Below are 224,448 nucleotides of genomic sequence, written 5' to 3'. Positions count from 1 at the left end.
AACAGGCTTCCAGTTGCCTATTGCAGCAGCACTTCAGCTGGGGACAAAGGGCTTGCGGTCCGGGCTCCCAACACGCAACTTTATCTGCCTAAGACTGGTCGGGCGACCCCCTACGGGCCGCCATGACAGGCTGATACCCCGCGCCCAGGATTGGCGCAACTGATCACAATGACATTTGAAGAACTGAATCTGGCTCCCGCCATCCTCAAGGCCGTGCAAGAGCAGGGTTACGAGAACCCCACGCCCATCCAGGCCCAGGCCATTCCTCTGGTACTTGCAGGCCACGACCTGCTGGCCGGCGCCCAGACCGGCACCGGCAAGACTGCAGCCTTCACGCTGCCCATGCTGCAGCGCCTGTCCAACGGCACTGCACCTCGCAACAAATTCGGCGGCAAGGGCATTCGCGCTCTGGTGCTGACCCCAACCCGCGAACTGGCTGCGCAGGTTGAAGAAAACGTGCGCAACTACGCCAAGCATCTGGACATCAACTCCACCGTCATCTTTGGCGGCGTAGGCATGAAGCCGCAGATTTCCCGCATCGAAAAAGGTGTGGACGTACTGGTGGCAACACCGGGCCGCCTGCTGGATCTGGCGCAGCAAGGCTTCATGGACTTGTCCACCGTCGAAATGCTGATTCTGGACGAAGCCGACCGCATGCTGGACATGGGCTTTATCCATGACGTGAAGAAGGTTTTGGCCCTGGTGCCCAAGAACAAGCAAAGCCTGCTGTTCTCCGCCACCTTCAGCGATGAAATTCGCGAACTGGCCAACGGCCTGCTCAAGAACCCGCAATCCATCCAGGTCACGCCCCGCAACACCACGGTGCAGCGCATCAAGCAGATCATCCACCCCGTGGGTCGCGGTAAGAAAAAGCAGGTTCTGCTGCACATCATCCAGGAAAACAACTGGAGCCAGGTGCTGGTGTTCACGCGCACCAAGTTCGGCGCCAACAATGTGGCCGACTACCTCACCAAGAATGGCGTCTCGGCCATGGCCTTGCACGGCAACAAGAGCCAAAGCGCCCGTACCCAGGCACTTGAAGGCTTCAAGACCGGCGAGCTGCGTGCCCTGGTTGCTACAGATATCGCTGCACGCGGCATCGACATCGACGAATTGCCGAACGTAGTGAACTACGAAATCCCCAACGTCTCCGAGGACTACGTGCACCGCATCGGCCGCACGGGCCGCGCCGGACGTGAAGGCAATGCCGTGAGCCTGGTGTGCATGGATGAAGAAGGCTTCATGATGGACATCGAGCGCTTTACCAAGCAGGAAATCCCTGTGCAGGTGCTCGAAGGTTTTGGCCCTGAAGATGGCGAGAAGGCAGAACCCATCGCCATGGGCCGCCAGACCATCTGGGGCGGTGCAGGCAAGCCACCTAGCCGCGATGTGATGCAAGCCGCTGCCAAGGCTGCGCGCCAGGAAATGATGGAACGTATCCGCACCACCAAGACCACCCAAGGTGATCGCGGTGGTCGTGGTGGCCGCTCCAATGGCCGCTCCGCCGATGCCAAGCAAGCCGGTGAAGGCTTTGGCGAACAAGCCCATGACGCGGCGCCCCGTCCAGCACGCAACCACAAGCCCCGCGGACGCGTCAGCAGCGCCGGCGGCCAGCAAGGCGGCCGCGAGCACCGTGAACCCGGTCAAGGACAGGCCCAGGGCCATCGCGAGCATGGTGATCGCGGTGGAGACCGCAACTTTGGCCAGGGCGATCGCGCCCCTCGCCCTCAAGGCGATCAGCGCGCAGCACCCAAGCGCGGTGGTGCCCGCCAATTTGGTGATCGCGAACGCAGTGGCGGCCGCTATGACGAGCAACCACCACGTCCAGATGCTCACCTGGGCACCCAACAAGGCCATGCACGCAGCAATGCTTCGCGTGGCAATGCTGGCAGCCAGCCAGACCCCATGCGCACCAGCGTAGACAGCATGGCTGATCGCGGCCGCCGTGGCGGTTTTGGCGGCAATCGCAGCGGTGGCGGTGGTGGCGGCTTCGGCGGCAACCGCGGAGGCAACCGAGGTGGCTCTGGCGGCGGTTACAACCGCTGATAGCTGACACAAAGCCAAGCGCTTAACCTCTCAGAAAAAGGGCTGCAATCATCCCATTGCAGCCCTTTTGCTTTTTCCACCCTCTTCATGGCAGCGCGCTGACAGCGACCCGCAAGCCTGCAGGAATAACATGCAGCCAGAGTATGAGAAGCTCGGGCCATGCCCTCTCTGGCCAGCTCTTTAGATTCATCCAATTTTTGACTTATGACTTTTTTGCCCACACACATGTCACCCCGTGCTTTGCGTTCTGCCAGCAATTGGCCGTCTGGCATGTTGCGGCTGACCGCTGTGGGTGCCGTCGTCATGCTTACCGCCTGCGCCAACGTCACGCTTTCATCCTGGCCTGACCCAGGCGCCAAGCCTGCCACGGCAAGCGTCCCGGCATCCACCAGCGCGGCCCAGCCGACAGCCGGCGCGGCCACCGCCCAAGCAGTACCTTCCAGCCCCGCGTTGAGATCTCTCCCCTATAACCCGGCCATTGAAGAGCGATTCCCCGACCCGGCGGTGCGCTATGAGACTCCCGGACTGAGCAGCCAACGCCAAAGCTTCACGACTCAAGCGGAGGTCTCCGACTGGCTGCAGGCACTGGCCAGCAAGTCACAGGGGTCGGGCAATCTACTGGCCGTCATCACCATCGGCACAACGCAGCGCGGCACACCCATCCAGGCACTGGTCGCCACACACGCAGCCAGCACGCAGGCCACGGCACTCAACAACAGCGATCGCCCCACAGTGCTCCTGGTGGGCCAACAGCACGGAGATGAGCCGGCCAGCGCAGAAGCACTGCTGATCATTGCCCGCGAACTGGCCCCTCGCGGCCTGCTGGAGCCTTTGCTGCAGAAGATCAATGTGGTGATCGTGCCGCGCGCCAACCCCGATGGCGCGGAAGCCGCCAGCCGCCTCACGGCCGATGGCACTGACCTTGTCAACGACCACTTGCTGCTGAGCACTCCCGAAGCCCGCGCCCTGGCCACCTTGATGCGTGACTACCGCCCTGCGGCCGTGGTCGACCTGCGCGAGTACCAGGCTGGCGGCATTTTCTTGCAGAAATACCAAGCCGTTCAGCGTTACGACGCACTGCTGCAATACGCCAACACCGCCAACACGCACGAGTTTGTGACCAAGGCTTCGCGCGAATGGTTTACCCAGGCTCTGCGCAGCGCTCTGACCCAGGCAGGCCTGAGCAACGAGTGGTATTACCAAACCAGCGAGCAAATGAGCGATAAATCGCTGTCCATGGACAGCGTGACCCCGGACACCCTGATCAATTCCAGCAGCCTGAAAAACGCGGCGGCTCTGATGGTCGCCAGCCGCGGTGCAGATCTGGGCTCTCTGCATATCCAGCGCCGTGTCCACACCCTGGTCACCGCAGCCACCAGCGCGCTTCGCACTACGGCGGAAAAGGCCAAGAACCTCCATCAAGTAGAAGATTTTGTAGCCCGTGACATCGCTTCACAGGCCTGCCGCAAACAACTGGTTGTGGAAGCCCAGCCCATGCAGGAGCAACGCACTATCAACATGCTGCAGGCTCAATCCGGCGCCGAACAGCAGGTGCGCGTGAACTGGACTTCGGCTTTGCAGCTGAACAACAGCAAAACCCGCGCCCGGCCATGCGGCTACTGGTTGTCGGCAAGCTCCAGCCAGGCCGCTGAGCGCCTGCGCCTGCTGGGCGTGCAAGTGATGCAAGTGGCTGAAGCGGGTCAGGTACTGGCCGACTCCTACCAGCCAGTCACCAGCACCGGCGGCAGCCCCGTGTTGACCCGCGGTGCGATTGAAGCCCCCGTGGACAGCTTCTATATCTCACTCAATCAGGCCAAGGCCCATCTGGCCAGCGCAGCGCTGGAACCCGACACGCCCTATAGCTACCTGAGCAAGGGGGCCATTCTCACCTCCTCGGATATTGCACGCGTGGTCGCGACGCCCTCGGTGGTGTTCGAGGAAGATGCAGACTAGGTTTAGGACGTCATCAGCGACGACATCTCAAGCGACCCATTTCTGGAGCACGCCTTCAGAAATGGACCCTGACACCGTCACCATGGCCCAGCACGCCGACGGCACCGACTCCTACAAGCAAAACTGGCCCCCGATAAACACGGCACGTAACATTCTGTAGTCGGAAAGCGAGCCCACACTCTGCCTCTGGGCATGGAGCACTGAAAGCCAGCAACCACGGGGGCATGGCACCCAAGCTCACAACCGGGCTCCACTCAGCCTATCCCCACACGATTCAGACTCCTACATCTATTACAACAAGCACTTGATACAACTAGGTTGCGAATGCAAAACATTGTGAACCAATGATTTTGAAGTCCATCGTTGCAAACATTTGGGAGTCTGCACATGAACAAACCCAACCTCACAACCAATAACGCCAACCGCGCCTACGTGCGCCTGCACACCTACGTCACCAAGCTGCAGGCGTGGGAAGATTTCGCCAAGGCCTACTGCGTGGTGCTGGACTCCAACGACAGCGAGGACGCCAGCCAGTGCGTGGTACAGGTGCTGGACAAGGTAGGTCAACCGGCTGCCCTGGGGCCCAAAATTCCCAACCAGATCACCTTCTCGTCGCGCAAGGCGCCCGCCATGGCCATCTGGACGGAATGCTTTAACGACGGCAAGTTCAGTTGGCGCAATGTGTCATGCCGCTAAGGACCAACTCGGCATGGAGACCTGTCAGTCCAATCCAGCCTGAAGCCCGCCCCAAAATAAAAAGGCAACGCATACAAGCGCGCTGCCTTTTTGCTTACTCCCAGCCATCCGCCTCACATCGCGTCGGCTAGCGCTAATTACTACCGGCAATTCAATTTTCCAGCAATGCCTCACATGCATTTTCAGCCGGTTTCGCTTCAGCCACTAGGCAAGCTGTATATGGGATTTAGTTCATTGATTTTGATAGCTATCAACGCTTGATATGTAAGTGTGAGCGGCACTTTCCATTCAAATAAAAACTTAAATATTGTCAACCATATAGCCGGATCTATCAAACAGGGTATTGGCCCCAGCGGCCAGCCATGGAAACATCCGCTCACACCCGCTATGAAGGGAGCGTTTATGTGCGCATCTAGCAAATTCCTGGGGCACATCTACGCACGAGACGGCCACGGCGCACCGCGCCTGATCCTGGCCCACCAGAGCTTCGATGAGATCACCACACCCTACGGCATGGCCATCAAGCCAGGGGATCTATTCTTCTTGACACCAGATCACCTCAAGGTCAACTGGCTCAATGAGCGGCAGTTCGAAATCGAGGATACCGGCGAAATCCTGACCCGAATTCCCTTCGAGATCACGGAGTAACGCCAGGCAGCAACGCGGATGACTTTCGTTCTGTGTATTGCGAGGGTACAAAGACTGGAATAGATTGACAGCAACGCACTCTCCGTATTGCGTGAGGAGATTGAACATGTTCAAACATCTGCTGATCCCCACAGATGGCTCCAAACTATCGGAGGCAGCCGTGCGCTCCGGCATCTGCTTTGCCCGTGAGCAAAATGCCAGGGTGACGGGCCTGTATGTGATGCCGGACTACCGCACCGTCATCTATGGCGCAGATGCTTTGCTGTCGGCCAACCACACCGACTTTACAGATAGCGTGAACACCGACGCCGACAATGCGTTGCAGTACATGGAGCGGATCGCCAGGCAGGAAGGTGTGGGCAGCAAATTCGTTCGCGTAACCAGCGTGTCCATCTACCAGGCAATCATCGACCAGGCAGAAGAAAGCGCGTGCGATCTGATTTACATGGCATCCCACGGCCGCAGAGGCATAGCCGCCATCTTGCTGGGAAGCGAAACCCAACGGGTGTTGACCCACACCCACATTCCTGTGCTGGTGCACCGGTCGGCCTCGGTGAGTTCATAGACACCCGCGAGTTGCTCATGCGCTGACTACCGAGCAAGCGTGTTCCACCATCACCCACTGTCGCCAAACCCTCAGAAATCTCTGATGCGCAACAGGCACTTGATCGGGCGTACTCCACTCAGCCCAAGCAAGGGTTGGCACTTAGCGAGCTGCCATCTCTCAGTCAGACGATGCCTCTTTTTGCAAAAAAACCAGAATCAAAAAATATAAAGCACTGACAATTGCATCCAGTTGTTATCTCATAGGGAAAAGAGACAGAACCCGCAACTTCTGCGGACCTGATTAGAGCCAAGCACCCTTTCTTGAAGCCGTGGCATCTAGCGCCGCTTCAGCTGCATCAATAACGACATGCCCATAGAAAACGACCATGTCTTTGTACTAGCCCCGTCCATCGCCATTCTTTTTTTGGCTGCTCTCCTGGGCACTTGCTGGCTGGTCCAACGCCAACAGCGCTTCCTTCTCTGGCAGTGCTCGGCATACTCATTGACTGCCGTTCCCTTGGGATTTCAAAGCTTCGCTTCCGCCGATGTGCTCCAGCGCTACGCGGTACTGGTAGGAGCGCTGTACTTACTGGGCTCGTGGTGCCTGACCAGGAGCTGGGCAGAGCGCTGGAATGTATCGATACACCCTCGGGTCGCACTGATGGTGAGCATTGCGACGTTGTCGGCACTGTTTTATTTCAGCCGGGTTGAGCAAAACATGTGGGCGCGAGTGAATTCATTCAGCATAGGCACAGGCCTGGTGCTGCTGCTGCCCATTTGGGAAGCCCTTCAAAAGCAGCGTTCCAAAGAGCGACTAGACCAGGCATTCTTCTGGCTGTGCGTGATTTTCACGGCCTACACCTTCACACGGCCGCTGCTCATCTCGCTCCTGGGTTTTTCCGATCCCAAGGGTTTTGTGCACTCCACTTATTGGCTGATCACATTGATGAGCATCCTGCTTTTCGCGCTGCTCTTCACGGTGTTGATGTGCGCCATCACCCTCAGAGAAACCATCAATCAGCTACGCAGAGAGCGTGATCATGACGCGCTGACGAAGATCCTCAATCGCCGGGCATTTCATGAAGCGGCCCAGCAACGCATGGCCGACAAGCGCCTGTATCCCATGGTCGTTTTGGCCGGTGACATTGATCATTTCAAACGCATCAACGACGCCTGGGGCCACCATCGTGGCGACCAGGTTTTGCAGCTGGTCTCCTCCACACTGCAACACTGCCTTCGCACCCATGATCTGGTTGCACGCTTTGGAGGAGAGGAATTTGTTCTTCTGCTGACGCGCATCGATCTGCAAAATGCAGAAAGCGTGGCTCAACGCATCCGCAGCGAACTCAGCGCCGACAGAACTGTGCTGCCCCAAGGCCCCGACTTGAGCATGAGCTTTGGCATCGCCCCCATCACAGATTCAGATCAGCTGGAGAAGGTGTTGAAAGAGGCCGACGAGCTTCTCTACAGCGCAAAAAATGCCGGCCGCGACCGGGTGCATGTCGCTGGGACCCACTATCCGGACATCTCCTTTGAGTCCACCGCTCCCATGGGATTGCACATGGCCTCACTCAACGAGTGAGTTCCGCGCTTTTCACAGAGCTGCCGCCAAACCCATGCCTGCTGAAAACACGCGGCTCTGCGCCAACTGGTTTACCATCTTTTCAGCCTGACGTTGTTTGCCATGCCGCTCCATCCAGGCGGCAGGTGCTGAAAAGGATTTCACCATGTATGAGCCAGATCACTTCCAACTCGACAAGCAGGTCGCCGTCATCACCGGCGCAGGCGCCGGCATAGGCCGAGCCATCGCTGAAACCTTTGCCACCGCCGGTGCTGCCGTGATGGTCAGCGATTTGAACCTCGCGGCAGCCACTGCAGTCGCACAAGGCATCGAAGCCCGGGGCGGACATGCAGCAGCCATGGCCTGCGATGTAACGCGAGAAGAAGAGCTGGAGCAGCTGATTGCACAGACAACAAAGCGCTTTGGCAAGCTGACCCTCTTGGTCAGCAATGCTGGCGGCGGTGGTCCCAAACCATTTGACATGTCTATGCTGGAGTTTCGGCGAGCCTTCGATCTGAACGTGTTCTCCATGTTCCGGCTGGCCCAATTGGCAGCCCCTGAGATGGAAAAGGCCGGCGGCGGAGCCATGCTGGCCATTACCTCCATGGCAGGCGAGAACAAAAACCGGCGCATGGCGGCCTATGGTGCATCGAAAGCCGCGGCCAACCACCTGATCCGCAATATCGCGTTTGATCTGGGCCCCATGGGCATCCGCGTCAACGGCATCGCCCCCGGCGCCACACGCACCGATGCATTGGAATCCGTGCTCAACAATGACATCCTGAAAGCCATGCTGCTGCACACCCCCATCCAGCGTCTGGGCGAACCGCAAGACATTGCCAATGCAGCACTGTTCTTGTGCTCACCCGCTGCGAGTTGGGTCAGCGGGCAAATCCTCACCGTCTCGGGCGGCGGAGTGCAGGAACTGGACTGAACCAAAAATTTCAGCTGTCCGCCTTTGAGCATCGTACACAAGCCTGTCGTTCTAAAACGAGCCACAAAATTGGCATCTCAGCCTGGGCAAAGCCGAACGAACCGATCCAGCACGCATGCCAATTAGCTGCACCAGATGAGGCTCTTCCTTCCTAATCATGTCGCCAGCCAAGACCTGCAGAAGTGTCGTCCCCGCCAGCCCAGGACTGCGTACCACCTTTACCTTCATACGCCCCACGTCCCCATTCACGGCTCATATCATTGTTTCCCATAGTCTGGCTGACACTTCGATCTGTATTGCGCCCGAGATCATGCGATGACATCGCACACCCCGACAGTGCACCAGCAACCGCAGCAATTAAAAGTAGCGCTTTCATGGCAACTCCTTCAATGAGTGGAGTCAAGCACGCTAGCCCTACCGAGGAAGGAGTGTGTAAATCGATGTTCTATTCCGCCACCGACGCACCAATTCGCCTATCCGCCCGCTTTAAAGCAGGCTTGGTTTTTTCGAAGACCCGATAGTTAATAACCTGATCCTTTAACTCGTCGTCGAGAGCAGACAGCGCCATCCGCAGTTGTAGAAAAATTCGCTACAAAAGACGGTTTTTACAGAATGCGACGCCACTCCGGAGCGCTCTGTAGGCTGGGCTTTGCCTCGTGGCGAAGAGCATGGGCCACAGGCTGAATTGACGGCCAGCCAATGAAGACGCGCGTCATGTTTTGAATCGACCAACTTTTTGTAGATAGTTCACAGCCTCCTATTTCCGTTCAAATAGGAGTCCATATGAACGCACAACGCTACCCAGAAGAATTCAGGATTGAGGCCGTCAAGCAAATCTTGGAACACGGCCACAGCGCAGCCGACGTCTCACGCCGTTTAGGCGTGAGCACGCATAGTCTGTATAAGTGGATTCGACTGCAGCAAATCCCCGCAGCTCAGCGGCAGGAGCAAGTCAGTCAAAGCGAAGAATTACGCCGTATCAAAGCAGAACTCAAAAGGGTCACCGAGGAGCGTGACATCCTAAAAAAAGCGGCGGCGTACTTCGCTCGCCAGTGCGACTGAAGTACGCCTTCATTGCCAAGCACCAGTTGATTTACAGCGTTGTGCGCATGTGCCGGGTGCTGCAATTGCACCCCAGTGGTTACTACGCTTGGAGGGTTCGGCCGCTCAGTCAACGTGCGGCCGATGACCAGCGTCTATTGGGCCTTCTAAAGCAGGCATGGCTAGAAAGCGGTGGCGTATATGGCTACCGCAAGTTGACATTGGACATGCGTGACTTAGGCGAGACCTGCAGCAGGCACCGGGTAGCAAGACTGCTGCGCTGTGAGGGATTAAAGGCTCAGCGAGGCTACGGACGACGCCCTCGTGTGCGAGGAGGTGCTCCAGCAGTCGTGGCTCCCAACTTACTATCGCAGCAGTTCACCGTGCATGCTCCGAACAAAGTCTGGGTGACTGATATCACCTATATCAGCACTCATGAGGGGTGGCTGTACCTGGCAACGGTAATTGACCTGTTCTCACGCCAAGTTGTTGGCTGGGCAACAGGTAGCCGCATTGATACCCAGCTGCCCTTGGATGCATTGCATATGGCGCTCTGGCGTAGAAGACCATGCAATACCGTGACCGTGCACTCTGACCAAGGCTGCCAATTTACAAGCCATGAATGGCAGCGCTTCCTTGCTAGCCACAACCTGCAATCGAGTATGAGCAGGCGAGGAAACTGTCACGACAACGCAGTTGCTGAAAGTTTTTTTCAGTTGCTTAAGCGGGAGCGCATCCGCAGAAAAACCTATCCTACGAGGCAAGAGGCGCACAGCGATGTCTTCAGCTACATCGAAATGTTCTACAACCCCATTCGCAGACATTCGTCTGCTGATGGTCTGTCTCCAATAGAGTTTGAGAGACGTAATTCCGTGAGGCTGGCAGCTATCTAAAAAAATCTGGTCGATTCATTTACCAATTTCACGAAGTGCCCCCACGAGGCTCATTTTGAAAGATCGGTGGCAATCAATCGCCACCTTATCGCTGCTGTTGCTCTGGCTCAGTACACCTAGACCCACGAGCCTTAGACCCGATTCCCGCACGCACCACTCTACGTGATGCCTTTGCTTGTCCCGGCATGCACGCAGAATGGCTGGATGAAAGACTGTTCAATGCCTCAAGGCAAAGCCTTGATGGTCCGTAGTATGTAGCAGCAGTATGCCGCTCGATTGCGCAGATGTGCGCCTACCTGTTGCGGGCACCGAAGAAGGGGGCATCCCCGCCAGCCCAAGAGCGCATACCGCCCTGACCGTCATACATCCAGCGATCGCCATCCCTATCCATTGCGCCCATAGTCTGACTTGCACCTTGATCTGGCGCGCGCCCTGAATCACGCGCAGGCATCGCACATCCAGCCAGAGCACCAGCAACTACAGCAATTAAAAGTAGCACTTTCATAGCAACTCCTTCAATGAGTGGAGCCTCGCACGCTAGTCCTATCAGCACAAGAACATGTAAGTCGATGTTCCATTTCTCCACCGACAAACCAATTCACATACCCTCCCGCTTTGAAACAGGCGCCACGTTTTCGTGCACCCGATGTTTAAAAACATGATCATTCACCACGCCAGCGAGAGCTGACGAAGAGATCTTCAAATGTTGGAAGACTCGTGTCAAAAGACGGTTTTTACAGAATGCGACGCCACTCCGAAGCACTCTGCGAGCTGGATGCTCCGCTTGGTAAACGCACGACCCGCCGCGTTGAGTCCCTGGCTGAGGCGATCAGGACAGAGGTGGGCAAGCAGCCCTCGCGTCTCCCGCGCCGCTTTGGCAGCGTGACAAGCCCTGCAGATTGCTTGAAGGTTTTCTCTTGCATCCATTTGCTCGCCGGTCCAGCCCGGTCGCTTGACTTGGGCCTTTGGGTCAATGTAATTGACCTCTTGGCCCGCTGACACAGCGCCTGACTTAGCGCATGGTTGGCACAAGCCGGAATCTCGCTGCATGACCCAGTCTCGAATTTTTTGCCCAGTCATAGCCCCGCGCTTTGGCAGTGCCTCGACCCCATCGATTCCACCCACTGACTTCGGATTGGTGCTCATCGCAAAACCCCGACGGCGAACGCGATAGCGTGTTGCAGCAGCGATAACGACAAGGCTTGCTGGGCACAGAAGCATTGCCCGCCTCGCCCGGACGCTGCATCACCTCGATCTTGAGCAAATGGGTCTTTCAATGAGGTGCCGTCCCGAGTCATCCGCCCCAATGGCAATGTGCGTGATCGTCGGGCGTGCACGGTCGCGGCAGAAACAAAAAAGCCACCAAGACGGACCAGGACGGCAGTGGTCAGCTTGCGGCTAACAGGAGACAAACGAAAAAGCCCCGGCAGTTTAGGCCAGGGCTTCGGAATTCGCGCCAGGGGTTAAGCCATCTTTCAGTGCTACAACCAGACCCAGCGCTTTGCATCTTGCCTGCGAAATATGACAGCCAGATGGCAAAAATCCTCGACTGCGTGAGCGATCGAGGCTTTGAAATGTGGTGTTGGCAGGGGAAGAAGGATTCGAACCTTCGCATGCCGGAATCAAAATCCGGTGCCTTAACCAGCTTGGCGACTCCCCTAGAGAATTGAGATTTTAGTGCAAATTTCCCGCACCCAAAGCGATTTAGGCACTCAGCACAATGAAAAAGCCCTGGTCGTTTCCGACCAAGGCTTTCCTTTTGGTTGCGAGGGCTGGATTTGAACCAACGACCTTCGGGTTATGAGCCCGACGAGCTACCAGACTGCTCCACCTCGCGATATTTCGCGTCGGGGGGCTGGCCACCATTCCTAGGCGCCTGCCGCTATCCCCGACAAGGGCATTCTACCACATCTGAATAAATTCACAGTATGTTCACGCATCCAGTACACAACCAACTCGCTCATAGCAAAATCAACAATGCCCGCAGGCGAACCTAGCGGGCTTTTGTTTTCTCAGCCACCCAACTGCTTGACTACGTTGCTGAACCCGGGTCGATTCAGAGCTTTTCCAGCTTGCGTGCCGCTGCCATCTGCACGCTGAAGCTTGGCGACATCACGCGCTTTGCGGGCCACCGTCAGCCCCACGGCAGGGTAACGGCCCAAAGCAAGCTGCTTTTCTTTTCCATCGGTACGGTACTTGTTGAACCAGCGCTTGGAGCCGCTGGGGCTCACATGCAGGTATAGCCCGCCAGCATCGGAAGCGCGCCTGCTTGCGATCAGGTGGGCATATCGCATGCGGCAGTGGGCATCGGTCATGCATAGGGTAAGCCTTCAAGGATGGGGGAAATATCCCCTCTCTCAGCCCCTGGGCGGGGGTACAACGCATGGGTTGCTGGGTTTTGGCTGAATGTGGGGGTACAACTCAGCCAAAGTATAGGATTTTGGCGAGTTGCACCCCCACTTCACCTCGGATGCCCATGAACCTTGACGGACGATTACGGAAGGCAAGTCATTGATTTACCAAAGAAAAAGGGCGTTCACTGGACTTCAGTGAACGCCCTTGGACGTCATAGTGGTGCTGGCGGGAATTGAACCCGCGTCCGCGCCTTATTCCATGCGGTTACTGGAGCATCGGTGCGAAATCGGTGCGATTTTGCACCCCACACACCACACGACAGGACACCGCTAGTACTTCCGTTAGCATCGCGTCCGTGGTTTTATTGCTGAAATACGAGCGTCAAATGCATGCGACCGAGTGATATATGTATCTAATTGAAACCATTTGAACCACTCAGCAAACAACCTGATTACCGCTCGAATTCCATCCATTTACGCATGCTCGCTGCCACCCTCCTCTGCCTCGTAGTCGGCATCTTAGATAGCGACACTCTGACCGCTCGGTGCGGCGCACCTTGGCAATATGAACAGATCAAGATGTGAGTTTGCGCATCACAGGCTCAACGAAAGCTCCCTCGCCGTCCCCCAAGGAATTAGTTGGCCGGAAGGAGTCGCCGTCCACGCCAGCTCCTTGTGTGAGAGCTCGGATACATCCGCAGCTGAAAGCTTGCCCAAGTCAGCCTGAACCTTGGCAACAACCTGCCACTCAGTATCAGAAAGGTCAGCAACGTCGACGCTTTTAGTTGCCCTGTGCCAGTAAGCAACGTACTCACCGTTGAGTTCTGTTTGAATGTCAATTAAACCTTGCTCACGCATCGTCGCGAATAGGAGTTCATAGCGCTCAGGAACTGGACCATACTGCAGGCGATAGTAGTTAACTCCGGTAACCGACACACTATGCATCTTGAAATGCAGAAAGTCCGTGTAGAAAAGCAGCTTGTTCAACTTAGTTCGGCTAACTGACGACTCTCTAGTGAAGAACAACACAGCAGCGCAGAGTTTCTTCCATCTCGTGCCCGCAAAAGAGTCATGCAATACACGATGGCTCACGACTTCGACAAGCTTCTCCACACCGCCGGCCAGAACGTCCTCTTCTTTGAGAATCGCCTCGCGCAGGTCCGGCCGCAACCCTGCAGCGTTTTCCACAAGCGCCTTCAAGCCACTTGGTTGCATAGCCATACGAAGCGCCTTGTCGTGGGCAGGGTCTTGGAGCGCGCCGTTCTCGTAACGACTCACGGTCGCAGGACTCCAGCCCAATAAGCAGGCCACGTCTGCCTGGCGCATCCCCTTACTTTCCCGCCACTGAAGAATCGCCTCAGGGAAAAGCAAATTGAACTTTTGACGGTACATACGGTATGCCTCGTCTAAATGATCAGGCAAGTCCGGGGTCGAAAATATCTCTTCGCAGTTGTGGCAAATAAAACGCTTGCGAGTGACATTAAATGTCTCACCTTTGACCTTCAGTGTCTCAGGCGAGCTCGCGAACTCTAACTGACCCCGCTCCCCGCACATTGGGCAAGGGGCCTCGAGTGTTTGCTCAATTTTTTGGTTCATTTTCAGTCTCCTGCTGCGGGTGCTTCCCGATGAGGGAAGTCCAGTTCCCAAGTAGCTTGATGGAACGAGAGAATTTTGAGGCGCGGGGCCCAATGCGGTTGAGCTTCATGAATTAGCTTCACGTAGCACATCACACCCTCAACCATCTGACCAAACACCCAACAACTCTGTCCGGGCTTGTCCCTGTCTGGCACCGGCCCCTCACAGAAGTCTGTGGCGCACAAGAACTTCAACCCTTGAACAGCGGCACTCTTTGTAAGACCGAACTGTTCTAGAGCTTTCAGATTCGCATCACGTTCTACGAACACCCAATCTCGGGCATCAATTCTGCGATTGGTCTCTGCCAAAAACGCATCAACTTCTTCAACACTACTCACACTCCCCTCCTATTATAGCGAACGATATAATTTTCATCAGCGGCATATCAATTGATATATTTTCGATGTTTTTCCGGGTTCAATTTGGAAGCCAATGTACCCGCTAGCGGAGTGCCAAAATCGCGGAAAGAGGCGGCATTTTGAGCAACTGCTGCGCCTGATTGACAGTCCCTGTAAGCCACAGATCAACTTCATGCCTCTCTATAGAAATTACGCTGCGCTTGTCCTGCTGGTCCGGCGGCAGCTTGGGATCAGGCTTGTGCATGCGACTCATCAGGGGATGTGAGTCGGCATTGATGGTCAGCATGGTGTAGCTCTCCACGAGCTCACCCATCCCGGGCTCCTTCCAGCGATTCCAGAGCCCGGCCAGCGCCCACGGCGCGCCATCGGCCCGGCGAAATTTCCACCACACGTTTTTACCCGTCTCCCAATTGGGCTCATCAAAGGTCCAGGCCGGGATGATGCAGCGCTGTCCCCTCTTCCACGGATCCTTGAAGCTCGCCTTGCTGGTCAGCTCTTCAGAACGCGCATTGTTGGTGCTGTACTTCAGCGCGCGCTCTTTCGCAAACCAGGGGATCAATCCCCACTGCCCCGCCACGCCCTCAATGCTATATCCGGGGTCATCGACCGCACGCCGCAGAAATGGACCGGGTGCGCGTGGAAAGACTTCCGTTCGCTCATCCCTCCACCAACCAGGAGACTCCCGGCCAATGCGAAAGTGGCGCTCTATCTCAATCTCGGTGGGTGTTTTGTAGCGGTTGCACATGAGCACATGCTAACAAGTCAGGATTTTTTGACACTGTATAAATATACAGATATGAGAGTAAAAATCTTGATCCTACGTGAGCTCGGCCGCCTCAAGGTGCCAATAGGAATCGCCAACAAAGTATCGGGCGAGATTTGGCTGAACCATGAGCGCCCCAATTCGTCCGATGAACGCACAGTGCCCGTGCTGCACATCCTCGACGGGAACTACTCACCCCAAGCTAAGCGACGAAAGCTCTATGAGCCCAAGCTGACCGATGCGGGGGCCGCGTCGCTGAAGTTTTCCGGCCTGGAAAATGTCGATGGTGCTTGGTACGCGCAAGAGTGGCGCTGTGACTTCGACTACTGACAACCACCCCACCTTGTTGCGCACACCTGGGCGATATGGCTTTCCCAATGAGCGAATCCTGCCAGGCAGCGCCAGCGACTACACCATAAAAGAAGCCCACCTGGGCTGGCTGCTGGTTACAGCCGCCCAAGGTGGGCTTGTGTATTTTGGTCCTGGGCCTGTGAGCGTGGCCCGCTCTCCAGCTCATTTTTAGGCCAAGCTGGAGTCACCGCGTTGAGCGCGCGACCCTTGAGTGACTCTCAGGTTTTCTTCCCAGACTCTTGCCACACGAGCGGCACACTCCTGAGCTCCATCCATTGCAGCCTGGATACGCTTATCGCCACGGGATGGGCAATTGGAGCAGCCCTCGTTAGGGCGGCAGGTGCATAGCGCCTTTGTAACAGCTGGGCAATCACTCAGGATGGCGTCAGCCGTCGCCCGGATGAATTCACCAACGCCCTTGCCATCCATGCGGTTTAGCAAGCCAGGGGCCAGCGCATGCACAAGCGACTGCTCCAGATCTTCGCGCTGGCTTCGCTGGCGGTACGGCTCAACGGCATTGACTGAGCCTGACGAGGTGCCCGTCCTGGGCTCAAGCTCATCGCGCAGCGTCTGAAACACCACGTCGATTTTGGTATTTAAGGCGATCACGACAAGGGCCGTGCAAGCAAAAATGAAGCCGGTCAGCGCGCTGCCGCTGGGGTTAGTGTTCACCTTGTAGGCGCAGAACAGTAGGACGGCCAGCACCACGGCGAAGATGGCCGCACTCACCTTGGGGGGGTGGTAAAGGATAGGTTCACGGGATTCTCCAAAATCCGGCAGCCGGCCGGGGCGGGCCGGAAGGCTTAGAAATTGACGATGCGCTCGCTCAGGATGATGGACAGCTCGCGCTGCACGTCCAGTTGACGCTTCATACGGGCGCGCTCGGCATCGGGCAGCTTGCCGAACATCGGATTGAGCTGAATGAACTCGTCCAGCTTGGTGATACGAATGTCCAGCTCTTGCTTTTCATCCAGCACCCGCTGCTGGTGGGGAGGCAGAGTGGAAACGGGCAGCGCCTTGTAGCTGCGCTCGAAAACGTCTTTCGGGCTCCAGCTGATGTAGCCCACATGGCGGGGGCAGTTGGGTTTGCCGCCGTCCTGATACTCGACAAAGTACCCCTCGTCCTTGGGGTTCTCGTCTTCGGGCGTTTCCCAGCCTCTGTACTGGTTGTAAGCGCCGCGAGTCATTGGCATGGCAAGCAAGCGCTTGGTGCCTTCATACAAACGGGGTGTCATTGGCTTTCCTTGGTTTGGGGAATCACTGGCCACGCGGCGCGGCAGGTTGCTGCATCAACTGCGTGGCCATCAGCTCGGATTGCCAGCTCTGCATATCGCTGGCTGCACTGTCCGAATACGCGATTGAGGGTTGAGGCGTACTCGATGAGGGCGGCGGGGGAAGCGTCAGCAAATCGCTGCTCGGCTTCGGACAGTTGCTTGCGCAGGCCGTCACGCTCACGGCGAGCGCGATCAGCAGCAGCCTGCAAAGTGGCTTGCTTGGAAATGGCATCGTTCAGGGCTCCTTGGTACTTGTCGTTGACCGTGCGTTCCACAGCCAGCAGACGGCGGCCGGCGGCGGTGCGCTCATCTGCGATCTGCTCGCGGTACTGGCTGGCCTGCAGTCGCTCGTCGGCCAGGTCGGCGCCCAGGCGAGCTGCCTGGAAGTACCAGGCCAGGGCCGCGCCCATGGCGGCAGCCAGCAGGCCGCTGTAAGCAGTCAGTCGCCCCATGTGAGCGTCCACCAAAACCACGGGTCGTAGAGCATATAAAAGGCAAGCGGATTCATAGGGCTCCCATGCGCCATTCGCGGCAAATCTCGTCGTTGGAATCGCCGCGCAGCTGCAGGCCCGGCAGCACGGTCGATACGCCCTTGACCGTTCCTTTGTTCCAGCGCGGGTTCTCGCGGCAAGCGCCCTGCAGATCCCCGGCATTGGCCTTGCGGCGCATCGTGCTGGTCGAAAAGTTGGCTGCGCCCTTGTTGTGCAGGAAGTCGATGAACGTGCCCTGGGCAAATGCGTCGTAGCTGGCCCAGTACGCAAGCAGGCGCTGGGCTTCGCGCTCTGATTGCAGATACCGTCCCTTTTCCAGCTGATAGCACTCGCCCGGGCTGTACCACTTGCCAGCGATCACGCCGGTGCCAGTAATGCCGTTGCACACCGTCAGGGGCGCGCCCTTGCCCAGCTTGTCGATGTAGGGTGTGCCAATGTGCTTGCCGCTGGATTCATAGAAGTGGCCCAGCACCATGGCCACTTTCACGCCCTGGCTGGTGCCGGGGTCGGCGGCCACGGCCTGCACGTACCGGTCGGCCAGACCTTGCTCGATGGCGGCCTGGTCAGCAGCCAGGTAGGCACCACCGCCGGCGCCAAGCGTCAAGACCAGCGCGGCTAGGCGGCCGGCGAGGAAACGGGGGACTTTGCCACTCATGGACGCCCCCTTTGCTGGGCGCGTTCACGCAGTTGCTGGCGGTTCTGAGCGCGCAAGTAGTCGCGGCGCCACTTCCAGATCAGGTAAGAAGCTTGCAATGCCACAAAAGCGATGGAGGCCAGCACCAGCCAGTCACTGAGCGGCAGACCCGCGAGCCGGAATCCGCCGGCGGTAACCGCCCCAGGCGTGGCGTGATATGCCGCGCTGGCAATGTCCTGTTTTTGCTCGGCACTCAGATGCTGGTGGATGCCCAGCAGCGCCAGCATTGATGCGAGAGCTTTTTTCATACCCCGAAGTTTTCCGGGGTCGGGCTCTTTGGTCGAACCCTAGAGGGGTGTCACATCGGCCAGCCAGCGGTCACGTCATAGGCTTGCACGGCCGCCAGATCCAGCAACGCATCAACTGCCTCGTGGTGGGCACGCTCTACGGTGAACGACGCCTGCACATGCAATGCGATGGCGCAAGCGATGGCCTCCACCTTAACCACTGAAATCGTCACCCAGGCGCCGGCCGCTTTGAAATCCACCATCTCCAACCCTGAGCGCCGCGCATTGGCCACCACCGTGGTGATGCGATTCTGGTCCTCAATGCCTGTGAGCACTCGCATGCCGTTGAGCATGATGCCGCCGGTTTCACACTCCCAGCGCCGCGCCGTGGCCTGGGCCTTCATCGCATCCTTGGCGGCCTGCAGCTGCTCGGCTGCCGTGGGCGCGGCCTTGCGCTGCGTCCAATCAATATTGCTCATGGGGTTCCTCTACGGGCAGTTGCGGCAGCGATGGGAGAGCAGGCACGACATGCCCGCTCGGTGGCAGATCCACCGGCCCGTCTTGCGTGACGGTTATGGGAACGGGAAAACGCGCGGCTTCGTCGGCCTCTGGACCATGGGGAAGCACCAAAGTCACATGCAGCACGCCGCCCTCGCGCTTCACATCACCGGAAAACCAGGGGGAATCAATGGCAGCACGCGGCAGGGTTTCACCATCCTGCAGCTGTGAAAAATCAAACAACTCTTCATTAATCAAAAGAGCATTTCCATTTACTGCGACAGCCAGGTGGTTATCGCTGCGCACAGGGCTTAAATTGATAATCATCACTTCCACCTTCCGATTGCCGTAATACAAACGGTAGCGACGCCCTGACTAAAGGAATACAAAGAAATTGAAGTAGCAGTTTTGGTGATTCCTACGGACCCCAAGGCGGTCCATGCCAATCCAATGCCCGTTGACTCGCTGTGGCTGACTGAAGGTATCGCCGCAAATGCAGCCGGGAATGTCCAATTTTGCGAGTTTGAACGAAAGAGACTTGCTACAGGAGTAGCGTTAGCTGCGGCAATCCCTGAGAGGGTATGTGTACAGATCATTGTTCCATCAGGAAGCTTCACATACTCACCATTAGCATTGCTTCCACGCTCCGATTTACCAATAACATTTACTCTCCAAGTACCGGAGGCAATGTCATTCAGCGTTCCTGAAATAACGGTCAAATCGGCAGTGCTATAACTTGAAATCAATAACGAGAAGGTATCACCAGTTACAGAAAGGAATCCAGCGCTTTCTGGCGGGATATTTGGAAGCTCTACTATCGAAACGTAGTGGCGATAATATCCGGGACCAAGGGCAACAATCTTTTGCAAGTAATCCTTGGTTGAGGTCGCATCAGTGATGATCTTGACCCGCAAAGCAGCGTCTAGTCGGCCCTCCAGCCCCTCCACAGTTGCAATGGCTTGCGCTCCTGTGTGCTTACTTCTGTCGTTGCTTGCTCCGTCCGCGATGTTGGCCAGCTTCACGCGCTCTGAGTTTGTGAAGTTGTTATCACTCAGCACCTTGGGGCCATCTTTGTCCACCTTTGCGTTGGCCTGAGCTTGCAACTTTCCAAGCGCCTGCAGCACCGTATCGGCTGGCGTAATGCCGGCGTTATTGCTGGTGACCAACCCTTGCAGCAGCACCTGCAGTGCATTGCCCAACGTGTCCGCTGGCAAGGTATCGCCGGCGGGCATCTCTTGCAGCCTCGGAGTGGCGGTATCTGCGCGAAGAACGAGTGGGCGGCGGACTGTCATTACAAAGGAACCTCAACAATTTCACCTGAAGACTGGTACACGGGAAGCGCGCTCCCGCTCGCTTTGGCACTCAGGTCAATCAATACAGCTGCCACATCCGTCTGAAACACCGGCAGTCGCTGCATCACACCTGCCAGCACGTCCCCAGCAGGTAGCTGCTGATTTCTGCCATTGACTCGGACGATGGGCTTTCGCGTCGCCATCAGAGAACCACAAACCCGATATCGTCTGTCACCAGCTCGGTCGCGCTCTTGGCCACGCCCAGCTCTTGGCAAATCTTGCCTACATTGGCGGTATCTGTCGGGTCCAGCGCAGCGGAAATCACCCCGCCTGCCGTACCCAGCCAATAGCGCGCGCCCGGTGTCAGCCCGGTCATCGCTGTATTGGTTGTATCCAGAGGGTAAACCGTAGCTTGCGCAGCATTCGCCACAGCATCCTTGACATAGCCATCCGCCTGACGGGCGTTGCTGTTGTCAGCAAGGCGCACGTTCATCGCGCCCGCATTGCTGTAGAAATTGACAAACTTGCCCGCGCCAATGGCCTCGCTAGCGGGAACGATGATCGTGTTGGCACCAATGCCCACAGGCATCAGGCTCGCATCCAGCCTGCCATCCGAGCCGGTCGCAACCAGCTTGCCTGCATCCGCCGCGCCGGCTGATGCCGCCAAACCAAAAATCTGTCTGGTCTTGCCCGACACGCGGGCCAAAAATCCTTGGGTAGCCTGAGTTGCCATGACTCACTCCAGTTCTATAGGGTCTTGAAAATTGAGAAGAAGGCGGCTCGCAGTGAGCGCCATGCCGATCAGAACGTCATAGCCGGCTTTCGGCGGCTCCTGCGTCAGGCGGCCCTGCCTGCCCAGGAAAACGCGCTTGCCGGGCTGCAGCTGCCAAGCCGCGTCATCGATGTGGCCCAAGCGCTGAACATTGATGGGCTGGCCGCCGGCGGCCGCGCTCACCGTCACGCCCAGCAGCGCCAGCACATCGCGCTCCACATCGGGGTCAGCCGGCCAGACAGCGCCGTTCAAGTCTTCATAGACCACCAGCAGCGCGCTGGTGTCCATGCCTGCCGTGCGCTGCAGCACCTGCCCGCCGGCTGGGCCCGGGATGCCAGGTGGGCCTTGGATGCCTTCAGTCACCACAACGAATTCCTGCTGAATTTCCGTCACAGCTTCCACGGTTCGGACTTCAACCACTTCTGGGTTCTTGGCTGTTTCAACTACTTCGTGGCTACTCTTTGTCTCCAGCACCACCAAGACTTCCACCTGCTCCTGAAGCAAGTTCGTGGATTCAATTACCAAAATATCAGTTGTCACGCGTCACCCCCTTGGAGACCGTCACTCCACCTTCCAAGAAGCGCGTAACCTGACCATTAGGAAAAATGATTTCCAAGTCATAAACACCAGACTCCCATTGAAAGGCTGCTGTCGTCGCGGCATCAATGGTGATATGAATTTCCCCTGATGGACCGCCCAGCACAATGCGGCCGTTCTCGGTCGTCATTTCCAACAGGACATCAGGGCTATCAATATCAGAGCGCACCTGCGCACGCGCCCTGCAACCCGTTAGATCAACGGGCGCCAGGGTCGCTTTGGTCGCGCCAGTACGCCAAATAACGCGGTCAACGAACGTGGCGCCCTGATTGATTTGAAGTTTGACTTTGTGGGCAGGCATGAGCGGCAGTGTCTAGTCCTGCCGCCCAACTGTCGAACCCTAGCGGGGGCACTACTGCGAGTCTTTGCGCTCGCTCACATTCCAGCTGGCCTGGTAAGTGCTGTTGAGCTGCATATTGTTCAGCGCGGCACTGGCCTGCTGGGCATAGGTCTTGAGCAGTTCCATCGCCTGATCCACCTTGAGCTTGGCTACTGTCAGCGCGCGATTGACTTCCACCTCATCAATTTTGATAGCTGTATCCGCAGTCTTTCCAAGCACTTCAGCCTTGAGGCCGGATGCTCGAATGGCAGACTCGTAATAGCGCATGAGCGAGTCAGAGGTGGTCTTGTACACGTCCAGCTCAGTGCCAGTGCGCGCCCGGAAGGACTCGATGGCCGTGGTGAAGCGGTTGCGATCTTGCTCCAGTGCCGCACGCAGCACTTCGATCTGGGTGCTGTTGGAGGTCTTCACATCCTCCAGATTGGCATCGGTGGCGGCCTTGAAAAGATCCAGATTGAAACCGTTTTCTGTACGGAACACATCGGTGGCCACGCCGGCCTGGGCCCGGTACAGGTCGGCTTTGATGCCGGCCACCTTGCCCCGGTTGTCCAACATGGAAGTGATCCAGGTGCCCGCGTACTGGGGGCTGAGCATCATGGCCTTCATATAGTCGGTCGCCTGGCTCAACGCCTGATTGCGCAGGCTCAGCATCTGCTCCACCGCAAAACGAGCATTCTCCACATGGATCTCGGTGACCTTGATGGCAATCTCGCGGCTGCTGGTGCTGAGCTGGTCGTGGGCATCGCGTCGGATCGCGGCCACCTGGCCCACCATGGCGCCGGGCGGGATGCTGTAGCCTTTGGCGGCCCAGCTGTTGATGGCTGTGGCCACCTGGCGGCCCGTCTCCTTGCCCACCCGCGCGCGGTCGCGCTCCCAGATTTGGGCCTCGATGTGAATGGGGAGGCCCGTGCCATTGGCGCGGATGGCATCCACCAGCCACTGCATGGCGGCCTCCACCTCGCCGCTTTCGGGCAAAAACCGGGTAGTGAAGTCGTCAAACGCATTGCCTACCAGCGCCAGCAGCTGATCGCGCTCGCTCACAAACAGGTTGCGAAACTCGTTGAGCGACAAGTCCATGCCCTCGTCCACCACCGGCGCAGCGCCAATCTCCATCAGCGCGCGCAGTGCCGGCAAGTCGGGCAGATCGGTGAAGCGCGCATTCACCGCGGGCAGCGCGGCCGGCGTGTAATCCAGCGGCTGCAGCGATGGCGCCACCGGCAAGGTGGGAGCCTCTGGCGTGGTCAGGTTGTCCATGCGCGCCAGGATGCTGTCCAGCCGCGAGCGATTGAGCGGTGCGGCGTCAACCTCATCGAGCTGCTTGAGCAGGCCGCCGAGCAGCGCCCGGCTCTGCTCGTCCTTGTTGTTGATCAGGCCGACCAGCAACTGCCAGATGGCCACCATCACGCCTTCCGTGAAATAGCCCTGGCCGCTGTTGTCGTTCTCGCGGATCGACGGCACGCTGATGGGGCGGTCAATGAGGGTGTCTGAAAGGTTGCTCATTAGATTCTCCGTTTGCTCTCGGTCAGATTGAAGTCCAGGCCGCCCAGCTCAAACGCCGCGCCCTCATCGTTGCGAATTTCCAGCCCGAAGAAGTGCGCCCGCAGGCCGCGCCCCAGGTCAAAGCGCTGGGTCCGTTTGACTGGATCGGCGCCGCGTGACGGGTAGGTGTAGGTCTTGCCATCATGCATGGTCACCAGCAGCTGCAGCGGCTGGGCCGCATTGGTTTGCGCATAGGCATTGGCCAGCGCCTTGAGGTGATCGCTGTCAAAGTTGCGCTGGCCCAGGTCGATATGCACCTCGATGGGCTGGCCGGCATCGTCCTCGCCCTCCAGCGCAAACAAGCCTTGCTCGCCGGCGCCGAAGTAATTGCCGCCGATATTGGCGAAACTGTTGAAGTTATAGCTATCATAAGTAGAGCTACCTTCGCTTGCTGCGCCTGTGTCTCGCACAGAAAACACTCCGATTGGGGCATTGAACGGTGCAGAGGGCGCCGCCACCCCGATCACCTCCCGCAGCCAGGCCGTCAGCAGTTGCTCCGCACTCAGCCCAGCATGGGCAGCGATACGCTCAATCAGTCGCCCGTCCTTGAGCACGCCCCCGTCCAGCACGGCATGGCCGGTCAGCACCTCGCGCAGATCCACATCCACCAGCATCAGCGCAGTCAGACGGGAGCCGCCCACCAGCGCCTCCACCAGGGCCGCATCCACCAACACCCCGCCTGCGGCAGGAGCCTTGACGCGCAAGCGCTCCTTGATGGTGATGGATTGCAGCCGAGAACCTGCATGGCGGGAATTCATGGTCAGGCGTTGACGCTGCGTGACCGGCCGGCGCAAGCTGGCCTGCATCGAGGCCCGCACGCCCTGGGGCACATGCAGAATCCGGCCTGGCAGCGAATCCACGTCGATGCGCGCCCACATCAGCAGAGCCTCATCGATCCCGGGCGGGCGGCTGATGTTGTCGCTGTAGCCGTAAGCGTGCAGCGACAGCGAAGCCTGGCCAAAGCCGCTGCCTTCGGGGTAGCCCACGCCCTGGGCCACCAGGCGCAGAGCCGTGCCACCGCCGCCGGTGCTGCCCTGCATGCCGTAGCCGTAACTCACCAAGGACAGCTTCAGCGCGGCCGCACCGCTCGAGCTGCGATCCGTGCCACTGGCGCGCAGCGCACCCAGCACCGTGCGGGAGCCGTGATTCCAAGAACTTACGGCCAAATGAAGCCGCGCCGTGCCCCTGGCCTGCACCTCAACATCGCCGCCACGCTGACCCAGATGCAGCGTCATCGCACCGCTGCCATCGTTCAGGGCTGACTGCAGGGCCGGGGCATCCACCTCATCGCGTGCGTTGAGCATGGCGGCGGCCAGCATCACCGTCTCGCCGCCGAGAGCGCTCACACCGCGCGCCACCGGCACATCGTTCACGTAATAAGTGACCGAGCCGCCGGTGGCGTCCACGCGCAATACAGCCTCCGGGGTCCATGCGGGCATGGGTGACAGCTCTTGCATATCCCCGCTGCGGCCGTCCCCGGCCTCGGGCCGGTTCCAGATGGCCAAGGTATCGCCGGACACCCAAAAACCATGCGCGATGCGCAGGCGGCCGTCTTCTTGCTCCACCCGATTGAAGGCCTTGGTCAGGCCGCACACCACCCCCACGGCTCGCACCGGTACCGAAAATTTCCCGGTCACCGCCCCCCGCAGTGTTTTGATCGAGTGCGCACCGGCATCCCAGCTATCGCTGGCCGCCACGGCCTGCCAATATCCGGGCGTCACCAGCACCTTGACCTCGCTGTAGTGCACGGAGCTGGTACCCGATGGCACCAGAACCTCCACCTTCACCCAGAAACCGCGCAGCCCTGCGGGCGAGCTGTCCGTATAGGCCGCCGACCAAGTCTCACGGGTCGAGCCCACCACGCGGATATGGTTGAAAACGATGTGCCGGCCGTCCATCCAGGCGTAGCTCATGCCGGACGGCAGCGCGGAGCGAAACTCCCTGCGCACCGAGCCCACCACCAAGGGCGCCAGCACTTCCACCGCCTGCAACTGAGTGCGGTAGACCGGCGCCACAAATACCGACTCGCTGTAGTCGAGCTTGCTTAAAAGGTTTGTCATTGGTTTTTCTCCAGCGCTCCAGGCAAGGCAGGCCAGATCCAGGCGCGGTAATCCTCACTCTGGGCATCCCCCAGGTAAATCAAGGCGGGGGCTGGCCTGAAGCCGCCAAACTCCCATGCATACGGGTCAAACACCACCGGCATGAAAGCCTCGGCAGGCAGGCTGCTGTGGCGCTTGAGCGTCCAGGCCGTGGACCACTGACCATTGCTCTGCAGCTGGGACTTGATCGTCTTCGTGACCTGCAGCGTCACCCCATCCAGCTGAGGCACCACCATGGCCAGCTGCGCCAACCTCCCACCAAGCTCCTTGCCGCGCGCCTGGGTCAGGCACCAGCCCAGGTAGGCGCGCCCCGGCAAGACAGGCGCCCAATTGCGGTAATGCAACCGCATGGCTTGCGGGTCACCGGCCGTCGATGCACAGCGCTCGGCATAGGCCATGGCATCGGCAAACGGCAGAGCCTGCGCAGGCAGCACATACTTGGCCCAGGTGGCTCCGCCATCGTCGGACTGCAGCGCGAACGTCTCCAGTTCCTTGAACACCAAAAGCTCGGGCGGATAGTCGCCTCCCAGGCTCCACTCGGGGAATGTCACCTCAATGGTGCGGGCCAGTAACGCCAGGCTGCCCTCTCCCATGCAGGCCAGCCGCGCCGTATGCGCCCCCACGTCCGCATTGAGCAGCACGTTGTAGCGGTAGGTCCCGGGCGGGCAATTGCTGGTGTCCGACCCGGCGAAGGTCGCGGGCCAGTCGCCAAAGCGCAGCTGATATGCGTCCAGCGTCGTGAGCCGCGTCAGCCCACCGGTGGCATCGCCCTTGAACAGCGTCATAAAGCTCATGCGCTGCGCGTGGCCGGCCGAGATCCAGCGGCTGTTGAGCCCAGTGCCGTTGTTCATGGATGTCAGCTGATCCAGGGCAAAGCCCGCCGTCTCGTCAAAGGCAGCAGAGGGAACATCCCCCGACAGGCGCTGGTTCATCGCCGCCACGCTCAGCACAAAGCCGCCTCGGTCGTCCAGAGCCAGCAGCTGCACGCGCAGCGGTGGATAGGTGCAAGAGCCATCGGCGCGGGCATGGGCCAGCTCACGCAGCAAGGGCTGGGGCGTGATCTGCCACGTTGCACCAAAGTCGCGGCTGATCAGCATGCAGGGGTCGAAGCCCGCCGCCACGCAGTGTGCCCCGATAGTCGCGCCCCCGGCCGTCAGTGCATGCTCGGTGTGAGGGATCAGCAGCGCAGCCAGCATGCCGCGCCCCAGGCTGAACATGCCGGGGGCAGATACATCGCACTCGGCCAGGCCTACCCAGGGGCGGTTGTCGCTGCCCGGGTGGCGCGGCAAGTCCGGCCAGGCATGCACCGCGGCGCGCGTGCCCGTGCAGTACACATAGCAAGACAGGCTGCTATTGCCCATGTGGCGCAGGCTCAGACCGAACACCGCGAAGGCATAGCGGTGTGCCGAATCCATCCAGCCCAGCGGCACCACGCTGACCTTGGCGCCCACATAGGCGAAGTCTCCGGCCGCATTGGCCGTGCACTGCCACAGATCCTCGCACTCCTGCAGGTAATAGTTCGCCCCGAAAGCATCGCTGAGCCGATCACCGGGCGCGTCCGGCAGGCCCCGATCCCCATCGTTGGCCTTGTGAAACCGCAGCGAGCCGCCGCGAATATGCTTTTGCCGGGTGATCGTGTTCAGGTAAGGGCCGCTGAAATTGCTCTTGTGCATCAGCGCCACGCGCGGGCGGTTGAGGTTGGGGGCCTGGTCGTCATAGTCAGGCAGCACATTGCCCAGCCCGGCCGCATGACCCACCGACACAAAATAGCCATCACCCACCGACACCAAGCGGCCCATCTGCTGCGTGCCCTGCGGGTACTGCCACAGCTGGGACTGGGGACCCGTCCCGGGCAATTCATCGCCGGTTTCTCCCCGGCTGAGCGTCATGCCGTACAAGCGGCGCAGGTGATAGGCCATGCCCGCAGGCTCTGGATTGATGTTGGCCGCGCAGTTGGCCACCTGCTCGGGCGTGAACCGCACTGCCGTCAGCAGCTCGATGGGCAAATCATCGGTCTGGCTTGGCGGCGCACGCTTGGCCGTGATGCCATATGGGGTCACCGTGATGGTGTCGTCACCGCGCTTGGTGGTGCTGTACGGCGTTGGGCGATCCTTGAAGAACTCATTGCCGCGAACAAAGCTGCCCGCAGCGCCGCCCTGGGTGCTGGGCAGCTTGTTCATCAGGTGGCCGATTCCACAATATTGATCACATAGTCCTTGAGATCCTGTGGGGCCGAAGTCACCAGATTGATGCTGGCCAGATTCACATCGGCGCCCACCTGGGCCACCGAGCCCTGGATACGCACGGCCGTGGTGTTGGTGTCGTCAAGATCGCCGCCTTTGACCAGGCGGTAAAACGTCGCCTGCCCTGTGGCTGCCACCGTCCCCTGCCAGGTATCCATGGCGGGCTTGCTCAGCACCGCGCCGACCATTTCCAGATTCAGACCCGTGGTGCCGCCGGTCTTGAGAGCCACCAGCAGCGTGGCCGAACCCACACCGGCATCCGCGCTGGCCGGTACCGCGCCCGAGTAAATGCGCAGCTCACAGTCGCCGCTACCCGTCAGGGCTGACGCAAGGCCCGGGCTGGACAGCATGGCAATGGCCGCAGCCGTAGAAATCTTGTTCATCGCTCTCTCCTTATTCCGAAGCAGAAACCAGCTCAAAGGCCGCAGTCACCCGCAGCGTGTCGCCGGCGGTCACATCCTTGGCCGCCGCAAAGCGCGCCGCAGAAATCAGCACACCGGTACCACTGCCGCGCGTGGGGCTGGATGCCATAAAGGCGCCATAGATGCGCTTGGCCTCGGTAAAGGTGAACTCGGCGCGGGCGGCCATGTTGTCCACGGCACCGGCCGCAATCGCGCCGGGCGTGAAGGCCGGGCGCGTGGTCGGGATGTAGGCCACCGATTCGCCCAGCGTGGCCACCACGGTCGAGGCCTTGAGGTCGTCGCCCGGGTAGCTGTTGTTCTCAAATACACCCAAGAACCAGCTGGCCACCGGCGCCACGCTCTTGAAGGTCACGCCCAGCATGTGGTTGCGGCCCTCGGCGGGCATCAGGTTTTCAACCTCTTCGCAGCTCAAGACCTGGCCGCCGCGCAGGTGCTCAATGCGGTAGGTCACGCCGGTATGGGTGCGCGAGCCCAGGGAGAGCGGCGCGATGGTTTGGAGTTGGGACATATCAGTACCTCACGATTTCTGCATCCATGGATGCGTGGACAGCCCCACGGGCCAGGCCCGGGGACTGGGTTGCCGCGATCACATGGCGCTGCCCGCCGCGCTCACGCAAATAAGTGGCGGCACGGGTGCCACCCTCGATTACTAGGTTGTCTTCCTGCACATTCACCACCTGGCCGGCGCTGTTGGCGCGCACCAGGCCGCAGTCGCTCATCCAGAACACGGTTTCCGGGCTCTTGGGGTGCTGGCTGTCGGAAGCTGGCAAGGCGCCATAGGGCAGCACCTCCTGCATGTCGGCCAGGGACAGGTCGCCGGCAAACCAATAGGTCCGCCCGGCCGCCACATACACGCCTTGGCCGCAGGGGCGCACCATGGTGATGGGTGCATCAAAGGCCACGTAGCCGGACACCGGGTCGGCCAGCAGCGGGGCAAAAGCAGGGCTGTAGAACAGCAAGTTGTCGCGGGCGCACAGCATGCGGCTCTTGTGGGCGCGCAGGATCTGGCCGGCGGGCAAAGGCATCAGGCCCATGGTCTCCGCCAGAGCGCCGGTATCGGCCTGGATGGTGATCAACGCCGCGCCGCCAAACTCGGCCATTTCTGCGCGGTGAAACATCGAGCCATTGGGGCCGGTCATATAGCAACGCAGCTCCATGCCCGGCGGCACCAGCGGCAAGCCGCTCATATAGATAGAGCCCTGCCCCTGCTGGGACTCGGCCACCTCCACCAGCACCGGCTCGGTCGCGGCCGACTCCCCCATGGGGCCGAACACCGTGAACACCAGCAGGTAGCGGCCTGCATCCAGACTGCCCTCGCCGCGCGCCTGCACCTCGGGCTCCTGGCTGGGGGTCGGGGTCAACTCCAGCGCCTGCGCATCGCGCAGAGCACCTAGGCGCAGGCCGTCGCTGAAATACACCACGCCATTGAGCCGGGTGAAAGACACCGGCCGATGGGGCACCATGCCGCCCTGCACCACGCGCACCCCGCCCCGGGCATCCAGCGCCAGCAGCTCGGTACCGCGCACGGCATAGCCCGTGGGGCCGCCATCGCCCCAAAGGGAATGCACGGGATCGGGCGCCAGCAGCGTTGTGCCCGCACGGCGGCGCAAAATGCCGCCGTCCACGATGTCCACATTCACCGCGCCTTTGAGCAGATCGATCGTGCTGCGCTCGATACGCACGGACAGATCGGTTTCATCGCGGCGGTTGTTGATCCCCAGAGGGAAGGGGCCGAGCTTGGTACGCATCACGGCACCTCCTTGGTCTTGAGAAATGCCGTCCAGAACTGAGCTTGCACTGGCTCCAATTCCTCCTGATACCAGGCCAAGCCCCCGTACATTCCCCCGCCAACCTTTGGAGAAACGGAAATCACAAGGCGGTTGGGCAGCGGCTCGTCATCCGCAGTGGTCGCGGTGACTTCGTGGAGGCCGGGGTTGTCCACACTCAGGTCGATGTAGCCGACACCGTTGTCCACGTAGGGGTAGTCCACGAATGGACCGCCGCCGCCCAACGGGTAGAACAGGTGTGTTACCCGCAGACTGAGGCTGGCGCTCGGGGCTGTACTGAAGGCAGCAGAACCACCGATGAAACCAGAGAGCGAATCCCCGTTTTCGTCGATGTAGGGGACGATAGCCCCAGCGTTTTGCTGGAGGTACGGCTCCATCGATGGGGGGGTGCCGGGGTAGCTTGAGCCCCAGGCCAGCGCCAGCTCACCAGGCTCGGTGGGTTGCTCCGGCTTTTCTCCGATCACCACGGTGACGGTGGCCGGTTCGGAAAATGCACCTGCAGCGTTGGCGACTTGGTAGGTAAAGTAGTCCGTACCTGACTCACCGGGGAGCGGCGCGTAAACGATGTCACCCTCGACTACGGCGGTTGCCGTGCCCTTGACCCCCTGCATGGCGATGGTCACCGAAGAGCGGTCCATCGTGCCGTCCGAATCCACGTCATTGTCCAGCACGGGGATGAGGACGTTGGTTTCGTAGGGCGTACTCGCGCTATCGGGGTTAGCGACTGGAGCGACACTGGCCCCCGCCTCAATGGTGACGGTGACCGCAGCCGGCGCCGAGAGTGCATCCGAGTTGTCGTAGCACTGGTAGTAAAACGTATCCACACCGGTGGCGCCGGTGTACGGGGCATAGGTGACCGTCCCGTCAACGTTCACAGAGGCGAGGCCCTTGCTTCCCTGGCTGGAGATTACGACTCCATACATGCCACCAGGGATCGTGCCGTCCGAGTCCGTGTCGTTGGCCAGTACATCGATAACCACCGGCGTATCGGCAGCGGTGGTGGCCGAATCAGGGTTGGCGGTTGGAGGCTCATTCGGCGGGGTGGTTTCGGGCAACGTGTCGGGCACCGCTTCCCACTGAAACAGCGACAGCGCCGGCCCACCTTCTGCACCGACTGCATTTTTCTCCATGACCAGAATCAAGCGGGTCAGGACAGTCTCGCCAGGAAAATAAGACTCGTCGTAGTTGAACGTGACCTCAAAACGGCCCGGCTGGTTCCAAACCACATTCAGATAGCCGCTGTAATAAGAGGAGCCAGGCTGTTTGCGCGGCTCCAGCAACTCCACGTCCTGCCCTTCACCCAGGCCATCCGGGAAGAACTTGCACAGAACATAAAACGGCTGATCTGGAATCGTCAGCCCAAAATAGACTTTTCCGGTGAAAAACTCTTTACCGCTCTCGGCGCCGAAGGAGCCAGCATTACCCTCTTGGTAAGGCTCCTGCTGCGGGCCAGTGAATGCGACGTTCTGGGTACCCCAGGCAAGAGTAAACGTCATGCCGCGCCCCCATGGCACCAGCGTTGGGCGCGTACCTGGGCAGCGATCATCTGGGGCCAATGGCTGATGCCCGTCAATGTCCGATTCCAGACATAGCCAACACGCGGCACATAGGCCGCGCCCCCTTTGGCAATTTCCATGTACAGGGGTTGCTCCACCGAGAAATCCATTGCGCGCGGCAGGCGCTGGGCGGCAGAGACGGCATCGGCCGTGCGCATCAGCGCCAGGTGATGTACCAGCATGGGTGCCTGCTTGTGGCGCTCCAAACTGTAGGGCTCGGACTGGCGAACGGCAGAGCAGCCGCGATAGTTCACCAGCTCATCGGTATAGGCCAACGGCAGATGGTGGTCGGCGCACTCCTGCAGCACCTCCATGTAATCCGCTGGCAGCGCATCGTCATCATCAAGGTAGAAGCAAAACGGCGTGGTGACGCGACTTAGCACCTGCAGGCGCAAGTCATAGAGTTGCTTTACCGATCCAATTTGCTGCACGCTCGGCAGCACCACCACCCCAGGAAAATGCAGGGTGACAGGCTTGGCAGACAGAACAATGGCCGTAAAAAGAGACATGGCCAGGAGTTTTGCCCGGCCATGAATTGGAGTCGAACCCTAGAGGGGTGCCGTCAGCTCAGTGAACGAGCCTGCTCACGCATTTGCTCGCGCAACGCCTTGGGCGCCATGTCCGCAATACGCTGGGCGCGGTCCTTGCCCATCTCGCGCACCTTCTCCCACACATCCGGCTGGCGTACCACCATGGGTTGATCCGGGTTGTCGCGGTTCCATTTGGCCAGGCGCTCGCGCACCCGCTGCAGCGCCGCCTCATCCTTGCGAAATAGCGCATCTGCCCACTGCGCTTTAATCTCCGCGCTATTGAGTTTGTAAAAACTCTCGCTGCGCTTCCTGTAGCCGGTCGCCTCGCTGTCTTCAGCCACAGACTTTGGCTGAAAGCCAATGAACTTGGCCGCCGCCTCCGCCAGCGTGGCATCGATTACCTTGTAGCCCTTGGAATCCTTGTACATGCCGCTGGCTGCCATATCTCCGCCCTTGAAGGCATTGCGCACTGCCGTGGGCGTCCACTCCAGCACTCCTTTGCCGGCGGTTGCCACATCGCCGTTCAGCATCCCCTTGATCACATCGCGCGCACCGCCAAAGCCGCGCGAGACCAGGTCACCTGCCGGACCCACAATCTCCGTCAGATCGCGCTCGCGGTTGGGCTTTTCCAGGAACAGGCCGGTACCGGGAATCAGGTTGCCCATGCCCAGGCGCCCGGACACATCGACTGGCGCGCCCGGCAGGCCCGAGATACCTTGCTCCATGAAATCGGCCAGCTCCTTGCCAACGGCACCGGCCAGAAACTCTTTGCGCCACTGCTTGGAACTGATGTTGTAGCCGGCCAGCTGGCCCATGCCATCAATCAAATCCTCTGCATCCTCCATGAATGGCACGCCGCCGGCACCGCTCATCAGAACCAGCATGGCCAACGCCCAACCCACGGCGCGGCGGCCAGCTGCTCGCTCTGGGCTTCCTGCTGGCCCTTGGTTCCACATGCGCTGCATCAGCTCCAGATAGGACACGCTATACGTCTTAAACGTAAAAAGTGTGCCGCCCACGGCACCGCGCGCCCACTTGGGTTTGTTGGCCTTGCTATAGACAAACTGCGTTTCCAACACCGCCTTGCGTGCAAAGCCTGCCGGATCGGCCATGCCCTGCTCCTTGGCAATGCGGTAAGACGCAATGAACGTGCTGCGGCGGTTGAACTGCTCGGCCAGCGCGAAGGGTTGGCCCCACAGCACCTTACCCTGCTCCCACTTGTTGGCTGCATTGGCGCGCAGGTTGCCGGCCTTGGTGCCGTCACCCGAGCGCAGCATGCCGTTGCCACGCGCCTGGGCCATCAGCGCATGGATTTCCTGCGGTGACACCGTGCCATCATCCTCGGCAGCCTTGAGCGCCTTGGCAAGGTCAGGTTCGTACTGGAAGCTCTTGTCAGCGACAGACCTGCCCATATCCTTGAGCGCACGCGCCATCTGGCCAGCGGCCTTGCGCATACCGCCATACTGGCTCAGCCAGGGCATGGTGATCTGGAATGGCTGGGTCATGTTGACGAATGCCGAAGCCAGTGAGCCGCCCAGGTACTGAGCAAACAGCATGCCGCGCACGGCCTGGCCTTCCTCCTGCGGGTCGCGGATGTAATCGCGCAGGCCCATGGCCAGATCCTTGAGCTCGCCCTGATCCTTGGGGATCGCGCCAATGGCCGTTTCCATCTTGCCCGCATTCAGGCCCATGGCACCGGCCCGCGCATTGGAGTACACAAAGTTGGCCACCACGCGGCCCACGTCCTGGCTGAAGCCGGCCACGCCCTTGCGATGAATCAGCCGCTTCATGGCGCTGTGATTGTTCTTGGTCAGCTTCAAGAACTCTTGGAATGCCTTGTCCTGGGCTTCGTTGCCCTCGGACTTCAGGCCCAGCATCTCGCCAAACTGCTCCAGAGTTTCAGGCGTCACGCCAGCAAACAGCTTGTAGGCCTCGGCACTCATGGTGCCGGTGGTGATGGTCGCGCCCTTGAATTCCTGGGCCAGCTGCATCTTGGCCAGGTTGGACTCGCGCGCGGTTTCGTACATGCCGAAGTATTGGCGCTCGCCGGCGGCATCCACCACGTCCACGGTGTAGCGGCCAAAGCGCGACAGGGGAGCGTAGCCGCCCTTTTGCAGATCCACAGCCGTCTCCAGGCGGCGGTTGATCAGCTGCATATAGCCGGCCAGGCGGTCGCGCGCGTCCGGGTCGGCCTTGGCGTCCTGCTCCAGGGTATCCAGCAGCAGCTGGGCGGCAGCCTCCACGGAAGGCTGGGCCAGCACCGCCTCGCGCATGGGCTCGTACTTCTCGCCCACCACGCGCAGCATGTCGGTGCGGGCTGTCATGTCGATGGAGCGATCAATGGCCGCGCGGGCCTCGCGGTACAGGCTGATCTGGTTGGCATTGGCGCCAAACATGGATTGCAGCTCGGCATCGCTCCAGACAATGCCAGCCTTGAGAAATTTGCTCTCAAAACGAGAGTCAATCAGCTTTTCAAACTGCGCCATCGGCAGCCCCTGCCACATGGCCAGCAGCCCAGCATCAATCTTGCCGTGCTTGAGCAGCATGGCCGCCTTGTTGTGCACCGACAGATTGGCGTGGCGCTTTTGCAGATCGTCCACCAGCGTGGGCTTGCCGTTCTCGTCGCGCGCCCAGATCAGCGTGCCCTCAAACAGCGGCTTGGCCACGGCCTTGTTGTCCTCGGCGGAAACCGGCTTTTTCTTGAGGTCGCCCAGAGACTCCACCCGGGGCAGGATGCGCGGCGCCATGTCGGCCGCGTCATTGGCCAGCATGCTCACATCATCGATGTTCTGCTGGGCCGACTCGTACACCGGCTTGAAGGCTGGAGCGCGCTCACCCAGGTGGCGCATGGTGCCCACAGACTTGTCCCAGAGCGAAACCTTGCCCTCATGGGCAAAGGTCTGGCTCAACTGGTCCAGGGCGCTGGTCTTGAGGTCGGCCAGGCGTGTCCGGCTGAAGACCGGGCCGTCTTCTAGTGAGCCTGAGCCAGCATTTCCCGTATTTTCGCCAGCGCGGCTTCGGTGTCCTTCTGCAGAGATTCGATCTCGGAGTCGGTCAGCCGGTTCGTAGCGCGCGAGATAACGGGCTTCCGACTCGGTGAGGGCGTCGAAGCCGTAGCCTGTGGCGGCGCGGAATTCGTTTTCGAGGTCACCATGTTTTTGTCGAAGAGAAGCCAGAGTTGCAGCAGAGGGCTGAATTTTTGCACTGTACTGCTTGCCGGTCAATGCAATGACCCCCGCCACGGTACCGCCCCCTTCCCGAATGTGGCTGGCCAGCGCCGTGAACGTGCCGCCCTGGGTCAGGGTATCGTCCACCAGCAAGTACGGTTTGGCTTCCACCGCGCCAGCAAAGTCCACGGGCGCAAAGATCCGGTCCAGCCCATCCATGCCAGTGCGATGAGCCCGATTTGCCTGCACGATGGCGCCAGTCGTGGATAGCCCAAGTCGCTGTGCCAGCACGCCAGCTGCGGCCACCGGGATTCTGTTGCGTCCTGTCGCTTCCTCAGCCGCCACCGGCACCACCAGCGGCTTGGAATCCCCAATCACAGCCCGCACCTTGGCCACAAGATCAGGCGTCACGATGTCTTGGGCCAGGCGAAAGGCTGCCTCGATGTCGCCGCTCTTGGCTGCTGCATAGTCAGGGTGCGATGAGGCCGCGCCCAGGACGCTGCCGATGATGGCATCAGGCATGCTGGTCGCGCCGGAGCGGCTGAATGCAATATCCTGGTCCGAACCAGCGCCAGCGCCGCGCTCCACCCAGGCCCGTGCCGGCAGGATGTAATTGCGGATCAGCTCGGCGTCGGTCAGGGCCAGCGACTTGAAGCCCGGCACATGGGTGCGCAGCCAGGTGCGAACAGCGGCCACAGCACGACGCACAAAGCCAATCTGGGGCGTGCTCTGCGCCATTTCGGCCAAAACCTCTTCGGCGGCCGTGCGGCGGTCCAGCCTGTTGACTCGACGCAGGCCATACTCTTCGATCTTGGCATCCACTTCTGCCTTACGCATGGCGGCCACCTGATTCAGGATCAGGCCCAGATCCTTGCCGAACAGGCCGCGCAGGCCATGGTGGCCCAAGGCCTCGTGAAACAGCACTCGAGCAGCATCGTTTGGCTTCTTCAACTTGGACGCCATCAGATACACCTTGCCCTGGTAATAGAAGCCTTCCGGGGTGCCCTGGGCACCACCGCTGCGCTGCTTCAAATCGGCGCGGCGCGCGCTCTCTGGCACCACGGTGTCCTGCATGTCAAAGGCCACGATGACTTCGGGACCGTTGGCCCAGGCCTTGCGAACCGCATCAGCCGTACCTTGCACGGCGCGCACAGCCTGTGCGCGGGCAGCTGGTGAGTATCCGGCTGGCTTCACCCTCGCACCAGCCTCGCCACGGGCCTGCAGCGCAGGCTGGCCCTCGTTCATGGTCTTGAGGAAGCTGTCCACGTCAAAGTCCGCGCCCGCCAGCTGCTCAGATTCCTGACGGCGGAAACTCGGTGCCTCTTCCCCGCCCGCAACCCGCTCGGTTGCCCGCGCCGCCATGGCTTCGCGCATCTTCGCCGGCACGCTCTTGGGCTTTTCCGCACGCTTGGATGCCGCGGCTTCATCCTTGGCGGCTTTGGCCTCCTTCATGCGCTGCGGTACCGACTTCGGCGCGGGCGTGGGCTCGTTTGCTGGTGCCACATTCGCGCTGGGCGAGGCCTTCACCGCTGCCAGCGCTTGCTCCACCGGTGCATCCAGCACGATGGCCTTGACCTGCTTGCCTTCCTCGGCTGCCGCGACTGCCTGGTGGTGGCCGTCGATGATGTGGCCATCGCTGGACACAATCACCGAGCGGTCGCCAGCCGCGCTCTTGGCCGCCTCCACCTTGGACGGCGAATACTCGGCCTGGGTGGGCTTGAGCGCTGCCGCGTCCACGGTCTTGGTTTCGTGGGCAATGCCCTGGGCATTCAGGTGCTTGACCATGCCGCCATGGTTGGCTGCGGGCACCTGGGGCATGTCAGCGCGAGGAATGCCCAGCGTGCCGGACTCGGCCGCGAAGAGCTTTTCATCGCCCACCGGCTGCGCGCCCTGTTTGACGGGTGTTTGAGCGGCTGGCGAATTCGCTACAGTTTCAATAGCTTGCGGCGCGCTGTTTACAAGCGGTGCCAACTGATTTCCCGCACCTTTACCGGCCACCGCTGTTTGATTGCCCATGGCATCGGCCAGCTTACCGCGCACCTTCTCCGACAGATCACCCCATGCCCGGCCATGCACATTGGCTTTGGCGATGGCATTCAGGCCTGGTGCCACCTTGGCCAGCGCCTGGCGCTCCACCGTGGTCATCCGCGTCCAGCGTTCGCTGGCATCCAGCTGGCGCTGACGCTCCTGCTCGCGCTCTGCATTCCCATCCCGCGCGATCTGGGCCGCTTTGGCTACGGCCGCGCCTGCAGCTTCAGAGACTTGCGCTTGAGCTTTCGCATCGCGCGTGCCCTGGCTTTGCGCTCCAGGGTTGACAGTCGTGGCGCCACCATCGGCTACACCCTGGGCAGCAGCTTGGCCAGCTTGCGCTGCTCCTGCTTGCGCAGGTTGCGGGCTACCTTGCTGGGCTTGATCGGCTTGAGAGACATTGCTGATTGCTCCTGTTTCAATAGCTGTTAACGTTTTCTGCGCAAGCGCCTGGAGTGCTTTTTCTAGTTTCTTGGTGCGCTTGTGATTGGGGCCGTAGTAGGCAATGGCCTGCTGCAACTCGTCCTCGCTCATGGCGGGAACCTGCTTGGCCAGAATCTGGGTAATGCCGCTCAGCTGGGCAGGGGCTGGCGCGCCAGTGGTCGATGCACCTTGCGCCTGCCCGGCGGCCGACTGCACCTCCATCCTGGTCAGCTGGCTTTGCAGCGCATTGCGCTGAGCCACCATGTCCTTGCTCCAACCCTGGGCCGCGCCCTGCTGCTGCATAAAGGCAATGCGGTCCTTGAGCTCGTCCATCTGGGTCTGCAGGGATACCTCGCCGGTTTCCGGGTCCACGCCGGCGGGCACCTGTGCCGCGGCTTGCTCTAGCACGGGCGCTGGCTCCACAGCAACAGTCGGTGTCTGCAGCACTTGCGATGCACCCGAATCCACCGCCATGGCTGCCGCCTTGGACAGCGCGCCGACATTGGGGTCCAGGCCCATGGCCTGAGAGGGAGTCAGCTCTGGCACGGGAACCTCTGGCGTGACCGAGCCCAGGTCTGCCGTGCCTGGCGCTGCATCGGGGTTGGTAGTGGAATCGCCCACTGGTGCTGGGGTCGCAACTGGCTCCGTCGCCTGCGTCACATCCTCCGGCGTTGCGCCGACATTGCCCTTGCCATCTGCATACAGCGTGGCTTCCTGGCCCATGTCATTGGTTGCGCCCGGCTGTTCGGCAGAAACACCGGATGGCTCGGCCATTGGGTTCGATCCAGCTGCGGCCTCTTGAGCTTGGGCCTGGGCCACATTCCAGCCGCGCACCCACTGTGCCTTGGCCACCACGCTCTTGATCGACTCCGGCGGCGTGCGCGGTTCTCCAGAAGCAAAAGCAGCGGCCCCTTCGCTCTGACGCTGGGCCGCGCCCTTGTGAGCCATGCCCTCCATCGCGCCAAAGCCTCCACCCATGGGGGCAGAGGCCAATCCTTCCAGCGCAGCCTGCCCGGCCACGCCCTGCCAGGTCGGCACATCAAAGCCTTCGCCCTGCAGCGCGGTATTGGAGGCATGCCGTTCCTGCCCGCCCTGCAGCATTTCCATCGGAGCTTCTTTGGCCGCGCCCATTGCAGTGGAGCGCAGCACACCGGGAGCTGCTTTTGCTGCAGCCTCGGCCGCCACGCGCTGGCCAGCTAGGCGCCGCACCGCACTTTCTGCGCCGGTACCGCCAGCTGCCGCGCCCAGCACCCCACCCAGGGCAATACTCCCCGCATTGGGGCCTGTATAGGCTTGGGCTGCATCGGCGCGCTGGCTGGCATCCGCCTCGCTCGCGCCCGCTTCCAGGTGCTTTTGCTTCACGCTTTCGTGGATCTGCCCCTTGATGCCACCCAAGCCTTGCGCCGCGCCCAGCCCCACCTGGGCTGCACGCACGGCTATTGCAGGAACAGCTGCGCCACCAGAAAGGAGGCCGGCGGCTAGAGCAGGCGCAGAAGTTCCTAATGCATTCAGCGTAGTATCGAGTGGGGCATCGGCAAAGCTGCCCGCATAGGCCTTCACCTCCTCCCAGGTGCTGCCCGAATCCTCGGCCGCCTTGATCTTCGCGGCGCGCTCCTGCTTCTTGGCCTTGGTGTAGGGAGAAGCTAGGTCTGTCAGCGCATCCGTGGCCTTGCCCAGCACGCGCGAGGCGGAATTGTCTGCGCCCGCCACATCCGTGAGCATCTTGACGCCCTGGGTGATCCCCGAGCCCAGGGCAATGGCAGAGTCACCAGCACTGCGCAGCAAGCCGGGCGATGGCGCCTCCTTGCCGAACTCCGGGTCGTCAAACGGGTTGGCTGGCGTTTTAGCCGCCGCCTTGGCGCCGGAAGTAGCGGAGGCAAGGGCAGTGGGCGCGCCGAAGTTGGGATCATCAAAGGGGTTCTTGCTCATCCCCCAATGACACCTCACCCCACCTTGCTGGTCGAACCCTAGCCGGTGTACCCTCTGCTTCCAGGCCTCTGCCTAGAGGCTTGTCGCTCATAACAGGCTGATTTTTAAGTGTTTTTATAGGCCACTACTTTACGGCCATATATTAGCGGTGCTATTATTGTGACCGTCACATCTCATTGGCCAGCCAACCATTTCTTGCCATGTCCAAAATCCATGTTGCCAAGTCGGTTCGTGCACGCGCGCTAAAGCACGCACCAGGCCACTACTCCTTGGGTGCCGCAAAAAATGCAGCGCGTAAGATCTCGGCATCTGCAAAACACCTCCATCCTGATGAGGACGTTCGTAGCTTTGCCAGCTTCATGCCTGTAGGAATTTCTGCGCGTGTTATCTCCTGGCCCAAGCTCTAAGTTTTTCACAACATGATCCTTCGCGAACTGCTGAAAAAGCAGGGCCTTGACAGTTTCACTGTAGAAGACTTCAAGTTTGTAACCTCTAAAATTGCAGAAGATCCTGATCGCCTCATTCTTGTAGGCGGTCAGGCTATTGCTGTCTGGGGAATTATTTTTGACGTGCCATCCCCTCTTGGTGCGCACCAAACACTCACCGAAGACGCGGACTGGCTTGGTGGAAAATTAGATGCCAAGTGGCTTTCCGAGCGCCTGGGCGCGCCCTCAGACGTAGACCTCCACTTTGCCGGCGACTTTGATGCGACGCCCAGCGCAGCGATCGTGTATTTGCTTCGCGATGGAAAACGAGTCCTTTTGATGGACTTTCTGAGAGCCATCGCAGGTCTGGCGGTTGATGACATTGTCAAATTCGCGGTGTCTGTGGAGCTGGAGGGTGGTCGCCTGCAAGTCATGCATCCACTGCTTTGCCTGGAGAGCCGCTTCGCGAACCTCGAGCTCATCGCGTCCAAGCGCTTGGGCAATGGACCTCTGCAAGCGCAATGGATGATTGCCATCGCCAAGAAATTCCTTTTGACTCTGGTCGAATCTGGCGACGAACCTGCGCAAGTAGCTAAAGCGATACGTCAAATCGCCGAGTTAGCGGAGTACAGGGCCGGGCGCTATTGCTTCATGAACTTCCAGCTTGATGCACTTGATGCGATACCCGACGACGCGATTACCTATGCCGGACAAGGGTTCGCTGAGCAGGAGTGGCCTCGCATCGTGCGCAGAATTACAGCCAAGCGTCAAAGCTGGCTTGATTTCCGGCAACGTCAATTGCAAGCGACACAAGCTGCCCACTGAGTCCGTACTACCTAGCCCAGTACGCGACTCGATCAACTTCGCAGTTGAGTGATTCAAATACTCAATGAAATCAATCTGCTCTGCTACATTTCCTCGCAGGAGGGAACATGCAAAAGAAGATATGGGGATTGCTGGGCGGGTCGCTGCTGGCGCTGGCAGCCGCGCAGGCCCACGCCGCCAACTACGCCACATGCCTACTGGACAAGCTGCCCAACACGCAGAACGATGTCGCAGCCCAAGCCAGTATGCAGGTGTGCTTGGACAAGCATCCAGGCGGGATTGAGGTCATTCCACAGGGAAAGGGCCGCGGCCTCTTTGGCTTTAACAGCGGCGCGGAGTGCACGGCCAAGAATGCAGGCGAAACGCGAAGCAACAGAGCAGCAGTCCTGATTGGGGTGGCCTGCAGGCGACTTTACGACAAGCCAAATCCTTTCGATGATCCCAACTTCGGGAAAGAACTTTCAAAGTAGGCTTCCAGTCTTAGCCAAGATAGCGCGCTGCCGCGCCTGCCCCAAATTTGAGATCGAATTCAGCTTTCAGTCCTGGGTTCGCACGCAAAGCACTGATGTTGTTCTCTGATGGGGCTGATGCGGGCATCTGCCCGCCGCGATCTACGAACTGGCCCGTTTGATTATTCAAAACACTGGCCGGCACATTACGCATTACGTTGGCTTTTGTATCCCACTCCTGACCGCCAGGAACCACCGTAAACCTGTTTGGCTGATCCTCCTTGCCGGAGTAAGCGCGAATCTGGGCGGCAATTGCGGCTTGCTCCTCGGGGGTCTTCGCATTTAGCAGCGTCTCCTGCATGTGGCCCATGCGTTCAGCCGCACGAATTTGCGGCTCTCGCAGGCGTTCATCGCTGCTCGCGCGCTGGGCGTCGATGCTGTTGCGCTGTGCACCCAAGGCCAATTGCCCCTTGCCCAGTTCGATCTGCCCTTTTGCACGGCGGTCTGCACCGGCTTCGGCCATGGCCGTGCGCTTCAAGCCGGCATTGATTTCATTGGTTTTGAGCTGCATCTCGGGCACCTTGCCCTGGGCGGCCAGGTCGGCTCGGCTGGCGTCCACAAAGTTCTGCACGGCAGGATTGTGTGACGCACCCCTACCGCCCCAGCGCTCGGTATTCATGATCGAGCTGGCCGAAGTTTCCAGATTCTTGAGCCGCTGGCGCGCGGCCCAGTCGTTGCCGCTGTGAGCCACGCCGGGAACATTGAGGCCAAAGCCTCCAGCTTCTGGCTGACTGGTTTCAGGCTGGCTGGGGCGACGCAGGCCAAAACCACCCGCCCCTGTCTGAGCCAAAGCGCCTGCTGCTGCATCATTCTGAGCATTGGGCCGGCCAGTGAATCCGGCAGGCAAACCCATCCCGCCGGCCTGGTCGCTGTACTGGCCGCGCCCGTGGTTGTAAACACCAGGCTGCACCTCAGTGGCAACAGGCTTCACCGTGGGAGGCGGAGCATTTGGGTTGGCAGGAGTTGGATTGATCAGCCCTCGCCCAGATCCAACCGTACTCTGGGCTTGCGAAGAGGTGCCCGCCGTCGTTGGCGTCGGAGTTGCTGAAGCAGGTGCCGCTGGAGCTGCATTCGCTTGCTTGTCTGCGTAGAGGTACTTTCCAGCCATCCCCAGAGTCAGCGCATCGCCCAGGTCGGAAGCCGCGCCCAGTGCACGCACACCCACATCACGCGCCAAGCCGCCCACGCCCTCTATCGAATTCGGCTCGAATCCAAAGCGCTTCTCATAGTCAGAGGTGGGCGTCTCGGCCGCCGCGCTCGCGGTACCCGCCAATGTGGCAGGCAGCGCCACAGCACCAGCAGCTTTCATGACTGGGGCGATACCACGCCCTACAGCCGCGCCCGCGCGATACCCAGCACTCTGTGGCGAAGCCGATGCAGAGGCTGCCGGTGCAGGTGCTGGAGAGGTCGGAGTAGCTGCGGCACGCTGCGCCTGCCATGCCTTGGCCTCGGGCGATCCATTGGCCGGGTTGTATTTTGGCCGTGCGTCCGTTACGCCGTTGGGATTTGGCACGACACGGCTTTGTGCATTGAGCGGATCGCTCCCACCCATCGTGAAATTGGGCTTGTAGCCCGTGGTCTGGAGACCTGTTTGCGGGGGCACACTATTGCCCAACTGGGGTTGCGCCGGCATGGCGGCGGGCCCATTGGGTGCGCGATGGTTCACATAGGGCGCAACCGTTCGCGCACCAACTCGAAGCAGGTCCTCTGGCGCGCCGCCATTGTTGAAGAACACCTCGGGCTTCAAGCCCAAGCGCGGCGCATCCTCCGGACCAGGATCCGGCAAGCTCTTTCGCTTCAAGCCTAGACCCGGCGCTTCCTTGGTGCTGGGCACGCTTGCGCGCGCAGCATTCAGGCCGAACGAGGGTTGCACAGGCGTATGCGTAGCATCCACCACGCCCTGCAGCGCCTGTTTGCCACCCATGGCATGCACGGTATCAGGAGGCAGGACAAACTCGCCGGGCTTGAACATGCCCGGGATGCTGTCCGGCGCCTGGTTCAGCTGTTGCGCCAGCTTCGCGCCGGCCTGGGCCTTGGGTTGGGGTTTGGACAGTCCGAACATGCGGCACCTTAAAAAATGTAGGCCACGTTCACCTGGGGCTCATCGTGGCGGGTAGATCGGCGCAGGTCTGCATCCGGCCGCTTGCCGAAGTAGCCCGTAAAAGCAGCCTCGGCCGTGGCCGCGCGCTGCGGGTCAAAGCCATCGGCATCGGGCTGGCTGAATGCCCGGTGCAGTGCCCAATAGACCAGATAGGCATGGCTGGCTGCGTGGATCTCTGGCTTGTCGGCATCGCTGACCATGGGCTTGAGCGGCAGACGGTAAGCCTCCAAAGCCAGCACACCGGCCTCGCTCGGCGTTGGCACCAGGCGCAGCGCGCCCTCGGTCTGGATCGCATACATCGAATCGCAGTCAAGGCGCACACGCCAGTTCGGATGCTTGCGGTCCAGCCACTCGCGGGTCACCAAGTTCACCTGCTTGCCGCGCTGGGCGGCCGCGCTCGGCTTCCAATGCAGATGCGCGATTTCATAAACCTTGGGATGGAGCTGATAAGAGGCCTTGCCCTCCTGCACCGCAATCGTGGTGATGGCTGGAGTGCTGTCATCGAGCAGCAGTCGGCCGCGCACGGCGGCCTCGTCCTGGGCTTCGTTGAGCCAGCGCGTCACAGCCTCGTTCTCCCACAGGTAGGCTGCCACCTTGTCGGTCGCATCCTCGCGGAAAGAGGCAATCAGTTCCTCCAGATTCATCAGCGCACCCCGAATTGGTGAATCAGGCCATTGACGGTGATACGCATGTCGTCCACTTTGGCCTTGGTATCAAAGGTGTGGTCGTACTTTTGGGCGTATTCGGCCAGAGCGGTCTTGTTCATGCCCAGCACAGTGATCAGCATGGCCTCGCGCTGGTCGTCCACTTCCTTGGCCTTGTCGTCCAGGGCCTGCTGCTCCAGAGCGGCAATCTCCTGCTCGCTCAGCTCGCTGGTCTGCTGGATGGCCTGAGCCGCGCCCTGCTCCTGGCCTGGCTCCTGGGCTTCAGCAGGCTTGAGGTCGGCTGTGCGCTTGAATTCGACAAACTTCAGCAGCGGCTTGGCGATGACCTCGCTCACCAGGCGCTCTTCCTGGGGCTGCCAAACGTGGCCGGTGGCACGGTCGCGGTACAGCTTGCGGCCGGTATAGGTGATGCGTACAAAGTTCATGATGCTGGGGAGTGTTCAGATGGACGAATGCGGGCCATACCCGAAGGCAGGCCCGCATCCTGGGAGCGCTCTTTACAGGGCGCCGGTGGAAATGGCCTGCAGCACCACGTCGATGCGGCCCGCCTTGGCATTAGCCGCGCCCGAAGTGGTCAGCACCAGATAGGCGTCCTTGGGCAGCGTCACCGGTGCCTTGGTCGTCGCATTGCGCAGGCGCGCCGCGGCGGCCAGATCCAGCGCCGCGCCGAAGTAAGCCGCGTCTTGGGGCACCTTGACGCTGTCCACGCCATCCACATATTCAAAGCCCAGGTCACCCTTGACGGTGGCGGTCAGGCCTGTGGAAACGATGGCCGTGGATTCCACCAGGGTGGAGCCCGCAGGAATGACGCCCAGACGCACCTTGTCGCCGGCGGCGATGGGCGCATTGGTATCGGCTTCCAGGGCGCCACCATTGGCACCGGCCTTCAAAATGAAATGCAGGGCGTTGAGATTGCCCCAGGGAGTAGAGCCCAGCTGATTGCCGCGCTTTTGGTTGGTGGTCACGATTGCCATGGTTGGCTCCTTGATCGAAACAAAATGGAAGAACACATCCACACGCATCAGGCGCAGCCCTGTCGCCGCGCCCGATGCCTATGGATTACTGACGCTCATCAATGATGGGCACAGCCGTGTCGATGGCCATCGCGCCATGGTCGGTGTAGTACTTGGTGCCACCGCCCTGATCCACGGCCCAGCGCACCTTGGAGGTACCCTGAATCGCGCCAATCAGCAGTTCCATCTTGTCGCCGTGGTCAAACTCCTTCTCCTTCCAGAAGAAGGGCATGCCGCCATGCTTAGAAGCCGCGAAGGCCTGGGCCAGTGCCTGACCGCCCAGCAGCAGCGCACGGTCCACGGCATGGGTCTTGCCAAAGCTGGCGGGCACCACACAGGTGCTCTCCGCATCGCTGGTGTACTGAGCGCAGTAGCGCACCGTGTCACCCGCGTAGAAGCGAATGGGTCGCGGCTGCTTGCAGATCAGAATGCCGTTCCACAAACCCACATCGCCCATGAACAAGGGATGACGCTCAGCCTGGCTGGCGCGGGTCAGCGCGTTGGCCTGGAACTGGCGGAAATCCTTGTCCTGGGAGAACTGGTGGTACTGAGCGGGGCTGACCAGCAGCATGCGCAGCGGGGAATCATCGGCCGCCTGGTCGCCTGGCAGACGGATTGCGGGAGGCGGCAGCGCAATCGACTCCACCAGCGTGCGAACGGCGTCCACGATGGTCATGCTCAGGGCATCCGTGGAAGCAATGTCCATTTCGCCGGCGTTGACAGCAAAGCCCTTGAGCGAGTCACCATCGGCCACGTAGTGGCGGTTCTTGGTGGGCGCGAGCACGGGATTGACGGCAATCGCGGCAAAGTCCTCATGGCCTTCGGTGGGGATGGCCCACTCGATGTTGTCATGGAAGCCGCGCGCCCCGGCCAAGTGCATCAGGATGCTCTGATCCTGGTAACGATCCATCAGGCCCTGCGCAATGGGACGGCCCACCTTGCGGAACTCCACCGGCGAGCGAATGTCGGTCATGGCATCGCCCACATCCACGGGGAAACGCGCCTGATTGACACGCACACGGGCCTTGTCCAGAGAAATGCCCGTGCCCTTGCCCTCAGCCATGCGGCTACCCATGATGGGATAAGCGCCCACAGGTTGAATGAAGTGAAATTCCACCTCGTCACCCTTGCCGCGCCCCAGATCCGTGGCACGCACGATAGGCATGTCCGTGGTGGTCTGGTTGCGCAGCGTGGCTGCAGCTTCACCCTCGCCCTTGGGCATGGTGCCCACCATTTTGTTGAGCTTGGAATTGCGCTGCATGGACTGCGCAAACAGTCCTGCCGCTTGTACGAACTGCGCATTGGACGAACCTGCGCCTACACTGGTCTTGGACATATCAAGTCCTCCTGCTATGGGACAAGGGCGCTCTCATCACGAGATAGCCCAGTAAAAGGGTTGCGGCGTGCCAATCGGCTACACCACGCTATTCATCAATCGCATCTGACGCTCAGGCGGCAGGCTTTGCATGTACGCCATCAGGGCAGCTGGGTCGCCAGCTAGTTCCATCGCGCGATCAGCCTCTGTGCCTGCGGGTGCCGCTCCGGGCAGACTCGACAGACTCACAGGGGGCGCGCTCTTGGCGTCGGCCAACGCTTTGGCCACCGCAGCTGCAGTGGGATCAGCCGAAGCCGCGCCCGCTGCACCTGCATGGACTTGCTTGAACTGGCCCAGCAAATCAATCACGTCCTGGGCGGTGCCTGCAGTCAGCGTGCGATCAATCGCAGCCTGCATGTATCCGGGCTGACCAGCCTTCCAGCTGGCGAACTCCTTGGATTCAGCGACTTCGAAGGCATCTTTGTGCGCATCCAGAATCTTCTGAGCGTGTGCTTGCTCTGCTGTCAGCTCCTGTGCTGCCTGCTCACGGGCCTGAGCCTCGCGCTGGGCCTCGCGCTGAGGCGCCAAGGCAGCATCGACTCGTGCGGCCACCAGCTTGTCAATGCCTGCTGCCATCCCCTCTTCGGAAAAATCACCGAATAAGGAAACGTCTGCACCACCATCCACCAGGGTTTTGACTGCTGCCAGGTTCTGGTCGGCCTGGGTTGGCGCATGCCCCGCATCCGCGCGGGCTTGTGCATCCACCTGGGCTTGTTGCAGATTGCTGGCCTGGGAGGCCGTCAACTGCTCCAGTTGTGCGCGCAGCTGGTCGCGCTCGGCAATGGCCGAATCGCGCGCGGTGCGTGCTTCTGTCAGCTTTTCATAGGGGATGGTGTAACCACCGGACTTGCTGGCAATGGGCGCGCCTTCGGGCTCTTCCTGAGCGTTCGGGGTTGCATCTGCAGCGGGGGGTGGGGTTGCGGCAGTGGCCTGCGTGGAGGTTTCAGCGGCGGTGCCGGCTTCGGGCTTGGACGTATCCGCGTCCAGATCCAATGTGCCAGCAAAGGCTGCTGCCAAGAGTTGTTGAGCTTCGTTCACTCTGTTGTGCTCCGTTCCCAGCTATCCGGCCGGGGCTGTTGTGGGGCACACCGATTCGAGGATCAGGCCAGGGCCGAAGCCCTGACCATCACACTCTCCAGCGGTGGGAATGGGCCGACTCTCACGAGTGGGCTGTTTCGCTTTGATTTCTCGCTGCGATGGATGAAGTGTCACCGGCTTGCGCGCGGCGGTCTAACTCTAGTGGGGTTTAGGCTGCAGCTTGGGATGGAGCCAGAGCCGCATGCTCATAGCGCTTGGCCATTTCAATGATTTCTTCCAAGTACTGCAGATAGCGCTCTGCGTAAGCGCGACTACTCCAAGGAGTCGTACCGTCGTTGTACAGAAAGCCAGAGCTTCCACCGAAACGGCTACGTATTGCTTGCCACTCGGCTTGTGGAAGTTTGATTTTTAAATTTTCATGTTCGCCATAGTCAACCCACTTGTGGCGATCGGTCTGGCCCACGGGTTTGTAGTTGCGACCTACTGGAACATACTCCGTACCACTCGTACCGGCAGATTCCAAACCGTATGGCAGATAAATGCGCATCTCGTGATAAACAATGGAGCGAGCGTAAATCTTGAAACGCGGCACGGACAATACCGCCTTCACAAAATCTCTTGCATATTCCAGCGCACTGATGCCATTGAGATACTCGTGCGTTAGCACAGGTAGTGTTAACCGCACCGCTGCCTCAAAATCCTGCGCACCGTCAAACTGCGATGCCTTGCGGAACGCTTCACGCATGTCTTCAGCGCTACGCTGAAATACAGGGCCGCGACGCACTACTTGACGTGAAGTTCTTTCAAACACCGCCCAATTGGGGAAGCCCATTTTCTGAGCTTCTTGATCAAGGGTAACCAGATGGGGGATACCCATCTCTTTCTCACGCTTCTTTGCCAAGCGCTTAAGGCGACCAATATGGTTCTTGGAGAAAATTTGCATTTGCATTCCTTTGTTAATGCACCGCAAATCGAGCGCGTCCACACACAAGATCAATGCAGTGCATTCAGGTAATGCAAACATGTGTTCCACAGCATCGCGCTGTGGACATGGTGCCTGGCAAGGCTTTCTATCGAGGTGGACGAGTACGGCGCCATGACTGCCGTTGCGCGAATCCTAACATGGCCCTCACACGACCTGTCAAGCAGCTCGCAGGTTGTCACCGGTGCTTGGCGTCTCAATCCCATGCATTCCGGTACCGGCCTCCTGCGGTACGGGTGGAAATTCCGGGCTGGTGTTCTCGCGCACCTCAGGGGATGCCCCCTGCTCCGGCGCCGCGCCGCCCTGGCCAGGAATCGGCATTGGCCCAGGACCGGATGCGACAGCCTCGGCAGTAGGGAAATCTGGATCATCGCCGCCAGGATTGGGCTTCTGGTAGCCCGCGCTCTGCATGATGGCGTCGGCAATCGGCGCGATCATCGGCATCTGGGCCACCTGGGCACCGCCTTGCATGGCGCTGTAGGCCGCCTGCACACCGGTCTGCACCTGCTGGGCACCCATCAGCTTCTCGCGCGCCGCCACTTCGCGCTCGCGCAGGTCCAGCTCTCGCTCCTTGAGGTCGCGCTGAAGCTCCTGCTCGATCTGCTTACGCAGCTGCTCGGGGTCGGTCTGCTGGGTGGCTTCCTTGATCACCTTGATGATTTCCTCCTTGCGGGGCAAGTCCATCAAATCCAGCATGAAGGGCATCACCACCTGTTGCATCTGCGGCGGCAAGGCCTTGACCGCTTCGGAAAGCGCAGACAGCTGCTGGGCGCGAAAGCTCGAGGAGGACGGCACATCCGACAAGGCCACCTTCAGGCGCGTGCGCTGCACGTCATTGGACAGATAGCGCAACCCACCCTCTTCCACGGGCTCGTTGAGCACCACGGTGCGCGGTGGGTTGATGGTGTCACCCTCGATCACGATCACCTCGCGCTCCTGGCCCAAGTCCTCGATTTCCAGCGCCAGGATGAGCTCGCCCACCATGGCACGCCCTTCCTTGAAGTTGCCCATCAGATCGGCAATGCTGATCTGCGACTGCTCCACCTGGGTCTGCTCCTGCACGCCGCTGGTCGCGCTCCCCTGCTGCCCCTGGAAAGCCGCGGTGATGGAGCCCACCCGCTGCAAGGCCGCGCGGCTGTCGGCCATCATCTGCAGTTGCTGGTTGTTGAGTTGAAAGTCGCGCTTGACCTCAAAACGCGCGCCTGTCCGGGACATTTCATCGGGATTCAGGATGATGTCGGCATCGGGGCGGCTGATCTGCCGCCGGAATTGCTCGTCCGTCATTGCCACCGCGCCCTTGGTGCGCTCGGTACGGGTGCTGGCCATGCCCCAGCGCAGCTTGGCGATGGAGCTGTTGAGGTTGTCCTGTGGAAAGATCATGTCGCGCGCCAGGCCGAAAGGTACACGGGTCATGTCCTCACGGTAGCCCCAGAACGGCACATACGGGAAATGCGGGTGCGGGTACGGGCTGGCGCTGTCATGCAGCAGATGCGGCCCCATCCAGTAGGAGCGGCGCACCCGGGCCACGGTAGAGCGCTCTAGCTTGCCCTGGCCACCCACAACAGCAGCCTGGTGCGTTGAGTTGGCGCTATCAAACTCGACAACCCTGCCGCCGCGCATCTTGAGCAGCACCACATTCACCCAACGCCGGTACCAGAGCTCGCCCAGGCACACCTCATCCGACTCGTGCCGGTACCAGGCCTGCTCGCGCGTGGTCCAGGCCCGGTTGCCATCGGCACCCGACTGCAGGCCCGTCGAAACGCCGCCCTCTGTCACATAGCCACCATAGCCGCCCAGGCCGCTGACAGATTGCGCCTGCAGGATCAGCTTGGCCTGGTCTTCAAAGGCCCGTGCCGCGCGGTCCTTGCTGATGAAGCGCTCGCGCAGCAGCCAGCGTGCATCAGACAGGTCCTTTTCAGACGCGCGCATGTCCCAAAAGACTTCATTGCGATGGATGTAGCGACAGCGGGTCTTGTATTCCAGCGGGTTGCTATTGCGCGCCACCTCCACCCAGCCCAGGCCCACGGCCGCCTGGGGCCTGAAAGCCTCGCCCATGGCCGCGTCTGCCTTTGAAAAGCGCTCCGCTTGGTTAAGCCGGTAGTTCAGCGCGTCGGCCACATCCTGGCCCGTGGGGTCGCCATCGGGAGTCACACGCCAGTCGGTGCGGGTCTTTTCCTCAAACCCGCAGATCGCCGCGATGGCCGGGCCAATCACGTTCTCTTTGGCAGGCGGCACGCCGGTAGCCTGCAGGCGCTTGAGCAAATCCGTGCTCAGCTGGTTGCCGTCCACATAGTCGGCCTCCTTATCCGCTGCCGCGCGCCAAGGTGGTTGATCAATGCATTCCTGCACGATCTTGGCGTATTCCAGCACGGTCATGGCTTCGCCCAGATCCGCGTTTTGAGGGGGTTTGGTGTATTGCATGGTTGCTCTCACTAGCGCCAGTCGGGCGCATCGGCTTCTTGGTAGTCATCGTTGGCACTGGGAATGCCTGCCATCTGCGGCACCCACAGCGCCACATAGCGCATGCAGTCCGCGCCATGGCTGAATTCGTCGTGCAGCGGCTCCATGGGCTCGTTCGTGACCGCGTGAATGCGCCGCTGGTAGCGCTTCAGGCACTCCAGCAGGCGAGCGGTCTTGGTGGCATCAAAGTAGCAACGCGGCATGAGCATGCGTAGCTGCTTGATGCCCTCCTCCACATCCGTTGCCCGGTCCTGTGACCTGACTGAGCGGCGGCCCAGCTCGCGCAGAATCTGCTCAGAGCTTTTGCCGGTCTGGATATTTTTGGTCTTGCCGTCGTGGGGCAGGTAGTCCGTGCCCCAGCGGTAGGGCAGCTTCTCCAGCTTGGCCACATACCACTCCAGCGTGTGGTGGCTGTCCTCGATGTAGCCAATGATTCGCACATCCTGGGGGCCGCGCTGCACCAGGGCAATGCTCATGGCATCGTTCCAGCCCAGATCCCAGACCGTGTGCACCGGCAAAGTCGGGTCATAGGGCACGTCGCGCGCCCGGCTATCCAGGTACAGCGACTCCATTTCGTGGCGGTAGATCGCGCCGGCGGCCACGCGCCGCGCCTTGCCTTCCCAAATATGGGCGTAGTCGTCGGCCAGCATGGTGCGCTTGGCCTTGCGCCGCTCCTCATCCAGCACGCGCGGAAACCAAGGGTTGTCGCGCCAGTTGATCTCCACCACCCAGGTGTCGGGGCTGGGCGTGGCGATGAAGCGCTGGTAGGTTTCATCCGTCTCCATGTCCGGGTTGAGAGTCAGCCATATCTCGCTGCCCTCCTTGCGGATCGTGGGGATCAGCGTGTCCCAGCTCTTCTTGCTCACCCCGTGGGCTTCTTCCACCCACACAATGTCGCAGCCCTCAAACGACTTGATGGAGTCCACGGTGTGGCTCTGCAGACCAGAAAACAGGAACAGCGAGCCATTGATGCCGCGCACCTCGGTTTCCAGCACCTCAAAGAAGGCATGCAGGTTCAGCCGCGCGATCACATCCTTGAGCAGCTGGTGCACCGACTGCTTGATGGACTTTTGAATCTCACGGGTGCAGAGCACGCGCAGTGGACGGCTGGCCGCCATCACCAGCAGCACGGCCGCCACGGTCCAAGACTTTCCGCCGCCGCGCCCGCCATGCATCACCTTGTAGCGCTTGGGCTCCCAGATTCCGGCCAGTATTTCGGGTATGGCCAGCACGGGCACCTCGGGCATGCCTTGAGCTGTAGAGGGGACAGCAGCCAGCTTCATTCCTGCTCGTCCTCATCTGGCGCATGCACCGGCGCCTTGACGTGCACGATCTGGATGGCCGGTGGCACGTAGCCGGCCGTACCTGGTGCTGGCTCGTCCTTTTCCTTGTCGTCCATGCCAAAGGCGGTGCGCTCCATATCGACCAGCATGCGCAGGCTCTCCGAAAGCGTCTTCATGGTCTTGGAGCGCTCAGGCAGGCTGATGACCTTGTGGTACAGGTCGTTGAGGCGGTCGATCCCGTTCTCGTCGGGGTTGCGCATGTTCTCGCCCAGCTGCTCCAGCAGGGCTACGGTGTCGGCATCGGCCTGCTGCTCCAGCTCGTCCAACAGCGCATTGGTGATCTTGCGCGCCCGGTGAATGTCACGGCGGTGGGCCAGGCGCACATCGGCAATGGCCTGCGCATTGGCATCGACTACGGCACGCTCTGCAGCTCTGGATTCCTTGGATACCTCGCTGGATACTGCCGCTTTGGATACCAGAGCATCGGCCTTGCGCTGGATTTTTTCGGAAAGGTCGCGCTCCCATCCATCGCGCTTCGCTCTCTTATTAATAGCGCCGTGCGTAATGCCGTTCTCATCTGCGATCTGGCGCAGTGTCTTTACGCCGGCTCTGTAGTCAAGCTCGATGCGCTCCCAATCCGTAGGCGCGGCTTTGCTACCGGCCTTGGACATGGCCGCTGCGTGGGTACTGTCTGGGGGTTTGGATACTGCCTCTTTGGATGCCATACCACGTATGCTGCGTGGCAGGGTCCGAGGTGTCGAACCCTAGCGGGGCAAATAACTTAGCTGACTACCAATTTTGGTAAAAATAGGCGTTATTGCCTCAAAAATCTCCTCTGGTGAGCGGGGCATATCCAGAGTGTTTGAGCGTCAAGTCAATACGCTGCACAGCTGTGCAGCGCTTCGCAGCCGCTCGTTGTTTTGCGCGGGACGATCACATCCCAGAACTGGGATTACCTGCTCAAATGGGACCAACAGGGATGTTTTGTGGCCTGCTGGTAGCAGTAGACGCTGCGGCTATTTACTGCGCGGGTGGCAAGTCGGCGATGCCGTAGCCCGCGCGATTATTGTCAGCCCAGTAAATCAGTCGGTTAGCTTCGTAACCGGCGTCGCGCCGGCAATGGGCAGGCAACTCCCCATACACTCCTTCAAAACGGCAGATACTTCGCAGCGCGCGGCCCAGGCCAATCAATCTCAAGAAGGCCTCCTGATCAGGTTTCGCTTCCGTCCATCCCTGAACCTGCTGAACATATGGCCGAAGGGTTAGCATTTTGGTTTTGTAGTCAGGTTCATTCAAGCAGGCAGTGACTAATTGGCTCAGCATGCCGCCGGGCAACCCACCTACTTTGTAGAGGTAATGGTCGCGCAAGCCGGGCAAGTCGTCGATATGCTTGTAATGGTCAGAACGGCCGACGCATCTCCCAAAATCTTGAGTCTGCGGCTTGACCAAATTCAAGGGAAAAAATGGCGTCCAGAGTTGCACGTGTCTGTAGCCCCTGTAGCCAAACTGGATCGCCGAGCGCATTTCCGGCTTGCTTGCCGCGAACTGCTTACGGAACGTGTTCTCGGCGGCTTTTATCGCTGTCACGGTCTCGTCAATCATGGAATTGATTTCAGCAGAAATGGTTCTATCGTTTTTCAGCGGCGTTCTTAAAACCGTATCAAATGCCTTAAAGTCTCCTCGCGTGAAAACTAGGTACATCGCTAATTGGCGTGGCCAGTCGTAACTGGTCGACTCGTTCAACTGCAGGTTGGAGACGGCGTAGACGAGCGGGGTGCGGGCTTTCCGATCAGCCGCGCAAGGCCTCAGGATTGCTTTCTCAATCGGCACGCCATACGCTTCTACCGCTGCAAATACGGAGAACAGGTTGTAGGAACTTTTTTCCACGGGCTGCGTGCATAGCAGTGCGTCAATAGCCTGATCTGCCGACATGCTCTCATTGACCTTCGCATGCAGCTTGGCCCGGTTCGGGTCCGTCTTCAGATTCACCTGCTTGCGCGTGATTATTCGCACGGTATCGATCTGGCGCGGGTCGGTACCGCTGTAGCTTAGAGCCAGATCCCAGTTGCGAGCGACGCCGTCACCAGCCATCAGCAACTCCACTACGCGTGACCTGGGCGTTCCTTGCTGGAATTCAGCGCGCAGCCTGACCTCAGAAACATCCATGCCTTGCTGATACAGCTCAAATGGCGACTGGTAGCTCCCGCGCGCTACCTGCTGGTAATAGATCAGCTGGGCCAGTTCGAATGCTGCATTTTCATTGCCTTGTCGCGCTGCCTTGTCAAACCAAGCTGCGGCTGTGCTGGTGGATAATTTTTCGCCTACTCCCAATACATGGGCTCGCCCTAGCCAGAGCTGGCTGAGTGGATTACCAGAAGTTGCGTTTTCCTTGTGGCAGGCGTATGCCGCCGCCCATTGATCTGGTTCTAGTTCGCCGGGCGGCTCGCGGAACGCCTCGCAATCAGCTGCAGCGGACAAACTACTCCATAGGAGGAATGAAGCAGCAAGAAGCAGTTTTTTCATGACTGGCGACTCCTCGGCGGAGGTCGGGAGTAAAAAGATGTTTTATTCAAACATAAATTAAGTGCGAGGCATATGCCAGCTGATTCATTACCCAGGGAAACTGCATGCAGCATCTTTTCGAAAAGCCCAGCCACGCGCTACTGGGCCAACTCAAGACTTTGCTGTGCAGCATTCCCCCCTTGGGATGCCTTGAGCGCTTTGTAGCGTCGGTCAACCTCTCTGAGCTGTTGCGCCATCTCAACCATTCGCGCCTCCATCTCTTGCACCCGCTCCAGCGCTGATGCTTCCAGTGCTTTACCCGCCAGCATAGGAGCAAGCTGACGGGCTTCGGCAGGCACCAGCGTCATTACCTCGTCGCCCTTTTCGATCTTGTAAACGCCATTGGGCATCACCGTGCAGGAGACCGCCTGCGCAGCCACATGCTGGTGCAGCGGCCGGTAGCACTGCTTGTGCGGGCTGATCATGCCCTCGCCTCGCAGCACCTTGATGCGGTCGTCCACCGTGGTGGGCTTCAAACCAGTCAAGGCCACGATACGTTCGCGCGTTGGCTCCCCGCCTGCGTCGCTTATCTGCCTGATTGCCTCAAACACCAGCATGAGCGTCGGAGTTTCCTCCGTGGCACCCAGATCCACGCCACCATCACGGGCGCGGAATGTAGAGGTTCCAGAGGTTTGCTGTGCTTGTGTGGAATTCATTGATGCTCCGGGGTTCTCGGTTCTTTATGCTTCTTGCGCCCACAGGGGCAGGTTCTTCGGCCACTGGCCATTCGTCAAAATCGTGTCGCGGGTGATCTGCCCCCAGGCCAGGCCGTATTCGCGGTGCGCCTCGCGGCCGCCCACCTCCAACAGCCGGTATTGGTCATAGGCCACATGGCAGCCCTCAATGCCTGGGCGCGAACAGCAGAGCGGAAAGCCTGTGCGGTCGTCTGTCTTGAGGTTCAGTCCCTTGCCCAGGTTCAGGTGGGCATGCTGGCTGTAGCCGCTGATGCCACACCAGATGCAAGGCAGCTGGGCCACCAGGCGGCGGTAAGGCTCGCAATCCACCGCGTTGTCCTTCTCGATGGGCTTGCCTGAAGTGGCGGGGCCCATCACCACGGTGGCGCGCACCGTGCACAGGCCGGCAGTTGCCCGGGCACTCTCCAGCTGGCGCGCTGCACGTTCGGCAAGTCGCTCTTCGCGGCTATCTGCCTGGCCAGGAACGTAGTGGTGGCCCTCGTCCTGCTCGTCCAGGCGCTCAGCGCCAGCCCAGTTGCCGCGCGAATTGAAGCCGGTACGCTTCATAGGCTTGCGAGTGGTCAGCATTGCCGGACCCTTAGTGCCCTGTCATACGCTGCAGCCTTTGCAGCATAGATAGTGCTTTCCGACTGCGCCATCAACCATACGCTGTAGGCAGTCTGCGGAGAAAGGCCCGTCGCCGTAGTGCCTCGGCCAGTGCAGACCCAGGTACCGGCCTGCCTCTTAATCAGAGGTTTGAGCCACAAGCGCAGCAATGTTCGGTGGTCAGTGCGTTGGCGCTCCTGCTCTATCCGCAAAATCAGATCGCAGTGCATCACCGTGCCCCCCATCCGTGCTTGAGAAACGTGCGCAGGCGCTGCAGGCCCTGGTGCGCGGCAGGCAAAACGGGAGCGCGCATGGGTTTGCATGCCAGAGGTTCTTGGGCTATGGACTTCACCTCAATGAAGCGCACTGACTCCACAACGCCCAGCACTTCGCGGGATTCCCAGGTCAGTGGCTCTTCATGGATAGCGGATACCTCGTAAACCTTCGCGCCTTCGGCATCTACCACTAGCTTGAAGCTGCAGAACCGCCCCAGCTCCAGCTCTATCTGCTTCATCGTGTTCGGGTGGATGATCATGGTGTAGCGGTTTATCGCCATGCTGCCCCCCAGTTCTCCACCTCCACGTACTCGCCCCAGTTGTCCACCACGCAAACGCTGTTGGTGCCCACCTGCATCGGGTTGTGGCAGCTGTTGCGCATCCACTCTGTTATCAGCCAGCGGCCGTTGTTCAGACGCTCGGCTTTGTACCAGCTGAGCGTGGCGCCTGGGTTGATCATCACGCGAGGCAGCATCGGCTTGCGTTGCCCGGCCAGGGGAACGGCCTTGCCAAAGAATTCCAGGTTCATTTGACGAGCCTCACTTCCAGACCCAGCAAGGCCTTCATCAGGTGACGCTTGAGCTTGAATTCAGGCGTCAGCACCCCTTTGGCGTCTTCAATCACCTCAACGCCCTTCTCCACATACACAAAGTCTGCGATGTAGCGAATAGCTGGGCGGGCGCGGTTAGCATCCACAAACTTCACTGACGGCACCAGCTCATAGACCACCTGACGGCGCAGGTCGGTGATGCCGCCGGCGCGCAACTGCAGGCACAGCTGGTTCCAGCGGCGCAGCTCGGCACGGCTATCAAACTTCAGGCCTTCGGCCGTGGTGGCTTTCTTGTTGCCGTACTTGGCTCCACTTCCACCAGCTCGCTTGGATGCGGCTTGAACCCCAAGCGCTGCAGCTCGGCTTTGACCGCTGCCCGAATTCCCAGGTACAGCCCGTGACCATGTGTCACGGATTCCTCTTCCAGTTCCGAAGCCCTTAGCCGCGAGTGCTGCCACCACCCCGGCGTCATTGCCAGCTTGACGAGGTGCGCTGTTTCCACGGCTTTGGCGTTGATTCGTTGTTCCCATTGCCGCCTCTCAGTTGACGATGAATTCATGGTCGCCCTCTCCTGTGCCGTTCAGCAGCAGCTCGCGTAAGCGGCGCTCCGTGGCACGGTGGGCATGGATGTAGTTGCGCTCGGATGCCAGCGCCAGCAGCTGCTCGTAGGCTTCTGCAAACTCGGTCAGGTGCATCAGCTGCGCGGCATTCAGGCGCATGGGTTCGCCCTGGCCGTGGGCGCGCCCCAGGACCACCACGGCAGCCACGGCATCGCTGAAAAGCGCGTCCGGGTCATCGAACAGGCCCAGGGTCAGCATCGTTTCAGCGATGTTTGCGGCGTCTGCGAGGGTGCGCCACTGCTCCACCACAGGGGTGCCATAGCCCACGGCCTGCACCGCGTCATTCACGGCTTGGACCAGAGGATTGCGCTTGCGTTGGTGCAAAGGCTTGCTGGCGCTGGCTGTCAGCTCCTGGGCCAGGCTGTAGTGGTACGGCAGATTCAGATAGCTCCTGTCCACCACCTTGTTGATGAATCCGGTTACGCCGTTCATCGCATGTCCTCCTGCTGCTTGTTCAGGCCCAGGGTTTCCATCGCGGCCATGCGGGTGTGGCGCGTCACCGTTTGGTCGCCGTGGTTGATACGGGCAACGATCTTTCTTGCCCAGTCCTTGCCATCGCCCATGAACTCGACCGGAACGTCCAGAAGGCGCTCCACCACGGGCGCTGGCAGCGCCAGCAAGCCGTTCTCTTCAAAGTAGGTCTTGCGAGGCGTCAAGGCTTCACAGACCTTCAGAAACTGCGGCAGACTGGGTGGAAACTCCGGGCACTCCCGCTGAATGCTCTTGGAACCCGCTTCGATCACGTCATCCGCGAATTCGGCCAAAGCCGCATCCCAGACCAGCTGCGCCGCGCGCATGCCTTTGTCCTCACGGCGGTCGTTCAGCTCACCGGTGCTGAATTTGGACAGGAATGCAGTGCCATAGGCGCTCTGCAGCACCACGAACAGCTTGCGGGTGCGCTGGGAGGCCTCGGGGCGCTTGGCCAACTGGCCCGCCTGATGTCCGGCGCCGTGCAGGGCATGCGAAGCCAGGTCCGCAATTTCGTAACTGCGGCTCATAGCTCGATCCCGTCAAAAATGGCTTTGCCAGCGCCGGCAAACTTGTGGCTTGCTGCAGGAGCCTGGGATGGCGGTGGCGTGCTCGCACCTGTCTGCTGCTGGGTCGCCCACTTCTGCGCATCCCGTAGCAGCAGGCCCACAGGGTGCAGCTGGTCGCTGATGAACTTCTCTTCGACGCGACGCACGTAATGCACGGCGATCCGGGGAGCCCGCTCCGCCCCCACCTTGTCAATGAACTGGGAGATTTGCCCAGCGACAGACGCATTCCACAGCGGCCAGTCCTTGTAGCGGCCTTGGTAGGCAATAGCGTAGGCAACCCAGGTCTTGTGGCTCTTCGTGCTCTCACCGGGGTAATGCAGTTCTCCAGGGATGACGTGGGTCACGCCATTGGGGGCCGTCACCACCATGGGCTCGACCTCCTTGGGCTCCTTGGGAGGCTTTGGGGGCTTGGGGTCTTTTGGTGTGGTGGGCTGCTCCGGCTCTTTCGGATTCTTAGGCTCCCCGTCCTCCGCAGCCTTGGCGGCAGCCTGGGCTGCAAGAGAAGGAGTCTCTGCTGTAGTCTCTGTAGGAGTCTCTGTATTAATAACGGGTTGCGCTTGACGCACGCCGCCAACTGCGTTTGCAGCATCCCCCGAACTGCGTTTGGCGCTATCCCCGGATTGCGTTTTGCGCATTTCCCGAAATGCGTTTTCGTCGTTCGGGGATTGCGCTTTCGTTTGTGCCTCGGTCCAGGCATCAAATGCAGCGTCAACAGCCTCCAGATTCAGGCGGTAATAGACACGGTGCTCCAGACGGCGGGGTGTTTCAATCAGAAAGCCAGACTCGCGCAGTTGCTTGCGTGCTGTCGCCTGCTCACGGTAGGACAGTCCAGTCTCCTCGGTGAACTCCTCGGATGTCTTGTAAGTACCCAGATCGCTCTCGCCGCGCTGGCCCCAGTAGTGCAGCTGCGCAAACAGAATGGCCACATTCACGGAGCCAAAGAAACGCGCCAGGCGGGGGTAATAGGCCACTGGATGGCCAACATTGGTAAGGGATGCGGAAAGGCTCATGTGCTGGCGCTGCCTTCCTGCGCAAGCCGCGCCTTATCTGTGTAGAGGTTGGTGTGGCGCTTCGCCATTACGCAACTCCTTCGCTTGTCAGGCGCTCGACAATCCATGCCTCGCCGGCAGTGGTAAACAGCGGCTGGGAATAGCCAAGCTCGGTTTGCTTCAACTCTCCGTAGCCCTTGTCGATCACCCACTGCTTGAAAACGCGAGCGCGCTTTACACCCATGGCATAGATGCCCAGCTCGTCCAGATACTTGTTCAGCTTGATGGCGGACATACCCAGCTTCTGGGCTATCTGCGTGGCAGTCATTAGCGTGGTTCGCTCAACCACCTTGTCAAAGAAGTTCACCTTGGGGGCGGCCAGCGCCAGCTCGGCAACAGCCTTCTGCTCACCTTCTTTGGCATCAGCCCAAGCGCGCGCAGCAGCAACAGGATCGGCAAAGTTAGGCAGTGTGGGCGCGCGGCGCTGCCCAGCTTGGTTCTCCAACTGCGCCTGAACCTGCCGACGCACGCCCTTGGATTCGCGCATGGCCACATACATGCACTGTTTGAGCGTCAAGCCATAAGCCTCGGACTCCGTGCCATTGTTATTGGTTACTACGAAAATTTCGTAGTGCTCCCCCTCTAGCTCATCACGTACCCGGGCGTGGAAATCGTTACGCCGCACTTCGCTTTCGCCAAACGCTATGCGACTTCGGTTGATGACGTCCACCAGCTCCAGGCTGGTCATCATGATGGAAAGCACCCCATGCGAAGATTGATTCGCCAAAACTTCACTTCGCATAGGAGCCTCCATGAGTTTTCAACCAGTCGATACACGCCTGATCGAATTCACCTGCCCTCACTGCGGCCACCAATGCAGCTGCCTCCTTGGAGAGCTTCGGGCGAAGAAAGAGACTTTTTGTTCCGGGTGCTTGCGGGTCTTCGAGATAGACACCACATACCTGGATCGAGACATCGAGACGGCCATAACCAAGTTCATCCGCCAACTGCAACGCCTTTGACAGAATTTCCATGTCTTCGTCGCGGTAAGCAATTTCGGGAGGCAGGTTCAGCCAAACCTCTGCCCTGAGGTTCAGTAGGCGATGGCGAGGCATTTCTGCCAGCTCTGAAATGTCGCGGCTGCTCATCGGCCACCTCCGGGGAATTCGGGGGCCCCAAACGGGCCTATGAGCTGAGCCATCGCGTCGATACGCTTCGCTTCATGGTTCATCTTCTCCAACACCATTTGCCGATACGTCTTGCCATGCACCAGGGCGTAGATGCAGTCGCGCAGCACGCACGCGGTATCCAGGCCTCGCGCGGCACAGTACTGCAGCCACAGGCCATAGGTGACGTCATCAATCTTGGTTTTGACGGCGCAGATCAGTTTTCCCAAAGGCCCAGCGATGCCGCGAGCAAACATGGGGGTTTGATCCTCAACGGCCACTTGACCAATGGCGTGATCCAAGACCTCCTGGGCGTCCTCCGGGGAAAGCCCCTTGAGGGCATTCATCACAGCGACAAGGGCCGCGTTCTGAGCCTTGGACAGGTGCGAGAGCTGTTTGATGCGTATATTGGAGTCAGCCATGTGTGACCTCCTCGTGCAGGTTCTCCGCGCATTCCGTTTTATGAACGGTGTGGCGATAGAAGTTGTTGAACAGGTGCCACAGCGGAGAACCCACTGGGTAGCGATTGGCCAAAGCCAAGGAGATTTGGTTTTGCGCGGCGTGCTGCGCCTGGGTGCCCACCGCCTCCCGGGGCAGAATGGAAGTTCCTACACAACCATCCCCAGGAGGGGCAGACATGACTTTTTTGGACGCTTTGGGTGCTGCCAAAGGCGCATTCGACTTAGTTGCCGTTGCCATCAAGGCTCGCGACGACACAAAGGTGCAAGCGGCAATGGCTGACCTGAGGGAAAAACTGTGGGAGATGTCAACCAATGGGTTCTCCCAAATGCAGGAGCTCCATCGCCTTGAGCTTGAGGTTCAAAAGTCGCGAATGGAGTTGGTAGAGGCGCGCCGAGAAAAAGCAGACCTTGAAGCCAAAGTCAAAGAGAAGACGCAGTACGAGTTCTTTGAAATAGTTCCCGGGGGATGGGCCTATACGACGAAAGCAGATATCGACAAGCCTGTACACAAACGCGCAAACTTCTGCGCTGCCTGCAACAGCGATAGCAAGGTAGTTCCACTTCAACACCTCAGTCCGCCGACACATGAAACGGAGTCTTGGTACTGTCCAGTCGATAAGTCCCACACCCTTGTTCATGAAGAACCGGGCGTAACGCATGACCGCGAAACGGGGGTAACCACTATTCACGGTTTTTAGACGGTTATCCATGCGCCGCCTCCGTGGTCGAAGTGGATGGCTGTTTCAGATCGGCTGGTGGGCGGAGCCAGTCGTAGTGCAACTGCACGGCCGGGGGAATTCCTCGGCGCTTCCAGTTGTTGACGCGGCGAGATCCATTGAGTGAGCGCCAGCCGAGTCGATTGGCAACAGCGGTGCTTCCACCAAGACGATTGATCAGTTCAGTAGCTGGTGCATTCATACCAGCAATTAAACACCATGTTCACCTTAACCGCAACAGCATGTTTAAACAATAAGTTTAAAAATCACTGTTATGCATCCAGTAACCGAACGCATTTACCAGGCCGTGGCCCATATCACAGGTAAGTCCGACATCGGGCCTACGGACGTCTCCCAATTTCTGGGGCTAGCCAACTCCCAGACTGCAAAAAACTGGGAGTCTCGAGGCCCCTCCAGCGACGGCCTTGTGGCCGCTGCAGAGCGGGGAATCAGCGTGAAGTGGTTACGACAAGGCACCGGACCAATGACAACAGACTCAATAACAACCGAGCCCTCTAACGTTGAGCCAGCGCTTGAACTGAAAAAATCTCGGCGCGTCCCAGTTACAGGAAGTGTCCGCGGCGGACCTGATGGCTATCTAGTTCAAGACAACGGCACTGAGGGCTGGGTGGAGTACTGGACTGGCGACCCTCGGGCATACGCTTTGCGTATCAAAGGGGACTCCATGCATCCTCGCTACCGCGCTGGAGAGTATGTAGTTGTGACTCCCAGCATTGAGGCGCAATCAGGTCGTGACGTAGTCGTCAAGCTGATTGACGGAAAGTGCTTGCTCAAGCAGTTCAACTGGACTCGAGGCGATGAAATGCAGTTCGTGAGCATCAACAACGGCTACGAGCCAATGACGATCAGCAAAGAGGACATCGAGTGCGTTGACCGGGTAGCTGGCTGTGTTGGCCCTGACGCCATGGTCTTCTAAGCCTTACCGCCATGACATCAGCCCGCTTAGGCGGGCTTTTTCACGCCCAAAATAAAACACCATGTTAAAACACTATGTTGACATGCGTAGAACACCATGTTTAAATCCATCCGTCGCCGCAATCACCGTGTTGCTGGCGCTGGGTGCCGAGTGATCGAGCTAGCTCCCAGGTTCATGCTCATGCAGCAGCACGGCTGGATAAACACAGGGCACCGCGGGCGGCAGCGGGATACAAAAGGTCGTCGTGCGCTGTAGTCAGTACTGCTCTGCCCCCGGATGGGATCGGCAACAGGAACATCAAAGGTCACGCGAAGTCCAGACCCTGGGGCTAAGTACGGGGGTGAGGCGCAGGCGCGCCAAGAAAAGAAACGTGCCATGCCGGTTGGAATCCCGGCACAAACCAGAGCGTCTTAATTTAGGGCGCTGCGGTTTGACCACCACCAAAGGAAAACACCGTGAAACAAGCGCTGTATGAAAACCAAGCTCAGCATGACCCGGCTCCAGTCCCTAAAGCCACCCAAGTTGAGGAAGCCCTGAGCCGCTTGGAATCGCAGACATGTCAGCTGCGCGATATCGTGAGCCGAATGTGCACCCGTCTTGATCCCATCCTGATCCCGACTGGCGTAGGCGCTGTTAGTCCTCAAGGCAAGGAATCCCAAGCGCAGCCTGCTCCGCTGGTGCTAAAGATCGACGGCCTTACCGAATTTCTGCGCGCCTCCTACTCAGACCTACAGGATCTGGACCGCCGCCTGGCACTCTGACCCCAGGTGATCACTCACATCTGCGCAAGTAGCGCCAGCCCCTGAACGACATCAGGGGCGCAAACCAGAGCCTTGCGTGCAGGGCTGCGGTTTGAGTAAAGTGACTCCATGACACGCATCAACACTACCGAAATATGGGAGCGGCACGGCTACAAAGTCGAGCGCATTGAGCAACCCATGGGCGCGCCCCAGCGTAATGTGTATGCGCCAGACGGCACGCTGCTGATTGAGGACGCTGAGTACACCCAAGAAACGGAAGCTCTGCGCGAACTCGGCTTCATCGACTGATCCATGCCCGCCTTGAGCGGGTTTTCTTTTACCGGCCACCCTTGAGGTGGCTTTTTTGCGCCCGGAGATTCTGAAATGTGAGCGAGTAGCCAGCATGCGGCATGCATGTGCCTTCCCCCGCAGGGCTAAGCGGGGCCAAAACAAAAGCGTCTTCACCCGAGGGCGCTTTTGTTTTTTCAAGGAGTGCCAGATGACACCAGTACAGAAGTTGAAGTGGGCGATTCTGCTGAAGGCAGTTGCATTCGAGAACATCGCCGACCCCGGCGCGATCACCGCCGAGAACGTTGATCGACTCTACGACGACAACAACCAAAACTGGGAACTGCAGGACGCCCGCAACGAAATACGCTGCACCTGCCAAGAAACAGACTTCCCAACTCCCCACTCGCGCCATTACGAATGCAACTCCGTCGCTGCTCGGATGCCCGATGGATCGTGGGTTGGCTGGAACTACTGGTATGGAGGCGGTAAGCACGGCGAGCCAGAAGCCCTCGACTGGATGAGTGACGCCTACGACCTCACTTGCACAGAGGAGCAAGTTATGACTACGAAGCGAACTTTCACCAAGGTCGTTGCTGACTCAGCTGCCTGACCCACTCGACTTGCCGGCGTAAGCGGCAGCCATCCGGCGTGACCACTCTAGCGGGTACGTCTGCACAGGAATAAGCCTGAGCATGCGGCAATTGAGGACTTCGGCGCGGCTTCCGCGTCGTTGGCGAAAGTGGTCACACCAGATGGAAAGTCAGATTTATTTCTTTCCACCACCGACAAGGTAAACGTTGCCCTCAGACACGTTCTTGAGAAGCTCGCGATACGCATTCACCAAGTGATCGCGGCCAAGCCTGAATTCCGGCTCTGTTCTATCAGGTCCGTCCTGATGCTTGGCATCCAGTTGTGCCGCACGCAGTTCTCTCGCCACCTGATGCGCAGTCTCGGGTGGCAGTGCCTTGACAACTGCCGTCAAGATCATCGACAGCGCAGTGAATGCGCCTGTTTCCTCCTGGGTCATGAAGCACCTCCAGTGTGTTGACCCATTCTAGTTTCCAGCCGGGCCTGGGGTGGCTTCTCTGTCTCCTCCCTCCAACCCTTCTTCCCCAGGCATGCCCCGAAAGGGCACCGGCTCTTTATTCAAGCCCGCAGCAACCGCTCGCGGGCTTTTTTCATTGGAGTTTCCTTTGAGCACCAAAGCACCTTACATCGTCCTCGACCTCGAATCCCGCAGCACCAAGCCCAATGCCATCGTGGCCTCCATTGGTGCAGTGGCACTTGACGCCGACCTGCAGCTGCTGCCCGGCGAATTCCATATCCCGATGGCACAGCACCTGCAGTTCCCGCGACATGAAGATCCCGAAACAATGCGCTGGTGGGCCGAACAATGCCCAGAGGCCCGCTATGCATCCGTGATGGCCGCCCAGACGGAACTACCGGCCCAGGCATTGCGCGACTTCACGGCCTGGGTCAAAGGCGTCGCAGACATTGAAACGGTGCGCGTGTGGGGCAATGGATCGGTCTTCGACAACGTGATTCTGCGCAGCCTCTACGATTTCGTTGACCAGATCCCGCCCTGGCACTGGCGCAACGACCGCGACATGCGAACCATCCTTGAACTGCACTCCGCGGCAAAGGACGTAGGGGCGTTTGTGGGCGTGAAGCACATCGCCGTCGATGACGCGCGCCACGAAGCCAAGCAGTTGGCCAAAGCACTCACGCTGCACCAAAACCTGCTTGCTGCGGGGGGCCTGTGAAATGGCCGCACATCCCCGCCCTGCTCCTGGCCGCAGTTCTGGCAGCCCTGCTGCTGCTCGCCCCAACCCTGGGACAAAACTTCTGATGGCTGTGCAGTGGGCGCTGACAGGCTTCGGCCTCTTCTGCCTGGTGGGCGCGGCCGTGGTGCTCATGATCAGCACCCCCAGCGCCTGGCCGTTCTGACACCCGAAAATCGCATCAATTTTGATAGCTGCTTGCGCTTTATTTGCAAGCGCAACAGGTCAATTTCATGCAATTTTCTGATCCATTTGAATTTTTGAAGGTGTTCGGCTCTGGCACCACCGCATCCCGCTTGGGGCAAGCCATTGGCGTAGCCCCAAAGATCGCTGCACGCATGGCAAAGCAGAGCGGCAAGACGCCTTTGCGCTCCGAAAAGCCTATCCCTGGCCTGGAGCACCTGCCCGGGCTTCCTGACTTTGCCATCACGCGGCGCACCAAAGCCGGCGGCACGGTGCACCAGATTGACTGCAATGAAGCTGGCGACAGCCCCGGCTATCGCTCCCTGTTGATTCACCGCTGCGCCATGCATTGCGAGGACGAACCTGAAGAGGACGAAACACCATGATCAAGCTCCTTGGCGTCATCACGCTTGCCTTCTGCTCAGTGCTCCTGCTGATGCTTTGGGCCACCGGCCCGGCACAGGCGAACGCTGAAACCAGTGAGCCCCCTTCCCCTCCTGGCGCGATTCGCATGGCTGCCCGTGATGCGTTTGCCTGCCCAGGTATGCACGCGGAATGGATCGATGAGAAGACAGTGCACTGCCTCAAAGAGAAACCATGACCACGCCAACGCGCTCAGCTATGGCATTCCCCGGTCAAGTCGATGTGACTGTAGTCAATGCTCGGCAACACCCCATCATCGATGGTTAAAAAGAACACGCTGAACCTGTAACAGGTATCTCATGACAAATGCACTAACAACGGCGCCAAACACTAAGAAAAGAGCTGCAATTAGCGTGCTGAATGATGCAAGCAGACAGCAAACGGCAGTGAACAGCATTAAAGCGGCGACGACAAAAAATCCAGAAGTGCTCACTACATTTTTACTCAATGCCGGATGCTCTTTGTGATTTACGTTCCACATTTCTCGCAATGAGCTGATCTGCGCTATTCCTATCCAAATTGGAATAGACAGTGCCGAAAATGCCAGCGAGGCGGTTCGCCAACCGTCGTCCAATTTGATTTGCATAACCACAAGAGCAATGGCGAGCGCCGCGCCCGCGCCGCCATAACCCTCAGGTTTTCCAGCTGCCCAATGGCGCTCTTCCATCCTATTCATGACGGGTTCGATAGCCCTGAGGACGTCTTCAGAATGATTTTTATTCATTCGTCAATCGTAGCTTGGGTTCGCCTTCTTGCTGCGGTTTGTATCCAGCCACAGTACTGGTTTTTCAATTTTGGAGCTCCAATGTTCAAGAGCATGATCATTTACCGCATTGCCGAGAGCTGGCAAGGCGTTCTGCAAGCGTTGGAAGATGCCCTGCCAAAGACAGTCTTTGCCGAATGCGGCGCCCCCAAGAGCGCTCCGTGGGAATGGTGTCACCACGCGCCCCGCAGCGCGGCGCTTGCAGTACTATTGCGCTCAAGTTAGCTTAAGTTGGCGAAACACCCCACTTAGTTGGCGAGCACGTCATAGAATCACTCACACCTAAGTTATGGAGAACGTATGCCGGACATGCATCGCCTTGATCTTCTTGCCTCAGCGTTCAGCCCTAGCGCTCCCATCGACAACCAATCGCTGTTTTCTGGCCGAATCTCTCAGCTTACTGATGTACTAAACGCTGTGAACCAAAAGGGTCAACATGCCATCCTTTTTGGAGAGCGTGGCGTAGGTAAAACATCTCTCGCACGCGTGATATCAAGTGGCATAAGCATTCGCGGCAAGCGTACCATTGTGGGCGCCATAAACTGCGATCAAACGATGACATTTGACTCTCTTTGGAGAAAAATATTTAGAGAAATTGTTCTATCAATCAATCAAAAGAACCCAGATGGAACAACCGACAATATTGACGTTAGTTTTCTAGGCAAGCTCCCAACAACTCAATTAACGCCAGACGACATACGGCATATTCTTAGTCGTCTTCCAAAGACTATTGTTGTGATTGATGAGCTCGATAGAATAACCTCACAAGGTGTAACCACTGCGCTAGCAGACACAATCAAAACCCTTTCAGATCATGCCATCGACTCGACGGTTCTTCTCGTTGGGGTTGCTGATTCAGTCGATAGTTTGATCAAAGAGCACGAGAGCATAGAGAGGGCCTTGGTACAAATTCGCATGCCGAGAATGTCGAAAGACGAACTGACAGAGATTATTAAAAAAGGATTGAATGGTGCACAAATGACAATTACAGATGATGCCTGCAATGGCATTACTGCATTGTCTCAAGGACTTCCACACTACACGCACCTACTAACCCAAAGCGCGGGTCAAAATTCTGCGACAAATGATAGAACAGAAGTTACGGAAAAAGACGTCCGCGCGGCTATAGACAAAGCTCTCTCAAAGGCACAACAGAGCATTATTAGCGCACACCATAAAGCCACCAATAGTCCGCGCGAGAACCTGTACCCACAGGTGCTTTTGGCCTGCAGTCTTGCTGAGCAAGATGGACTTGGATATTTTGCTGCTGTGGATGTACGAGCTCCGCTTTCTAAGATAATGCACAAAGCATATGAAATCCCTGCATTCTCTCAACATTTGAATGCATTCTGTGAGCCAGGTAGAGGTCCAGTGCTTCAGCGAACTGGAACCACTAGAAGATATCGCTTTCGCTTTATCAACCCGCTATTGCAGCCATTTGTTTTAATGGATGGCATCAAGAAAGAACTTATTTCTCCCGACGAGTTAAAGAATATAGCCCAACAGAAGAATTAGTGGGCTATCAGCAAATACATCCTTAAATTCTAAATATCGAGATAATCAAGTATTTTTGCAAAACAATTTTTGCGACTTCTGATTATCTCATCTTTTTCCTGATTTAGATTATTTATCGCATTGACATTCATACCGGGAATACCCAAGCTTATTTCCATTTGCTCAAGATCGCGTATTTTCTTATCAATAGTCGCTTCATCATTATTAAGAGATGATAGCAGTGCAGCCAGCGCATTAAGTTGTACCAGCGCATGAGAAGCATTTGCTTGCTTGTTTTGAGCCTTAGCACTCTCTTCCAATGCTTTCTTTGTCTCTGCTAATTCTTGCTTCTGCATTTTCACGCCCTTCGCTATCCATATTAGCGCCAAAAATGCAATGAGAGGATTTAAAATTCCTCCAAAAAAATCACCTACTTGCCCATTATTCTCATAGCTAACACTCCAAAATCCTTCTTGAAAGAACAACCATATTGGCACTAATATTGTGCAAATAAGAACGATGGCCATAACCATCATTACAATATGTCCGGTTCTTTCCTCTATAAAATTAAATATTTTATCCATAAAATTCTTTAGATTAGCATGCTAAGTTAAGGCTGCAGCGTCATCAGTCCCCGCGTAACCCCATCCAGCCAGTCATCATATTCACCTCAATGGGACTAATGGACATCAAACAAAAAAAATGTGACCAAGAACCCTTGCGCATCGATTTTTAACAGCCCTCGAAGAGCAGCAATCTTAGCCTCAGGATTCTGCATATTTGAGCCCAATGAACTGTCCTATGTTCTGTAAATCACTGGCAGACGGGGTTGCAGCCATTCGGACATAGGCGAGCCCAACTCAAAAGGGTCGTCTAACCACCAACAAACCGGCCCGCCACTGAGCGGGCTTTTTGCTTTCTGGAGCCCTATGCTTACCTGGGAAGAACTTAAAAAGCTACGCGAGGACTTTGAAACCGCATATGCGCGCCACGCAAAGCGCTATGTGGGCCTAGAAGGCACCGCCGAGGAAATCGCGGAGCTGGTGAAGAAAGACCGCAACGGCCCCCACTATCGCAATGAGAAGTGCGACTACGCCTGGATCGGCTATCAGCTAGCCCCTGCCCTCAAAAAGCCATCCACCCCGGATTTCTTGGCTGACATGGACCGGGGTCAGTTGCGCTGCTGCGTGGAGCTGGCAAACGAGCGCCTGTACAAGATGGCGCAGGTTGAAAAGGTGCCCGTGTGGCTACTGATCGTTGACGGCGTTCGCCGCTACACGGCCACCAGCTCAGCCGATGCCATGGACTGGATGGGCCGCTTTGTGGCTGCGTATCAGGCCGCGCCCGACCCCGATCTACTGGACTCCGAAGACTATCCCATCGCCATCGAGACAAAAAGCGTGCATGCCGACGAGCTGCCGGGGATGCTGTCGGTCAACGACAAGCCCGAAGACTTCGGCAAGTGGTAGCCGAACCCAAATTCAAGTAATCACCCCAGCCCGCCGCCGCGGGCTTTCTCATTCTGGGAGCCACCTTTATGGGCACACCTAAGCCATTCGCAAAGCTGTTCGAGAACCCCACTTTGGGCCAGCTGCTGGTTCAACGCAGTACCAACGATGACGACAGGCCGGGCCTGCGCATCACCTTCGACCCGGGAATTGACGAGCTGCAGCCCTGCGACATCTTTCTGTCAGTTGGCGGGGTGGATGACGAAACCGCAGAGCGCGCCGCCGATGAGCTATTCACTCGCTTTGACGAAGACATGGCCATCGCATCCGTCCAAAAGCAGGTTGATCAGATCAAGCAGATGTACAGCAACCGTCATTGAGGGAGCCACCTATATGCAAGATAAGACCCAAGAGAAGAGCTCAATTTGCACCGCAACCGTGTCACAAGAAGGGCCGGCCAAATGGAACGTAGCCTTTGAATGGAAGGACGGCGCGTTTTGCGTTCCTGGCGAATACAAGCTCTATGCACATCCTCAGCAGGCAGCGCCAGCAGCCGTGGCAGTGCCTGATGAGCGCGCCGAGTTTGAAGACTTTTTCCGCAAGCGCAACGGGCTTCACCCAGACACAGACACGACTTTCCGCAGCGATGCGGCTGAGCCCTGGAGGTACTGGCAGGCCCGCGCCGCGCTTGCCGCCACTACGGCAACAGAGCTTGCAACCTTGCCAGCAGCCGCGCCAGTGCTGCCTGAGCCTGATGCCATGGAGTTTCAAGGCAATGACGGCGAATGGCATGGCTTTGTTGATGCTCGGCACAAGCAAGCAACCGTCGAATCTGGCAAGTGGCCTATTCGCAATCTCTACTCAGAAGGCTCAGTGCGCGCCCTGCTGGCTACTGCTACCGGACTTCCCGCGCAGTCAGTGCCCGCCAGGCTGATCACGGCAATCAACACCGCATGCGGTGGTAACGAGTGGCAAGGCGATGCGCTGGTTACAGACTTGCTGGAGCCAGCATGCCGAGCCATCGCCAGTTTTGCACCCCAGGCGCAGGCAGACGCGCGGGATGCGGACGACGCGGCACTCATCGAATGGCTGTCTGGCCAGTATCTCGCCGCCGACTTCCATTGGGGCGATCCGAAAACATCGGTACTCGTTATCGAGATTCCGCCAACCGCATCCGTTTGCGGCGACTTCCGCACGGACGTTCGCGCAGCAATCGCTATCGCGGCAGCAAAGGGGGAGTGATGAACAAGACGCACACACCCAAGGTCAACGACATACTGCACCGCGTAGAAGGTCAATACATCGATGACGGCTCGGAAACCTATCAGGGTATGGAGTTGGAGTGGCAGCAATGGAAAGTCGTGAAGGCAACACCACGCGGCGCATGGCTGCAGTCCGTCGAACGGCCTTACCAGAAGCTGCGGTTCGCATTGATCCCCGGTGCGCGTTGGGTAAGCAGCACCAAGGCCGAGGCTCTTGCAGGGCTGATTGCGCGCAAACGCAGGCAGCTTGAAATCATCAGGCAACAAAACATCACCGCTACCGAAACTCTCGGCCTTGCCCAGTCTGCGTTGGCTGAAATTGCACAGCGCGCCGCCCAGGCAGCGCAGACGGACACTGCAATGCAGGATGAACGCGAAAGGCACGCGGATTGGGTAGATGACACCCACGCTGCACTTGAAGCGCGGGACGCCAAGATCGCCGCCCAGGCAGCGCAAGGGGGTGAGTGATGGAGCTTGAACACTGGATAGTCGGAATCTTGGGCTTTCTCTTCGGCGGCTTATCCGTCGCATTCCTGTGGATGCGCTCACCAGACTTTGCCGATGCCGAGCGTTATCGATGGCTAAAGGCAACCACCAAGACCTGCACCAACGATGCTGGCGAACGCATCGATGTGCGGAATATGCCCGAAGCATGGGATGCCGCAATCGACAAGCAGCGCGCCCAGGCGCAGGAAGTCGAAGCATGAGCACCGAAGCCGCAAAGGAAATTGGCGAGGGCATCGCATGGCTGGGCTTTTGGCTCGCCGGTGGCGCTGTCCTTGTCGCCGCAATCATGAATGGATGGAAACCATGGGAGTGACACAAAACACACCAGAGCAGCTTCGCGCCCTGGCTGCCGCCGCCGACAAGCACGGCCAGCATACCTACACCCACTGGCGCGACAGCAATGCAGCCAAGGCCAATGAGCTGTGGTGCCAAGCGGCCAGCCCCGAGCTGGTCACCGGCCTGCTGGATCGCATCAAGGAGCTGGAAGCATGGCAAGACGATGTACGCAGCAATTCGCCACTTCTGGCGCGCCTGGATCGCGCCGAAAAGCGGGTGAAGGAGCTGGAAGCCACCCACCTGACAGACGGCGAAATCTTCGCAGCACAAGAACGCCTCATCGCGGCCAAAGATGAGCTGTACCGCTCCCGCATTGGCCAGGGGTGTTATCGCTGCAAAAAGGGCACGTACCGCGCGGACGGCAACGGGTACCACGACTTCCACCGTTGCGACAGCTGCCGGCATGTGCCCATGTGGGGAGCAGACGGCAACGAGTTCGGCGTCAAAACTGAGCAGCACAAGGAGCCATGGCTCTGCCTACTTTGTAAAAGCAGCCGACCGGGTAACCACGGCTTCCTTGATGACCGAACCACCCCATGCCCGAACAAAGGGAAAACATGAGCCGCCGAGCCCGCGAACGCCGCGACAAGCGAGCGCCTACCTGCTGCGCTGCCGGCCGATCCGGCGGCAAGCAAGCGCGCTGTGCCGATGGCCTTCGCCTTTGGAACCTCTATCAACGCGCCTACCAGGCGCAACTACGCAAGGGATAAGCATGAAGCCACCCAAGCTATCCCGTGCCATGCGCACCATGCTGCACAACGCAATCCATGGCCGCCCGCTGGAAACAAGCCTCACCCGAAACAGCACATCCCACAAAACCCACAGCACCGTCCAGGCGCTACACCGCGCCGGAATGCTGGCCGGCATTGACCACAAGCCCACGGCCGCCGGGCGGGCCTACTTTGAGACGCCCAAACCTCTGGCCCCAACCACTATTTCAGTCAATTTCCATGAAACATCAAGTTACATCCATTCCCCGGGCTGCGACCAATGATGAGCCCGCCGTCACCCCCGAGTGGGTGCTGGCATCAAAGTACGAAGAACTCACGGGCGTAACGCGGGAGACGGTCAAACAGCGCAAAAAGGCCGGTGTCTGGCGCGAAGGCGCACAGGTAGCTGTTGTGCACCGCCGCATTTACGTCAACATCAAAGCAGCCGATCAATGGATAAAAGACCACCTAACCAAGCAACACCGCCCGGCGTAAAGATTCGCCCTCTTGTCTCTGGTGACAGGCTTCAGATTGCCTTTACCTGGGAAGGCCAGGAGTGCCGCGAACTGCTTCCAGTCTGCTCAATCAACAAAAGCAGCATTCAGCGAGCGGCCTCCTTGCGCGATGAAATACGCCGCAAGATTGCCGAAGGCAACTTCTCCTATGCCGAGTACTTCCCAGACAGCCCCAAGGCTGCGGCCCCCTCCAAGAGCAACCCGCTCATGGAAACACTGCTACAAAAGCAGTTGGACATTTACGCCCGCCAGGTGAAGAACGGGCAAATGTCCCCGTCCACATACAACGGCTACGCCAAGGCCATCACCGGTGCGCGCATGTGCCGCTGGCACGGGCTGCAGGTTGGCGAAGTGCTGCCAAGCCTGCTGCGTGACTGGGTTTCAGAAATGGACTGCACCAGCAAAGCCATACGCAACATGCTGACCCCCCTGCGCAGCTTGTTTGAAGATGCCCTGAATGATGAGCTGATCGACTTCAACCCCTTTGAGCGCATCGCCCTATCCAAGCTGATCAGGCAAACAGCCAAGGCGAGCGACTACGTGGTGACCCCATTTAGCGCCGCTGAGAGGGAGTCCATCCTCAAAGCCTGCCGGCCGGACGAACGACCCATGCTCCAGTTCTGGTTTGAGACAGGCCTGCGTCCAGGCGAGCTGCAAGCCCTGCTGTGGACGCACATCGATTGGGACCGATCTGTTGCCCGCATTGAGCTCAACCAAGTTGCGGGGGTGATCAAGGGGCCTAAAACCGCTGCTGGTATCCGGGATGTAGAGCTGTCTACCGAGGCATTGGCCGCACTGCGCGCCCAGCGCCCTATTTCTGAGCTCAAGGGCGAGCGCATCTGGCTCAATCCGCGCACCGGGGAGCCATGGAACACAGATGCCCAGATCCGCAAGACACTCTGGCAGCCGGTCTGCAAGCGCGCGGGGGTGGAATATCGAAACCCCTATCAGGTACGGCACACCTATGCATCGGCCCTACTGACCGGTGGCGCCAACCCATGGTACGTGGCCAGCCAGATGGGGCACGAGGATGTGGAAATGGTTTTTCGCACCTACGGCAAATTCATCAAGGACGACTATCAGAAGCCGAAACCACAGCTAACATTTGTGGCAGGAGGCCAATAGTGAGTGAACTTAAAGCACAGCTTCAGGTAGTTGCTACGCTTATTGACGAAGAAGACCACATTAATGCCGCAAATGCCGCGCGAGAGTTGGTCACCTTGCTTGAAGCAAAGCAGCTCAAGGTAGCGCATCCACTAACAAAAGCGGATCGCGCCACTGGCACAGCCCCATCCGCAGACGAGGTTCGCAGCCTTCTGGACTATGACCCAGAAACTGGAAAATTTCATTGGAAAAAGAAAACGACCCGGCGAAGGATCGAAGGAGCAACGGCAGGCACGACAGCCAAAGAGGGCTACGTGTCCATTTCATTGGGCTACAAAGCCTACAAGGCTCACCGGCTCGCCTGGCTGTATGTCTACGGCAGCTGGCCCCGTGGCGTCATTGATCACATCAATGGATGCAAAGGCGACAACCGAATTGCAAACCTGCGTGAAACCACCCAGCGAAGCAACTCACACAACCGTCAGGGAGCCAACAAAAATAGCTCGACCCAGATTCTTGGCGTAAGCCGGACTGATGATGGCTGGAGGGCTCAAATTACCTCGGCCGGGCGAACAATCTCGCTCGGCACCTTCTCAACCGAGCGTGAGGCACAGCTCGCCTATGAGCGGGCAAAGGGTCGAATCCATGACAAGGCCTCTCCCTCCTTCCCATGACTCATGACTGATCGGTGCGAATCGGTGCGATTTCGGTGCGATTCGATGGACACCACAGGACACTAAAAGGCAAAGAAAAACCGCCACACACTAGGCTTTCCAGTGTGTGGCGGTGTTTTGAGTGGTGGTGGAACACGGAACTGAACCCGCGTCCGCTTTCAGAACCAGATAGTAACGCATGGCTCCTGAGTCCTTCGATTCGACGACTTGGCCAAATGCGCGTGGGCATAGAGCAAACCCATGACAACCGGAACTTCAAGCTCGTTCTACCCAAGGGGTAGGCGTGGCGACATGGGCGACTAAGGAGCGCAACTTGGCCACTGCATCGACGGGATCATGGGGCAGCGTGGCGAAGCTGATTTTTTTTACGCCATCAAGGTGCCATGGGCTGTTCTGCTCGGCATGGGGGGTGTCAGGTTTGGATGGGTCGAAGGGATATGCCAAGAGTCCCCAGGTCAACAGTCCTTCAGGAGCTTGAAAGCGTCCCAGATAGGCGGCCATCTGGTACAGGTCGTCGCGCTGCGGCCCATTTGGTGAGCTGGCAGACGGATGAAGGGACTTGTATTTGGCGTCAACAACGCCCCTGATGGTGGAGCCTGAAAGCAGGATGGCGTCGGGTATCAATGTGCCCAAACCTCGGCCCGAGACTTCGCTGTGGAGCAGCTTCTTGGTGGCAGACTTATCTCGGGTGCCGTGAGTCACGGTCAACGGTGCAGCAGCTTTCCGCAAAATACTGAGCACATACATTTCCCACAGCTCGGCAACGTCGAGCAGCACACCTTTCGTTTCGCCACTGGCATCAATATCAGCAGCAAGCCCCCTTCGGTTTGCAATCTGCCGCGACAACTCAGCGATAGGCGCAAAGCCTGCGGTCATCGGCGTATATCGAATCCGATCCAGTTCAGCCTTCGTCGGTACGCGTGGTCGCGCCCCGGTGACAGCCATCAGATGGGGCAGGAGTTCCTTGGCACGCTTCGGAAGCCATTTTTCGTCCGGCACCCCAAGCCACCGCCGCAGCACTTCGTAGGCAGCGACGATGGCGTCAGATGCAGCGTGATCTAGCGTTCGCTCTGAACGGATGGAAACAACCTGCCCACCACCAGCGGCGATCAAGCGCAGAGATGCAGGGACATCAAGCCGTCCCCTGACAGTCGCGCCTTTCGTAGCCACTTCACGGCGAAGCGCAGGCAGCCCATGCCGTGCCGCCTCGATGAAACCATGGGCCCAAACGGACGCGAGGAGTTGGGCAATAAACGATTCGTCCTCCCTGAGCTTCCCGGGCGCGTCGGTCAGCACGACCGACGTTGCTTCAAAAAGCCAATTCCGAAGCGTGGCCAGGCCAAAACGTGGCTCGATGGTCAGGCTGTGCCCCTCGAAGGAAATTGAGCCAACGTACCGGCCAGCCCACCAAGTGCCGTCCCATGCGCAGTAGACGATTGGTTCGTCCTCGTCCCTTTCGCCGGAAATGGGCACGACAAGGCTCGAGGCTTGGACTTTGGTTGCAAGCTTACGGAGCCAGTTCGCCTCCGCCGCTGTCGGTGGCGGGACAAGCGGCGAGCAGTCACGCGCAACTAGTTTCACTCTGCCACCGACGGCTTGAGCAAGACCTTGGATAGCCGGTCGAGCTCGGTATTGCGTGCGTTAGCGTCCAGCCCAGCGAGGTACTGCTCCAATAGTGGGCGAAGAGATAGGTTCCACACCTGCACAACGGGCTCCAGCGCTTCACCCTTCTTGTTCCAAAGGTAGTTCTGTTTACGCGAAGGTCGAGCACCGAGGAAATTGCGCAGGAACACGACCACGTCAAGCAGATAGGTGTGCCCGATCTCGTACTGCGAGCCAAGCAGCGGGCTGTCGTGGATCTGCTTGTTCAACGCCGCTGCAGCTGCCGCCAATTTGCGGAAGTCCGGTTCGATACGATCCCACTCCAAGCCCGATTCCAGATCCTTCCACTTCGATTCGGCGGCACCCACCAGAGCCTCGGCGTCAAACGGGCAAAGTAGCCACAGGAAACGGCGGCGCAGCGCGAAGTCGATCTGCTCGATGGACTGGTCAATCAGGTTCATGGTGCCGATCACGTACAGATCGTCGGGGATGCGCAGCTTCATTGCTGCCCCGTCGCCATTGCGTGCCGGAAGCTCAATCGTCTGATTGCGATCCTCAAGCAAGGAGAAGCATTCGCCGAGCATCCGACTCAGATCCGTCCGGTTCATTTCATCCAGTATCATGATGTGCGGCAGACGTTCCGCGCGTGGCTGTCGCTCGATGTCCTCAATCAGTTTCGGAAGGTAGCCAGCTCGATATTCCGTGCCACCGCCATTCGAAATGTGGAGTGCGCGAATGAAGTCCTCGTAGCTGTAGGCCGGGTGCAGCTGCAGTCGATGCACGTTGTCGCGGATCGCGGATTCGATAGCAGATTGCGACTGGAAGTAGCGAGCCGGGCCCATTTGGCTCAGTGCCGCAGATCGGATGACACGCTCAGCCAGCTTCTTGGCGCGAAAAGTCTTGCCAGTACCCGGCGGTCCGTAGAGGACGATCTGCTTCTTGTGCTGGATGATCTCCAGCGGCGCACCTTCAGATGCGCCCTCGCTGTCGTCGTACCAAGCCTCGACAAGCGGCGACCAGTAAAAGTCCAGCTCCTGGTTGGGAAGCAGCTTTTCGAGCTCCTGGCGAATGGCCAAGATCGCCCGGTCATCATCCTCTGCTTCGGCAGTGACCAGTCCCGAGAAAGCCTTGATGACTCTGCGCTTGTGATTGCCACTTGCTATGCGCTCGAAGTGCTCGGGAAACAGGAGGTGGAGGAGCATGTGCCGAAGCTGCTTCGACTCGGCATCTTCTATGCTGTCAACGATCTCTTGAAAGAGCCACGGATCGGCAGCCACCTGTGCCTGCCGGTCCTGCGGTAACTTTTTCCATGCGATGGCGAGCTCGATCAGAAAGGCGATTTCGAAGGGACGACGGGTGTTGTAGCCCTGGCCGCCACTGCCGATCCCGTTGGCGAAGGCTGCTGACACAGGGTGTGACTCCGGCAGGCTGTCACCGCCCCACCCGAGCACCTCGCTCACGACCTGTCGCTTGCGTACGCCTCCGACACTGGAGGGGAACAGGAAGTACACGCTCAAGATCTCTGCTGCAAGGCGTGACACATCCTGCCCGGCCTTGCCAACCTGATCTCTGAACTTGTCGATAAACGTGCGATCGCCTTCGTCAGGAGTTGCAACGAAGGCCTTGTGGATGCGATCCAGAACGTCAGGCCGCCAAACGGAAGCGTCGGCGAACAGCAGTGAGCCGTCGTTCAGGAGGCAGTTGGTCCGGAATGCATCAGCCGCTTGGTAGATTTTGGTTGTGTCGTGTTCTGAATAGCGGGCCATAGCATCCTCAATTGACGTTCGTAGGCAGAAAGCGCTGACCGATGCACTTCCCAAGCGTAGGTTGCCAAGCTCCATCGCCAGCAACAGCCAAGATTGGCCTTGGCTTTCGCCTCTCCCTGATGTAATGTACCATCCATCACATTACATTGTCACGAGTTCCCTATGAGCATCGGCAGCAGCGGCAGGATAGTCATCGAGGTTGAGCCCGAGGTCAAAAGACAGCTCTACTCAACCCTCGCACGGGAAGGTATGACCCTGAAGGATTGGTTCTTGCGTGAAGCGCAAAACTACATGAAAACCACGGCACAAATGCCTCTAGATTTGACTTCCGACGTCAAGTCGGCTGATCAGACGAAGAACACACTTTAGGCATGAATATGTTTGCTTCGAATTTAAATCAGCTCCTTGAAGCCACCTCAGGAGTGGAAACTACATACAAAGTTGGAAAAAGCTTGGAGCAGCGATTAACCGGCAGGTTCTATACGCATGCCAGAATTGGAAAGGCAATGGCGATTGATGTCGCCAAGCGCCTTGAGGCTTCTGAAAGCCTAAAGATTATTGACCCGTTTTGTGGTGATGGAAGACTGCTGTGCTGGCTCATTGACGCCCTGTACGAACAAGGAAAAATTCCGTCGAAATCTCTTGAAATCGCTGCCTGGGATTGCGACCAATCGGCGATCAAAACCGCCCAAAAGGCAATCTCACAGAGAATTGAAACCCTTGATATCTCTGTCGCACGCGTAGACGCACAAACAATTGATTCATTCGAGTATGCGTTAAAAAATCAGCAGTCCTTTGATATCTGTGTAACAAACCCACCCTGGGAAACGATTAAGCCCGATAGCAGAGAGCTAGCCGAGCTTGAGCAAGAAGACAAAGAAGCATACGTTTCACTCTTAAAAGAGAAAGTATTTCGACTCGAAAAGGCTTATCCATACTCCAAGCCAACTAGGAAGTTTTCTGGTTGGGGCGCCAACTTGGCTCGTTGCGGAATCGAAGCTTCTGTGCGATTGATCGCGCCGGGAGGATACTTTGCCATTGTTGCGCCCGCCACTATTCTCGGTGATCAAATTTCTGCGCCTTTGCGTTCTTGGTTATTTTCACAAAATACCGTAGATACAGTTCATCACTATCCTGCAGAAGCAAGGCTTTTTGAAGGCGTTGACCAGTCAGCAGTATATTTTGTTGGCCACAGGGGCATAGGTCAAAAAAATAAAAGGCCACTCGAGGTGATACAGCACTTTGAGAAAGAGCAGGAGGCGCAGCCACCCGTCTTGGAAATATCGATTTCTTCTCTAGAAGAAAATCACTATGCGATTGGGTTTAGTAGCTCGCCAGAAATCGCAAAAGCGATGCCTTTTCTCGCTGATCTGCCAAAGCTAGGTGACTACGAAACCGGAGCGGATATCCTTTTCAAATTGGGGCGAGAGCTAGACGAAACAGGGATTGCGAGCAAGCTATCGGACACAGGTAGTTATCGATTTGCCAAAGGTAGGCAGATCACTCGCTACTCTGCGGTCGGTGGCGAAGCGGCATTTTTGAAAGGGACGATCACACCTCCATCATCTTCAGATTTGCATCGCCTAGTTTGGAGAGACGTTGCAAGACAAAGCTCAGCTCGTCGAGTAATAGCGACAATCATTCCTCCTGGTGTAGTGACAGGGAACTCACTCAATGTCCTTATACCAAAGAGAATGCCCTATGAAGCGTTGCTTGCTGTCCTTGGCGTATTTAACTCAGTCATATTTGAAGCGCAAGTGCGGGCATCAATCAGCACAAATCACTTATCAGTAGGTGCGATCCGACGGATAAGGGTGCCAGATCTATCATCCAGAACGCATGTAGAACGAGTATCAAAACTGGTTGAGAAACAGCTACGAGAACCCTCCGAGTCGTACTCCGCCCAGATAGATGTTGAGGTGGCGAGCTGGTATGGGTTGCCCGATGACGTCTACTTGGACTTATTGACAATGCTCGAACGGCACTCCCCCAATGACGTTTCGGAGATTAAAAGAACAATGGCAGTTCGCCAGCAGAAATCAAAAAATGAAACGATACGCATTGAAAATCATTACGCCGCGACACTTAGTGAGCTTGATTTGCGCATCTGTCGTTCCGTTCCACCCGGAGGGAACTGGAAAGATATCCCTGAGGACATTCCTTCCGAGCGAATAAAGAACATCAGAATCAGTTTCGCCAAAGGAGAAGGAAGCCGATCAACATACTATGGACGATTGCACCCGGACAGGCCTTCGTACACGATCAACACCTACTTCACCAGGCCAGGAAATGGGTGCCATATCCACTACGATTACAGCAACGAGCAGCATAGAACCCTTTCTCATCGAGAGGCCGCTCGACTGCAATCCTTTCCTGACAACTTTATATTCAAAGGCAACAAAGGTTCGGTCGCTACGCAAATTGGAAATGCCGTCCCTCCCTTGCTGGCATTTCAGGTCGCTCGGCATTTGAACATCGTCGGACAAGCCGTAGACCTTTTTGCCGGTGCTGGCGGACTTGGCTTAGGATTTGGATGGGCAGGATGGGAAACGCTTGTCGGAAATGAATTAGAGGCGAGTTTCGCCGAGACTTATCGAACGAATGTTCACTCGAACATCGTAGTGGGGGACGTCACAGATGACAGCATTAAAAAGCAGATTCTGACGGAGGCGAAGGGGGCCAGAAATAAAGATTTGCCTCTTTGTGTTCTTGGAGGTCCGCCATGTCAAGGATTTTCGACCGCAGGTAACAAACGCTCTATGGAGGACGAGAGAAACTGGCTCTTTAGAGATTACTGCGGGCTGCTTGCAGCACTTAAGCCCGATGTCTTTGTATTTGAAAACGTCACAGGCCTACTCAATATGGAGGGCGGGCGCGTTTTCGAAATGGTTAAAGACGAATTATCAAAGCACGCGAAGAGACTTATCGTGTGGAAGCTGCACTCCGAAAACTATGCAATTCCACAGCGGCGCAGCAGAGTGATCATCGTTGGCGATAACACTGGAAAAGTTCCTGAGTCTCCCCCGCCAATGATTTCGACTCTGTCTGCAAGAGACTTGATTTGCGATTTGCCGCAACCGCCGTCGGTAAAGGAAGCGCTAGACGACCTGCCCGCCCTAAAACCCGGACAGGATGGCGGTGACCTTGGTTATCGCCACGAGCCCACCACGCCATATCAGGCACTAATGCGCGGCGAAATTTCAGCCGCGCAATATTTGGAGAAGGTCACTCGATAACTTCGCCAGGAGCCGACCGCACATAACGGTCGGCACCCCACATGCTGTCTAGTTCCTTGCCAACCTCATACATGCCTCGTGCGAAGTGTTCTCGAACCGCTGCAAATGCGGCATTGTTATCTGAAAGAATATCGGGAAGTGAGTTTGCCAACGCCCGAAGATCCGCCTCGGACACCTTGGATTCACCCACGATTTCGGCAATTTTTTTATCGAGATCGTTTGTTAGGGATTTCAGTCTCTCTAAATCCGTAAACCCTGCCGAGAACTCCGCTTCGGAGCGATCGTTTGATATAACAAATGCGCTTCGATTCTCCTTTCTGTGGTAGTCGATCAGAGATGTGAATGCGATTCGAATCCGCCTAGCTTTCTGTTCTGTCGCGTACTTTGTGGTTCGTGGATTTCTTGTTATGGAATTGAAATGCGTAAGGTGATTGATAGCACTTAATCCAACGAATTCAGGGTCGAAATCCGCTGCTTCCAGATGCAAAAGGCTAGCGAGGAATGTGTAATAGCCACGATCCAAGAGTGCTTTCAGGAGGGACATATATGTATGGCGGTTGTCCCGAAGCAGTTTGCTGAGGCGCAGCGCCGTTTCAGCATCGCCAACAGAATTCTTTCGGCGATCCCAGATCTCTTTGGCAAACCACGAGATGACACTCTCTCCAGCCGCCTCGACGCCAATCAGCAATCTCACATCACTGGCGTACATGCGATTGTTTTTTCCGCTGTTGCAGGTTTTGCACAGAAGTTGAAATTGTGGGCGATGCGTGAATCCGAGTGATATCGGACCGATGTGGTCAGCTTGGCATGGCTTGGGATGAACGCCGCCTTGCACCGCATTAAAGCAATTTTCTTGCTCGAAAATTGGGTTGGATCTCACTTGGCCCATCAGGCGATCTGCGGCAACCCAATCCCCATCTACCCAATATTCAAAAACCCGCCGATCAGTTACATACGACTTTAAATTTTCCTTGGACCGGCCTGTATCAGCTGTAGAACGACAGCAGCGGTTAAATGAGTGAAATCCGTCGAGCCGGTCAGGAGGGTTTGACATCGCACCAGGGCTGAGCATTCGTGGTTCTTGTGGGATGTACGTTTCCCGTAAGAATTGCTCCCAAGCATCAAACGTCTTTGCCAGGGGTGGGATGTTAATAGATGTTGTTGCGAAGAGCTTTGGAAGATCATCGTACAATTTCGACCCAAAGCGCTCATCTAGACGCGCTAAAAGATCGCAGACGTGCTCCACTTCAGATAGCTCAAACGTATCGTCTATGTAGGGCAGCTTGCGAATCCTGGCAAATAGGTGCTCATTCGGATATGCGTACGCGATCTGAAGCTCTTTTCCGCAAGTCTTACAGGGCTTTACCCCGAAAGGGTGAATTGCTTTTGCTGTTTTGCTAATCCACGTGCTATCGGTATTCGGATCAATTCCGATGGAAAGTGCTTTTAGCCTCCACCACTCGCGCCGTTTGTGATGGGTGTCTTTGAATTTTCCGGATTTTCGATTTGATGGAGCTTCCCACTGAATTTCGCCGCGCTCGCCAATCGTGTCAGGCATGCCGGCATAATTTGGGTGGTTGACTATTTTTTGCGCATATTCCAAAAATGTTGCGTCGCCATATTTTGGTTTTTTCTTGGCCATAGGATCCCGAGCTTGAACAGAAAAAGCCCAGATGGGCTTGACAATCACTCTTTATACAAGCAGCGTGTCAGATGGTCAATCAAGCTGGCCTGCCCGACTAGCATGAAAGCATTAGTGTGATCTCAGCTTTCCTACGCGTGACTAGACCAGGCTGCACTCTTCCGCCGCCATAGACCCATCGGCGTAGCTCTGACGCGGCTGCGACCCAGTCCCGCTGATTAATCCGCCGTCGCAGCGTCGACGTCTGCAGCCGCCCGGCCCCGAGGTTGGACGTGCAGTCCACGGTAGCTGCGATCCACCACCGGGCTGGTAGCTGGCACTCGATCCTTACCTGACGTTCGGTGTCATTTCAACGATCCACGTCTGCAACGCCCTCAGTTGCTCGGCGTTTTCGTGGCAGGTCTGGTAGTTGGCGGCAAGGGTTCCGGCGATGGCAGAGAGCGCAATGCCTGCGGCCGCCGCATCAGCATCTCGGGCGGGCTCGGGCAGTTCACCGGCGGCGGCAGCGTCGTGCAGGCGCACAAAGCCACGGTTGATAGTGCAAGCAGCATCGGCTTGAACGGGCACATAGACGGGAACCTCCTTGATGATGGTGTCGCCCTTCTCGCGGACGACGCGGACGCGGTCGACGTACTCGGTGACGACCTTGACGGTGGTTTGCGCCTGCCGCTCGCGGGCGACTGCGGCCTGCAGGGTTTGTTGCTGGACGGCGGCATCCCACTGCGCTTGAACTTGACTCGCGCCCTTGATCCAGCCAGATCCGATCAGGGCTGCGCCGAGCGCCGCGAGGGCCAGCAGCCGGTACGGCCAGGGAATCACGCTCACGACGCCTCCCCGATGCACTGCTGGTATTCGGATTCACGCCGTGTAGCCAGCCCGCCGCACAGCCGTGCGTTGGCAGGCAGCGCGCAGTCCTTGCCCTGGAAGAAGCGCCAGCGCCGCAGTTCGGAGCACGCCCCGGCGTAGTCACCGGCATTGAGTTTCCTGACCAGCGTGGACTGGCAGAACGCCCGGCTGCCGACGTTGTAGGAGAAGCTCACCAGCGCGTCATACTCGTGCTGCGCCAGGGGCACGGTCACGCATTGCTTGAGCGCCCCCTCGAACTGCTGCACATCGGTGAGCGCGCGGGCCAGCGCCTTCGGCGGCGTGGTGGTGTCGCCCAGCTTCACCCCGGTGGTGGTGCCGAAGCCGATGGTTGGCACATCGCCCTTGACGGGGATCACTGCGCGGTCGGTGTAGCCCTCGTGCAGCACGATACCGACCAGGGCGGCGGCGGACAGCGTCAGTCCGGCCACCGTCCTGCGCATCGCTGGTGATGGTGGCCGGGTCATCGGTGCATCTCCGGCTGCGCCACGATGCGCGCGACGGTCGCGCCGATGCTGGCGGCAAAGGCCAGCAGCATAAACGCGCCGCGCGGCAGTACGTCCCCGAACAGCGGCACCACCACTTCCGCTGCCGTGAAGGCAGCGGCCAGCAGCGAGAAGCGAATGCTCCAGGCCCGTCGCAGCACGCGCCGCCAGTCGTCCAGAAGGCAGATCTTCGGCTTGGCGGTCATTGCACGCCTCCCATCAGCTTCAACTTGATGGCGGCCCCCACCAGCAGCGCGGCCAGGATGCCGGTGGTCACGACCTTGATGGTGGTCTGCCACGCCGTGCGGCGGGCATCGCGCCACGCTTCCAGCAGGTCGCGCAGTTCACGGATGTCGCGGGCTGCGTGGCCGTTTTCGAGGCCAAGGTGCGCCAGCACACGCTCGGCTCCGCGTTCTGCGGCGCGGTCGAGTAGTTCGTCGAAGTCCTCGCGTCGCAGCAGGAGCATGTTCTCGACGAGCGCAGGCTGTTGTTCGGGTTCGGTCATAGCAGTCTCCAGAAATGCGAAACCCGCCTCGTGGGCGGGTTTCTGGTGGGTACGAAGATGGGAAATCAGATGGCGATGCCTGCGCTCCAGCCGGTGGACTTGTAGGCTGAGAGCTTGGCCTCGTCTTCGATGTAGCAAAGCCAGCCCACCTTGGGCGGATGGAACTCCCACGTGCCATCGATGCGCACGACGATCTGGTTGGTCTTGCCTGCCCACACGCCGGTGGCAGCGGTGGGGACGATGTAGCGGTCGCCATTGGCGGGGCTGGTCGGTGGCGTGGTCAGGTCGCGGTCTTTCACGGACAGGCCGACCACTACGCCGAGGCGTTTGAGGTTGGCGTCCATGCCGGTGTCCCAGCCGCTCTCGCCGAGCGTCCAGCCGTAGTTGAGTCCAAGGTTCGGATCGGTTGATGACATGGTTTATCTCCAAGGATTCGATGCTTGGCCGATGGTCTGACGTATGCGTCGGACAGCGCCGGGGTCGCCGATGCGATGGCTTTGCTGCGGGTGCTGTCGCCAATGACGCCCAACGATGGGCAGGTACAGCACGCCGCCACGCTTGGCCACGAGCAGGGTCAGCAGCCAGTCGGCGAAGTTGTTGAGGTCGGTGGTTTCCGCAAGCGCGACTTCCACGGCAGACCGGCGCATCACGATCAAGCCATGCACATGGCTGGCGCTGTTGGCGTGCTGCCAGCGGCTGTAGGCCAGACGCCGCACCGCGATGTCGCGGCCGTTTTCGTCGGTCAACGCTTCGTCGGTGTACGCCATCACGGCCTGCGGGCAGGCATCCAGCGCATCGGCCAGTTGCGTGAAGGCACTGGCTTCGTACAGATCGTCGGGATCGACGAAGGACACCAGCGGCAAATTGCCCTGCGCGTAACCGGCAGCGCGCGCTTCGCCGATGCGGCCCGGGATGCCCGGCAGCATGTGCAACTGGATCGGTGCGCCTTCGAGACTGGCGATGCAGGTCTCGCGCCATTCGGCAGGTTCGTTCAAGGTGAGCAGATGAACATCGATGCGCGGCTCCATCAAACACCTCCCCAATACTGACCCCAGCGCAGGCCGTATCCCGCACGATCCGCAGCGCGCACCTGCGGTTGCCAGCTTTCCAGCCCGTCACGCACGGCGTTGAGCTCCAACGTGATGCGGTCGCCCAGCGCACCGGCATCAGCCGCAGCCGTCGCCACATCCCACACGAAATTCGCTCCGGTGATGCCGGACGCCGTATGCACCAGCGCGTCGTTGCGATCTCGGATGCGCACCGTGTAGCTCACCCCCGGTTCTGGCCCGATGTCGGCTTCGCCCTGCTGCACGAGGTAGGCGGTCTGCTGGGTGCGGTCGCGATGGGCCCACGCGATGCTGAGGTCACCGGCGACCACGGCAGGCTCGGTCTGGCCATTGAGGCGGATGCGCCCCGGTGGATACGGCAAGGCCTGTCGCCCGGTCAGTACCATCGGCTGGCCATTGCTGGCCAGTTCCGCTTCGCCTTGATCGGTTGAGGTGCGCGGGATGGCTCCCACGAACACCGATTCACCCGGGGCGCGCTCCGCGCCTTCCGATGCCAGCCACTCGCCCACGCCAATGAGGCGGGTTCCGACCCGGTGCGATTGCGGTGTGGTGTCGAGCACGCCGCGTGCAAGGTCAACCGTGGGCGCAGCGGTATTGAAGCCCAGGACGGCGACGGCTTCACAGATCTCCCCGCTGGCATCGACCAGATAGGCGTAGTCGCCCACGGTCAGCCTTTCCGGCTGGCTGACGGCGGTCACCGGCACGCTCATGGCATCGGCCTCGCTGGCTGGCAAGCCCGCATCAAGCGTGAGCAGTGGCGCGTAGTCCTCGCTGGCAACGCTGCCGATCTCGCCTGCCGAGGCACCGGTGGCGAGCTGCCAGTTGAGCTGGCCCGCACCGCCCACAGCGGCCAATGCACCCACCGCTGCATCGGTGTCGGTCAGGTAATCCAGTTCGGCACGCGACAAGCTGCGCGCCAGTTCCCAGTACGGAATTTCCATCGCCAGCACCAATGCAGGTGGCAACGGCTCCAGGGTTGGCTCGTCGATGATGGGCGGCGTCGGTGCCAGCACGGCGTTGTCCAGCCCGAACACATCCTCCATCGCTTCGATGCGCCACTCGGCCGCGCCCAAGGTGCCGGTATCGATGCCGGTCACGCGCACCACCATCTGGTCGATACCCAAACGCGGCCAGTTGAGCAGGAATACGTCACCGGGCAGCGGTGCGCGTTCCAGCGTGTCGCGTGCCACGGTCAGGCTCATCCGTGCCAGGGGCGAACCCAGGGCGCGCAGATCCCGCAGCGCCAGACGCGCGGCCAGCGGCCCGTAGTTGACGCCCGGGTAGTCACGGCGCTGGTTGATTACGCCGCCTTGCAACTGAATTGCGGCAAGGTTTTCCACAGTGACGGTGGTGTCGCCGCCGGTTTGCCAGTCGGCGTAGACCACGGTCAGCTCGTTGGGCAGCTCACCCCACTGCGCGCGCTCGAAACGCTCCAGCCGCACGATCTCGTCCGGCCCCAGTTGCGGCAGGTCATTGACCCAGTAGTCGTCGCGCAGCAGCTTCAGCTCGAAGGTGCCTTGCTCCGGATCGGTGTAGAGAATGCCGCCGATGTGGTCGATGACCTGACTGATGAAGCTCTCGATGGGCTGCTGGCGCGTCCAGATCAGATTCAGGCCGAAGCCCTCATCCGACAGGGCCCACGCCGCATTCCAGAAGCTCCAGCCGATGCTGTCCTGCGGGTAGCCCATGCCCCAGTGCGGGTCGGTCAGGCATTGCACCAGGATGTGAGCCGGGTTCATGCCGACACTGATCTCGCGGCCTTGGCTGTCATCCCAGGCGCGGACTTCAGCGTTCCACTCCATCCACGGATAACCGTGCCAGCCCGCCGTGAAACGACGCACGCGCACGGCCCACGGCTTGATGTAAGGGTTGTTGGCCGCAAACAGAATCTTGCGCGCCACCAGTGACAGCACGCCCCGGAAGGCTGGAATGGCTGGTCCAAGGCGGCTCATCAGGTAGTCGTTGCGCCCCTGGCCGGGGCCTCCGGGCAGCACATCGATGTTGCCGACCACACCACCTTCACGCTCGTCACCGCCAAACAGCGTGGGCTTGTGGATACCGAGGGTGGTCAGGCCGTGCCCGCTGGACAGCGGCCCCCGGTCGGCATCGCCCCACGCGGTACGGTCGCCCATCTGGATTTCCTGCACGGCATCCACAGGCCCTTGGCACAGCACCAGGTGCAGTCCCATCCGGTAGCGGTAGCCGACGGTTTGCTTTTTGCTGCTGCCACCCATCAGTGCTGCTCCTGCCGGGTGTGCGCACGGGCGTGCTCGACCACCCGCAAGGCCATCGCGTCGCCGGTGTCCAGCAAGGTGTCGGCAGCGCAGCCGTCACGCAGAAACGCGCGGAAGTCCAGGTCGTGGCGCGCGAACCAGACCCGCGTGCCGTTCACGCACAGGCCAACGGCGCGCACATCGTCGATGGTGACGGTTACATCCGTGCTCATTTCTTGCCTCCTTTTTTGCGGATCGGTTCGGCTTCCAGATCGCCGTACCAGACGACGTTGGCCCCGCGCAGCAGCACGGTGCCGAACACGACTGGAATCGGTCGGCCTTCTTCTGCTGTGGGTGCATCGACGTCGGACAGCGATGCGGGTTTGGGCTCGGGCGGTTTTGGTGCGAGCGCGACCGAAACCAGCGCCGCCACCACGATGACGACGAGGTACCACATGGAAATTCTCCGGAAGGGTCAGAACACGCCCGTCGAAAACGGGTTTTTGCTCGGGATGGCGGGAAAGCCGCCGTAGTTGTCGAGGTTGCCGAAGCGCGAGGCGCACGTTTGCGTGCTGTGATCGCAGCCGACCGTCAACAACACTTGCGTGCCCGGCTCAATGGCCGCTGGATAGAGCAGCTCGACGCCACTGCCGTAGTCGCGGATGATCATGTGGCGTGCTCCATCCGGCGTTTGCAGCCAGCCACCGGCCAAGCTACCGCTGACGCCACCCGGTACACCGCCATCGAGATCGACACTGCGGCCATAAGCTTCATAGACGAAGGCACTCTCGGAAATGGGCGACGCCCCACAGGCACTGGAGTACAGAACGTGGGAACAGTTGCGGCTGTAGAGCCTGCGCAGGCCGATGCGCTTCAAACTGACCTGTGCCGATTCGCAGCGGATGCGGGCGGCATCGGCGTCGATTTCCACACCCAGCACCCGGCCCATCCAGCGGGTGCCCGACAACCACCAGTAATCGCCCCAGGTATCGCGCCGCCCGATGCGCAAGGTGACTGAGGTGGTGTCGCCGGTGAGCGACGTGGCCAGCAGGTGGCGCACAAGTTCACAGTCGGGTGGCAGCTTGAGATCCAGCGCTGACTTGGCCGCTTCGGCCCCCAGCGCCAGTTCGTTGCGCTCGATGGACAGGCTGGTGTACAGCGTGCCGTCGAGATCGACGTCGAATTCGTGCGGGGTCAGGTAGAAATTCGCGCTGCTGCTGGCGAAGGCGTAGAGCTCGACTTCCATCAGCGCTTGCTGGCTCATACGGCGTACTCTCCATACGTTTCTCGGTCGTTGCCGCGTGGCTCGGGCAACTGGCGCGCGGTCAGGGTGATCTCCGCCAACTGCGGGCTGTGCCAGTACACGTCGATGGCGTCGTGGTCGAGGCGGCAGCGCGCAAGGCGAACAATCCGGCTGCCTGCGGGCACCCAGTCGTCGAGGCCCGAGCGCAGCACCAGCACACCGCCCTGATCCAGATGGCAGGTAGCGGTCAGGGCGTACTGCCGATAGCCGTCCGGATGCACGATCAAACAGGCGGCGGGGCGATGCCAGAATGCCGAGAGGTCTTGGCCATCGACGCGCAGGAAACCGTCATCGGGATCAGCTTCGACGCTCACCCACAGGATCGGGGCCAAGCCATCGGGCAGCCAGAAGGCTTCCAGACGGCCTTGAGTGCGCCACAGCCGCGCCCGCCAGATGTCGACTTCATCAAGCGAGCTGGCCAGATAGCGGCGCTGGTAAGTCGTCGTCGCCCACGGATCGTCACGCCGCACCCACGGATCTGCGGGTGAGAAATCCTGGCGCGTGATCGTCGCCTGCGCGCTGGCCGTGGGATCGTCGCGCCAGTTGCCATCGGGCCAGACCGGGATCTCGTCCAGCCACGGGTCATCAAGGACATCCATGTCCGGCGTTTGTTCGGGCGTGACGCTCGCGGTGACGCTGCCGCCGACCATCCCCGGCACCCATTGGGTGAGATCGGCCGGATCAATGGCCTTGCCCCACACCAGCGGCAGCACGGCGCTACCAGCCGCCGCTTTGCGGGCCAGCGGATCGGCCAGCCATAGCAGATCGGCTTCCACGTCGCTGAGTTGGGCAACTTGCCAGCCCTCGGGCGCAATGATCAAAGCCCAGCGTTCGCTGCCCTCCCAGCCTTGCACGCCGTCGTAGGTCAAGCGCAGCGCAGCAGCCGGAGGGGCAAAGCGCCGCCAGGCGGCCTCCGATACCGCCAGGGTCAGCGCGCCCTCCTCAGCGTTTTCGACGAGGTGGACGGCGTACTGTGATAGCGGCCACCATGCGGTTTGGCCCTGATGATCGGCCAGCCAGTCGGCGACCAGTGCGTCGGTCGGGCGGGCATTGCCCACCTTGTAGGTGAGCCAGCGCCGAGGAACGCGGCGGCGTGCTTGCCGGGATTCGTTGCCGCTGGCCAGCCGTGTGACGCTGGTCTGCCACTCCAGCCGTTCGACCAAGGGCTCGGTCCAGTCGTGGCGGAAGGCAAACACACCGCGTTGCGCATCCGGCCAGGGTTGATCCCCGAAGGCGTCCATGCCAGTGGCGACGATGGCGCTGGATGCGGTGTCCCGGCGCAGCACCTCGACGAGGAATACCGGGGCATCGATGGGCGGCCACGGGTGCGCCAGAGACTCAGCAAGCCAAGTCGCAGCCAAGTTGGGCGGAACCGGTGCAATGGCGGTTTCGGGCGTGAAGGTAGCCGCACGGGCTCCGAACGATGCACGCGACAGCACTTCGCCCTGAAATTCCGGCAGTTCACTTCCGGGCGTCGGCCTGCTGGAGACCTCCGCGAGGTTTCGAGCGATGACGCGATCCGTCATGCCGACTCCACGCCGAACTCAGCGGCATTGAAGGCGGCCTCCGTCCATTGCACGTTGCCGTTCGGGTTGCGTTCGAAAAGCGTGCTCTGCCACGCCAGTTGCTCCTGCAGGATGATGTCGGCGCTGGTGGCGGTTTGCGCGCCACTGACCACGAAGCCTTTGACCTTGCCCAGACCCCCATCGGTCTTGCGCGCCAGCATCGTGAGTTGCACGCCGTAGATGGCGGGCGTGGCCATCGCCGGCAGCGGCTCGACATCAAAGGACTGGCGCAGTCCTGCACTGGACGCGCTGATCGCCGTGTCCTCGTCCTCGTCGCTCACGGCTTCCCATGCGGCAGTACCAACCGGACTGGCTGTCCACTGGTTCAGGCTGCCATCGGCCTGTGCCTGCAAAGCATCGACACGCACATCGCCCAGGAAGGTGTTGTTGATCGTGCCGGTGGTGTCGGCGATGTAGAAGTCATCGACGTCGATGGTCAGCGGGCACGACTGGCCCGGAACCGCACCCACGAATGCGGTGACCAGTTGGCCACCACCCTGGAGGGTGTTCTGCGCGGTCATCTGAATGGCCAGGATGCCGTTGATGCGCACCGACAGCACGCCGTTGCTGGTGCCTTGCGTGACCTGCAGCTCGATGTAGTGCCAGCCGCGCGCCGGGGCGCTGGCGACCGAGGTCGAGATCAACTGGTCGTAGCCGTATTGCCAGCGGTAGAGCTTGAGCCGCCCGTCCTCGCCGATTTTGACGAGGTGGGCGACCTGCGCGTTGGCATCGCGCACGCCCAGCAGCAAGGGCTCGGTGTAGGTGTTCTGGTACGGCACCACGCGAATGGACGCCCCCACGATCAGGCTGGTCTTGGTGGCGTCGAGGTTCTTGACGTAGCCACCGCCCGAGCCTTCCGGCAAACGCAGGGCATAGGAGGACGGGCGACGGCCATTGATGCGGGTGGCCTGCGGCGACAGATACGCCGCCTTGCCTCGCGCCAGCCACGGGTCGCCAAAGCTGTCCACAGCCTGCGGGTCGTAGTGGTCGAAACCATCGATGAACAAAAGTGCCATGTGGACTTTCCCCTCAAAATTCAGCTTTGGAGCGCCGAGCGGATGGCCCGCGCGTTGCGCCCGATGATGTTGACGATGACCCGCTCTCCGGCAGGCGACTGCAGGTGGTCGTGGGTCACGCCGGGATCGATGGCGTTGACGATGCGCACCGCTTGATTCATCTGGGGCTGTGCGGGTGGCACTTTGACCTCCGGCACCAGACCACCGGCAGCAAAGGCCAGCTCGCCGCCTTTAAAACGCGGGCCGACGGACAAACCGTTGAGCGAGTCGAGGAAGGCCACGCCGACCTGGCGCACGGCGGCCGCCCGCACCACGTATTCACCTGCGGACAGGCGCGCCGGGATCGAGTCCGAGGTGGCACTACCCGGGCCGGAGACCAAGCCACCACCCGCGAATTTCTTGATACCGCCCAGCAGCGCCATTACAGCGGCCACCATCGCCACCATTGCGGCAATGGCCAGCCCCGGGCCAACGATGGGCACGGAGGCTTGCGACGCTGCGGCACCAGCACCGGCCTTGGCGGCATCCATCGACACCACGGCGGTGGTTTCGGTGGTCTTTTGCGCGACTTTGGCCGCGCTGGCCGCCGCATCGACGGTTTGCTCCTGCTGGATGAAACCGAGCTTGAGCGCCAGCATCCGCGCCTGCATGGCGATCCATTGCTGGAAAGGCTGAATCACGATCTGCTGCAGGAAGGCGTCGGCCACCTGCTGGAACAGGCTGGCCATCGCGCTGCGCCAGGTCTGCGCGCCGGTGATCATCCCGTTGAGCGCGCCTCCAAAACTCTCGCCGATGCGGTTCCACAGCGGGGTCATTTCATCGACCGTGAGCCGGGTGCGCTCCAGTTCATTGCGCCACGCCTGCACGCGGATCACAGCATCCGGCCCGATGGCCTGCGCCGCCTGTTGCATGGTCGGCAGCAGGCGCTCCATCTCGGTGGCCGATTGCTGCTGCAAGGTCACGATCTGTTGGCGCGCCTGTGCTTCGGTTAGCAGCCCGGCCTGCTGCTGGGTCTGAAGGGCCTCCTGCGCATTGCGCAGACGCTCGGTGACCTGCCGCCATTGGGTTTCCAGTGCGGATAGGTTCGCTTGCGCCGCCTTCACGTTGATCAGTCGGTCAACGAGCGACACGCCGTCGGCATCACTTTCTGCAGCGAGACGTGCCCGCAGATCCCGGTAACTGCGCTCGATGGCAGCTTGCCGGTCGGCATCTGTAGCCGTGCCTGTGATCTGTGCCAGTTCCTCACGCGCCTGCGCCAAGGCATCGGCCAGCTCACGCTCGGCTTGCGCGGCCTTGCGCGCATTGGCCTGCTCAATGTCCGTGCGCCGGTTATTGAGCGTGATGAGGTCCGCTTCCGCCTTGGCCACTTCGGCCTTGGCACGCAGGCGGTCGTTTTCCGACTTGCCGTTGGTGGCGATCTGCTGACTGCGGGCCAGCTCCTGCTGCTTGCGGGCGATCTCGGCGTCGACCTCGCGCTGCTCGATGGCCGTTTTCTGCGTGTAGTAGTCGCGCACCGAGATCAGACGATCCTCAAGCGCTGCATCCAGCGCGGTTTGTTGCCGCGCCAGTCCGTCCTTGAGCAGCGCGAACTCGGCGTCCAGCTGCGCTTTCATCAGCGTGGTCTGCGCGCCAGTGGAGTCCTGCGCAGCCTTGCCCGCTTTGGGTTTGGTCAGCCGCTGCAACAGTTCCGGATCGGCCTGAATTCGGGGTGCCTTGACCTCGATGGGTTTGGGGTCGAACAGGCTGTCGCGGAAGGACGCCAGCTCATCGAGCCGCTGGATCAGGCTGCCTTTGAGGTCGGCAATGATGGCCTTGGCCCCGTCGGTGTTGCCCTTGAGCGCTTCGACCGCCGCAGCGACACCGCCACCAATCGCTTCACCCAAGGCGACGAAGGCCTTGCCAACCGTGGCGACACCGAGCGCCAGGGTCTTGAGCACCAGCACCACGCCATCCAGAATCGTGCGCAATGTGCCGCCTTGCTTGGCTGACTCGACCATGCCACCGGCCATGTCGTTCAGGGCGGGCAGCAAGGACGCGATGATCTGGTTGCCAATGCTCTGGGTCGCCAGTTTCAGCTTGTCGAGCGCGTCGTTGAAGTTGCCTGCCTGCGCGGCGGTGTCCGCAGACAACTGCAGCCCGAGTTCAGCGGCTTCCTGCTTCAGCGCACCGATGCCATCCCGTCCTTGGTTGAGGAAGGGGATCATTTCGGCACCGGCCTTGCCGAAGATATCGACCGCCAGCGCCGCCTTCTCCGCGCCATCCGGCATGGCCTTGAAGCGATCGGCCAGATCCAGCAGTACCTGTTCGCTGTCGCGCAAGGTGCCATCCTGGTTCTGGACCGCCACGCCCAGCGCACCGAACTTCTGCGCGGACGTTTCCGAGCCGGTGGCGGCCTCCAGCATGCCGGTGGCCAACCTCTTGAGCCCGGCTTCGAACTTTTCGGTGGAAACCGCCGACAACTCGGCGGCAGGCACCAGCAGCGACAGCGATTCGACGGCGATGCCAGTACGCTGCGCCATCTCGTCCAGTGCATCGGCTGAGTCGATGCTGGACTTGATCATGGCGCCGATGCCCGCCAACGAAACGCCAACGCCAAGGTTGGCCAGCACGCCGTTGACACTCTTGGCGGTGTCAGTGAGGCCGCCCAAGCCCCGCTTGATCGAGTCGAATGCGGTCTTGGTCTGGTCGACAGCGCTGATCAGGATTTGGGCACGATTGCTTGCCATCAGACTTTGTCCAGTTCTTGTTGAATCGCCCGAGCCAGGGCAGGCAGCGCGCGTTGCACGCCACCGGCCAGATTGAGTCGGCGCTTGAGATCGACGCGCTTAACCAGCACGGCAATCGGAATTTCCTGGCCGCGCTTGATCTGCTTGGCCCCGGTACGTCCACGCTCGGCGCGCTTGAAGCGGCCCAGTTGCCCGGCGTTCTCTTTGATGTTCTCGGCCATCAGCAGCACGCGGCCGTTCTTCTCGATAAAGAAGGCATTGCCCGAGCGCATCAGGCCATCGATGACCGCCTTGAAGCGTTTGGGGCCGATGCGACCGGGCAGCAGCGGAATCAGCAGATTGCCGCTCACCGTGCCGCCTTTTTCGTGCATGCCAAGCCACGGAATCTTGCTGCCCACCAGCAAGGCGGGCAGTTGCTCGGGCTTCTTGTCGAACACCTTCACACCCATCGAGGAGATGAAGCTATTGCGCTTGACGGTGAAGGCGCTGCGCACCTCGGATCGCGCCGCATCACGTACCTCGCGCCCACCCGATTGCATGCCTTTGGCGACGGCGGTGTGGATGGCGCGACGCCGCTCGGCGCTCCACGCCGCCAACTGGCGGGGGTCCAGCAGACCGGTGGTGGTGAGCGAGAGACGCATGGATCAGTCCTTGAGCAGATCGCGTTGCAGTTGTTCGATGCCACGCTTCTCGCCCTGGGCTGCCACGGCATGAATGCCGAGCAGCTGGGCAAGTTGCTGCCGTTCGATCTGTCCGTCGGCATCCAGAAAGGCTTGCGCCTGCGTGAGCGTGTAGGCCATCACGTCGCCCAGGCGGTGACCGGCGCGGATCAGGCGGGCGACGGCACAGTCCCATCCGAGTTCGTCAGCGAGCGCAGCGTCGGGGAGAGGCGCTCGGCCGCGCCCTGAACCGCCGGAACGACGTGCGCCACGAAAAAATCCGCGTTCACCTCGAACACGGCAGCGGCCAGAAGAACGGCGTCCTCCAGCGACAAGTCGTTGATCCACGCGCGCTCACGCCGGGTAGTGATCGCCAGCAGATCGAGCACGGCATCACCGTGCCGCCCCAGCAGCGCCATCCAGTCCGGATCGATGGTGATCTCCTCGGCCAGCGGGCGCACCACGGCCAGCAGCCGTGGCAACTCGCCCAGCCGGATCGGCGTCAGTTCCAGCGCGACACCGGACAGCGTCACGACCACCGGTGCGGGTGGGAAGGTTTTGAAGTCATCCATCACAGCAGCACCAGACGGCCGAATTGACCGAGATCACCACCGACCGGCTTGGTCAGATCCGCCAGCACTTGGCCCGATAGCTCAAACTTCAGCAGTTCGTCGGTGATGATCGACAGTTCCTTGGCCGGGTTGATGGCCACGCGGTAGAGGTCGATCACCACCTCGCGGTTGCCATCGGCGGTGTTGAGCCCCTCGAAGCGAATCCAGCGCTCGGGCAGCGGCTGAGTGAACATCGCCGTGCTCTGCGCTGCGCCATAGGCGTAATCGACGGTGAACGGCTCGGTGTACGGGCCACCCGACGTGGCATCCAGCACCACCAGCGAGCCGTGCTTGGCGTTGACGCTGTACTGGCTCGCAGGCAGCGTCTGGGGCGTGGCATCGGAGTCCTGCACCTGCACGGCGGACACGTTTTGCATGGCCAGCGGGTACAGACTGCCCGGCGTGACCGGGTTGGGCAGCAACTCGCCAGTGACGGTGCCAGGGGTGATGGTGGTCGTGGTGCCGTAGAGCGCGAGCGCCAGATTGGTGGCGATCAGTTCTTCCAGCGTGCAGGCGAACTCGCCCTTCTTGGTCTTGATGAGTTGCAGGTCGGTCAGGCGCTGGCCCGACTGCGCTTCCTGGTGCTCGATGGTGTCCACCGACAGCGACACCTTCAGCTCGGGCACGTTACCGACGAAGGTCAGTCCGGCCGGGTTGCCGAGTTCATCACGTGCGCCGATGTAGACGCGGCCTTGTCCGGAAAAGTAAGCCATGTTCAGTCTCCTTGGATGGTGGTGCCGGACGTGGCATCACGGCGGGTGGGTTTGGCATCAGTGGTGGGTGTGGCGGACGCCGTAGCAGCCTTGGCCACGCCCTGCGCGATCAGCCAGTGTCCACTGGCATCGGGAAGATCAAGGCGATCACCCACGGCGAGGCGCTTGCCTGCATGGGTGTGGGGTTTCAGTAGTTCGATGTGCATGGGTTCATCCTGTTTGGGTTAGATCAATGGCGTGGGTGCGGTAGCGGATTTCGTAGCGGGCTGGGAGTGCGACGGCCCCGGCGTCGGCGTCGTCGAACTCCCACTCGCAGTCGATCTCGCGCACGGCGATGGCCAGACCGCCCAGATTCGGGTCGGCCAGCAAGGCTGCGTGCGCCGCCACCAGCGCGAGGTCGGCAACGTCGAAGGCGTCCGCACCGCGCGCCACCACAGCGACTCGGACGATCAACAGCCGGTCGACGAGGTGGTTGGCGTGGGCGGTGATGCTGTCGCCATCGACGAATAGCAGCAGCGCAGGACTGGCCTCGCGGGTGACCGGCACGGCTGGCATGCGTAGCACTGGAACGGGTGCAATCGCAGATGACAGGCGTGCGACGACCTCCCGCAAGACGCGCTCGCGGACGGAGTTCATGGCGATGTCCTTAGAGTTGGGAGAGTGAGGCGCGCCGCTCGGTGCCGTCGCCGATGGCACGCACGTCGCGCACCTGATAGCTGCTGCCCGCAATTTCGACGGTGTCACCCGCAGCGAGCGTCAGCCACACCGCCGGGTAGTCGATCTGGTAGTCGCGTGACAGCGCAAAGCCATCGAGCACGGTTTCGTCCGGGGCGCGGAAGGCGCAATACACGGTGGCAGTGCCCACCGTGACCGCCGTCAGCAGTCCAGATCGTCGCGCCGCTTCGTAGAACGACTCGATGGCCAGCATCAGGTCGCCAGAACCTTCACCAGCACGGCAGGCCGATGGCACATCGGCAGCGGGTTGGATTGGGTGTGGACATCGGTGCCCCGGTCGAACTTGCGCGGCTCCTGCTTGGCGTACAAGGGTTGTCCCAGCGTGTTCGCCGTTTCATTGAAATCGGCGGGCGCAAAGTAGGTGGCGAAGGTGTCCACCGTACCCAGTGGGAAGGCGTGGCCTTCGCCTGCCTCGATGAAGCGACGCACGTTGTCGTCGCCATCACTGGCTTCGCCCGCGTACTCCTCGAAGGTGATGCCTGCGAACGGGAAGCCCGAGCGCATATCGGTGCGCAAGACCTGACCGTCCTGCCAGCGGTGATAAGCCTCGATGACCTTCTCGTGGCTGGTGAACGCGTCGAAGAACTCTGGCGATACCAGACAGTGAACCCCTGTCATCCGCTCGCCCTTGAGGTTCTTCTCCAGGTAGCGCTTGAGGTCGAGACACTTCTTCTTGATATCGGTGCCCGCGCTTCTGAGCTGGAAATTGACGACCTTCGGTGTAATTTCGAACAGATCGAACAGGTTGTAGAGATCCGATCCGTCAGCATCGAGGATGACGCCCTTGAGCGCACCAACACGCAAATGCTCCAGCGTGATGGCGTGCTTGTTGCGCATGGTTTGCAGGTGCTCGGCCATGACCGCTGCAACAGTCTGCACTTCGGTTTCCGAACCGAAGGCGCGGATGCCTTGCACTTCCTCTGGCAGCACCACGTCGTCGTGCGGAATGTGCGGAATGGCAAAGGAGCGCAGCTTGCGTTTGCCGCGTACACCTACCGTACCGGGAGAGCCGACCGGCATCGTTGGCAGCAGCGTCAGGATGCCGTTCTTTTCTTCTACGGCCACCGAACGGAAGCGCACCGGCTTGGGCGGAAACAGCCCCATGCTCTCCATCATCCCGTAGTTGTTGGGCAGGATGTTGATGGCAGCGGTCAGCGCCGACATCGAGAAAGCGGGATTCTCGAAAACATTGTTCATGGTCAGACTCCTTTGCGAACGAGGATGCCGAGGCTCTTGAGCTGCGCGATGGCAGCTTGCTTCTCGGCGGTGGTGATGGCGGCGGGCCACGCCAGCGCGTGATCGGCGACGATGGCGTGGCGGGCCAGCATCAGTCCGTCATCGCGGTCAATGAGGGTGGCGTCCACGCCTTGCATCAGCACACCAGCGGCGTACTGGCTGCCGTCGGTGGCCGACGGATCGATCTGCTTGAGCTTCGCGGTGGCCGTCACAAGACCGACCACCGTACCGAGCAGGAGGCTCTGGCCTGCGCCGACCGTGACCTGATCACGCGAGTAGAGATTCGGTGCTTCGTACTTCAAGAGGTCGCCGAGATTGAGGCCTTCAGTCATAGCGGGCATGTCATTTCTCCTGTCCGGCGCGGGCGCGAGCCGCCAGCACCAAGGGGTTGTCGTTGAGGGATTGCGTTGCCGACGTGGCGGCGCTCGGAGTGATCAGGCTGCTGATCTCCTGACCGCTGGCGCGAGCGACCAGCAGCTGGCTGCGCACCTTGGTGGCCGGAGTGCGTGCCGCCAGAAAACCGGCAATGCGGTCGGGGCAGCCCGCCAGAGCGCAAAGCTCGGCGACTTCTTGCGCGTCGTCGATGGTCATTGGCGCGGGCGACACAGGATCGCGATCAGGATCAGCGCCAACCCCAGGGTCAGCAGTGGTTCCGGGTTCATTCATGAAATGCTCCAGTCGTGGTTGGTGAAGATTGCCCAGCGCCGCAGCCGCTGCCGACAGCGCAGGTGGTGGTGAAAGTGATGCGACGAGCTCGTTCAGCACATCGTCGAAATTGCCGACGGCATCGGCCAGGCCCGCCGCGACAGCGTCATTGCCAAAGAACACGCCCGCCTCGGTTGCGCGCACTGCTTCGCTGCTCAGGCTGCGGTAGCTGGCGACCGTGTCGACGAACAGTCCGTAAATCCGATCCACCTCGCTTTTGAGAAAGGCGTGTGCCTCGTCCGAGATCGGCTCGTGCGGGTTGAGATCGTTCTTGCGCGCTCCGGCAAAGACGGTCGTGTAGCGGACGCCATCCTGCGCATCACGCACCGATTGGTCGGCGTGCATGGCAATGACGCCAATCGATCCGACACCGCCCGTGCGGGTGACAAAGAAGCGGCTGGCGGCCGAACCGATGGCGTAAGCCGCCGAATACGCCATGTCATTGGCCAGCGCCCAGACCGGCTTGACCTGCGCCGCTGCGCGAACGCGGTCGGCCAGATCGAACACACCACCGGACTCGCCGCCCGGGCTGTCGATGTCGAGCACGATGGCGGCCACTGCCGGATCGGCGATGGCGGTATCGATCTGTGCGGCGATGTCCTGGTAACTGGTCAGCCCGGATGCCGCCTCCAACCCCACGGTTCGCCGCACCAAGGTGCCGTAGATCGGCAACACGGCGATGCTGCCGCCTGCGACTGGCGGGCTGCGCGTGGTGGGTGACGGAATCGGCGTGCCGTTCTCAGACAAGCCGATGCGTGGCCCCAGGACGGCGAGGATGACTTCGAGTTTTGGCCGATGGATCAGCAGCGGCGCGCCAAAGATGCGCGCCGCCATATGCGGTAGCAGTGTCATTGGGATTCCTTCAGGCGGACGAAGCGTTGCTGTCGGTGGCCTGCGAGTTGGGTTCAGCGCTGCCGCCATCCTTGGAAGTGCGGCGCGGATCGGAGTCGAAAATCAGGCCGAGGTCATCGGCTCGTTGGTTGTCGGCGGCGATTTCGCGGTCGACGTCCTCGGCGTCGTAGCCGAAGGCCGAAATCGCTTCAGAACGGCTCATCAGACCGGCGCGGATCGCCAGCAACATCGCCTTGAATTCCTTCTCCGGATCGACCCATTGCCAACCCTGCGGAATCCATTTGCAGGCGGCGTACTCGCGGCGGCGGCGGGCATAGCCCGGTGCCGTCAGCGCACCGGCCAGCACTGCCTGATCGAGCCACGCATTCCAGACGGGGCGGCAGAGCTGATGCACCAGCACACCGTGCTGGATGGCTTCGGTGCGACGGCGAAACTCCAGCATCCCGGCCCGGATGGACGAGTAATTGACCCCGGAGAGATCGCCTGTCAGCTGCTCGTAGGTGATTCCGATGGCCGCAGCCACGGCCCGAAATTGCGCACGCAGAAACTCGGCGTAGCTGCCGCCGACATCGGCGGGGTCGGAGAACTTCACGTCCTCGCCGGGCTCCAGGATTTGCATCGTGCCGGGTTCCAGACCAGCCATCGCCACACCGGCGTCATCCGGGATTCCCTCACCGAGCAGGTTGTCCTCGGGTGAGAGTCGCGTGACGAAGCCTGCAAACATCGCGGCGGTTTTCTTGCGCACCAGTTCGGCATCGTCGTACTGATCCAGCTCGTTTAGCTTGACCAAGGCACGGGCCAACCACGGCTCGCCGCGAATCTGTCCGGGGCGCAGGACGCGGTACAGATGGATGATCTCCCGCGCGTCGATGCGCACGGTGTCCATGCCACCTTGCCCGGACATCGGTGCCAGTCGGCCATCCTCGGGGTGCGAGCGGTACAGGTGGTAGGCCACGCGTCGCCCCATCGAATCGAACTCGATGCCCGAGCGCACGACATTGCCGGACGGCAGTTCCGTGTTTAGATTCAGCGGCAGGTGTTCGGCCTCGAGCAACTGCAATTGCAGGGGAACGACCAGACCATCCTCGGGGCGACGGGGACGCAACCGAATCAGACATTCGCCGCCCTCGCACATCGCGCGGGCAGCCAACGCCTGCAAGCCGTAGAAATCGGTCTGCCCGGTGGCGTCAGCCTGTTCCGTCCAGTCGCGCCACAGTGCTTGCACGTCAGCACGAAAGGCTTCGTCCTTGGCCATCGCCTGCGGCTTGATGCCGGTGCCGACCGCGTTGGAGACGAAGGCCTCGATACCGGCATTGGCCCACGCATTGCGGCGAACAAGGTCGCGGGATTTGACGCGCAACTCGTTGGATGTGGCGAGCATGGCCGCCACGGCACCGGGATTGCCCGGCATCCACGCAAGGGATCGCCGTCCGCGACCTGCTGCTTCGTGGATGGGAGATTGGCCGAACAGGCTGCGGATTTTGGAATACCAGGCCATCAGAACCCCTTGCCCGTGGTGACACGGATCTGGCGCGGCGCACCAGGCCATAGGCCGGTGGCGGCGGCCTGTTCAAAGATGTCGCGCTTGACCACCGCGATGGCGGCCTTGAGTTCATCGACGCTGCGGTAATCGACGGTCTTGTCACCAAAGGTCACGCGCTTTTCGCCTTTGACCAGAGCCGCTTCCAATGCATCAAGGTGTGCTTGTGTGTAGGCCATCAGCGGTACACCGTGAGGTTGATTTCGGAGGAGTCGTCGAAGGATGCGGACGTGGTGGCACAACTGATGTCGACGTACTGGGCGGTCTTCTGGTCGGTGGTGGATCGCACGATGGCGATGCGCTGCGTGCCGGTGTTGGTGCTGCTGCGGGCGAGCGCCGTCCAGCAGTAGTTGGCGTCCGGCATGGCAGTGGCGAAGGTCACGCGGTAGCGGCCTGACCCCAATCGGGTGACGCTGGCCACGTTGTGCGATGCGCGCACGACGATTTGCGAGCCGACATAGCCGAAGCACACCCACGCGCGGGCCAAGCCGGGATGGGTAGCGTCGATCTTGGTCTTGACCTCGATTCCGACACGGCTGGCCAGCACACTGATCCGCGATGCGAGGCTCATCAGACCAGCGCACCCACAAAGACCGCGACGAAGTCGGTGTCGGTGTTGCCGACATCGCTGGCTGCGACAGCGCCGATGTTGCTGCGGGCCTGAAGTTGTTCGGCAACCGTCAGCGACTGTGCGGCATCGAAGCGCACGCGGTTGTTGACGGCGGCGAGCAAAGCGTCCAGACCACTGGTGCCGTTCTGCAGCAGTTGTTGGATTTCCACCAGCGTGTCGTAGGCCGCATCGGCACCGCCCAAGATTTCAGTCTTGAGCGCATCAAGCAGCGAGACGATCTTGTTGGACGAGTAAGTGCTGGTCGTTGCGATCTGCGCATCATCAATTACCGCAGAGGACACCACAGCAGCCTGCAGTTCGTTGATGGCCGCGACCAGATTCGACTTGTCGGTGGTGGTGAGGTTGGCAAGGTTGCCTGCCTTGGCGCGGACGTCGTTGAACTCCTGCGCGACGCGAATGACCAGGCTTTCGATACGGGTAGCAAGACTCATAAAAATCTCCTTTGAAGGTCAGGACAGCCAGCGGCTCTTGATGACGCGCCGACGTGGGGTGGTGCCAGAAACAGCGAGGCCACCGCGTTGGGTGGCCTCGTTGCTTGATTCGATTGGTTGTTCTGGAGGTGACGGACTTGCCAACCCCAGTTGTCGCTCCAGTTCCCGCCAGTGGCGTTCCTCGAAACGATCCAGTCCCGCCGCCGAAGCGGCCGCGCGGGCGTAGACGTAACAGTCGAGCGCCTCATTGCGCTCGCGCATCTTTTGCCACTCGCGCACCGGAAAGCCGTTGCGGTCGCGGCGGGTGATCAACTGCTCGGCGCAGAGCTGCTGGATGAACTCGGCGTCGATCTTGGGCAGGTGGACGAACCCGGCTGGAAACACCGTGGTCAGCCCGTCCTCGCCGACATCCGCGCTCTTGCGCAGGTTGTTGTAGAACTCCAGCTTGGCGATGCCACCGGCGACCGAGAACACCTTGATGCCCCGGCGCAGCTTCTTGCCGCCCTGTGAGACATCGATGGCGGTTGGCGTGCCGATCAGCGCCGCGCCACGAGCCACGCCCTTGACCGCCATCACGCGTGGATCGCGGCAGGCCCGCACAAAGGCATAGGCCTCCTGCGTGGCAAAGCCGGTGTCCAGCGCAAAGCGCGCCAGCGGCATCGATGCGCCCGAGGCGTGCGTCCAGTTCTCGGCCACCATTTCAGCGAGGCGTTTCCATACCGTGTCGCGGGCGGTGTCGCCCATCAGCACCCGGTGCTCGACCAACCAGGATTCCTTGCCGCGCCCGAAGGCCCAGACCGACGCCTCGATGCGATCCTTCTGCACGTCGGCTGCGCCCACCAGCAGTAATCCGCCCGGTGGCACGGAGCCAATCCGGTAATCCTCGCGGCGCTCGACCAGCCGTTGCCAGTCCGGTGCTTCGCCTTCCTCGACCCAAGACTCGCCCAATTCGGTGTTCTTGAAGGTTTTGATGGCAGCCGCCGAGCCGGATTCCTTGCTGACTGCGCTCTCCCACGCAGCGGCAATCTCGCGCCAAGCACGCCAGCCCACCGGGCTGTACAGCGACGACAGGTGAAACCCCGCCGTCTTTCCCTGGCCATCGGTGATCATCGCCCGCCACTCACCGTGCTCCAGCATCCAGGTCTTGTGGTGCTCGGCAATCGCGGTATCGCACGACTCGCAGATGTAGGCGGCGGTTTCCGGTTGGCCCTTGTCCCAACGCAGCTGCTCGAAGCGCAGCCACTGCCGATGCGAGCAATGTGGGCACGGCACGAAGTACCGGCGCTGATCGCTGGCTTCGTACTCGCGCTCGATGGCGCTTGCGCCCGAGATCGTCGGCGTCGAGACGATGAAAATCTTGCGTCGCGCGAAGGTGCGCGTGCGCGCCTCGGCCAGCGAGATCGCGTCGCCTTCACCCTCGACGTCCAGCGGGTAGCCGTCGACCTCGTCGAGAAACAGGTAGCGCACCGGCATCGAGCGCAGTCCGACCGCGCTGTTGGCCCCGGTCATCACCAGCACGCCACCCCTGAACTCCTTGGCCAGGATGGTGTTGCCGGAATCCCGGCTGCGCGCCGGTGCAATCAGTTCAGCCAGTGCGGACGACTCCTCAATCAGCGGATCGATGCGCTGCTTGGAGTTGCGCTTAGCCATCTCCACTGTCGGCCACACCGCCATCATTGGCCCGGGTGCGTGATGGATCACATAGCCGATCCAGTTTGATCCCATCTCGGTCGCGCCAAGCTGTGCCGCTTTCATGAACACCACGCGCTCGACCGGCGAGGTCGGCGACAGGCAATCCATGATTGCTTTCAGGTAAGGCGTGCGGCTGGTGCGCCAGCGACCCGGTTCGGCAGAGGCTTTGCTGGAGAGCATCCGGTGGCGATCTGACCATTCGGACACGGTGAGCAGCGGGTCGGGAGTCAGTCCTTCGCGCCACGCGCGTTCAATCTCGGCAGCGCCTTCGTAGTCCATGTCCATCAATCCACCCTCGGGCGCATCTCGCCCAGTTCCTGCAGGTGCTCACGCACCGCCGCCTCCAAGGCGATGTGCATCGTGTGGGGATCGACGCCGAGCTTGGCTGCCATTTGTGCCGAGATGCGTGCGGGCCAGTTCAGCCACGCATCGCGTTCGGAGCGCGCCAGCTTGAAAACATGGGCGATGGCCTGTGGCCGATCCACCAGCTCGCCCTTGAGGCGGGCCAGACGCACCTTGTTGGTTTGCGCCTTGACCACTTCGTTGACCGTCCGCGCTTGGAGCAAGGACGTGCCACCTGCTGCGGATGTTGCCAATGAGGCTGCTTGCCCGTCTCCTGTGGCCCCGCTGGATTCCTGGACGGCGACCTTGACGGCGCGGGTGGCCGTTCCGTTGCGCGGCGCATCGGAATTGCGTGCCCATTCCCGGTCGACGCGCTCGGCATCAATCGTTCCGTCTGCCTCCGGTGTGACGCGCCCCGCAGCGATGGCCTTGCGCACCGCCGCATCGGACACCCCTCGGTGGCGTGCGTAGGCACGAATCGAAATACCCATATTTCCCCTTCGGGGCACCTTCAATCATTTGTTCGTCATTCCTGCGGATTGAGCTTGGCTTCCATCTGGAACAGCGCGTTCATACGTTCGTCATCAACACCATGAAAGGACACGGACATGAGCAAGCTCGAACAACTCCTGACCCAGATCGCGCAAAACAAGCTGGGCATCGAAACCCTGGAAACCCGCCGCTCGGACAGCCTCGATTTCCACGATGTGGCGGTCTGGTGCCTACGCGATGCGCTTGAAGCCGCCTTCAACGCGGGTCTCGAGCAGGGGCGCAATGCCAACCCGTCAGACAAGGCCAACACCTGATTGCGAAGCGAAGAAGCCAAGCAGAAAGCGCTTGGCTTCACTTGAGAACAGCGCGTTCATCACATCACCGTCCACCACATCGAAGGAGCAAAACATGACCACCACTCAACTGACCCCTGCCCAGCAAGCGATCCTGGCCCACGCGGTTGAACACACCAGCGGCAAGATCGACTGGTTCCCCGACAACATCAAAGGCGGCGCACGCAAGAAGGTGCTCGACGGACTTTTCAACCGCGCACTGATCACCACCGATGGCACCGACTGGCTTGTCGCTGCGGAGGGCTACGACGCCCTGGGCATTTCGCGTCCCGACGTGAACAGGAAGGGCATCGGTCAGTTCGAAGCCAATCTCGACCGGATCATCGCCAACGCTGAAGGCGCGCCTGCGGCCGCGAGCGATCCCGAACTGGAAGCGGCCGTAACCGCCGCCGAAGCCACGTGGGTCAAGCCGCGTACCCGCGAGAACAGCAAGCAGGCCGAAGTGATCCGGATGCTGCAACGCCCCGAGGGCGCAACCATCGACCAGATCTGCACCGCCACCGGTTGGCAGGCGCACACGGTGCGCGGCACCTTCGCCGGAGCCTTCAAGAAAAAACTTGGCCTGACCATCGTGTCGGACAAACCGCAGGGCGGTGAGCGGGTGTACCGCATCACCTGAAAAGATGGCGAGAGGAGCCATGAATAGCTTGGCTTCTCTCCCCACCAGCGCGTTCATACAGATGTCGTGATTGACGACGCCATACCAGGAAAACCGCCATGAGCACCATGACCATCACCATCGAACGCACCCCACGCACTCTGCAGTTCGCAGGCCAAAGCCTCCAGGTCGAAGAGTTGAGCATCCGCCTGCCGTTTGCACGCAAACCTGCCGACCTCGGCGAACTGGGCGGGAGCGACCAGCACAAGGTCTACGTCACCGAGACCAAGGAGCTCACCCCTGCCGAATTCGACGCCTTTGGGCTCAGCCTGCTGGTTTCACGCGACTGGCTGCGTGGCAAGGGTGGCGGCACTGGCGACGGCTACCTCTGCGTCGAGGTCACTGCTCCCGGACGTCCTTACCTCTACGTCAATCCCGAGGGCGGTGATTACGCCCGCTACGTAGCCCGTCTCGGGTAAGCAAAATTGATCGAGAAAGAAGCCAGGAACAGCTTGGCTTCTCAATCGAACAGCGCGTTACTACAGGTGTCGCAACGATCAACCCGGAGAAGACATCATGACCACCAACCAGATCCCCACCACCCAGAACGAAGCCTGGGGTTTTTGGGGCACGATGAACGAACACGCCAGCGCCGCATGGCCCCTGGCCATGAACGCCATTTCGGACGCCACCCACCAGCCCCTCGAATCGGTGCGGACCTTCCTCGACAGTCGCCACGGACGCCACTTTGCCGACGACGTCCAGAACGGCTTGTACCAAGGCCAAGCCTTGCAGGATGCGATCAACGCCGCCACCCAACGTTGGATGGGCTGGACGATTGGCCGCCAGACCAGTAAGCAGTACGGCATCCCGCGCGGCCTGCCTTACCTGACAGGCTTTGTGATCCACTGCGAAATCTGCGAAGAGATGGCTGCCTGATGAAAGCGCTCGCCACCGAACGGGAGCAGGCACTGCGTTGGCTGATTGCCAACCGGCGTCCAGACATCTCCATCGAGCAGGCTGTGCGCGTCATGTGCATGGCACTGCCGCGCGATCTCACCACCCTGCAAATCCTACGGCGCATCGCCGAGGAAGAAGAGGCCAAGCAGCCCGGCCAGCCATTCAACTGGCGCACAATTCCTGGTCTGCTGCCTCGCGGACAGCCGTCTGGCCGGTGAAGTCCTCCCACCGGCGCACGATCACATCCACGTACTTTGGATCGAGTTCGATCAGCCGCGCGACGCGCCCCGACTTTTCGGCCGCAATCAACGTTGTGCCAGAACCACCGAACGGATCGAGCACCACGTTACCCGGGCGGCTCGAATTGCGGATGGCTCGCTCGACCAGCTCCACCGGCTTCATCGTCGGATGTAGATCGTTCTTCTGCGGCTTCTTGATAGCCCACACATCGCCCTGATCGCGGTCGCCACACCAGTGGCGTTGCGCGCCCTCGGGCCAACCGTACAGGATCGGCTCGTACTGGCGCTGGTAGTCGGCGCGGCCCAGCGTGAAGGTGTTCTTGGCCCAGATGATGAAGGTCGACCACTTGCCACCGGCTGCGCGGAAGGCGGCCTGCAGCACATCCAGTTCGCTGGAAGACATCGCCACGTAGATACCGCCCCGGCAATGCGCCACGGTGGGCGTCAATGCCGCCAGCAGGAAGTCGTAGAACCCGTCGCCCAGGTTGTCGTTGAGGATCGCGCGATCCTTGCCGCGCATCTTGTCCTTGGCGCTGTTGGCGTAGTTCACGTTGTACGGCGGATCGGTGAACACCATGTCCACCGGCGAGCCCTGCAGCAAAACGTCGTAGCTCTCGGCCACGGTCGAGTCGCCGCACAGTAGGCGGTGCGACCCCATGATCCAGACATCACCCGGGCGGGAGATCGGCGTCTCACCAACCTCCGGCACCGCATCCTCGTCGCTCTGGCCATCGTTGTCCGGCTCATCGCCCGCCATCAGTTCGGCCAGCGCATCGACATCGAAGCCGGTGAGCGACACGTCGAAGTCATCGTCCTGCAGGGTTGCAATCTCGATGCGCAGCATGGCGTCGTCCCAGCCCGCGTTCTCGGCGATGCGGTTGTCCGCGATCACCAGCGCCCGGCGCTGCGTGGCGCTCAGATGGTCGAGCACGACCACCGGCACCACATCCAACCCGAGTTTCTGAGCGGCGGCGAGCCGCCCGTGTCCGGCGACGATGATGCCGTCGCTACCGGCCAGGATCGGATTGGTGAATCCAAACTCGGCAATCGATGCTGCAATCTGCGCCACCTGATCATCCGAGTGGGTGCGGGCGTTGCGAGCATAGGGCAGCAGTTTGGCTGTCGGCCATTGCTCGATCTTGTCGGCAAACCACGAGGCGTTCATTGCGCAGCCTCCGTGGTGACCAGACGGTCGTCGGCCACGTCGTCGAAGGACTGACCCGTGGCCAGCAAAGTGACAGGCACACCGGGGTGGTTCTGCTGGAAGCGTTTGATGGCGACGTCCACGTACTCCGGTGCGATCTCGACTGTGCGGCAGACGCGACCAGTGCGCTGCGCGGCCAGCATCGTCGTACCGCTGCCGCCGAAAGGTTCGAACACGAGGTCGCCCGTGTCCGTATAGGCCTCGATCACGAACTCCGGCAGCGCTACCGGGAACACGGCGGGGTGGTCGATGTCCTGACCGATCTTGCCCTTGTGGCGCATCACGCGGATCACCGAGTCTGGAATCCGTGTGTCCTGCGTCGGCTGGCCCTTGTGTGTCCAGCCGCCGACTTCACCGTCCTTGCCACGCATCGCCGTGGACGAGCCATCGGCGCGCAGATGCGATTCCAGCCCCGCGTGCTTGCAGGGCACGATCTTGTTGGGTTTGAGGCTGGCGCGGTTGAAGTGAAAAACAAACTCGAAGCTCGGAGCCAGTCGCCCTTGCCAGTCGCCGGGCATCCCCGGCCCCTGATCCCAGACGTACCACGCGAAGCGCCGCCAGCCTTGGGTGCGCATCCAGTCGAGCCAGCCATCCCAATACGCGATGACTTCGTTGTCGCGATGGATCAGCCCGAGGTTGACCAGTACCTGGCCGTCGTCGGCCATCGGCACAAGGCCGAACACGCCGCGCATCAGGCCATCCCAATCCTTGACGCCGCCGGAGGTGTAGTCGCGCTGGTTGCCGTAAGGCGGTGAGGTGAAGCAGAGCCGTGCCGCGTCGCCTTGCATCAGCGTGGCGACGACGGACGAATCAGTAGCATCGCCGCAGATCAGGCGGTGCTGACCAATGGCCCAGACATCGCCGATGCGCGACACCGGGACGACCGGCGCATCGGGCACGTCATCAGCAGTGTCCGTGTCGTCTGCATCCTGCCCCTGGTCTGCGTCATCGGAAACCACGCCGTCTGCGAGCAATGCATCGATCTCGGCATCCTCGAATCCCGTCAGAGCAAGGTCGTACCCAGCCTCGGACAACTCGGCCAGCTCCAACGCCAGCAGTTCCTCATTCCAACCCGCGTCGAGCGCCAGCCGGTTATCGGAGATGACGTAGGCGCGCTTCTGCGTCGGCGACAGATGGGCCAGTTCGATGATCGGCACCTGATCCAGACCCAGCTTGCGCGCGGCGGCCAGACGACCATGACCCGCGATGATCCCGTTGTCGCCGTCCACCAGTACCGGGTTCGTCCAGCCGTACTCGACGATGCTGGCGGCGATCTTGGCCACCTGATCCTCGGTATGCGTGCGCGGATTGCGGGCGTAGGGAATCAGCGCCTCGACCTTGCGGTACTCGACGTTGAGTGTGTTCAAAATTGGCGTCCCAGAAATGGAAAACCCGCCGACGGAAAACCGTGGGCGGGTTGGTGTGGTTGGTGCGAACTGACGGGGTGCGAACTGCGAACCGTGCGAACCTTGGTTCGCACCCTGACGCTAAAAAAGCGTCGCGCTGTCGCCCCCCGCATTGGGTTTTGGCCAGGAAGGACCCCTTTTGCCTTGGGCCACTTCCTCAACCGTCACCGCTGTCCAGAAGATAGCTGAAATACTACCCCTGACCGGGGTGATTTGTTGCAGCCTCGGCCAGCGTCAAAAGGGACAAACGCAGGAAACGAAGGACAAACGCGGCAAGCATTACCCTGCTTGGCCTACGATTTTGGAAGGCGCACGGATGCCTTCGCTGTTGAGCTTCTCGGCCACGATTTCCAGCGCCCGCTGCCAGCGACGCCACGCCGTCGTGCGGTCGCAGGCAAAGCGGATCGTGATGTCTCGCCAGCCGTAGCGCTTGGCGCGCATCCACACAAGGTGGCGCTGCTCGATCTCCAACCACTGCACCCACTTCATCGTCTCCAGCATCCGGTCGATGGCGTCGGGTGTCGGTGGGAACGGTCGATAGACGTGCTCGTCGGCTGCGAACGTCTCCCACTCCTTGCGCACGATGACAGGCCACGTGTTGAAGTAGCCCTGCACACGCACAGGGGGCAGGCGTCGTCCGGTGCTGGCGGCCTCCTCGAAGCGGGCCGCCACATCCTCAATCGTCCATTCAGCCATGACGAGCCCCTCCGTACAAACGTTCGCCAATGCGGCGCACGATCTCTCGCTCGATGAAGTCCAGACGTTCATCGGATGCGTTGACCACCAGGATGTGCTGATCACGCCAGCCACGTTCCTTGATGGCGTCCAGATCGGTGGCCTGGGGTTGCAGCCGCCCGAGGGGGCAGCGGTACTGGGGTGTGGGAACTTTCACGTCACACCTCCTGGACGTCGTCGTGATGCTGGATCGCCCAGTGCAGCAGCGCCAGGGCATCGGCCTCGTTGTCGTCGACAGGCGCGTGCCCGCGCGCGGTGACAGAAGCGATCACATCGTCCTTGCCAGCGTTGCCCTTGCCCGTAGCGTGCTTCTTGATTGTGCCGACGGGCACGCCTTGGTACGGGATCTGGTGGTGTTCGCACCAGGCGGTGAGCGTGGCAAGGAAACCGCCGTAGGCGTGGGCAGCATCGGTCGAGACGTGGCGACGTACCTCCTCGAAGTGCAGGCAGTCGATGCCGCTGGTGACGGCCTTCAGTTCGGTGAGCCAGCGTTTGAAGCGCAGGAAGCGCATTCCGCCGCCTTCGAAGCGCTGCGGCCGGAAGCTCTCGGAGCCGCTCGTGATATGGCCGTCGCTGCCGCGCAGTGCCCAGCCGGTGGTGGTGCCCAGATCGAGGGCGAGGATGCTCGTGGTCATGGTGTCAGTCCTTATCCGGTGCAGATCTGACGCAGCTGACACTTCGTGACGAAACTCCCCATGAGGCGCGCGCACACGCGCACGCGTAGGAGTTACGACAAACTGCGTCAGCTGCGTCAGACCGCGTGGTTTTCATGGGGTCAGTCGTCCGCGTAAGGGGTGTAGGCAGGGGTCGGTGGGTGCTTGAGGCCAATGCCCTGAAACCCGCGCACGCCCATTCCGTTGCGCCATTTGTCCAACCCGCGCGTGATGAGCAGATCGGAAAAGCGGCGTTGTGCGCCGACAAACTCGCCAGCGGCTTCCGCCCACTGTTTCCAGTCGTTGAACAACTCGGCGGTCAGCGACTTAGCGTTGGCCTCGCGCACGCAGCGCTCATCGAGCCAGCGGCCCAGGGCGTCCTCGGCTTCGAAATACTCCTCGGTGGCGTCCACCACGCGCTGCGGTGGAGAGAGTCGTCCGTGGCGCTGCCAGTCGAGACAGCCCTGCACGGCCCACGCGAGGATGCCGTCACGTTCGGCCTGGAGCTTCTGTTGCAGGTTCTTGTCGCGGCGCTCGGGCGGCACGGTGATCGTGAAAGGGATCAGGTGCAGCCTGCGTTTCATCGCCTCGTCGATATTGCGAATGGCGGGCTTGTGGTTGCCCGCCACGAACAACTTGAACTGCGGGAAGAACTCGAAGAAGTCCTGGCGCATGAAGCGCGCTGAGATCTTGTCGCCACCGGTGAGGTTCTTGAGCTTGGACTCGGCCCAACGTTTTCCCTGTTCAGTTTCGATGGCCGCCACGAAGCGCGCGCCGCGCAGTCCCGCCATATCGGTCGGGTGCCGGTCGGTGCGCGTTTCCATGAACGTGTCCATCGGCGCGTTGGTCGCGTAATCACCCAGGATGGTGGCCAGCGTGTTGACGAACACCGACTTGCCGTTAGCGCCTGTGCCGTACAGGAAAAACAGCGCGTGCTCTTGCGTCGACCCGGTCAGCGCGTAACCGACCATCCGTTGCAGGTAGGACTGCAGCTCCTTGTCGCCACCAGTGACCTCGTCGATGAACTGCCTCCAGGTCGGGCAGTCGCCGCTGGGCGTGGCTGTGGTGATCTTGGTCATCCGGTCGGCGCGCTCGTGCGGGCGCATCCGGCCTGTCTTGAGATCGACCACACCGCCTGGCGTGTTGAGCAGCCACGGATCTGCATCCCATTCGTCGGTGGTGGCCGCGTGCCTGCGGTCAGCGCGCGCCAGGCGTTCCACACCGCCGACCGTTCCTGCGCTGGCCAATTTGGCAGCAACCTTGGGGTTGTCGGCGCGCACAGCCGTCTGGCGGCAGACGCTACGGATCAAGTCCGTGGCCGCCAGCGTATCCTCGGTGCGCCAGCGTTGCCCGTCCCACACCAGCCACTTTCCCCAGCCAGCCACGTAGCGCCAGTCGCGGTGGTAGCGGCGCGTGAAGGACAGCGCCAGCGCGTCCTCCGTACCCCAGACGGATTCGTCGCTGCTGACGACCGGATCAACGTCATCGGCCACGTCGTGCATCTGCAAACGTGGGCCGTGGGTGAGGAAGGTGGCGACATCGAAGCCCTCGGCGATGGCGTCCGCCACGTCCCAGCCCTCGGCGGCTTCTTCGGGCGGATAGAGGACGCGGCAGGATTTGGCTCCCGCCGACAAGATCGCCTGTGCCGCCTGCGTGGCGTACTCCCAGCCCGGTTTGTCGCGGTCGGGCCAGATCAGCACAGCCTTGCCGGACAGCGGCGACCAGTCGGTTTTATCGACCGGAGCGTTCGCCCCGTGCATTGCCGTGGTGGCCACGATGCCCGCGTCGATCAGGGCCTGCGCGCATTTCTCGCCCTCGACCAGCACCACCTGCGCGGCACTGGTCATCCCTGGCTGGTTGTAGAGCGGACGCGGGTCGGGCGGTGCCATCTTGCGCCGCTTGGCATCCCAGGGCCGGAACTGCTTCTTCTGCCCGGGCGGGTCATAGCGGTAGACAACGGCGATGAGATGGCCTTGGGCGTCGAGATAGTCCCACTTCGCGGTGGCGGGGCCGAGTTCGTCGACCGGCACGTCCTTCTTGCTGGCCTTGCGTACTGGTGCGGAACGCGAGCGTCCGAGCAGATCGGCTGCGGCGTCGAGCACGCGCGGAAAGTCGTTCAGCACGTCGATACCAAGGTGCGCGGCGATCAGTGCATAGATGTCGCCGCCATCGCCAGTGGCTCGATCCGTCCACAGTCCGGCCTTCTCGCCATCGAGCACCACCTCGAGGCTGTCGCCGGGACTGCCCAGCACGTCGCCGATCAGGAACTTGCCCCGGCGCTTCTTGCCCGCAGGAAACAAGGTGATCAGAACGGATTCAAGACGCGCGAGCAGTTCAGCACGCAGTTCTTCGCGTTCGGCATCGCTGAGGGTGCGGCGGTTGGGGTCGGGCAGTGGCGCGACGTCGTTGAAGTCGAGAGTCATTCGGCCTCCTCACCATCGGCGTTACCGGTGCGCCCTTGCGCGGCGGTGCTGCGGGCTGCCCACGCAGACAGTTCGGATGGCCGATAGCGCACCAGACCGCCCATCAGGTAGTGGGGAATCTTGTACTTGCTGCGCATCTGCGGGTCGGCGAACCAGTAGTACGGCAGGCGTAGTGCGGCAGCGGCCTGCTTGGCGTCGATCATTGGTTCGACACATCCGATGAATTGCGTGTCGTTGCTCATGTCGTCCTCCAGCAGCGGTCTTGCCAAGCGCACATCCGGCATTCGAAGTGGGTCGAGTCGTGGAAGGCGCGTGGTAGCAGTTCGCCTGCCTCGGTCGCCGTGATGACCTTCACCGCCCGATCCGACATGCGCTGGGCAAGCGCCGCGTCAAATGGCACGAGCTCGGTGTAGATCTCCATCGTGTCGGCGTTGAGCGCCGTGAAGATCGCCGGGTGCTCGTGCAGTTCGAGATAGGCTTGGTAGATCGCCACTTGCGCGGCGTAGATGGGCTTGGAGATGGCCAAGCCCTTTTTCTCAAGGTCGCTCCAGGACTTGTTGCCAAGGCACTTGCATTCCCAGAGCGCGGGGTAAGCGAAGCCCTCCGGACCCCCTACAATGACGCCGTCGACGTGGCCCTGCAGGCGACCATCGGCCACCGAGAATCCGAACTGCTCGCCGTCGGCCTTTCGGGTGCGCAGGTCAAAACCTGCGTCCCGAAGCCACGTGACCATGCAGTCCTCCATGACGTGGCCACGCTCGAAGATGCGCAGCATCCGGCCCGGAATATCCCGTCCGTAGTCGATAGGCGCCTTGGCGTACTCGAACTGCAGCGCGCGCTCGCAGGCCACGCCGAGACGCGAGGCCCCGAGGTACTGGCGCTCGGACTGCTGGGCGCGAGCCCTGTGCATCCCCGCGTCGACCAGCGCAGTGATCTGACCCGAGATGCTTGAAGTGGAGTTGAAGTCCATCATGGCTTCTTCCCCTTCGGCTCTTCCCAGGGCAGGTCGTCCTCCAGATCCGCGAACGGATTGGCGACGTCGGGTGCCAGCGGATCGGGTGCAGGGGTCATCCCCCGCACCGGCGGGTACTTGGTAGCCTCGTGGTGCGCGACCATCGCGTCCGACCAGCAGGTGACGATGGCATCGATCACCCGCAGGGCCTCGGTTTCTGAGTAGTCGCCCAGCGGCTTGGTGAAACCGATCTCGCCCGCTGCCTCACCGAAGGCTTTGAGGCAATGGCGCATTGCGGCCAGTTCGACATCAGACGGATCGATCATGGCGACCTCCATCTTGTCGATGCGACCTTCCTTGGCCCGTTGCCAGTTGCCGTACAGCGCGTGAAACGCCTCCTGGCAGCGACGCGAACAGAACACCCAGTCGATGGGGTAACGCCGGGGATCGCCCACACCGTGGCGGTTGTCGGTGTGGCCGTAGCCCCGAGCCTGTCGTTTGCAGACCCAGCATTTCACGCCCCCTCCTCGAGTTCATCGAGCAGCAGGCCCAACTGCAGGGCAGCGCCAGCAAAGGCGGCCTCGCAGCGGCGCTTGAAGTCGGGATAGCTCATCGAACTGCGCGCAATCGCCGTGACCGCGTGAATCTGCGATTCCAAATGCGCGAGTCCCTGATCGGACAGCCACTGGTGGTGCTTCTGCGAGATGCCCTTGCGATTGCGGATCTCGCCCAGCAAGTCTTCTGGCAGCACCGGCCCGTAGACCCAGCGCAGTGTGATCTGGCCGACGACGTGCGGAGGGTTCTGGTCGTGGCCCTGGTACTTCCAGCCGAACAACCGATAGATGGCGCGGTAGTAGTCCGGGTGGAAACGGCGCTCCCACGATGCGCAGGACTGGCGCAGCAACTTGGAGATCAGCTCCTGCAGCGCATCCGGTGCGCGGTGGTGCTGGTAGCCAGTGGCCTCGTCGATCAGCGCGACCTCGCCGGTGGTAGCCAGCGCCCGCATGATCTTCATGCAGTTGGGGACGATGCCCCGCCGTGCTTTGTGCAGCGTGCCGTCGATGGCGGCGTTGACGACCGCCGATGCGACGTCGGCAATGATGCCGGCGGGGAAGAACTGAGCCTTTTGGCCCGACGGCAGCAGAATTGTCGCCTCTTGTTTATTCAATGATGACAATGAGTTAGGCGCGATTTCCCGCAGAAAACCGGCAAAACGGTCACCCCTTTGGCGCTCGGCAAAACCCAGCAACTTCATGAGCTGGCGACGGACATAGCCGCGCTCGCCGCCATTCAGGACGACGGCCTCGCATTGCAGGTCGCCGAATCGCACAACGCCGTAGTGGCTGGCAGTGAGGATGGATGCATTCATGGCGACCTCCCTCACTGCGCCCACGACGGTTTGCCCGTCACGGGTGCGCGTTGCTGAGCCGGGGCCTGGTAAGCGGGTGCTGCCTGCGTCGGTGCGCCGGAAGTGCCGCCGCCTGAAGCCTTGGTCGGCACGCCCATCAACTTGGCGTAGTCGGGGTGATCGGGCTCGACCGCCACTTTGACCACGTTGCGGTCCTGGCCCTTGCCGTCCTTCTCGATGTCGACGCGGGCGAGGAACTCAAGGCCATCCAGTTCGTGGAAGCCTTGGATGCGGCGCGCTGCCGCAGCCTGCGGGCTGTTGTCCTGTGGGTGGACGTTGCGAGCGCTGTTGAGCGCGGCGCGGATGAAGCTGCGCCCCATCTGACCCCAGGTCGGGCCCTTCTTGGAGTGCAGGCCAATGTTCGACCACATCTTGCGTTTGGCGTGGTCGCCAGCGGTGACCACGAATTCGGCGGCGAGGTAGACCGAGCCTGTTTCGAAGGACTCAGTGGCGTAGCCGCCGCCCCAGCCCTGCGACGGATCGTCATACCCGCCTGGCTTGAGGGTCATGCGCACCGGAACAACAGTGCCCTTGGGGATCAGATCAAAGCCGGACTGCTGCGATTCGGCGTCGTTGAAGTCGTTCCAGTTGCTGCTGGTGGATTGGCTGTTCATGGCGATTACTCCTGAGATTCGGTTTGTGCGGGGGCGGTCGAGGCGGTGGGCGCGGCGGATGCGCCCGCGCACTTGGCGATGAGCGCGCCGAGATGCGGCGGCTCCAGCAGGTCGAGACGACCGCTGCGGTCTTTGGCCGGAAAGCCGTAGGGGTTGACGGTGTGGGTGACGAAGGCGCGGTAGGTACTGCCGTCCTCGGCCTTGATCTCGGCCAGCGTCACGACCTCATCCACGATGCCGGGCAGCTCCAGGCTGGTTTTGCTGCCTTCGATCTGCGGGACGAACACCTTGCGGTTGTAGTCATCGAGGCGTTCGTCGAGGATCGCCACGAACACCACGTTCTTGCCGCGTGCGTGCTGCAAGTGGGTCAATGCGCTGATCATTTCCTGGCCGAGCAGGCCATAGGCCGCGCGCAGGTCGGGCTTACCGGAGCGGTCGCTGACGGCACCCGGCTGCGTCTTGCACCACGCGAAGCACTGGCGGGACAGCTGGGTGATCGAGTCGAGGAAGAAGGTTTGGTAGCGGTCGAGTTGCGCCGGGTCGCCAAACTTCTCGATGACGTGGTCGTAGTGCGCCTGCGAGAAGGCGCTCTCCGGCGGCAGCGACTTGTCCGGGCCCGCAAGGAACACGAAGAAGTCGCGGCTCTCTGGCCACGAGTCCGGACGGATGGTGTCACCCGGCCAGTCGGCCACCGCCAAGTCACCGGCCTCGATGTCGAGGAACAGCGTGGTGGCAGGGTCGAGGTCTTTGAGTCGCGTGGTCTTGCCGATGCCGGACTTGCCCAGCATCAGCAACTTCACGCCCTTGCGCTCGGCCATCCGCTCGACGGCGGACACAATGGGGAGCATTTTCATGCGGCACCCCCATCGAGCGTCAGGGTGATGGTCGGCTTGCCTTCCTCGACGGTGCGCGCGGCGGCGAACTGCTCCTGCAGCGCGGTGGGCCAATTGGTGTAGCGGGACTCGGATACCGACAACTTGATGTCGATGTAGTCCTCGACCTTGTCGCCCGAGGCGACAATGCGCTCGGCCATCTCCTTGAGGATGGTCTGGCTCCAGGTCACCTTTTTGGGGAGCTCGTACTTGACGTGCAGCGCACCGTCGCTGACGTGGGCGGTGCCGAAGTCGCGGCCGGAATCCCGTAGCGCGCTACGGGCCTGCTCGCCGTAGCGCTGGAGCTTGGCAGCATCCAGCTTGACGCGCAGCTGCTTGAGGTAAGCAGTGGCCTCGTCGACATTGCGCTCGGCAGCGACGAAATCGTTGATCGGCAGCGCCACCAGCTGGGCGATGCTCATGGCCGCCAGATCGGCGGGGAAGATGGTCAGATCGCTCATGGCCGTCCTCCTCACTGGTACACGCGAGTGAAGGTCGAGTGCCGCGAAACGCGACGCTCGAAGGCTTCGATCTCGGAGATCAGGTAGGTGACGCGGGCACCGAGCTTGCAGAAGACCGGGCCGAGCTGTTCCTGCCGCCAGCGGCGCAGGGTCTTGACGGAAAGTCCCCAGCGGATGGCCAGTTCGTTTTCGTCAAGGGCGATGCGCGTGGCACCGTCCGGTTTGGGCCGGTTGGGATACCGGCTGGATTGAATGGAAGGGACTTCGTTTTGCATGAGGAGCACTCCTTTCGTTGGGGTGCTCCTACTTTCTTGCCGCAAGGCTTGCGATATTTCGCAGCCTTCACGCAGAAATCGCGCGGAAATTACAAGGGCGTGTCCCTCAAGCCATTTCGGATTCCGCTGGCTGGTCGCCAGTGGCTTGCGAGGAGCCCAGATAGTCGGGCGTGCCGATGTTCAGTTCCCAAACTCGGGGTTTGGCATTGCCATCTGCGCCACGGAAATACGTCTGCCATTCCGGTGCGCCTCGGAACAGTTCGGCCATCGTGCGAAATGAAACGCCCGACGCAGACTCGATCTGAGCCTTTGACCACTTGCGCCGCCCGGATGTCCAGCCATTGACGAACACCTCGACCACATCGAGCCACTCCTTCTTGGTCAGCGTCCACGGATCGGGCCACGGCCCGTGCAGCGTGCCGCTGCGTGCGTCGTCCTTGATCAAACGCGGCGTGTCGATCACGGACGCTTCGGATTGCCGACGACGAATCTCAGCATCGACCGGCGCGAGATCAATCGACACCTTCCCGTTGACGTCCTTGGCGAGCGCGTCCAGTGAGACAACGATGCCGGGCCCAAGGTAGCGGCGCGGCTGGCCCGCCGTCGTCGACAACACGATGGTGAGGCCGAGATTCGACTGCCGCAGCTTTGTGTCGAGTTTGTCTGCGTGCTTGGGCTCCCACAGCCGGGACACCAGCGCGACCGGAATGCGCTGATCGCCCAACCGGTAGTTGCCGAGCACATAGGGCTCCTCTTCGTCCACGGTCAACGGCATGTCGACCAGTTGGGGACGGAGCAGCTCGTCGAGACGCTCACGCAGGTAGCCCTTGCTGATGTCGTATCGGCAAAGGTCGCCTTCAGCCAGGTCGAAGCGTTCGCCGGTGACGTCATCAACTGCCGATGTGCTGGTGCTGTTGAACATGACCTTCAGTCGGCGGAACCCCTGCTGGCCGTCGGCATCCTCAACGGGGACGGTGATGTAGTCGCCCGGAGCCTTCTGCTTGAGCAGACCCTTGCTCACCAGATCGGTGGCGGTCAGACCAAGCGCTGTCAGCAGGTGTCCATCCGCCTCGTGGCCCGCAAGATCGAGCAACTTCATCTCGGCTCGGAACAGAGCAAGGTCGGCACCGACCTTCGCCGGTTCGACTCGCTTCATCACGCCCAGCGAAGTCAGGATGTCTTCACCGCATTGGCGCAGGCGTGGATCAGGCAGATTCAGCAGATTGCACGAGCCCCGGTGATCGACCGTGATGTCCAGCGCGCGCGAATCCTGCTCGCCGTCGAAACGGATCGAGAACGAGAGCTTCACCTCGATCACGGAACGGCAGCTGGACAAGGGGTTGTGGTCGCCGAAATGCCTGTCGGACACGCTCCAGACGCTGTCGCTGTTCGCCATCGCAAAAGTGACGCTGTGCCGTGTATGCCCGAGGGTCACGGTGATCGACGAAATCCATGCGTCCAGGATCACCGCACCCTTGGCGGTTGCGGTGCGCAGGTTGACCGAGCTCTTGAACATACCCAGCTCGTAGCTGATGGCCCCGACGGGCTGCTTCGAGAGCGGTTTGTCGAAGCCGACGGCGACGAAGCGATCCGCGAGGCGTTGCGCCGTGCCGCGCTTGTCCGAGAGCACATGCACCTTGTTCGCTGCCGGGTCGTACACCAGCGTCGCTTCCAGTGCGGGTGTGAAGACTAGGAGATCACGGCGACGATCCTTCATCTGCCGCAGCAGCTTCATCTTCCCGGGGTGATAGACGACCAGATAGTGCATGCGTCGCTTGGCGTCCGCATCGCCTTCGTCCATCTCGAAGTGAATCAGCTCGCAGTTCTGCTTGGCCTCGTCGTCCAGCTCGAGGATTTCGCCCACGCCTTCGTGCAGCTTCTTCTCGACTTCCGGCGTCCACTGGAAGTCACGCCCGTCGCCATCGCGCACCGTGAACCCCAGGAACTTCTTGTGCCCGTGGAAATGGTGGGTCAGGTAGATGGTCTCGATCTGGTCGAAAACGCGCGACGCCTTGACGTGCAACCAGATCAGCCGGGTCATCGCATCCGCCGACTTGTCGAAGGTGGCGATCTCCGCGTGCTGCTCGAACTCCAGTTCCCGATAGGCGTGCTCCAGCATCTCCTCGGTACGGAATCGGACGAGCTGGAGAAGTCGCACGGCCTCCTGATCGGCAATGGTGATGTCCTCGCGCCTGATCTTGAGGATGTGCTCGCGCAGCGCCGCGCGCGCCTGATCATCAGGCAGAGACGCATCGATGCCGCCGAGCATGGCGAACTTGTCGACCTGCGCCAGAAGCTGGAGCGCGGTGACGGTTGCCGATTCGATCAGTTCGGCGATGTGCTTGTTGTTCTTGTGAGACTTCTGGGCCACTCGATGCTCCTTGGATTGATGCTGAGTGGCCTCCCTTGCGTCGGCACCGTCAGCGCGGCTCGACATTCACGGGATGATTCCCAACATGATCTTGGTCTTGATGCTGGACAGCCAGTCCTCGCGGTACTGCAAGGCCAAGGCGTCGAGGTTGACGCGACCGACGCCAGCCTTTCGGGCGAGGTCTTCCAGCGAGGTCATGCTGTTGAGCCAGCCCAGTCCATTCGATGCCACCAGGGCCGCCTTGTCGGCAGTGGTCACGACGATGACGTTGCTGGGCAGGAGCTTGCTGGCATGCAGCCACGCGAACAGGTGTTTTTCGCCGTCGTCCAGCGTCATGCAGCCAGGCTGGCTGGTGACCAACGCGGCCAGTTCCTTGCGAGTGACGGGATACCGGGCGGTGAGGCCCGCGTGCAGTTCAGCGGGCGCAACCGCCACATGGCGAGGATCGGTGGGGTCGCCGGTCAGCGTTTCCTCGACGCATTTCTCGACCGTTTCGACGGCGAAGTGCGTTGTGATGGCTGTCCAGCACCGTGAGCGAAATGCTTCGAGGATGACGTTCGTGTCAGCGAATACGCGCACTTGAGGCATACGGTATTCACCTCAAAGCTCGAACGGAGCGGGCAGGTCGTACTGGCCGAACAGTTCGGTCAGTCCGCCAAGGCCAATGCCGATGGCTTTGGCGGCCTTGCGCGCCGAAAGCCGTCCGTTCTCCAGCGCCTCGTGAAGCATCTTCACGAAGGACGCAGAGAACCGCTTGGGTGGCCCGGACACGGAGGGCCGCTGCTTCTCTTGAGAGAGGCTTTGCCGAGTGTCGTCACCGATGAGCTTGAGGTTGAACAGCCGCCACGCCAGCGCCACGGGCGCGACCCGCAGCAAGGCCGCGACCTCGCACAGATGCGCGATGTCGTTGACGCGTTCCTTGTCGATGAGTTTGTCGAGCGAGGCACGCGGCATCAGCAGCGCAGCCGCGAAGCTGTTGGCTAGCTGCTCGACGCGTTTGCCCTTGGTGCGCTCCTCGAAGGAGTTCGACTCCCGATGCTCGGGCTTCATCGCATCCCACGTCAGCGCGTGGAAAAGTTCGTGGGCGAGATCGAAGAAGCGCCGAGCCTCGCTTTCGTTGCGGTTGATGAGGATGACGCCCATCTCCTCCAGATGGCAGGTCGCACCGGAGATCGACTTGCCGTCTGCAGTCTCGACCGTGTCCACGAACAGCACCGGAATGTCCAGTTCGCGCTCGACCTTGTCGATCAGGGTCTCGGCAGGAATGACGCCCAGGTCGAGCTCTGCTGCCAGGCTTTCCGCGCGCTCCTGCGCATCCTCGTAGGACGACTGGGTGGACAGGCGCAGGGCGCGCTTGAGCACGCTGGCCCGGCTGTCGCGCTGTTCGCGCAGCCAGCGCAGCAGCCCGATCCATTGGCCAGCCTTCAGTTCGAAGCCGTCCAGGCTGTCCTCCGACACGCCGGGATCGGCTCGCCAGTTGAATTGCGCCTCGCCCGCGACGGCGAAGGGGTCGATGAAGAACTCGATGTCCCGATCCAGCAGATCGGTCAGGGCGAGCATCTCCTCCGCCCGCAGCATGCGCTTTCCGTTTTCGATGTCGGAAACCGACTGGCGGTCGTTCAGGCCGAGGCCTTCGGTGAGCTGATCCTGCGTCCAGCCCTTGGCCTCGCGCGCCGCCTTCACGCGGAAGCCGATCAGCTTGTGCGAGGTCTTGTCGAGCATGGGTTGGCACCTCCGGAAAACGTCATTCTACTCTTGCTAACGCCTGTGCGCAAGAAAGTCTTGCGAAATGTGGAACGCAACGGAATTGCCCTACGTTGCCATCCGCTTCGGAAGATGAGGCTCACTATCCCTGACGGTTGCTATTCCCCGGAGCCGTCATGAAGAACCTCGAACTCGCATCTCCCTCGGAGATGTCCGCCAGCGCCCGTGCTGGCGAAATTACCGCCATCCTTGCGGCCGCCATCGTCCGCACCGTCGTCGCAGAAGCGCCAAAACAGAGAGAAGTTGGCCTTGGCTTCCTGCCCGACCAGCGCGTTCATCCAACCCCCTATCCACAGGAGAAGTTGTGATGAACGAGAAACAAGCATCCGTCGCCGCGCAGATCGCGGCGCTGTCCAGTCTGCCCATCGCCGAGCTGTGGCCGGTGTGGGATCGGTACTTCAGCAGCCGCCCCATCAACCCCAACCGCGCCTTCATCGAGTCGCGGATCGCCTACAAGATGCAGGAGGAGGTCTTCGGCGGTCTGGCACACAACACCCGCCAGCGACTGGAGGCCATCGGTGCCAAGCACTCCAAGATCAAGCTGCGGGCCCGTCCGCGCGACATCAACTTCGCGCCCGGCACCGTGCTGCTGCGCGAATGGGGCGACCGCGAGCACAAGGTGGCGGTGACCGCCGACGGCCTGTTCGAGTACGAGGGCAGCACGTTCAAGAGCCTGACCGCCGTGGCCCGCCAGATCACCGGCACGCACTGGTCGGGCCCGCTGTTCTTCGGCCTGACCGGCAAGGCAGGTGCGCAATGAGCGACGCTGCACAGATTGCCTCGCCCAAGGCACGCAAGCGCTGCGCGGTCTACTGCCGGGTGTCGTCGGACGAGCGCCTTGACCAGGAGTTCAACTCCATCGATGCCCAGAAGGAGGCTGGCCACGCCTACGTCGCCAGCCAGCGCGCCGAGGGCTGGATTCCGGTGGCCGACGACTACGACGACCCCGGCTTCTCCGGCGGCAACACGGATCGACCCGGGCTGAAACGCCTGATGGCGGACATCGAGCGCGGCCAGATCGACATAGTGGTGGTCTACAAGATCGACCGCCTGACGCGCAGCCTCGCCGACTTCTCCAAGATGGTCGAGGTGTTCGAGCGCCACGGCGTGTCGTTTGTGTCGGTCACGCAGCAGTTCAACACCACCACGTCAATGGGACGGCTGATGCTCAACGTGCTGCTGTCCTTCGCCCAGTTCGAGCGCGAGGTCACCGGCGAGCGCATCCGCGACAAGATCGCCGCCAGCAAACGCAAAGGGATGTGGATGGGCGGCGTACCACCCCTGGGCTACGACGTCGAGAACCGCCTGCTGGTCATCAACGAAACCGAGGCTGCGGTGGTGCGGCGCATCTTCGAGGAGATGCTGACCATCGGCTCGCCCACCCAGATTGCCGCCAACCTGACGCTGGATGGCATCACGACCAAGGCGTGGACGACGCAGGACGGCCAGACGCGGGCGGGCACGCGCATCGACAAGAAGTACCTGCACAAGCTGCTGCGCAACCGCATCTACCTCGGGGAGTTGTCGCACAAGGGCAGCTGGTACCCCGGCGTGCATCAAGCCATCATCGATCCCGGTCTGTGGGGGCGGGTTCACGAGGTGCTGGCCAAGGACGGTCACACCCGGTCGGTCGAAACCAAGATCAGGTCGCGCACCGACGCCTTGCTGCGCGGCCTGCTATACGCGCCATCGGGCGAGCGGATGTACCCGACCTACTCGCGCAAGAACGGGCGCAAGTACCACTACTACGTGTCCAAGTCGGAAGCGCGGTTCGGCGCGCCGGGCAAAGGCTACGAGCGCCTGCCCGCGCCGGAGATCGAGGGGGCGGTGGTGGCCCAGATCCGAACGGTGCTGACCAGCCCGGAAACGGTGGCGTCGGTGGTGCGGCACATCCAACGCAACGGGGCCCAGATCGACGAGGCCACCACCGTGATGGCGATGGGACGCCTCAACAACGTGTGGGATCAGCTGTTCCCGGTCGAGCGCCACCGCATCGCCAATCTGATGATCGAGCGCATCGACCTCGTCCACGCGGGCGAGGTGCAGGGGATCAAGGTGAAGTGGCGTGACGTAGGTTGGAACGCGCTCATCGCGGAGTTCGCCCCGGACAGCATTGGTGCTGAACTGCTGGAGGTCGAAGCCTGATGGACGAGTCGATGGAAACCTTTGTGCCCCTGACGTTTCGCCGCCGAGGCGTCCAACGCGTGGCTGCCGACGAGCGCAGCGTCCACGACGTGACCCTGCTCGACGGTGTGGCACGGGCCTTCTACTGGCAGCACCTGCTGGACACCGGCGCGATGCAGAGCGGGTCGGCTATCGCTCGCGCCGAAAAGCTGCACCACTCGGTAGTCAACGAACTGCTGCGCCTGACCCTGCTGGCCCCGGACATCATCGAGCAGTTCATGGCGGGCAAGCAGCCACGGCGGTTGACGCTGATGTGGTTTCAGCGAAACCGCCTGATGGTCGACTGGCAGGCCCAGCGCCAGCTCATGGCCAGTTTTGAGGAGGATGTGTGAGCAAGAAGCATCGCGGCCACGCCAAGGGCGACCCAGTGACGTATCAGACGCCGCTGCCTGCTGGCGGCGTGCAGATGGAAACCTTCCTGCCCTGGACGTTGGTGCGCAGGGGTTTGAAGAAGCAGGTCATCACGCCGCTGGACGCGCCGCAGGAGTTCCTGGACGAGGCCCGCCGTGAGCGGCAGGTGCGCGAGATGGCGCAGGACACGTCCCTGATGCGGGCGCTCGGCCTCGCGCACCACTGGCAGCGCCTGCTGGACGAAGGACGGTTCAGTTCGATGACCGAGATCGCAGCGGCCGAAGGCATCGACCTCGGTCAAGCCAGCAAGATGAGCCGACTGGCGCAACTGGCCCCCGACCTGATCGAAGCCATCGCCCTGGGACGCCTCGAGGTGGGCGTCAGCCAGTTGCTGCGCGGCAAGTTGTCGGCGTCCTGGCAGGCGCAACGCGAGGCGCTGGTGGCAGGCTCGCGCTGACGTCCGTGCGCAGCGACACGCCGCCGCAAGGCGGTTTTTTTGGGCCTTTCGCTGTCTCGGTCGCGCGCTCCCGAGCAAGCGAAGAAGCAAACCAATGGCCCGCAAACCCGCGCCAACACTCGACATCAGGCCTTGAATGCTCAAGAGGGCAGCAGAGAACAGAGAGAGAAAAACGACGGAAAGCGCGCCTGGAACGGCGACTTCCGGAGGGACGTGCTCAAGAGGCCGAGGCGCGAAACCGCGCCAACACGGGGGGAACGGGCAAAAAAAATCCCAACCGGATAAGGGTTGGGATTTCACATTATGGTGGAGCTGGCGGGAATTGAACCCGCGTCCGTAAGCCTTCGTCGAGCAGATCTACATGTTTAGCGTTCTGATTTAGATCTCGCCACCCAAACCGCGCAGACGCACGCTGCTTGGACAGCCAGCTTCCTTAAATCTCGCCAAGTACCAAGAAGCCCGATACCCAGCCAGCTAATGAAAATTCCCTTGCAGCCTGGAGGTATTGCTACCCCCTTGCCCAGCCCATCAGCGTGCTGTTGCAAGGCTCACCGGATTAAGCGGCGAGTGCGAAACGTTCGTCGTTTGCAGTTAGTTTTTTGAATGGAGATTTACGAGCGTCACTCAAGCTCGACATGCACCACACCGATCCCGAACCCACGTCGAAACCAGGACAGCCCCATAAACGCTATTTTAACCTCTTCCCAGCAATTTCAAGAGCTCTAGGGGTGAATTGATTTGCGCATCGGCTCCCCATTGGGATGTTTCGGCGGCAGAACCCAGGTATCCGTAGCAGGCCGCCACGGTTTTCATGCCTGCAGCCTTGCCTGCCTGGATGTCACGCTCATCATCACCGACATAAATACAACACTCCGGAGAAATATTGATACGCTTTGCCGCCTCAAAAAGAGGGGCTGGATGCGGTTTTGCATGGGCCGTGGTATCGCCACTGACCACCGCTCCCGCCTTGTTGAACAAGGGCATTTGCTCGGTCAGCGGATTGGTGAAGCGCATGGATTTGTTGGTGACCACACCCCAGACCAGCGATTCGGCTTCCAGCGCGGCGATGAGCTCAGGCACGCCGTCAAACGCATAGGTGCGCTCTGTCATGCAGCGTTCGTAATTGACGAAGAATTCCTCGCGCATCTCGGCAAAGCCTTGCGAGTCGGGGGTCATGCCAAAAGCAATGCCCAGCATGCCGCGCGCGCCGGCACCCGCCATATGGCGATAAGCCTCAAGAGGCAGAGAGGGCATGCCGCGCTTTACACGCATCTGGTCGGCGGCAGCACCCAAGTCCGGTGCGCTGTCTATCAAGGTGCCGTCCAGATCAAACAGCACGGCTTTCACATCGCTCCACATTGCATTCACTCCTGAGGACGGCGGGTTGCCAACATGTAATTGACCGAGGTGTCATTGCTCAGCCAGTAGCGACCCGAAACCGGGTTGTGCTCCAGCCCCTTGCTGCACTGAACGTCAAGATGCGCTTCCCGCGCGAACCGGGCCAGTTCGCTGGGGCGAATCAGCTTGGCGTACTCATGCGTGCCCTTGGGGATCATCTTGAGTACGTATTCCGCCGCCACGATGGCCAGCCCGAATGCCTTGGCATTGCGGTTGATGGTGGAGAAAAACACCCAGCCACCGGGTTTTACCAAGGCGGCACAGGCTCGGACGATGGAGGCAGGATCAGGCACATGCTCCAGCATTTCCATGCAGGTCACCACATCGAAAGACGCCGGCCGCTCCTCAGCCAGTTGCTCCACGCTGACTTCGTGGTACTGAATATTGGGTGTGCCGCTTTCCAGTGCATGTAGCTGGGCCACACGCAAGGCCTTGGTCGCCAGATCAATCCCCATGACATCAGCGCCTTTGCGCGCCATGGAGTCCGCCAAAATACCGCCGCCACAGCCCACGTCCAGCACGCGCTTGCCACTCAATGGAGCCTGGGCATTGATCCAGTCCAACCGCAAGGGGTTGATCTGGTGCAGAGGCTTGAATTCACTCTCGGTGTCCCACCAGCGGTGAGCGAGGCTTGAAAACTTTTTCAGTTCCGCCGGATCGGCATTGATTGTGTTGCTCATGGCGCTCATTGTCGGCTATTTGATCAGGCGTTTCGGCATAAAAAAAGCCCCGTTACCGGGGCTTTCTTGGGTAGCAATCGAAAGATTACTGAGCAGCGCGTGTGCCCACAACTTCGATTTCCACGCGGCGGTTTTGAGCGCGGCCGGCTGCAGTCTTGTTGTCTGCAACAGGTTGCTTCTCGCCCTTGCCTTCGGTGTAAACACGGCTCTTTTCGATGCCCTTGGACACCAGGTAAGCCTTCACAGCTTCAGCGCGACGCACGGACAGCTTCTGGTTGTAAGCGTCAGAGCCCACGGAGTCGGTGTGACCCACGGCAATGATGACTTCCAGGTTGATGTCCTTGATCTTGCCGGTCAGGTCATCCAGCTTGGCCTTGCCAGCGGGCTTCAGCACCGACTTGTCGAAGTCGAAGAAAGCGTCAGCAGAGTAAGTGACCTTGGATGCAACTGCGGGAGCAGGAACAACAGCAGGAGGAGGAGCCACAGCAGGAGCAGGAGCCACAGCAGGAGCCTGAACCTTCAGTGCGCCGTCGCAATCAACAGCGGCGGTAGCAGGAGTCCAGTTGGCATCGCGCCAGCACAGTTCGTTCGTGCCGTTCTTCCACACCAGCTCGCTGGTGCCGTTTTGCCAGTTGTCGATAGTCTTGCCACCATCAGCAGCCTTCACTTGTGCGCCGGCGGCCGTCACGAGGGCAGCAGAGGCAAACAACATCGCCACTTTGTTCAGTTTCTTCATGGTTCTCCTCTTGGGGAAAAAGCCGCAGCAGGGCTGCGAATCTGTTGACGTTATCAGTGACCATCACCAAAAACGTTGAAACGATTGTGCCATACGTAACATGCAGACGTGTTGTCAACTAGGCACCAACAAGTAGTACAGCTATGTAATTCCTAAGTTATGTTGCTCTACTGCCACACGCCATTCGACCTAAAATGGTCGTTTTCCTGCCGTCAAAGTATCGCCTGACATGACCCAGTTTGCTAAAGAAACTCTGCCCATCAGCCTAGAAGAGGAGATGCGTCGCAGTTATCTCGATTACGCCATGAGCGTGATCGTGGGCCGGGCGCTTCCTGATGCGCGCGATGGCCTCAAGCCCGTGCACCGCCGCGTCCTGTACGCCATGCACGAACTCAATAACGACTGGAACCGTCCTTATAAGAAGTCGGCGCGTATCGTCGGTGACGTGATCGGTAAGTACCACCCTCACGGCGACAGCGCGGTCTACGACACCATCGTGCGCATGGCCCAGGATTTCTCCCTGCGCCACATGCTGGTGGACGGCCAAGGCAACTTCGGCTCGGTGGACGGCGACAGTGCCGCTGCCATGCGTTATACGGAAATCCGTCTGTCCAAGATCGCCCACGAAATGCTCGGCGATATCGACAAGGAAACCGTGGATTTCGGCCCCAACTATGACGGCTCCGAGAGCGAGCCGCTGGTGCTGCCAAGCCGTCTACCCAACTTGCTGGTCAATGGTTCTTCGGGCATTGCCGTGGGCATGGCCACCAATATTCCGCCGCACAACCTCAATGAGGTGGTGGACGCCTGCCTGCATTTGCTGCAGAACCCCGAAGCCTCCATTGAAGATCTGATGGAGATCGTGCCGGCCCCTGACTTCCCCACAGCCGGCATCATCTACGGTATCAATGGCGTCAAGGAAGGCTATCGCACCGGTCGCGGCCGCGTGGTGATGCGCGCCAAGTGCCACTTCGAAGATATCGACCGCGGCCAGCGCCAGTCCATCATCGTTGACGAGCTGCCCTACCAGGTCAACAAGAAGACGCTGCAAGAGCGCATGGCCGAGCTGGTGCACGAGAAGAAGATCGAAGGCATCAGCCACATCCAGGACGAGTCGGACAAGTCCGGCATGCGTCTGGTGATTGAATTGAAGCGCGGTGAAGTGCCTGAAGTGGTGCTCAACAACCTCTACAAGCTCACCCAGCTGCAAGACACTTTCGGCATGAACATGGTGGCGCTGATCAATGGTCAGCCCAAGCTGTGCAATCTGAAGGACTTGATCGAAGTCTTCCTGCAGCACCGCCGCGAAGTGGTGACACGCCGCACCGTGTTCGAGCTGCGCAAGGCACGCGATCGCGGCCATGTGCTCGAAGGTCTGGCCGTGGCCCTGGCCAATATCGATGACTTCATCGCCATCATCCGCAACGCGCCCACGCCTCCCGTGGCCAAGGCTGCGCTGATGGAAAAATCCTGGGACAGCAAGCTGGTGCGCGAGATGCTCACCCGCACGCGCACCGATGGCGGCGTGGTCAATGCCGACGACTACCGCCCCGAAGGCCTGGAAGTCGAATACGGCATGCAGCAAAACGGTCTGTACCGTCTGTCCGAGACCCAGGCGCAGGAAATCCTGCAGATGCGTCTGCAGCGCCTGACCGGTCTGGAGCAAGACAAGATCGTGGCCGAGTACAAGGACGTCATGTCGGTCATCGAAGACCTGCTGGATATCCTGTCCAAGCCCGAGCGCGTCTCCAGCATCATTGGTGAAGAACTCAATGCCGTGAAGGCCGAATTCGGCCAGTCCAAGAAGGGCGCACGCCGCTCCACCATCGAGTACAGCGCGCAAGACCTGTCCACCGAAGATCTGATCACCCCCACCGATATGGTGGTGACGCTCTCGCACACCGGCTATATCAAAAGCCAGCCCCTGTCCGAGTACCGCGCCCAAAAGCGCGGCGGGCGCGGCAAGCTGGCCACCGCGACCAAGGAAGACGACTGGATCGACCAGCTCTTCATCGCCAACACGCACGACTATCTGCTGTGCTTCTCCAACCGCGGCCGCATGTACTGGCTCAAGGTCTGGGAAGTGCCCTCGGGCTCGCGCGGTTCGCGCGGCCGCCCCATCGTCAACATGTTCCCGCTGCAAGACGGCGAGAAGATCAACGTGGTCTTGCCGCTGACCGGCGATAACCGCACATTCCCCGAAGATCACTACGTCTTCATGGCTACCCGCATGGGCACCGTCAAGAAGACCGCACTGACCGAGTTCAGCAACCCCCGCAAGGCCGGCATCATTGCGGTGGGCCTGGATGAGGGCGACTTCCTGATCGGTGCAGCGCTGACCGATGGCGCGCATGACGTGATGCTGTTCAGCGACGGCGGCAAGGCCGTGCGCTTCGATGAAAACGATGTGCGCCCCATGGGCCGCAATGCACGCGGCGTGCGCGGCATGAACATCGAAGACCACCAGAGCGTGATTGCCATGCTGGTTGCCGAAGCCGACGATGGCACGGGCAATGTGGCCGAAGGTTCGCAAAGCGTGTTGACGGCCACCGAAAATGGCTACGGCAAGCGTACTGCCATCAGCGAATACACACGCCATGGCCGCGGCACCAAGGGCATGATTGCGATCCAGCAGTCCGAGCGCAACGGCAAGGTGGTTGCGGCCACTCTGGTCGCGCCCGAAGACGAGATCATGTTGATCACCGACACCGGCGTGCTGGTGCGCACCCGCGTCGCGGAAATCCGCGAACTGGGCCGCGCCACCCAAGGCGTGACGCTGATCAACCTGGACGAAGGCGCCAAGCTGATCGGTCTGCAACGCATTGTGGAAAACGATGCGAACGAGTCCGAAGTTGCTGAAGGCGACGAGGCAGCTGGCGACAGCGCCGCCGACGCAGGCAGCGAGAACTCCGGCGACCAGGCCTGATAGCCACCACCGAAGCTGATCGCAGCTTCAGCGCCACGGGTTCGCGCTCGTGGCGCAATGATTTTGATAGCTGTCTGCGCTTGATGTTCAAGCGCAGACACATGATTTGAGCGTAAATCCGATGAACCGCCCTTACAACTTTTCCGCCGGCCCCGCCGCCATCCCCGAAGAAGTCTTGCAGCAAGCTGCAGCCCAGATGCTGGACTGGAACGGCTCCGGCATGGGCGTGATGGAAATGAGCCATCGCGGCAAGGAGTTCGTCTCGATTTACGAAGCGGCCGAAGCCGATCTGCGCGAGCTGCTGGCCGTGCCCGCCAACTTCAAGATCCTGTTCATGCAAGGCGGCGGCATTGCCGAAAACGCCATCGTGCCCATGAATCTCTCGCGCGCCGGCGTGGTGGACTTTGTAGTTACCGGCAGCTGGAGCCAGAAGTCCGCCAAGGAAGCGGCCAAGTACGCCAGCGAAGCCCATATCGCCGCCACCGCCAAGGACAGCGACTACACCACCATTCCCGCCGCCAGCGGCTGGCAACTGAGCCGCGGCGCCAGCTATGTGCACATCTGCAGCAATGAAACCATTCATGGCGTGGAGTTTCACGAGCTGCCCGATCTGAAGGCCCTGGGCTCGGACGCCCCTCTGGTCATCGACTTTTCCTCGCATGTGGCGTCGCGCTCCATCGACTGGAGCCGCGTGGGCCTGGCCTTTGGCGGCGCGCAAAAAAACATCGGCCCTGCGGGCCTGACCATCGTCATCGTGCGCGAAGACCTGCTGGGCCACGCCCTGCCTATCTGCCCCAGCGCCTTTGATTACAAGACCGTGGCCGACAACGGCAGCATGTACAACACGCCACCCACCTGGGGCATTTACGTGGCCGGCCTGACCTTCCAATGGCTCAAGCGCCAGAAGGAAGGCGATCTGACCGGTGTGGCCGCCATGGAAGCACGCAACATCGCCAAGGCCGATCTGTTCTACAACTACGTGGACCAATCCGCCTTCTACGTGAACAAGATTGCCGAGAACTGCCGCTCGCGCATGAACATTCCCTTCTTCCTGCGTGACGAGTCGCGCAACGATGCCTTCCTGGCCGGCGCCAAGCAAGCCGGCCTGCTGCAGCTCAAGGGCCACAAGTCCGTGGGCGGCATGCGCGCCAGCATCTACAACGCCATGCCCATCGAGGGTGTGCAGGCCTTGATCGCCTACATGCAGGACTTTGAGCAGCGTCAGGCCTGATGCGTCTTCGTTCACATACGAAGCAATAAAAAAGTGAGTAGCTTGCACAGGTATCACATGCATATCGCTGAATATTCATTGACAGATTCAATGAGTGCTTGCGCCAGCCGCTACGAATTTTGAGGATTTCATGAGCACAGAACCCCAAGCCAGCCCCGAATTGCTGACGCTTCGCACCCAGATCGATTCGCTGGACCGCCAGCTGCTGGAGCTGGTCAACCAGCGTGCCCACGTGGCCGAGCAAGTGGGTGAACTCAAGAAAAAAGAAGGCTCGGCCTTTTTCCGTCCGGACCGCGTGGCCCAGGTGATCGAGAAGATCAAGGCCAATAACCCCGGCCCGCTCAAGAGCGCCCACGTGGCCGCCATCTGGCGCGAAATCATGTCGGCCTGCCTGGCCCTGGAATCACCCCAGCGCGTGGCCGTGCTCGGCCCGGCCGGCACCTTCTGTGAAGAAGCAGCGATTCAGTACTTCGGCGGCGCCGCCGATCTGATGTACTGCTCCAGCTTCGAAGAAGTCTTTCATGCCACGGCCGCCGGCAGCGCCCAGTACGGCGTGGTGGGCGTGGAAAACTCCAACGAAGGCGTGGTCACGCGCTCGCTGGACATGTTCCTGCACACGCCCTGCCATGTGGTGGGCGAAGTCAGCATGCTGATCCGCCACAACCTGATGCGCACCAGCGCCGATCTGGATGGCATCGAAGTCGTGGCCGCCCACCCCCAGGCGCTGGCCCAATGCCAGGGCTGGCTGTCCAAGCATCTGCCCCATGCCGAGCGCCGCCCGGTGGAGAGCAATGCCGAAGGCGCACGCCTGGCCGCTCTGCACCCCAACTGGGCCGGCATTGCCGGCGAGCGCGCGGCCCAGCAGTTTGGCCTGCACATCGTCAGCCATGCGATTCAGGACGACGCCTACAACCGCACGCGTTTTGCCGTCATCTGCCTGCCGCATACGCTGAACACCGCGCCGCCCAGCGGCCATGACTGCACCAGCCTCATCATCTCCGTGCCCAACCACGCCGGTGCCGTGCACGATCTGCTGGTGCCACTGAAAAAGCACGGCGTCTCCATGACGCGCTTCGAATCGCGTCCGGCCCGCACCGGCCAGTGGGAGTATTACTTCTACATAGACATCGAAGGCCACCCCGCCCAACCCAATGTGGCTGCCGCCCTGCAGGATCTGCAAAGCCTGTGCGCTTTCTACAAGGTGCTGGGCACCTACCCTGTGGCCAAGTAATGCAGGGTTTGAGCATGACGCAGAAAACCGCTGCCGCCGAGATGGCCCCGTTTGAACAACTGGGCCTGATTGGCTGCGGCCTCATGGGCGGCTCGTTTGCCCTGGCCCTGAAAAAAGCCGGCCTGGTCAAGCGCGTGGTGGGTTACAGCAAATCTCCTTCCACCACCGAGCGCGCCCGCCAGATGGGCGTGATCGATGTGGAAGCGCCTTCTGCCCTGCTGGCCGCTGCCGGCGCCGATCTGGTGCTGCTGGCCGTGCCGGTAGCCGCCACCGAGGCCACGCTCAAGTCCATCAAGCACCTGGTCACACCCCAGATGATGATCATGGATGTGGGTTCCACCAAGGTCGATGTGGTTCAGGCCGCGCGCTCGGCGCTGCGCGACCAGCTGGGCAGCTTTGTGCCCGCCCACCCCATCACCGGCAAGGAAGTGGCGGGCGTGGAGCACGCCGATGTCAACCTCTACCGGGGCGCCCAAGTCATCTTGACGCCTACCGAACGCACGCTGACTGCCCACCTGAGCCGCGCCCAGCAGCTTTGGGAGGCCCTGGGATGCCATGTGCGCGCCATGTCGCCCGAGGCGCATGACGGCACGCTGGCCACCGTCAGCCACCTGCCCCATCTGCTGGCGTTTGCCATGATGCAAAGCGTGCTCAACCAGCCGGCGGCAGACGAAATTCTCTCCCTGGCCGGCCCCGGCTTCCGAGATTTCACCCGCATTGCGGCCGGCGAGCCCAAGCTCTGGCGCGACGTGCTGCTGGCCAATCGCGAGCAGGTGCTGTCACAGTCACGCAACTTCCGCGCCGCCCTGGACCAGCTGGAATCGCTGATCGCCGCCGAAGACGGCCAGGGTCTGCAAGACCGCCTGACGCTGGCCAGCGACGCCCGCGCACACTGGCATCTGGGCAAGCGTTCGGCCAAAATTTAAACCTTTAAAGCCTCAAGCCCAGGCAGACAAAGCGCAAGCAGCTCCTCAAAAAGGAGCAAGCTGCCCAGGCACCAAACTCCGTTGTGGGATTGCCATGTTCACCACTGAATTCCTAGACCTGCCCCCACTGGACTCTGCCCAGGGCAGCGTCACCCTGCCCGGCTCCAAAAGCATCTCCAACCGCGTGCTGCTGCTGGCAGCGCTCAGCCACGGCACGACCACCATCCACGATCTGCTGGATTCGGACGACACCCAGGTCATGCTGGCAGCCTTGAAACAGCTGGGCTGCCGCATCACGCCTGAAACCGTCAGCCCCGGCCAGCCCATAGCCGTCACCGGCATTGGCGGCCAGTTGCCTGCCGAGCTGGCGGCCACGCTGTTCCTGGGCAATGCCGGCACGGCCATGCGCCCGCTGACGGCGGCTCTGGCCGTGCTGGGCGGCCATTTCGAGATGACCGGCGTGCCCCGCATGTACGAGCGCCCCATAGGCGATCTGGTGGATGCGCTGCGCCAGCTGGGCTGCAACATTGACTATTTGCGCGATCCAGGCTTTCCGCCGCTGATGATCGGCCAGCCCGATTTCAGCCGCTGGAGCGATGCGCCGATTCAGGTGCGCGGCGATGTCTCCAGCCAGTTCCTGACCTCGCTGCTGATGGCGCTGCCGCTGCAGGCCACGGACAAGGCCATCACCATCGAGGTGGTGGGCGAGCTGATCTCCAAGCCCTATATTCACATCACGCTGAAGCTGCTGGCGCGCTTTGGCATTGCCGTGGAAAACGACAGCTGGCAGCGCTTTGTGATTCCTGCCGGCAGCCGCTACCAGTCGCCCGGCGACATCCATGTGGAAGCCGATGCTTCATCCGCTAGCTACTTCATAGCACTTGGCGCAATTGCCACCGGCACGACCGATGATGCGGATGCAGACAACGCGACGCAGCGCAAGAGCATCCGCATTCTGGGTGTAGGCCAGGACTCGATTCAAGGCGATATCCGCTTCGTCGAGGCCGCCCGCGCCATGGGCGCCCAGGTGGAAAGCGGCCCCAACTGGCTGGAGGTTTCGCGCGGCAGCTGGCCGCTCAAGGCCATCGACCTCGACTGCAACCACATCCCCGATGCGGCCATGACGCTGGGCCTGATGGCCTTGTACGCCGACGGCACGACCAGCCTGCGCAATATCGCCAGCTGGCGCGTCAAGGAAACCGATCGCATTGCCGCCATGGCCATAGAGCTGCGCAAGCTGGGCGCCACGGTGGAAGAAGGCGCGGACTACATCCGCATCACACCGCCCGCCAAGGCATCCGACTGGCGCGCTGCCAGCATCCATACCTATGACGACCACCGCGTCGCCATGTGCTTCTCGCTGGCCGCCTTCAACCCCGCCAAGCTGCCGGTGCGCATTGAAGACCCCAAATGCGTGGGCAAGACCTTCCCCGATTATTTCGAGGCCTTGTTCTCCGTCTGCCAGACCGAGACACAGCGCATCCCGGTGATCTGCATCGACGGCCCCACCGCCTCGGGCAAGGGCACGATTGCCGCCGAAGTGGCCAAGGCCCTGGGCTATCAGCTGCTCGATTCCGGCGCTCTGTACCGCATCACCGGCTTAGCCGCCTCGCGCGCCGGCCTGGCGCTGGATGACTCCAACGAAGAGACCATTGCCGAAATGGCCTTGGACCTGCCGGTGCGCTTTGACGCACAGCAACGCGTATGGCTGGGCGAGGAAGACATCAGCGCCGCCATTCGCAGCGAAGAAGCCGGAATGAACGCCTCGCGCGTCTCGGCCCTGCCGGCCGTGCGCACGGCCCTGGTCGATCTGCAACTGTCCTTTCAGACCCTGCCCGGCCTGGTGGCCGACGGCCGCGACATGGGCACGGTCATCTTTCCCCATGCGCCGCTGAAGGTCTATTTATGGGCTTCCGCCCAGTGTCGCGCCGAGCGCCGCCATAAACAATTGATTTCCAAAGGGATTTCAGCTAATATAGCCACCCTTTTGGCAGACCTTGAAGCACGTGATGCCCGCGATATGAATCGCGCCACTGCACCGCTCAAGCCTGCCGAGGATTCTCTGCAACTCGATAGCTCCGAGATGACCATTGAAGATGTGGTTGCCCAGGTGCTCTCGTGGTGGCAGGAACGCCAGCCGTTTGGCCGCGCTTGATTTATCAGGCCCAGTCCCGCATCTGGTTCACTGGCCCTCGGTGTCGCAGCGCGCTTTCAGCGGCATGACGCAGAGGTTTTTCACCTTTTAACCCCGTGGGTGTATCCCACAACCCTCCGCAGGCAGCCTTAAAAACGCTCGGCAATAGTGCTGACGGAAACCTGTTTGCGGTCAAGGAAATACATGTCTGAATCTTTTGCCGCCCTTTTTGAAGAGTCGTTGACACGCACCGAAATGCGTCCTGGTGAAGTTATCACCGCTGAAGTCGTGCGCGTTGAGCACAACTTCGTGGTGGTGAACGCCGGTCTGAAGTCCGAAGCCTACGTGCCTTTGGAAGAGTTCAAGAACGACCAGGGCGAACTCGAAGTCCAAGTGGGTGACTTCGTTTCCGTGGCCATCGGCTCCATCGAAAACGGCTACGGCGACACCATCCTGTCGCGCGACACCGCCAAGCGTCTGGCTTCCTGGCTGTCGCTGGAAAAGGCTCTGGAGTCTGGCGAATTCGTGACCGGCACCACTTCCGGCAAGGTCAAGGGCGGCCTGACCGTTCTGGTCAACGGCATCCGCGCATTCCTGCCCGGTTCGCTGATCGATACACGTCCGATCAAGGATCTGACGCCGTACGAAAACAAGACCATGGAATTCAAGGTCATCAAGCTGGATCGCAAGCGCAACAACGTGGTGCTGTCGCGCCGCGCTGTGGTGGAAGCATCCATGGGCGAAGAACGCGCCAAGCTGATGGAAACCCTGAAGGAAGGCGCTATCGTCAATGGCGTGGTCAAGAACATCACCGAATACGGTGCGTTCGTTGATCTGGGCGGCATCGACGGTCTGCTGCACATCACCGACATGGCATGGCGTCGCGTGCGTCACCCATCCGAAGTGGTGACAGCTGGCCAAGAAATCATGGCCAAGATCCTGAAATTCGACACCGAAAAGAACCGCGTGTCCCTGGGCCTGAAGCAAATGGGCGACGATCCTTGGATGGGCGTTTCGCGCCGTTATCCTTCGGCTACCCGTCTGTTCGGCAAGGTCACCAACATCGCCGACTACGGCGCGTTTGTGGAACTGGAACCAGGTATCGAAGGCCTGGTGCACGTTTCCGAAATGGACTGGACCAACAAGAACATCGCTCCCACCAAGCTCGTGTCGCTGGGTGACGAAGTCGAAGTCATGGTTCTGGAAATCGACGAAGACAAGCGCCGCATCTCCCTGGGCATGAAGCAATGCAAGGCTAACCCCTGGCAAGAATTCGCTCAGAACACCAAGCGCGGCGACCGCGTGAAGGGCCCCATCAAGTCCATCACCGACTTCGGCGTGTTCGTGGGTCTGGCTGCCGGTATCGACGGCCTGGTGCACCTGTCTGACCTGTCTTGGAACGAAACCGGCGAAGCCGCCGTGCGTAACTACAAGAAGGGCCAAGAAGTCGAAGCCATCGTGTTGGCCGTGGACGTTGAGCGCGAGCGCATCTCCCTGGGCATCAAGCAGCTGGACAGCGATCCCTTCACCACGTTCACCACCGTGAACGACAAGGGCCAGATCGTGACCGGCAAGGTCAAGACCGTGGATGCCAAGGGCGCTGAAATCGACCTGGGCGAAGACATCATCGGCTACCTGCGCGCTTCGGAAATCTCCATCGACCGCGTGGAAGATGCTCGTTCCGTGCTGAAGGAAGGCGACGAAGTGACCGCCGTGGTGGTGAACGTGGATCGCAAGACCCGCAACATCCAGCTGTCCATCAAGCAAAAGGATCACGCTGAACAGCAGACAGCCATGGCTTCTCTGTCGGCTCAATCCTCCAAGGAAAACGCCGGCACGACCAGCCTGGGCGCACTGCTGCGCGCCAAGCTGGACAACTCCGACAAGTAATCCACGTCAGCCGGTCGGCAAGCTCGCTTGCCGACCGCGCCATGCGTCGAAGACAACGGGCGCCTTGTGCGCCCGTTGTTGTTTTCTCTTTTTAATCCCATCGTCCGATGACCCGATCTGATCTCGTCGAAGAACTTGCCGCCCGTTTCGGCCAACTCAACCAACGCGATGCCGAGCAGGCCGTCAAGACCATTCTGGATGCCGTGAGTGACGCCCTGGTGCGCGGTCACCGCATTGAAATTCGTGGCTTTGGCAGTTTTGCCATCAACCACCGCCCTCCCCGCATCGGTCGCAACCCTCGCAGCGGCGAATCCGTGCAGGTGCCCTCCAAGCGAGTGCCCCACTTCAAGCCAGGCAAGGCCTTGCGCGAAGCCGTGGATCTCAAGCCCGAAGCGCTGACGCAAGACAGTGCCCTGACGGCCGCCCAGGCCTGAAGCCACGGCACAGCCGCAAAAAGCATGAGGCTTACTGAGCGGCTCTGCGGCTGGCCTCCTCTAAAATCTACCCATCACTCCAAAGCAAAAAGGGTATAAGGGGAAGCATGAAATACCTTCTGTGGCTGCTCAAGGCAGCCATTTTTTTCACGCTGTTCGCGTTTGCGCTCAACAACCAGCAAGACGCCACGGTGCATTTTTTCTTCGGCACGAGCTGGACAGCACCCCTGGTACTGGTAGTGCTGGCCGCCTTTGCCATGGGCTTGATTGTGGGCGTGCTGGGCATGGTGCCCCGCTGGTGGAAGCACCGCGCCGCGGCCCGTGACGCACAGGCCGCAGCCCAGACGCCCAACACAGCCCCCCAATCCGGTGACACCGCACCTGCAGCGCCTGCCAGCAGCCCCGCGACCACCACTCCCGTAATCGTGCCGAGCGACGTGCATGGAATTTAATCTGACTTGGATCTTGCTGGGCTTTCCAGTGGCCTTTGTGCTGGGCTGGCTGGCCTCCCGCTGGGATTTGCGCCAGGTGCGTGCCGATAACCGGCAAGCCCCCAAAGCCTATTTCAAAGGCCTGAACTTTCTGCTCAACGAGCAGCAGGACAAGGCCATTGATGCTTTTATCGAGGCCGTGCAGAACGACCCCGACACTTCGGAGCTGCACTTTGCCCTGGGCAATCTGTTTCGCCGCCGCGGCGAGTACAACCGTGCCGTGCGCGTGCACGAGCACCTGCTCAGCCGTGCCGATCTCTCGCGCAGCGACCGCGACCGCGCCCAGCACGCCATTGCCCAGGATTTTCTGAAAGCCGGCCTGCTCGATCGTGCAGAAGACGCCTTGCACCGCCTGGAAGGCACGGCCTATGAGGCCGAAGCCCGCCTGGCCTTGCTGGCCATTTACGAGCGCTCCCGCGACTGGAGCCAGGCCGCCAGCATTGCCCGCAAGATGCAGGCCGCCAACCAGGGCGACTTCAGCGCCCGCCTGGCCCACTATCTTTGCGAAGACGCGAATGCACAAGTGGCCCGCGGCCAGCTGGACCCGGCCTTGCAGCAATTGCAGCAAGCGGTGCAGACAGCCCCCCAGGCACCGCGCCCGCGCCTGGAAATGGCCCAGCTGCAGCACCGCCAAGGCCAGTCGGCTGCCGCCTTGAAGACGCTGCAGGAACTGGCAGCGCAAAGTCCGGCCTCGCTGCCGCTGGCCGCCAGCCTGCTGGTGGAAGTGGCAGATGCCACGGGCGAAATCGCCGCCGTGCAAGCTCTGCTGACCAAGCACTATGCGCAGACCCCTTCGCTGGATCTGCTGCAAGCCCAGGTGACGCTGGACAAGAAGTCCGGCCACCCTGACGCCCCGGGCCGCGCACGCCTGGTCAAGCATCTGGAGCTTGAAAAATCTCTGGTAGCCGCGGCCCAATGGCTGGAAGGCGAAACATTGACCGAGGAGCAATACCACGGCGCGGTGCAAAAAGCGCTGGATCATGCGGCCAAGCCGCTGACCCGCTACCGCTGCGCCGCCTGCGGCTTTGAGGCTCGCACCCACTTCTGGCACTGCCCCGGCTGTCAGAGCTGGGACAGCTATCCGGCCCGCAGAGTCGAGGAGCTGTAAAACCAAAAAAGAGCGCCTCTGGCGCTCTTTTTTCATGGCTAGACCGGATCAAACCTTGGAACCCGCCTAAGCTGAAACGTTGATCGGGCCCGTCAAAGCTAGTGCTGCTTCCACTCTCCTGCAGGCATGTCTTCGCGCCCAATCAGCCAGGGCAGCCTGGACGACAGACCGACCATGGCTCCCACGGCCCAGAACAGGGCCGCCACCCCGACCACCGCCCCCACCGAGCCAAACAGTATCGGCATGATCACGCTGGATCCGTTGATCGCCATCATGCGCAAGCCCAGGGCCTCGCCATGGCGCTCCGGCGGAGTGATCTGGTGAATCATGCTCATCACCATGGGCTGAACCGAGCCCAGCACCACGCCCAGCAACACCGAGCACAAGCCCATGGCCCAGGCGCCCTGCATCAGCGGATAAAGCATGAACAGCACGCAAGACGACAGCATGGCGCCCAGCACCACCACCCACTCGCTCAGGTGCCGGCTCAGCAGCGGTATCATCAAACGGATCAGCGCGGCTGCAATCGCAAACGCGCCCAAGATGGTGCCGATCACCGATGCGGACAGCCCTCGCTCATGCCCCAGGATGGGCACCACAAAGGTATGTACATCCCAGCACGATGACAGCGCCCAGTTCAGCAGCAGCAAGCGCCTGAAGCCCTGGTTTTGCAGCAAATCCCAGGCCGTGGCCTTGGGCCCGCCTGCAGCCACCTCGACCGGCGGCAACTCCTTGACGGTGCGCGCCCAGAACCAGGCCGCCAGGGGCAGCAAGGCCAGCAGCGTGAAGGCGGCCCTGAAGCCGGTCAGGCTGGCCTCCTGCCCACCCGCATAGTCAATCAGCAAGCCGGCGACAAACGGACCTATGAAATTGGAGATGGCCGGACCTATGGCCAGCCAGCTGAAGACCTTGCGCAGCTCCTGCTTGTCATGGGCAGAACGGCCCACATGCCGCTGCAAGGCAATCAGCGCCGCACCGGATGCACCTCCGGTCAGCAAGGCGCCCAGGCACAGCACGGGAAAGATGGGAAACGCCGCCGCCAGCCCGGCGCCCAGTGCCGCAGCACAGACGCTCAGCAGCAGCGGCTTTTTCAAGCCATGCCGGTCCGCATAGCGTCCCGCGGGCAGGGAGAGGAAGACCTGGGTCAGCGCAAACAGCGCCAGCAGCATGCCCACGGCCGCCGCGCTATAGCCCTCATTGAGCGCCAGCAAAGGGGTGGCCATGCGCATGCCCGTCATGCAGGCATGAATGCAGATTTGCGCCAGGATCAGCCGCAGCAAGGCCGCGTTCATTCCTCGTCCTCCGCAACATCTGCCTTGGCTGCGGGAAACAGGGGCAAGCCATCTGCCTCGGGCGCCGGCAGCTCTTGCACCTCGCGCAAATGCTTTTGAATGGCGCGGGTGCGCACACCGACCTGATCAAACTTGCGTGCCGCGGCATCAATGGATTTGCGGGCCGCCTCCACCACTTCGCCAAACTTGCCAAACTCGGTCTTGACCTGACCGAGCACGCCCCAGACTTCGGAGGAGCGCTTTTCGATCGCCAGCGTCTTGAAACCCATTTGCAAGCTGCTGAGCATGGCTGCCAGATTGGCCGGGCCGGTGACCACGGTGCGGTGTTGGTTCTGCAAAGCCTCGACCAGACCCGGGCGACGCAATACTTCGGCGAACAAGCCCTCGGTGGGCAGATACATCACGGCAAAATCCGTGGTGTGCGGCGGCGCCAGGTACTTGGCCGCAATCTTCTTGGCCTCTGCGCGAATCGAGGTTTCAAACGCATTGCCGGCCGCCACCATGGCCACGCGGTCTGCACTGTCCTGTGCATCCTGCAAGCGCTGATAGTGCTCCACCGGATACTTGGCATCGATAGGCAGCCACACGGGTTGCTCGTCACCACGACCCGGCAGACGGATGGCAAATTCCACCAACTCGTCGCTACCCGGCACGGTTTTCACATTGCGGGCGTACTGCTCGGGCGTGAGCACGTTGTCTATGATGCTGCCCAGCTGCAGCTCGCCCCAGGTGCCGCGCGACTTCACATTGGTCATCACACGCTTCAGATCGCCTACGCTGCCGGCCAGCGTCTGCATCTCGCCCAGGCCTTTGTGCACCTGCTCCAGCCGGTCGCTGACCAGCTTGAAAGACTCGCCCAGGCGTAGCTCCAGCGTGGCATGCAGTTTTTCATCCACCGTGCGCCGCATTTCTTCGAGCTTGGCGGCGTTATCGCTCTGGATGGTGGCCAGCCGCTCATTAAGCGTGCCGCGCAACTGCTCGGCCGTGGTCTGCTGACCCTGGGCCAAGCCGCCCAGCTGCTGGGTGACCGCATCCTGCAGCACCGTGAATTGGTGGCGCAGTTGCTCGCCGTTGGCGGTGAGCTGATCCTTGAGCGTGGCCCCCATCTGCGTGCTGATATGGGTGAGCTGCTGCAGGATATCGCCCTTGAGCGAATCTAGCGTGCCGCGCGTGGTTTGTGCCAGCGCCTCAAAACGCTGCTGGATATGCGCTGACTGCTCGCTGCTGCTGTGCGCCAAGGCCGTGCGCGCCTGCTGGCTGTCCGAGCCCAGACGTGCGGCCAGTTGCGCGACCTCATCCCTGAAGGCGGCCAGTGCCGCGCCCTGCTCCCGGCGCCCGGCCTGGGCGTCTTGCTGGGCCTGGGCCAGATGGGTTTGCAAATGGCTGCTGACGCGATCCAGCGCCCCGTCGCTTTTGGCCACCGCCATCTGTGTGCTCTGGCTGCTGCGCTCCAGCTGCTGCAGGCGCAAATCCAGCGCCTGCAGGCCTTGCAGCATCTGGGCCTGCAAACGCAGAGCGTCCGGGCCTTCCTGGGCCGCACGCCTGAGAGCCAACAACCACCAAAGCAAAACCAGCTGCAAACCAAGGCCTGCAACCACGAGCGCCCCTAACCACCACAAGTTCACCGTGTCCAACCGATTCTTTCATTGACTGCAAGCCTACCTGCAGCACTATTACTTCAATAGCTATCAGCGCTTATGAATAAAGCGCTAAAGCATGATCGCCTTACAAAAAGAGTCTTGTGCGACTCTTTTGCATCCGGCGGCGTCGAGCAGCGTTCGCAGCGCGAAGCCTCGTCAATGAAATCTATCAGATCGTGGCACAACCCAAGCGAGCGCATCCAGCCCTCTGCAACAAATAGAGAGGGCTGGACGCGTCAGATGGAAGCGAGAGGTTCGGCCCGGGTTGAAATCGGGTCCGAAACCGGCTGAAATCGGGCGGGATGCCCGGCAGGCCAAGCGTTCGCGCTCAGGAATTCGGGCCTACTTGCTGGGCAATGGCCATGGCAAATTTGCCGCCGCCCACCGACCAGTCGGAATAGTCGTTTTCGTGCGTGAAGATGAACACATCGTTCGGTGCCACGCCTGCCTCTTTTTCCAGATTGGTGGCGATATTGGCATACAGCGCACGCTTCATGGCATCGCTGCGACCGCGGCGCATGGTGATTTCCACCACCACCACACGCTCGGAGCGGGTGTAGCCGTTGAAGGTGCGACTGAAGAAGAACTGCTGCTCATCGTAGTCGTTGACCATGTTGAACAGCTCGTCGGCAGGCATGCCGATGGCATCGATCAGCGCCTGGTGAATACCGTTGACGATGGCGTGGCGCTTGGCGGCGGGAGTGTCTTTGTGGACGCTGGTACGAATAAAAGGCATGTGGTGCTCGAGATAGGTGAATAAAGCTCGGCAATTATCAAAGCCAAGCAGCCGTTCCAGCCCTGGGCAGACCCCAAAACCGGCCTGAAAAACTGATGTGACAAGGGCCGGGCTAATCGGCACGACAGGCTTTCAGCGCATGAGTTTCAAAGCCCGCAGCCCAGCAGCCCCCATGATTTCAAGCCGCGCGCGGCAGCGGCTGGTTCACCGGCGTCGGCACGGCACGCCCTTCAAAAAACGCGAGCAGATTGCTGGCCGCCAGATCGGCCATGGCCAGGCGCGTGCCCAGTGTGGCGCTGGCGATGTGGGGGGTGAGCACCACGTTGTCAACCGTCAGCAGATCGGGGTGCACGGCGGGCTCGCCCTCGAACACATCCAGGCCGGCGGCGGCAATGCGGCGCTCGCGCAAGGCCTTGGCCAGCGCGCCATCGTCCACAATGCCGCCGCGGGCGATATTGATCAGCGTGGCCGTGGGCTTCATCAGCGCGATCTCGGCCGCGCCAATGCTGTGGTGGTTTTCGGGGGTGTAGGGCAGCACCAGCATCACATGGTCTGCGCTCTTGAGCAGCTCCTGCTTGCCCACATAGCCGGCCTTGCATTCGGCTTCCAGCTCGGGCGACAGGCGCGAACGGTTGTGATAGATCACCTTCATGCCAAAGCCATAGGCTGCACGCCTGGCAATGCCCTGGCCTATGCGGCCCATGCCTATGATGCCCAGCGTGCTGCCATGCACCTCGGCTCCGGCAAACAAGTCATAGCGCCAGGCATTCCATTTGCCCGCACGCAGATAGTGCTCACTTTCGGTAATGCGGCGCGCCGTGGCCATCAACAGGGCAAAGCCGAAATCGGCCGTGGTCTCGGTCAGCACATCGGGGGCATTCGTGCCCTGCACGCCCGCAGCTGTCATGGCCGGCACATCGAAATTGTTATAGCCCACGGCCATATTGGCCACGATCTTGAGCTGAGGGCAGGCCGCCAGCAACTCGGCATTGATGGTTTGCGAGCCCGTGGTCAGCACGCCATCCTTGCCTTGCAGCTGGGCAATCAACTCAGGCTGGCTCCAGGCCACATCGTCCTGGTTGGACTGCACTTCAAAGTGCTGCGAAAGACGCTCGACCACCTCGGGCGAGATGGCGCGGGCAATCAGGATGCGCGGCTTGGCATTCATTGGTCGGTACTCCTTGTCGTTTGTTTTAGCGAAACCAGATCAGCGTCATGATCACCAGCAGCGGCAGCAGAACGCAGACCGACCAGATCATGTAGCCAAAAAATCCAGGCATGTTCACGCCCCTGTCCTCGGCAATCGCCTTGACCATGAGGTTGGGCGCATTGCCGATATAGGTGTTGGCACCCATGAAGACGGCACCGGCAGAAATTGCCATCAGCGTCAGCGCCATATCTGTCATCAGATGGGCAGGGTCACCACCGGCGGTGTTGAAGAACACCAGATAGGTAGGCGCATTGTCCAGAAAGGACGAAAGCACGCCCGTGACCCAGAAGTACATGGTTTCGTCGGGCGTGCCGTCGCTGCGGGTCACGGCCCGTACGATGAAGCCAAAAGGTCCGTCCGCACCGGCCTTGAGCATGGCAATCACGGGAATGATGGTCACAAAGATGCCGATGAACAGCTTGGCCACCTCCTGCATGGGAGCCCAGCCAAACTCGTTGGCCGCATGCACGCCGCGCGGTGTGAGCATGAGCGACAGCAGAGCCACCACAATCAGCCCCACATCGCGCACCAGGCTGGGCAAGCCCACATGCGTTCCGGCAATCTCGACACCGGCTGGCGTGCGCCACACACCGCTCATCAACACCAGACCCACCAGCAGCAGCAGCAAGACAAAATTGATCTTGCCCTCCAAGCCCAGATGGCTGACGGAGCCCGTCACATCCAGCGTAGGCGTGGGATCGGGCAACACGGTCTCACCCGCTTTGCGCATCAGATAGCGGTCCAGCAGATAGAAGATCGCCAGCAGCGCCAGATTCATGAACAGCGCCGGGCCCCAGAGATGGCGCAGCGTCCAGAAGAAATCCACGCCCTTCAAAAAACCCAGAAACAGCGGCGGATCGCCCAACGGCGTGAGTGCACCGCCGGCGTTGGAGACGATGAAAATGAAGAACACCACCACATGGGCCTGATGGCGACGGTCATCATTGGCGCGCAGCAAAGGGCGAATCAGCAGCATGGAGGCCCCGGTCGTGCCCATAAAACTGGCCAGCACCGCCCCCAGCGCCAAAATACCGGTATTGAGCCCAGGCGAGCCACGCAGATTGCCGCGCACATAAATGCCGCCTGCCACCGTGTAGAGGGCGGTCAGCAGTATGACGAACGGAAAATACTCGGCCAGCAGGGCGTGGACCAGATTCTCGACTGCCGTCCCCATGCCGAAGACCAGCGCAAACGGCAGCAGAAAAGCCAGGGCCCAGCCCGCCGTGACCTTACCAAAATGCTGGTGCCAGAAATGGGCGGCCAGCAGCGGCAGCAGCGCAATCGATAGCAGCATGCCCGCAAAAGGAATGCCCCAGACCAGGGAGAGGCTGGCGGCATTGAGCTGAGCCGCCTGAGCGCCGCCTGCCACGGCCCAGATGCCGGCGGCCGCCGCGCCGCGTTTCAAAACCTGCCTGCAATTGTTCACGAAGCGCTTCTCCACCAGAGACCAGGTTCGCTCGCTATTCAATAGCTCAAACCGAAGGCTCTGTCTGCGGTTGGGGGATGCTGAATACCTGGCGCAAATACGCCAGATATCGCTCATCGTCGCACATGCTCTTGCCCGGCGTATCGGAGAGCTTGGCCACAGGCTGGCCGTTGCAGCGCGTCATCTTGATCACGATCTGCAGCGGCACATGCTCGGGAGCATTGCCCAGATCGTTGGTGAGATTGGTGCCTATGCCGAAAGCCAGCTTGCAGCGGCCATTGAAACGCTCAAACAGCTCTATGGTGCGCGGCACCGTCAGCCCGTCGCTGAAAATCAGCACCTTGGACAGCGGGTCGATCTTGTTGGCTTTGTAGTGGGCAATCAGGCGCTCGCCCCAGTCAAACGGATCGCCGCTGTCATGGCGGGCACCATCGAAGAGCTTGCAGAAATACAGATCGAAATCGCGCAGAAAAGCCGTCATGCCATAGACATCGGACAGAGCAATCCCCAGATCGCCCCGGTACTCGCGCGCCCAGGTCTCGAAACCGAAAATCTGGCTGTCGCGCAGACGCGGGCCCAGCGACTGGCAGGCCTGCAGGTATTCATGGGCCAGCGTGCCCAGCGGCACCAGCCCCAGCTTCATGGCAAACAGCACATTGCTGGTACCCGCCAGTTGGCCCCGGCGCCGGTCGGCTCCCAGGCGGGCACAGAGTACGCGCAGCACCTCTTCATGCCAGGCCTTGGAAAAGCGGCGACGCGTGCCGTAGTCGGCGATCTTGAGCGTCTCCAGCCCGGATTGCTGCAGCAAGGCAATTTTTCCGTCCAGCCGCTTGCGACCTTCGGGGTAAGCGGGCACCGGCTGGGTATTGCGAAAATACACCTCGTTGACAATGGCCAGCACCGGGATTTCGAACAAGATCGTGTGCAGCCACGGCCCTTTAATGGTGATGTCAATCTCCCCATTGGGCAGAGCCGTCACCGTGATGTATTTCTCATTGAGCTGGAACAGCCCCAGAAAATCCACAAAATCGCTTTTGATGAAACGCAGGGAATTCAGATAGGCCAGCTCGGCATCCTGAAAGCGTAGCTGGCACAGAAAGCGGATTTCCTCACGGATCTCGCTGACAAACGGCGCCAGTTGCATGCCCCGGTTGCGGCATTTGAAGCGGTATTCCACCTGCGCACCGGGAAACTGGTGCAGCACCACCTGCATCATCGTGAATTTGTACAGGTCGGTATCAAGCAGGCTGGTGATGATCATGGACAGCGGTCCGAGGAGTCGAGAAAAGCGAGGGAGTTCACAAGCTCCCGCCGGACTTTGAGTGTAGGCGATTCCACAGGGCGGCGCCCTCTTGAACCTCATGTCTGCCTGGCGCTACGCACTGCTGCTCCGGCCATGAATGCGGTGAAATTCAAGATATCAATTAAATCGACCTATACCTTAATAGACATAAGCGCTTTAAGCTATTAAATTGATTGCAATTGATCTAGACACCCGTGCGCAAGGACTCCAGCACGGTGCGCAACCTGGACGGCAATGGCACAGGCCGGCGGGTCTGGCTGTCCACATACACATGGACAAAATGCCCGGCGGCCGCCGACAGCGGCTCGCCCTGGGCAAAAAGCCCTATCTCATAGCGCACGCTGGAACTGCCCATATGTGCCACGCGAATCCCGGCCTCCACCGTCTGCGGGAAAGCCAGCGAAGCAAAGTAGTTGCACTGCGTCTCTATCACCAGGCCTATGGTCTGCCCGGCATGAATATCCAGCGCCCCGCTCTCTATCAGATGCGCGTTCACCGCCGTATCGAACCAGCTGTAGTAGATGACGTTGTTCACATGGCCATAGACATCGTTGTCGGACCAGCGTGTGCCGATCTGGCGAAAGACCCGGTAGCTGCTTCTGGCCTGAGGCCGGGCACGCACCGGAGCGGGAGAGGAGACAGGAATAGTGGCATTCATGAAACCGCATTGTGCAAATGCGGGCCGACCACGACCAGCACCCACGAGACATGGGTGCTGGCTTGCTCTCAGGTCAAAGCAGCGCTGATCTGGGTGTAGGAAAACACCTTCAACGAACTGAAAAAATGCGCCACGCCCTATATTAATGTCATATTGCAGACATAAAAATCAAATACAAATCATGTACTTAGCAACAATCCAGGCCTGCATCTTTATTTTGCTGCAGCGCAACAAAAAATCGCTTGCATTTCTCAAACAACTGTTCATACAATGCACCCATGCTGCACTGCAACATATCGGGTTAACGCCCAGATGATCATGTCAGCGCAGATGTTTCCTCCGGTCGATCCTTTGTTTTTAGATCTGTAATTTTGGAGATAGTTATGAGCCTGACCCCTGACCAAATCCTGAGCGTCCACAAAGCCAACTTCGAAACTTTGTTTGGCCTGACCAGCAAAGCCTTTGAAGGCGTGGAAAAGCTGGTGGAACTGAACGTGACCGCCTCGCGCGCCGCTCTGACCGAAGCTGCCCAACACACCCAAGCCGTGCTGAGCGTCAAGGATGCTCAAGAGCTGCTGAACCTGCAAGCCAGCCTGTTCCAGCCCCTGGCTGAAAAGACTGCTTCCTACAGCCGTCACCTGTATGACATCGCCAGCGGCACCAGCACGGAAATCGGCAAGACTCTGGAAAACCAGACTGCCGAAGCCCGCAAGAACTTCAACGCTCTGCTGGACAACGCTGCCAAGAACGCTCCAGCCGGTACCGAATCTGCTGTGGCCATCCTGAAGAGCGCAGTCTCCACGGCCAACGGCGCTTTTGAATCCGTGCAAAAAGCGGTCAAGCAAGCTTCCGATCTGGCTGAAACCAACTTCAACGCTGCTGCCAACACAGCAACCGAAGCTGTCAAGGCCAGCACAAACCCCGGCGCCAAGCGCTAAGAACATGGCGAAATGACATGATTTGCAAAACCAAGGGTTTACCCCTATAATTGCAAACATGTCAGGTCGAGTTCACTCTCGACTCTGCACAAGTTGTCTCCTTGGATCCTCCTGAAACCCCCGTTTCACGGATCCCTTACAAGCCCGATCTTTTTGGATCGGGCTTTTTTTGTGCTTTTTTCGCCATCACGGATGAATGCACACCATGCATAATTGACGTTTACGTTAACGTAACTCAAAAACCACAGGAGACAGCTCATGCAGATTCAGGATCGCGTATTCATTGTGACCGGCGGCGCTTCAGGACTTGGCGAAGGCACGGCCCGCATGCTGGCAGCCAACGGCGGCAAGGTGGTGATTGCCGACATGAATGCAGAACGCGGCGAAGCCGTGGCGCGCGAAATAGACGGCGTGTACCTGCGCTGCGATGTGAGCAATGAGGCCGACGGCCAAGCCGTGGTCGAGAAAGCGCTGAGCCTGGGCAAGCTTGCGGGCCTGGTCAACTGCGCCGGCATCGCCCCTGCCGAAAAAACCGTGGGTAAAAACGGCCCCCACAACCTGGCCGTCTACACCAAGACCATCATGGTCAATCTGGTGGGCACCTTCAACATGATTCGCCTGGCCTCAGACGCCATGTGCAAGAACGAGCCCGAAAGCACGGGCGAGCGTGGCGTACTGATCTCCACCGCCAGCGTTGCCGCCTATGACGGCCAGATCGGCCAGGCCGCTTACGCCGCCTCCAAAGGCGGCGTGGTGGGCATGACCTTGCCGATTGCGCGTGATCTGGCTCGCAACGGCATTCGCAATATGACGATTGCACCTGGTATTTTCGGCACGCCCATGTTGTTCACCATGCCCCAGGAAGTTCAGGATGCCCTGGCGGCCGGCGTCCCCTTCCCCAGCCGTCTTGGCAAACCGGAAGACTATGCCAAGCTGGTCAAACACATTCTGGAAAACGACATGCTCAACGGCGAAGTGATTCGCCTGGATGGCGCCATCCGCATGGCACCCAAATAAGCCGGTCGCAAAATTAAAAAACAGGCTCTTCACAGAGCCTGTTTTTTGTCCGTTGTTTTTCAGGCAAAGAAAAAGCCGCAATCAATTGCTTGATTGCGGCTTTTAAATCTGGCGGAGTGGACGGGACTCGAACCCGCGACCCCCGGCGTGACAGGCCGGTATTCTAACCAACTGAACTACCACTCCTGGCAGGAAGCTTTGCTCGCTACTTTGTAGCTACAAGTGCTTCAAACTTGGCGACCCTACGGGGATTCGAACCCCGGTACTCACCGTGAAAGGGTGATGTCCTAGGCCTCTAGACGATAGGGTCAATCCTAGAACGATTCTGACTTTTCAATCAGCCGTCATTAAATTTTGGTGGAGGTAAACGGGATCGAACCGATGACCTCTTGCATGCCATGCAAGCGCTCTCCCAGCTGAGCTATACCCCCCCCTTGAACCGCAAACCGGTGTTTTTTCAAACACCAGCTTGTTGCTGCAATACAAAAATTGTAGCACAGGCTTTTCGGGCCTTTTTCGAAGTCGGCAGATTTTTCACCCTAAGGCAGAAAAAAGGATGCCGGACATATTGCCAGGCATCCCTCAGATCACGCCGACAGTGCGCTTAGTTCACCGCGCCGCCATCGCGGATGCGATGCATCTCGCCAATATCGACCGTCCAGACCAGACCGTCTCCGATCTGACCCGTGCGGCAGGCGCTCACAATGGCCTCGCGGACCGGCTCGACCATGGACTCTTCCACGATCACGCAAACCATAAGCTTGTCCGAAAAATCGGTCAATTCGTCCTTGACCGTTCGCTTGTCCACGGCCGCCGGGGCCGTGAAGCCTTCGGCCTTGAAGATGGTCACACCCGGGAAATTGGGAATGTCACGCAATGCAGCACGCAAACGATCCAAGCGGCTGGGTCGCACGATGGCACGGATTTCTTTCATCATCACAATCTCCTAAAGTTCTCGCCGCACAGGCGGCCCAAGCCAGAGAAATCGAGCAAGGGCCGCCCCGCAGCGATGGGATCGTCCCCCTTCTAGAAGCCGCAAAGCGGCTCAGGGGGCGGCACTCCATCAAGCCTCGGTCGGCTTTTCATCAAACCAGCGGTACAGCGTGGGCAGCACCACCAGGGTCAGCAAGGTGGACGAGATCAGGCCACCGATCACCACGATAGCCAACGGACGCTGCACTTCAGAGCCCGGGCCGGTGGCAAACAGGAAGGGAACCAGACCCAGCAAGGCCACGGTCGCCGTCATCATCACCGGGCGGAAACGCTGTACACAGCCTTCGCGCACGGCCGCAGCCACGGCCATGCCATCTTCGCGCAGACGTCGGATGCTGGTCACCAACACCACACCGTTGAGCACGGCAATACCCCACAGCGCAATAAAGCCCACCGAGGCCGGCACGCTCAGGTACTCACCCGTGACAAACAGACCGATCAGGCCGCCGACCGAAGCAAAAGGCAGCACCAAGATGATGAGACTGGCCAGCTTGACGGAGTTGAACAGCAGGAACAGCAGGAAGAAGATGGCCACGATGGTCAGCGGCACGATGACCTGCAGCGTGCCCATGGCGCGCTCCATGTTCTCGAACTGGCCACCGAATTTGAAGTAGTAGCCGTCAGGCAGTTTGACTTCCTGCGCCAGACGCTGCTCCACCTCGGTCACAAAGCCACCCAGGTCTCGGCCTTCCACATTGGCACCCACCACCACGCGGCGCTTGCCGCCTTCGCGGCTGATCTGCGCAGGGCCGTCCACCAGCTCGATCTTTGCCAAACTACTCAATGGCACCTTCGCACCGTTCGCTGTCGTCAGCAGAGTGGCACCAATCGATTGCTGCGACCCACGAAAAGCTTCTGGGAAACGAACCACCACGGCATAGCGACGCTCGCCCTCATACAAGGTGGTCACATCCTTGCCACCAATGGCCGACTCCAGCAGGCTTTGCACATCGGCCACATTCAGGCCATGGCGGGCAATGGCCTTGCGGTCAATGTCCACCGTCAATGCCTGTTGCCCCGAGAGGCGCTCGATACGGATATCGGTGCTGCCGTTCACGCTCTTCAAGATACGGGCAACTTGCTCGGAGATGTCTTTCAACTCGCCCAGCTCATCGCCAAACACCTTGATGGCCAGCTGTGAACGCACGCCCGTCACCATTTCATCCACGCGCTCGGAAATCGGCTGAGACAGCACAATCTGTACACCGGGAATCTTGGACAGGCGCTGACGAATTTCTTCATCGATCTCATCCTGGGTACGCTCGGACTCGGGGTCCAGAAGCACGATGGGATCAGACTCGTTGGGACCGGCAGGATCCGCAGGCGATTCGCCACGGCCCAGCTTGGACACCACGGACTTCACACCCGGCACCTGAGCCACTTCCTTCATGGCGGCCATTTCCATGCGGATGGATTCATCCAGGGAAATGCTGGGCACGCGGTTGATCTGCGGTGTGAGCGCACCTTCCTTCATAGTCGGCATGAAGGACTTGCCCAGAAGCGGGAACAACCCCAGCGAGCCGATCAGCAAGGCCACGGACACAGCCAGCGTGAGACGGTGACGCGCTGTGGCGCCATCCAGCAGCTTCAGATAGTGGCGCTTGAGGAAGGCGATCAGCTTGGTGTCGTGGTCGGCACCGCCCTTGAGGAAGTACGAGCACAGCACGGGCGACAGGAACAGCGACACGGCCAGGGACACGGCCAGCGCAATCACAATCGTCAACGCCAGCGGCGCAAACATCTTGCCTTCAATGCCCTGCAAGGTCATCAAGGGCAGGAACACCAAGATGATGATGGCAATGCCGAAGATGGTGGGAGTTGCCACTTCCGTCGTGGCAGACAGCACGGTGCGCACCCGCTCTCCCATGCTGTTGCCAGCCTGGCCGAGTTTGTGGAATACGTTCTCCACCACCACCACGGTGGCATCCACCATCAAGCCGATGGCAATCGCCAGCCCCCCCAAAGACATGAGGTTAGCCGAGATGCCATAGCGGTTCATCATGATGAAGGTCGTCAGCGGCGTGATGATCAGCGTCGCCACCACGATCAGGCTTGAGCGCACATCACCCAGGAAGATGAACAGCACCACCACCACCAGGAAAATGCCTTCGATCAGCACCTTGCCCACGGTCCACAGAGCCGAATCCACCAGATCGGTACGGTCGTAGAAGGAGACGATCTGCAAGCCGCCGGGCAGCATGCCCTTGGTATTAATTTCGTCCACGCGCTCCTTGACGCGCGTCACCACCTCCTTGGCATTGCCGCCGCGCATCATCAGCACAATGCCGGAGACGCTTTCGGTATAGCCACCCTTGATGATGGCGCCCTGACGCACTTCGGCATCAATTTGCACCGTCGCCACATCGCGCACATAAACCGGTACGCCACCCTGCTCCTTGAGCACGATGTTGCCGATATCCTCCAGCGAGCGAATCATGCCTACACCGCGGATCAGATACTGCTCCGTCACCTGGGGCAAGATGCCGCCGCTGGCATTGGCGTTGTTATCGGCCACCGACTGCACCACCTGGCGCACGGACAGACCATAGTGAGCCAGACGACCGGGATCCACCAGCACCTGGTACTGCTTGACGTAACCGCCTTGGGAGTTGATTTCAGCCACCCCGGGGATGGAGCGCAGCAACGGGCGCGCCACCCAGTCCTGGATGGTGCGGCGCTCGGTCAGCTCGGCCTGGGTCAGCTCGCGCTGGCCATCGTCGGGATGGTCCAGCGTGTACTGATAGACCTCGCCCAGACCGGTAGACACCGGGCCCAGCACGGGCACGATGCCTTCTGGCATGCGGGGCGTCACTTCAATCAGGCGCTCCGTCACCAACTGACGGGCAAAGTAGACATCAGTGGCATCCGTGAACACCAGGGTGATGATGGACAGGCCGCTTTTGTTGAGCGAGCGCATCTCCACCACACCGGGCAAGCCCGTCATGGCGATTTCCAGCGGCACCGTCACAAAACGCTCGATTTCTTCGGGCGAGCGGCCCGGTGCTTCGGTCGCCACCTGCACCTGCACATTGGTCACATCGGGGAAGGCATCCACCGACAGATTCATGGCAGCACGCAGGCCAAAGCCGCAAACCACCAGCGCAAGCACGATCACCACCAACCGCTGCGTTAGCGCAGCTCGAATCATGGAAGCAATCATGGGCTTACTCCAGCTCAGCGCGCTTGCGCTCGTTGTTCAGATGGAACGAGCCCTCGACCACGATTTGCACGCCTTCGCTCAAACCTTTGAGCACCGGACGCAGACCGCCGCTGGCACCACCCAGATCCACGGGCGTAAGGCGGTAATGGTTCTCGGCCTTCTTCACGTACACATGGTCCTTGTCGTTCTCGCGCACCACGGCGGAGGCGGGAATGGCCAGCGTCTTTTCCATGGCACCCTGGATACGCATGGTGGCCAGCATTTGCGGCTTCAAGGCATGGTCTTTGTTATCCACCTGGGTACGGATGGTGACGGTGCGGGTTTCAGACGAAACCGTATCGCCCACGTAAATGATCTTGCCGGAAAGAGGCCCTTCATCAGGGGTCAATCCCAAGGCGGGCACATCAACCTGCACGCTCTGACCGACCTGCACGCTGCGGGCCATCTGCTCAGGCAAGGCACCCACCACCCAGACATTGGACAGATCAGCCACGGTGAACAACGGATCGCCTGGTTGTGCCACTTGGCCCTGACTGACCTGGCGCTCGATCACGATACCTGCAGAAGAGGCGGTGACGGCCGCATTGGGCGCGATGCTGCCCTGACCGCGCAGCCGCGTGAGCGCATCGCCCGAGATGCCCATGAGCTGCAGCTGATCGCCGGCTGCACGCAATTCGGCGCGGGCAATCTGTACCTCGGATTCTCGGCGCTGCAGCTCTGCAGAGCCAATCACGTCGGCAGCAATCAGCTGACGTGCGCGCTCTACCGCCCGCTCAGCCAAGGTGGCCGTGGCGCTGGCACGCATATAGGCCAGCTGGGCGGTGGTCAATTCGGGGCTGGCCACACGCGCCAGCACCTGGCCCGACTTGACGCGGTCGCCGGTCTCGGCCAGCACTTCGGTCACGCGGCCTGTCACGGCGGCACCGATGCGCACCACCTTGCGCTCATTGGCTTCGATGCGACCCGAGATTTCCTGCACGCTGGCCACTTCGGCCTGTGCCACGGCTGCCGTCTTGAAGTTGCTGGCCATGGCGGCGGAAACCACCACCTCCATGGGATCGAGCTCGGCCTGGGCCGAAGCAGCAGCCGCAGGTGCGGCGCTGCTTTGCTCATCCTTGCCGCAGGCAGTCAGAGTCAGCGAGACAAGACCGGCAAGTGCCAGCGCAGCGACCAGGGATGCAGGGCGATTGCGGCCGGTCTGAGAAAAAGAAGAATGGGAGGACATAAGCAATATTCAAAAACTGGAATCAGATTGCGGAAGGTGCTGCATAGCGGCCGGCCAGGAAGTCCAGCTCGATACGAGCGGATTGCAGCTGGTAGCGGGCTTCCAGCAGGTCGGCGCGTACGGTGCGCAGCACACGCTGAGCGTCGAGCACATCCAGAATGCCGCGCTCACCAAAGCGGTAAGCGGCTTCAGCCACGCGCAGGGCCGCCTCGGCCTGACGCACTGCGCCTTCGCTCAAGGCCTTGGTACGCACCTGGGCCATTTCCATCACTTTCCAGGCCTGCTGCATTTGCTGCTCCAGCTCGGCACGGCGCCCTTCCAGGCGCAGCCGGGCACGTTCCGCCTCGGAGGCAGCTTCATCGATAGGACCGCGGCGCTGGTCAAACAGCGGAATCTGCACCGTCACGCCAACGGTGTTGTTGCGAATATCGGGCTCGCGGGTCTGGGCATAACGCAGCTCAAGACCAGGCCAACGGCTGGCTTTGGCACCTTGCTTCTGGGCTTCGGCCTTGTCCACTTCCGATTGCAGCTGCAGCAGCTCAGGGTGAGCCTGCCAGTTGATGCTCTGCAAGCCCGTCTTGCTCACCGGGTCCTGCAATGACAGCTTCAGATCAAAGCGCGCCGGCAACTGACCGGCAGCCATGCGGTTGAGCGTGAGCTGCGACTGCTCGGCTAGCAGCTTGGCAGATTGCTCCTGCTGGCGGGCATTGATCAGCTCGGCGTCGGCCTTGATGATTTCGTAGCGGGCAGCCTCGCCGCTGGAGACGCGCACACGCACGCGCTCATGGGCCTGCTCCAGCAGCTTGACGGCATCATGGGCCGCATCGGCCTGTGCATTGCGCAGCACCACTTCATACGCCCGCAGCTTGACTTGCGCCACCAGCGCATTGCGCGAGGCCGCAATCTGCTGCACCGAGGCACGCTGGCCGGCTTCGGCCGCATTCACGCGGGCAGCACGCACCGAGGGCATTTCTATGGGCAGCGAGACGCCCATGGTGCTGACGTTCCCTGGTGTACCGGAAGGAATGCGCGCACTGTTCCGGCCCTGGCTCCATTCGAGCTTGGGATTGGGCAAAGCACCGGCCGTCACCACGGCCGCCTGTGCGGTCACGCTCGACTGCTGAACCGAGCGCAGCTCGGGGTTGTGATCCAGCACGGTTTGCACCAGCTGATCGAGACTGAGCTGAGGAGCGGCAGCCGGCGTGCTGGCAGCACCAAGCACCGCTGTGGCATTGCCTGGCGATGCGGTTTGGGCATCCTGGGCCAGGGCCCACTGTGAGGTGCCCATGGCAAGACAGAGCAGTGCAATGCGATTCAAACGTTGCAGGCTTCTTGCGCCTGGAGGGGAAAAACAAGATTCGGCCGGTAATACACCCGGCGCTATCGATCTATACGACATAGAACATAGCTGCCCGTAAATGGCAGACAAAGTGAGAAAAACATTGAAGTGAGCCAACTTCCGCACTCGAAGCAAAACGCAAAACGCTTGCTTGAGAATCCACAAAGGATGGGGAAAGCCGACAGGCTTGGGTCTCGCTGACGCATACGCAGCACAGCGAGACGACGCAGACCCGGGCGTCAAACGCCACAAGCTGGTGATCAGAAAGGAGATTTGCCCTGAAACCGCCTAGAGGGTTCCGCCCAGCAGACACGCTGGCTGGCAGAACTCAGGCATATGGGGCTAGCCTGCCGTTGGCAGGCCCGATATGGGCGGGCGCAACATGCTGTCGGGCCAAGGGGTCGTTAGGTACACCACATGCGCTTGTGGCGTAACCTGGGCATCAGCCACGGCCACAGCAATCTGCTCTGGCGGGCCAAATAATTCGTTCTTGTCTTCCTGGGCAGGATTGACTTCGACCGTGCGCGGAACGCGATGAATGGAGAACTCTGTGGAATCAAGCTCCACATCGTCCTCAAACTCCTGCAGCACATCCACTCCGGATTCCATCAACTGGACCACATGCATGGGAGCCAGCTCTTCCTGCGAAGCCGTCGGCCACAAAGCCACGATCTGTGCGCCGGTAATGGCGACAAACAGCAGCAATGACAGCAAAAAAGACGGAGCCGAACGCATGAAATTTAGGAGTGAGCGCTAAAAGAAAGGACAAGCCCTAAAAGAGTGAAACCTGCAGCTGCAGAAACCTGCTACTGATGGTGCTTTCGACAGCGGTAAAAGTTCCTCAAAAAGAAAAATTTTGTCGCCTGTCGATACGAATCGTGACGATATCGCATAGCCCAAAGCATTTGCAGAGTCAGGGGAATCTGCTAGCAAGTCGATAGCATAGTGCAAATATGCTGCATTGCAGCACTTAAGTGAAGCAAAAACAAAAAAGCCACCAGAAAACTGGTGGCTTTTTGCTTCATCAAGAAAACTGTGGCGGAGTGGACGGGACTCGAACCCGCGACCCCCGGCGTGACAGGCCGGTATTCTAACCAACTGAACTACCACTCCTGGCAGGAAGCTTCGCTATTTTTTCAATAGCTACCAGCGCTTCAAACTTGGCGACCCTACGGGGATTCGAACCCCGGTACTCACCGTGAAAGGGTGATGTCCTAGGCCTCTAGACGATAGGGTCAATCCTAGAACGATTCTGATTTTTCAATCAGCCGTCATTAAATTTTGGTGGAGGTAAACGGGATCGAACCGATGACCTCTTGCATGCCATGCAAGCGCTCTCCCAGCTGAGCTATACCCCCAAAAACTGTGGCGGAGTGGACGGGACTCGAACCCGCGACCCCCGGCGTGACAGGCCGGTATTCTAACCAACTGAACTACCACTCCTGGCAGGAAGCTTCGCTATTTTTTCAATAGCTACCAGCGCTTCAAACTTGGCGACCCTACGGGGATTCGAACCCCGGTACTCACCGTGAAAGGGTGATGTCCTAGGCCTCTAGACGATAGGGTCAATCCTAGAACGATTCTGATTTTTCAATCAGCCGTCATTAAATTTTGGTGGAGGTAAACGGGATCGAACCGATGACCTCTTGCATGCCATGCAAGCGCTCTCCCAGCTGAGCTATACCCCCAAAAACTGTGGCGGAGTGGACGGGACTCGAACCCGCGACCCCCGGCGTGACAGGCCGGTATTCTAACCAACTGAACTACCACTCCTGGCAGGAAGCTTCGCTATTTTTTCAATAGCTACCAGCGCTTCAAACTTGGCGACCCTACGGGGATTCGAACCCCGGTACTCACCGTGAAAGGGTGATGTCCTAGGCCTCTAGACGATAGGGTCAATCCTAGAACGTGTCCGATTAAAAAAGCGCCTCAAGATTCAAAGGCGCTTTGTTCATCAAGCACTAAAACTGTGGCGGAGTGGACGGGACTCGAACCCGCGACCCCCGGCGTGACAGGCCGGTATTCTAACCAACTGAACTACCACTCCTGGCAGGAAGCTTCACTATTTTTTTCAATAGCTACCAGCGCTTCAAACTTGGCGACCCTACGGGGATTCGAACCCCGGTACTCACCGTGAAAGGGTGATGTCCTAGGCCTCTAGACGATAGGGTCAATCCTAGAACGATTCTGATTTCTCAATCAGCCGTCATCAAATTTTGGTGGAGGTAAACGGGATCGAACCGATGACCTCTTGCATGCCATGCAAGCGCTCTCCCAGCTGAGCTACACCCCCAAAATTCTCACTTTGCGCTTTGCAACTTTTAATTTGTCGCGTTGTGCAGAGCCTTGAATTATAGACAGGTTTTTAGCGATTTTTCAAACGCGCGATAACTTTTTCACGTCCAAGCAATTCCAGCACCGCATCCACCGATGGCGTATGGGCCGTGCCCACGGTCAAAACACGTACCGGCATGGCCAGCACAGGCATCTTCACGCCCTGGGCCTTGAGCACTTCCTTGATGGCAGCGGCAATGGCTTCCTTGGTCCATTCCACGGTTTGCATGGCTGCAGCAAAGGCATCAAGCACCGGCGTGGCTGCTTCGGTCACGTGCTTGGCATAGTCCTCAGCATTGCGTTCCACGGCATCCACATAGAAGACCTTGGCCCAGTTGGCCAGATCCACCAGGGTTTCGCAGCGATCCTTGAACAAGGCCGTGATGCGCACCAAGCGGTCATCAGCATCGAGCAAGGCGGCATCGACACCAGCCTTGACCACGAAAGGCTTGACCATGGCGGCCAGCGCCACGTCGTCCATGGCCTTCATGTGCTGGGCATTGACCCAGCGCAGCTTGGCTTCGTCAAACTGACCGGCGCTGCGACCCAGGTGATCCAGGTTGAACCACTCCAGGAACTGGGCGCGGCTGAAGATTTCATCGTCGCCGTGGCTCCAGCCCAGACGGGCCAGATAGTTCACCATGGCATCGGGCAGATAGCCTTCGTCACGGTACTGGGTCACGGCCTTGGCGCCGTTGCGCTTGCTCATCTTCTCGCCCTGCTCGTTGAGCACGGTCGGCAGATGGGCGAACACGGGCACGGCGGCACCCAGGGCTTCGAAGATATGGATCTGGCGCGGCGTGTTGTTGACGTGATCATCGCCACGAATCACGTGGGTAATGTTCATGTCCATGTCATCGACGCAGACGCAGAAGTTATAGGTGGGCGTGCCGTCGGGGCGGGCGATCACCAGATCGTCGAGCTCGGTGTTCTGGAACTCTATACGGCCTTTGCACTTGTCTTCCCAGGCCACGACGCCGCTCTGGGGTGTCTTGAAACGCAGCACGGGCTTGACGCCTTCGGGAATCGCCGGCAGCACCTTGCCGTCTTCGGGACGCCAGGTACCGTCGTAGCGGGGCTTTTCCTTGTTGGCCATCTGCTTTTCGCGCAGAGCATCCAACTCTTGCATGCTCATATAGCAGGGATAGACATAGCCCTTGGCCACCAACTGCGCCAGCACTTCCTTGTAGCGCTCGATGCGCTGCATTTGATAGAACGGACCTTCGTCGTGGTCCAGCTGCAGCCAGGCCATGCCTTCGATGATCACGTCCACCGATGCCTGGGTGGAACGCTCCAGATCGGTGTCTTCGATGCGCAGCACGAAGTCGCCGCCATTGGCACGGGCAAAGGCCCAGGGGTACAGAGCCGAACGAATATTGCCCAGGTGGATGAAGCCGGTAGGCGACGGGGCAAAACGGGTACGAATTTTTTGTGTCATTACAGTGTGTCCAGTCCGCGGGCGACATCGTTTTTCAGATCTTCGAGATGCTCGAGACCCACGGAGATACGAATCAGACCCTGACCCACGCCAGCGGCCTGGCGCTGTTCTTCGGTCAAGCGGCCGTGCGAGGTGCTGGCCGGATGGGTGATGGTGGTTTTCACATCGCCCAGGTTGGCGGTGATGGAGCACACCTGGGTGCTGTCCACCACGTGGAAGGCATTGGCGCGCAGTTGCTCGGCACCCTCGCCCACCACATCAAAGGCCAGCACCGCACCGCCCATGCCGTTTTGCTGGCGCATGGCCAGCTCGTGCTGACCGTGGCTCTTGAGACCGGGGTAGTACACGCGGGCCACCTTGGGGTGAGACTCCAGCCAGGTGGCCAGCTCCAGCGCGGCAGCGCTTTGCGCCTTGACGCGCAGGGACAGGGTTTCCAGGCCCTTCATCACCACCCAGGCGTTGAACGGGGCGATATTCAGACCGCCGCTGCGCAAGAACGTACCCATGACCTTGTCCACCAGCGCCACCGAGCCGCAGACGGCACCGGCCATCACGCGGCCCTGACCGTCGAGGAACTTGGTGCCCGAGTGCACGACGATGTCTGCACCCAGCTTGGCCGGCTGCTGCAGAATGGGCGTGGCAAAGCTGTTGTCCACGGCCAGCAAGGCATTGTTGGCATGGGCCACTTCGGCCAGCGCCGCGATGTCGCACAGATCGGTCAGCGGATTGGTGGGCGTCTCGGCAAACAGCAGACGGGTATTGGGCTTGACGGCAGCCTTCCAGGCGGCGACGTCGGTTTGGGGCACAAACGTGGTTTCCACACCGAAGCGGGCCATTTCAGTGCCCAGCAGCTTGATGGTGGAGCCGAACATGGACAGCGAGCAGATCACATGATCGCCTGCCTTCAAGGCAGTCAGCGCAACCAGCAAGATGGCCGACATGCCGGTGGAGGTGGCCACGGCGCATTCCGTGCCTTCCATGGCCGCCAGACGGCGCTCGAAGCTGGTGACCGTGGGATTGGTCGTGCGGCTATAGGTGTAGCCTGGCTCTTCGTTGGCAAAGCGGCGCGCAGCGGTGGCGCAGTCGGGCTGCACAAAGCTGCTGGTCATGTACAGCGCTTCGCTGTGCTCGCCCCACTGGCTGCGCTCAACGGCTTCGCGCACGGCCAGGGTGTCGGGATGCAAACCTTCGGGTAATGTCTTTGTAGTCACAATCGTCAGATCCAAGTGGTTCAGACACGGCCCCTGAAAACACGAAGTGGCCTTTTCAACGGCCACCTCCCATTTTCATCTTGCCGATCCGTGCCGGCAGCATACGCATCTGCCGAGGTATTAAAAAAGGAGCGGTCTGCGCAAGTCTTTGATCGATTTCAAAATTGAAACAAGCTGAAATCATTGATTAGCATGCGCAGCCAGCTCATCTTTTGAATGAACGGGGAAATCCCGGCCTCCATTGTCCTCCCGATCACGATGCGCTGCCCGGGCAATGCATCGCAAGGCCTGCGGCATCTGCGCCGCCGGCCGGGGAAGAGCGGAAGTTCAGTTTTCCTGGGCGTTGGGCAGAGACAGGCGGGAAGTGTCTTCCTGCTCTTCCTCTGCACCACGGTTGCGGCCTTCGTTGAGGGCGGTGACTTCGTCGTCGGAGATATCGCCGGTGATGTAGACGCCATCAAAGCAGGAGGCTTCAAAACCTTTAACCGCCGTGTTGATCTTGCCCACGGCCTGCTTCATGGCATCCACGTCTTGATAAATCAGCGCGTCGCAGCCAATGACCTGGCGAATTTCTTCCACCGTGCGGCCATAGGCCACCAGCTCGGTGCGGGTGGGCATGTCGATGCCGTAGACGTTGGGGTGGCGCACGGGAGGCGCGGCCGAGGCCAGATAGACTTTGTTGGCACCGGCGTCGCGGGCCATCTGCACGATTTCCTTGGAGGTCGTACCGCGCACGATGGAGTCGTCCACCAGCAGCACGTTGCGGCCCTTGAACTCGCTGCCGATGGCATTGAGCTTCTGGCGCACCGATTTCTTGCGTGCGCCCTGGCCCGGCATGATGAAGGTACGGCCCACGTAGCGGTTTTTCACAAATCCTTCGCGGTAAGGGATGCCCAAGAGCTGTGCCAGTTGCATGGCGCTGGGGCGGCTGGATTCCGGAATCGGAATCACTGCATCGATTTCGTTGGGCGGCACCACGGAGACCACGCGCTTGGCCAGGGTCTCGCCCATGTTCAGACGGGCCTGATAGACGGAGATGCCGTCCATGGTCGAGTCCGGACGGGCCAGATAAACGTATTCGAACACGCAAGGGTGCAGCTCGCTCTTGTCGCTGCATTGCTCGCTGTGCACCGTGCCGTCGTTGCTGATGAACACGGCTTCGCCAGGTGCCACATCGCGTTCGAACTGGTGCAGCGTGCCTTCCAGGGCCACGGATTCGCTGGCCAGCATATGCGTGCCGTCTGCGCCCTTGCCCAGGCACAGGGGGCGGATGCCGAAGGGATCGCGGAAGGCCAGCAGGCCGTAACCGGCGATCAAGGCGATCACGGCATACGAGCCCTTGATGCGCTTGTGCACGGCACGCACGGCCTGGAACACATCTTCGGTCTTGAGCGGCGCGCCGCTGGAGGCGCGGCCAATCTCATGGGCCAGCACGTTGAGCAGCACTTCGGAGTCGCTCTCGGTGTTGGTATGGCGGTGGTCGGTCTCCGCCAGCTCGCTGCGCAGCTGCTTGGCGTTGGTGAGGTTGCCGTTGTGCACCATCACGATGCCGAACGGTGCATTCACATAGAAGGGCTGGGCCTCTTCCTCGCTGGATGCATTGCCGGCCGTGGGATAGCGCACCTGGCCCAGGCCCACATTGCCGGGCAGAGCACGCATGTTGCGGGTGCGGAACACGTCCTTCACCATGCCCTTGGCCTTGTGCATGAAGAACTTGCGTTCCTGCTGGGTCACGATGCCGGCGGCATCCTGACCACGGTGCTGCAGCAGCAGCAAAGCGTCATAAATCAGCTGATTCACGGGTGCGGTGCTGACCACACCAACGATTCCACACATAGTAGCGTTCCATCTGTTCGCGAAGGCAATCCCTCGCCACACTCGCCTGCCTCGCCACCCATTGGCCGGCCTGCGTTTGACATCAGGCGCAGAGCTTATGCCTCTGCACCGAACTCCAGTCCAGAGCCGCAGCACCTGGCCGCAACCCTGTCAGTCTCCAGACACCCTCGGTATTTGGAGACAAACCAGCCCGCCTCAAGAAGAAGCGGCTGGCAAAATTTGTTCCCACTGCCATTGCTCCCACTGCCCGGGCAGCGCGGGCTGCACCCACCCCAAGGCCTGCGACAGAAACGGCGCCAGCGCCGACTCCTGCCACCAATGCGCACTGTGCAGCGGCGTATATCGAATCACCAGGGCCAGCACCAGCAACAGCACCATGGCCCGCAAGATACCAAAGAGTGAGCCCAAGGCTCTGTCCACCGGACGCAAACCCACAGCTTCTATCAGTTGTTTGACCAGCCAGGACACCAGCCCCCAGGCAAACATGGCCCCCACCAGCAGCAATACAAAGCCTGCGGCATAGCGCAGCTGCATATCCCAGCCATCGAGCGGCAGCCACACGGCCACCTCATGCGCCCAGCTGCGGGCGACAACAAAGGCCACAACCCAGCCCAGCAGCGACAGCACCTCATAGACCAGACCGCGCCAGGCCCCCAACAACATGGAGCCCAGCACAACGGCCACAAAAATCCAGTCCAGCGTGGTCATCAAGGCAACACCCCACAACGCTCAGGCAGCGGCATCAGCCCTTGAACACCGAAGCCGGCAGGCCCAGCCCCTTGGCACGCGCAGCCGCTTTATCGGCTTCCTCGCGACTCTTGAAAGGCCCCATGCGCACGCGGGTACGCTTGCCATCCTTGGTATCCACGGTCTGGGTGAAGGCACCGCCACCGAGCTTGGACTTGATTTCATTGGCCTTGCCGACCTCGGCAAAAGCGCCGATCTGCACGATAAAGCGCTCGTTGCCGCCAGCCGACTCTTTGGCTGCTGAGGCTTCCGGCGCACTGCGGCCTTCCAGCAGCGCACGGGCACGGGCCGCATCATCGCTTTTGCTGGTATCCGGCTTGTGTTTGGGCTCGGGCTTAGGTTCCGGCTTTGCTTCCAGCTTGTGCTCGGGCTTCTTCACCTCGGGCTTGGGCTTGGCTTCCGGCTTGGGTTCGGGCTTAGGTTCAGGTTTGGGTTCCGGCTTCTTGACCTCAGGCTTGGGCGCAGGCGGCGCAATCGCCGCAACCACGGGAGCCGCAGGCGCCACGATGGCAGCAGCCGGGGCCGGTGTGGCAGCCACGGCCGCACGCGGCGCAGAAACTGCAGGAGCGGGGGCGGGAGCCAATACCTCTTCGCCATCATCCAGCGAGGCGCCAGCGGCTACGTGCCCGGTAGGCGCATTCGTCGCACCCGTCCCACGGCTGCCAGGCACCACCACGGGCGCGGCGTTGTCGCGATCCGGAATCTCGATGGGGATATCGACAGGAATCGGGCGCGGCTGGGTATCGAACAGCAGCGGAAAGCCCACCACGCCCACCAGTACCAGCACGGCCGCACCGATGAGGCGATGACGTGCACGACGGCGCATGGCTTCCACGGTCTCGCCCTGAGGCAGACGGCTGGGACGCTTGGCGCCCGCTGTGGAGTCTGCCGCGTCGTTTTTCTTGCCCGGCCAACGAATATTGAAAAGTGCCATGTAATACGGACTCATTCGGGCCTGAAGACAGCCCATTTACGGCCTAATTCGAGCGCTAGCCACAGCTCTTGCAGGCTGCAGCCAGGCGACTCGATAGCGACCCTATCAGTTTCAATGGCCCAGATGCTTGGCGCTCAGACGGGGAGTGCCGTTTTGCAGCACACCACCCACGGTGAAGAACGAGCCAAAGACCACGATTCTATCAGCCGCATCCGAAGCCTCCACGGCCGCGTCCAGCGCCTGCTGGGGTCTGGCAAAGGTTTGCAGGCTCACATCCTTGCGCAACCCTGCCGTAGCCTGCAACTCCTCGAGCTTGGCCTTGAGGCCTTGTGCCGAATCCGCACGCGCCGTGGGCAGGTCGGTGAAGTACCAGTGATCGATCAGCGGAGCCACCTTGGTAAGCATGGGCACCCAGTCCTTGTCCGCCATGGCACCGAATACGGCGTGGGTACGGGGAAAATAGCCCATGGCATCCAGATTAGCCGTGAGCGCCGCCACCGAGTGCGGGTTGTGCGCCACATCCAGCACCAGCGTGGGCTGGCCGGGAACGATCTGAAAGCGTCCGGGCAGCTCCACCATGGACAGGCCGGTACGCACGGCCTGGGCCGTGACGGGCAGCAGAGAGCGAATCGCCTCGAACGCGGCCAGCACACCGGCGGCATTGACCAACTGATTGGCGCCGCGCAGTGCCGGATAGGCCAGACCGGCGTAACGGCGACCACGACCGGCCCAGCCCCACTGCTGCTTGTCGCCGTCGTAATTGAAGTCCTTGCCAAAGCGCCAGAGATCGGCACCGATTTCGGCGGCATGGTCGATCACACTTTGCGGCGGCACCGGATCGCTGACCACCACGGGGCGGCCGGCGCGCATGATGCCGGCCTTCTCGCGGCCTATGCTTTCGCGGTCCGGGCCCAGCAGCTCCATGTGATCCAGGTCGATGCTGGTGATGACGGCGCAATCGGCATCCACGATGTTGGTGGCATCCAGTCGCCCGCCCAGACCGACTTCCAAAATCGCTACATCCAGCTTGGACTGGCTCATCAGATGAAGAATGGCCAGCGTGGTGAACTCAAAGTAAGTGAGCGCCACCTCTTTACCGTCCTGCACCCGGGCTTGCTCCACCTGTTCGAAGTGAGCCATCAGCTGCGGGGCCGAGACAATCTCGCCCCCTACGCGGCAGCGCTCCTCGAAATGCACCAGATGGGGCGAGGTGAAAACGCCGGGGCGGTAGCCCGATTGCAGGGCAACGGCTTCCAGCATGGCGCAGGTAGAACCTTTGCCATTGGTTCCGGCCACCGTGATGACGGGGCATTCAAAATGCAGACCCATGCGTTGCGCAACTTCGCGCACGCGGTCCAGGCCCAGGGCAATATTTTGGGGATGCAGTCGCTCGCAATAAGCCAGCCATTCATCCAGAGAGGGAAATGTGGTGTGCATACTGCGCGCTATTGTCGCCCAGCCCTAGAGGCCTTATGGCCGGCCCAGATAGACAAATGCTTCAAGCCATTACAGGAGCCCACTTATGAGCACTCGCGTCACCCTTTTTGGAATCCCCAATTGCGACACCGTCAAGAAAGCCCGCAACTGGCTGACCGAGCACGGTATTGACTACCAGTTCCACGATTTCAAGAAACAAGGCGTGCCCACCGAACGCCTGCCGCACTGGATGGCAGCCGTGGGCTGGGAAAAGCTGCTCAACCGCCAGGGCACAAGCTGGCGCAAGCTGGACGAGGCCACCAAGGCCGGCGCCGTGGACGAGTCCAGCGCCGCCGCCGTGATGCAGGAGCACGCCAGCACCATCAAGCGTCCCGTGGTGGAATGGGCTGACGGCCAGGTCACCGTGGGCTTCAAGCCCGAGGACTGGCAAGATCGCGCAGACTGAAGAGCATCACCAGAAGCAAACACTCACATAAGCGCAAGGGTTTACCTAGATTTACCCTACTGGCTCTTGCACTTCACAAGCTGGGACTAAACTTTTAGCTGCTCTGGTGCGTTAAGTACTGAGATTGGAGAAAAGCATGAAGACCCTGGTCGTAATGACTCTTGCAGCAGCAACCGGCACTGTGGCCCTGGCCCAGGAGCAAGGTCGCGTGCTGTCCACCACCCCGATTACCCAACAGGTCGCCGTACCCCAGCAGGTTTGCAATGACCAGACGGTGGCCGTGGCACCGCGCAGCACTGGCGCAGGTGCCGTCATTGGCGCCATTGCCGGTGGCGTGCTGGGCAATGCCATTGGCGGCGGCGGCGGACGTGCAGCGGCCACGGCGGCCGGCGTTGTGGGCGGTGCCATGCTGGGCAATCAGGCCGAAACCTCCGGCCCGGCCCAGTATCAGACCGTGCGCCAATGCGGCACGCAAACCTTCTACCGCAACCAGACCGTGGGCTACAACGTGGTCTATGAGTACCGGGGCCGCAACTACACCACACAGACCAGCACGCCCCCCGGCGACTGGATCGCGCTGAGCGTGCAGCCGGCCAACAATGATGCCGCCTATGGCAGCAACGGCTACTACAGCAATCAGCAGCCGCCTCAGGCCGCTTACTCGACCACCTACCAGAACGGCTACCCCGGTGACTATCCGCAAGGCTACCAGGGCGGCTACTACACGCCCCAGCCCGTGGCACCGGCTTATTCCAGCGGCAGCTATTCGGCTTCTGACTACGTGGCACCGCTGCTGATCGGCGCCGTGATCGGTGCCGGCGCCTACTACGCCACCCGCCCCAGCCATTACTACCGTGGCCATGGCGGCTACTACCCACGCCCCGGCAACCACGGCTGGCGTCGATAAGCACGCCAGCCATCGCTGATTGCGTGAACCCAGAGCCCCACTATCGGGGCTCTTGTTCTTTGGGGCATTCGCGCAGCAGGCTGAGGCCTGGCCTAAAATGACTGGTTTTGACCTTTGACCGCGCTTTGCGCCCTTTTCCATGACCACTGAATCCATTCAAGGCGTCAGCCTCACCACCAAGGCCAATGTGTACTTTGACGGCAAGTGCGTCAGCCACAGCTTCACGCTGCCCGACGGCACCAAGAAGTCCGTGGGCGTGGTTTTGCCTGCCACCTTGACTTTTGGCACGGCGGCTGCGGAAATCATGGAATGCGTGGGCGGCGCGTGCGAATACAAGCTCGACGGCAGCGACGAGTGGAAGCAGTCCGCCGCAGGCGAGAGCTTTCACATCCCTGCGAACTCCAAGTTCGACATCCGCGTGACCGAGGCTTACCACTACATCTGCCACTACGCTTGAGCCACACCGGCCCGGCAGTCGCAGATTCAAAGCTTTTTTAGCCCCAGGCGCTTAACTGTCAAGCACTTGCCGCTATCAATTTAAAGAGAAATCTCATGGAAACCATCCTGCAACACGTACCCGTCGGCCAGAAGGTCGGCATCGCTTTCTCCGGCGGCCTGGACACCAGTGCTGCACTGCGCTGGATGAAGAACAAGGGTGCTGTGCCCTACGCCTACACGGCCAACCTGGGCCAGCCCGACGAAGCCGACTACGACGAAATCCCCCGCAAGGCGATGGAGTACGGCGCAGAGCAGGCCCGTCTGATCGACTGCCGCAGCCAGCTGGCCAACGAAGGTATTGCCGCCATCCAGGCCGGCGCCTTCCACATCTCCACCGGCGGCATCACCTACTTCAACACCACCCCCCTGGGCCGCGCCGTGACTGGCACCATGCTGGTGGCAGCCATGAAGGAAGACGACGTCAACATCTGGGGTGACGGCTCCACCTTCAAGGGCAATGACATCGAGCGTTTCTACCGCTACGGTCTGCTGACCAACCCGGCGCTGAAGATCTACAAGCCCTGGCTGGACAACGCTTTCATCGACGAACTCGGCGGTCGCGCCGAAATGTCGGCCTTCATGACCAAGGAAGGTTTCGGCTACAAGATGTCGGCCGAAAAAGCCTACTCCACCGACTCCAACATGCTGGGCGCCACTCACGAAGCCAAGGACCTGGAGCAGCTGAGCAGCGGCATCCGCATCGTCAACCCCATCATGGGCGTGGCGTTCTGGAAGCCCGAAGTCGAAGTGCTGGCTGAAGAAGTCTCCATCACCTTCGATGAAGGCCGCCCCGTGGCCATCAACGGCAAGGAATACACCGACGCCGTGGAAGTGTTCCTGGAACTGAACCGCATCGGCGGCCGCCACGGCCTGGGCATGAGCGACCAGATCGAAAACCGCATCATCGAAGCCAAGAGCCGCGGCATCTACGAAGCCCCCGGCATGGCCTTGCTGCACATTGCCTACGAGCGCCTGGTCTCCGGCATCCACAACGAAGACACCATCGAGCAGTACCGCATCAACGGCCTGCGCCTGGGCCGTCTGCTGTACCAAGGCCGCTGGTTCGACCCCCAGGCCATCATGCTGCGCGAAACCGCCCAGCGCTGGGTGGCCCGTGCCGTGACCGGCACCGTGACGCTGGAACTGCGCCGCGGCAACGACTACTCCATCCTGAACACCGAATCGCCCAACCTGACCTACGCTCCCGAGCGTCTGTCCATGGAAAAGGTGGAAGACGCGCCGTTCAGCCCCACCGACCGCATCGGCCAGTTGACCATGCGCAATCTGGATCTGATGGACACCCGCGACAAGCTGGCCATCTACTCCAAGGCCGGTCTGCTGTCTCTGGGTACCAGCACCGCCCTGCCCCAGCTGGGCGGCGACAAGAAGTAATTCGCGTCACACACGCTTGGTCGCATGACCACGAAAAAGCCGCTGCACTGCAGCGGCTTTTTTTATGCTTTTTAGGCTACAAACGCTTATGTGATCAGCGATATACGCTATCAAAAATGATTAACGCGAACCCGACTGGCTCAGCAGGTGCACCTGCTGCTCCAGCTGGCCCACATAGGCGGCCGTGCTGTTGTCGGACTCCTGGGCCCGGCTGACCAGATGGGCTTCCAGTGCATCCAGCCTGACCATCAGCGCCTCCTTGTCCTTGGCGTGCAGAGCTTCCAGCACGGAGCGCAGCTCGGTGAAGCGCGAAGCCTCGGCCTTGTCGGCCAGCTCGCGCTGGGCCTGCATTTCCTTGGCGTGGCGACGTGCTTCCATCAGCACAGAGCCCTGCATCCACAGCACATAGGCGATGAAAAAGACGCTGAGCAAGGCCGTCAAGGCCAGCATGAGCACGCCCAAAGGGGCTTGAACTTCGGTAAAGCCCAGAGAAACCGTGGATGGAGCAGATAAGGCGCCCCAGTTGAAAGCGGCCAGCACGGCGATCAGAGCCACGATGACGGTCAGGGAAATTGTGCGAAAGCTCATGGTTTTGTCCTCCATAACAACACGGGTTACAGAAAGCGTTTTAACCCAATTTATCAAAGCTCGTGCATCCATAGCCAACAAAAAGCCAAGCCGCTGTTGACAGCGGCTTGGCTTTTTCATCCGGATTCGCAGCCTTCACTGCCCGGCAGGAGGGCCAGGAGATGCCTGAAATCAGCCATCTCCGCCCCGGCAGCGCGTGCGGCCGGCCGTCCTCAGTTGGTCTTGGCCAGCTGCTCCAAAATCGCGGGATTCTCCAGCGTGCTGGTGTCCTGCGTGATGGCCTCACCCTTGGCAATCGAGCGCAACAGGCGGCGCATGATCTTGCCGCTGCGGGTCTTGGGCAGGTTCTCGCCAAAGCGGATGTCCTTGGGCTTGGCAATCGGGCCGATTTCCTTGGCCACCCAGTTGCGCAGCTCGTTGGCCAGTTGCTTGGCTTCTTCGCCATGGGGCACGGGACGCTTCAACACCACAAAAGCGCAGATGGCTTCGCCGGTCAGATCGTCGGGACGGCCGACCACAGCAGCTTCGGCTACCAGATCGGTCTTGGAGACCAGGGCCGATTCGATTTCCATGGTGCCCATGCGGTGGCCCGAGACGTTGAGCACATCGTCGATGCGACCGGTGATGCGGAAGTAGCCGCGGTCGGCACTGCGCACGGCGCCGTCGCCGGCCAGATAAGTCGTGCCGCCCAGCTCTTCGGGGAAATAGCTTTTCTTGAAGCGCTCGGGGTCGCCCCAGATATTGCGGATCATGCTGGGCCAGGGTTTCTTCACCACCAGCATGCCGCCGGCGCCATTGGCCATGTCGTTGCCGGTTTCATCGACGATGGCGGCCGTGATGCCGGGCAGCGGCAGCGTGCAGGAGCCTGGCACCAGCGGTGTGGCACCGGGCAGCGGCGTGATCATGTGGCCGCCGTTCTCGGTTTGCCAGAAGGTGTCCACAATCGGGCAGCGCTCGGCACCGATGTGCTTGTGATACCACATCCAGGCTTCGGGATTGATGGGCTCGCCCACCGAGCCCAGCAGGCGCAGGCTGGACAGATTCCAGTTCCTGGGGTGTACGGCGGCGTCGGAATCGGCGGCCTTGATCAGCGAACGAATCGCCGTGGGCGCCGTGTAGAAGATGGTGCAGCCATGGCGCTCGATCATCTGCCAGAAGCGCCCGGCGTTGGGGAAGGTGGGCACGCCTTCGAAGACGATTTGCGTGGCGCCAGCGGCCAGGGGGCCGTAGGCCACATAGGTGTGGCCGGTGATCCAGCCGATATCGGCCGTGCACCAGAACACATCGCTGTCCTTCATGTCGAAGGTCCAGTCCACGGTCTGCTTGGCCCACAGCATGTAGCCGCCGGTGGCGTGCTGCACGCCCTTGGGCTTGCCGGTGGAGCCGCTGGTGTAGAGGATGAACAGCGGATGCTCGGCGCCCACGGCGACCGGAGCGCACTCCTTGGATTGGCCTTGCAGCAGCTCGCCAAACGTTTTGTCGCGGCCGGCCACCAGGTTGCAGGCCGTGGGCGTGCGCTCGTACACAAACACATTCTTGATGGCCTCGCAGCCGCCCAGCGCCAGCGCATCGTCGACAATGGCTTTGAGCGGCAGTTCCTTGCCGCCGCGCATCTGGTAGTTGGAGGTGATCACCGCCACGGCGCCCACGTCCACAATGCGCTCCTGCACTGCCTTGGCCGAAAAGCCGCCGAACACCACGGAGTGGGTGGCGCCAATCCGCGCGCAGGCCTGCATGGCAACCACGCCCTCAATGGTCATGGGCATGTAGATCAGAACACGGTCGCCCTTTTGCACGCCATGGGCCTTCAGGCCGTTGGCAAACTGCGAGACACGTTCCAGCAACTCGCGATAAGTGACCTTGGTGACCTCGCCGCCGTCGGCTTCAAAAATAATCGCCGTCTTGTGCTCGACGGGCGTGCCCATGTGCTTGTCCAGGCAGTTGGCACTGGCGTTGAGTTCGCCGTCGGCAAACCACTGGAAGAACGGTGCATTGCTCTCATCGAGCACCTGGGTGAAGGGCTTGCTCCAGACCACGTTCTCGCGGGCCAGACGCGCCCAGTAACCTTCATAGTCGCGCTCGGCCTCGTCGCACAAGGCCTGGTACTGCTCCATGCTGGCAATGCGGGCCTGGGCCGCAAAAGTTGCAGGCGGCGGGAAAACCCGGTTTTCCACCAGGACCGATTCAATAGCTGATGTCGCAGTGCTCATCGTTGTTGTCTCCTATGCATGCCAATGAATTTATTGTGGGTGTACTGTCGTGGCTCGGTCTTACACGCCACTGACTGAGACCGTGTTTGCACGGCACCTCGTCGCAACCGTTTTTGCTCATGCCTTAACCGCTCACAATTTGAAAGCAGTTGGCGCTTGATCGCAACAGGCTTACATACATTTTCACCCAAAGCACGGCCCCGCTGCCCGTAGAATCTCGCGCCTGCTGCCGTGCCGATTCGGGGTGTTGCTCCGCTGACCGCAGCCGCAGGCAAGCACAGCCATCACGACAAAAAACACACCGGCTCGCGCAGCCGGTCCTCAGCTCTCTTTTTATCTTCCAACTTCAGGCATTGCAGAAACGGACCGGCCTCATGCCGGGTTCGCTGTGCGCTGCCGCCTCTTGCCACCACCATGAGCCACCCTCACCCCAACGAAGCAGGTTCTCCCGCGCAAAAACCCAGCCAGGCCGCGGCCGTTTTGCGTCCTTTGCCCTCACTGATTTTTGCCAGCCGCTGGCTGCAGCTGCCGCTGTACCTGGGCCTGATCGCCGCCCAGGCCGTTTACGTCTGGCACTTTCTGCTGGAGCTGTGGCATCTGGTGGAAGCCGTCTTCGGCAACAAGGAAGCTTTGCAGGCCCTGGTCACCAGCATTGGCTACAAGAGCGATGTGCAGATCACCAGCCTCAATGAAACCGTCATCATGCTGGTGGTGCTGGCGCTGATCGACGTGGTCATGATCTCCAATCTGCTGATCATGGTCATCGTGGGCGGCTATGAAACCTTTGTCAGCCGCATGGGCCTGGACAGCCACCCGGATCAGCCCGAGTGGCTCAGCCACGTGAACGCCTCGGTGCTCAAGGTCAAGCTGGCGCTGTCCATCATCGGCATCAGCTCCATCCACCTGCTCAAAACCTTCATCAACGCGGGCAGCTATGAGCTGCAGGTGCTGATGTGGCAGACCATCATTCATGTGGTCTTCCTGCTGTCGGCTCTGGCCATTGCGCTGACGGACAAACTCACCAGCAGTGCGCACCGCCACTGATAGGCCGCCCAACCCGCTTCAAGCCCCGCCATGCCACGCGCATCGCGGGGCTTTTTTCATGCACCAAGGCCTTTTCTTGGCCACGGAAACATTTAGTTTCCTGACAAGCAAGCCAGATTCAAGGCAGAAAAGCCAGAAATCAAGATATATCAAGCGCTTACAGCTATGGTTTTTGAAGAACTCACGGTCCTTCAAAAGCCCATATCGGCCGATTTTCAGGCCCAGGCTTACAGCTCGATTTGACACGTAAGAATCGATTCGATATATTAAAAAGTCATTTACCACCTGCCTCGCAGGTTGTCTCCGTGCTTTCATGGCACGGTTGACCCACTCCCCGGCGGGAACTTCGCACCTCACTTTTGAAGGTTGCGAGCCCGCCAAACGGGCCGAAACACGGCCCTGATGCAAAAGGCTCACTCCGACAACCCTGCCGGACTCAGCCGCCAGAGAGCATGCAGCGATGCCACCCGTGCCTGTCGGTACCGGCCTCGCGACTCTCGCCTTCTCGCCGTCCTTGCGCGCACATCGCTTGTGCCATCCGGACGGACCCAAGGTGCAACTCGCACCATCGCGTAGCTCATCCTGCCTTTTAGGCCGGGTGGAGCTGCGGCATCAGGGCTTTCTTTTGGCTTGCGCGCCAGCACCCACGGCGGTTGTCGTTCGGGTGCTGGACTGTGTTCCACCTCTCATTCAAAGGAGAACGCCACAGTGGCCAAGCAAATCGTTATTGATCATGTCTTCAAGGTTTTCGGTGACGACCCGAAAACTGCACTCAACCTTGTCAAGCAAGGCGCGAGCAAGCAGGACATCCTCGCCCGGACCGGGCAATCCATCGGCGTGTTCGACGCCAGTTTCACCATCGAAGCCGGTGAAATCTTCGTTGTCATGGGCCTGTCGGGCTCGGGCAAATCCACCCTGGTACGCATGCTCAACCGCCTGATCGAGCCCACGGCCGGTCGCATCCTGATCGACGGCGACGACATCAATGCCTTGAGCGACAAGGACTTGCGTGCGCTGCGCCGCAAGGACATCTCCATGGTGTTCCAGTCCTTTGCCCTCATGCCCCACCTGACGGTGCTGGACAACACAGCGTTTGGCCTGGAGCTGGCCGGCGTGGACAGGGCCGAGCGCCAGAAAGCCGCACAGGAAGCGCTGGAGCAGGTAGGCCTGGGCGGCTGGGGCGCCAGCTATCCCGATGAGCTCTCGGGCGGCATGCAGCAGCGCGTGGGCCTGGCGCGCGCCCTGGCCTCCGATCCCTCCATCTTGCTGATGGACGAGGCTTTTTCCGCCCTCGACCCCATCATCCGCACCGAGATGCAAAGCGAATTGCTGCGACTGCAGCAAATCAAGCGCCGCACCATCGTCTTCATCTCCCACGATCTGGACGAGGCCATGCGCATTGGCGATCACATCGCCATCATGAAAGACGGCCAGGTGGAGCAGGTCGGCACGCCCGATGAAATCCTGCGCAGCCCCGCCAACGACTATGTGCGCCACTTTGTGCGCGGTGTGGATACGGCCGCCGTCTTCAAGGCCGCCGACATTGCCCGCCAGGCGCTGACCGTGATCTCGGAGCACCGCAACCGCGGCTGCCGCGCCGCCTTGCGCCTGCTGGAAGACTCGGACCGCGACCACGCTTATGTGCTCGACGCCCGCAAACGTTTTCTGGGCGTGGTCTCGTCGCAGTCGCTGCGCGATGCGCTGCAAGGCCATCAAGGCATGCTGGGTCTGGAGCACGCCTTCATCCCCAATGTACCCTCCATCACCGGCAATACCCCGGTGGCCGAGCTGTTTGGCGTCGTGGCGGCACCTCCCTGCCCTTTGCCCGTGGTCGACGAAGACGGCAAATACCTGGGCGTCATCAGCCGCACCACCATGCTCAAGTTCCTGGACCGCGACACCCCGCCCGTGCCGCCGCCACAAAAGGAAATTCCGACCATCAAGCTGGACACCAGCGTCCCGTCCGGCGTGACGGCTGCTCACACAGCGCAAGCCACGGCACCAGCACAACAAGCACAGTAAGGAGGGAATGATTTGATAGCAAACAACACAAACAATACCGCCACTTTTGACGATCCATGGGCAGCAGCGTCGGCAGCGGACAGCACTGCAGCCACGGCCACCACCACGACAGCGACGCCCATCGACGCGGCGTCCAGCGATCCCTGGGCCGACAGCGGCGCCACGGAATCCTCCGGCGACTGGCTGCAAGCCGCAGTCCCGACAGACACTCCCACAGATGACGGCGGTCTGGCACATCTGTGGCACCAGATCAGCACCGAAGGCCTGCCCGTGCAGGACTCCATCAACCAGGGCCTGGCCTGGGTGGTCGACCACTTCCGTCCTTTTTTCCAGGCGATTCGCACACCCATCGATGCCACCCTGGATGGAGTGACCGATGTGCTGCTGGCCGTTCCCATGCCGATGCTGGTGCTCTTGATTGCCCTGCTGGCCTGGCAGTTTGCCGGGCGAAAACTGGCGGTTGGTTCGGCCGTGGCCCTGCTCACCGTGGCCTTGCTGGGCATCTGGTCCGAAGCCATGGTCACTCTGGCCCTGGTGCTGACCTCGCTGTTCTTCTGCGTGGTCATAGGCCTGCCTGCTGGCATCTTTCTAGCCTCGAGCGACCGCGCCCAGCGCTGGACGCGGCCTTTCCTCGACGCCATGCAGACCACGCCCGCCTTTGTCTATCTGGTGCCCGTGGTCATGCTGTTCGGCATCGGCAACGTGCCCGGCGTGATCGTGACCATCGTGTTTGCGCTGCCGCCGCTGATCCGCTTGACCAATCTGGGCATTCGCCAGGTGCGACCCGATCTGATCGAGGCCAGCCGCGCCTATGGCGCATCGCCCGCCCAGCTGCTGTGGAAGGTGCAACTGCCGCTGGCCATGCCCTCCATCATGGCCGGTATCAACCAGGCGCTGATGCTCTCGCTGTCCATGGTGGTCATCGCCTCCATGATTGCCGTGGGCGGTCTGGGTCAGATGGTGCTGCGCGGCATCGGCCGTCTGGACATGGGTCTGGCCACCGTAGGCGGTCTGGGCATTGTGCTGCTGGCCATCGTGCTGGACCGCATCACGCAGGCCATGGGTGAAGCCCAGCGCGGCGGAGCCCGCTGGTGGCAGTCCGGCCCTGCCGGCCTGGTGCTGCGCCTGATGCGCAACCGCGCCCAATCGCAACCCCAGCCACAGAGCCAGCCGCAAAGCCAGGCACTGAGCCAGCCCGCTCCCCGCCCAGCCAACACCGGCGCCCAGTCGGCCTGATCGCGATAAGGAGAAAACCATGAAAACTACCACCCTGCCTGCCGCTGCCTACCGACGCGGCCTGAACGCCCTGCTGCTGAGCGGTGCCGCTGTCATGGCGCTCAGCTTGGCCGGCTCGCCGGCACAGGCGGCCGATGACAAGGCTGCGGCCGATCTGCCCGGCAAGGGCATCAAGGTACAGCCGCTCAAAAGCTCGATTGCCGAAGAAAGCTTTCAAACCCTGCTGGTGACCAAGGCGCTGCAAAAGCTGGGCTACGAGGTGCAGCCGCTCAAGGAAGTGGAATACCCCACGGCCCATATCGCGCTGGCCAACGGTGATGCCACTTTCATGGCCAACCACTGGAATCCGCTGCATGCCGATTACTACAAGAATGCCGGTGGCGATGCCAAGCTCTACCGCAAAGGCGTTTTTTCGGCCAATGCCGCCCAGGGCTATCTGATCGACAAAAAGACCGCCGATGCCTACAAGATCAGCAATATCGGCCAGCTCAAAGACCCGGCCATCGCCAAGCTGTTCGACACCGACGGTGACGGCAAGGCCGATCTGACCGGATGCACGCCGGGCTGGGGCTGCGAAGCCATGATCGAGCACCAGCTCGGCGCCTACAAGCTGCAGGACACCGTCACGCACAAGCAGGGCACGTATTCGGCGCTGATGGCCGACACCATCACCCGCTACAAGGCGGGCAAGCCCATCCTCTACTACACCTGGACGCCTTACTGGGTGAGCAATGTGCTCAAGCCCGGCAAGGATGTGGTCTGGCTGCAAGTGCCGTTCTCGGCCTTGCCCGGCGAACAGGCGGGCACCGACACCCAGCTGCCCAATGGCAAGAACTACGGTTTTATTGCCAACAACCAGCAAATCGTGGCCAACAAGGCCTGGGCCACGGACAACCCAGCGGCCGCCAAGCTGTTTGAAATCATGCAAGTGCCCGTGGGCGATATCAACGCCCAGAACTTCATGATGAGCCAGGGCCAGAACAAGCCTGCCGACATCGAGCGTCACGCCCAAGCCTGGATCAAGGCCCATCAAAAGACGTTTGACGACTGGCTTGCCCAGGCCAAGGCCGCCGCAGCCAAGTCCTGACCCCGCGCGCATGGACTTGACGGCGTACCGCTCTGGCGGGCGCCGTTTTTTTGGGCCTAGCGCCCCAACCCCATCAAAAGGAAAAAACACAAAGATGACCAAGACTTTGCAAACCATGATCCCCAGCCTTCACCCGCAGGTCCGCGGCCGCCGGCGCCAGTTGTTGCTGGGCGCCACCGCCTTGGCTGCGCTGAGCCTGAGCCACACTGCCGGCTGGACAGCGGGTCAGAATTTGCCAAGTGAAGCCCTGCCGGGTCGGGGCATTACGGTGCTGCCGGTCAAAAGTCCGCTGGCCGAGGAGAATTTTCAGACCCTGCTGGTCATCAAGGCCTTGCAACAGCTGGGCTATACCGTCAAGCCCTGGGAAGAGCTGGACTACCCGCTGATCCACGTGGCGGTGGCCAACGGCGATGCCACTTTCATGGCCAACCACTGGAATCCGCACCACGCCGAGTTCTACAAGCAAGCCGGTGGCGATGCCAAGCTCTCGCGCAAGGGCCTGTATGCCCATGGTGCGGTGCAGGGCTACATGATCGACAAGAAGACGGCAGATGCCTACCAGATCACCAACCTGGCCCAGCTCAAGGACCCCAAGCTGGCCAAGCTGTTCGATATCGATGGCGACGGCAAGGCCAATCTCATAGGCCCCAACGCGGGCTGGGGCGGCGAAGCCGTGGTGGCACACCAGATCCAGGCCTTCGGCCTGCAAAACACCGTCAGCTATACCCAGGGCAACTATCCCGCGCTGATTGCGGACACGCTGGCGCGCTTCAAGGCAGGTAAGCCCGTGCTCTATTACGCCTGGACCCCTTACTGGCTCAGCAACGTGCTGCGCCCCGGCCATGAGATGACCTGGCTGCAGGTACCGTTCTCATCCATGCCCGGCGTGCAGGCCGGTACGGACACGCAATTGGCCAATGGCCGCAACTACGGTTTTCCGCTGAACAACGAATACATAGTCGCCAACAAGGTCTGGGTCGAAAAAAACCCGGCGGCCGGCAAACTGTTCGAGATCATGCAACTGCCTATCAGTGACATCAGCCTGCAAAACCGCCTTCTGCACGACGGCCAGAACAAGCCCGCCGATATCCACCGCCATGTGGATCTGTGGATCAAGGGCCATCAAAAAACCTTTGATGGCTGGCTGGCTCAGGCCAGGGCGGCGGCAAAACAAGAGTAAAAACTGCCGATAGCCCATATGCCATCTGCGCTATCAGCTATGAAAATTGAAAAACCGGCAGATCCTGCCGGTTTTTTTATGCCTGGATTTATCTCCAGCCCGCGCTTTGGGGGCAGAAATTCTTGCTGGAGAGGCTGACCAAGCGCTCCACGCGCAGCGCCAGCATCTTGTGGCCCTGCTGGGCCAGCACCGGATCGGCGGCAGGAAGCTCCACCACCTGCCCCATCACCTCGGCCAGCATGCTGGCCGTGGCGCTGCTGCGCGTATTCAGATAGGCCTGCTCCAGCAGCACGTTATCGCCTTCCACCAGTACCACAATGGTCTGGCCCGAGGCACATTCCTGAAAGCTGCCCTTGTCGCCCTGTAGCTGATACAGGCCTTGCCAGCGCCCGCTCGCCTTGCTCGGCTGCAAACGGCTGGCAGCTGCGGCCTGCGCCGCCGGCTTGGAAGGCGAAGCGGCCTCGGTCTTGGCCTGGGTCTTGGGCTGGCTCTGCCAGCTCAGACTGGATAAGGTCTTGTTCCAGGTGCTGCTCACGGTCTGAGACACTTTGTCGGTCATGATCGAGCAACCGGCCAGACTCAGCACCACCATTGCACTGCCCGCCAGCCGCCACAGCTTGTCTTGCATGAATACCTCTTCAATCTTGCACTGCGCGCACGTTACCAGAGACCCAGGCTGTCAGATCGGCACCAAGTGCTGCATGCAACAAAGTGTTGCATACATAATCAGGCCATGAGCCCACACCAAGCCCCCATTGTTCATGGCACGGAAGACGTGCTGATCAGCCTGTGCAACTCCGTTTCCGGAGTGCTGCAACTGGCAACCCAGTGCCCTATCCGGTATTCAGGCATGGTGCAGCGCATTACCAAGACCAGCCTCAAGCCCGATATAGGCTGTTTTGTCCTGGTCGATGGCGGCTTCTCCGGTCTCATCATCATCAATTTCTCGGCCGAAGCCGCCATGGAGCTTTACCGCAGCTATCTGCTGACCATGGGAATGGGCGAGAGCGATCTGGCCGGCTCCTACACCTCCGACGACGTGAGCAACGTCATGGGCGAGCTGATGAACCAGGTGGTGGGCGACTTCACCAGCAAGGTACAGCGCGAGCTGCAAACCTATATCACCCAGAGCCAGCCCAAGATGATTCGCCTGAACAAGCAGGTCAATCTGAGCGTGGACGCCAACCTCGATGCCCCCGAAGCACGGCGCGTGACCTTCTACACCGGCAACAACCACATCTTCTATCTTGAGCTGGCCATGGACCACATGGAGTTCGTCAAGATCAAGGATTTCGAACCCCAGGAAAAACCGGACCCGGACGTCCTGATGGCCCTGGCCGGGCAAGACAGCCGAGCAACAAAAACACTGGCGGCCGATCGCGCCCAGTCCGAAACCGACGATTTGCTCCAATCCTTGGGGCTGTAAGCGGCGCAGGCAACAAAACAGCTAGAGCGCACCTCGCACAGCCTGAGCACTGCTATCAATCAAGTAGCTTCATACGTATATAAAACAAGGGTTTGAGCTTAATTTAGCAGTCTTGTGACCTGCTGCGCAGCGCCGCCACTGCATCGTCCACGCTCCAGGCCACATAGCTGTCCGCCGCCAGTGTGGGAATCTGCACCCGGCCCAGCAGCTCGCGCACGCTGTCTTTGACGCGAGCCAGGCGCAGCTGCAGACCACGCTTGTCGATCTGCGCGGCGAACTCGGTCAACGCCTCCAAGGCCGTGCTGTCCAGGTCCGGCGATTCCTCCAGGCTCAGCACCACGGCCTTGAGGCCGGTTTTCAAGCGGATTTGATCATCCACCTGGGCCAGCAGGCGCACAAACACCGCGTCCGCATTGCCAAAGAACACCGGCTCTTCAGGCCGGGCAATCAGCACGCCGGGCACGGTCTGCGCCTCGGCATGGCGAGCCGTGTCCACGTAGTCATGCGATTGGGGTATCTGGCCCAGCCAGCTCACGCGCGCGTGGGCCATGCGCTTGAGCAGCATCAGCACGCTGGCGCCCATGGCGGCCAGCAGGCCGTCCAGCACGCCCAGCAAGATCACCGCCACAAAAGCCACCAGCACCACCAGGCGATCGCGCCGCCAGACAAAGTACGGACGCAGAGCGGCGGGGGTCAGCGTGTGCGCCACGGCATGGATCACGATAGCGGCCAACAAAGGTTCTGGAATGCGTTCCATCCACGGCAGCATCTGCCACACCATCAGGCCCACCACGGCGCAGGCAATCAGGCCTGCGGCCTTGCTCAGCGCTCCGGCCACCTCGTTGGCAGAGCTGGCCGAATAGCCCGCACCGACGGGCATACCCTGAAACAGGGCCGAGAGCATATTGGCTGCACCTAGCGCCAGCAGATCGCGGTTGGGCGCCGTCGTATCGCCGTGGCGCATGGCCAGGGTGCGGATAGAGCTGTATGACTCGGCATACACAATCAGCGCCAGGGCCACGGCCAGTTGACCTACGCGCAGCCAGTCGGCCCAGTCCAGCACGGGCAGCACCGGGCGTGCACCCTGAATATTGAGCGTGCCCACTACCGCTATGCCCCAGCGCTGACAGTAGCCCAGAGCATCGAGCGCAATGCCCGCCGCAATCACCAGCAGCGCCGCCGGCACCGCTTTCCAGCGCCCCAGCACGCGCAGCAGCACCAGGGCCACGAGCAGCATGGCCAGGCCATACAGATTCCACTGCGGCCACTGCTGCAGCACATCCCAGAGGTAGCGTAGAAAATCGCTGTGCGACGGGTGCACGCCCAGCGCCAGCGGTAGCTGCTTGACCACAATCGTCAGCGCCAGCCCCAGCGCAAAACCGCGCAGCACCGGCTTGGCAATGAACTGCGAAATGGCTCCCAGCCTGACTACGCCCGCCAGCGCCAGCATGATGCCTGCCACCAGCACCATGGCCACGCCCATCAGGTGCCGGTGCTCATCCGTCACATGCAGCACCGACGCCGTGGCAGCCAGCAACACGGCGGCGGACGATGAGGTGGACGACACAATGGCAAAACGGCTGCTGCCCAGTACAAAGTACACCAGCAGCCCTGCAAACAGCGCCAGCACGCCCGCTTGCGGCGGCGCGCCGGCGATGCCGGCATAGGCCACGGCCTCGGGCAGCAGCAGCCCGGCAATCGACAGGCCGGCCACCCAGTCGGCTCCTGCAGGCAAGGCCCGGCGTTGGCTCATGGCGGACTCATTTTTTGTGGTGCAGGCTACCTGCAATCGGCTCGGTCGATGCAGCAGTGCCCGACCAGCCGGGCAAGAACTGAGCGGCCGGGCTGCGGGCCAGTACTACGGCCTGGCTGACGGCCTCCACAGACAAGCCAGGCCCGTCCGCAGCAGCCAGCTGCTTTTTGTCGAACTGCGGCCAAAAGAAATCGGCCCACAAAAATTCGGTAAACGGTGCCGCATCCTTGGCATAACCGCCGGCTTTGCGAACTTCGCCGGCCAGACTGCGGTAGGGATCGTCTTTGAGCTTGCCTAGCCGCTTGGGGATGTCAGAATAATCGCAGCGCCGGCCTTTTTCATCGTACGGATGGGCCCAGTGGTGGAACTCCATCACGCGCCAGAACAGGTCACTGGCAATGCTGCTGTAGTCGGCCAGCTGCATGACCCAGACATCCTGCTGCGCTTCTTCGCTCAGCGCCTGACCCAGGTGATGGTGATCAACAATGTAGAAACGCCCGCTCGGGCCACGCACGGCGGGGAACCAGTGGCTTTGCAATAATTTCTCGCGGGCCTCGGGTACAAGCCGTGCCCACTGCGCACGCTTGGCCGTGACTTCGGCCAACCCCACCGTCATCTGAGTGGGGCGCAAATCCGCCAAGATGGCGCGCTCCATATGTTGCTGGGCCGGCATGTGATCTCCTGCAGCAGGTGATGCGCCATTCTCTGCCAGCGCAGCGCACCGACGGTGCCGGTCGATGCGCCATACGGTTTTGACCTACAGATTGCCCACCATCTGCTCGGGCACCACCCACTGGTCAAATTGCTCACCCGTCACATGGCCGCTGGCAATGGCGGCATCGCGCAGGCTGCTGCCCTCCTTGTGGGCCTTCTTGGCGATATAGGCGGCCTTGTCGTAGCCAATGTGCGTGTTGAGCGCGGTCACCAGCATCAGCGAGCGGCCAACCAGCTCGTCGATACGCGCCTTGTTCGGCTCTATGCCCACGGCGCAGTGGTCGTTAAAGCTGACCATGCCATCGGCCAGCAAGCGCACGCTTTGCAGAAAATTGTGCGCCACCATGGGGCGAAACACATTGAGTTCGAAATTGCCCGAGGCGCCGCCGATATTGATGGCCACATCGTTGCCCATCACCTGGGCACACAGCATGGTCACCGCTTCGGACTGGGTGGGGTTGACCTTGCCGGGCATGATGGACGAGCCGGGCTCATTCTCGGGAATCGAGATTTCGCCCAGGCCGCTGCGCGGGCCGGAAGCCAGCCAGCGTACATCGTTGGCAATCTTCATCAGGCTCGCCGCCAGCGTTTTCAAGGCGCCGTGCCCATGGACCAGGCCGTCACAGCTGGCCAGGGACTCGAACTTGTTGGGCGAGGTGACAAAAGGGTAGCCGGTCAGCTGGGCCAGTTCCTTGGCTACGCCCTCGGCATAGCCCTTGGGCGCATTCAAGCCTGTACCCACAGCCGTGCCGCCCAGCGCCAGCTCGTACAGATGAGGCAACGCGGCACGCACATGTTTTTCGCCATGGGCCAGTTGCGCCACCCAGCCGGAGATTTCCTGGCCCAGCGTCAGCGGCGTGGCATCCTGCAAATGGGTGCGACCGATTTTGACGATATCGGCAAAAGCTTCGCTCTTGGCCTGCAGCGTGGTGCGCAGCTTGGCAATCGCCGGCAGCAGCTTGTGCTCGATGGCCGTGACGGCCGCCACATGCATGGCCGTGGGGTAGACGTCGTTGCTGGACTGGCTTTTGTTCACATCGTCATTGGGATGCACCAAGCGCGCTTCGCCGCGCTCGCCGCCCAGCAACTCGCTGGCGCGGTTGGCCAACACCTCGTTGACGTTCATATTCGTCTGCGTGCCCGAGCCGGTCTGCCAGACCACCAGCGGAAACTCATCGGGGTGCTGGCCGGCGATGACCTCGTCGGCAGCGGCATTGATGGCCTTGGATTTTTTCTCGTCCAGCAGGCCCAGGGCCTGATTCACCGTGGCCGACGCTTTTTTCACCTGTGCCAGCGCGTGGATGATTTCGCGCGGCTGCTGCTCGCCGCTGATGTCGAAATTGAGTAGCGAGCGCTGTGTCTGCGCGCCCCAGAGCTTGTCGGCGGGCACATCGATAGGGCCGAAGGTGTCTTTTTCCTGGCGGGTGGCTGTCATTGGGATTCACTCCTGGCAATACAACGCGGTGCAGCTGGCTGGATGTCTTCTGGCTGCCGTGGGCCGCAAAACAAGGGCGATACCTCGCCCCAAACCCTCAGATGCTACTGCAGGCCAAGCACCCTGTTTGAGAACAGGCTCTCAACATCCCCGTGGCCCCAAGGTCGGCAGTGAATAGTTACAGTACGTTTCCCCCTGGAGAAGCCAAGGCTGCTTGGCTTCAGAACCCTGCGCAATACCGATTCGATGTTTGCTGAACTCCCCCTCTACACACCCAGCAGCTACATGCCCTCAAGCTACAACCCGCTTGTCGTGGCAGCCTCGATTGCGATTGCGGTCCTGGCCTCTTTTGTGACCCTGGATCTGGCCCGACGCGTGCGCCTGGCCAACAGACAGATAGGACGAGTCTGGTGGATCAGCGGCTCCATGGTGATGGGCACCGGCATCTGGGCCATGCACTTTCTGGGCATGCAGGCTTTCCAGCTACCCATCACGCTGGGATACGAAGGCCTGATGACCCTGGCCTCCTGGGTAGCGGCCGTCGTTACGTCGGGGATTGCACTGGGCGTGGCCGCCATGCCCAAGTACCGCTGGCCGCAGCTGACCCTAGGAGCGCTGACCATGGGTGGCGGCATCTGTGCCATGCACTACATAGGCATGCACGCCATCGTGATGTCGGTGCCCATAGAGTGGGACCCGGTGCTGGTTCTGGTGTCGGTGCTGGTGGCCGTGCTGGCCTCGGCCACGGCGCTGACCCTGTTTCGCGTGCTGTTTCACGTCCGGGGCAAACGTCTTTTTGCGCTGCAGACGCTGGCGGCGCTGGTCATGGGCGTGGCCATTTGTGGCATGCACTACATAGGCATGTCGGCGGCCCACTTCGCGCAGGGGGCTTTGTGCCTGAGCGCCGATGCCCTCGCCGGCCCCGAGCTGACCACGGTGATCCTGATCACCACGGCCATGCTGCTGATCAGCACCTTGTTCACCACGCTGCTGGACGCCCGCCTGCAAAGTACGGCTTTTCGGCTCAACCAGTCGCTGCAGGAAAGCAATGCTAGGCTGCAGAACGCCAATGCCGAGCTGCAAAAGCGCGCCTTTGCCGACCCGCTGACCAATCTGCCCAACCGTCTGCTGTTTGAAGACCGGCTGTTGCACGCACTGCTGCGCATGGAGCGCACCAATCACTTGGGAGTCAAGGAGCGCCTGGGCATTCTGTTTGTGGATCTGGACGGCTTCAAGCCCATCAACGACTCTTTCGGTCATGCGGCGGGCGACCAGATTCTGCAAAGCGCTGCACAGCGCCTGAACGCACAGGCACGCAACAGCGATACCGTGGCGCGCGTGGGCGGCGACGAGTTTCTGGTGCTGCTGGAAGATGTGCAGGACATCACGGCCTGCATCACCATGGCCAACCGGATTCTCAAAAGCCTGGCCGAGCCCTTTCAGGTGGCGGGCAAAGAGCTGCAGATCACCTGCTCGATTGGCGTGGTGGTTCACCCCGACCATGGTGATCGCGAGCATCTGATTGCCAATGCCGACGCAGCCATGTATGCCGCCAAGCGCAACGGAGGCAATGGCTATGCCGTCTTCGAGCCCCATATGGGAGGCGATGCAGCCGAGCAACTGGAGCTTCAAAACGATTTGCGCCATGCCATACAGCGCGGCCAGATTTCGCTGCACTACCAGCCCAAGATTGACGCCGAGCTCGGGCAGATCATCGGTGCCGAAGCACTGCTGCGCTGGAACCATCCCACCCGCGGCATGGTCAGCCCCGAGGTCTTCATTGCGCTGGCCGAGCGCTTTGGCATCATCAACGCGCTGGGCAGCTGGGTGATTCAGGAAGCATGCCGCCAGCTGGCACAGTGGAAGCAGACGGGCCTGAACATGCGCGTCGCCATCAATCTGTCGGTGCACCAGCTGCGCGAAAGCGGTCTGGCCGAACGCATCGCCCAGGCCCTGGAGCATCAGGGTGTGGACGCCTCCATGCTGCTGTGCGAGATCACCGAATCCGTGGCCATGGAAGACACCCAGGCCACACAGCGCACTTTCGAGGAGCTGCGCCGCATCGGCGTCTATCTGTCGATTGACGATTTCGGCACCGGTTACTCCAGCCTCAACTACCTGCGCCAGCTGCCGGCACAGCAGCTGAAGATCGACCGCAGCTTCATCCGCGACCTGGAAACCCAGGGCGATGCCCGAGCCGTGGTGGATGCCGTGGTGCGCCTGGCCCACGCCCTGGGCCTGCGCGTCGTGGCCGAAGGGGTGGAGACCGCAGGCCAGCGCGACATTCTGGTAGCCATGCATTGCGACGAGCTGCAGGGCTATCTGTATGCCAAGCCCATGCCGGCCGAAACCTTGCTGGCCTGGGCCCAGGGCCAAAAGCCGGACGGAGCGGCCGATTTCTCGGATTCGGTGATGGGCAGCCTGACCTACTGAGCAGGCTGGCCGCGCCCACACATTGCGTGCCCCGCCCCATGCCGGCTCAAGAGTTCAGAGCCTGCATGGGGGCCAGGCGGACAGCAGCTGGGCATCAGGGCGGTATTTTCATGGCCGAAATACCAAGTAAAACAGGCCTAAAACGCTTTTAATACGTATGTATTTCGCTCTCATTTTTGATGATCAAAGTGTCCCAGCGCCCCCCTCAGTTCACGGGATGCAGTAAGCTCGCCCACCTCAAGTCCTATATAAGACTAGTCGGCTTTGAGCTGCAAGCGCAGACGCTTGCGCCGATAATCAGCGGCTACCAAAAAAGTTTTCCCGCGCCCACCCCTGGCGCAAAATTTGCCAACCGAGAAGCTTCACGATGACGACCTCCATCCGCCAGCAGGACCTGATCGATTCGATCGCAGGTGCCCTCCAGTACATCAGCTACTACCACACGCCGGATTTCATCCAGCATCTGGCCCGCGCCTATGAGCGCGAGCAAAGCCCTGCGGCCAAGGATGCAATGGCCCAGATCCTGACCAACTCCAAGATGAGCGCCACCGGCCAGCGCCCCATCTGTCAGGACACCGGCATCGTCAACGTGTTCCTGAAGGTGGGCATGGATGTGAAGTGGGAAGACTTCACCATGGGCCTGGAAGACGCCATCAACGAAGGCGTGCGTCGCGGCTACAACCACCCCGACAACACGCTGCGTGCCTCGGTCGTGGCCGACCCGCACTTCAAGCGCAAGAACACCAAGGACAACACCCCCGCCGTGATCAACGTGCAGATCGTGCCCGGCGACAAGGTGGACGTGACCGTGGCAGCCAAGGGCGGCGGCTCGGAGAACAAGTCCAAGATGATCATGATGAACCCCAGCGACGACCTGGTGGACTGGGTTCTGAAGACCGTCCCCACCATGGGCGCTGGCTGGTGCCCTCCAGGCATGCTGGGCATAGGCATTGGCGGCACGGCCGAAAAAGCCGTCCTGCTGGCCAAAGAAAGCCTGATGGAAGACCTGAACATGTACGAGCTGCAGCAAAAAGCTGCCAGCGGTGCAGAGCTCGATGACGTGGAAAAGCTGCGTCTGGAGCTGTTCGAAAAGATCAACGCCCTGGGCATTGGCGCCCAAGGCCTGGGCGGCCTGACCACGGTGCTGGACGTCAAGATCAATCTGTACCCTACGCACGCAGCTTCCAAGCCCGTGGCCATGATCCCCAACTGCGCCGCCACCCGCCACGCCCACTTTGTCATGGACGGCTCCGGCCCCGTGTACCTGGACCCGCCTTCGCTGGACACCTGGCCCAAGATCGACTGGGCACCGGACTACAACAAGTCCAAGCGCGTGGACCTCAACACCTTGACCAAGGAAGAAGTGGCCAGCTGGAAGCCCGGTGACACCATCCTCTTGAACGGCAAGATGCTAACCGGCCGCGATGCTGCCCACAAGCGCATTCAGGACATGCTGGCCAAGGGCGAGAAGCTGCCCGTGGACTTCACCAACCGCGTGATCTACTACGTGGGCCCCGTGGATCCCGTGCGTGACGAAGTGGTTGGCCCTGCAGGCCCGACTACCGCCACCCGCATGGACAAGTTCACCGACATGATGCTGTCGCAGACCGGCCTGATCTCCATGATCGGCAAGTCCGAGCGCGGCCCTGTCGCCATCGAAGCCATCAAAAAGCACAAGAGCGCTTACCTGATGGCCGTGGGCGGCGCCGCCTATCTGGTCTCCAAGGCCATCAAGCACGCCAAGGTGGTGGGCTTTGAAGACCTGGGCATGGAGGCCATCTATGAATTCGACGTGGTCGACATGCCTGTGACCGTGGCCGTCGATTCCGGCGGCACCAGCGCCCACATCACCGGTCCTGCCGTGTGGAAAGAAAAGATTGCCACCGGCGAGTTCAAGGGCATCAGCGTGGCCGGTGCCTGATTAGCGCCTTGCAAGCACTTTGACCTAATAAAAAACCGCCTTCGGGCGGTTTTTTCATGCCCGTCTGTGCCGGCCCGCCGCCTTGCCTTGCGCTTGGTTGTGCCTAGGGCTGGCTGCGGCTACCAGGCCCTGACCATTGAAGTAACTGAAATTTTGAGTATTTTTGCCGCCAACGCCTTGTTTCATATACGCTACTAGCTCTTGTTCCAATAGCAAAAACCTCAGACCTGGGCCGCCGGCCTTGTTGACTGAATCCATACAGGAAAGCTTTCATGATCACCTGCTATCTGCGCTATGTCATCGACCCCTACAAGCTGGCCGAGTTCGAGCATTACGGCAAGCTGTGGATACCGCTGGTGGAGAAATTTGGCGGCACCCACCATGGCTACTTTCTGCCTTCGGAAGGGTCCAACAATATTGCCCTGGCCATGTTCAGCTTTCCCTCGCTGGCCCTGTACGAGGATTACCGGGCCCGCTCCATGGAAGATGCCCAGTGCCAGGCCGCCTTTCAATATGCGACAGATACGCGCTGCATCATCAGCTACGAGCGCTCCTTCTTTCGCCCCGTGTTTTCTGCCTGAGCTCCCAGACGGCCAAAGATGACAAGGCCTGCCGATAGCTCAATAGCCCAAATATTGCTAGCGTGAATCACTCATAGATTGACTCATCATCCCGGGAGTGATCACCATGGAATGGATTGCAAGCCTCGGCCCGGCCTTTGACTTTGGGGCTGTCCACGTCCAGGGTTTCGCTCGGAGTAGAAGCCGCAGCGGGCTGCAACCCGATCGCCATACCTTGGCAATCAAGCGCCTGGGCGCCCAACCCGTGGCGGCGACAGCTCTGCCCGGCGGCCGTCGCAAGCCCCGAGCCATCTGATCATTTTCATGCGCACCTTACTCAAACGACTGCTTCTGAGCCTGCTCGCCCTGGGCATTCTGGGCTGGCTGGTATTGCACTGGCAGCCCCGGCGCACCTCGACCGCCGCCGTCACCGGCAATGTGCGCATTCATATCGTGGCCAACGGCTGGCATGCCGGCATTGTGCTGCCGGCGCAAGCCCTGCATGAGCGGTTGCCCGCCCTGCGCCAGCGCTTTCCGGATGCTGCCTACTATGAGATCGGCTGGGGCGATGTGGGCTTTTACCGGGCCAAGAGCATCACCGCCGGCCTGGCACTGGAGGCCTTGTTTGCGTCCCGTGGTTCGGTCATGCATGTGGTGGCCGTGCCGGATGCCAGCCAGTTTCTGCAAGGCAGCGATGCCGCCAGCCTTTGCGTGGACAACCAGGCCTATGAACGCATGGCCGAAGTGATTGCCGACAGCTTTGCCCACGCCCCTAACGGCCAACCTGTGGACGCAGGCCCCGGCATCTATGGCGACAGCCAGTTCTATCTGGCCAAGGGCAGCTACAACCTGCTCAATACCTGCAACCGCTGGACTGCCAGCGTGCTGGCCGCCGCAGGAGTGGATATCTCGCCCCGCCTGAGCCTGACCGCTGGCAGCGTGCTGCGCGGCAGCCGTGGCAGCCATCTGGCCTGCCCGGCCCCCTAGAGCAATGCACTGCTAGGGCCGCCCAATCCATCTTGAGCACCAAACGTTCGGCCTGTACACCTCACCTTGGGTAGATGCCGACCCCGTTGGCGCCGGCAGCCGTTACCATGGACCAGTCCATTGATTCGAGGAGAGAGCCCATGAACGAGAGAACTGGCCATTGTCTTTGCGGTGCCGTGAGCTTCAAGCTGAACGCCGAGCCACAGATGCCGCGTGTGTGCTGGTGTCGCGACTGCCAGCATCTGGCGGCCAATGGCACGGTCAACTTCATGATTCCCACCGAGGCGCTCACGGTATCGGGCCAGTTGGCCGAGTTCCGCAAGACAGCGGCCAGCGGCAATGAAATCACCCGCCAGTTCTGCCCCCAGTGCGGCTCCCAGCTGTTTGCTTTTTCCTCGGCCCGTCCGCAGTTTCGCGTGGTGCGCGCCGGCAATCTGGACGATCCCTCCTCCATCCGCCCCATCATGAATATCTGGGCCTCCAGCGCCCCACAATGGGCTTGCATGGATCAGAGCTTGCAGCGACTTGAGGGCCAACCCCAGCCGCCTGCAACGCCGCCCCGCTAAAAGAAAGCCGAGTGCATGCCCACAACCCTGCCTTTGAGGCTCTGCGCTCTGGCTGCTTCGGCCATGCTCAGCGGCTGCCTGGTGCCCGAGCGCTTTAACGCCAGAATCACGATTCACCCCGATGCGGCTTATAGCTACCGTTTCAACGGCACCGTGGTCGACGCCATGGCCTTGCTGAAGCAGCACCGGCAAGGTGTGCTCAGCGACAAGGATCACCAGGGCTTGGCGGCCGAAGCCCAGAAACTCAGCGAAGAGCCGGATGTGAAGAAAGCCGTCTATCTGGGCAATGCACGCTACACACTGGAGATGGATGGCAGCCGGTCCGCAGGTGAGCCCCTGAAGCTGCTGGACATGTTCAGCGTGCAAACCGATGCAGAGGGTGTGATGACCATTACCGCCAAGGCACTCAAGAACAAGGAAGGAAGCAATCTGGCGCAGTTGGGCATACATGTCGATGGCACGCTGCAGGTTCGTCTTCCGGCCAATGCTCAAGTGATTTCGCAAAATGCCAATGTCACACCGGTGCAGGGCCAGAGCTCTTATCGCTGGAACATGGGTCGCCTCGATCAGCGGCCCGAAATGCAAATTCGCTTCCAACCCTGAGCACGACAAAAGCCGACGCGCCAACTCCGCAAATATGGATCCTACTTTTTCCACTTATTCTCCCGGCATGAACTCCAGTGCACTTCCCTTTTCTCAGGCCTGTGAAAACAACCAGGCGCCCATCTTCGAGGTGCTGCAAACCGTGTTTTCCGACCGCGCCCATGTGCTGGAAATCGGCTCCGGCACCGGCCAGCACAGCGTGTACTTTGCACCGCGCCTGCCGCATCTGCTCTGGCAAACCAGCGATCTGACCGAGAATCACACCGGCATCCGGGCCTGGCATGCGGCGCACCCGGCGCCCAATCTGCGCCCGCCTGTGGAGCTGGACCTGAGCTGCAGCGAATGGCCGGAGCTTGCGACGCCCCCGGATGCCATTTTCACCAGCAACACCTGCCATATCGTGGCCTGGCCGCTGGTGCAAAAGCTGTTTGCCCTGGCGGGGCATCTGCCGGCCCAGGGCGTGCTGGCCATTTACGGGCCTTTCAACTACGGGGGGAAATTCACCAGCGACAGCAACCGCGCCTTTGATGCTTGGCTGCGCGCGCGCGATGCCCACAGCGGCATACGCCACTTTGAAGATATCGAAGCGCTGGCCCGCAAACACGGCCTGGCACTACAGCAAGATCAGGCCATGCCTGCCAATAATCGCGTCCTGGTCTTTCGCAAAATTGACTGAAACTCCGGAGTCTGTTGATGGCCGCCCTATTCGCCTTCCGCTGCACCAGCTGCGACGAGATTCATGAAGGCTCTCCCAGCTTTGGCTTTGACGCGCCTTCGCCCTATACCCGGCTCAGCGAGGAAGAAAAGCGGGACATCGCCGAGCTGAGCGACGACTTTTGCGTGATTGCCTACCCCGAAGGCACGCAGTACTTTGTCCGGGCCCTACTTGAAGTACCCATTCTTGGCGTGGAAGACCCATTTCTTTGGGGCGTCTGGGTCTCGGCCAGCGAGAAAAGCTTCAGGCGCTATCTCGATACCTTTGACGAGCCCCAGCCAGGAGACGGCTTTTTTGGCTGGCTGGCCAATCGCATAGGCATCTACCCCACAGAGCAAAGCCGCGGCGCCGATGTCTGGATTCAAACCGACGGTACGCGCCCGCGCGTCGTGCTGCACCAAAGCGAGAGCGCTAGCGATGCGCTGGCCAGGGATCAGCGCGACGGCATCTCGGTCCGACGCGCGCAGCAGCTGGCCGAGCAGGCCATGCACGGCTGATTTAATGCCATTTCAGCCCGTAGTGATTATGAATAAAGCGCTACACGCTACGAAAAATATAGCAAATCCATTCACCCCGAAACCATGAAAAAGAGCTGCCTAGGCAGCTCTTGGATTGGCAGCAGATTGCCGTGTTCAGACAGTCCAGCCTTCGTTGTAGTACTGCTGGATGAAGCGCCAGGCTTCGGCCGGGTCGTCGGTATAGCGAAACAGGTTCAGATCCTTGGCCGAGATCGTGCCTTCCTCGATCAGCGCATCGAAGTTGAGCACTTTCTTCCAGAACTCCGAACCAAACAGAATCACCGGCACCGGCTTACTCTTGTGGGTCTGCACCAGCGTCAGTACCTCGAACAGCTCATCCATGGTGCCAAAGCCGCCGGGGAAGGCCACCAAGGCCTTGGCGCGCATCATGAAGTGCATTTTGCGCAGGGCAAAGTAGTGGAACTTGAAGCTCAGATCGGGCGTGATGTAGGGGTTGCCATGCTGCTCATGCGGCAGACCGATATTCAGGCCGATATTGGGTGCACCTGCATCGTGGGCACCGCGATTGGCCGCTTCCATGATGCCAGGCCCGCCGCCGGTGCAGATATACAAACGCTCTTGCGGCGGCAGCTTCATGCCTTCGCTGGCCACGATGTGGGCGAAGGCTCGGGCGGCCTCATAGCGCTCGGCATTGCGCACGGCGCGCTGGGCCAGTGCGATCGCTTGCGCATCGCCGCTTTTCTGCGCCTCGGCCAGCTGTGCTGCGGCCTGCTCGGCATCCACAAATCGGGCGCTGCCGTAGACCACCACAGTGTGCTCTATGCCGCGCTCGATCTGGGAGAGATCGGGTTTGAGCAGCTCCAGCTGCATGCGGATGCCGCGCGTCTCGCGGCGGAACATGAATTCCGGATCGGCAAATGCCAGCCGGTTGGATTCGGGTTCCAGCGGCTTACCGTTGTGTGCATCGTTGTGCAGCTCAGTCCAGGCATTGGCCAGATCGGTGTCGGACAGGGGAGAAGAGATTTGCATGGACCCTCACTCAATAAAACAGCTCAGCCAGCTGACTTTCATCTGGCCACAGCGTCTGGAGAAAAGCTGTGGCTGCTGCTGGCCGTGGCCTAACTAACAAACCGTCAAATGCGCCTGCAGCGCAGATGATGATTGCACTATACGCTCACAAACTCATAGCCTGAGCCAGTATTTGGCCTCTATTCGCCAGCATTGCTTGAAGCCATAGTCATCAATGCAACAAGCGCAGGCCGCGTCATCGGCCGGTCACATAACTCCAGCTTTGCATACCCATGAAAGTCATGGTCAAAGAGCCAAACAAATGCAGGCCGGTCCAGCCCAGCGCAGCAGCCAGGCGCTGATGCTGCAGCATGGCAATCACCTCGGAGGAAAAGCTGGAGAAAGTGGTGAGCGCCCCCAGAAAACCGGTGATGATGGCCAGCCTCCAAGCCGGGTCCAGCTGGGGCATGCTCTGAAACAAGGCCACAAAAATGCCGATCAGATAGCCGCCGATCAGATTGGCAGCCAGCGTGCCCCAGGGCAATGCCGCGCCCGAGCTCAGCCACAGGCCCAGCCACCAGCGCGACAAGGCGCCCAGGCAGGCGCCGATGCAGATGGCAAGAATATTGAACATGAAACCAATCTAGCGCAAACCGCAACGGTCTGCTTATGCCTTGGCAGTGCCCTCGCTGGCAGCTCCATCGGGGGTTTCGGCAGGCTTGGTGCCTTCAGCCATTTCGCTTGCTTCCTGGGGCTCGTTGCGCACCAGATTGCTCAGTGTCAGAGGCACAGGTTCTCCCGCCCTGCGGCCACGGAACAAGGCCGCGCGCATCAGAAAAATCGTGGTGATGGGCACGGTCACGGCGATGAAAATCGCAATCAGCACCGAGTGCATGACAAAGCCCTGGCCGCTGACCGAGAAATAAATCCAGGTCGCATGCATGATCAGCCAGCAGCCCATGGTGGCAATGATGGAAGGCGCGTGCACGCGCTCGAAATAGCTTTTGAGACGCACCAGGCCCAGCGAGCCCAGCAGCGCAATCAGCGCCCCGGCCAGCACCAGCGCGGCCACCAGCACCTGGGCCCATAGCGGCAGATCAGCGCCCATGACATCCGTACTCATTCGATCACCTCGCCGCGCAGCAGGAACTTGGCCATGGCCGTCGAGCCCACGCAGCCAAACAAGGCGATGAGCAAAGCTGCCTCGAAGTAATTGGTGCTGTCATACAAGATGCCCATGACCAGCATGGCCAGCATGCCGTTGAGGTACATGCAGTCCAGTGCCAGCACGCGATCCTGTGCATGCGGACCTTTGAGCAGGCGCACCACGGCACAGCCCATGGCCACCAGCAACATGGCCAAAGCCAGACCTATGATCCAATAGAACCAGGGTTTCATTCAAAAATCTCCATCAGCGGGCGCTCATAGCATTGCTTGATGTGGTCTATGACCTCTTGCTCGTCATTCACTTCCAGTGCATGGATGAGCAGCATCGAGCGATCCCGCGAAATCTCTGCCCAGGCCGTGCCCGGCGTCAGACAGACAATCATGGCCAGCACGGCCAGACCATTGGGGTCGCGCAAATCCAGCGGAATGTGCACAAACGCGGCCGGGTGCCTGCGCATTTTGGGAAACAGCAAAAACCTGAGCACATTGAAATTGGAAACCGAGGTATCCCACACCACCTGCAGCGCCAGGCGAACAATCGTCAGCGGATGACTGACGCGCACCGGCAAGGGGCGCAGGCCGCGCAGCAAGACAGGAATCAGCAAGCCCAGCAGGACGCCGAGTACGATATAGCCCGAGCTGACCGAGCGGTTGAGCAGCAGCCACAGCACCAGCAAGGCCACAGACAGCAGCGGTGCGGGAAAGATGCTTTTCATGAGATTTTTCATGGACGCATCTCCTTGTGTGCCAATGCATTGCCGCTGGTTTTGAGCTTCATGGCGCCCAGCGCCTGCAACTCGACTTCAGGCTCGGGTGCAGAAATGCCTTCCACCGGCGGCTCTTCCATGGCCAGAGCCGCCGCACGTGCCGCAGCCTGCGGACTGGCTTTCTCCAGTGCCTTCTTTTCCTTGGGTGCTGGCACCGGCTCCATGCCCAGCACGGTTTGCACATAAACATCGGGCGAATGCAGGGCATTGGCCGCGCGCTGGGTGTAGCGCATGACGTCATTGCCCTTGACCGTCAAGGCCACGCAGCACAGCAGCAGCAAGGCAATGGGCAGGCCTTCGGCCACCTGGAGCGAAGGTGCGTTCTGCTCGGGATTGGCCCAAAAGTGGCGAATGCCAGCCCGGGTCAGCGCCACCAGCGCCATCAAACCGGTAACGATGAGCAAAGCCACCATCAGCCAGCCCATCCAACCCATGAGCATGCCATTGGAAGTACCCAGCCCCAACGGGTTGAGCAAAGTGGTGAGCATTGCAAACTTGCCCACAAAGCCCGACAGCGGCGGCAGGCCCGAAATCAGCAGCGTGCAGACCATGAAGCTCAGGCCCACAAAGGCCGCAGCCGCCGGAAAAGCCCGGCCGATCAACAGCTCTTCATGTTCGTCAAGATTGAAGCCCACGGAGGGCAGGAGTTCGGCATTGAGAAACGGCGCCTCATCATCCTCGTAGGGCTCGCCCTCCTCTTCATCGGCACGCCAGCGGTCCACCACGTCGGCAATCAGAAACAAGGCGCTGACGGCCAGGGTGGAGCTGGGCAGGTAATAAAGCAGGCCGGCCGTCAGCAGGTTCTCGCCAAATCCCGTGGCGGCCAGCAAGGTGCCCGACGAAAGAATGGCCGCAAAGCCTGCCATATGCGTGAGGCGCTGGGAGCCCAGCATGCCGATGGCACCAAACGCCATGGTGACCATGCCGCCCAAAATCAGCCAGCTGCTGCCGAACAGGGCCGAGGCACCGGCCTCCGAGCTGAACAGCAGCGTCCACAGACGCAAGATGACATAGACCCCCACCTTGGTCATGAGGGCGAACACCGCACCTACCGGCGCCGTGGCAGCGCTGTAGCCGGGCACCAGCCAGAAGTTCAGCGGCCACATGGCGGCCTTGATCAAAAAGGCCGTACCCAAAATACCGGCGGCCGCGTGCAACAAGCCTCTATCCGCCTCATGCACCTGGGGAATGGCGCGGGCCAGGTCGGCCATGTTCAGCGTGCCGGTAATGCCGTAGAGCATGGACACGCCGATCAGGAACAGCGAGGACGCCGCCAGATTGATGGCGATGTAGTGCAAGCCGGACTGTATGCGGGTGCGGCCCGAACCATGGAGCAGCAAACCGTAGGACGCGGCCAGCATGATCTCGAAAAACACGAACAGATTGAACAGGTCGGCCGTCAGGAACGCACCGCACAAGCCCATGAGCTGCAACTGGAACAGCGGGTGAAAATGCACGCCGGCTCGATGCCAGCGCGCCGCCGAAAACATCAGCGCAGCCAAGGCCACCACGTAAGTGACCAATAACATCAGCGCCGTCAGACGATCCAACGCCAGCGCAATACCAAAGGGCGCAGGCCAGTTGCCCGGCATGTAAACAGCCATGGTGACGGGCGCGCCGGCCTGATTGGTCCAGCCCAGCAGCATGATCACGCTTGCCAGCCCGATCACGGTGGAAATCAGGTTCATGCCCAGCTTGAAGCGCTGATGCTCCTCGCGCAGGAACAGCATCAAGGCCGCCGTGAACATGGGCAGCATGATGGGTGCCAGCATCAGATGCGGCATCAGATTGGCGATCCACTGCGTCATAGCATTTCCTGCTCGGTGCGCGAATGAACGCCATCCACATGGTCGGTCCCGGAGGAGCCGCGCGACGCCAGCAGCACCACCAGAAACAGCGCCGTCATGGCAAAGCCGATGACGATGGCGGTCAACACCAGTGCCTGAGGCATGGGATCGGCATAGTGGGCCAGATCGGTGGGCACGCCGTTACGCAGCACCGGAGCCTTGTTGATGGCCAGCCCCTGGCGGCCCATGCTGAAAATGAAGAGATTGACGGCATAGGACATCAGGGCCAAGCCCATGATGACCTGATAAGTACGTGGGCGCAGCAACAGCCACACGCCCGAGCCGGTGAGTACACCGATAGCCAAAGCCAGAATCAATTCCATCACATACCTCCTCGGGCCAATGCCTCGGCAGTCGCCGCCTGCACGGCAGCCTCCGCTTCCTTGGCTTCTTGTTCACGTTCTTCGATCAGACGCGCATGAAAACGGTGGCCACGTACCGATTGGTGGGCAATCGCAGTCAGGATCAGCATGGTGGAGCCAACCACCAGCGCAAACACGCCAATATCAAAAAACGTAGCACTTGCTATATGTATGTGGCCCAGCAGCGGCAGTTCGAAGTCAAAGCTGTGGCTGGTCAGGAAAGGGTAGCCAGCCACGATGGAGCCCATGCCCGTGGCCAGAGCGCACAGCAGGCCGGCCGCGATCCAGCGGCGTGGATACAGCGGCAGATGAGCCTCCACCCAATGCGTGCCGGAGATGATGTATTGCATGAGCAAAGCCACAGAGAACACCAGTCCCGCCACAAAGCCGCCGCCGGGCTGGTTGTGGCCGCGCATGAAGATGTAAGCAGCCACCAGCGTGGAAAACGGCAACAGCAGTCGCACCAGCACGGCGGGCACCATGAGATAGCCCACAGCGGTGTCGCTGGCGTTGCGTGGATTCAGCAGATCGGTCTGCAAGTCTCCTGGCACATAGCGCTGCTGCTCCGGAATATCCATGGTTTCGCGTGCGGGGCGAAAGCGCCTGAGCAGCGCATAAATCACAATGGCCACAATGCCCAGCACCACAATTTCGCCAAAGGTGTCAAAGCCGCGGAAATCCACCAGCATCACATTGACCACGTTGGTGCCGCCGCCGCCGCTGAGTGCATGCTCCAGGAAGAAAGTGGAAGAGCTTTCGTAGAAGGGCCGGCTCATCATGGCAAAGGCCAGCCAGGCCATGCCGCCACCGGCAATCAGCGAAAGAATCAGATCGCGCAGACGGCGCACCTTGGCGCGCGCGTCAAAGCTATCGTTGGTACGCATGGCCTTGTCACGCTTGGGCAACCAGCGCAGGCCCAGCAGCATCAGCACCGTGGTGGCCACTTCCACCACCAGCTGCGTCAGGGCCAGATCGGGGGCCGAGAACCAGAGAAAGGTCAGCACGGTACATAGACCCGTCCCGCCCAGCATGATCAGCGCCGTCAGTCTGTGGTACTTGGCTTTCCAGGCCGTGCCCAGGGCACACAGGCCGCCAATGATCCACAGCAACACAAACGAGGGCGAGATGGGCAAGGTGCCACGATCTCCCAGCTTCATGCCTTGCAACCACAGCGGCAAAGCCAGGGCAACAATGGCCACGCAGACCAGCCACAGCATTTGCCACTGCAGCCGCCGTGTGGACAGCGCCCTGCGGCCCGCACGACCGGCCAGGGTGATGCGCGCCAGCAGGTTTTCAAACGCCCGGCTGCCGCTGATACGGCCCAGAAGCGGTGTATCGTCAAAACGCCCCAGCTCACGCTGCCAGCGCAGCATGGTGTAGAGCACAATGCCGCCCGCCAAAGCCACCAGGCTCATGATCAGCGGCATATTCCAGCCATGCCAGATCGCCAGGCTGTACTCCGGCAATTCGCCCCCGACTACAGGCCCAGCCGCAGCAGCAAGAAACCCGCCCACGGCCCAGGCCGGGAAGATGCCCACGATCAGGCAGGCCATGACCAGCAACTCCACAGGCACGCGCATCCAATGCGGGGGCTCATGCGGGGTGTGTGGCAAATCCGTGGCCTTGGGGCCAAAGAACACATCGGCCGTAAAACGCAGCGAATATGCCACGCTGAACATGCCCGCCACCGTGGCCGCCACCGGCAGCACTGTCTTGACCCAGGGTGCGGCATCCAGATACACAGTTTCGGCAAAAAACATCTCTTTGGAGATGAAGCCGTTGAGCAGAGGCACGCCCGCCATGGCCGCACTGGCCACACAGGCCAGGGTGGCCGTAATCGGCATCAGATGCCGCAAGCCCGAGAGACGGCGGATATCGCGCGTACCGCTTTCGTGGTCCACAATGCCGGCCGCCATGAAGAGTGAGGCCTTGAACGTGGCGTGATTCATGATGTGAAACACAGCCGCCACCGCTGCCAGCTTGCTATTCAAGCCCAGCAGCAATGTGATCAAGCCCAGATGGGAAATCGTGGAATATGCCAACAATCCCTTGAGATCATGTTGGAACATGGCGCAATAACCGCCAATGAGCAAAGTTAAGGCTCCGGCCCCACCCACCATCCAGAACCAGGCATCGGTGTCCCCCAGCACAGGCCACATGCGTGCCAGCAAGAACACACCGGCCTTGACCATGGTGGCCGAGTGCAGATATGCAGATACCGGCGTGGGTGCGGCCATGGCATTGGGCAGCCAGAAATGAAATGGAAATTGAGCACTTTTGGTGAGCGCACCCATCAAGATCAACACCAATGCCGGCAAATACAGATGACTATCGCGAATCTGCTGACCCGCGGCCAGCACATTGTCCAGATCGTAGCTGCCCACCACATGACCCAGCACCAGCATGCCCGCAAGCATGGCCAGCCCCCCGGTACCCGTTACCGTCAACGCCATGCGCGCGCCACGGCGCGCATCCTTGCGGTGGTACCAGTAACCGATCAGCAAAAACGAGAAAAGACTGGTCAGTTCCCAGAAAAACACCAGCTGAATGATGTTGCCCGACAGCACCACCCCAGCCATGGCACCCATGAAGGCCAGAAAGAAGGAGAAAAAACGCGGCACAGGATCGGCCGGCGACATGTAATAGCGGGCATAGAGCACCACCAGTGCTCCGATGCCAAACACCAGCATGGCAAACATCCATGCGAAGCCGTCGATGCGAATCACCAGATTCAGACCCAGCGCAGGTAACCAGGCGATTTCCTGGCGCAGAACCGTCCCATCAGCCACCTCGGGGAACAACATTCCCACCTGTACCGCACACACCAGAGCAATGATGCCTGCCAGAGTTGACTCTGAATTGCGTGCATTTGCAGGCAAAAAGGCAGCAAGAAGGCTGCCAACAAAGGGAAGTAGTACGAGGGTAATCAGGGGCATGGGCGAACCATTCTAGGGGCAAGCGCTTATTGCCCCGCTATAAAAACCTGAGCATCCACAGGATTTAATCCAAAGATAGCCTTCAATTACCATCAGAAAAGGCTGGTAGCAATCTGATCAGAGCAAAACCTCAGAGCACCTGTATGCAGACCCATTTCACCAAAAAAGAGCCAATTTCCAAACGTTCACAACGGCATTCAACACCATTCAGTCCATCATGCCTATCCGGAGTTATCAGTCTCCGAGCCGCTCCTGAGTCCAGCAGACTGCTGGCGCCCAACCTGCCCGCTGGGTCTGAGGCATACCGGCGGTTCGTGCCGTGGATCGACAACAGACTGGCATAGTCTCTGACCCGAACTGGAAACTTTGGCATGAACCGGAAGATAAATGGACTTTGGCAAAACGGCACACCCAATCACCAGAAATGGCTGATCTCTATATTCCTGCTCTGCTTGCTGGGCGCACTGGCGCCGATTTTTTGGCGTGGGTTCATTCCCGCAACTCACTGGCGCATCACGGCTACCTATCTGGCCCTGCTATTGATAGCTGCTAGCTGCATGCTGCTACGGGCTTTGTATCGGCGCGGCCTATGGCGACCGGCAGGCCCCTGGCTCACTTACAGCCCATTGAAACGCTGGCTGATGGCGCCGCTTTGCCTGGCTTTTTTCTTTGGCGTGCTGTGGCTGGATATTTCGTCCAGCCTGCCCATGGCCTACACCGTGCTGCGAGGCCAGGACAGCAGCCGAACGGCCATGGTAGAGAAAAAGCGTGGCTCAGGCAAAAGCTGCCCCTACCAGTTCAAGATCAAAGGCGTTGGCTATCTTTTTTTTGAATTCTGCATTGATGGCGAAAGCTTTGAACAATACCCAGCGGGTTCTCTTTCCGCACTATTGAACGTGCGCCAATCCTTTTTCGGAGAATTTGTGCAATCCATACAAATAAGCACCACTGAAGGCGATTTAAATGAATGATGCGCAACATAACGACAAGTGCTGTTTTTGCTTGAAATAACCCAAGGCCAACAAGCCATGGCAGCGCCATCCTTGTGATGCCCCCAAGCTCACCTCAGCTGCTTGATACGGCGCATACTCGCGCCCAGTTTTGACCATACTCTGCGAAACGCCAGCTCCATGCCCACTTTCAACTCACCCATAGGCATTTTTGACAGCGGCGTTGGCGGCCTGAGCGTGCTGCAAGCCCTGAGGCATGAGCTGCCTCATGAGCATTTTGCCTATCTGGCCGACAGTGGCAATGCCCCATACGGCGATGCGCGCGGAGACGCCTTTGTGCAGGAACGCACTCTGGCCATCGCCCAGTACCTTCGCCAGCAGCACGACATCAAAATTCTGGTGATTGCCTGTAACACCGCCACGGCCGCGGCCGTGGAGACATTGCGCGCCCAGATGCCGGATCTGCCGGTCATTGGCGTGGAACCGGCGATCAAGCCCGCGTCTTACTCCAGCCAGACCCACCACGTGGGGGTGATGGCCACGCGCGGCACCATTACTAGCCATCGCGTGGCACGCCTAGTGGACGAACACGGTCAGCGCGCTCGCTTTCATCTACAGCCTTGCGACGGATTGGCAAAAGCCATAGAGCGCAGCACGGAGTTGCCGCTGCCCGCAGACCCAGAAACTACCGAAATAAGAGCACTCTGCGCAACATATACAAAGGCTTTAGGTAGTTTTGGCCAAAAAACCGGGCAAATGGACACCTTGGTGCTGGGTTGCACCCACTATGTGTTTGTCAAAGACGATTTGCGCGCCCTGCTGGGACCTGATATCCAGTTCCTGGACACCGGCGCTCCCGTGGCACGCCAGACCCGTCGCATGTTGGAGCAGCACCAGACGCTGCTCACCGAAATCAAGACAGCATCCGACGAAGTGATCGCCGGCGCGGTGCAGATACAGCTGATGACGACCGGAAGCCTGAGTGCACTGCAAGCCGCCGCCCAGCGCTGGCTGGAGCTACCTGCACAAACCTGCGTCCAGGTGCAGGTACCGTCACTCAGCGCACAGGTCTGCTGAAGCCTTCAAGCAAGCACGTCCGCCGACGAACTCCAAAGAGGTTCGCCGCCTTGGTCCAGATGGCTGAGATACAGGCGCACATCAAATTCCAGCTGATGGTAATCAGGCGCCATATGGGTGCATAGCTGATAGAAGGCCTTGTCGTGATCCATCACGCGCAGATGCGCCAACTCATGCACGCAAATCATGCGCAAGAATGCCTCGGGCGTCTGCTTGAACATGGACGCCACATGAATCTCGTGGCGGGCGTTGAGCTTGCTCCCATGGGCAATGACCCGGCGGGTGTGCAGACCCAGCGCGTTGCGCACCACATGAATCTTGCTGTCATATGCCACTTTGTGCAGCAGCCCGGCATTGCGCAAATGCTCGGACTTGAGGCCATCCACATAGTCGTACAGAGCCTTGTCGTTGCGCATGGCATGCGCTGCCGGGTATTTTTGCAGCAACCATCGGCCAGCCTTGCCGGCCTGCAACCAGTCTCGCGCCTTGTTTTGCAGCGAAGAGGCATAGCCGGCCAGATAAGGCAAAGCCATTGGCAAACACCCGCCCCCGGAAACCGCAGGCACCGATTTCTTGCGCATCTGGGGCGTGATTGCACCTGAGTATTTCGGGGTGGGTATCGGTTTCACAGCAGTTGAACAGGCACTTCAAAAACAAAGCCCTCTTGGCACATGCGCAAGAGGGCGAGATGGCAGCGGCCTGGCGGCCACCTGAGCAAAGGCTCAGTGCAAATGGCGAGGACGGCGATTGCCGCCGTGCCCCGAACCCGAACCGCCGGCACCACGCGGTGGCTTTCCCAGCTCCAGCGAACTCACCAGGGCCTCGAAGCGTTGCGAAAACAGCTTGTCGACCTCGGCCACCACGCCGCTCAACTCCGAAGCGTCAAAGTGGCGCTCCATCATATTGATCACATCTTGCACCAGCAAATCGCGCTGCACCTGCATGATGGCTGCGGGATTGGGACCCACAAACAGCATCAGGAAATCATCACGGCTTTGGGCTTCTTCGGGAGCCTCTTCTTCGTCGAAGTCGGTGTCGTAGAAAGTCACCTCAATGGCCGCACCCTGCTCTGCCAACTCATTGAGCCCCATGCACATGTCATCCAGCGCTTGGCGAAAATCATCATCGCCACGCACTGTCCAGCACATTTGCACGGCGTGCTCCTGCTCGTCGAACTTGATGCCAGGCTCTTCGTCGTAATAGCTTTGCGCGCCATCACTGAGCGAACGCGCGCCCGCATAAGCCCACAACGGGCGCAGAGCGTCTTGCAGCTGCTCAAACGTAACGTCGGCACGCAAAAGCACCTGGCCGTGAACATGAATCTCAAAAGCAGCGTTGTAACTTGACATCTTTTCTCTCACAGTCCGGTGATTAAAGCAAAGCGCTCGCCACACAGGCTCCATATTGCAAGCATTGCGTGAACTGTCCAATCAGGCAAACCGCAACTCAAGCCTGCACCGGTTTAAGGGCTATTTTCGCACGTTCCCCCTATCAATACACCAGTCAAGGCCATCGACACAGAGGCAAAAAAAGCCCGCCGACGGCGAGCTTGGATATTGATTTTTTTGAGCTGAGCGGGCCAGCGAAAATGGCTTGAGGCCCTAACCATGGAGGCATTCACGTCAATGGCGCGATCCGGCACGATGAAGGCCATTGCAGCCAGCGCCAAAAACAAAAGCCTGCTTTCAATGAAAAAGCAGGCTTTTGCAGAAATTTCCTGGTGCCCCGAACCGGAATCGAACCGGTACGCTTTGTTAAAAGCGGCAGATTTTAAGTCTGCAGTGTCTACCAATTTCACCATCGGGGCCCACTTGGTGCGACAGACAAATCTGCCACCCTAAGTATTGCATTGGCATAACGACCCATGCAATGAAAAAGGGAAGCTTTCGCTTCCCTTTTTCGAATCTGGAGCGGGAAAACGGGTTCGAACCGTCGACCTATACCTTGGCAAGGTATCGCTCTACCAACTGAGCTATTCCCGCATCTCTGAAAAACCTTGCAGCTCACAGAACAGACGTCGATTATAGCCACCATTTCATAGCCCTGGAAAAAATCGAGGCGACTTTCTTGCTAACTATTCAAGCCGTCTGCTCCACAGGCTGCGCAAGCAGGGACTTGACAAGCAGCTGCAGATCGCGCTTTTGCACCTTGTTGGAAGCGTTGACGGGTAGCGAATCCATCTGCAACACAAAGCGCGGCACCTTGTAGTTCGCCATATTGGCGCGGCACCAGGAGGTGAACGCGTCCTTGTCCAGCGTCACGCCATTGCGGGCCACAACGCAGGCACAGCCCACTTCGCCCATGCGCTCATCCTCCACCCCCAGCACGGCAACCTGCGCCACATCGGGGTGGTCGGCCAGCATGCGTTCAATTTCGGCCGGGTAGCAATTAAAGCCACCGACAATGAACATATCCTTCAAACGGTCGGTAATGCGCAGATAGCCGCGCTCGTCCAGCACGCCCACATCGCCGGTGTGCAGCCAGCCGTCGGCATCGATGGTTTCTTCGGTGGCTTTTGCATCCTCGAAATAGCCTTGCATGATGTGATAGCCACGCAGCAGCACCTCGCCGGCCTGGCCCACAGGCACGGTATTGCCCAGCTCATCCACGCAACGCACCTCGGTGCCGGGCAAGGCCTTGCCGCAGGTCGTGGCCACCGTTTTCACGTCGTCGGACGGGTCGCACAAGGTGGCACAGCCGCCGCACTCGGTCAGGCCGTAGGCGGTAGTCACATTGCCAATACCCAGCTCTTCGCGCATGCGACGAATGAGAATGGGCGGCACGGTCGAAGCACCGGTCACCGAGGCCTTGAGCGAGCTCAGATCAAACTCCTTGAGCTTGGGATGGGCCAGCATGGACAGGAACAGCGTAGGCGGCCCAGGCATGAAGCTGATGCGGTCCGACTCGATGCGACGCAAAATGGCCTCGGCATCAAACACCTGCTCCGGATACACCGTTGCACCTTGCAGCAAAGCGGCCACCCATCCGGCCTTGTAGCCGAAGGTGTGAAAGAAGGGATTGACGATGAGGTAGCGGCTGCCTTCGGTCAAGCCCACCACATCCGACCAGGCCTGGAACGCCAGGATGGTGGGGCGATGCGCGGCCATCACACCCTTGGGGCGGCCCGTGGTGCCCGAAGTGAACATCAGATCGGCCGTATCATCCGGCCCGATCTGGGCTTCACGCTGCAGCTGGGCCTCGGCGCCCGTGCTCTCAGCCCGGGCCATGAACTGCAACCAGTTCAGGTCTGCGCTGGGCAGCAGCTTGTCGCCCAGCACCACCACATGCTGCAGCGAAGAGGGGCGCAGGCCTGCCAGCAGATCGGGGTAGTAGTTGTTCAGAAAGTCGCCCACGCTCACCAGCACCTTGGCGCGGCTGCGTTCCAGAATATCCGCGGCTTCTGCCCCCTTCATGCGGGTATTCAGCGGGACCAGCACACCACCTGCGGCATGCACACCGCAGGCAGCGATGATCCATTCGCTCAGGTTTGGAGCCCACAAGGCCACACGGTCGCCGGATTGAACACCCAGACTCATGAAAGCCCGCGCCGCTTGGCGGCTCAGCGCCTGCAGCTCCTGATAAGTGATGGTGCGACCGTTTTCCATCACGGCAGCACGGCTGGCAAAGCGCCGGGCCACATCGGCCAGCATGCCAGGCAAGGTCAAGGCAGTCTGATTCTGTTTGTTATTCGACATCAATGATTACTCCGGAAATTTGACGCGCAGCTTCTCGCTGGTGGGAATGGATTGGCAGGCCAGCGTCCATTTCTTGGACAGATCCTTGGCATCCAGCACTTCGTTGTGGCGCAGATGTACCGTACCGTCCTGCACCTGACACATGCATGAAGCGCACATGCCGGCCTGGCAGGAGAAGGGAACATTGATACCCGCACGCAGACCGGCTTCCAGAATGGTTTCGGTACCGCTGCAAGTGAACTCGTATTCCTCGCCATCCAGACGCAGTTGCACCAGGGCCTCGTCCACTGCTGCCGTAACCGGGTTTGCCGCATCCTGCGCCTGCATTTGCTGCAAGGTCTCTTCATCGGGCAGAGAGACAAAGCGCTCCACATGCACCTGAGCCTCCTGCATGCCAGCCTGAAGCAAAGCGGCTTGCGCTGCATCCATAAAAGGGCCCGGCCCGCAAATAAAGGCCTGTCCGGAGCTGGCAACCCAGGGCTTGGCCCAGGCAGCGATCTGCAGCAGCGAAGGTGGGCCTTGTATGGAATCCAGCCAGTGCACGATTTGCAGACGCTCTGGATAATCGGCGGCCAACTGTTGCAAGTCCCGCTTGAAGATGACCGAGCGCTCATCGCGGTTGGCATAGAACAGCACGACCTTGCCCTGATGCTGCTTGAGCACGGTACGCAAGATGGAGAACACCGGCGTAATGCCGCTGCCGCCAGCCATGAGCAGGAAGTCCTGGCCCAGATTGCTGGGCGAGAACAGACCCGATGGCGGCATCAACTCAATGGTGTCGCCCACACGAACCTTGTCGCACACCCAGTTGGAACCCCGACCGCGATGGACACGCTTGACGGTGACGCGCAAGGCATCGTCAAGCGCAGGTGCGCTGGACATGGAATAGCAGCGCGGCACATAACGGCCTTCTATTGGCAGTCGCAGCGTCAGAAACTGACCCGGACGATAGCGAAACTGCTCCGCCAGTGCCTGAGGCACATCGAACTCAATCGATTTGGTGTCATGCGTCTCTTCGATCACCGCGCGCACGCGCAGCGGGTGATAGCGTGTTGCGGTTGCTGTGGCTTCACTGCTCATTTTCTTGACCCCTTACTCTCACACACTCACTGTGCGACCGACACCAGGCAACTGCCCGGCGCATGGCCGCCCCCGATTCCTGGGGTTACGACTGACCTATACCCTCAAGCGCTGCGACACCGGCACCTGCCATGGCAGGCGCCTTGACCACGTCGTGCAGCACGACGGCAGCACGTCCGGCACGTCTACCGGAAAAAACACAGTCGGCCAGCGACAGACCGCTGACATAGCGTGATGACGCAATGCCTATGGCTGTGCGCCCGGCGGCAAACAGACCGGGAATGTTCTGCCCCGCGCCATCGAGCACGCCACCGTCGTCTTCATTAACCTGCAGACCGCCCAGACTGAGCACGGCCAACGGGAACATCTTCTGATTGATGGAGATATCGATGGCGAACAGCGAGCCGCCTTTGAACTCATGGCGCATATCCTTGGACTTGCCCATGGCGTCCTCACGCTCGCCGCGCGCAGCCGCATTGGCCTCGTCAAACTGGCGCTGCAGCGTGGCGGCATCGGCACCCATCTTCCGGGCCAGATCGGCCACCGAGCTGCCTTTGAGCGCCACCTTGTACATCAGCGCCAGGGCCGGCATGGACTGGAACGCCCACAGGCCACCAAACAGACACTGCCACGTGGCCTGCCTGCGCAGGCTGCCGTCAATGATGAGCCAGGCCTTGCCGCCCTGCTTTTCCATCATCTCGTAGCCCAGCTTGGCGCCATAGACCTGCTCATTGCAAAAGCGCTCACCCCTGGCATTGACCACCAACCCCTTGGGCCAGGCCGAAGGCGGCGTGATGAAGCGCCAGGCCGAGATATTGTGTAAATCCTTGCCCACGCCGCCCACGCTCTGGCCCAGGCGCAGGCCCGAGCCATCACAGCCAGCGGCACCGGTGAGCCAGCCCGGCTTGTAGGCCGGTGCATGCTGCTCCATCAGATCGGCGTTGAAGATATAGCCACCGGTGGACAGAATCACGGCCTTGTGGGCGCGGATAAAGCGCTTTTCACCCATCTCGTTTTCAATCTGCGCGGCTTCTCGGCGGCCAGCCTGGGCCCGCGGTGCCTGATACAAGCGCCATTTGGCCACCAGCTCGTCGAGCTTTTTATGGCGTTCCGTACGCGCATCGCCCTCGGGCAAAACCCAGACTTCCACACCGATGATGCGACCCGTGGCCTGCTCGCGCACCAGTCGGCGGACCCGGGCCTGCGTCAAGGCACGCGCGCCGCTGTCCAGCGTGGACTGCTTCAAGGCCGCAAAAAAAGTAGCTCCTGACTGACCTTTGGCCACCACACGGTGACCGCGCGGCGCAGGCCTGGCTTGCAGCTTGGAGTTGCCATAGGCCGGGACCACCTCGTTGCCGGAGTAGTAAAGATAAACGCCGTCTGGTGGATACGAAGTCTTGTACTTGGGCATGCTGGAGTCAAAGCGCACGCCCTGCTTTTCCAGCCAGTCCAGATTGGAGACGCTCTCGCGGCTGAAGCGCGCCAGGGTTTGCTCACTGACAACCCCGTTGGCCTCGTGCTTGAGGTAATCGGCCATGGCTTCGGGGCTGTCTTCGTAGCCCGCCTGCTTCTGGTAGCGGGTACCGCCACCGGCATAGACCACACCGCCCGAGAGCACGCTGGCACCGCCGCCGCTGAAGCGGTCAATCACCAGCACATCAGCGCCTTGCGCCCTGGCTTCGATGGCAGCGCTGGCACCGGCAGCGCCCCAGCCGACCACGACAACATCGGCACTGTCACTCCACCGGATTTCATCTGCAGAATCCACATCAAGCGCCGACTCAATGGGGTTGATGGTGCTGCGATTCTTGTTGCTCTGACTCATGCTTGCCTCGCTTTTCAGACCGCTTTGCCCAGCAAATCGGTGCGTTCCAGAGGCAGTGGCTTGCCGCTCATCTCGGCCACGGCGCGAAAAGCAAACGTCATGGCAGGCCCCAAAGTGGAGCCAGCCCCCGCATATGCCGGGCCCATGACGGAAGCAGAGTTGTTGCCCACGCAATACAGCCCTTCAATGACCTTGCCCTGCGCGTCGAGCACACGGGCTTCGCGATCGGTGAGCAGGCCACCCTTGGTTCCGATCTCGCCGGGCCACAGGCGCATGGCGTAGAACGGACCTTTGTCTATGGCCCCCAGATTGGGGTTTTTCATGCGCGGATCGCCGTAGTAGCGATCGAACACATTGCCGCCGCGATCGAAGTCGAGGTCCTTGCCGCTCTGGGCATACTCCGTCATCTTGCGGGCACTGTCTTTGAGACCGGCTGCATCCACGCCGATCTGGGCCGCCAGATCTTCCAGCGTCTCGCCCTTCCAGTACACATTGTTCAACCAGCTTCTGCGCAGCTTGCTGTCGGGCACGGCCGAACCAGGCATCAAGGGGCCCATGGGGTTCTGGGCCCTAAAGCTTGCATCAAACACGATCCACGCGGGAACACCGCCATTACCCTTGGCATGCTCGGCCAGCATGGCCTGCTGAAACTCGGGATAAGGACCGGATTCATTGAGAAAACGTTGACCCTTGGCATTAACCACCATGCAGCCCGGCAGCGAACGCTCCACAAAAATGCCGCGGAATGCGGGCTCCTTGGGTACATCCATGGTCGGCACGCCCCAGGACCAATCCATCAGATGCAGCTGCGCACCCACAGCCTGCCCGGCTCGATGGGCATCACCGGTATTGCCGCCCACCGGGGTCGCCGTCCATTCAGCCTTGCTGGGCTTATTCAGGTACTGGTCGCGCATTTCCTGGTTGCGCTCAAAGCCACCGGCAGCCAGCAGCACGCCGCGCTTGGCATTGATCTGCTGGCGCTGGCCGCTTTTTTCAATGATGACGCCCGTCACACGGCCACTGGCATCCTGAACCAATTCCTTGAGCGCAGAGCTGCTCCACATTTCCACACCGGCTTTGCGTGCAGCCGTCAGCAGACCGGCAATCAAAGCCTGGCCACCGGTCAAGCGGCGATCGCGCCGGGTCTTGTTGCGCCAGGGGTAATCCAGGAAGTACTTGAGCATGATGCCGATGAGGGTGAAGCGAGACTTCAACTCACGCGAGAGCATGGAATGCGCCTCAAAGGCATTGATGCTCATACGGCCAAACAGCTGATTGCCGGGAGGGCCTGGGCGCATGCTCTCCAGAGCCTCCACACCCAACTTGGCGGCATTGAAATCCACCGGATCCATGGTGCGGCCACCGGGCCTGGAACCTTCGATATGCGGGTAGTAGTCAGCATACTTGGCCATGGCGCGGTAAGGAATACCGATATCGCGCAGGTAATCGGCCATCTTGTGGGCGGTTTCCACATAGGCCAGCACGCGGTCGTCGGTGGCCATGCCGCGCACACAGCGCTTCATGTAACTGAAAGCGGTTTCCAGATCGTCTTTCACACCGGCGTGCTTTTGATCGTAGTTGATCGGAATCCAGATGCCGCCACCGGACAATGCCGAGGTGCCGCCAAAAAGCTCTGTCTTTTCAATCAGCAAGGTCTTCAGACCCTGCTCCTTGGCGCGAATCGCACCCAGCAAGGCTCCTGCACCCGAGCCCACCACCACCACGTCATATTCTTGTTCTGCCACGCCTTGTCTCCTTGATCATTTTTTTATGGAAGGGGCAAATGCCCCGGCAACTCCGGGCTGCGCCCAGCAAGCGGCGCAGCCTGGTTTCAGTGGCAGCGATTAGACGAAGGGCTCCTGGTTGGGAATGCCCAGCACATGGGAGCCGTAGGCGCGAACATAAGCGTCCGTGTTGTTGGCAATATGGGTGCGGCCCTGGTGGATGTCGCGGAACACGCGCTCGATCATATTGGTCTTGAAAGTACCACTGGCAGCACAGGCACGCATCAACTCATTGGCGTGCAGACCCGTCAGCTTGGGCACATAGGAGGCTTGGGCACGCTGCAGCAGACGCTCGTCCAGCGACAGCTGGATGCCGGTCTTGGCGGCGTCCACGATGCGGGCGTAGTTGCGGAACATCACCAGCTTGAGCTGATCCACCGCAATCGTGGCTTCCGTCACGGCGGTCTGCGCATTCACATCTTCCGCCATTCGGTTGCCGTGCTTGCCCACGTGCGAGGTGGCGCGGCGGGTGAATTCGGCAATCGCGCCTTCCAGCGCGCCCAGGCAGGCGGTGGACACAGCACGCTGGAACACATGGGTAAACGGAATGCGATACAGCCAGCCCGGGTTCTCCACGCGGCCGGGGCAGCCCAAATCGCTGTGGTCATTGGTGTATTGAATGCGGTGCGCAGGCACGAAAGCGTTTTCCACCACGATGTCATGGCTGCCGGTGCCGCGCAGACCCAGCACATCCCAGTTGTCTTCGATGCGGTAGTCGGACTTGGGCAGCAGGAAAGTCACGTGCTCCAGGCCCGGAGTGCCGTCGCGCTTGGGCAGCAAGCCGCCCAGGAACAGCCAGTCGCAATGCTTGGAGCCGGTGGAAAAGCTCCAGCGGCCGTTGAAATTGAAGCCGCCTTCTACCGGCTCGGCCTTGCCCGTGGGCATATAGGTCGAGGCAATGCGCACGCCGCCATCCTTGCCCCACACGTCTTGCTGCGCCTGAGCGGGAAACAGCGCCAGCTGCCAGGGGTGAACACCGACCACGCCATAAATCCAGGCCGTGGACATGCAGCCTTTGGCCAGCTCCATCTGCACGGTGTAGAACACACGCGGATCCATCTCGTAACCGCCCCAGCGCTTGGGCTGCAGCACCTTGAAGAGACCTGCCTCGGCCATTTCCTGAATGGTTGCGTCGCTGATCTTGCCGTCACGGTCCGCCTGCTGAGCACGTTCCAGCAGCTTGGGCACCAGGGCCTTGGTGCGCTCAATCACGGCAAGTGCATCGGGGGTGAGGTAGTTGTCTGTCATTGTGTTCATGAACAAGTCTCCGTTTCCGCTCCACCTGGCGGCTTTTAGTGTGGTGGGCAAGGCGCTACGCCTTTGGGAAAGAATGCTCTCACCATGCATTTGCCTGTTCATCGTCCGATCAGACTAACGGTGCATCCCGGGAAATCACCGAGTCCGAATCCACCCGGCTAGTCCATGTGAAGGATTCAAAAGCGGGCCGCCACAAGCACTCTTGCATCAAGGAGACATTCACCATGCAAAGTACTGCTGCCACATTCGATCCCAAGGACTTTCGCCGCGCTCTGGGCATGTTCGGCACCGGGGTCACCATCGTCACCACGCGCGCCGAAGGCGGAGAGCCTGTGGGAATCACGGCCAACAGCTTCAACTCGGTATCGCTTGAGCCACCCATGGTGCTGTGGAGCCTGGCCAAGAATGCACGCAGCCTGCCGGTGTTCCAGAACGCCGCAACCTGGAATGTGCACATCCTCTCGAACGAGCAGGAAGCCCTGTCCAACCGCTTTGCCCGCGCCGGCGAAGACAAATTCTCCGGCCTGCCGCTGGATTCCGAGCAAGAGCATGCACCGCTGCTGCAGGACTGCAGCGCCCGCTTTCGCTGCAAGACCGCTTTCCAGTACGACGGCGGCGACCACATCATTTTTGTCGGCGAGGTGACGGACTACGACGCCAACCCCACGCCACCGCTGCTGTATGTCACCGGCGGCTACGCCCTGGCCTCGCCCAAGTCGCAGGCCATTGCCACCGAACCTGCCGCCGATACCGACACCGCTTATTCAGAGAATCTGATCGGCTATCTGATGGGTCGCGCCCACTTCCAATTTCTGAGCGGCATACGCAAGCCCATGAACGAGTTCGGCATGACGGATGCCGATTTCTACGTGCTGTCCCTGCTCAGCATCCAGCAGCCGCTGTCGCCTGCAGAGATCGCTGCGCACATGGCCTATACCGGCATCGATATCGGTGCGGTTGCCTTGCAGTCCCTGATCCGCAAGGGCTGGGTGGAGGAAAGCGCCGAGCATGCCCGGGCACTGCAACTGACGGCCCAGGGCAACGAAGCCATTCTTCACGTGCTGGCCGCCGCCAAGGCCGTGGAAACCGACATCGTCTCCCGCCTGGGCGAGATGGAAGCCGTGACCCTGCGCAATTTGCTGAAAAAAGCCATTGCCGCCACCGACCCCGGCCTGCCCAAGCTCTGGCAAGCCAAGGCCTGAAGTTCTACCCCGTTCCCCATCCGAAGGCTGGAGACAAGCCTTCGCCGTTCAACTCAAGCCATAAAGAACACTGATGAGCCACTTTTCCATTCCCGAAGGCCAATACGTAGACATCGGAGAAATCGCGGGCCAAGCCCAGCGGGTGCACTACCACGAGCAAGGTACGGGCGATCCCGTGATCTTCCTGCACGGCGCAGGCGGTGGTGCCAGCGGCTACAGCAACTTCAAGGGCAACTACCCCGAGTTTGCCAAGGCCGGCTTTCGCTCCATCGTGCCGGATCTGCTGGGCTACGGTCTGTCCTCCAAGACGGAAGAACCCAAGCAATACCACCTGGACTTCTTCATTGCCGGCATCAAGGGCCTGGTTGACAAGCTGGGTCTCAAGAACATCACCCTGCTGGGCAATTCGCTGGGCGGCGCCGTAGCGCTGGGTTATGCATTGAAGCACCCCGAAGACGTCAAAAGCCTGATCCTGATGGCCCCCGGCGGCGTGGAAGATCTGGACACCTATCTGGCCATGCCCGGCATTGCCAATATGTTCAACATCTACAAGTCGGGCAAGGCGGGCAAGGAAGCCATGCGTGCCGTGATGTCCATGCAGCTGGTGGATCAATCGCTGCTGACCGACGAAATCATCAACGAGCGCGCCCCGATTGCCGAGACCCAGACCCAGGCAGCACGCTCCGTGCTGGTGGTGCCGAACATGACCGAGCAACTGCCCGAGCTGAAGTGCAATGTGCTGGGCTTCTGGGGCATACAGGATGCCTTCAACCCCGTGGGTGGCGCCGACAAGCTGGCCAAGGGCATCAAGAACTGCCGCGTGATCCTGGTCAACCAGTGCGGCCACTGGGTGCAGGTGGAACACCGCGAGATGTTCAACCGCAGCTGCATCGACTTCATGCAAAACGGCTGATTCCCATGAGTAACAAAGAATTCATCCAAACCCAGGGCCAGCGCCTTTACGACGCGCTGCGCACCGCCAAAACCCTGGCACCACTGACCGACAGCCACCCTGAAATGACGGTGGAAGACGCCTATCACATCTCCCTGCACATGCTGCGCCTGCGCGAGGCCTCGGGCGAGCGCGTGATTGGCAAAAAGATAGGTGTGACCTCCAAGCCCGTGCAAGACATGCTGGGCGTGTTCCAGCCCGACTTCGGCTTTCTGACCGACAGCATGCAGTTCGAAGACGGCGCTGCCGTCTCGCTCAAAGCATCCGGCCTGATCCAGCCACGTGCCGAAGGCGAAATTGCCTTCATGCTCAAGACCGACCTGCAAGGCCCGGGCGTGACCCGCGAAGACGTGCTGGCCGCTACCGAATGGGTCGCACCTTGCTTCGAAATCGTCGATTCGCGCATCAACGACTGGAAGATCAAGATTCAGGACACCGTGGCCGACAACGCCTCCTGCGGTGTCTTCGTCATCGGCAAGCAACACACCGATCCGGCCTCGCTGGATCTGGCCGCTGCCGCCATGCAGATGAACAAGAACGGCCAGCCCGCAGGCGCTGGCCTGGGCAGCGCCGTGCAAGGCCATCCTGCCGAAGCCGTGGCCTGGCTGGCCAACACCCTGGGCGCTTTCGGCATCCCTTTCAAGGCCGGCGAAGTGATTCTTTCCGGCTCCCTCGCCCCTCTCGTGCCTGCCGCTGCCGGTGACCGCTTCGACATGGTCATAGCCGGCATGGGCAGCTGTTCCATTCAATTCACTGAGTAAGACACCATGACGCAAAAAAAGATCAAGTGCGCACTGATCGGTCCCGGCAATATCGGCACCGATCTGCTCATGAAACTGCAGCGCTCTTCCATTCTGGAGCCTGTGTGGATGGTCGGTATCGACCCCGAATCCGATGGCTTGAAGCGTGCCCGCGAAATGGGCATCAAGACCACGGCCGAAGGTGTGGACGGCCTGCTGCCCTTCGTCAAGGAAGACGGCATTCAGATCGCCTTCGATGCCACCAGCGCCTATGTCCATGCCGAAAACAGCCGCAAGCTCAACGAGCTGGGCGTGCTGATGATCGACCTGACCCCTGCTGCCATTGGCCCTTACTGCGTGCCCAGCGTGAACTTGGCCGAGAAGGTTGCCGAAAAGGCCATGAACGTGAACATGGTCACCTGCGGCGGCCAGGCCACCATCCCCATGGTGGCAGCGGTCTCGCGCGTGCAAGCCGTGAGCTACGGTGAAATCGTGGCCACCGTCTCCAGCAAATCGGTCGGCCCCGGCACCCGCAAGAACATTGATGAATTCACCCGCACCACCGCCGGCGCTGTCGAAAAAATTGGCGGCGCCCAAAAGGGCAAGGCCATCATCGTGATCAACCCGGCCGAGCCGCCACTGATCATGCGCGACACCATTCACTGCTTGACCGTGGACACCCCCAAGCCCGCTGAAATCGAGGCTTCGGTGCACGCCATGATCAAGGAAGTGCAGAAGTACGTACCCGGCTACAAGCTGGTCAACGGCCCTGTGATCGACGGCAACCGCGTCTCCATCTACATGGAAGTCGAAGGTCTGGGCGACTACCTGCCCAAGTACGCCGGCAATCTGGACATCATGACCGCCGCCGCCGCGCGCACGGCCGAGATGTTTGCCGAAGAAATCCTGGCTGGCCGCTTTGAGCCCGCTGAAGCCGCTGTTGCAGCCTGATCTAGGAGAAACACATGTCCCTCAAAGGCAAAAAAATCACCGTTCACGACATGACTCTGCGTGACGGCATGCACCCCAAGCGCCACCTCATCTCGCTGGAGCAAATGAAGGCTGTGGCCACCGGTCTGGACGCCGCAGGCGTGCCCCTGATCGAAGTCACCCACGGCGACGGCCTGGGCGGCAGCTCGGTCAACTACGGCTTCCCCTCGCACACGGACGAGGAATACCTGTCGGCCGTCATTCCACTGATGAAGCAGGCCAAGGTTTCCGCCTTGCTGCTGCCCGGTATTGGTACCGTCGACCACCTGAAGATGGCCCACGAACTGGGCGTCTCCACCATCCGCGTGGCCACCCACTGCACCGAGGCCGATGTCTCTGAGCAGCACATCTCCTTCGCCCGCAAGCTGGGCATGGACACCGTCGGCTTTTTGATGATGGCCCACATGAACAGCGCCGAAGGCCTGGTCAAGCAAGCCAAGCTGATGGAAAGCTACGGCGCCAACTGCATCTACATCACCGACTCGGCCGGCTACATGCTGCCCGACGATGTGAAAGAGCGTTTGGGTGCTGTGCGCCAAGCACTGAACAACGAGACTGAGCTGGGCTTCCACGGCCATCACAACATGGCCATGGGCATTGCCAACTCACTGGCTGCCATCGAAGTCGGCGCCAACCGCATTGACGCGGCTGCCGCAGGCTTGGGCGCTGGCGCGGGCAACACCCCCATGGAAGTGCTGATCGCCGTGTGCGCACGCATGGGCATTGAAACCGGTGTGGACGTGTTCAAGATTCAAGACGTGGCCGAAGACCTGGTCGTACCCTTGATGGACTTCCCCATCCGCATCGACCGCGACGCACTGACCCTGGGTTACGCCGGCGTGTACGGAAGCTTCCTGCTGTTTGCCAAACGTGCCGAAGCCAAGTACGGCATTCCCGCACGTGAGCTGCTGCTGGAGCTGGGCCGTCGCGGCATGGTGGGCGGCCAGGAAGACATGATTGAAGACACGGCTCTGACCCTGGTGCGCCAGCGCAAGGAGGCTGTCGCGGCTTAAGCCGTTTTTCTCGAGTTCTCCATTGCCATTGGGTATTCAGAGGTTCGGAGGCTGCTTGGGGCGGCCTCCGAACCTTTTTTTATGGCCAGGTGCGAGGCAAAGCAGAGTCGGGACCGGCCCGGCGACCTGTCCGAAACCTCAATAGCGCGATGCAAAAACGGCGTGCCAGGAAGTCTGTGCACTGGCCAGGCTGATGCCGGCAGGCAGCTTGACTTGCGCAGCTCCCTGCGCAGCGGCAGCCTTGTCCTGCTGCAGATTCATGGCAGGCAGATACAGCGCCAGCGCTGCCGTCCCCAGCAGTACAAGCCGGACACCATTCATAGGGCGAAAAGGCTTTTTCATCGTCGTCTCCTGTGCTGTGCTGCGCCGTGCAGGCTTGAGAAGCGACTGGCGTTCTCAAGCCCTCTTTGCCTGCAGTATGGCCAGCACCCAAAGCCCGACATCGTCCGTTTTGATGAGCAGGTATTTACCTAGGGCGCAACCCCAGGATGGCGCTCCAGCAGCGCAGCAACGGCGCGCAAAGCAGCTGTGCTCGATACAGGTGTGAAACGCAAGAAAACTATCAAATCAGTAGCTACTAACGCTTATCCTGCATGCACCAGAGGCCGATTTGAGCCTGATTTCTTGCTCCACAGCAGATTGAGCACGGGCACGACGCTTGAGGCCAGAGCAAACCACAGCACGGGCTCCAGCCCCTGCGCGCCCATGAGCTTGCCCGCCACGCCAGGCCCCACCATGGAAGCCAGCGCAAAGGCACCGGGCACCAGCATGATGGCCCGGCCCGATGGGTCGGTGCGCGCAATATGCGCGGTCTGCAGCACGCAGCCGCAGGTAAAGGCGAACTCCCACAACCAGGCACCTGCCGCATAAAAACCAAAGCCCGTTGCCGATGCCAGCAGGCCCAGCCCGGCCATCAGCCCCAGCAAGGCCAAGCTCAGCCCCCGCGCCAGAGACCAGCGTGCGCCCACGCCGGCAATGAAGAAAGCCGCCACGCTGCCCAGCAGCTTGAGCACGGCAAAGACCACGCCCATGTCGGTGGCGCTGACGGAAAGATGGACACCTATGCGCTCCAGAAAAGCCCACAGACCGATATTTCCGACCAGGAACAGCCACAGCACTGCCAGCGCCCACCAGGCTGTCACAGGCATGCGCTGCGGCTGACTGGCCAACGCATCGGTTGCGGAAATCAAACGGGCTTGCGCACCGCCAGGCACCCAGAAGGCGGAGAGCCCCAGAAGCAAAATCAAGGCCGCCAAAGCCCAGGCCGCGCCCGCGTAATGAAAGCGGGCAATCACCAGCGGCGGCAAGGCAAACAGCACGGCCGCCGTCACCGACAGCTCCACCCCCTGGCGCACGCCAAAAGCCCGCTCCTTGTTCGGCAGGTCCGAGAGCACACGCATGCCCAGACACGTCATGGTGGAGGCGAAAAAGCCTATGCAGGCCCAGCTCACATACAGCAGCGGCAAGGCCTGCACCATGGCACTGAGCGCAAAGCACAGCGCCGTGCCCATGGCTCCAACCACCGTCAGCCAGCGCCAGTTGAGCCGATTCATCCAGATCGGCGCACCCAGCGTACCCAGCAGATAGCCGCCAAAGCAGATCGAGCCCAGCAGCCCCACCTGCTCGGGTGGCAGGGAAAAACTATCTGCCAGGCTGCCCAGCAGCACAGGCAAGGTGTTGAATGGCAGACCGCCGATGGTGGAGGCCAGACTGGCCGCCAACATGAGCACGACCACATTTCGAGATTTCAGGGTCGCACCCATGGCAGTCCTTTTATCGCCAATTACATGTAGAGAATCACCAGATCATTGATGACTGCAGGCCGGTCCTGGCCCACCACATGGATGTTCAACTCCATCGTGGCCTGCACGCCGCTCTTGACCTGCTCCACGGACTTGATGCGTGCGCGGCCGCGAATCTTGCAACCCGAGGGAACCGGGCTGGGAAAGCGCAGACGGTCCGAGCCGTAATTGACCATGTTGTTGAAGTCAACGACCTCGTAGTCCAGCGGAATCTTGAGCTGGCTGGCCAGCACCTGCACCAGCGCGCCATGGGCAATCGTGGTGCCAAAAGGACTTTTTTCCCTGGCCTGGGCCGGATCGGTGTGGATCCAGTAATCGTCACCGGAGAGCTTGGCAAAGTCATTGATGACTTCCTGGCTCACAGTGAACTCATTGGACCAGGGGCTGTACTCCTCGGACACCAGCGCTTTCATCGCCTCGATGTCCTTGACCGAGATCTTGCGCTTGACGGCCGTATCGGGCACCACTGAGGCGGCAGGTGCTTCTTCGGCCTCGGCCTTGATCACCGAAGGGTGATTCCCAGCCTTGTCGGTAAAACGCAGCAGCGTGACTTCGCCGGGGCGATCATCAAACACCGGACGCACATCCATGCCGATCTTGAGCGCCTCAGGCTCCACACCGACCATGGTGGTGTTGATGCGCACGCCTTCGGCCAGCTCCACCACCGCCAGAGCCTGGGGCATCTCGTCGGTGAACTCCGGCATGGTCGGAATACGGGCAATGGTGAAGCTGTAGAGCTTGCCTTCGCCCGATACCTTGCTCCACTTCAAGGAGCGCAATCCGCAAGTGGGGCAATGGGTTCGAGGGAAAAACAGTGAGTGTCCACGATCGCATTGCTGAATGCGCACTTCGTGGGCCTTGAGGCCTTCCCAGTACGGAGCCGAAATTTCCGTGGGATGGGGCAGAGGTTTGTTCCAGGCCATTTCTTATGCTCCCCGCAGGATCAAGGCGCCCTGCTCGCTCATCACGCCACCGGTACCGGACACATAGGCCAGATCGTTGCGGGCCAGCTGACGCTCGCCGGCACGGCCCTGAATCTGGTGAATGGCTTCAATCACCTGCGACATGCCGCCCGCCGTGCCCGACTGGCCAAAGCTCAGCTGGCCGCCATGGGTGTTCATGGGGAAGTTGCCCTTGAAGGTGAAGTCGTTGTTGCGCAGAAACTCCATGCCCTTGCCTTTTTCGCAAAAGCCCGCGTCTTCCAGCGTCAGCATCACCGTGATGGTGTAGCAGTCATAGATCTGCGCCATGTGCATATCCGAAGGCTTGAGACCCGACATCTCGAAAGCCTTGGCCGAGGCGGGGCCGATCGGCGTCTGCAACATATCGGCCATATAGGTGGGCGACTTGCTGCTGACATGCTCGCCGCAGCCAATGATGCTGACCGGCCGGTTCCGCGTGCTCTTGGCACGGTCGGCGCGGGTGACGATCATGGCGCCGCCGCCGGCGGCAGGCAGCACGATTTCAAGCACGTGCAGCGGATCGGCCACCATGCGCGAGTTCAGCACATCATCCACCGTGATGGGTTGACCGTAGAACATGGCGTTGGGGTTGTGGCAGGCATTGAAACGCTGATCCACGCTGATGCGGGCCAGCGCTGCCGGGTCGTAGCCGTAAATCGCGCCATAGCGCTGGGCGATCATGGCGTAACCCGTGTTCTGGGCCATGTGGCCGTAGGGCAGATCCATTTCCGCTTCGGGTGCACCAAAGCGTGTGCTGTGACCGCCAAAACGGCTGGCCTTCATCACTTCCTTGATGTGGTCGTCATGCTCGGAAATGGGCGCCATGCGCGACGGCAGCACGCAGGCCACCGTGTTGCAAAGTCCCAGCTCAATTGCCGCCGCAGCACGCCAGACCATGGCCACCGAGCTGGCGCCACCCAAATCCACCACCTCGGCGAAATTCAGGCGCACCCCCAGGTACTCACCGGCCATGGCGGGCACAAAGCTGTTGGCTTCATGAAAGTGCGGGCCGCTGGTAATCAGACCGTCCACCTCGGACAATTCCATGCCCGCGTCATCGAGAGCCTGCAGCGTCAGATCCGCAACCTGTTCCAGATGGAACATGCGTGGAGCCGTCGCGTACTTCTCAGGCTTGTATTGCGCAGCGCCAACCAGCGCCGCTTTTCCTTGCAAACCCATATGTCTTCCTTTTCTAAGCAAGTATGACTTCATTGTGAGAACGAAGCGGCTGCCAACCATCGTCTGTGCAGACTAAGAAATCGGCTCCGGACATACCCTTGGCCATCCTGGCAAACGTCCATTCGGACGATGTTCCAAAACCCTCGAAACAACAATCTCCCGCCTAGGTATTGAGGGCTCGCGCATGGGCCCGTAAAAGACTGATGAAGGAGACAACGTGAAAACAGCCGTAGGCATAGGAGCAGCAGCATTGGTGGCATTTGCCTCTGCTCTTGCTTTCCCCCCGAACCCCGCCGCCCTTGGCCCCCACCACGCTGGTGCCGAACACACCCAGTTCAACACCCTGGCCATGGCCGGCGACCGCCTGGTGGCCGCCGGTGCCATGGGCGAGATCCTCTACACCGACGACCGGGGTGCCCACTGGCAGGCAGCCAAGCTGAACCAGGACCGGCAGGCCCTGCTGGTCAACATGGCGTTTGCGCCTGACAAGAAGACCGGCTTCGCAGTGGGGCATGAAGGCTGGATTCTGCGCACCAAGGATGGCGGAAGCTCCTGGGAGGAAATGGCTTTCTCCAAGGAAAACGGCGAGCCGCTGATGTCGATTGCCCGCCTGCCATCGGGCGACTGGATCACGGTGGGGGCCTTCGGTCGCGCCCTGGTTTCCAAGGACAACGGCCAGACCTGGCAAGCCCTGACTCTGCCCGCCGAGGTGGAGGACAAGCACATGAACCGCATTGCCAGTTCTGACGACGGCAAGAACTGGCTGATCGTGGGCGAACGCGGCCTGGTGCTCCAGTCCAAGGATGCCGGTGAAAGCTGGCAGACCGAGCCGGCCTTCTACAAGGGCTCGTTCTACAACGCCATGCCCACGCACAACGGCGGCTGGCTGGTTTACGGCATGCGCGGCAACGTCTTTCTGCAGGCCGAGGCCGGTGCGCCATGGACCCGCTCCAGCGTTCCCGCCCCCGTGTCCTTCTTTGGTCACACGCTGGACAAGGATTCCAACATCGTGCTGGTAGGCCAGGGCGGCATGCTGGGCATCAGCAAGGACGGCGGCAAGACTTTTGAGCTGCAAAAAGCCAAGGGCCGGGCCACGCTCACCGATATCGCCCTGTTCAACCAGGACAAGGGCTGGATCTCCAGCGCTGCCGGGCTGCAACCATTCCCGCCGGCTGCGCAAGCGCCAGCCGCCACCGGCCAAGGAGCCACGCAATGACATTGACCGAACCCATCTCGCGGCTGGAAAAAATGATTGCCGCCATCGCCCGCGGGTTGATCTCCTGGAGCAAGACCATCGTCGTGCTCACGCTGATTGCCACCGGCCTGCTGGCCGCGTCCGCCATGCGCACCCACCTGGACCCCGGCTTCAACAAGCTGATTCCGCTGCGCCATGACTATATGGCGGCATTTCTCAAGCACTCGGCCACTTTCTCGGGCGCCAACCGGATTCTGGTCAGCGTTCAGTGGAAGGGCAACGGCGATATCTACAACAAGGA

Annotated in this window: 225 protein-coding genes, 18 tRNA genes, 1 other RNA gene and 3 pseudogenes (1 of these 247 running past the window's edge); 81 read left to right on the top strand and 166 right to left on the bottom strand. The window is 60.6% G+C overall.

Translation table 11 applies throughout. From position 1 onward, the window contains the following. Positions 1-168 precede the first annotated feature (168 nt). The 6 genes from EAO39_RS08960 to EAO39_RS08935 all read left to right on the top strand — a co-directional run bounded on the left by EAO39_RS08960 (position 169) and on the right by EAO39_RS08935 (position 7,471). Positions 169-2,046 carry a DEAD/DEAH box helicase gene (locus EAO39_RS08960; RefSeq protein WP_120967079.1) on the top strand — a complete coding sequence of 626 codons (1,878 nt, stop codon included), beginning with the start codon at positions 169-171 and terminating at the stop codon, positions 2,044-2,046. A 270-nt stretch (positions 2,047-2,316) separates the two neighbouring features. Continuing rightward, positions 2,317-3,999, top strand: coding sequence for a M14 family metallopeptidase (locus tag EAO39_RS08955; RefSeq protein ID WP_240466933.1), 1,683 nt, complete (start codon positions 2,317-2,319; stop codon positions 3,997-3,999). A gap of 387 nt (positions 4,000-4,386) precedes the next feature. Continuing rightward, complete coding sequence (locus EAO39_RS08950; RefSeq protein ID WP_120967077.1) at positions 4,387-4,695, top strand: hypothetical protein; 309 nt, start codon at positions 4,387-4,389, stop codon at positions 4,693-4,695. 402 nt (positions 4,696-5,097) lie between these two features. After that, entirely contained in the window at positions 5,098-5,343 is a 246-nt protein-coding gene (locus EAO39_RS08945; protein WP_120970855.1) for a hypothetical protein, read from the top strand. 106 nt (positions 5,344-5,449) lie between these two features. Further along, positions 5,450-5,908: a universal stress protein gene (locus EAO39_RS08940; protein ID WP_120967076.1), complete on the top strand. Its 459-nt coding sequence runs from the start codon at positions 5,450-5,452 to the stop codon at positions 5,906-5,908. A gap of 348 nt (positions 5,909-6,256) precedes the next feature. Then, entirely contained in the window at positions 6,257-7,471 is a 1,215-nt protein-coding gene (locus EAO39_RS08935; RefSeq protein ID WP_120967075.1) for a GGDEF domain-containing protein, read from the top strand. A gap of 12 nt (positions 7,472-7,483) precedes the next feature. On the opposite strand, the gene EAO39_RS23060 is transcribed toward EAO39_RS08935, so the two are convergent. Beyond that, positions 7,484-7,618, bottom strand: a complete 135-nt coding sequence (locus tag EAO39_RS23060) for a hypothetical protein (protein WP_276209273.1) — start codon at positions 7,616-7,618, stop codon at positions 7,484-7,486. Between EAO39_RS23060 and hdhA the strand changes: the two genes are divergently transcribed. From hdhA to EAO39_RS22915, 3 genes and pseudogenes are all read left to right on the top strand, one after another. Next, positions 7,617-8,384 (top strand): 7-alpha-hydroxysteroid dehydrogenase, encoded by a 768-nt coding sequence (hdhA, locus tag EAO39_RS08930; protein WP_120967074.1) that lies wholly within the window; start codon positions 7,617-7,619, stop codon positions 8,382-8,384. The two genes, EAO39_RS23060 and hdhA, sit on opposite strands and share 2 nt — an antisense overlap. Before the next feature lie 783 nt (positions 8,385-9,167). Beyond that, positions 9,168-10,318 (top strand): IS3 family transposase gene (locus EAO39_RS08920; protein ID WP_120967072.1). Its coding sequence is split into 2 segments (ribosomal slippage): positions 9,168-9,417 and positions 9,417-10,318, totalling 1,152 coding nucleotides; the frame shifts between segments, so codons are not numbered across the junction. 52 nt (positions 10,319-10,370) lie between these two features. Then, a pseudogene (locus tag EAO39_RS22915) lies at positions 10,371-10,559 on the top strand (hypothetical protein). Positions 10,560-11,038: 479 nt separating this feature from the next. Here EAO39_RS22915 and EAO39_RS08905 read toward each other — a convergent pair. The 7 genes from EAO39_RS08905 to EAO39_RS08870 all read right to left on the bottom strand — a co-directional run bounded on the left by EAO39_RS08905 (position 11,039) and on the right by EAO39_RS08870 (position 15,411). Continuing rightward, positions 11,039-11,368 carry an HNH endonuclease gene (locus EAO39_RS08905; RefSeq protein WP_120970851.1) on the bottom strand — a complete coding sequence of 110 codons (330 nt, stop codon included), beginning with the start codon at positions 11,366-11,368 and terminating at the stop codon, positions 11,039-11,041. A gap of 533 nt (positions 11,369-11,901) precedes the next feature. Next, positions 11,902-11,978: transfer RNA gene (locus EAO39_RS08900), tRNA-Gln, on the bottom strand. A gap of 100 nt (positions 11,979-12,078) precedes the next feature. Beyond that, positions 12,079-12,155 (bottom strand) — tRNA-Met (locus EAO39_RS08895). Between the two features lie 175 nt (positions 12,156-12,330). Then, positions 12,331-12,633 (bottom strand): Arm DNA-binding domain-containing protein, encoded by a 303-nt coding sequence (locus EAO39_RS08890; protein WP_120967071.1) that lies wholly within the window; start codon positions 12,631-12,633, stop codon positions 12,331-12,333. A 633-nt stretch (positions 12,634-13,266) separates the two neighbouring features. Then, positions 13,267-14,268 (bottom strand): type II TA system antitoxin MqsA family protein, encoded by a 1,002-nt coding sequence (locus EAO39_RS08880; protein WP_120967070.1) that lies wholly within the window; start codon positions 14,266-14,268, stop codon positions 13,267-13,269. A 2-nt stretch (positions 14,269-14,270) separates the two neighbouring features. Further along, positions 14,271-14,645 carry a hypothetical protein gene (locus EAO39_RS08875; RefSeq protein WP_120967069.1) on the bottom strand — a complete coding sequence of 125 codons (375 nt, stop codon included), beginning with the start codon at positions 14,643-14,645 and terminating at the stop codon, positions 14,271-14,273. A gap of 103 nt (positions 14,646-14,748) precedes the next feature. Continuing rightward, positions 14,749-15,411: an SOS response-associated peptidase family protein gene (locus tag EAO39_RS08870; protein WP_120967068.1), complete on the bottom strand. Its 663-nt coding sequence runs from the start codon at positions 15,409-15,411 to the stop codon at positions 14,749-14,751. Between the two features lie 51 nt (positions 15,412-15,462). On the opposite strand from EAO39_RS08870, the gene EAO39_RS08865 reads away from it, so the two are divergent. Then, entirely contained in the window at positions 15,463-15,759 is a 297-nt protein-coding gene (locus EAO39_RS08865) for a hypothetical protein (RefSeq protein ID WP_120970849.1), read from the top strand. A 189-nt stretch (positions 15,760-15,948) separates the two neighbouring features. On the opposite strand, the gene EAO39_RS08855 is transcribed toward EAO39_RS08865, so the two are convergent. From EAO39_RS08855 to EAO39_RS08760, 20 genes are all read right to left on the bottom strand, one after another. Beyond that, positions 15,949-16,509: a hypothetical protein gene (locus tag EAO39_RS08855; RefSeq protein WP_120967066.1), complete on the bottom strand. Its 561-nt coding sequence runs from the start codon at positions 16,507-16,509 to the stop codon at positions 15,949-15,951. A 74-nt stretch (positions 16,510-16,583) separates the two neighbouring features. Next, positions 16,584-17,015: a hypothetical protein gene (locus EAO39_RS22825; protein ID WP_205589361.1), complete on the bottom strand. Its 432-nt coding sequence runs from the start codon at positions 17,013-17,015 to the stop codon at positions 16,584-16,586. Beyond that, positions 17,012-17,506: a hypothetical protein gene (locus EAO39_RS08845; protein WP_120970847.1), complete on the bottom strand. Its 495-nt coding sequence runs from the start codon at positions 17,504-17,506 to the stop codon at positions 17,012-17,014. Before EAO39_RS08845 ends, EAO39_RS22825 begins: the two co-directional genes overlap by 4 nt. 52 nt (positions 17,507-17,558) lie before the next feature. Then, the gene (locus tag EAO39_RS08840) at positions 17,559-18,200 is read right to left on the bottom strand and encodes an endolysin (protein ID WP_120967065.1); all 642 of its coding nucleotides are present in this window, start codon (positions 18,198-18,200) and stop codon (positions 17,559-17,561) included. Further along, a complete protein-coding gene (locus tag EAO39_RS08835) occupies positions 18,197-18,487 on the bottom strand; it encodes a hypothetical protein (protein WP_120967064.1) in 291 nt (96 codons plus the stop codon). Before EAO39_RS08835 ends, EAO39_RS08840 begins: the two co-directional genes overlap by 4 nt. 50 nt (positions 18,488-18,537) lie before the next feature. Then, complete coding sequence (locus tag EAO39_RS08830; protein ID WP_120967063.1) at positions 18,538-18,945, bottom strand: DUF4376 domain-containing protein; 408 nt, start codon at positions 18,943-18,945, stop codon at positions 18,538-18,540. Next, positions 18,932-19,291, bottom strand: a complete 360-nt coding sequence (locus EAO39_RS08825; protein WP_205589360.1) for a hypothetical protein — start codon at positions 19,289-19,291, stop codon at positions 18,932-18,934. Before EAO39_RS08825 ends, EAO39_RS08830 begins: the two co-directional genes overlap by 14 nt. Next, on the bottom strand, positions 19,291-20,196 hold the full coding sequence (locus EAO39_RS08820; RefSeq protein ID WP_162989512.1) for a hypothetical protein: 906 nt from the start codon (positions 20,194-20,196) through the stop codon (positions 19,291-19,293). Before EAO39_RS08820 ends, EAO39_RS08825 begins: the two co-directional genes overlap by 1 nt. A gap of 262 nt (positions 20,197-20,458) precedes the next feature. Next, positions 20,459-20,989 (bottom strand): hypothetical protein, encoded by a 531-nt coding sequence (locus tag EAO39_RS08815; RefSeq protein ID WP_120967061.1) that lies wholly within the window; start codon positions 20,987-20,989, stop codon positions 20,459-20,461. A gap of 3 nt (positions 20,990-20,992) precedes the next feature. Then, on the bottom strand, positions 20,993-21,568 hold the full coding sequence (locus tag EAO39_RS08810; RefSeq protein WP_240466932.1) for a hypothetical protein: 576 nt from the start codon (positions 21,566-21,568) through the stop codon (positions 20,993-20,995). Then, the gene (locus EAO39_RS08805; RefSeq protein ID WP_120967060.1) at positions 21,558-21,926 is read right to left on the bottom strand and encodes a hypothetical protein; all 369 of its coding nucleotides are present in this window, start codon (positions 21,924-21,926) and stop codon (positions 21,558-21,560) included. The genes EAO39_RS08810 and EAO39_RS08805 overlap by 11 nt, the downstream gene beginning before the upstream one ends. A gap of 51 nt (positions 21,927-21,977) precedes the next feature. Continuing rightward, positions 21,978-23,465: a hypothetical protein gene (locus tag EAO39_RS08800; protein WP_120967059.1), complete on the bottom strand. Its 1,488-nt coding sequence runs from the start codon at positions 23,463-23,465 to the stop codon at positions 21,978-21,980. Further along, on the bottom strand, positions 23,465-25,564 hold the full coding sequence (locus tag EAO39_RS08795) for a hypothetical protein (protein ID WP_120967058.1): 2,100 nt from the start codon (positions 25,562-25,564) through the stop codon (positions 23,465-23,467). Before EAO39_RS08795 ends, EAO39_RS08800 begins: the two co-directional genes overlap by 1 nt. After that, on the bottom strand, positions 25,561-27,783 hold the full coding sequence (locus tag EAO39_RS08790; protein ID WP_120967057.1) for a hypothetical protein: 2,223 nt from the start codon (positions 27,781-27,783) through the stop codon (positions 25,561-25,563). The genes EAO39_RS08795 and EAO39_RS08790 overlap by 4 nt, the downstream gene beginning before the upstream one ends. Then, positions 27,783-28,229 carry a hypothetical protein gene (locus tag EAO39_RS08785; RefSeq protein WP_120967056.1) on the bottom strand — a complete coding sequence of 149 codons (447 nt, stop codon included), beginning with the start codon at positions 28,227-28,229 and terminating at the stop codon, positions 27,783-27,785. The genes EAO39_RS08790 and EAO39_RS08785 overlap by 1 nt, the downstream gene beginning before the upstream one ends. A 10-nt stretch (positions 28,230-28,239) precedes the next feature. After that, positions 28,240-28,776 (bottom strand): hypothetical protein, encoded by a 537-nt coding sequence (locus EAO39_RS08780; RefSeq protein WP_120967055.1) that lies wholly within the window; start codon positions 28,774-28,776, stop codon positions 28,240-28,242. 1 nt (position 28,777) lies between these two features. Further along, on the bottom strand, positions 28,778-30,016 hold the full coding sequence (locus EAO39_RS08775) for a hypothetical protein (protein ID WP_120967054.1): 1,239 nt from the start codon (positions 30,014-30,016) through the stop codon (positions 28,778-28,780). Then, a complete protein-coding gene (locus tag EAO39_RS08770) occupies positions 30,016-31,551 on the bottom strand; it encodes an Ig-like domain-containing protein (protein ID WP_120967053.1) in 1,536 nt (511 codons plus the stop codon). Before EAO39_RS08770 ends, EAO39_RS08775 begins: the two co-directional genes overlap by 1 nt. Then, the gene (locus EAO39_RS08765) at positions 31,548-32,120 is read right to left on the bottom strand and encodes a hypothetical protein (protein WP_120967052.1); all 573 of its coding nucleotides are present in this window, start codon (positions 32,118-32,120) and stop codon (positions 31,548-31,550) included. The genes EAO39_RS08770 and EAO39_RS08765 overlap by 4 nt, the downstream gene beginning before the upstream one ends. A 53-nt stretch (positions 32,121-32,173) precedes the next feature. Then, on the bottom strand, positions 32,174-39,688 hold the full coding sequence (locus EAO39_RS08760) for a phosphoribosyltransferase (protein WP_120967051.1): 7,515 nt from the start codon (positions 39,686-39,688) through the stop codon (positions 32,174-32,176). 419 nt (positions 39,689-40,107) lie between these two features. Here EAO39_RS08760 and EAO39_RS08755 point away from each other — a divergent pair, with 419 nt between their 5' ends. Continuing rightward, positions 40,108-40,938, top strand: coding sequence for a hypothetical protein (locus EAO39_RS08755; protein WP_120967050.1), 831 nt, complete (start codon positions 40,108-40,110; stop codon positions 40,936-40,938). A gap of 107 nt (positions 40,939-41,045) precedes the next feature. Beyond that, the gene (locus EAO39_RS08750; RefSeq protein WP_162989511.1) at positions 41,046-41,408 is read left to right on the top strand and encodes a hypothetical protein; all 363 of its coding nucleotides are present in this window, start codon (positions 41,046-41,048) and stop codon (positions 41,406-41,408) included. A gap of 10 nt (positions 41,409-41,418) precedes the next feature. Here EAO39_RS08750 and EAO39_RS08745 read toward each other — a convergent pair whose 3' ends face one another. The 22 genes from EAO39_RS08745 to EAO39_RS22910 all read right to left on the bottom strand — a co-directional run bounded on the left by EAO39_RS08745 (position 41,419) and on the right by EAO39_RS22910 (position 61,265). After that, the gene (locus tag EAO39_RS08745) at positions 41,419-43,509 is read right to left on the bottom strand and encodes a hypothetical protein (protein ID WP_120967049.1); all 2,091 of its coding nucleotides are present in this window, start codon (positions 43,507-43,509) and stop codon (positions 41,419-41,421) included. 8 nt (positions 43,510-43,517) lie between these two features. Continuing rightward, positions 43,518-44,192 (bottom strand): DUF6682 family protein, encoded by a 675-nt coding sequence (locus tag EAO39_RS08740; RefSeq protein WP_120967048.1) that lies wholly within the window; start codon positions 44,190-44,192, stop codon positions 43,518-43,520. Beyond that, positions 44,192-44,638, bottom strand: coding sequence for a hypothetical protein (locus EAO39_RS08735; protein ID WP_120967047.1), 447 nt, complete (start codon positions 44,636-44,638; stop codon positions 44,192-44,194). The genes EAO39_RS08740 and EAO39_RS08735 overlap by 1 nt, the downstream gene beginning before the upstream one ends. A 72-nt stretch (positions 44,639-44,710) precedes the next feature. Next, positions 44,711-45,187 carry a hypothetical protein gene (locus tag EAO39_RS08730; protein ID WP_120970841.1) on the bottom strand — a complete coding sequence of 159 codons (477 nt, stop codon included), beginning with the start codon at positions 45,185-45,187 and terminating at the stop codon, positions 44,711-44,713. An 85-nt stretch (positions 45,188-45,272) separates the two neighbouring features. Further along, positions 45,273-46,562 carry a DUF4043 family protein gene (locus EAO39_RS08725; RefSeq protein ID WP_120967046.1) on the bottom strand — a complete coding sequence of 430 codons (1,290 nt, stop codon included), beginning with the start codon at positions 46,560-46,562 and terminating at the stop codon, positions 45,273-45,275. 78 nt (positions 46,563-46,640) lie between these two features. Further along, positions 46,641-47,639 carry a hypothetical protein gene (locus tag EAO39_RS08720; RefSeq protein WP_120967045.1) on the bottom strand — a complete coding sequence of 333 codons (999 nt, stop codon included), beginning with the start codon at positions 47,637-47,639 and terminating at the stop codon, positions 46,641-46,643. 208 nt (positions 47,640-47,847) lie between these two features. Then, positions 47,848-48,582, bottom strand: coding sequence for a hypothetical protein (locus EAO39_RS08715; RefSeq protein ID WP_162989510.1), 735 nt, complete (start codon positions 48,580-48,582; stop codon positions 47,848-47,850). Positions 48,583-48,780: 198 nt separating this feature from the next. Next, positions 48,781-51,042, bottom strand: coding sequence for a hypothetical protein (locus tag EAO39_RS08710; protein WP_120967043.1), 2,262 nt, complete (start codon positions 51,040-51,042; stop codon positions 48,781-48,783). An 11-nt stretch (positions 51,043-51,053) separates the two neighbouring features. Further along, the gene (locus tag EAO39_RS08705; protein WP_120967042.1) at positions 51,054-52,364 is read right to left on the bottom strand and encodes a PBSX family phage terminase large subunit; all 1,311 of its coding nucleotides are present in this window, start codon (positions 52,362-52,364) and stop codon (positions 51,054-51,056) included. Further along, positions 52,361-53,089: a hypothetical protein gene (locus EAO39_RS08700; protein WP_120967041.1), complete on the bottom strand. Its 729-nt coding sequence runs from the start codon at positions 53,087-53,089 to the stop codon at positions 52,361-52,363. The genes EAO39_RS08705 and EAO39_RS08700 overlap by 4 nt, the downstream gene beginning before the upstream one ends. A 295-nt stretch (positions 53,090-53,384) precedes the next feature. Then, on the bottom strand, positions 53,385-54,887 hold the full coding sequence (locus EAO39_RS08695; RefSeq protein ID WP_120967040.1) for a sel1 repeat family protein: 1,503 nt from the start codon (positions 54,885-54,887) through the stop codon (positions 53,385-53,387). Positions 54,888-55,024: 137 nt separating this feature from the next. Continuing rightward, on the bottom strand, positions 55,025-55,582 hold the full coding sequence (locus EAO39_RS08690) for a hypothetical protein (protein ID WP_162989455.1): 558 nt from the start codon (positions 55,580-55,582) through the stop codon (positions 55,025-55,027). A gap of 24 nt (positions 55,583-55,606) precedes the next feature. After that, positions 55,607-56,188 (bottom strand): hypothetical protein, encoded by a 582-nt coding sequence (locus EAO39_RS08685; protein WP_120967038.1) that lies wholly within the window; start codon positions 56,186-56,188, stop codon positions 55,607-55,609. Between the two features lie 247 nt (positions 56,189-56,435). Continuing rightward, positions 56,436-56,762, bottom strand: a complete 327-nt coding sequence (locus EAO39_RS08675; RefSeq protein WP_120967036.1) for a hypothetical protein — start codon at positions 56,760-56,762, stop codon at positions 56,436-56,438. Continuing rightward, positions 56,753-57,010 carry a hypothetical protein gene (locus EAO39_RS08670; RefSeq protein WP_120967035.1) on the bottom strand — a complete coding sequence of 86 codons (258 nt, stop codon included), beginning with the start codon at positions 57,008-57,010 and terminating at the stop codon, positions 56,753-56,755. Before EAO39_RS08670 ends, EAO39_RS08675 begins: the two co-directional genes overlap by 10 nt. Continuing rightward, positions 57,007-57,561 carry a DUF1064 domain-containing protein gene (locus EAO39_RS08665; RefSeq protein ID WP_240466931.1) on the bottom strand — a complete coding sequence of 185 codons (555 nt, stop codon included), beginning with the start codon at positions 57,559-57,561 and terminating at the stop codon, positions 57,007-57,009. Before EAO39_RS08665 ends, EAO39_RS08670 begins: the two co-directional genes overlap by 4 nt. Positions 57,562-57,570: 9 nt before the next feature. After that, entirely contained in the window at positions 57,571-58,083 is a 513-nt protein-coding gene (locus tag EAO39_RS08660; RefSeq protein WP_120967034.1) for a hypothetical protein, read from the bottom strand. Then, positions 58,080-58,649 carry a hypothetical protein gene (locus EAO39_RS08655; protein WP_240466930.1) on the bottom strand — a complete coding sequence of 190 codons (570 nt, stop codon included), beginning with the start codon at positions 58,647-58,649 and terminating at the stop codon, positions 58,080-58,082. The genes EAO39_RS08660 and EAO39_RS08655 overlap by 4 nt, the downstream gene beginning before the upstream one ends. Then, on the bottom strand, positions 58,646-59,698 hold the full coding sequence (locus EAO39_RS08650; protein WP_162989509.1) for a hypothetical protein: 1,053 nt from the start codon (positions 59,696-59,698) through the stop codon (positions 58,646-58,648). The genes EAO39_RS08655 and EAO39_RS08650 overlap by 4 nt, the downstream gene beginning before the upstream one ends. Positions 59,699-59,765: 67 nt before the next feature. Beyond that, positions 59,766-60,491 carry a phage antirepressor KilAC domain-containing protein gene (locus EAO39_RS08645; RefSeq protein WP_205589359.1) on the bottom strand — a complete coding sequence of 242 codons (726 nt, stop codon included), beginning with the start codon at positions 60,489-60,491 and terminating at the stop codon, positions 59,766-59,768. Further along, positions 60,469-60,825: a hypothetical protein gene (locus EAO39_RS08640; protein WP_120967032.1), complete on the bottom strand. Its 357-nt coding sequence runs from the start codon at positions 60,823-60,825 to the stop codon at positions 60,469-60,471. The genes EAO39_RS08645 and EAO39_RS08640 overlap by 23 nt, the downstream gene beginning before the upstream one ends. Then, positions 60,822-61,265: a hypothetical protein gene (locus tag EAO39_RS22910; RefSeq protein ID WP_120967031.1), complete on the bottom strand. Its 444-nt coding sequence runs from the start codon at positions 61,263-61,265 to the stop codon at positions 60,822-60,824. Before EAO39_RS22910 ends, EAO39_RS08640 begins: the two co-directional genes overlap by 4 nt. A 215-nt stretch (positions 61,266-61,480) precedes the next feature. On the opposite strand from EAO39_RS22910, the gene EAO39_RS08630 reads away from it, so the two are divergent. The 5 genes from EAO39_RS08630 to EAO39_RS08605 all read left to right on the top strand — a co-directional run bounded on the left by EAO39_RS08630 (position 61,481) and on the right by EAO39_RS08605 (position 64,598). Continuing rightward, positions 61,481-62,002, top strand: a complete 522-nt coding sequence (locus EAO39_RS08630; protein WP_120967030.1) for a hypothetical protein — start codon at positions 61,481-61,483, stop codon at positions 62,000-62,002. Between the two features lie 292 nt (positions 62,003-62,294). Continuing rightward, positions 62,295-62,957 (top strand): S24 family peptidase, encoded by a 663-nt coding sequence (locus EAO39_RS22905; protein WP_120967028.1) that lies wholly within the window; start codon positions 62,295-62,297, stop codon positions 62,955-62,957. 455 nt (positions 62,958-63,412) lie between these two features. Beyond that, positions 63,413-63,718 carry a hypothetical protein gene (locus tag EAO39_RS08615; protein ID WP_120967027.1) on the top strand — a complete coding sequence of 102 codons (306 nt, stop codon included), beginning with the start codon at positions 63,413-63,415 and terminating at the stop codon, positions 63,716-63,718. A 108-nt stretch (positions 63,719-63,826) separates the two neighbouring features. Continuing rightward, a complete protein-coding gene (locus tag EAO39_RS08610; protein WP_120967026.1) occupies positions 63,827-64,006 on the top strand; it encodes a DUF4350 domain-containing protein in 180 nt (59 codons plus the stop codon). Between the two features lie 190 nt (positions 64,007-64,196). Then, positions 64,197-64,598 (top strand): hypothetical protein, encoded by a 402-nt coding sequence (locus tag EAO39_RS08605; protein WP_120970832.1) that lies wholly within the window; start codon positions 64,197-64,199, stop codon positions 64,596-64,598. 156 nt (positions 64,599-64,754) lie between these two features. On the opposite strand, the gene EAO39_RS08600 is transcribed toward EAO39_RS08605, so the two are convergent. After that, complete coding sequence (locus EAO39_RS08600) at positions 64,755-65,015, bottom strand: hypothetical protein (RefSeq protein ID WP_120967025.1); 261 nt, start codon at positions 65,013-65,015, stop codon at positions 64,755-64,757. A 166-nt stretch (positions 65,016-65,181) separates the two neighbouring features. On the opposite strand from EAO39_RS08600, the gene EAO39_RS08595 reads away from it, so the two are divergent. From EAO39_RS08595 to EAO39_RS08585, 3 genes are all read left to right on the top strand, one after another. Continuing rightward, entirely contained in the window at positions 65,182-65,751 is a 570-nt protein-coding gene (locus EAO39_RS08595) for a 3'-5' exonuclease (protein ID WP_162989507.1), read from the top strand. Positions 65,752-66,002: 251 nt separating this feature from the next. Continuing rightward, positions 66,003-66,338: a hypothetical protein gene (locus tag EAO39_RS08590; protein WP_162989506.1), complete on the top strand. Its 336-nt coding sequence runs from the start codon at positions 66,003-66,005 to the stop codon at positions 66,336-66,338. Then, the gene (locus EAO39_RS08585; protein WP_120967022.1) at positions 66,335-66,553 is read left to right on the top strand and encodes a hypothetical protein; all 219 of its coding nucleotides are present in this window, start codon (positions 66,335-66,337) and stop codon (positions 66,551-66,553) included. Before EAO39_RS08590 ends, EAO39_RS08585 begins: the two co-directional genes overlap by 4 nt. Before the next feature lie 75 nt (positions 66,554-66,628). On the opposite strand, the gene EAO39_RS08580 is transcribed toward EAO39_RS08585, so the two are convergent. Continuing rightward, complete coding sequence (locus EAO39_RS08580) at positions 66,629-67,099, bottom strand: hypothetical protein (RefSeq protein WP_120967021.1); 471 nt, start codon at positions 67,097-67,099, stop codon at positions 66,629-66,631. An 81-nt stretch (positions 67,100-67,180) separates the two neighbouring features. On the opposite strand from EAO39_RS08580, the pseudogene rdgC reads away from it, so the two are divergent. Next, positions 67,181-67,320, top strand: a pseudogene (gene rdgC, locus EAO39_RS22900) (recombination-associated protein RdgC); the annotation flags it as partial. A 118-nt stretch (positions 67,321-67,438) separates the two neighbouring features. Then, on the top strand, positions 67,439-68,653 hold the full coding sequence (locus EAO39_RS08570) for an AAA family ATPase (RefSeq protein ID WP_120967020.1): 1,215 nt from the start codon (positions 67,439-67,441) through the stop codon (positions 68,651-68,653). Positions 68,654-68,682: 29 nt separating this feature from the next. Here the strand turns inward: EAO39_RS08570 and EAO39_RS08565 are convergent, their stop codons facing one another. Beyond that, entirely contained in the window at positions 68,683-69,216 is a 534-nt protein-coding gene (locus tag EAO39_RS08565; protein ID WP_162989505.1) for a hypothetical protein, read from the bottom strand. Between the two features lie 345 nt (positions 69,217-69,561). On the opposite strand from EAO39_RS08565, the gene EAO39_RS08560 reads away from it, so the two are divergent. The 9 genes from EAO39_RS08560 to EAO39_RS08520 all read left to right on the top strand — a co-directional run bounded on the left by EAO39_RS08560 (position 69,562) and on the right by EAO39_RS08520 (position 75,188). After that, positions 69,562-70,101, top strand: coding sequence for a hypothetical protein (locus EAO39_RS08560; protein ID WP_120967018.1), 540 nt, complete (start codon positions 69,562-69,564; stop codon positions 70,099-70,101). Positions 70,102-70,169: 68 nt separating this feature from the next. Beyond that, positions 70,170-70,460 carry a hypothetical protein gene (locus EAO39_RS08555; RefSeq protein ID WP_120967017.1) on the top strand — a complete coding sequence of 97 codons (291 nt, stop codon included), beginning with the start codon at positions 70,170-70,172 and terminating at the stop codon, positions 70,458-70,460. Between the two features lie 13 nt (positions 70,461-70,473). After that, entirely contained in the window at positions 70,474-71,322 is an 849-nt protein-coding gene (locus EAO39_RS08550) for a hypothetical protein (RefSeq protein ID WP_120967016.1), read from the top strand. Further along, positions 71,322-71,810 carry a hypothetical protein gene (locus EAO39_RS08545; RefSeq protein WP_120967015.1) on the top strand — a complete coding sequence of 163 codons (489 nt, stop codon included), beginning with the start codon at positions 71,322-71,324 and terminating at the stop codon, positions 71,808-71,810. Before EAO39_RS08550 ends, EAO39_RS08545 begins: the two co-directional genes overlap by 1 nt. After that, positions 71,810-72,049: a hypothetical protein gene (locus tag EAO39_RS08540; protein ID WP_162989504.1), complete on the top strand. Its 240-nt coding sequence runs from the start codon at positions 71,810-71,812 to the stop codon at positions 72,047-72,049. The genes EAO39_RS08545 and EAO39_RS08540 overlap by 1 nt, the downstream gene beginning before the upstream one ends. Positions 72,050-72,152: 103 nt before the next feature. Beyond that, positions 72,153-72,746 carry a hypothetical protein gene (locus EAO39_RS08535; protein WP_162989503.1) on the top strand — a complete coding sequence of 198 codons (594 nt, stop codon included), beginning with the start codon at positions 72,153-72,155 and terminating at the stop codon, positions 72,744-72,746. Between the two features lie 389 nt (positions 72,747-73,135). Next, complete coding sequence (locus tag EAO39_RS08530) at positions 73,136-73,390, top strand: excisionase (RefSeq protein WP_120967012.1); 255 nt, start codon at positions 73,136-73,138, stop codon at positions 73,388-73,390. Then, entirely contained in the window at positions 73,348-74,535 is a 1,188-nt protein-coding gene (locus EAO39_RS08525) for a site-specific integrase (RefSeq protein WP_120967011.1), read from the top strand. The genes EAO39_RS08530 and EAO39_RS08525 overlap by 43 nt, the downstream gene beginning before the upstream one ends. Further along, on the top strand, positions 74,535-75,188 hold the full coding sequence (locus EAO39_RS08520) for an HNH endonuclease (protein ID WP_162989502.1): 654 nt from the start codon (positions 74,535-74,537) through the stop codon (positions 75,186-75,188). The genes EAO39_RS08525 and EAO39_RS08520 overlap by 1 nt, the downstream gene beginning before the upstream one ends. A gap of 255 nt (positions 75,189-75,443) precedes the next feature. Here EAO39_RS08520 and EAO39_RS08515 read toward each other — a convergent pair whose 3' ends face one another. After that, positions 75,444-76,661 carry a hypothetical protein gene (locus tag EAO39_RS08515; protein WP_162989501.1) on the bottom strand — a complete coding sequence of 406 codons (1,218 nt, stop codon included), beginning with the start codon at positions 76,659-76,661 and terminating at the stop codon, positions 75,444-75,446. Between the two features lie 104 nt (positions 76,662-76,765). Then, positions 76,766-78,556, bottom strand: coding sequence for an AAA family ATPase (locus EAO39_RS08510; RefSeq protein ID WP_162989500.1), 1,791 nt, complete (start codon positions 78,554-78,556; stop codon positions 76,766-76,768). A 162-nt stretch (positions 78,557-78,718) separates the two neighbouring features. Between EAO39_RS08510 and EAO39_RS08505 the strand changes: the two genes are divergently transcribed. Together EAO39_RS08505 and EAO39_RS08500 are read left to right on the top strand one after the other, a co-directional pair. Beyond that, the gene (locus EAO39_RS08505; protein WP_120967007.1) at positions 78,719-78,925 is read left to right on the top strand and encodes a hypothetical protein; all 207 of its coding nucleotides are present in this window, start codon (positions 78,719-78,721) and stop codon (positions 78,923-78,925) included. Between the two features lie 2 nt (positions 78,926-78,927). Beyond that, entirely contained in the window at positions 78,928-81,792 is a 2,865-nt protein-coding gene (locus tag EAO39_RS08500) for an Alw26I/Eco31I/Esp3I family type II restriction adenine-specific DNA-methyltransferase (RefSeq protein ID WP_120967006.1), read from the top strand. Here EAO39_RS08500 and EAO39_RS08495 read toward each other — a convergent pair. The 31 genes and pseudogenes from EAO39_RS08495 to EAO39_RS08350 form a co-directional block, all read right to left on the bottom strand. Beyond that, positions 81,782-83,434: an Alw26I/Eco31I/Esp3I family type II restriction endonuclease gene (locus tag EAO39_RS08495; protein WP_120967005.1), complete on the bottom strand. Its 1,653-nt coding sequence runs from the start codon at positions 83,432-83,434 to the stop codon at positions 81,782-81,784. The genes EAO39_RS08500 and EAO39_RS08495 overlap by 11 nt on opposite strands. A gap of 97 nt (positions 83,435-83,531) precedes the next feature. Further along, positions 83,532-83,729: pseudogene (locus EAO39_RS08490) on the bottom strand (glycoside hydrolase family protein); the annotation flags it as partial. 32 nt (positions 83,730-83,761) lie between these two features. Further along, positions 83,762-84,259 carry a hypothetical protein gene (locus tag EAO39_RS08485; RefSeq protein WP_120967004.1) on the bottom strand — a complete coding sequence of 166 codons (498 nt, stop codon included), beginning with the start codon at positions 84,257-84,259 and terminating at the stop codon, positions 83,762-83,764. Then, positions 84,256-84,765, bottom strand: coding sequence for a lysozyme (locus tag EAO39_RS08480; protein ID WP_120967003.1), 510 nt, complete (start codon positions 84,763-84,765; stop codon positions 84,256-84,258). The genes EAO39_RS08485 and EAO39_RS08480 overlap by 4 nt, the downstream gene beginning before the upstream one ends. Next, a complete protein-coding gene (locus EAO39_RS08475) occupies positions 84,762-84,989 on the bottom strand; it encodes a hypothetical protein (RefSeq protein ID WP_120967002.1) in 228 nt (75 codons plus the stop codon). The genes EAO39_RS08480 and EAO39_RS08475 overlap by 4 nt, the downstream gene beginning before the upstream one ends. Beyond that, positions 84,986-85,288: a DUF6127 family protein gene (locus tag EAO39_RS08470; protein WP_045667466.1), complete on the bottom strand. Its 303-nt coding sequence runs from the start codon at positions 85,286-85,288 to the stop codon at positions 84,986-84,988. The genes EAO39_RS08475 and EAO39_RS08470 overlap by 4 nt, the downstream gene beginning before the upstream one ends. A gap of 65 nt (positions 85,289-85,353) precedes the next feature. Beyond that, positions 85,354-85,704 (bottom strand): DUF2793 domain-containing protein, encoded by a 351-nt coding sequence (locus tag EAO39_RS08465; protein ID WP_120967001.1) that lies wholly within the window; start codon positions 85,702-85,704, stop codon positions 85,354-85,356. Positions 85,705-85,707: 3 nt separating this feature from the next. Then, the gene (locus tag EAO39_RS08460) at positions 85,708-86,316 is read right to left on the bottom strand and encodes a hypothetical protein (protein ID WP_120967000.1); all 609 of its coding nucleotides are present in this window, start codon (positions 86,314-86,316) and stop codon (positions 85,708-85,710) included. Continuing rightward, positions 86,316-88,589 carry a phage tail protein gene (locus tag EAO39_RS08455; protein WP_120966999.1) on the bottom strand — a complete coding sequence of 758 codons (2,274 nt, stop codon included), beginning with the start codon at positions 88,587-88,589 and terminating at the stop codon, positions 86,316-86,318. The genes EAO39_RS08460 and EAO39_RS08455 overlap by 1 nt, the downstream gene beginning before the upstream one ends. Beyond that, a complete protein-coding gene (locus EAO39_RS08450; RefSeq protein ID WP_120966998.1) occupies positions 88,589-88,801 on the bottom strand; it encodes a hypothetical protein in 213 nt (70 codons plus the stop codon). The genes EAO39_RS08455 and EAO39_RS08450 overlap by 1 nt, the downstream gene beginning before the upstream one ends. Continuing rightward, positions 88,798-89,025 carry a hypothetical protein gene (locus EAO39_RS08445; RefSeq protein WP_013246730.1) on the bottom strand — a complete coding sequence of 76 codons (228 nt, stop codon included), beginning with the start codon at positions 89,023-89,025 and terminating at the stop codon, positions 88,798-88,800. Before EAO39_RS08445 ends, EAO39_RS08450 begins: the two co-directional genes overlap by 4 nt. Positions 89,026-89,043: 18 nt before the next feature. Then, positions 89,044-89,832: a DUF2163 domain-containing protein gene (locus tag EAO39_RS08440; protein ID WP_120966997.1), complete on the bottom strand. Its 789-nt coding sequence runs from the start codon at positions 89,830-89,832 to the stop codon at positions 89,044-89,046. Further along, positions 89,829-91,397 (bottom strand): hypothetical protein, encoded by a 1,569-nt coding sequence (locus tag EAO39_RS08435; protein ID WP_120966996.1) that lies wholly within the window; start codon positions 91,395-91,397, stop codon positions 89,829-89,831. The genes EAO39_RS08440 and EAO39_RS08435 overlap by 4 nt, the downstream gene beginning before the upstream one ends. Next, positions 91,394-92,452, bottom strand: coding sequence for a hypothetical protein (locus tag EAO39_RS08430; RefSeq protein WP_120966995.1), 1,059 nt, complete (start codon positions 92,450-92,452; stop codon positions 91,394-91,396). Before EAO39_RS08430 ends, EAO39_RS08435 begins: the two co-directional genes overlap by 4 nt. Positions 92,453-92,472: 20 nt before the next feature. After that, entirely contained in the window at positions 92,473-95,178 is a 2,706-nt protein-coding gene (locus tag EAO39_RS08425; RefSeq protein WP_120966994.1) for a phage tail protein, read from the bottom strand. Continuing rightward, the gene (locus tag EAO39_RS08420) at positions 95,178-95,819 is read right to left on the bottom strand and encodes a DUF6441 family protein (RefSeq protein WP_120966993.1); all 642 of its coding nucleotides are present in this window, start codon (positions 95,817-95,819) and stop codon (positions 95,178-95,180) included. The genes EAO39_RS08425 and EAO39_RS08420 overlap by 1 nt, the downstream gene beginning before the upstream one ends. A 3-nt stretch (positions 95,820-95,822) precedes the next feature. Next, complete coding sequence (locus tag EAO39_RS22500) at positions 95,823-95,978, bottom strand: hypothetical protein (protein ID WP_009521710.1); 156 nt, start codon at positions 95,976-95,978, stop codon at positions 95,823-95,825. A gap of 29 nt (positions 95,979-96,007) precedes the next feature. Further along, a complete protein-coding gene (locus EAO39_RS08415; RefSeq protein ID WP_120966992.1) occupies positions 96,008-96,409 on the bottom strand; it encodes a hypothetical protein in 402 nt (133 codons plus the stop codon). Continuing rightward, on the bottom strand, positions 96,409-97,161 hold the full coding sequence (locus tag EAO39_RS08410) for a hypothetical protein (RefSeq protein ID WP_120966991.1): 753 nt from the start codon (positions 97,159-97,161) through the stop codon (positions 96,409-96,411). Before EAO39_RS08410 ends, EAO39_RS08415 begins: the two co-directional genes overlap by 1 nt. Before the next feature lie 2 nt (positions 97,162-97,163). Beyond that, positions 97,164-97,367 (bottom strand): hypothetical protein, encoded by a 204-nt coding sequence (locus EAO39_RS08405; protein WP_120966990.1) that lies wholly within the window; start codon positions 97,365-97,367, stop codon positions 97,164-97,166. Positions 97,368-97,371: 4 nt separating this feature from the next. Beyond that, on the bottom strand, positions 97,372-97,797 hold the full coding sequence (locus EAO39_RS08400; RefSeq protein ID WP_120966989.1) for a hypothetical protein: 426 nt from the start codon (positions 97,795-97,797) through the stop codon (positions 97,372-97,374). 10 nt (positions 97,798-97,807) lie between these two features. Next, positions 97,808-98,086, bottom strand: coding sequence for a hypothetical protein (locus tag EAO39_RS08395; RefSeq protein WP_041186787.1), 279 nt, complete (start codon positions 98,084-98,086; stop codon positions 97,808-97,810). A gap of 2 nt (positions 98,087-98,088) precedes the next feature. After that, positions 98,089-99,093 carry a major capsid protein gene (locus EAO39_RS08390; RefSeq protein ID WP_120966988.1) on the bottom strand — a complete coding sequence of 335 codons (1,005 nt, stop codon included), beginning with the start codon at positions 99,091-99,093 and terminating at the stop codon, positions 98,089-98,091. A gap of 2 nt (positions 99,094-99,095) precedes the next feature. Then, positions 99,096-99,473, bottom strand: coding sequence for a head decoration protein (locus EAO39_RS08385; RefSeq protein WP_013246718.1), 378 nt, complete (start codon positions 99,471-99,473; stop codon positions 99,096-99,098). A 1-nt stretch (position 99,474) separates the two neighbouring features. After that, a complete protein-coding gene (locus EAO39_RS08380; RefSeq protein WP_120966987.1) occupies positions 99,475-100,689 on the bottom strand; it encodes a S49 family peptidase in 1,215 nt (404 codons plus the stop codon). 10 nt (positions 100,690-100,699) lie between these two features. Then, a complete protein-coding gene (locus EAO39_RS08375) occupies positions 100,700-102,187 on the bottom strand; it encodes a phage portal protein (protein ID WP_120966986.1) in 1,488 nt (495 codons plus the stop codon). Further along, positions 102,187-102,408: a hypothetical protein gene (locus EAO39_RS08370; protein WP_120966985.1), complete on the bottom strand. Its 222-nt coding sequence runs from the start codon at positions 102,406-102,408 to the stop codon at positions 102,187-102,189. The genes EAO39_RS08375 and EAO39_RS08370 overlap by 1 nt, the downstream gene beginning before the upstream one ends. After that, entirely contained in the window at positions 102,408-102,800 is a 393-nt protein-coding gene (locus EAO39_RS08365) for a hypothetical protein (protein WP_120966984.1), read from the bottom strand. Before EAO39_RS08365 ends, EAO39_RS08370 begins: the two co-directional genes overlap by 1 nt. Continuing rightward, complete coding sequence (locus tag EAO39_RS08360; RefSeq protein ID WP_120966983.1) at positions 102,800-103,291, bottom strand: hypothetical protein; 492 nt, start codon at positions 103,289-103,291, stop codon at positions 102,800-102,802. Before EAO39_RS08360 ends, EAO39_RS08365 begins: the two co-directional genes overlap by 1 nt. Before the next feature lie 18 nt (positions 103,292-103,309). Beyond that, the gene (locus EAO39_RS08355; protein ID WP_120966982.1) at positions 103,310-105,268 is read right to left on the bottom strand and encodes a phage terminase large subunit family protein; all 1,959 of its coding nucleotides are present in this window, start codon (positions 105,266-105,268) and stop codon (positions 103,310-103,312) included. After that, positions 105,268-105,816: an elements of external origin gene (locus tag EAO39_RS08350; RefSeq protein WP_120966981.1), complete on the bottom strand. Its 549-nt coding sequence runs from the start codon at positions 105,814-105,816 to the stop codon at positions 105,268-105,270. The genes EAO39_RS08355 and EAO39_RS08350 overlap by 1 nt, the downstream gene beginning before the upstream one ends. Positions 105,817-105,933: 117 nt before the next feature. Between EAO39_RS08350 and EAO39_RS08345 the strand changes: the two genes are divergently transcribed. The 5 genes from EAO39_RS08345 (at position 105,934) to EAO39_RS08325 (ending at position 107,946) form a co-directional block, all read left to right on the top strand. Next, entirely contained in the window at positions 105,934-106,131 is a 198-nt protein-coding gene (locus tag EAO39_RS08345; protein WP_055451284.1) for a hypothetical protein, read from the top strand. 94 nt (positions 106,132-106,225) lie between these two features. Next, positions 106,226-106,789 carry a DUF3489 domain-containing protein gene (locus EAO39_RS08340; protein WP_120966980.1) on the top strand — a complete coding sequence of 188 codons (564 nt, stop codon included), beginning with the start codon at positions 106,226-106,228 and terminating at the stop codon, positions 106,787-106,789. 98 nt (positions 106,790-106,887) lie between these two features. Beyond that, positions 106,888-107,247 carry a hypothetical protein gene (locus EAO39_RS08335; protein ID WP_055451282.1) on the top strand — a complete coding sequence of 120 codons (360 nt, stop codon included), beginning with the start codon at positions 106,888-106,890 and terminating at the stop codon, positions 107,245-107,247. 97 nt (positions 107,248-107,344) lie between these two features. Then, complete coding sequence (locus EAO39_RS08330; RefSeq protein ID WP_120966979.1) at positions 107,345-107,707, top strand: hypothetical protein; 363 nt, start codon at positions 107,345-107,347, stop codon at positions 107,705-107,707. Beyond that, positions 107,707-107,946 (top strand): hypothetical protein, encoded by a 240-nt coding sequence (locus EAO39_RS08325; protein WP_055451280.1) that lies wholly within the window; start codon positions 107,707-107,709, stop codon positions 107,944-107,946. The genes EAO39_RS08330 and EAO39_RS08325 overlap by 1 nt, the downstream gene beginning before the upstream one ends. Here EAO39_RS08325 and EAO39_RS08320 read toward each other — a convergent pair. The 17 genes from EAO39_RS08320 to EAO39_RS08240 all read right to left on the bottom strand — a co-directional run bounded on the left by EAO39_RS08320 (position 107,891) and on the right by EAO39_RS08240 (position 123,063). Beyond that, positions 107,891-109,132, bottom strand: a complete 1,242-nt coding sequence (locus EAO39_RS08320) for a site-specific DNA-methyltransferase (RefSeq protein WP_120966978.1) — start codon at positions 109,130-109,132, stop codon at positions 107,891-107,893. The genes EAO39_RS08325 and EAO39_RS08320 overlap by 56 nt on opposite strands. Further along, positions 109,129-110,538, bottom strand: a complete 1,410-nt coding sequence (locus EAO39_RS08315) for a site-specific DNA-methyltransferase (protein ID WP_120966977.1) — start codon at positions 110,536-110,538, stop codon at positions 109,129-109,131. Before EAO39_RS08315 ends, EAO39_RS08320 begins: the two co-directional genes overlap by 4 nt. Positions 110,539-110,856: 318 nt before the next feature. Then, positions 110,857-111,273 carry a DUF6362 family protein gene (locus EAO39_RS08310; protein WP_120966976.1) on the bottom strand — a complete coding sequence of 139 codons (417 nt, stop codon included), beginning with the start codon at positions 111,271-111,273 and terminating at the stop codon, positions 110,857-110,859. Further along, complete coding sequence (locus EAO39_RS08305; protein ID WP_009238689.1) at positions 111,266-111,469, bottom strand: hypothetical protein; 204 nt, start codon at positions 111,467-111,469, stop codon at positions 111,266-111,268. Before EAO39_RS08305 ends, EAO39_RS08310 begins: the two co-directional genes overlap by 8 nt. Position 111,470: 1 nt before the next feature. Continuing rightward, a complete protein-coding gene (locus tag EAO39_RS08300; RefSeq protein ID WP_120966975.1) occupies positions 111,471-111,947 on the bottom strand; it encodes a hypothetical protein in 477 nt (158 codons plus the stop codon). 140 nt (positions 111,948-112,087) lie between these two features. Continuing rightward, positions 112,088-114,388, bottom strand: a complete 2,301-nt coding sequence (locus EAO39_RS08295; RefSeq protein WP_120966974.1) for a phage/plasmid primase, P4 family — start codon at positions 114,386-114,388, stop codon at positions 112,088-112,090. Further along, a complete protein-coding gene (locus EAO39_RS08290; RefSeq protein ID WP_120966973.1) occupies positions 114,385-114,630 on the bottom strand; it encodes a hypothetical protein in 246 nt (81 codons plus the stop codon). Before EAO39_RS08290 ends, EAO39_RS08295 begins: the two co-directional genes overlap by 4 nt. Further along, on the bottom strand, positions 114,627-115,361 hold the full coding sequence (locus EAO39_RS08285; RefSeq protein WP_120966972.1) for a hypothetical protein: 735 nt from the start codon (positions 115,359-115,361) through the stop codon (positions 114,627-114,629). The genes EAO39_RS08290 and EAO39_RS08285 overlap by 4 nt, the downstream gene beginning before the upstream one ends. Then, a complete protein-coding gene (locus EAO39_RS08280) occupies positions 115,358-115,858 on the bottom strand; it encodes a DUF6511 domain-containing protein (protein ID WP_120966971.1) in 501 nt (166 codons plus the stop codon). The genes EAO39_RS08285 and EAO39_RS08280 overlap by 4 nt, the downstream gene beginning before the upstream one ends. Next, a complete protein-coding gene (locus EAO39_RS08275; RefSeq protein ID WP_120966970.1) occupies positions 115,855-116,709 on the bottom strand; it encodes a P63C domain-containing protein in 855 nt (284 codons plus the stop codon). The genes EAO39_RS08280 and EAO39_RS08275 overlap by 4 nt, the downstream gene beginning before the upstream one ends. Positions 116,710-116,720: 11 nt before the next feature. Further along, complete coding sequence (locus EAO39_RS08270) at positions 116,721-117,362, bottom strand: hypothetical protein (protein WP_120966969.1); 642 nt, start codon at positions 117,360-117,362, stop codon at positions 116,721-116,723. Positions 117,363-117,367: 5 nt separating this feature from the next. Continuing rightward, positions 117,368-118,216: an ATP-binding protein gene (locus EAO39_RS08265; protein WP_120966968.1), complete on the bottom strand. Its 849-nt coding sequence runs from the start codon at positions 118,214-118,216 to the stop codon at positions 117,368-117,370. Continuing rightward, positions 118,213-118,695, bottom strand: coding sequence for a hypothetical protein (locus EAO39_RS08260; RefSeq protein WP_120966967.1), 483 nt, complete (start codon positions 118,693-118,695; stop codon positions 118,213-118,215). Before EAO39_RS08260 ends, EAO39_RS08265 begins: the two co-directional genes overlap by 4 nt. Before the next feature lie 11 nt (positions 118,696-118,706). After that, positions 118,707-118,970 (bottom strand): DNA-binding protein, encoded by a 264-nt coding sequence (locus tag EAO39_RS08255; RefSeq protein ID WP_120966966.1) that lies wholly within the window; start codon positions 118,968-118,970, stop codon positions 118,707-118,709. 106 nt (positions 118,971-119,076) lie between these two features. Then, positions 119,077-121,341, bottom strand: a complete 2,265-nt coding sequence (locus EAO39_RS08250; protein WP_162989499.1) for a hypothetical protein — start codon at positions 121,339-121,341, stop codon at positions 119,077-119,079. Positions 121,342-121,407: 66 nt separating this feature from the next. Next, positions 121,408-121,929 (bottom strand): hypothetical protein, encoded by a 522-nt coding sequence (locus EAO39_RS08245; protein ID WP_120966964.1) that lies wholly within the window; start codon positions 121,927-121,929, stop codon positions 121,408-121,410. 12 nt (positions 121,930-121,941) lie between these two features. Next, entirely contained in the window at positions 121,942-123,063 is a 1,122-nt protein-coding gene (locus EAO39_RS08240; RefSeq protein WP_120966963.1) for an XRE family transcriptional regulator, read from the bottom strand. 158 nt (positions 123,064-123,221) lie between these two features. Here EAO39_RS08240 and EAO39_RS08235 point away from each other — a divergent pair, with 158 nt between their 5' ends. Genes EAO39_RS08235 through EAO39_RS08215 form a run of 5 tightly spaced genes read left to right on the top strand, consistent with a single transcriptional unit; the run spans position 123,222 to position 126,097 of the window. Next, complete coding sequence (locus tag EAO39_RS08235) at positions 123,222-123,413, top strand: hypothetical protein (protein ID WP_120966962.1); 192 nt, start codon at positions 123,222-123,224, stop codon at positions 123,411-123,413. Then, a complete protein-coding gene (locus EAO39_RS08230; protein ID WP_039731096.1) occupies positions 123,413-123,865 on the top strand; it encodes a DUF2924 domain-containing protein in 453 nt (150 codons plus the stop codon). Before EAO39_RS08235 ends, EAO39_RS08230 begins: the two co-directional genes overlap by 1 nt. Then, a complete protein-coding gene (locus tag EAO39_RS08225; RefSeq protein WP_120966961.1) occupies positions 123,862-125,250 on the top strand; it encodes a recombinase family protein in 1,389 nt (462 codons plus the stop codon). The genes EAO39_RS08230 and EAO39_RS08225 overlap by 4 nt, the downstream gene beginning before the upstream one ends. Then, positions 125,250-125,621 (top strand): site-specific recombinase resolvase, encoded by a 372-nt coding sequence (locus EAO39_RS08220; protein WP_120966960.1) that lies wholly within the window; start codon positions 125,250-125,252, stop codon positions 125,619-125,621. Before EAO39_RS08225 ends, EAO39_RS08220 begins: the two co-directional genes overlap by 1 nt. After that, on the top strand, positions 125,618-126,097 hold the full coding sequence (locus EAO39_RS08215; RefSeq protein ID WP_120966959.1) for a LacI family transcriptional regulator: 480 nt from the start codon (positions 125,618-125,620) through the stop codon (positions 126,095-126,097). Before EAO39_RS08220 ends, EAO39_RS08215 begins: the two co-directional genes overlap by 4 nt. 304 nt (positions 126,098-126,401) lie before the next feature. On the opposite strand, the gene ssrA is transcribed toward EAO39_RS08215, so the two are convergent. From ssrA to ompA, 4 genes are all read right to left on the bottom strand, one after another. Then, positions 126,402-126,778: a transfer-messenger RNA gene (gene ssrA / locus EAO39_RS08210) on the bottom strand. A 12-nt stretch (positions 126,779-126,790) separates the two neighbouring features. Beyond that, on the bottom strand, positions 126,791-127,456 hold the full coding sequence (gene gph, locus EAO39_RS08205; protein WP_120966958.1) for a phosphoglycolate phosphatase: 666 nt from the start codon (positions 127,454-127,456) through the stop codon (positions 126,791-126,793). A gap of 5 nt (positions 127,457-127,461) precedes the next feature. Next, on the bottom strand, positions 127,462-128,175 hold the full coding sequence (gene ubiG, locus EAO39_RS08200; RefSeq protein WP_120970830.1) for a bifunctional 2-polyprenyl-6-hydroxyphenol methylase/3-demethylubiquinol 3-O-methyltransferase UbiG: 714 nt from the start codon (positions 128,173-128,175) through the stop codon (positions 127,462-127,464). 85 nt (positions 128,176-128,260) lie between these two features. Continuing rightward, positions 128,261-128,911: an outer membrane protein OmpA gene (gene ompA, locus EAO39_RS08195; RefSeq protein WP_120966957.1), complete on the bottom strand. Its 651-nt coding sequence runs from the start codon at positions 128,909-128,911 to the stop codon at positions 128,261-128,263. A gap of 229 nt (positions 128,912-129,140) precedes the next feature. Between ompA and gyrA the strand changes: the two genes are divergently transcribed. From gyrA to lapB, 9 genes are all read left to right on the top strand, one after another. Then, on the top strand, positions 129,141-131,837 hold the full coding sequence (gene gyrA, locus EAO39_RS08190) for a DNA gyrase subunit A (RefSeq protein WP_120966956.1): 2,697 nt from the start codon (positions 129,141-129,143) through the stop codon (positions 131,835-131,837). Between the two features lie 121 nt (positions 131,838-131,958). Beyond that, a complete protein-coding gene (gene serC, locus EAO39_RS08185; RefSeq protein ID WP_120966955.1) occupies positions 131,959-133,068 on the top strand; it encodes a 3-phosphoserine/phosphohydroxythreonine transaminase in 1,110 nt (369 codons plus the stop codon). 130 nt (positions 133,069-133,198) lie between these two features. Beyond that, entirely contained in the window at positions 133,199-134,299 is a 1,101-nt protein-coding gene (pheA, locus tag EAO39_RS08180) for a prephenate dehydratase (protein WP_120966954.1), read from the top strand. A 41-nt stretch (positions 134,300-134,340) separates the two neighbouring features. After that, a complete protein-coding gene (locus tag EAO39_RS08175) occupies positions 134,341-135,225 on the top strand; it encodes a prephenate dehydrogenase/arogenate dehydrogenase family protein (protein WP_120970828.1) in 885 nt (294 codons plus the stop codon). A 94-nt stretch (positions 135,226-135,319) separates the two neighbouring features. Further along, complete coding sequence (locus EAO39_RS08170; RefSeq protein WP_120966953.1) at positions 135,320-137,380, top strand: bifunctional 3-phosphoshikimate 1-carboxyvinyltransferase/cytidylate kinase; 2,061 nt, start codon at positions 135,320-135,322, stop codon at positions 137,378-137,380. A gap of 183 nt (positions 137,381-137,563) precedes the next feature. Continuing rightward, positions 137,564-139,249 carry a 30S ribosomal protein S1 gene (gene rpsA, locus EAO39_RS08165; RefSeq protein WP_120966952.1) on the top strand — a complete coding sequence of 562 codons (1,686 nt, stop codon included), beginning with the start codon at positions 137,564-137,566 and terminating at the stop codon, positions 139,247-139,249. A gap of 107 nt (positions 139,250-139,356) precedes the next feature. Continuing rightward, a complete protein-coding gene (locus EAO39_RS08160; protein ID WP_120966951.1) occupies positions 139,357-139,683 on the top strand; it encodes an integration host factor subunit beta in 327 nt (108 codons plus the stop codon). Between the two features lie 107 nt (positions 139,684-139,790). After that, positions 139,791-140,135 carry a LapA family protein gene (locus EAO39_RS08155; protein ID WP_120966950.1) on the top strand — a complete coding sequence of 115 codons (345 nt, stop codon included), beginning with the start codon at positions 139,791-139,793 and terminating at the stop codon, positions 140,133-140,135. Continuing rightward, the gene (lapB, locus tag EAO39_RS08150) at positions 140,125-141,282 is read left to right on the top strand and encodes a lipopolysaccharide assembly protein LapB (protein WP_120966949.1); all 1,158 of its coding nucleotides are present in this window, start codon (positions 140,125-140,127) and stop codon (positions 141,280-141,282) included. Before EAO39_RS08155 ends, lapB begins: the two co-directional genes overlap by 11 nt. Positions 141,283-141,380: 98 nt before the next feature. On the opposite strand, the gene EAO39_RS08145 is transcribed toward lapB, so the two are convergent. The 7 genes from EAO39_RS08145 to EAO39_RS08115 all read right to left on the bottom strand — a co-directional run bounded on the left by EAO39_RS08145 (position 141,381) and on the right by EAO39_RS08115 (position 149,547). Continuing rightward, positions 141,381-142,574, bottom strand: coding sequence for an MFS transporter (locus EAO39_RS08145; RefSeq protein WP_120966948.1), 1,194 nt, complete (start codon positions 142,572-142,574; stop codon positions 141,381-141,383). After that, a complete protein-coding gene (gene rmuC / locus EAO39_RS08140; protein ID WP_240467082.1) occupies positions 142,571-144,070 on the bottom strand; it encodes a DNA recombination protein RmuC in 1,500 nt (499 codons plus the stop codon). The genes EAO39_RS08145 and rmuC overlap by 4 nt, the downstream gene beginning before the upstream one ends. A 472-nt stretch (positions 144,071-144,542) precedes the next feature. After that, on the bottom strand, positions 144,543-144,950 hold the full coding sequence (locus tag EAO39_RS08135) for a tautomerase family protein (RefSeq protein WP_120966947.1): 408 nt from the start codon (positions 144,948-144,950) through the stop codon (positions 144,543-144,545). 178 nt (positions 144,951-145,128) lie between these two features. Beyond that, positions 145,129-146,118, bottom strand: a complete 990-nt coding sequence (locus EAO39_RS08130; RefSeq protein WP_120966946.1) for a D-glycerate dehydrogenase — start codon at positions 146,116-146,118, stop codon at positions 145,129-145,131. Positions 146,119-146,143: 25 nt separating this feature from the next. Beyond that, positions 146,144-147,565 (bottom strand): sodium:proton antiporter, encoded by a 1,422-nt coding sequence (locus tag EAO39_RS08125; protein ID WP_120966945.1) that lies wholly within the window; start codon positions 147,563-147,565, stop codon positions 146,144-146,146. A gap of 67 nt (positions 147,566-147,632) precedes the next feature. Continuing rightward, the gene (pncB, locus tag EAO39_RS08120) at positions 147,633-148,847 is read right to left on the bottom strand and encodes a nicotinate phosphoribosyltransferase (RefSeq protein WP_120966944.1); all 1,215 of its coding nucleotides are present in this window, start codon (positions 148,845-148,847) and stop codon (positions 147,633-147,635) included. 226 nt (positions 148,848-149,073) lie between these two features. Continuing rightward, on the bottom strand, positions 149,074-149,547 hold the full coding sequence (locus tag EAO39_RS08115; protein ID WP_120966943.1) for a thioesterase family protein: 474 nt from the start codon (positions 149,545-149,547) through the stop codon (positions 149,074-149,076). 383 nt (positions 149,548-149,930) lie between these two features. Between EAO39_RS08115 and EAO39_RS08110 the strand changes: the two genes are divergently transcribed. Both EAO39_RS08110 and EAO39_RS08105 read left to right on the top strand, forming a co-directional pair. Then, entirely contained in the window at positions 149,931-150,485 is a 555-nt protein-coding gene (locus EAO39_RS08110; protein WP_120966942.1) for a phasin family protein, read from the top strand. A gap of 258 nt (positions 150,486-150,743) precedes the next feature. Then, positions 150,744-151,502, top strand: a complete 759-nt coding sequence (locus tag EAO39_RS08105; protein ID WP_120966941.1) for a 3-hydroxyacyl-CoA dehydrogenase — start codon at positions 150,744-150,746, stop codon at positions 151,500-151,502. Positions 151,503-151,611: 109 nt separating this feature from the next. On the opposite strand, the gene EAO39_RS08100 is transcribed toward EAO39_RS08105, so the two are convergent. The 25 genes from EAO39_RS08100 to folC all read right to left on the bottom strand — a co-directional run bounded on the left by EAO39_RS08100 (position 151,612) and on the right by folC (position 168,156). Beyond that, positions 151,612-151,688: transfer RNA gene (locus EAO39_RS08100), tRNA-Asp, on the bottom strand. 48 nt (positions 151,689-151,736) lie between these two features. Next, positions 151,737-151,812, bottom strand: a tRNA-Glu gene (locus tag EAO39_RS08095). A gap of 45 nt (positions 151,813-151,857) precedes the next feature. Continuing rightward, positions 151,858-151,933: transfer RNA gene (locus EAO39_RS08090), tRNA-Ala, on the bottom strand. Between the two features lie 173 nt (positions 151,934-152,106). After that, on the bottom strand, positions 152,107-152,442 hold the full coding sequence (locus EAO39_RS08085) for a P-II family nitrogen regulator (RefSeq protein ID WP_120966940.1): 336 nt from the start codon (positions 152,440-152,442) through the stop codon (positions 152,107-152,109). A gap of 123 nt (positions 152,443-152,565) precedes the next feature. Further along, complete coding sequence (locus EAO39_RS08080; RefSeq protein WP_120966939.1) at positions 152,566-155,655, bottom strand: CusA/CzcA family heavy metal efflux RND transporter; 3,090 nt, start codon at positions 155,653-155,655, stop codon at positions 152,566-152,568. A 4-nt stretch (positions 155,656-155,659) separates the two neighbouring features. Continuing rightward, the gene (locus EAO39_RS08075) at positions 155,660-156,880 is read right to left on the bottom strand and encodes an efflux RND transporter periplasmic adaptor subunit (RefSeq protein WP_120966938.1); all 1,221 of its coding nucleotides are present in this window, start codon (positions 156,878-156,880) and stop codon (positions 155,660-155,662) included. Between the two features lie 22 nt (positions 156,881-156,902). Then, positions 156,903-158,198, bottom strand: a complete 1,296-nt coding sequence (locus tag EAO39_RS08070; RefSeq protein WP_240466928.1) for a TolC family protein — start codon at positions 158,196-158,198, stop codon at positions 156,903-156,905. A 363-nt stretch (positions 158,199-158,561) separates the two neighbouring features. Beyond that, positions 158,562-158,954: a hypothetical protein gene (locus tag EAO39_RS08065; protein ID WP_120966936.1), complete on the bottom strand. Its 393-nt coding sequence runs from the start codon at positions 158,952-158,954 to the stop codon at positions 158,562-158,564. A gap of 301 nt (positions 158,955-159,255) precedes the next feature. Continuing rightward, positions 159,256-159,332, bottom strand: a tRNA-Asp gene (locus tag EAO39_RS08060). Positions 159,333-159,380: 48 nt separating this feature from the next. Continuing rightward, positions 159,381-159,456 (bottom strand) — tRNA-Glu (locus EAO39_RS08055). 45 nt (positions 159,457-159,501) lie between these two features. Continuing rightward, positions 159,502-159,577, bottom strand: a tRNA-Ala gene (locus EAO39_RS08050). Positions 159,578-159,585: 8 nt separating this feature from the next. Next, positions 159,586-159,662, bottom strand: a tRNA-Asp gene (locus EAO39_RS08045). 48 nt (positions 159,663-159,710) lie between these two features. Continuing rightward, positions 159,711-159,786, bottom strand: a tRNA-Glu gene (locus EAO39_RS08040). A gap of 45 nt (positions 159,787-159,831) precedes the next feature. Continuing rightward, a tRNA-Ala gene (locus tag EAO39_RS08035) sits at positions 159,832-159,907 on the bottom strand. A gap of 8 nt (positions 159,908-159,915) precedes the next feature. Next, positions 159,916-159,992, bottom strand: a tRNA-Asp gene (locus EAO39_RS08030). A gap of 48 nt (positions 159,993-160,040) precedes the next feature. Next, positions 160,041-160,116: transfer RNA gene (locus EAO39_RS08025), tRNA-Glu, on the bottom strand. 73 nt (positions 160,117-160,189) lie between these two features. Further along, a tRNA-Asp gene (locus tag EAO39_RS08020) sits at positions 160,190-160,266 on the bottom strand. Positions 160,267-160,315: 49 nt separating this feature from the next. Continuing rightward, a tRNA-Glu gene (locus tag EAO39_RS08015) sits at positions 160,316-160,391 on the bottom strand. Between the two features lie 45 nt (positions 160,392-160,436). Continuing rightward, a tRNA-Ala gene (locus EAO39_RS08010) sits at positions 160,437-160,512 on the bottom strand. Positions 160,513-160,584: 72 nt separating this feature from the next. Beyond that, a complete protein-coding gene (gene gltX / locus EAO39_RS08005) occupies positions 160,585-161,991 on the bottom strand; it encodes a glutamate--tRNA ligase (protein ID WP_120966935.1) in 1,407 nt (468 codons plus the stop codon). Continuing rightward, complete coding sequence (locus tag EAO39_RS08000; RefSeq protein ID WP_120970824.1) at positions 161,991-163,202, bottom strand: O-succinylhomoserine sulfhydrylase; 1,212 nt, start codon at positions 163,200-163,202, stop codon at positions 161,991-161,993. Before EAO39_RS08000 ends, gltX begins: the two co-directional genes overlap by 1 nt. 327 nt (positions 163,203-163,529) lie before the next feature. Continuing rightward, positions 163,530-165,038: an amidophosphoribosyltransferase gene (gene purF / locus EAO39_RS07995; protein WP_120966934.1), complete on the bottom strand. Its 1,509-nt coding sequence runs from the start codon at positions 165,036-165,038 to the stop codon at positions 163,530-163,532. Positions 165,039-165,233: 195 nt separating this feature from the next. Next, positions 165,234-165,746 carry a CvpA family protein gene (locus tag EAO39_RS07990; RefSeq protein ID WP_120970822.1) on the bottom strand — a complete coding sequence of 171 codons (513 nt, stop codon included), beginning with the start codon at positions 165,744-165,746 and terminating at the stop codon, positions 165,234-165,236. A gap of 34 nt (positions 165,747-165,780) precedes the next feature. Then, the gene (locus EAO39_RS07985) at positions 165,781-166,719 is read right to left on the bottom strand and encodes an SPOR domain-containing protein (protein WP_120966933.1); all 939 of its coding nucleotides are present in this window, start codon (positions 166,717-166,719) and stop codon (positions 165,781-165,783) included. A 111-nt stretch (positions 166,720-166,830) separates the two neighbouring features. Then, the gene (folC, locus tag EAO39_RS07980) at positions 166,831-168,156 is read right to left on the bottom strand and encodes a bifunctional tetrahydrofolate synthase/dihydrofolate synthase (RefSeq protein ID WP_120966932.1); all 1,326 of its coding nucleotides are present in this window, start codon (positions 168,154-168,156) and stop codon (positions 166,831-166,833) included. Between the two features lie 85 nt (positions 168,157-168,241). Here folC and EAO39_RS07975 point away from each other — a divergent pair, with 85 nt between their 5' ends. The 4 genes from EAO39_RS07975 to argG all read left to right on the top strand — a co-directional run bounded on the left by EAO39_RS07975 (position 168,242) and on the right by argG (position 171,398). Then, on the top strand, positions 168,242-168,601 hold the full coding sequence (locus EAO39_RS07975; protein ID WP_120966931.1) for an ArsC family reductase: 360 nt from the start codon (positions 168,242-168,244) through the stop codon (positions 168,599-168,601). Between the two features lie 136 nt (positions 168,602-168,737). Further along, the gene (locus EAO39_RS07970) at positions 168,738-169,508 is read left to right on the top strand and encodes a glycine zipper 2TM domain-containing protein (protein WP_120966930.1); all 771 of its coding nucleotides are present in this window, start codon (positions 168,738-168,740) and stop codon (positions 169,506-169,508) included. 139 nt (positions 169,509-169,647) lie between these two features. Continuing rightward, a complete protein-coding gene (locus EAO39_RS07965) occupies positions 169,648-169,965 on the top strand; it encodes a pyrimidine/purine nucleoside phosphorylase (protein ID WP_120966929.1) in 318 nt (105 codons plus the stop codon). A 95-nt stretch (positions 169,966-170,060) separates the two neighbouring features. Beyond that, entirely contained in the window at positions 170,061-171,398 is a 1,338-nt protein-coding gene (gene argG, locus EAO39_RS07960) for an argininosuccinate synthase (protein WP_120966928.1), read from the top strand. A gap of 120 nt (positions 171,399-171,518) precedes the next feature. Here argG and EAO39_RS07955 read toward each other — a convergent pair whose 3' ends face one another. Both EAO39_RS07955 and acs read right to left on the bottom strand, forming a co-directional pair. Beyond that, on the bottom strand, positions 171,519-171,986 hold the full coding sequence (locus tag EAO39_RS07955) for a LapA family protein (protein ID WP_120970820.1): 468 nt from the start codon (positions 171,984-171,986) through the stop codon (positions 171,519-171,521). A gap of 212 nt (positions 171,987-172,198) precedes the next feature. After that, the gene (gene acs / locus EAO39_RS07950) at positions 172,199-174,196 is read right to left on the bottom strand and encodes an acetate--CoA ligase (protein WP_120966927.1); all 1,998 of its coding nucleotides are present in this window, start codon (positions 174,194-174,196) and stop codon (positions 172,199-172,201) included. A gap of 414 nt (positions 174,197-174,610) precedes the next feature. Between acs and EAO39_RS07945 the strand changes: the two genes are divergently transcribed. The 5 genes from EAO39_RS07945 to proX (EAO39_RS07925) all read left to right on the top strand — a co-directional run bounded on the left by EAO39_RS07945 (position 174,611) and on the right by proX (EAO39_RS07925) (position 180,765). Beyond that, positions 174,611-175,240 (top strand): TIGR00645 family protein, encoded by a 630-nt coding sequence (locus EAO39_RS07945; protein ID WP_120966926.1) that lies wholly within the window; start codon positions 174,611-174,613, stop codon positions 175,238-175,240. Between the two features lie 708 nt (positions 175,241-175,948). After that, positions 175,949-177,262, top strand: coding sequence for a glycine betaine/L-proline ABC transporter ATP-binding protein ProV (gene proV, locus EAO39_RS07940; RefSeq protein ID WP_120966925.1), 1,314 nt, complete (start codon positions 175,949-175,951; stop codon positions 177,260-177,262). Positions 177,263-177,274: 12 nt separating this feature from the next. Continuing rightward, complete coding sequence (proW, locus tag EAO39_RS07935; RefSeq protein WP_240466927.1) at positions 177,275-178,498, top strand: glycine betaine/L-proline ABC transporter permease ProW; 1,224 nt, start codon at positions 177,275-177,277, stop codon at positions 178,496-178,498. 94 nt (positions 178,499-178,592) lie between these two features. Next, positions 178,593-179,585, top strand: a complete 993-nt coding sequence (gene proX, locus EAO39_RS07930) for a glycine betaine/L-proline ABC transporter substrate-binding protein ProX (RefSeq protein WP_120970816.1) — start codon at positions 178,593-178,595, stop codon at positions 179,583-179,585. Between the two features lie 94 nt (positions 179,586-179,679). Then, positions 179,680-180,765 (top strand): glycine betaine/L-proline ABC transporter substrate-binding protein ProX, encoded by a 1,086-nt coding sequence (proX, locus tag EAO39_RS07925; RefSeq protein WP_120966924.1) that lies wholly within the window; start codon positions 179,680-179,682, stop codon positions 180,763-180,765. Positions 180,766-180,853: 88 nt separating this feature from the next. Here the strand turns inward: proX (EAO39_RS07925) and EAO39_RS07920 are convergent, their stop codons facing one another. Next, positions 180,854-181,393, bottom strand: coding sequence for a hypothetical protein (locus EAO39_RS07920; protein WP_120966923.1), 540 nt, complete (start codon positions 181,391-181,393; stop codon positions 180,854-180,856). Positions 181,394-181,498: 105 nt separating this feature from the next. On the opposite strand from EAO39_RS07920, the gene EAO39_RS07915 reads away from it, so the two are divergent. Next, the gene (locus EAO39_RS07915) at positions 181,499-182,191 is read left to right on the top strand and encodes a DUF3334 family protein (RefSeq protein ID WP_120966922.1); all 693 of its coding nucleotides are present in this window, start codon (positions 181,499-181,501) and stop codon (positions 182,189-182,191) included. A gap of 103 nt (positions 182,192-182,294) precedes the next feature. Here EAO39_RS07915 and EAO39_RS07910 read toward each other — a convergent pair whose 3' ends face one another. The 3 genes from EAO39_RS07910 to fumC form a co-directional block, all read right to left on the bottom strand. Beyond that, positions 182,295-183,944, bottom strand: coding sequence for a SulP family inorganic anion transporter (locus EAO39_RS07910; RefSeq protein WP_120966921.1), 1,650 nt, complete (start codon positions 183,942-183,944; stop codon positions 182,295-182,297). A gap of 7 nt (positions 183,945-183,951) precedes the next feature. Continuing rightward, positions 183,952-184,617, bottom strand: a complete 666-nt coding sequence (locus EAO39_RS07905) for a ParB-like protein (RefSeq protein ID WP_120966920.1) — start codon at positions 184,615-184,617, stop codon at positions 183,952-183,954. Between the two features lie 84 nt (positions 184,618-184,701). Next, on the bottom strand, positions 184,702-186,093 hold the full coding sequence (fumC, locus tag EAO39_RS07900) for a class II fumarate hydratase (protein WP_120966919.1): 1,392 nt from the start codon (positions 186,091-186,093) through the stop codon (positions 184,702-184,704). A 285-nt stretch (positions 186,094-186,378) separates the two neighbouring features. Between fumC and EAO39_RS07895 the strand changes: the two genes are divergently transcribed. From EAO39_RS07895 to EAO39_RS07855, 8 genes are all read left to right on the top strand, one after another. Then, positions 186,379-188,526 carry an EAL domain-containing protein gene (locus EAO39_RS07895; RefSeq protein WP_240466926.1) on the top strand — a complete coding sequence of 716 codons (2,148 nt, stop codon included), beginning with the start codon at positions 186,379-186,381 and terminating at the stop codon, positions 188,524-188,526. Between the two features lie 367 nt (positions 188,527-188,893). Then, positions 188,894-190,447 (top strand): fumarate hydratase, encoded by a 1,554-nt coding sequence (locus EAO39_RS07890; protein ID WP_120966917.1) that lies wholly within the window; start codon positions 188,894-188,896, stop codon positions 190,445-190,447. 272 nt (positions 190,448-190,719) lie between these two features. Beyond that, positions 190,720-191,028, top strand: a complete 309-nt coding sequence (locus tag EAO39_RS07880; protein WP_120966915.1) for an NIPSNAP family protein — start codon at positions 190,720-190,722, stop codon at positions 191,026-191,028. Between the two features lie 303 nt (positions 191,029-191,331). Then, a complete protein-coding gene (locus EAO39_RS07875; RefSeq protein ID WP_120966914.1) occupies positions 191,332-191,994 on the top strand; it encodes a TIGR02117 family protein in 663 nt (220 codons plus the stop codon). Positions 191,995-192,134: 140 nt separating this feature from the next. Further along, complete coding sequence (locus tag EAO39_RS07870) at positions 192,135-192,560, top strand: GFA family protein (RefSeq protein WP_120966913.1); 426 nt, start codon at positions 192,135-192,137, stop codon at positions 192,558-192,560. 15 nt (positions 192,561-192,575) lie between these two features. After that, positions 192,576-193,163 carry a hypothetical protein gene (locus EAO39_RS07865; RefSeq protein WP_120966912.1) on the top strand — a complete coding sequence of 196 codons (588 nt, stop codon included), beginning with the start codon at positions 192,576-192,578 and terminating at the stop codon, positions 193,161-193,163. A gap of 67 nt (positions 193,164-193,230) precedes the next feature. Beyond that, positions 193,231-193,839, top strand: coding sequence for a DUF938 domain-containing protein (locus EAO39_RS07860; protein ID WP_120966911.1), 609 nt, complete (start codon positions 193,231-193,233; stop codon positions 193,837-193,839). A gap of 17 nt (positions 193,840-193,856) precedes the next feature. Then, complete coding sequence (locus EAO39_RS07855; protein ID WP_120966910.1) at positions 193,857-194,375, top strand: DUF2199 domain-containing protein; 519 nt, start codon at positions 193,857-193,859, stop codon at positions 194,373-194,375. A 135-nt stretch (positions 194,376-194,510) separates the two neighbouring features. On the opposite strand, the gene EAO39_RS07850 is transcribed toward EAO39_RS07855, so the two are convergent. The 8 genes from EAO39_RS07850 to EAO39_RS07815 form a co-directional block, all read right to left on the bottom strand. After that, the gene (locus tag EAO39_RS07850; protein ID WP_120966909.1) at positions 194,511-195,386 is read right to left on the bottom strand and encodes a TIGR00730 family Rossman fold protein; all 876 of its coding nucleotides are present in this window, start codon (positions 195,384-195,386) and stop codon (positions 194,511-194,513) included. 235 nt (positions 195,387-195,621) lie between these two features. Further along, on the bottom strand, positions 195,622-195,999 hold the full coding sequence (crcB, locus tag EAO39_RS07845; RefSeq protein ID WP_120966908.1) for a fluoride efflux transporter CrcB: 378 nt from the start codon (positions 195,997-195,999) through the stop codon (positions 195,622-195,624). 33 nt (positions 196,000-196,032) lie between these two features. Further along, entirely contained in the window at positions 196,033-196,488 is a 456-nt protein-coding gene (gene mnhG / locus EAO39_RS07840; RefSeq protein WP_240466925.1) for a monovalent cation/H(+) antiporter subunit G, read from the bottom strand. Continuing rightward, positions 196,485-196,763, bottom strand: a complete 279-nt coding sequence (locus tag EAO39_RS07835) for a K+/H+ antiporter subunit F (protein ID WP_120966907.1) — start codon at positions 196,761-196,763, stop codon at positions 196,485-196,487. Before EAO39_RS07835 ends, mnhG begins: the two co-directional genes overlap by 4 nt. Next, positions 196,760-197,260, bottom strand: a complete 501-nt coding sequence (locus EAO39_RS07830; protein ID WP_120966906.1) for a Na+/H+ antiporter subunit E — start codon at positions 197,258-197,260, stop codon at positions 196,760-196,762. The genes EAO39_RS07835 and EAO39_RS07830 overlap by 4 nt, the downstream gene beginning before the upstream one ends. Then, positions 197,257-199,107, bottom strand: a complete 1,851-nt coding sequence (locus EAO39_RS07825; RefSeq protein ID WP_120966905.1) for a monovalent cation/H+ antiporter subunit D — start codon at positions 199,105-199,107, stop codon at positions 197,257-197,259. Before EAO39_RS07825 ends, EAO39_RS07830 begins: the two co-directional genes overlap by 4 nt. Next, positions 199,104-199,469 (bottom strand): Na+/H+ antiporter subunit C, encoded by a 366-nt coding sequence (locus EAO39_RS07820; protein WP_120966904.1) that lies wholly within the window; start codon positions 199,467-199,469, stop codon positions 199,104-199,106. The genes EAO39_RS07825 and EAO39_RS07820 overlap by 4 nt, the downstream gene beginning before the upstream one ends. Further along, on the bottom strand, positions 199,469-202,444 hold the full coding sequence (locus EAO39_RS07815) for a monovalent cation/H+ antiporter subunit A (RefSeq protein WP_120966903.1): 2,976 nt from the start codon (positions 202,442-202,444) through the stop codon (positions 199,469-199,471). Before EAO39_RS07815 ends, EAO39_RS07820 begins: the two co-directional genes overlap by 1 nt. A gap of 371 nt (positions 202,445-202,815) precedes the next feature. Between EAO39_RS07815 and EAO39_RS07810 the strand changes: the two genes are divergently transcribed. Both EAO39_RS07810 and murI read left to right on the top strand, forming a co-directional pair. Then, positions 202,816-203,415, top strand: coding sequence for a hypothetical protein (locus EAO39_RS07810; protein ID WP_240466924.1), 600 nt, complete (start codon positions 202,816-202,818; stop codon positions 203,413-203,415). Positions 203,416-203,574: 159 nt separating this feature from the next. Then, the gene (gene murI, locus EAO39_RS07805) at positions 203,575-204,471 is read left to right on the top strand and encodes a glutamate racemase (RefSeq protein WP_120966902.1); all 897 of its coding nucleotides are present in this window, start codon (positions 203,575-203,577) and stop codon (positions 204,469-204,471) included. A 5-nt stretch (positions 204,472-204,476) separates the two neighbouring features. Here the strand turns inward: murI and EAO39_RS07800 are convergent, their stop codons facing one another. The 9 genes from EAO39_RS07800 to EAO39_RS07755 form a co-directional block, all read right to left on the bottom strand. Further along, on the bottom strand, positions 204,477-205,052 hold the full coding sequence (locus EAO39_RS07800; RefSeq protein WP_120966901.1) for a YgjP-like metallopeptidase domain-containing protein: 576 nt from the start codon (positions 205,050-205,052) through the stop codon (positions 204,477-204,479). A 141-nt stretch (positions 205,053-205,193) separates the two neighbouring features. After that, complete coding sequence (locus tag EAO39_RS07795) at positions 205,194-205,820, bottom strand: DUF6806 family protein (protein WP_120966900.1); 627 nt, start codon at positions 205,818-205,820, stop codon at positions 205,194-205,196. A 369-nt stretch (positions 205,821-206,189) separates the two neighbouring features. Further along, positions 206,190-206,278: transfer RNA gene (locus EAO39_RS07785), tRNA-Leu, on the bottom strand. 99 nt (positions 206,279-206,377) lie between these two features. Beyond that, a tRNA-Gly gene (locus tag EAO39_RS07780) sits at positions 206,378-206,453 on the bottom strand. A gap of 96 nt (positions 206,454-206,549) precedes the next feature. Beyond that, a complete protein-coding gene (locus EAO39_RS07775; protein ID WP_120966898.1) occupies positions 206,550-208,166 on the bottom strand; it encodes a FadD3 family acyl-CoA ligase in 1,617 nt (538 codons plus the stop codon). Positions 208,167-208,172: 6 nt separating this feature from the next. Beyond that, a complete protein-coding gene (locus EAO39_RS07770; protein WP_120966897.1) occupies positions 208,173-209,246 on the bottom strand; it encodes a ferredoxin--NADP reductase in 1,074 nt (357 codons plus the stop codon). An 85-nt stretch (positions 209,247-209,331) separates the two neighbouring features. Beyond that, positions 209,332-211,071, bottom strand: a complete 1,740-nt coding sequence (locus EAO39_RS07765; RefSeq protein WP_120966896.1) for an FAD-binding protein — start codon at positions 211,069-211,071, stop codon at positions 209,332-209,334. A gap of 14 nt (positions 211,072-211,085) precedes the next feature. Then, positions 211,086-212,816: an FAD-dependent oxidoreductase gene (locus EAO39_RS07760; protein WP_120966895.1), complete on the bottom strand. Its 1,731-nt coding sequence runs from the start codon at positions 212,814-212,816 to the stop codon at positions 211,086-211,088. Between the two features lie 99 nt (positions 212,817-212,915). Further along, positions 212,916-214,103 (bottom strand): acyl-CoA dehydrogenase family protein, encoded by a 1,188-nt coding sequence (locus EAO39_RS07755; RefSeq protein WP_120966894.1) that lies wholly within the window; start codon positions 214,101-214,103, stop codon positions 212,916-212,918. 233 nt (positions 214,104-214,336) lie between these two features. Between EAO39_RS07755 and EAO39_RS07750 the strand changes: the two genes are divergently transcribed. The 5 genes from EAO39_RS07750 to dmpG all read left to right on the top strand — a co-directional run bounded on the left by EAO39_RS07750 (position 214,337) and on the right by dmpG (position 219,009). Continuing rightward, complete coding sequence (locus tag EAO39_RS07750) at positions 214,337-215,314, top strand: flavin reductase (RefSeq protein WP_120966893.1); 978 nt, start codon at positions 214,337-214,339, stop codon at positions 215,312-215,314. Positions 215,315-215,387: 73 nt separating this feature from the next. Beyond that, positions 215,388-216,227 (top strand): alpha/beta hydrolase, encoded by an 840-nt coding sequence (locus tag EAO39_RS07745; RefSeq protein WP_120966892.1) that lies wholly within the window; start codon positions 215,388-215,390, stop codon positions 216,225-216,227. A gap of 5 nt (positions 216,228-216,232) precedes the next feature. After that, positions 216,233-217,027, top strand: a complete 795-nt coding sequence (locus tag EAO39_RS07740) for a fumarylacetoacetate hydrolase family protein (protein WP_120966891.1) — start codon at positions 216,233-216,235, stop codon at positions 217,025-217,027. Positions 217,028-217,033: 6 nt separating this feature from the next. Continuing rightward, entirely contained in the window at positions 217,034-217,957 is a 924-nt protein-coding gene (gene tesF / locus EAO39_RS07735) for an acetaldehyde dehydrogenase TesF (RefSeq protein WP_120966890.1), read from the top strand. 14 nt (positions 217,958-217,971) lie between these two features. Next, the gene (gene dmpG / locus EAO39_RS07730; RefSeq protein ID WP_120966889.1) at positions 217,972-219,009 is read left to right on the top strand and encodes a 4-hydroxy-2-oxovalerate aldolase; all 1,038 of its coding nucleotides are present in this window, start codon (positions 217,972-217,974) and stop codon (positions 219,007-219,009) included. A gap of 138 nt (positions 219,010-219,147) precedes the next feature. Here dmpG and EAO39_RS07725 read toward each other — a convergent pair whose 3' ends face one another. The 4 genes from EAO39_RS07725 to EAO39_RS07710 form a co-directional block, all read right to left on the bottom strand. Beyond that, positions 219,148-219,351 carry a hypothetical protein gene (locus tag EAO39_RS07725; RefSeq protein ID WP_120966888.1) on the bottom strand — a complete coding sequence of 68 codons (204 nt, stop codon included), beginning with the start codon at positions 219,349-219,351 and terminating at the stop codon, positions 219,148-219,150. 242 nt (positions 219,352-219,593) lie between these two features. After that, positions 219,594-220,772, bottom strand: coding sequence for an MFS transporter (locus EAO39_RS07720; protein ID WP_120966887.1), 1,179 nt, complete (start codon positions 220,770-220,772; stop codon positions 219,594-219,596). Positions 220,773-220,792: 20 nt separating this feature from the next. After that, positions 220,793-221,734, bottom strand: coding sequence for an OB-fold domain-containing protein (locus EAO39_RS07715; protein WP_120966886.1), 942 nt, complete (start codon positions 221,732-221,734; stop codon positions 220,793-220,795). Between the two features lie 3 nt (positions 221,735-221,737). Next, entirely contained in the window at positions 221,738-222,952 is a 1,215-nt protein-coding gene (locus EAO39_RS07710; RefSeq protein WP_120966885.1) for a thiolase family protein, read from the bottom strand. Between the two features lie 217 nt (positions 222,953-223,169). Between EAO39_RS07710 and EAO39_RS07705 the strand changes: the two genes are divergently transcribed. Then, positions 223,170-224,168, top strand: coding sequence for a YCF48-related protein (locus tag EAO39_RS07705; RefSeq protein ID WP_240466923.1), 999 nt, complete (start codon positions 223,170-223,172; stop codon positions 224,166-224,168). After that, a protein-coding gene (locus EAO39_RS07700) for an efflux RND transporter permease subunit (RefSeq protein WP_120966883.1) crosses the window boundary here: on the top strand, positions 224,165-224,448 show its 5' end (the start). It continues 2,188 nt past the right edge of the window; 284 of the gene's 2,472 nt are visible here — the first part of the coding sequence; it begins with the start codon at positions 224,165-224,167; the stop codon falls past the right edge of the window. Before EAO39_RS07705 ends, EAO39_RS07700 begins: the two co-directional genes overlap by 4 nt.

Source organism: Comamonas sp. lk (assembly GCF_900564145.1).
Classification (GTDB): domain Bacteria; phylum Pseudomonadota; class Gammaproteobacteria; order Burkholderiales; family Burkholderiaceae_C; genus Comamonas.
Note: the sequence above shows the minus strand (reverse complement) of the source record. Positions and strands in the feature narration are given on the sequence as shown.

What these genes read in the sequence shown, in the direction of transcription:
- EAO39_RS08960 (WP_120967079.1), top strand. Translation starts at nt 169, where the DNA reads ATGACATTTGAAGAACTGAATCTGGCTCCCGCCATCCTCAAGGCCGTG.
- EAO39_RS08955 (WP_240466933.1), top strand. Translation starts at nt 2,317, where the DNA reads ATGTTGCGGCTGACCGCTGTGGGTGCCGTCGTCATGCTTACCGCCTGC.
- EAO39_RS08950 (WP_120967077.1), top strand. Translation starts at nt 4,387, where the DNA reads ATGAACAAACCCAACCTCACAACCAATAACGCCAACCGCGCCTACGTG.
- EAO39_RS08945 (WP_120970855.1), top strand. Translation starts at nt 5,098, where the DNA reads ATGTGCGCATCTAGCAAATTCCTGGGGCACATCTACGCACGAGACGGC.
- EAO39_RS08940 (WP_120967076.1), top strand. Translation starts at nt 5,450, where the DNA reads ATGTTCAAACATCTGCTGATCCCCACAGATGGCTCCAAACTATCGGAG.
- EAO39_RS08935 (WP_120967075.1), top strand. Translation starts at nt 6,257, where the DNA reads ATGCCCATAGAAAACGACCATGTCTTTGTACTAGCCCCGTCCATCGCC.
- hdhA (WP_120967074.1), top strand. Translation starts at nt 7,617, where the DNA reads ATGTATGAGCCAGATCACTTCCAACTCGACAAGCAGGTCGCCGTCATC.
- EAO39_RS23060 (WP_276209273.1), bottom strand. Translation starts at nt 7,618, where the DNA reads ATGGTGAAATCCTTTTCAGCACCTGCCGCCTGGATGGAGCGGCATGGC.
- EAO39_RS08905 (WP_120970851.1), bottom strand. Translation starts at nt 11,368, where the DNA reads ATGCAGCGAGATTCCGGCTTGTGCCAACCATGCGCTAAGTCAGGCGCT.
- EAO39_RS08890 (WP_120967071.1), bottom strand. Translation starts at nt 12,633, where the DNA reads ATGACCGATGCCCACTGCCGCATGCGATATGCCCACCTGATCGCAAGC.
- EAO39_RS08880 (WP_120967070.1), bottom strand. Translation starts at nt 14,268, where the DNA reads ATGAACCAAAAAATTGAGCAAACACTCGAGGCCCCTTGCCCAATGTGC.
- EAO39_RS08870 (WP_120967068.1), bottom strand. Translation starts at nt 15,411, where the DNA reads ATGTGCAACCGCTACAAAACACCCACCGAGATTGAGATAGAGCGCCAC.
- EAO39_RS08865 (WP_120970849.1), top strand. Translation starts at nt 15,463, where the DNA reads ATGAGAGTAAAAATCTTGATCCTACGTGAGCTCGGCCGCCTCAAGGTG.
- EAO39_RS22825 (WP_205589361.1), bottom strand. Translation starts at nt 17,015, where the DNA reads ATGACACCCCGTTTGTATGAAGGCACCAAGCGCTTGCTTGCCATGCCA.
- EAO39_RS08845 (WP_120970847.1), bottom strand. Translation starts at nt 17,506, where the DNA reads ATGGGGCGACTGACTGCTTACAGCGGCCTGCTGGCTGCCGCCATGGGC.
- EAO39_RS08840 (WP_120967065.1), bottom strand. Translation starts at nt 18,200, where the DNA reads ATGAGTGGCAAAGTCCCCCGTTTCCTCGCCGGCCGCCTAGCCGCGCTG.
- EAO39_RS08835 (WP_120967064.1), bottom strand. Translation starts at nt 18,487, where the DNA reads ATGAAAAAAGCTCTCGCATCAATGCTGGCGCTGCTGGGCATCCACCAG.
- EAO39_RS08830 (WP_120967063.1), bottom strand. Translation starts at nt 18,945, where the DNA reads ATGAGCAATATTGATTGGACGCAGCGCAAGGCCGCGCCCACGGCAGCC.
- EAO39_RS08825 (WP_205589360.1), bottom strand. Translation starts at nt 19,291, where the DNA reads ATGATTATCAATTTAAGCCCTGTGCGCAGCGATAACCACCTGGCTGTC.
- EAO39_RS08820 (WP_162989512.1), bottom strand. Translation starts at nt 20,196, where the DNA reads ATGCCCGCCGGCGATACCTTGCCAGCGGACACGTTGGGCAATGCACTG.
- EAO39_RS08815 (WP_120967061.1), bottom strand. Translation starts at nt 20,989, where the DNA reads ATGGCAACTCAGGCTACCCAAGGATTTTTGGCCCGCGTGTCGGGCAAG.
- EAO39_RS08805 (WP_120967060.1), bottom strand. Translation starts at nt 21,926, where the DNA reads ATGCCTGCCCACAAAGTCAAACTTCAAATCAATCAGGGCGCCACGTTC.
- EAO39_RS08800 (WP_120967059.1), bottom strand. Translation starts at nt 23,465, where the DNA reads ATGAGCAACCTTTCAGACACCCTCATTGACCGCCCCATCAGCGTGCCG.
- EAO39_RS08795 (WP_120967058.1), bottom strand. Translation starts at nt 25,564, where the DNA reads ATGACAAACCTTTTAAGCAAGCTCGACTACAGCGAGTCGGTATTTGTG.
- EAO39_RS08790 (WP_120967057.1), bottom strand. Translation starts at nt 27,783, where the DNA reads ATGAACAAGCTGCCCAGCACCCAGGGCGGCGCTGCGGGCAGCTTTGTT.
- EAO39_RS08785 (WP_120967056.1), bottom strand. Translation starts at nt 28,229, where the DNA reads ATGAACAAGATTTCTACGGCTGCGGCCATTGCCATGCTGTCCAGCCCG.
- EAO39_RS08780 (WP_120967055.1), bottom strand. Translation starts at nt 28,776, where the DNA reads ATGTCCCAACTCCAAACCATCGCGCCGCTCTCCCTGGGCTCGCGCACC.
- EAO39_RS08775 (WP_120967054.1), bottom strand. Translation starts at nt 30,016, where the DNA reads ATGCGTACCAAGCTCGGCCCCTTCCCTCTGGGGATCAACAACCGCCGC.
- EAO39_RS08770 (WP_120967053.1), bottom strand. Translation starts at nt 31,551, where the DNA reads ATGACGTTTACTCTTGCCTGGGGTACCCAGAACGTCGCATTCACTGGC.
- EAO39_RS08765 (WP_120967052.1), bottom strand. Translation starts at nt 32,120, where the DNA reads ATGTCTCTTTTTACGGCCATTGTTCTGTCTGCCAAGCCTGTCACCCTG.
- EAO39_RS08760 (WP_120967051.1), bottom strand. Translation starts at nt 39,688, where the DNA reads ATGAGCAAGAACCCCTTTGATGATCCCAACTTCGGCGCGCCCACTGCC.
- EAO39_RS08755 (WP_120967050.1), top strand. Translation starts at nt 40,108, where the DNA reads ATGATCCTTCGCGAACTGCTGAAAAAGCAGGGCCTTGACAGTTTCACT.
- EAO39_RS08750 (WP_162989511.1), top strand. Translation starts at nt 41,046, where the DNA reads ATGCAAAAGAAGATATGGGGATTGCTGGGCGGGTCGCTGCTGGCGCTG.
- EAO39_RS08745 (WP_120967049.1), bottom strand. Translation starts at nt 43,509, where the DNA reads ATGTTCGGACTGTCCAAACCCCAACCCAAGGCCCAGGCCGGCGCGAAG.
- EAO39_RS08740 (WP_120967048.1), bottom strand. Translation starts at nt 44,192, where the DNA reads ATGAATCTGGAGGAACTGATTGCCTCTTTCCGCGAGGATGCGACCGAC.
- EAO39_RS08735 (WP_120967047.1), bottom strand. Translation starts at nt 44,638, where the DNA reads ATGAACTTTGTACGCATCACCTATACCGGCCGCAAGCTGTACCGCGAC.
- EAO39_RS08730 (WP_120970841.1), bottom strand. Translation starts at nt 45,187, where the DNA reads ATGGCAATCGTGACCACCAACCAAAAGCGCGGCAATCAGCTGGGCTCT.
- EAO39_RS08725 (WP_120967046.1), bottom strand. Translation starts at nt 46,562, where the DNA reads ATGTCCAAGACCAGTGTAGGCGCAGGTTCGTCCAATGCGCAGTTCGTA.
- EAO39_RS08715 (WP_162989510.1), bottom strand. Translation starts at nt 48,582, where the DNA reads ATGCAAATTTTCTCCAAGAACCATATTGGTCGCCTTAAGCGCTTGGCA.
- EAO39_RS08710 (WP_120967043.1), bottom strand. Translation starts at nt 51,042, where the DNA reads ATGCAATACACCAAACCCCCTCAAAACGCGGATCTGGGCGAAGCCATG.
- EAO39_RS08705 (WP_120967042.1), bottom strand. Translation starts at nt 52,364, where the DNA reads ATGAAGCTGGCTGCTGTCCCCTCTACAGCTCAAGGCATGCCCGAGGTG.
- EAO39_RS08700 (WP_120967041.1), bottom strand. Translation starts at nt 53,089, where the DNA reads ATGGCATCCAAAGAGGCAGTATCCAAACCCCCAGACAGTACCCACGCA.
- EAO39_RS08695 (WP_120967040.1), bottom strand. Translation starts at nt 54,887, where the DNA reads ATGAAAAAACTGCTTCTTGCTGCTTCATTCCTCCTATGGAGTAGTTTG.
- EAO39_RS08690 (WP_162989455.1), bottom strand. Translation starts at nt 55,582, where the DNA reads ATGAATTCCACACAAGCACAGCAAACCTCTGGAACCTCTACATTCCGC.
- EAO39_RS08685 (WP_120967038.1), bottom strand. Translation starts at nt 56,188, where the DNA reads ATGCTGACCACTCGCAAGCCTATGAAGCGTACCGGCTTCAATTCGCGC.
- EAO39_RS08675 (WP_120967036.1), bottom strand. Translation starts at nt 56,762, where the DNA reads ATGGCGATAAACCGCTACACCATGATCATCCACCCGAACACGATGAAG.
- EAO39_RS08670 (WP_120967035.1), bottom strand. Translation starts at nt 57,010, where the DNA reads ATGAACCTGGAATTCTTTGGCAAGGCCGTTCCCCTGGCCGGGCAACGC.
- EAO39_RS08665 (WP_240466931.1), bottom strand. Translation starts at nt 57,561, where the DNA reads ATGGGAACAACGAATCAACGCCAAAGCCGTGGAAACAGCGCACCTCGT.
- EAO39_RS08660 (WP_120967034.1), bottom strand. Translation starts at nt 58,083, where the DNA reads ATGAACGGCGTAACCGGATTCATCAACAAGGTGGTGGACAGGAGCTAT.
- EAO39_RS08655 (WP_240466930.1), bottom strand. Translation starts at nt 58,649, where the DNA reads ATGAGCCGCAGTTACGAAATTGCGGACCTGGCTTCGCATGCCCTGCAC.
- EAO39_RS08650 (WP_162989509.1), bottom strand. Translation starts at nt 59,698, where the DNA reads ATGAGCCTTTCCGCATCCCTTACCAATGTTGGCCATCCAGTGGCCTAT.
- EAO39_RS08645 (WP_205589359.1), bottom strand. Translation starts at nt 60,491, where the DNA reads ATGGAGGCTCCTATGCGAAGTGAAGTTTTGGCGAATCAATCTTCGCAT.
- EAO39_RS08640 (WP_120967032.1), bottom strand. Translation starts at nt 60,825, where the DNA reads ATGAGCAGCCGCGACATTTCAGAGCTGGCAGAAATGCCTCGCCATCGC.
- EAO39_RS22910 (WP_120967031.1), bottom strand. Translation starts at nt 61,265, where the DNA reads ATGGCTGACTCCAATATACGCATCAAACAGCTCTCGCACCTGTCCAAG.
- EAO39_RS08630 (WP_120967030.1), top strand. Translation starts at nt 61,481, where the DNA reads ATGACTTTTTTGGACGCTTTGGGTGCTGCCAAAGGCGCATTCGACTTA.
- EAO39_RS22905 (WP_120967028.1), top strand. Translation starts at nt 62,295, where the DNA reads ATGCATCCAGTAACCGAACGCATTTACCAGGCCGTGGCCCATATCACA.
- EAO39_RS08610 (WP_120967026.1), top strand. Translation starts at nt 63,827, where the DNA reads ATGACACGCATCAACACTACCGAAATATGGGAGCGGCACGGCTACAAA.
- EAO39_RS08605 (WP_120970832.1), top strand. Translation starts at nt 64,197, where the DNA reads ATGACACCAGTACAGAAGTTGAAGTGGGCGATTCTGCTGAAGGCAGTT.
- EAO39_RS08600 (WP_120967025.1), bottom strand. Translation starts at nt 65,015, where the DNA reads ATGACCCAGGAGGAAACAGGCGCATTCACTGCGCTGTCGATGATCTTG.
- EAO39_RS08590 (WP_162989506.1), top strand. Translation starts at nt 66,003, where the DNA reads ATGCAATTTTCTGATCCATTTGAATTTTTGAAGGTGTTCGGCTCTGGC.
- EAO39_RS08585 (WP_120967022.1), top strand. Translation starts at nt 66,335, where the DNA reads ATGATCAAGCTCCTTGGCGTCATCACGCTTGCCTTCTGCTCAGTGCTC.
- EAO39_RS08580 (WP_120967021.1), bottom strand. Translation starts at nt 67,099, where the DNA reads ATGAATAAAAATCATTCTGAAGACGTCCTCAGGGCTATCGAACCCGTC.
- EAO39_RS08570 (WP_120967020.1), top strand. Translation starts at nt 67,439, where the DNA reads ATGCCGGACATGCATCGCCTTGATCTTCTTGCCTCAGCGTTCAGCCCT.
- EAO39_RS08565 (WP_162989505.1), bottom strand. Translation starts at nt 69,216, where the DNA reads ATGGATAAAATATTTAATTTTATAGAGGAAAGAACCGGACATATTGTA.
- EAO39_RS08560 (WP_120967018.1), top strand. Translation starts at nt 69,562, where the DNA reads ATGCTTACCTGGGAAGAACTTAAAAAGCTACGCGAGGACTTTGAAACC.
- EAO39_RS08555 (WP_120967017.1), top strand. Translation starts at nt 70,170, where the DNA reads ATGGGCACACCTAAGCCATTCGCAAAGCTGTTCGAGAACCCCACTTTG.
- EAO39_RS08550 (WP_120967016.1), top strand. Translation starts at nt 70,474, where the DNA reads ATGCAAGATAAGACCCAAGAGAAGAGCTCAATTTGCACCGCAACCGTG.
- EAO39_RS08545 (WP_120967015.1), top strand. Translation starts at nt 71,322, where the DNA reads ATGAACAAGACGCACACACCCAAGGTCAACGACATACTGCACCGCGTA.
- EAO39_RS08540 (WP_162989504.1), top strand. Translation starts at nt 71,810, where the DNA reads ATGGAGCTTGAACACTGGATAGTCGGAATCTTGGGCTTTCTCTTCGGC.
- EAO39_RS08535 (WP_162989503.1), top strand. Translation starts at nt 72,153, where the DNA reads ATGGGAGTGACACAAAACACACCAGAGCAGCTTCGCGCCCTGGCTGCC.
- EAO39_RS08530 (WP_120967012.1), top strand. Translation starts at nt 73,136, where the DNA reads ATGAAACATCAAGTTACATCCATTCCCCGGGCTGCGACCAATGATGAG.
- EAO39_RS08525 (WP_120967011.1), top strand. Translation starts at nt 73,348, where the DNA reads ATGGATAAAAGACCACCTAACCAAGCAACACCGCCCGGCGTAAAGATT.
- EAO39_RS08510 (WP_162989500.1), bottom strand. Translation starts at nt 78,556, where the DNA reads ATGGCCCGCTATTCAGAACACGACACAACCAAAATCTACCAAGCGGCT.
- EAO39_RS08505 (WP_120967007.1), top strand. Translation starts at nt 78,719, where the DNA reads ATGAGCATCGGCAGCAGCGGCAGGATAGTCATCGAGGTTGAGCCCGAG.
- EAO39_RS08500 (WP_120967006.1), top strand. Translation starts at nt 78,928, where the DNA reads ATGAATATGTTTGCTTCGAATTTAAATCAGCTCCTTGAAGCCACCTCA.
- EAO39_RS08495 (WP_120967005.1), bottom strand. Translation starts at nt 83,434, where the DNA reads ATGGCCAAGAAAAAACCAAAATATGGCGACGCAACATTTTTGGAATAT.
- EAO39_RS08480 (WP_120967003.1), bottom strand. Translation starts at nt 84,765, where the DNA reads ATGACCCGGCCACCATCACCAGCGATGCGCAGGACGGTGGCCGGACTG.
- EAO39_RS08475 (WP_120967002.1), bottom strand. Translation starts at nt 84,989, where the DNA reads ATGACCGCCAAGCCGAAGATCTGCCTTCTGGACGACTGGCGGCGCGTG.
- EAO39_RS08470 (WP_045667466.1), bottom strand. Translation starts at nt 85,288, where the DNA reads ATGACCGAACCCGAACAACAGCCTGCGCTCGTCGAGAACATGCTCCTG.
- EAO39_RS08465 (WP_120967001.1), bottom strand. Translation starts at nt 85,704, where the DNA reads ATGTCATCAACCGATCCGAACCTTGGACTCAACTACGGCTGGACGCTC.
- EAO39_RS08460 (WP_120967000.1), bottom strand. Translation starts at nt 86,316, where the DNA reads ATGGAGCCGCGCATCGATGTTCATCTGCTCACCTTGAACGAACCTGCC.
- EAO39_RS08455 (WP_120966999.1), bottom strand. Translation starts at nt 88,589, where the DNA reads ATGGGTGGCAGCAGCAAAAAGCAAACCGTCGGCTACCGCTACCGGATG.
- EAO39_RS08450 (WP_120966998.1), bottom strand. Translation starts at nt 88,801, where the DNA reads ATGAGCACGGATGTAACCGTCACCATCGACGATGTGCGCGCCGTTGGC.
- EAO39_RS08445 (WP_013246730.1), bottom strand. Translation starts at nt 89,025, where the DNA reads ATGTGGTACCTCGTCGTCATCGTGGTGGCGGCGCTGGTTTCGGTCGCG.
- EAO39_RS08440 (WP_120966997.1), bottom strand. Translation starts at nt 89,832, where the DNA reads ATGAGCCAGCAAGCGCTGATGGAAGTCGAGCTCTACGCCTTCGCCAGC.
- EAO39_RS08435 (WP_120966996.1), bottom strand. Translation starts at nt 91,397, where the DNA reads ATGACGGATCGCGTCATCGCTCGAAACCTCGCGGAGGTCTCCAGCAGG.
- EAO39_RS08430 (WP_120966995.1), bottom strand. Translation starts at nt 92,452, where the DNA reads ATGGCACTTTTGTTCATCGATGGTTTCGACCACTACGACCCGCAGGCT.
- EAO39_RS08425 (WP_120966994.1), bottom strand. Translation starts at nt 95,178, where the DNA reads ATGGCAAGCAATCGTGCCCAAATCCTGATCAGCGCTGTCGACCAGACC.
- EAO39_RS08420 (WP_120966993.1), bottom strand. Translation starts at nt 95,819, where the DNA reads ATGCGTCTCTCGCTCACCACCACCGGTCTGCTGGACCCCCGCCAGTTG.
- EAO39_RS22500 (WP_009521710.1), bottom strand. Translation starts at nt 95,978, where the DNA reads ATGGCCTACACGCTCACGCAGGCGCAAGCCTTTCTGGATGCCGACGGA.
- EAO39_RS08415 (WP_120966992.1), bottom strand. Translation starts at nt 96,409, where the DNA reads ATGGATGACTTCAAAACCTTCCCACCCGCACCGGTGGTCGTGACGCTG.
- EAO39_RS08410 (WP_120966991.1), bottom strand. Translation starts at nt 97,161, where the DNA reads ATGGCTTACTTTTCCGGACAAGGCCGCGTCTACATCGGCGCACGTGAT.
- EAO39_RS08405 (WP_120966990.1), bottom strand. Translation starts at nt 97,367, where the DNA reads ATGCACATCGAACTACTGAAACCCCACACCCATGCAGGCAAGCGCCTC.
- EAO39_RS08400 (WP_120966989.1), bottom strand. Translation starts at nt 97,797, where the DNA reads ATGAACTCCGTCCGCGAGCGCGTCTTGCGGGAGGTCGTCGCACGCCTG.
- EAO39_RS08390 (WP_120966988.1), bottom strand. Translation starts at nt 99,093, where the DNA reads ATGAACAATGTTTTCGAGAATCCCGCTTTCTCGATGTCGGCGCTGACC.
- EAO39_RS08385 (WP_013246718.1), bottom strand. Translation starts at nt 99,473, where the DNA reads ATGCCCGCTATGACTGAAGGCCTCAATCTCGGCGACCTCTTGAAGTAC.
- EAO39_RS08380 (WP_120966987.1), bottom strand. Translation starts at nt 100,689, where the DNA reads ATGACACTGCTACCGCATATGGCGGCGCGCATCTTTGGCGCGCCGCTG.
- EAO39_RS08375 (WP_120966986.1), bottom strand. Translation starts at nt 102,187, where the DNA reads ATGGCCTGGTATTCCAAAATCCGCAGCCTGTTCGGCCAATCTCCCATC.
- EAO39_RS08370 (WP_120966985.1), bottom strand. Translation starts at nt 102,408, where the DNA reads ATGGCCTACACACAAGCACACCTTGATGCATTGGAAGCGGCTCTGGTC.
- EAO39_RS08365 (WP_120966984.1), bottom strand. Translation starts at nt 102,800, where the DNA reads ATGAGCCTCGCATCGCGGATCAGTGTGCTGGCCAGCCGTGTCGGAATC.
- EAO39_RS08360 (WP_120966983.1), bottom strand. Translation starts at nt 103,291, where the DNA reads ATGAGTCTTGCTACCCGTATCGAAAGCCTGGTCATTCGCGTCGCGCAG.
- EAO39_RS08355 (WP_120966982.1), bottom strand. Translation starts at nt 105,268, where the DNA reads ATGGACATGGACTACGAAGGCGCTGCCGAGATTGAACGCGCGTGGCGC.
- EAO39_RS08350 (WP_120966981.1), bottom strand. Translation starts at nt 105,816, where the DNA reads ATGGGTATTTCGATTCGTGCCTACGCACGCCACCGAGGGGTGTCCGAT.
- EAO39_RS08345 (WP_055451284.1), top strand. Translation starts at nt 105,934, where the DNA reads ATGAGCAAGCTCGAACAACTCCTGACCCAGATCGCGCAAAACAAGCTG.
- EAO39_RS08340 (WP_120966980.1), top strand. Translation starts at nt 106,226, where the DNA reads ATGACCACCACTCAACTGACCCCTGCCCAGCAAGCGATCCTGGCCCAC.
- EAO39_RS08335 (WP_055451282.1), top strand. Translation starts at nt 106,888, where the DNA reads ATGAGCACCATGACCATCACCATCGAACGCACCCCACGCACTCTGCAG.
- EAO39_RS08330 (WP_120966979.1), top strand. Translation starts at nt 107,345, where the DNA reads ATGACCACCAACCAGATCCCCACCACCCAGAACGAAGCCTGGGGTTTT.
- EAO39_RS08325 (WP_055451280.1), top strand. Translation starts at nt 107,707, where the DNA reads ATGAAAGCGCTCGCCACCGAACGGGAGCAGGCACTGCGTTGGCTGATT.
- EAO39_RS08320 (WP_120966978.1), bottom strand. Translation starts at nt 109,132, where the DNA reads ATGAACGCCTCGTGGTTTGCCGACAAGATCGAGCAATGGCCGACAGCC.
- EAO39_RS08310 (WP_120966976.1), bottom strand. Translation starts at nt 111,273, where the DNA reads ATGGCTGAATGGACGATTGAGGATGTGGCGGCCCGCTTCGAGGAGGCC.
- EAO39_RS08300 (WP_120966975.1), bottom strand. Translation starts at nt 111,947, where the DNA reads ATGACCACGAGCATCCTCGCCCTCGATCTGGGCACCACCACCGGCTGG.
- EAO39_RS08295 (WP_120966974.1), bottom strand. Translation starts at nt 114,388, where the DNA reads ATGACTCTCGACTTCAACGACGTCGCGCCACTGCCCGACCCCAACCGC.
- EAO39_RS08290 (WP_120966973.1), bottom strand. Translation starts at nt 114,630, where the DNA reads ATGAGCAACGACACGCAATTCATCGGATGTGTCGAACCAATGATCGAC.
- EAO39_RS08285 (WP_120966972.1), bottom strand. Translation starts at nt 115,361, where the DNA reads ATGATGGACTTCAACTCCACTTCAAGCATCTCGGGTCAGATCACTGCG.
- EAO39_RS08275 (WP_120966970.1), bottom strand. Translation starts at nt 116,709, where the DNA reads ATGAATGCATCCATCCTCACTGCCAGCCACTACGGCGTTGTGCGATTC.
- EAO39_RS08270 (WP_120966969.1), bottom strand. Translation starts at nt 117,362, where the DNA reads ATGAACAGCCAATCCACCAGCAGCAACTGGAACGACTTCAACGACGCC.
- EAO39_RS08265 (WP_120966968.1), bottom strand. Translation starts at nt 118,216, where the DNA reads ATGAAAATGCTCCCCATTGTGTCCGCCGTCGAGCGGATGGCCGAGCGC.
- EAO39_RS08260 (WP_120966967.1), bottom strand. Translation starts at nt 118,695, where the DNA reads ATGAGCGATCTGACCATCTTCCCCGCCGATCTGGCGGCCATGAGCATC.
- EAO39_RS08255 (WP_120966966.1), bottom strand. Translation starts at nt 118,970, where the DNA reads ATGCAAAACGAAGTCCCTTCCATTCAATCCAGCCGGTATCCCAACCGG.
- EAO39_RS08245 (WP_120966964.1), bottom strand. Translation starts at nt 121,929, where the DNA reads ATGCCTCAAGTGCGCGTATTCGCTGACACGAACGTCATCCTCGAAGCA.
- EAO39_RS08240 (WP_120966963.1), bottom strand. Translation starts at nt 123,063, where the DNA reads ATGCTCGACAAGACCTCGCACAAGCTGATCGGCTTCCGCGTGAAGGCG.
- EAO39_RS08235 (WP_120966962.1), top strand. Translation starts at nt 123,222, where the DNA reads ATGAAGAACCTCGAACTCGCATCTCCCTCGGAGATGTCCGCCAGCGCC.
- EAO39_RS08230 (WP_039731096.1), top strand. Translation starts at nt 123,413, where the DNA reads ATGAACGAGAAACAAGCATCCGTCGCCGCGCAGATCGCGGCGCTGTCC.
- EAO39_RS08225 (WP_120966961.1), top strand. Translation starts at nt 123,862, where the DNA reads ATGAGCGACGCTGCACAGATTGCCTCGCCCAAGGCACGCAAGCGCTGC.
- EAO39_RS08220 (WP_120966960.1), top strand. Translation starts at nt 125,250, where the DNA reads ATGGACGAGTCGATGGAAACCTTTGTGCCCCTGACGTTTCGCCGCCGA.
- gph (WP_120966958.1), bottom strand. Translation starts at nt 127,456, where the DNA reads ATGTGGAGCGATGTGAAAGCCGTGCTGTTTGATCTGGACGGCACCTTG.
- ubiG (WP_120970830.1), bottom strand. Translation starts at nt 128,175, where the DNA reads ATGAGCAACACAATCAATGCCGATCCGGCGGAACTGAAAAAGTTTTCA.
- ompA (WP_120966957.1), bottom strand. Translation starts at nt 128,911, where the DNA reads ATGAAGAAACTGAACAAAGTGGCGATGTTGTTTGCCTCTGCTGCCCTC.
- gyrA (WP_120966956.1), top strand. Translation starts at nt 129,141, where the DNA reads ATGACCCAGTTTGCTAAAGAAACTCTGCCCATCAGCCTAGAAGAGGAG.
- serC (WP_120966955.1), top strand. Translation starts at nt 131,959, where the DNA reads ATGAACCGCCCTTACAACTTTTCCGCCGGCCCCGCCGCCATCCCCGAA.
- pheA (WP_120966954.1), top strand. Translation starts at nt 133,199, where the DNA reads ATGAGCACAGAACCCCAAGCCAGCCCCGAATTGCTGACGCTTCGCACC.
- EAO39_RS08175 (WP_120970828.1), top strand. Translation starts at nt 134,341, where the DNA reads ATGGCCCCGTTTGAACAACTGGGCCTGATTGGCTGCGGCCTCATGGGC.
- EAO39_RS08170 (WP_120966953.1), top strand. Translation starts at nt 135,320, where the DNA reads ATGTTCACCACTGAATTCCTAGACCTGCCCCCACTGGACTCTGCCCAG.
- rpsA (WP_120966952.1), top strand. Translation starts at nt 137,564, where the DNA reads ATGTCTGAATCTTTTGCCGCCCTTTTTGAAGAGTCGTTGACACGCACC.
- EAO39_RS08160 (WP_120966951.1), top strand. Translation starts at nt 139,357, where the DNA reads ATGACCCGATCTGATCTCGTCGAAGAACTTGCCGCCCGTTTCGGCCAA.
- EAO39_RS08155 (WP_120966950.1), top strand. Translation starts at nt 139,791, where the DNA reads ATGAAATACCTTCTGTGGCTGCTCAAGGCAGCCATTTTTTTCACGCTG.
- lapB (WP_120966949.1), top strand. Translation starts at nt 140,125, where the DNA reads ATGGAATTTAATCTGACTTGGATCTTGCTGGGCTTTCCAGTGGCCTTT.
- EAO39_RS08145 (WP_120966948.1), bottom strand. Translation starts at nt 142,574, where the DNA reads ATGAACGCGGCCTTGCTGCGGCTGATCCTGGCGCAAATCTGCATTCAT.
- rmuC (WP_240467082.1), bottom strand. Translation starts at nt 144,070, where the DNA reads ATGCTGCAAGGCCTGCAGGCGCTGGATTTGCGCCTGCAGCAGCTGGAG.
- EAO39_RS08135 (WP_120966947.1), bottom strand. Translation starts at nt 144,950, where the DNA reads ATGCCTTTTATTCGTACCAGCGTCCACAAAGACACTCCCGCCGCCAAG.
- EAO39_RS08130 (WP_120966946.1), bottom strand. Translation starts at nt 146,118, where the DNA reads ATGAATGCCAAGCCGCGCATCCTGATTGCCCGCGCCATCTCGCCCGAG.
- pncB (WP_120966944.1), bottom strand. Translation starts at nt 148,847, where the DNA reads ATGATCATCACCAGCCTGCTTGATACCGACCTGTACAAATTCACGATG.
- EAO39_RS08115 (WP_120966943.1), bottom strand. Translation starts at nt 149,547, where the DNA reads ATGAATGCCACTATTCCTGTCTCCTCTCCCGCTCCGGTGCGTGCCCGG.
- EAO39_RS08110 (WP_120966942.1), top strand. Translation starts at nt 149,931, where the DNA reads ATGAGCCTGACCCCTGACCAAATCCTGAGCGTCCACAAAGCCAACTTC.
- EAO39_RS08105 (WP_120966941.1), top strand. Translation starts at nt 150,744, where the DNA reads ATGCAGATTCAGGATCGCGTATTCATTGTGACCGGCGGCGCTTCAGGA.
- EAO39_RS08080 (WP_120966939.1), bottom strand. Translation starts at nt 155,655, where the DNA reads ATGATTGCTTCCATGATTCGAGCTGCGCTAACGCAGCGGTTGGTGGTG.
- EAO39_RS08075 (WP_120966938.1), bottom strand. Translation starts at nt 156,880, where the DNA reads ATGTCCTCCCATTCTTCTTTTTCTCAGACCGGCCGCAATCGCCCTGCA.
- EAO39_RS08065 (WP_120966936.1), bottom strand. Translation starts at nt 158,954, where the DNA reads ATGCGTTCGGCTCCGTCTTTTTTGCTGTCATTGCTGCTGTTTGTCGCC.
- gltX (WP_120966935.1), bottom strand. Translation starts at nt 161,991, where the DNA reads ATGACACAAAAAATTCGTACCCGTTTTGCCCCGTCGCCTACCGGCTTC.
- purF (WP_120966934.1), bottom strand. Translation starts at nt 165,038, where the DNA reads ATGTGTGGAATCGTTGGTGTGGTCAGCACCGCACCCGTGAATCAGCTG.
- EAO39_RS07990 (WP_120970822.1), bottom strand. Translation starts at nt 165,746, where the DNA reads ATGACCACGCTGGACTGGATTTTTGTGGCCGTTGTGCTGGGCTCCATG.
- EAO39_RS07985 (WP_120966933.1), bottom strand. Translation starts at nt 166,719, where the DNA reads ATGGCACTTTTCAATATTCGTTGGCCGGGCAAGAAAAACGACGCGGCA.
- folC (WP_120966932.1), bottom strand. Translation starts at nt 168,156, where the DNA reads ATGCACACCACATTTCCCTCTCTGGATGAATGGCTGGCTTATTGCGAG.
- EAO39_RS07975 (WP_120966931.1), top strand. Translation starts at nt 168,242, where the DNA reads ATGAGCACTCGCGTCACCCTTTTTGGAATCCCCAATTGCGACACCGTC.
- EAO39_RS07970 (WP_120966930.1), top strand. Translation starts at nt 168,738, where the DNA reads ATGAAGACCCTGGTCGTAATGACTCTTGCAGCAGCAACCGGCACTGTG.
- EAO39_RS07965 (WP_120966929.1), top strand. Translation starts at nt 169,648, where the DNA reads ATGACCACTGAATCCATTCAAGGCGTCAGCCTCACCACCAAGGCCAAT.
- argG (WP_120966928.1), top strand. Translation starts at nt 170,061, where the DNA reads ATGGAAACCATCCTGCAACACGTACCCGTCGGCCAGAAGGTCGGCATC.
- EAO39_RS07955 (WP_120970820.1), bottom strand. Translation starts at nt 171,986, where the DNA reads ATGAGCTTTCGCACAATTTCCCTGACCGTCATCGTGGCTCTGATCGCC.
- acs (WP_120966927.1), bottom strand. Translation starts at nt 174,196, where the DNA reads ATGAGCACTGCGACATCAGCTATTGAATCGGTCCTGGTGGAAAACCGG.
- EAO39_RS07945 (WP_120966926.1), top strand. Translation starts at nt 174,611, where the DNA reads ATGAGCCACCCTCACCCCAACGAAGCAGGTTCTCCCGCGCAAAAACCC.
- proX (WP_120970816.1), top strand. Translation starts at nt 178,593, where the DNA reads ATGGCGCTCAGCTTGGCCGGCTCGCCGGCACAGGCGGCCGATGACAAG.
- proX (WP_120966924.1), top strand. Translation starts at nt 179,680, where the DNA reads ATGACCAAGACTTTGCAAACCATGATCCCCAGCCTTCACCCGCAGGTC.
- EAO39_RS07920 (WP_120966923.1), bottom strand. Translation starts at nt 181,393, where the DNA reads ATGCAAGACAAGCTGTGGCGGCTGGCGGGCAGTGCAATGGTGGTGCTG.
- EAO39_RS07915 (WP_120966922.1), top strand. Translation starts at nt 181,499, where the DNA reads ATGAGCCCACACCAAGCCCCCATTGTTCATGGCACGGAAGACGTGCTG.
- EAO39_RS07910 (WP_120966921.1), bottom strand. Translation starts at nt 183,944, where the DNA reads ATGAGCCAACGCCGGGCCTTGCCTGCAGGAGCCGACTGGGTGGCCGGC.
- EAO39_RS07905 (WP_120966920.1), bottom strand. Translation starts at nt 184,617, where the DNA reads ATGCCGGCCCAGCAACATATGGAGCGCGCCATCTTGGCGGATTTGCGC.
- fumC (WP_120966919.1), bottom strand. Translation starts at nt 186,093, where the DNA reads ATGACAGCCACCCGCCAGGAAAAAGACACCTTCGGCCCTATCGATGTG.
- EAO39_RS07895 (WP_240466926.1), top strand. Translation starts at nt 186,379, where the DNA reads ATGCCCTCAAGCTACAACCCGCTTGTCGTGGCAGCCTCGATTGCGATT.
- EAO39_RS07890 (WP_120966917.1), top strand. Translation starts at nt 188,894, where the DNA reads ATGACGACCTCCATCCGCCAGCAGGACCTGATCGATTCGATCGCAGGT.
- EAO39_RS07880 (WP_120966915.1), top strand. Translation starts at nt 190,720, where the DNA reads ATGATCACCTGCTATCTGCGCTATGTCATCGACCCCTACAAGCTGGCC.
- EAO39_RS07875 (WP_120966914.1), top strand. Translation starts at nt 191,332, where the DNA reads ATGCGCACCTTACTCAAACGACTGCTTCTGAGCCTGCTCGCCCTGGGC.
- EAO39_RS07870 (WP_120966913.1), top strand. Translation starts at nt 192,135, where the DNA reads ATGAACGAGAGAACTGGCCATTGTCTTTGCGGTGCCGTGAGCTTCAAG.
- EAO39_RS07865 (WP_120966912.1), top strand. Translation starts at nt 192,576, where the DNA reads ATGCCCACAACCCTGCCTTTGAGGCTCTGCGCTCTGGCTGCTTCGGCC.
- EAO39_RS07860 (WP_120966911.1), top strand. Translation starts at nt 193,231, where the DNA reads ATGAACTCCAGTGCACTTCCCTTTTCTCAGGCCTGTGAAAACAACCAG.
- EAO39_RS07855 (WP_120966910.1), top strand. Translation starts at nt 193,857, where the DNA reads ATGGCCGCCCTATTCGCCTTCCGCTGCACCAGCTGCGACGAGATTCAT.
- EAO39_RS07850 (WP_120966909.1), bottom strand. Translation starts at nt 195,386, where the DNA reads ATGCAAATCTCTTCTCCCCTGTCCGACACCGATCTGGCCAATGCCTGG.
- crcB (WP_120966908.1), bottom strand. Translation starts at nt 195,999, where the DNA reads ATGTTCAATATTCTTGCCATCTGCATCGGCGCCTGCCTGGGCGCCTTG.
- mnhG (WP_240466925.1), bottom strand. Translation starts at nt 196,488, where the DNA reads ATGAGTACGGATGTCATGGGCGCTGATCTGCCGCTATGGGCCCAGGTG.
- EAO39_RS07835 (WP_120966907.1), bottom strand. Translation starts at nt 196,763, where the DNA reads ATGAAACCCTGGTTCTATTGGATCATAGGTCTGGCTTTGGCCATGTTG.
- EAO39_RS07830 (WP_120966906.1), bottom strand. Translation starts at nt 197,260, where the DNA reads ATGAAAAATCTCATGAAAAGCATCTTTCCCGCACCGCTGCTGTCTGTG.
- EAO39_RS07825 (WP_120966905.1), bottom strand. Translation starts at nt 199,107, where the DNA reads ATGACGCAGTGGATCGCCAATCTGATGCCGCATCTGATGCTGGCACCC.
- EAO39_RS07820 (WP_120966904.1), bottom strand. Translation starts at nt 199,469, where the DNA reads ATGGAATTGATTCTGGCTTTGGCTATCGGTGTACTCACCGGCTCGGGC.
- EAO39_RS07815 (WP_120966903.1), bottom strand. Translation starts at nt 202,444, where the DNA reads ATGCCCCTGATTACCCTCGTACTACTTCCCTTTGTTGGCAGCCTTCTT.
- EAO39_RS07810 (WP_240466924.1), top strand. Translation starts at nt 202,816, where the DNA reads ATGAACCGGAAGATAAATGGACTTTGGCAAAACGGCACACCCAATCAC.
- murI (WP_120966902.1), top strand. Translation starts at nt 203,575, where the DNA reads ATGCCCACTTTCAACTCACCCATAGGCATTTTTGACAGCGGCGTTGGC.
- EAO39_RS07800 (WP_120966901.1), bottom strand. Translation starts at nt 205,052, where the DNA reads ATGCGCAAGAAATCGGTGCCTGCGGTTTCCGGGGGCGGGTGTTTGCCA.
- EAO39_RS07795 (WP_120966900.1), bottom strand. Translation starts at nt 205,820, where the DNA reads ATGTCAAGTTACAACGCTGCTTTTGAGATTCATGTTCACGGCCAGGTG.
- EAO39_RS07775 (WP_120966898.1), bottom strand. Translation starts at nt 208,166, where the DNA reads ATGTCGAATAACAAACAGAATCAGACTGCCTTGACCTTGCCTGGCATG.
- EAO39_RS07770 (WP_120966897.1), bottom strand. Translation starts at nt 209,246, where the DNA reads ATGAGCAGTGAAGCCACAGCAACCGCAACACGCTATCACCCGCTGCGC.
- EAO39_RS07765 (WP_120966896.1), bottom strand. Translation starts at nt 211,071, where the DNA reads ATGAGTCAGAGCAACAAGAATCGCAGCACCATCAACCCCATTGAGTCG.
- EAO39_RS07755 (WP_120966894.1), bottom strand. Translation starts at nt 214,103, where the DNA reads ATGACAGACAACTACCTCACCCCCGATGCACTTGCCGTGATTGAGCGC.
- EAO39_RS07750 (WP_120966893.1), top strand. Translation starts at nt 214,337, where the DNA reads ATGCAAAGTACTGCTGCCACATTCGATCCCAAGGACTTTCGCCGCGCT.
- EAO39_RS07745 (WP_120966892.1), top strand. Translation starts at nt 215,388, where the DNA reads ATGAGCCACTTTTCCATTCCCGAAGGCCAATACGTAGACATCGGAGAA.
- EAO39_RS07740 (WP_120966891.1), top strand. Translation starts at nt 216,233, where the DNA reads ATGAGTAACAAAGAATTCATCCAAACCCAGGGCCAGCGCCTTTACGAC.
- tesF (WP_120966890.1), top strand. Translation starts at nt 217,034, where the DNA reads ATGACGCAAAAAAAGATCAAGTGCGCACTGATCGGTCCCGGCAATATC.
- dmpG (WP_120966889.1), top strand. Translation starts at nt 217,972, where the DNA reads ATGTCCCTCAAAGGCAAAAAAATCACCGTTCACGACATGACTCTGCGT.
- EAO39_RS07725 (WP_120966888.1), bottom strand. Translation starts at nt 219,351, where the DNA reads ATGAAAAAGCCTTTTCGCCCTATGAATGGTGTCCGGCTTGTACTGCTG.
- EAO39_RS07720 (WP_120966887.1), bottom strand. Translation starts at nt 220,772, where the DNA reads ATGGGTGCGACCCTGAAATCTCGAAATGTGGTCGTGCTCATGTTGGCG.
- EAO39_RS07715 (WP_120966886.1), bottom strand. Translation starts at nt 221,734, where the DNA reads ATGGCCTGGAACAAACCTCTGCCCCATCCCACGGAAATTTCGGCTCCG.
- EAO39_RS07710 (WP_120966885.1), bottom strand. Translation starts at nt 222,952, where the DNA reads ATGGGTTTGCAAGGAAAAGCGGCGCTGGTTGGCGCTGCGCAATACAAG.